This is a genomic window from Streptomyces sp. GbtcB6, assembly GCF_019091475.1.
Taxonomy (GTDB): Bacteria; Actinomycetota; Actinomycetes; order Streptomycetales; family Streptomycetaceae; genus Streptomyces; species Streptomyces hyaluromycini.
In genome coordinates this window covers 1-208212 of sequence record NZ_JAGXJL010000019.1, presented here as the reverse complement: position 1 = coordinate 208212, position 208212 = coordinate 1, and the positions used below count along the sequence as shown (strand labels likewise).

164 protein-coding genes and 3 pseudogenes are annotated in these 208212 nt (G+C 71.6%); 74 read left to right on the top strand and 93 right to left on the bottom strand.

The features are described 5' to 3' along the window. A pseudogene (locus tag KVT45_RS56575) lies at positions 1 to 158 on the bottom strand (esterase); the annotation flags it as partial. A 330-nt stretch (positions 159 to 488) separates the two neighbouring features. Between KVT45_RS56575 and KVT45_RS29895 the strand changes: the two are divergent. From KVT45_RS29895 to KVT45_RS29875, 5 genes are all read left to right on the top strand, one after another. Next, entirely contained in the window at positions 489 to 2360 is a 1872-nt protein-coding gene (locus KVT45_RS29895; protein WP_254647552.1) for an amidohydrolase, read from the top strand. Positions 2361 to 2483: 123 nt separating this feature from the next. Continuing rightward, positions 2484 to 3146 (top strand): hydrolase, encoded by a 663-nt coding sequence (locus tag KVT45_RS29890; RefSeq protein WP_217552213.1) that lies wholly within the window; start codon positions 2484 to 2486, stop codon positions 3144 to 3146. Between the two features lie 57 nt (positions 3147 to 3203). Beyond that, the gene (locus KVT45_RS29885; RefSeq protein WP_217552212.1) at positions 3204 to 3728 is read left to right on the top strand and encodes a DoxX family protein; all 525 of its coding nucleotides are present in this window, start codon (positions 3204 to 3206) and stop codon (positions 3726 to 3728) included. Beyond that, positions 3709 to 4449, top strand: a complete 741-nt coding sequence (locus tag KVT45_RS29880) for a YoaK family protein (protein WP_217552211.1) — start codon at positions 3709 to 3711, stop codon at positions 4447 to 4449. The genes KVT45_RS29885 and KVT45_RS29880 overlap by 20 nt, the downstream gene beginning before the upstream one ends. Next, positions 4446 to 6056, top strand: coding sequence for an MFS transporter (locus KVT45_RS29875; RefSeq protein ID WP_217552210.1), 1611 nt, complete (start codon positions 4446 to 4448; stop codon positions 6054 to 6056). The genes KVT45_RS29880 and KVT45_RS29875 overlap by 4 nt, the downstream gene beginning before the upstream one ends. 189 nt (positions 6057 to 6245) lie before the next feature. On the opposite strand, the pseudogene KVT45_RS29870 reads toward KVT45_RS29875, so the two are convergent. The 4 genes and pseudogenes from KVT45_RS29870 to KVT45_RS29855 form a co-directional block, all read right to left on the bottom strand. Continuing rightward, a pseudogene (locus KVT45_RS29870) lies at positions 6246 to 6686 on the bottom strand (thiamine pyrophosphate-binding protein); the annotation flags it as partial. Positions 6687 to 6808: 122 nt separating this feature from the next. Continuing rightward, complete coding sequence (locus tag KVT45_RS29865; RefSeq protein ID WP_217552209.1) at positions 6809 to 7147, bottom strand: GNAT family N-acetyltransferase; 339 nt, start codon at positions 7145 to 7147, stop codon at positions 6809 to 6811. A gap of 452 nt (positions 7148 to 7599) precedes the next feature. Further along, complete coding sequence (locus KVT45_RS29860) at positions 7600 to 8247, bottom strand: FMN reductase (protein WP_217552208.1); 648 nt, start codon at positions 8245 to 8247, stop codon at positions 7600 to 7602. Next, positions 8244 to 9332: an LLM class flavin-dependent oxidoreductase gene (locus KVT45_RS29855; RefSeq protein ID WP_217552207.1), complete on the bottom strand. Its 1089-nt coding sequence runs from the start codon at positions 9330 to 9332 to the stop codon at positions 8244 to 8246. The genes KVT45_RS29860 and KVT45_RS29855 overlap by 4 nt, the downstream gene beginning before the upstream one ends. Before the next feature lie 200 nt (positions 9333 to 9532). Between KVT45_RS29855 and KVT45_RS29850 the strand changes: the two genes are divergently transcribed. Next, entirely contained in the window at positions 9533 to 10504 is a 972-nt protein-coding gene (locus KVT45_RS29850; RefSeq protein ID WP_217552206.1) for a hypothetical protein, read from the top strand. Between the two features lie 23 nt (positions 10505 to 10527). Beyond that, positions 10528 to 11031: a MaoC family dehydratase gene (locus KVT45_RS29845; RefSeq protein WP_217552205.1), complete on the top strand. Its 504-nt coding sequence runs from the start codon at positions 10528 to 10530 to the stop codon at positions 11029 to 11031. Between the two features lie 106 nt (positions 11032 to 11137). On the opposite strand, the gene KVT45_RS29840 is transcribed toward KVT45_RS29845, so the two are convergent. The 9 genes from KVT45_RS29840 to KVT45_RS29800 all read right to left on the bottom strand — a co-directional run bounded on the left by KVT45_RS29840 (position 11138) and on the right by KVT45_RS29800 (position 23827). Continuing rightward, complete coding sequence (locus tag KVT45_RS29840) at positions 11138 to 12634, bottom strand: ATP-binding cassette domain-containing protein (RefSeq protein WP_217552204.1); 1497 nt, start codon at positions 12632 to 12634, stop codon at positions 11138 to 11140. Beyond that, positions 12631 to 14340: an ATP-binding cassette domain-containing protein gene (locus KVT45_RS29835; RefSeq protein WP_308310902.1), complete on the bottom strand. Its 1710-nt coding sequence runs from the start codon at positions 14338 to 14340 to the stop codon at positions 12631 to 12633. The genes KVT45_RS29840 and KVT45_RS29835 overlap by 4 nt, the downstream gene beginning before the upstream one ends. Then, positions 14337 to 15599 (bottom strand): cytochrome d ubiquinol oxidase subunit II, encoded by a 1263-nt coding sequence (locus tag KVT45_RS29830; protein ID WP_217552203.1) that lies wholly within the window; start codon positions 15597 to 15599, stop codon positions 14337 to 14339. Before KVT45_RS29830 ends, KVT45_RS29835 begins: the two co-directional genes overlap by 4 nt. Continuing rightward, a complete protein-coding gene (locus KVT45_RS29825; RefSeq protein ID WP_217552202.1) occupies positions 15592 to 16953 on the bottom strand; it encodes a cytochrome ubiquinol oxidase subunit I in 1362 nt (453 codons plus the stop codon). The genes KVT45_RS29830 and KVT45_RS29825 overlap by 8 nt, the downstream gene beginning before the upstream one ends. A 21-nt stretch (positions 16954 to 16974) precedes the next feature. Beyond that, positions 16975 to 17862, bottom strand: coding sequence for a glyoxalase (locus KVT45_RS29820; RefSeq protein WP_254647517.1), 888 nt, complete (start codon positions 17860 to 17862; stop codon positions 16975 to 16977). Positions 17863 to 17969: 107 nt separating this feature from the next. Beyond that, positions 17970 to 18953 carry a helix-turn-helix domain-containing protein gene (locus KVT45_RS29815; protein WP_217552200.1) on the bottom strand — a complete coding sequence of 328 codons (984 nt, stop codon included), beginning with the start codon at positions 18951 to 18953 and terminating at the stop codon, positions 17970 to 17972. After that, a complete protein-coding gene (locus KVT45_RS29810) occupies positions 18947 to 19975 on the bottom strand; it encodes a helix-turn-helix domain-containing protein (protein WP_217552199.1) in 1029 nt (342 codons plus the stop codon). The genes KVT45_RS29815 and KVT45_RS29810 overlap by 7 nt, the downstream gene beginning before the upstream one ends. A 74-nt stretch (positions 19976 to 20049) precedes the next feature. Next, positions 20050 to 21015 (bottom strand): alpha/beta hydrolase, encoded by a 966-nt coding sequence (locus tag KVT45_RS29805; protein ID WP_217552198.1) that lies wholly within the window; start codon positions 21013 to 21015, stop codon positions 20050 to 20052. A 31-nt stretch (positions 21016 to 21046) separates the two neighbouring features. Further along, positions 21047 to 23827 (bottom strand): LuxR family transcriptional regulator, encoded by a 2781-nt coding sequence (locus KVT45_RS29800; RefSeq protein ID WP_254647516.1) that lies wholly within the window; start codon positions 23825 to 23827, stop codon positions 21047 to 21049. A gap of 162 nt (positions 23828 to 23989) precedes the next feature. On the opposite strand from KVT45_RS29800, the gene KVT45_RS29795 reads away from it, so the two are divergent. The 5 genes from KVT45_RS29795 to KVT45_RS29775 all read left to right on the top strand — a co-directional run bounded on the left by KVT45_RS29795 (position 23990) and on the right by KVT45_RS29775 (position 31782). Beyond that, a complete protein-coding gene (locus KVT45_RS29795) occupies positions 23990 to 26782 on the top strand; it encodes a LuxR family transcriptional regulator (protein WP_217552197.1) in 2793 nt (930 codons plus the stop codon). Between the two features lie 421 nt (positions 26783 to 27203). Further along, positions 27204 to 28319: an NAD(P)-dependent alcohol dehydrogenase gene (locus KVT45_RS29790; protein WP_217552196.1), complete on the top strand. Its 1116-nt coding sequence runs from the start codon at positions 27204 to 27206 to the stop codon at positions 28317 to 28319. A gap of 242 nt (positions 28320 to 28561) precedes the next feature. After that, positions 28562 to 29149: an ester cyclase gene (locus KVT45_RS29785; protein ID WP_254647515.1), complete on the top strand. Its 588-nt coding sequence runs from the start codon at positions 28562 to 28564 to the stop codon at positions 29147 to 29149. A 43-nt stretch (positions 29150 to 29192) separates the two neighbouring features. Next, positions 29193 to 30197 (top strand): protein-ADP-ribose hydrolase, encoded by a 1005-nt coding sequence (locus KVT45_RS29780; RefSeq protein ID WP_254647514.1) that lies wholly within the window; start codon positions 29193 to 29195, stop codon positions 30195 to 30197. Between the two features lie 124 nt (positions 30198 to 30321). Next, positions 30322 to 31782 carry an aldehyde dehydrogenase family protein gene (locus KVT45_RS29775; RefSeq protein ID WP_217552194.1) on the top strand — a complete coding sequence of 487 codons (1461 nt, stop codon included), beginning with the start codon at positions 30322 to 30324 and terminating at the stop codon, positions 31780 to 31782. Here KVT45_RS29775 and KVT45_RS29770 read toward each other — a convergent pair. Then, positions 31770 to 32696: an AraC family transcriptional regulator gene (locus KVT45_RS29770; protein ID WP_217552235.1), complete on the bottom strand. Its 927-nt coding sequence runs from the start codon at positions 32694 to 32696 to the stop codon at positions 31770 to 31772. The two genes, KVT45_RS29775 and KVT45_RS29770, sit on opposite strands and share 13 nt — an antisense overlap. 35 nt (positions 32697 to 32731) lie before the next feature. Here KVT45_RS29770 and KVT45_RS29765 point away from each other — a divergent pair, with 35 nt between their 5' ends. Beyond that, positions 32732 to 33616 carry an NAD-dependent protein deacetylase of SIR2 family gene (locus KVT45_RS29765; RefSeq protein ID WP_217552193.1) on the top strand — a complete coding sequence of 295 codons (885 nt, stop codon included), beginning with the start codon at positions 32732 to 32734 and terminating at the stop codon, positions 33614 to 33616. A 7-nt stretch (positions 33617 to 33623) separates the two neighbouring features. Here the strand turns inward: KVT45_RS29765 and KVT45_RS29760 are convergent, their stop codons facing one another. After that, entirely contained in the window at positions 33624 to 34517 is an 894-nt protein-coding gene (locus KVT45_RS29760; protein WP_254647513.1) for a helix-turn-helix transcriptional regulator, read from the bottom strand. A gap of 96 nt (positions 34518 to 34613) precedes the next feature. On the opposite strand from KVT45_RS29760, the gene KVT45_RS29755 reads away from it, so the two are divergent. The 4 genes from KVT45_RS29755 to KVT45_RS29740 all read left to right on the top strand — a co-directional run bounded on the left by KVT45_RS29755 (position 34614) and on the right by KVT45_RS29740 (position 37869). Beyond that, positions 34614 to 35372, top strand: coding sequence for a nuclear transport factor 2 family protein (locus tag KVT45_RS29755; protein WP_217552192.1), 759 nt, complete (start codon positions 34614 to 34616; stop codon positions 35370 to 35372). A 306-nt stretch (positions 35373 to 35678) separates the two neighbouring features. After that, positions 35679 to 36743: an aromatic ring-hydroxylating dioxygenase subunit alpha gene (locus KVT45_RS29750; protein WP_217552233.1), complete on the top strand. Its 1065-nt coding sequence runs from the start codon at positions 35679 to 35681 to the stop codon at positions 36741 to 36743. Next, positions 36740 to 36934 (top strand): hypothetical protein, encoded by a 195-nt coding sequence (locus KVT45_RS29745; RefSeq protein ID WP_217552191.1) that lies wholly within the window; start codon positions 36740 to 36742, stop codon positions 36932 to 36934. The genes KVT45_RS29750 and KVT45_RS29745 overlap by 4 nt, the downstream gene beginning before the upstream one ends. Then, on the top strand, positions 36931 to 37869 hold the full coding sequence (locus KVT45_RS29740; protein WP_217552190.1) for a PDR/VanB family oxidoreductase: 939 nt from the start codon (positions 36931 to 36933) through the stop codon (positions 37867 to 37869). Before KVT45_RS29745 ends, KVT45_RS29740 begins: the two co-directional genes overlap by 4 nt. On the opposite strand, the gene KVT45_RS29735 is transcribed toward KVT45_RS29740, so the two are convergent. Continuing rightward, entirely contained in the window at positions 37820 to 38530 is a 711-nt protein-coding gene (locus tag KVT45_RS29735) for an IclR family transcriptional regulator C-terminal domain-containing protein (RefSeq protein WP_217552189.1), read from the bottom strand. The two genes, KVT45_RS29740 and KVT45_RS29735, sit on opposite strands and share 50 nt — an antisense overlap. A gap of 210 nt (positions 38531 to 38740) precedes the next feature. Between KVT45_RS29735 and KVT45_RS29730 the strand changes: the two genes are divergently transcribed. Genes KVT45_RS29730 through KVT45_RS29715 form a run of 4 tightly spaced genes read left to right on the top strand, consistent with a single transcriptional unit; the run spans position 38741 to position 42092 of the window. Beyond that, entirely contained in the window at positions 38741 to 39706 is a 966-nt protein-coding gene (locus KVT45_RS29730; protein ID WP_217552188.1) for an ABC transporter substrate-binding protein, read from the top strand. Then, the gene (locus tag KVT45_RS29725; protein WP_217552187.1) at positions 39703 to 40476 is read left to right on the top strand and encodes an ABC transporter permease; all 774 of its coding nucleotides are present in this window, start codon (positions 39703 to 39705) and stop codon (positions 40474 to 40476) included. The genes KVT45_RS29730 and KVT45_RS29725 overlap by 4 nt, the downstream gene beginning before the upstream one ends. Beyond that, positions 40473 to 41249, top strand: a complete 777-nt coding sequence (locus KVT45_RS29720; protein ID WP_217552186.1) for an ABC transporter permease — start codon at positions 40473 to 40475, stop codon at positions 41247 to 41249. Before KVT45_RS29725 ends, KVT45_RS29720 begins: the two co-directional genes overlap by 4 nt. A gap of 24 nt (positions 41250 to 41273) precedes the next feature. Beyond that, entirely contained in the window at positions 41274 to 42092 is an 819-nt protein-coding gene (locus tag KVT45_RS29715; protein WP_254647512.1) for an ABC transporter ATP-binding protein, read from the top strand. Here KVT45_RS29715 and KVT45_RS29710 read toward each other — a convergent pair. The 10 genes from KVT45_RS29710 to KVT45_RS29665 all read right to left on the bottom strand — a co-directional run bounded on the left by KVT45_RS29710 (position 42061) and on the right by KVT45_RS29665 (position 54295). Then, positions 42061 to 44238: a discoidin domain-containing protein gene (locus KVT45_RS29710; RefSeq protein WP_217552184.1), complete on the bottom strand. Its 2178-nt coding sequence runs from the start codon at positions 44236 to 44238 to the stop codon at positions 42061 to 42063. The two genes, KVT45_RS29715 and KVT45_RS29710, sit on opposite strands and share 32 nt — an antisense overlap. Positions 44239 to 44292: 54 nt before the next feature. After that, positions 44293 to 45909 carry a glycoside hydrolase family 13 protein gene (locus KVT45_RS29705; protein ID WP_217552183.1) on the bottom strand — a complete coding sequence of 539 codons (1617 nt, stop codon included), beginning with the start codon at positions 45907 to 45909 and terminating at the stop codon, positions 44293 to 44295. A gap of 31 nt (positions 45910 to 45940) precedes the next feature. Beyond that, positions 45941 to 46822: a carbohydrate ABC transporter permease gene (locus tag KVT45_RS29700; RefSeq protein ID WP_217552182.1), complete on the bottom strand. Its 882-nt coding sequence runs from the start codon at positions 46820 to 46822 to the stop codon at positions 45941 to 45943. Continuing rightward, entirely contained in the window at positions 46819 to 47778 is a 960-nt protein-coding gene (locus KVT45_RS29695; protein WP_217552181.1) for a carbohydrate ABC transporter permease, read from the bottom strand. The genes KVT45_RS29700 and KVT45_RS29695 overlap by 4 nt, the downstream gene beginning before the upstream one ends. 5 nt (positions 47779 to 47783) lie before the next feature. Next, positions 47784 to 49136 carry an ABC transporter substrate-binding protein gene (locus KVT45_RS29690; protein ID WP_217552180.1) on the bottom strand — a complete coding sequence of 451 codons (1353 nt, stop codon included), beginning with the start codon at positions 49134 to 49136 and terminating at the stop codon, positions 47784 to 47786. Positions 49137 to 49277: 141 nt separating this feature from the next. Next, complete coding sequence (locus KVT45_RS29685; protein WP_217552179.1) at positions 49278 to 50273, bottom strand: LacI family DNA-binding transcriptional regulator; 996 nt, start codon at positions 50271 to 50273, stop codon at positions 49278 to 49280. Between the two features lie 58 nt (positions 50274 to 50331). Further along, positions 50332 to 51147 (bottom strand): ABC transporter permease, encoded by an 816-nt coding sequence (locus KVT45_RS29680; protein ID WP_217552232.1) that lies wholly within the window; start codon positions 51145 to 51147, stop codon positions 50332 to 50334. Positions 51148 to 51175: 28 nt separating this feature from the next. Beyond that, on the bottom strand, positions 51176 to 52039 hold the full coding sequence (locus KVT45_RS29675; protein ID WP_217552178.1) for an ABC transporter permease: 864 nt from the start codon (positions 52037 to 52039) through the stop codon (positions 51176 to 51178). Between the two features lie 3 nt (positions 52040 to 52042). Beyond that, a complete protein-coding gene (locus KVT45_RS29670; protein WP_217552177.1) occupies positions 52043 to 53245 on the bottom strand; it encodes an ABC transporter substrate-binding protein in 1203 nt (400 codons plus the stop codon). Between the two features lie 18 nt (positions 53246 to 53263). Then, the gene (locus tag KVT45_RS29665) at positions 53264 to 54295 is read right to left on the bottom strand and encodes an ABC transporter ATP-binding protein (protein WP_217552176.1); all 1032 of its coding nucleotides are present in this window, start codon (positions 54293 to 54295) and stop codon (positions 53264 to 53266) included. 123 nt (positions 54296 to 54418) lie between these two features. Here KVT45_RS29665 and KVT45_RS29660 point away from each other — a divergent pair, with 123 nt between their 5' ends. Together KVT45_RS29660 and KVT45_RS29655 are read left to right on the top strand one after the other, a co-directional pair. Then, entirely contained in the window at positions 54419 to 55159 is a 741-nt protein-coding gene (locus KVT45_RS29660; protein ID WP_217552175.1) for a FadR/GntR family transcriptional regulator, read from the top strand. A 38-nt stretch (positions 55160 to 55197) separates the two neighbouring features. Next, the gene (locus tag KVT45_RS29655) at positions 55198 to 55977 is read left to right on the top strand and encodes a cache domain-containing protein (protein WP_217552174.1); all 780 of its coding nucleotides are present in this window, start codon (positions 55198 to 55200) and stop codon (positions 55975 to 55977) included. A gap of 57 nt (positions 55978 to 56034) precedes the next feature. On the opposite strand, the gene KVT45_RS29650 is transcribed toward KVT45_RS29655, so the two are convergent. After that, complete coding sequence (locus KVT45_RS29650; RefSeq protein WP_217552173.1) at positions 56035 to 56703, bottom strand: hypothetical protein; 669 nt, start codon at positions 56701 to 56703, stop codon at positions 56035 to 56037. A 259-nt stretch (positions 56704 to 56962) separates the two neighbouring features. Here KVT45_RS29650 and KVT45_RS29645 point away from each other — a divergent pair, with 259 nt between their 5' ends. Next, positions 56963 to 57619 carry a helix-turn-helix transcriptional regulator gene (locus KVT45_RS29645; protein ID WP_089103888.1) on the top strand — a complete coding sequence of 219 codons (657 nt, stop codon included), beginning with the start codon at positions 56963 to 56965 and terminating at the stop codon, positions 57617 to 57619. A 46-nt stretch (positions 57620 to 57665) separates the two neighbouring features. Then, complete coding sequence (locus KVT45_RS29640) at positions 57666 to 58223, top strand: toxin-antitoxin system, toxin component (RefSeq protein WP_217552231.1); 558 nt, start codon at positions 57666 to 57668, stop codon at positions 58221 to 58223. Between the two features lie 39 nt (positions 58224 to 58262). Here KVT45_RS29640 and KVT45_RS29635 read toward each other — a convergent pair whose 3' ends face one another. Next, positions 58263 to 59273, bottom strand: a complete 1011-nt coding sequence (locus KVT45_RS29635) for an alpha/beta fold hydrolase (RefSeq protein ID WP_217552230.1) — start codon at positions 59271 to 59273, stop codon at positions 58263 to 58265. Between the two features lie 256 nt (positions 59274 to 59529). Between KVT45_RS29635 and KVT45_RS29630 the strand changes: the two genes are divergently transcribed. Then, positions 59530 to 59757 carry a hypothetical protein gene (locus KVT45_RS29630; RefSeq protein WP_089104125.1) on the top strand — a complete coding sequence of 76 codons (228 nt, stop codon included), beginning with the start codon at positions 59530 to 59532 and terminating at the stop codon, positions 59755 to 59757. A 14-nt stretch (positions 59758 to 59771) separates the two neighbouring features. Here KVT45_RS29630 and KVT45_RS29625 read toward each other — a convergent pair whose 3' ends face one another. Further along, on the bottom strand, positions 59772 to 60452 hold the full coding sequence (locus KVT45_RS29625; RefSeq protein WP_217552172.1) for a 4'-phosphopantetheinyl transferase superfamily protein: 681 nt from the start codon (positions 60450 to 60452) through the stop codon (positions 59772 to 59774). Then, entirely contained in the window at positions 60400 to 61305 is a 906-nt protein-coding gene (locus tag KVT45_RS29620) for a metallophosphoesterase (protein WP_217552171.1), read from the bottom strand. The genes KVT45_RS29625 and KVT45_RS29620 overlap by 53 nt, the downstream gene beginning before the upstream one ends. Positions 61306 to 61662: 357 nt before the next feature. Here KVT45_RS29620 and KVT45_RS29615 point away from each other — a divergent pair, with 357 nt between their 5' ends. Further along, positions 61663 to 62793: an ATP-grasp domain-containing protein gene (locus KVT45_RS29615; protein ID WP_217552170.1), complete on the top strand. Its 1131-nt coding sequence runs from the start codon at positions 61663 to 61665 to the stop codon at positions 62791 to 62793. A gap of 221 nt (positions 62794 to 63014) precedes the next feature. Next, entirely contained in the window at positions 63015 to 64694 is a 1680-nt protein-coding gene (locus tag KVT45_RS29610; RefSeq protein WP_217552169.1) for a carbohydrate binding domain-containing protein, read from the top strand. A 27-nt stretch (positions 64695 to 64721) separates the two neighbouring features. Here KVT45_RS29610 and KVT45_RS29605 read toward each other — a convergent pair whose 3' ends face one another. From KVT45_RS29605 to KVT45_RS29585, 5 genes are all read right to left on the bottom strand, one after another. Next, positions 64722 to 65612, bottom strand: coding sequence for a sulfotransferase (locus tag KVT45_RS29605; protein ID WP_308310901.1), 891 nt, complete (start codon positions 65610 to 65612; stop codon positions 64722 to 64724). A gap of 176 nt (positions 65613 to 65788) precedes the next feature. Further along, positions 65789 to 67039, bottom strand: coding sequence for an alpha-L-fucosidase (locus KVT45_RS29600; protein ID WP_217552168.1), 1251 nt, complete (start codon positions 67037 to 67039; stop codon positions 65789 to 65791). A gap of 4 nt (positions 67040 to 67043) precedes the next feature. Continuing rightward, positions 67044 to 70088 carry a glycoside hydrolase family 38 C-terminal domain-containing protein gene (locus KVT45_RS29595; RefSeq protein WP_217552167.1) on the bottom strand — a complete coding sequence of 1015 codons (3045 nt, stop codon included), beginning with the start codon at positions 70086 to 70088 and terminating at the stop codon, positions 67044 to 67046. Positions 70089 to 70133: 45 nt separating this feature from the next. Then, complete coding sequence (locus tag KVT45_RS29590) at positions 70134 to 71474, bottom strand: 6-phospho-beta-glucosidase (protein ID WP_217552166.1); 1341 nt, start codon at positions 71472 to 71474, stop codon at positions 70134 to 70136. Then, a complete protein-coding gene (locus KVT45_RS29585) occupies positions 71471 to 72235 on the bottom strand; it encodes a DeoR/GlpR family DNA-binding transcription regulator (protein WP_217552228.1) in 765 nt (254 codons plus the stop codon). Before KVT45_RS29585 ends, KVT45_RS29590 begins: the two co-directional genes overlap by 4 nt. Before the next feature lie 127 nt (positions 72236 to 72362). Between KVT45_RS29585 and KVT45_RS29580 the strand changes: the two genes are divergently transcribed. From KVT45_RS29580 to KVT45_RS29535, 11 genes are all read left to right on the top strand, one after another. Continuing rightward, positions 72363 to 73382, top strand: a complete 1020-nt coding sequence (locus KVT45_RS29580) for a carbohydrate kinase family protein (RefSeq protein ID WP_217552165.1) — start codon at positions 72363 to 72365, stop codon at positions 73380 to 73382. A gap of 138 nt (positions 73383 to 73520) precedes the next feature. Next, positions 73521 to 74798: an ABC transporter substrate-binding protein gene (locus KVT45_RS29575; RefSeq protein ID WP_217552164.1), complete on the top strand. Its 1278-nt coding sequence runs from the start codon at positions 73521 to 73523 to the stop codon at positions 74796 to 74798. 34 nt (positions 74799 to 74832) lie between these two features. After that, a complete protein-coding gene (locus KVT45_RS29570; protein WP_217552227.1) occupies positions 74833 to 75807 on the top strand; it encodes a carbohydrate ABC transporter permease in 975 nt (324 codons plus the stop codon). A gap of 80 nt (positions 75808 to 75887) precedes the next feature. Then, entirely contained in the window at positions 75888 to 76673 is a 786-nt protein-coding gene (locus KVT45_RS29565) for a carbohydrate ABC transporter permease (protein WP_254647540.1), read from the top strand. Between the two features lie 144 nt (positions 76674 to 76817). Beyond that, complete coding sequence (locus KVT45_RS29560; protein ID WP_308310903.1) at positions 76818 to 77726, top strand: alkaline phosphatase family protein; 909 nt, start codon at positions 76818 to 76820, stop codon at positions 77724 to 77726. A 59-nt stretch (positions 77727 to 77785) separates the two neighbouring features. Continuing rightward, positions 77786 to 80743, top strand: coding sequence for a glycoside hydrolase family 2 TIM barrel-domain containing protein (locus tag KVT45_RS29555; protein ID WP_217552162.1), 2958 nt, complete (start codon positions 77786 to 77788; stop codon positions 80741 to 80743). Between the two features lie 93 nt (positions 80744 to 80836). Then, positions 80837 to 82669, top strand: coding sequence for a LamG-like jellyroll fold domain-containing protein (locus KVT45_RS29550; RefSeq protein WP_217552161.1), 1833 nt, complete (start codon positions 80837 to 80839; stop codon positions 82667 to 82669). Positions 82670 to 82689: 20 nt separating this feature from the next. Next, positions 82690 to 84360 carry a PHP domain-containing protein gene (locus KVT45_RS29545; protein ID WP_217552160.1) on the top strand — a complete coding sequence of 557 codons (1671 nt, stop codon included), beginning with the start codon at positions 82690 to 82692 and terminating at the stop codon, positions 84358 to 84360. A gap of 1155 nt (positions 84361 to 85515) precedes the next feature. Continuing rightward, entirely contained in the window at positions 85516 to 85641 is a 126-nt protein-coding gene (locus KVT45_RS57770) for a hypothetical protein (RefSeq protein ID WP_302832567.1), read from the top strand. Between the two features lie 3 nt (positions 85642 to 85644). Then, positions 85645 to 86409, top strand: coding sequence for a Crp/Fnr family transcriptional regulator (locus KVT45_RS29540; RefSeq protein ID WP_308310900.1), 765 nt, complete (start codon positions 85645 to 85647; stop codon positions 86407 to 86409). 93 nt (positions 86410 to 86502) lie between these two features. Beyond that, entirely contained in the window at positions 86503 to 86988 is a 486-nt protein-coding gene (locus tag KVT45_RS29535; RefSeq protein WP_217552159.1) for a hypothetical protein, read from the top strand. Here the strand turns inward: KVT45_RS29535 and KVT45_RS29530 are convergent, their stop codons facing one another. From KVT45_RS29530 to KVT45_RS29515, 4 genes are read right to left on the bottom strand one after another with little or no spacing between them, the layout of a single operon-like run. Continuing rightward, entirely contained in the window at positions 86989 to 87444 is a 456-nt protein-coding gene (locus tag KVT45_RS29530) for a MaoC family dehydratase (protein WP_089103909.1), read from the bottom strand. Positions 87445 to 87458: 14 nt separating this feature from the next. After that, positions 87459 to 88967, bottom strand: a complete 1509-nt coding sequence (locus tag KVT45_RS29525) for a long-chain fatty acid--CoA ligase (protein WP_217552158.1) — start codon at positions 88965 to 88967, stop codon at positions 87459 to 87461. Between the two features lie 10 nt (positions 88968 to 88977). Then, positions 88978 to 89853, bottom strand: a complete 876-nt coding sequence (locus KVT45_RS29520) for an amidohydrolase family protein (protein WP_217552157.1) — start codon at positions 89851 to 89853, stop codon at positions 88978 to 88980. Continuing rightward, complete coding sequence (locus tag KVT45_RS29515; RefSeq protein ID WP_308310899.1) at positions 89853 to 90770, bottom strand: SDR family oxidoreductase; 918 nt, start codon at positions 90768 to 90770, stop codon at positions 89853 to 89855. The genes KVT45_RS29520 and KVT45_RS29515 overlap by 1 nt, the downstream gene beginning before the upstream one ends. Positions 90771 to 91000: 230 nt before the next feature. Between KVT45_RS29515 and KVT45_RS29510 the strand changes: the two genes are divergently transcribed. From KVT45_RS29510 to KVT45_RS29500, 3 genes are read left to right on the top strand one after another with little or no spacing between them, the layout of a single operon-like run. Further along, positions 91001 to 91420 carry a MarR family winged helix-turn-helix transcriptional regulator gene (locus KVT45_RS29510; RefSeq protein ID WP_217552223.1) on the top strand — a complete coding sequence of 140 codons (420 nt, stop codon included), beginning with the start codon at positions 91001 to 91003 and terminating at the stop codon, positions 91418 to 91420. Further along, positions 91417 to 92190, top strand: a complete 774-nt coding sequence (locus KVT45_RS29505) for an IclR family transcriptional regulator (protein WP_217552156.1) — start codon at positions 91417 to 91419, stop codon at positions 92188 to 92190. The genes KVT45_RS29510 and KVT45_RS29505 overlap by 4 nt, the downstream gene beginning before the upstream one ends. 9 nt (positions 92191 to 92199) lie before the next feature. Further along, the gene (locus tag KVT45_RS29500; RefSeq protein WP_308310898.1) at positions 92200 to 93540 is read left to right on the top strand and encodes a lanthionine synthetase LanC family protein; all 1341 of its coding nucleotides are present in this window, start codon (positions 92200 to 92202) and stop codon (positions 93538 to 93540) included. Here the strand turns inward: KVT45_RS29500 and KVT45_RS29495 are convergent. From KVT45_RS29495 to KVT45_RS29455, 9 genes are all read right to left on the bottom strand, one after another. Then, positions 93533 to 95320: a sulfatase-like hydrolase/transferase gene (locus tag KVT45_RS29495; protein WP_217552155.1), complete on the bottom strand. Its 1788-nt coding sequence runs from the start codon at positions 95318 to 95320 to the stop codon at positions 93533 to 93535. The genes KVT45_RS29500 and KVT45_RS29495 overlap by 8 nt on opposite strands. Positions 95321 to 95436: 116 nt before the next feature. Then, positions 95437 to 95673 (bottom strand): DUF6253 family protein, encoded by a 237-nt coding sequence (locus KVT45_RS29490; protein ID WP_089103914.1) that lies wholly within the window; start codon positions 95671 to 95673, stop codon positions 95437 to 95439. Beyond that, positions 95670 to 96488, bottom strand: coding sequence for a maleate cis-trans isomerase (locus KVT45_RS29485; protein WP_217552154.1), 819 nt, complete (start codon positions 96486 to 96488; stop codon positions 95670 to 95672). Before KVT45_RS29485 ends, KVT45_RS29490 begins: the two co-directional genes overlap by 4 nt. A 67-nt stretch (positions 96489 to 96555) precedes the next feature. Beyond that, entirely contained in the window at positions 96556 to 97242 is a 687-nt protein-coding gene (locus tag KVT45_RS29480; protein ID WP_217552153.1) for a transglutaminase family protein, read from the bottom strand. A gap of 25 nt (positions 97243 to 97267) precedes the next feature. Then, entirely contained in the window at positions 97268 to 98434 is a 1167-nt protein-coding gene (locus KVT45_RS29475; RefSeq protein WP_217552152.1) for an acyl-CoA dehydrogenase family protein, read from the bottom strand. A gap of 82 nt (positions 98435 to 98516) precedes the next feature. Then, positions 98517 to 98891 (bottom strand): ectoine synthase, encoded by a 375-nt coding sequence (locus KVT45_RS29470; protein ID WP_217552151.1) that lies wholly within the window; start codon positions 98889 to 98891, stop codon positions 98517 to 98519. A 97-nt stretch (positions 98892 to 98988) separates the two neighbouring features. Continuing rightward, positions 98989 to 99246 (bottom strand): acyl carrier protein, encoded by a 258-nt coding sequence (locus tag KVT45_RS29465; RefSeq protein WP_217552150.1) that lies wholly within the window; start codon positions 99244 to 99246, stop codon positions 98989 to 98991. Continuing rightward, a complete protein-coding gene (locus KVT45_RS29460) occupies positions 99243 to 100634 on the bottom strand; it encodes an AMP-binding protein (RefSeq protein WP_254647509.1) in 1392 nt (463 codons plus the stop codon). Before KVT45_RS29460 ends, KVT45_RS29465 begins: the two co-directional genes overlap by 4 nt. 532 nt (positions 100635 to 101166) lie before the next feature. Beyond that, positions 101167 to 101616, bottom strand: coding sequence for a MarR family winged helix-turn-helix transcriptional regulator (locus KVT45_RS29455; protein ID WP_217552148.1), 450 nt, complete (start codon positions 101614 to 101616; stop codon positions 101167 to 101169). A gap of 228 nt (positions 101617 to 101844) precedes the next feature. On the opposite strand from KVT45_RS29455, the gene KVT45_RS29450 reads away from it, so the two are divergent. The 4 genes from KVT45_RS29450 to KVT45_RS29435 all read left to right on the top strand — a co-directional run bounded on the left by KVT45_RS29450 (position 101845) and on the right by KVT45_RS29435 (position 103949). Further along, positions 101845 to 102333 carry a nucleoside deaminase gene (locus tag KVT45_RS29450; protein ID WP_217552147.1) on the top strand — a complete coding sequence of 163 codons (489 nt, stop codon included), beginning with the start codon at positions 101845 to 101847 and terminating at the stop codon, positions 102331 to 102333. After that, entirely contained in the window at positions 102330 to 102986 is a 657-nt protein-coding gene (locus KVT45_RS29445; protein WP_308310897.1) for a DsbA family oxidoreductase, read from the top strand. Before KVT45_RS29450 ends, KVT45_RS29445 begins: the two co-directional genes overlap by 4 nt. 164 nt (positions 102987 to 103150) lie before the next feature. Further along, complete coding sequence (locus tag KVT45_RS29440; protein WP_089103923.1) at positions 103151 to 103471, top strand: multidrug efflux SMR transporter; 321 nt, start codon at positions 103151 to 103153, stop codon at positions 103469 to 103471. A gap of 46 nt (positions 103472 to 103517) precedes the next feature. Then, positions 103518 to 103949, top strand: a complete 432-nt coding sequence (locus KVT45_RS29435) for a multidrug efflux SMR transporter (protein ID WP_217552146.1) — start codon at positions 103518 to 103520, stop codon at positions 103947 to 103949. 203 nt (positions 103950 to 104152) lie between these two features. Here KVT45_RS29435 and KVT45_RS29430 read toward each other — a convergent pair whose 3' ends face one another. Next, a complete protein-coding gene (locus KVT45_RS29430) occupies positions 104153 to 106822 on the bottom strand; it encodes an FAD/NAD(P)-binding protein (protein ID WP_308310896.1) in 2670 nt (889 codons plus the stop codon). 318 nt (positions 106823 to 107140) lie between these two features. On the opposite strand from KVT45_RS29430, the gene KVT45_RS29425 reads away from it, so the two are divergent. Together KVT45_RS29425 and KVT45_RS29420 are read left to right on the top strand one after the other, a co-directional pair. Beyond that, positions 107141 to 108388 carry an Ig-like domain-containing protein gene (locus tag KVT45_RS29425; RefSeq protein WP_217552145.1) on the top strand — a complete coding sequence of 416 codons (1248 nt, stop codon included), beginning with the start codon at positions 107141 to 107143 and terminating at the stop codon, positions 108386 to 108388. Between the two features lie 192 nt (positions 108389 to 108580). Next, positions 108581 to 109990, top strand: coding sequence for a glycoside hydrolase family 16 protein (locus tag KVT45_RS29420; RefSeq protein WP_217552144.1), 1410 nt, complete (start codon positions 108581 to 108583; stop codon positions 109988 to 109990). A 288-nt stretch (positions 109991 to 110278) separates the two neighbouring features. Here KVT45_RS29420 and KVT45_RS29415 read toward each other — a convergent pair whose 3' ends face one another. Beyond that, a complete protein-coding gene (locus tag KVT45_RS29415; protein ID WP_217552143.1) occupies positions 110279 to 110443 on the bottom strand; it encodes a hypothetical protein in 165 nt (54 codons plus the stop codon). A 108-nt stretch (positions 110444 to 110551) separates the two neighbouring features. Here KVT45_RS29415 and KVT45_RS29410 point away from each other — a divergent pair, with 108 nt between their 5' ends. Together KVT45_RS29410 and KVT45_RS58155 are read left to right on the top strand one after the other, a co-directional pair. After that, positions 110552 to 112975, top strand: coding sequence for an FG-GAP-like repeat-containing protein (locus KVT45_RS29410; RefSeq protein ID WP_217552142.1), 2424 nt, complete (start codon positions 110552 to 110554; stop codon positions 112973 to 112975). Between the two features lie 293 nt (positions 112976 to 113268). Next, positions 113269 to 115734 (top strand): tetratricopeptide repeat protein, encoded by a 2466-nt coding sequence (locus KVT45_RS58155; RefSeq protein WP_217552141.1) that lies wholly within the window; start codon positions 113269 to 113271, stop codon positions 115732 to 115734. A 38-nt stretch (positions 115735 to 115772) separates the two neighbouring features. Here KVT45_RS58155 and KVT45_RS29400 read toward each other — a convergent pair whose 3' ends face one another. Further along, on the bottom strand, positions 115773 to 116669 hold the full coding sequence (locus tag KVT45_RS29400) for an AraC family transcriptional regulator (RefSeq protein ID WP_217552140.1): 897 nt from the start codon (positions 116667 to 116669) through the stop codon (positions 115773 to 115775). Between the two features lie 157 nt (positions 116670 to 116826). Between KVT45_RS29400 and tkt the strand changes: the two genes are divergently transcribed. The 13 genes from tkt to KVT45_RS29335 all read left to right on the top strand — a co-directional run bounded on the left by tkt (position 116827) and on the right by KVT45_RS29335 (position 135337). Further along, positions 116827 to 118905, top strand: coding sequence for a transketolase (gene tkt, locus KVT45_RS29395; RefSeq protein ID WP_217552139.1), 2079 nt, complete (start codon positions 116827 to 116829; stop codon positions 118903 to 118905). 32 nt (positions 118906 to 118937) lie between these two features. Continuing rightward, positions 118938 to 120080: a transaldolase gene (tal, locus tag KVT45_RS29390; protein ID WP_217552138.1), complete on the top strand. Its 1143-nt coding sequence runs from the start codon at positions 118938 to 118940 to the stop codon at positions 120078 to 120080. Further along, the gene (gene zwf, locus KVT45_RS29385) at positions 120080 to 121648 is read left to right on the top strand and encodes a glucose-6-phosphate dehydrogenase (RefSeq protein WP_217552137.1); all 1569 of its coding nucleotides are present in this window, start codon (positions 120080 to 120082) and stop codon (positions 121646 to 121648) included. The genes tal and zwf overlap by 1 nt, the downstream gene beginning before the upstream one ends. Continuing rightward, positions 121645 to 122580: a glucose-6-phosphate dehydrogenase assembly protein OpcA gene (gene opcA / locus KVT45_RS29380; protein WP_217552136.1), complete on the top strand. Its 936-nt coding sequence runs from the start codon at positions 121645 to 121647 to the stop codon at positions 122578 to 122580. The genes zwf and opcA overlap by 4 nt, the downstream gene beginning before the upstream one ends. Then, the gene (pgi, locus tag KVT45_RS29375; protein WP_217552135.1) at positions 122573 to 124249 is read left to right on the top strand and encodes a glucose-6-phosphate isomerase; all 1677 of its coding nucleotides are present in this window, start codon (positions 122573 to 122575) and stop codon (positions 124247 to 124249) included. The genes opcA and pgi overlap by 8 nt, the downstream gene beginning before the upstream one ends. Positions 124250 to 124254: 5 nt before the next feature. Then, entirely contained in the window at positions 124255 to 125130 is an 876-nt protein-coding gene (gnd, locus tag KVT45_RS29370; RefSeq protein ID WP_217552134.1) for a phosphogluconate dehydrogenase (NAD(+)-dependent, decarboxylating), read from the top strand. A gap of 7 nt (positions 125131 to 125137) precedes the next feature. Further along, positions 125138 to 125731, top strand: a complete 594-nt coding sequence (locus KVT45_RS29365) for a histidine phosphatase family protein (RefSeq protein WP_217552133.1) — start codon at positions 125138 to 125140, stop codon at positions 125729 to 125731. A gap of 204 nt (positions 125732 to 125935) precedes the next feature. Further along, the gene (locus KVT45_RS29360) at positions 125936 to 127180 is read left to right on the top strand and encodes an ROK family protein (RefSeq protein WP_217552132.1); all 1245 of its coding nucleotides are present in this window, start codon (positions 125936 to 125938) and stop codon (positions 127178 to 127180) included. Positions 127181 to 127199: 19 nt separating this feature from the next. Beyond that, a complete protein-coding gene (locus KVT45_RS29355) occupies positions 127200 to 129053 on the top strand; it encodes a glycoside hydrolase (RefSeq protein ID WP_217552131.1) in 1854 nt (617 codons plus the stop codon). Between the two features lie 249 nt (positions 129054 to 129302). Beyond that, positions 129303 to 130568 carry an ABC transporter substrate-binding protein gene (locus KVT45_RS29350; RefSeq protein ID WP_217552130.1) on the top strand — a complete coding sequence of 422 codons (1266 nt, stop codon included), beginning with the start codon at positions 129303 to 129305 and terminating at the stop codon, positions 130566 to 130568. Between the two features lie 20 nt (positions 130569 to 130588). Continuing rightward, complete coding sequence (locus KVT45_RS29345; RefSeq protein WP_217552129.1) at positions 130589 to 131557, top strand: carbohydrate ABC transporter permease; 969 nt, start codon at positions 130589 to 130591, stop codon at positions 131555 to 131557. Then, positions 131554 to 132420, top strand: coding sequence for a carbohydrate ABC transporter permease (locus KVT45_RS29340; RefSeq protein WP_217552128.1), 867 nt, complete (start codon positions 131554 to 131556; stop codon positions 132418 to 132420). Before KVT45_RS29345 ends, KVT45_RS29340 begins: the two co-directional genes overlap by 4 nt. Before the next feature lie 25 nt (positions 132421 to 132445). Further along, positions 132446 to 135337, top strand: coding sequence for a glycoside hydrolase family 2 TIM barrel-domain containing protein (locus KVT45_RS29335; protein WP_217552127.1), 2892 nt, complete (start codon positions 132446 to 132448; stop codon positions 135335 to 135337). A gap of 55 nt (positions 135338 to 135392) precedes the next feature. On the opposite strand, the gene KVT45_RS29330 is transcribed toward KVT45_RS29335, so the two are convergent. The 3 genes from KVT45_RS29330 to KVT45_RS29320 form a co-directional block, all read right to left on the bottom strand. After that, a complete protein-coding gene (locus KVT45_RS29330; RefSeq protein ID WP_217552126.1) occupies positions 135393 to 137267 on the bottom strand; it encodes a glycosyltransferase family 39 protein in 1875 nt (624 codons plus the stop codon). Positions 137268 to 137479: 212 nt separating this feature from the next. Beyond that, positions 137480 to 139270: a bifunctional sugar phosphate isomerase/epimerase/4-hydroxyphenylpyruvate dioxygenase family protein gene (locus KVT45_RS29325; protein ID WP_217552125.1), complete on the bottom strand. Its 1791-nt coding sequence runs from the start codon at positions 139268 to 139270 to the stop codon at positions 137480 to 137482. Positions 139271 to 139374: 104 nt separating this feature from the next. After that, complete coding sequence (locus tag KVT45_RS29320; RefSeq protein WP_217552124.1) at positions 139375 to 140256, bottom strand: shikimate dehydrogenase; 882 nt, start codon at positions 140254 to 140256, stop codon at positions 139375 to 139377. A gap of 157 nt (positions 140257 to 140413) precedes the next feature. Here KVT45_RS29320 and KVT45_RS29315 point away from each other — a divergent pair, with 157 nt between their 5' ends. Both KVT45_RS29315 and KVT45_RS29310 read left to right on the top strand, forming a co-directional pair. After that, positions 140414 to 141079, top strand: a complete 666-nt coding sequence (locus KVT45_RS29315; protein ID WP_217552123.1) for a TetR/AcrR family transcriptional regulator — start codon at positions 140414 to 140416, stop codon at positions 141077 to 141079. A 239-nt stretch (positions 141080 to 141318) separates the two neighbouring features. After that, positions 141319 to 142680, top strand: coding sequence for an MFS transporter (locus tag KVT45_RS29310; RefSeq protein ID WP_217552122.1), 1362 nt, complete (start codon positions 141319 to 141321; stop codon positions 142678 to 142680). Between the two features lie 65 nt (positions 142681 to 142745). Here KVT45_RS29310 and KVT45_RS29305 read toward each other — a convergent pair whose 3' ends face one another. Continuing rightward, a complete protein-coding gene (locus KVT45_RS29305) occupies positions 142746 to 143051 on the bottom strand; it encodes a hypothetical protein (RefSeq protein WP_217552121.1) in 306 nt (101 codons plus the stop codon). 266 nt (positions 143052 to 143317) lie between these two features. Between KVT45_RS29305 and KVT45_RS29300 the strand changes: the two genes are divergently transcribed. Next, entirely contained in the window at positions 143318 to 144319 is a 1002-nt protein-coding gene (locus tag KVT45_RS29300) for a fatty acid desaturase (RefSeq protein WP_217552120.1), read from the top strand. Between the two features lie 108 nt (positions 144320 to 144427). On the opposite strand, the gene KVT45_RS29295 is transcribed toward KVT45_RS29300, so the two are convergent. From KVT45_RS29295 to wecB, 4 genes are read right to left on the bottom strand one after another with little or no spacing between them, the layout of a single operon-like run. Beyond that, positions 144428 to 146614 carry a glycosyltransferase gene (locus tag KVT45_RS29295; RefSeq protein WP_217552119.1) on the bottom strand — a complete coding sequence of 729 codons (2187 nt, stop codon included), beginning with the start codon at positions 146612 to 146614 and terminating at the stop codon, positions 144428 to 144430. Then, positions 146611 to 148425, bottom strand: a complete 1815-nt coding sequence (locus KVT45_RS29290; RefSeq protein WP_217552118.1) for a hypothetical protein — start codon at positions 148423 to 148425, stop codon at positions 146611 to 146613. Before KVT45_RS29290 ends, KVT45_RS29295 begins: the two co-directional genes overlap by 4 nt. After that, positions 148425 to 149075, bottom strand: a complete 651-nt coding sequence (locus KVT45_RS29285; protein ID WP_217552117.1) for a bifunctional 2-polyprenyl-6-hydroxyphenol methylase/3-demethylubiquinol 3-O-methyltransferase UbiG — start codon at positions 149073 to 149075, stop codon at positions 148425 to 148427. The genes KVT45_RS29290 and KVT45_RS29285 overlap by 1 nt, the downstream gene beginning before the upstream one ends. Continuing rightward, positions 149068 to 150156 carry a non-hydrolyzing UDP-N-acetylglucosamine 2-epimerase gene (gene wecB, locus KVT45_RS29280; RefSeq protein ID WP_217552116.1) on the bottom strand — a complete coding sequence of 363 codons (1089 nt, stop codon included), beginning with the start codon at positions 150154 to 150156 and terminating at the stop codon, positions 149068 to 149070. The genes KVT45_RS29285 and wecB overlap by 8 nt, the downstream gene beginning before the upstream one ends. Positions 150157 to 150257: 101 nt before the next feature. On the opposite strand from wecB, the gene KVT45_RS29275 reads away from it, so the two are divergent. The 3 genes from KVT45_RS29275 (at position 150258) to KVT45_RS29265 (ending at position 154392) form a co-directional block, all read left to right on the top strand. Further along, on the top strand, positions 150258 to 151679 hold the full coding sequence (locus tag KVT45_RS29275) for a glycosyltransferase family 4 protein (RefSeq protein WP_254647508.1): 1422 nt from the start codon (positions 150258 to 150260) through the stop codon (positions 151677 to 151679). Between the two features lie 89 nt (positions 151680 to 151768). After that, positions 151769 to 153091 carry a nucleotide sugar dehydrogenase gene (locus tag KVT45_RS29270; protein ID WP_217552114.1) on the top strand — a complete coding sequence of 441 codons (1323 nt, stop codon included), beginning with the start codon at positions 151769 to 151771 and terminating at the stop codon, positions 153089 to 153091. Between the two features lie 86 nt (positions 153092 to 153177). After that, positions 153178 to 154392, top strand: coding sequence for a glycosyltransferase (locus tag KVT45_RS29265; protein WP_217552113.1), 1215 nt, complete (start codon positions 153178 to 153180; stop codon positions 154390 to 154392). Here KVT45_RS29265 and KVT45_RS29260 read toward each other — a convergent pair. Together KVT45_RS29260 and KVT45_RS29255 are read right to left on the bottom strand one after the other, a co-directional pair. Further along, positions 154289 to 154630 carry a VOC family protein gene (locus tag KVT45_RS29260; RefSeq protein ID WP_217552112.1) on the bottom strand — a complete coding sequence of 114 codons (342 nt, stop codon included), beginning with the start codon at positions 154628 to 154630 and terminating at the stop codon, positions 154289 to 154291. The two genes, KVT45_RS29265 and KVT45_RS29260, sit on opposite strands and share 104 nt — an antisense overlap. 72 nt (positions 154631 to 154702) lie before the next feature. Further along, a complete protein-coding gene (locus KVT45_RS29255; RefSeq protein WP_217552111.1) occupies positions 154703 to 155128 on the bottom strand; it encodes a PPOX class F420-dependent oxidoreductase in 426 nt (141 codons plus the stop codon). Positions 155129 to 155465: 337 nt separating this feature from the next. On the opposite strand from KVT45_RS29255, the gene KVT45_RS29250 reads away from it, so the two are divergent. Next, positions 155466 to 157163 (top strand): hypothetical protein, encoded by a 1698-nt coding sequence (locus KVT45_RS29250; protein WP_308310895.1) that lies wholly within the window; start codon positions 155466 to 155468, stop codon positions 157161 to 157163. 191 nt (positions 157164 to 157354) lie between these two features. Further along, positions 157355 to 158578 (top strand): serine hydrolase, encoded by a 1224-nt coding sequence (locus tag KVT45_RS29245; protein ID WP_217552110.1) that lies wholly within the window; start codon positions 157355 to 157357, stop codon positions 158576 to 158578. A 23-nt stretch (positions 158579 to 158601) separates the two neighbouring features. Here the strand turns inward: KVT45_RS29245 and KVT45_RS29240 are convergent, their stop codons facing one another. Further along, positions 158602 to 159747 (bottom strand): FAD-binding oxidoreductase, encoded by a 1146-nt coding sequence (locus KVT45_RS29240; RefSeq protein WP_217552109.1) that lies wholly within the window; start codon positions 159745 to 159747, stop codon positions 158602 to 158604. A 55-nt stretch (positions 159748 to 159802) separates the two neighbouring features. Beyond that, on the bottom strand, positions 159803 to 160462 hold the full coding sequence (gene ribA / locus KVT45_RS29235; protein ID WP_217552108.1) for a GTP cyclohydrolase II: 660 nt from the start codon (positions 160460 to 160462) through the stop codon (positions 159803 to 159805). Positions 160463 to 160500: 38 nt separating this feature from the next. On the opposite strand from ribA, the gene KVT45_RS29230 reads away from it, so the two are divergent. Then, positions 160501 to 161259, top strand: coding sequence for a creatininase family protein (locus KVT45_RS29230; protein ID WP_217552107.1), 759 nt, complete (start codon positions 160501 to 160503; stop codon positions 161257 to 161259). A 50-nt stretch (positions 161260 to 161309) separates the two neighbouring features. Here KVT45_RS29230 and KVT45_RS29225 read toward each other — a convergent pair. The 5 genes and pseudogenes from KVT45_RS29225 to KVT45_RS29205 form a co-directional block, all read right to left on the bottom strand. Beyond that, positions 161310 to 162239: pseudogene (locus KVT45_RS29225) on the bottom strand (YbhN family protein); the annotation flags it as partial. Beyond that, positions 162236 to 163255: a trans-aconitate methyltransferase gene (locus KVT45_RS29220; RefSeq protein WP_217552106.1), complete on the bottom strand. Its 1020-nt coding sequence runs from the start codon at positions 163253 to 163255 to the stop codon at positions 162236 to 162238. The pseudogene KVT45_RS29225 and the gene KVT45_RS29220, both read right to left, overlap by 4 nt. Beyond that, positions 163252 to 164454: a glycosyltransferase family 4 protein gene (locus tag KVT45_RS29215; RefSeq protein WP_217552105.1), complete on the bottom strand. Its 1203-nt coding sequence runs from the start codon at positions 164452 to 164454 to the stop codon at positions 163252 to 163254. Before KVT45_RS29215 ends, KVT45_RS29220 begins: the two co-directional genes overlap by 4 nt. Further along, complete coding sequence (locus KVT45_RS29210) at positions 164451 to 164849, bottom strand: 6-carboxytetrahydropterin synthase (RefSeq protein WP_046728401.1); 399 nt, start codon at positions 164847 to 164849, stop codon at positions 164451 to 164453. The genes KVT45_RS29215 and KVT45_RS29210 overlap by 4 nt, the downstream gene beginning before the upstream one ends. A gap of 160 nt (positions 164850 to 165009) precedes the next feature. Then, complete coding sequence (locus tag KVT45_RS29205) at positions 165010 to 165993, bottom strand: zinc-binding alcohol dehydrogenase (RefSeq protein WP_217552104.1); 984 nt, start codon at positions 165991 to 165993, stop codon at positions 165010 to 165012. A 122-nt stretch (positions 165994 to 166115) separates the two neighbouring features. On the opposite strand from KVT45_RS29205, the gene KVT45_RS29200 reads away from it, so the two are divergent. Continuing rightward, on the top strand, positions 166116 to 166913 hold the full coding sequence (locus KVT45_RS29200; RefSeq protein WP_217552103.1) for a CDP-alcohol phosphatidyltransferase family protein: 798 nt from the start codon (positions 166116 to 166118) through the stop codon (positions 166911 to 166913). 158 nt (positions 166914 to 167071) lie between these two features. Here KVT45_RS29200 and KVT45_RS29195 read toward each other — a convergent pair whose 3' ends face one another. The 8 genes from KVT45_RS29195 to fusA all read right to left on the bottom strand — a co-directional run bounded on the left by KVT45_RS29195 (position 167072) and on the right by fusA (position 178071). Continuing rightward, positions 167072 to 167806: a YcnI family protein gene (locus tag KVT45_RS29195; protein WP_217552102.1), complete on the bottom strand. Its 735-nt coding sequence runs from the start codon at positions 167804 to 167806 to the stop codon at positions 167072 to 167074. A gap of 51 nt (positions 167807 to 167857) precedes the next feature. Further along, entirely contained in the window at positions 167858 to 168499 is a 642-nt protein-coding gene (locus tag KVT45_RS29190; RefSeq protein WP_217552101.1) for a hypothetical protein, read from the bottom strand. Positions 168500 to 168688: 189 nt separating this feature from the next. Beyond that, positions 168689 to 170569, bottom strand: a complete 1881-nt coding sequence (locus tag KVT45_RS29185) for a discoidin domain-containing protein (RefSeq protein WP_217552100.1) — start codon at positions 170567 to 170569, stop codon at positions 168689 to 168691. 175 nt (positions 170570 to 170744) lie between these two features. After that, positions 170745 to 172103 carry a GH1 family beta-glucosidase gene (locus KVT45_RS29180; RefSeq protein ID WP_217552099.1) on the bottom strand — a complete coding sequence of 453 codons (1359 nt, stop codon included), beginning with the start codon at positions 172101 to 172103 and terminating at the stop codon, positions 170745 to 170747. Positions 172104 to 172177: 74 nt separating this feature from the next. Further along, entirely contained in the window at positions 172178 to 173038 is an 861-nt protein-coding gene (locus tag KVT45_RS29175; RefSeq protein WP_089103974.1) for a carbohydrate ABC transporter permease, read from the bottom strand. Further along, a complete protein-coding gene (locus tag KVT45_RS29170; protein ID WP_217552098.1) occupies positions 173031 to 174023 on the bottom strand; it encodes a carbohydrate ABC transporter permease in 993 nt (330 codons plus the stop codon). The genes KVT45_RS29175 and KVT45_RS29170 overlap by 8 nt, the downstream gene beginning before the upstream one ends. Positions 174024 to 174028: 5 nt before the next feature. Next, entirely contained in the window at positions 174029 to 175345 is a 1317-nt protein-coding gene (locus KVT45_RS29165; RefSeq protein WP_217552097.1) for an ABC transporter substrate-binding protein, read from the bottom strand. A gap of 635 nt (positions 175346 to 175980) precedes the next feature. Then, on the bottom strand, positions 175981 to 178071 hold the full coding sequence (fusA, locus tag KVT45_RS29160; RefSeq protein ID WP_217552096.1) for an elongation factor G: 2091 nt from the start codon (positions 178069 to 178071) through the stop codon (positions 175981 to 175983). 1067 nt (positions 178072 to 179138) lie between these two features. Between fusA and KVT45_RS29155 the strand changes: the two genes are divergently transcribed. Then, complete coding sequence (locus KVT45_RS29155; protein ID WP_217552095.1) at positions 179139 to 180317, top strand: MFS transporter; 1179 nt, start codon at positions 179139 to 179141, stop codon at positions 180315 to 180317. A 46-nt stretch (positions 180318 to 180363) separates the two neighbouring features. Here the strand turns inward: KVT45_RS29155 and KVT45_RS29150 are convergent, their stop codons facing one another. From KVT45_RS29150 to KVT45_RS29075, 16 genes are all read right to left on the bottom strand, one after another. After that, the gene (locus tag KVT45_RS29150; protein WP_217552094.1) at positions 180364 to 181179 is read right to left on the bottom strand and encodes an alpha/beta fold hydrolase; all 816 of its coding nucleotides are present in this window, start codon (positions 181177 to 181179) and stop codon (positions 180364 to 180366) included. A gap of 3 nt (positions 181180 to 181182) precedes the next feature. Further along, positions 181183 to 182541, bottom strand: a complete 1359-nt coding sequence (gene dpgC, locus KVT45_RS29145) for a (3,5-dihydroxyphenyl)acetyl-CoA 1,2-dioxygenase DpgC (RefSeq protein WP_217552093.1) — start codon at positions 182539 to 182541, stop codon at positions 181183 to 181185. Beyond that, positions 182538 to 183209, bottom strand: coding sequence for an enoyl-CoA-hydratase DpgB (gene dpgB, locus KVT45_RS29140; protein ID WP_217552092.1), 672 nt, complete (start codon positions 183207 to 183209; stop codon positions 182538 to 182540). Before dpgB ends, dpgC begins: the two co-directional genes overlap by 4 nt. Before the next feature lie 17 nt (positions 183210 to 183226). Continuing rightward, positions 183227 to 184330 (bottom strand): 3,5-dihydroxyphenylacetyl-CoA synthase DpgA, encoded by a 1104-nt coding sequence (gene dpgA / locus KVT45_RS29135; protein ID WP_254647506.1) that lies wholly within the window; start codon positions 184328 to 184330, stop codon positions 183227 to 183229. Positions 184331 to 184470: 140 nt separating this feature from the next. Next, on the bottom strand, positions 184471 to 185844 hold the full coding sequence (locus KVT45_RS29130; protein ID WP_308310894.1) for a PLP-dependent aminotransferase family protein: 1374 nt from the start codon (positions 185842 to 185844) through the stop codon (positions 184471 to 184473). A 212-nt stretch (positions 185845 to 186056) separates the two neighbouring features. Beyond that, complete coding sequence (locus KVT45_RS29125; protein WP_217552090.1) at positions 186057 to 188597, bottom strand: LuxR family transcriptional regulator; 2541 nt, start codon at positions 188595 to 188597, stop codon at positions 186057 to 186059. A gap of 111 nt (positions 188598 to 188708) precedes the next feature. Then, a complete protein-coding gene (locus tag KVT45_RS29120) occupies positions 188709 to 189611 on the bottom strand; it encodes a streptomycin biosynthesis protein (protein WP_254647505.1) in 903 nt (300 codons plus the stop codon). A gap of 478 nt (positions 189612 to 190089) precedes the next feature. Then, the gene (locus tag KVT45_RS29115) at positions 190090 to 192057 is read right to left on the bottom strand and encodes an ABC transporter ATP-binding protein (RefSeq protein WP_308310892.1); all 1968 of its coding nucleotides are present in this window, start codon (positions 192055 to 192057) and stop codon (positions 190090 to 190092) included. Positions 192058 to 192241: 184 nt separating this feature from the next. Next, positions 192242 to 192469, bottom strand: a complete 228-nt coding sequence (locus KVT45_RS29110; RefSeq protein ID WP_217552216.1) for an MbtH family protein — start codon at positions 192467 to 192469, stop codon at positions 192242 to 192244. A 351-nt stretch (positions 192470 to 192820) separates the two neighbouring features. Further along, positions 192821 to 194080 carry an ABC transporter permease gene (locus tag KVT45_RS29105; RefSeq protein WP_217552088.1) on the bottom strand — a complete coding sequence of 420 codons (1260 nt, stop codon included), beginning with the start codon at positions 194078 to 194080 and terminating at the stop codon, positions 192821 to 192823. Then, positions 194077 to 194799, bottom strand: a complete 723-nt coding sequence (locus KVT45_RS29100) for an ABC transporter ATP-binding protein (RefSeq protein WP_217552087.1) — start codon at positions 194797 to 194799, stop codon at positions 194077 to 194079. Before KVT45_RS29100 ends, KVT45_RS29105 begins: the two co-directional genes overlap by 4 nt. Then, on the bottom strand, positions 194796 to 196148 hold the full coding sequence (locus KVT45_RS29095) for a peptidoglycan-binding protein (RefSeq protein ID WP_217552086.1): 1353 nt from the start codon (positions 196146 to 196148) through the stop codon (positions 194796 to 194798). The genes KVT45_RS29100 and KVT45_RS29095 overlap by 4 nt, the downstream gene beginning before the upstream one ends. Beyond that, positions 196145 to 196744 carry a hypothetical protein gene (locus KVT45_RS29090; RefSeq protein WP_217552085.1) on the bottom strand — a complete coding sequence of 200 codons (600 nt, stop codon included), beginning with the start codon at positions 196742 to 196744 and terminating at the stop codon, positions 196145 to 196147. Before KVT45_RS29090 ends, KVT45_RS29095 begins: the two co-directional genes overlap by 4 nt. Before the next feature lie 61 nt (positions 196745 to 196805). Then, positions 196806 to 197120 carry a ferredoxin gene (locus KVT45_RS57765; RefSeq protein WP_308310891.1) on the bottom strand — a complete coding sequence of 105 codons (315 nt, stop codon included), beginning with the start codon at positions 197118 to 197120 and terminating at the stop codon, positions 196806 to 196808. Next, on the bottom strand, positions 197117 to 198280 hold the full coding sequence (locus KVT45_RS29080; protein ID WP_217552084.1) for a cytochrome P450: 1164 nt from the start codon (positions 198278 to 198280) through the stop codon (positions 197117 to 197119). The genes KVT45_RS57765 and KVT45_RS29080 overlap by 4 nt, the downstream gene beginning before the upstream one ends. Positions 198281 to 198287: 7 nt before the next feature. Further along, positions 198288 to 208178 (bottom strand): non-ribosomal peptide synthetase, encoded by a 9891-nt coding sequence (locus KVT45_RS29075; RefSeq protein ID WP_302832566.1) that lies wholly within the window; start codon positions 208176 to 208178, stop codon positions 198288 to 198290. Positions 208179 to 208212: the final 34 nt, after the last annotated feature.

The window sequence follows — 208212 nt, the reverse complement described above, 5'->3', positions numbered from 1 at the left end:
GCCGGCTTGGCGATCTCGCCGGACTGCACGTCGTCGACGGCCTTGCGGCCGTCCGCCGGGGCGAGGTCGAAGAGGTAAGGCGGGTTCGCGGTGGCCTCGGCGAAGGCCTGGGCGGCGGGTTCGAGCACCGGCTCGACGGGCGTGAACGCCTCGGACATGCGAGTCTCCTGGGATTGCGCGGGGCACACCGGTCGGTCCGGCGCCGCCGCGGCCCACCGTAGGAGCGCTGTGCGCCGGGCAGTTGCCTCCGAGCGCACTCCCGGCGACCCCGCAGCGCACGTGCGGACGCGGTGCGGGGCAGCGCACCGCGGGGCCGGTGCGACGGTGCACTGGGCGGCCGGTGCGAGTGCGCGCACAGGACACACCGCCGCGGGGACCGGACCTAGCGTGACGGCTCGGCGGTCGCGGTTCGCCGCTGATTCGACGGCGAGCAGGGACCCCGGCACCGCAATTCCCATCCCGGAGGGGGTCCCGCAAGCGTGTCCTCAATGCCGGTCGGCGGTCTGGTTCCTCAGGCCGCCGACGATCCCGCAGACCTAGTCGTCCGCAACGCGAAAATCCACACCGGCGACCCGAACCGCCCGCATGCGGGGGCGATCGCCGTCCGGGACGGCGTGGTCACGGTCGTCGGCGACGACAAGGACGTGGCCCCGCACATCGGTTCGGCCACCAAGGTCGTGGACGCGCTCGGGCGGCGGGTGATCCCGGGGCTCAACGACGCCCATCTGCACGTGATCCGCGGCGGGCTCAACTACGTACTGGAGCTGCGCTGGGACGGCGTGCCCACGCTGCGCCAGGGCCTGGCGATGCTGCGCGAGCAGGCCGCCCGGACCCCGAAGGGCCAGTGGGTGCGGGTGGTGGGCGGCTGGTCGGCCGAGCAGTTCGCCGAGCGACGGCTGCCGACCGTCGCCGAGCTGAACGCGGCCGCCCCGGACACCCCGGTGTTCGTCCTGCACCTGTACCAGTCCGCCGTCCTCAACCGGGCGGCGCTGAAGGCCGCCGGATTCGACAAGGACACCCCCGACCCCAGGGGCGGCCAGATCGTGCGCGGCCGGGACGGGGAGCCGACGGGCATGCTGCTGGCCGCGCCCAGCGCCCTCATCCTCTACTCGACGCTGGCCAAGGCGCCGGTGCTGGGCGAGGAGCACCGGAAGTCCTCGACCCGGCATTTCCTGCGCGAGCTGAACCGGTTCGGACTGACCTCGGCGATCGACGCGGCGGGCGGCTTCCAGAACTTCCCCGAGAACTACGGCACCGTCATCGAACTGGCCGAGGCCGGTGAGCTGTCGCTGCGCATCGCCTACCACCTCTTCCCGCAGACCGCGGGCCAGGAGGTCGCCGACCTCACCCGCTGGATCGAGATGGCGGACTACGGCGACGGCGACGCATGGCTGCGGCTCAACGGCGCGGGCGAGAACCTCACCTGGACGGCGGCCGACTTCGAGAACTTCAACCAGCCGCGTCCCGAACACGACGACTACGAGCCGGAGTTCGAGAAGGCGGTCCGTCTCCTCATGGAGAACGGCTGGGGGTTCCGGCTGCACGCCACGTACGACGAGACCATCCGCCGGGATCTCGCGGTCTTCGAGAAGCTGGCCGCCGAGGGCCTCTTCCCGGCCGGGAACCGGTGGTTGTTCGACCACGCGGAGACCGTGTCGGCCGAGAGCCTCGACCGCGTGGCCGCGCTCGGCGGTGCGCTGTCCGTGCAGAACCGGCTGTCCTTCCAGGGCGAGGCCTTCCTGCGCCGCTACGGCCCCGGTGCCGCCGCCGACGCCCCGCCGATCCGGGAGATGCTGGAGCGCGGGCTGACCGTGGCCGCCGGCACCGACGCCACCCGGGTCTCCACCTACAACCCGTGGATCGCCCTGCACTGGCTGATCAGCGGGCGCAACGCCGGTGACCTCGTGCTCCGCCCCCGGTCCAACCGTGTCGACCGGCAGACCGCCCTGCGCATGTTCACCCGGGCCGGCGCCGAACTGACGGGTGAGGAGGGGGTCAAGGGGATCCTGCGCCCGGGCTTCTTCGCGGACCTCGCGATCCTCTCCGACGACTACTTCACCGTGCCCGAACCGGAGATCGCCCACATCGAGTCGCTGCTCACGGTCACCGGCGGCCGGATCGTCTACGCCGCCGGCGAGTACGAGGGCCTCGACGAGGAGCTGCCGGCCCTCACCCCCGACTGGAGCCCGGTGGCGCACTTCGGCGGCTACCAGGCGGCCCCGCGCGGACTGGCGGGCGTACGCCAGGCGGAGGCGCTGGGCGAGGCCGTCGCCGAGTCCGAGCTGCACCGCGCCTGGCGGGTCCGGCGCGGCCTGATCCCGGACGGCGCCGCCACGCCGTCCGACCCCTGCTTCCTCTGAGACTCCCGGACTCCCGGACTCCCGGACTCCCGGACTCCCGGACTCCCGGAAGGAGGACGGCACTTGATCCTCCTCCTTCCGGGTCGCCATCCCGCCCTTGTTCCCTGAGAAAGGTTCTTCGTCATGGTCGACATCGCCCAGGTGACCGCTGCCCCCAGCCCCGACCTCCTCACCCCCGACAACTGCGCCGTGCTGTTCGTGGACCACCAGCCGCAGATGTTCTTCGGCACCGGCAGCGGCGACCGCACCGCGATCATCAACTCCACCCTGGGGCTGGCCAGGGCCGCCAAGGCGTTCGGTGTGCCGGTCGTGCTGAGCACCGTGGCCGCCGAGTCCTTCTCGGGCCCGATCATGCCGCAGCTCGCGGACGTCTTCCCCGGCCAGAAGATCATCGACCGCACCACGATGAACGCCTGGGAGGACGCGGCGTTCGTCGAGGCCGTCAAGGCGACCGGCCGCGAGAAGCTCGTCATAGCCGGTCTGTGGACCGAGGTGTGCGTGGTCCTGCCGGTGCTCTCCGCCCTCGCCCAGGGCTACGAGGTCTACGTGGTCGCCGACGCCTCCGGCGGCGTCACCCCGCAGGCCCACGAGCACGCCGTGCAGCGCATGGTCCAGGGCGGCGCCGTGCCGGTCACCTGGGTCCAGGTGCTCCTGGAGCTCCAGCGCGACTGGGCCCGCACGGAGACGTACGAGGCGGTCACGAACGTGGTCAAGGAGAACGGCGGCGCCTACGGTCTCGGCCTGGTCTACGCCCAGACCATGATCGGCGCCCACGAGGCCGGCTGAGCGGACGTCACGACCCGAGTCAGGAACAGGCAGGAAGAACAGGAAGAACAGGAAGAAATGGACGCTGGACTGCTGGTCCTCCGGCTGCTGGCGGGACTCCTCATCGCCGGCCACGGAGTACAGAAGGTGAGCTTCCGCCTCGGGGGCAAGGGCTTGGCGGGCGGAACGGAGGAGTTCCGGCACGACGGTTTCCGCGGCGGCCGGCTGACCGCGGTCGTGGCGGGCGGCAGCCAGATCGGCGCCGGCCTGTTCCTGGCCGCCGGGCTGCTCACGCCGCTGGCCTCGATGGCCGCGATGGGCGTGATGACGGTCGCCGGGACGGTCAAGTGGCGCAAGGGCCTGTGGGTGCAGAACGACGGGTACGAGTATCCGCTGGTCCTCGTCGTCATCTCGGTGGCCCTGGCCCTCACCGGGCCCGGCCGGTGGTCCGTCGACCACGCGCTGGACCTCACCCCGTGGCCGCTGTGGCTCGTCCTCGCGGCGATCGTGATCGGACCCACGAGCGGGCTGCTCACCCGCGCGGTGCTGCACCGCACCCCCACCGCGCCGGAAGGAGCGCCCCGTGCGCAGGCTGCTGACTGACGCGGTCCACACGCTGGTACCGCCCCGGGACGACCGGCACGGCCCGCTGCCTCCCCTGCTGCTGACGTTGACGGTGGTCACCGGGCTGGTCGACGCGGTGAGTTATCTGTCCCTCGGGCATGTCTTCGTCGCCAACATGACCGGCAACGTGGTGTTCCTCGGCTTCGCGCTGGCGGGCGCCCCGAACCTGTCCGCGCTCGCCTCCGTCGTCGCCCTGGCCGCGTTCCTCGTCGGGGCGCTGGCCGGCGGACGGCTGGGCACCCGGTTCGCCGCGCACCGCGGGCATCTGCTGAAGAGGGCGACGGCCCTGCAGACTGTCCTGGTCGCCGTCACGGTCACCGTCATCGCGGTCGCCGACGGGCGGGTCACCACCGGCGTCCAGTACACGCTGATCGTGTTCCTCGGGCTCGGCATGGGCCTGCAGAACGCGGTCGCCCGGCGCCTCGGCGTCCCCGACATGACCACGACCGTGCTGACGCTGACCCTGACGGGCCTGGCCGCGGACTCCGGCCCGGCGGGCGGTGCCGCGCCCCGGCCGGGCCGCCGGATTCTGTCCGTCCTGGCCATGCTGCTCGGTGCGTTCGCCGGAACCGAACTCCTGCTCCACGGCCACCTGGTGCTCACCCTCGGTCTTGCCCTGCTGCTCCTGGCCGTCACCTCCCTGACGACGCACCGCCTGTCCGCCGGCGATGCCGCCTGGACCCGGTCGGGATCGGCATGAGCACCGCGCCGGCCGACTCCCCCTGGGCGCCCCTCGCGGCCCGTGTCTTCCGGGCGCTGTGGATCGCCCAGCTGGTCTCCAACATCGGCAGCTGGATGCAGACGGTGGGCGCCCAGTGGCTGCTGGTCGGGGACAGCGCCGCGCTGGTGACGCTGGTGCAGACGGCCGCCAGCCTGCCCGTTGTCCTGCTGGCGCTGCCCTCCGGGGTGATCGCCGACCGGTTCGACCGGCGTGCGGTGCTGGTGACCGCGCAGTTCACGATGCTCGCGGTGTCCGGGGCGCTGGCCGCGCTCGCCTTCCTGGACGCGCTCTCCCCGACGGCGCTGCTGCTCCTGACCTTCCTGCTGGGCTGCGGCACCGCGCTGATGGGCCCGGCCTGGCAGGCGATCCAGCCGGAGCTGGTGGAGCGGGAGCGGCTCGGTCAGGCGGCGGCGCTGGGCGCGGTGAACATGAACCTGGCCCGCGCGGTCGGTCCGGCGCTCGGCGGGGCGGTGGTCGCGGCGGCGGGCGCGGGCTGGGTCTTCGCCTTCAACGCGGCGTCCTACCTGGGTATCGCGGCCGTCCTGCTGCTGTGGCGCCGCCCCGCCGCGGCCGCCGCCCCGCCCGCCGGGAACGAAGGGCTGCTGGCCGCCCTGTACGCAGGCCGCCGCTACGTCTGGAACGCGCCCGGCGTCCGCCGGATCCTGCTGCGCACGCTCCTGTTCATCCCCGGCGGCGCCGCCCTGTGGGCCCTGCTGCCGCTGACCGCGAGCCGCTCCCTCGGCCTCGGCTCGGGTGGCTACGGACTCCTCCTCGGGGCGGTGGGCGTCGGCGCGGTCGGCGGCGCCTTCCTGCTGCCCCGCGCCCGTCGGCTGCTCGGCGCCAACGGCACCCTCGCCGTCGGCGCCCTCGTGTTCGCAGCGGTGCTCGTGGCGCTCGCCACCGTCCACGTGGCGTGGTTGGCCGCGCTCGCCCTGCTGCCCGCGGGCCTCGCCTGGATCGCCGTACTCTCCACGCTGAACGCGGCCGTGCAGACCCGGCTCCCCGGCTGGGTCAGGGCCCGTGGCCTCGCCGTCTATCTCCTGGTCTTCCAGGGCGGACAGGCGCTGGCCGCGCCCCTGTGGGGTGCGGTGGCCGACTGGCTCGGGCTGAGCGCCTGTCTGCTGATCGCCGGCGGCGCCATGCTGCTGAGCGCGGCCAGCGTACGGCGCTGGCCGCTGCGCGATGCCGAGGGCATCAACCCCACGCCCTCCGACCACTGGCCGGCGCCTCCCCTGGTGTTCGCACCCGGGGAGGCCGACGGCCCGGTCCTGGTCTCCGTCGTCTACCGCGTCCCGGCGGACCGGCAGGCCGAGTTCACGGACCGGATGCATCGCGTGGCGCGCTCCCGGCGCCGTACCGGAGCCCTGTCCTGGGGCCTCTACCAGGACGGCCACGACCCGGAGCGGTTCGTCGAGAACTACCTCGTCTCCTCCTGGGCGGAGCACCGGGCCCAGCACCACGTCCGGCTGACGGCCACCGACCGCCGGTTCGAGGAGGAGGCCCGCGCACTGCTCATCCCGGGCACCGCGCCCGAGGTGACGCACGCCTTCGACACCTCGGGCGGACCGGCGGTGGTGCCGCGCTGAGCCCTCAAGGGCGGGGAATGTTGCGGAGGTTGGCCCGCGCCAGGTGGACCATACGGCCGACTCCGCCGCTCAGCACCGTCCGGCTCGCGGAGAGCGCGAAGCCGCTGATCTGCTCGGCGGTGATCTTCGGCGGGACGGCGAGGGCGGCGGGGTCGGTGACGACGTCGACCAGTGCGGGTCCGTCATGGGTTGAATCGCCGTCTGCACCACGCGCGGCATCTGGCGCGGCGAGGAGATCAGCTCCGAGTAGTGGCTGCACTCGGCGAACAGCCGGTCGGGGTGGGTCTCCTGGAAGTAGCCGGTGCCGATCTGGCCGCTGGGTATCTGGGCGGCGAGGGCCAGCACCGGGGCCATCGAACGGTGGGCGTCGTACAGGCCGTTGATCAGGTGCAGGTTGCCCGGGCCGCAGGAACCGGCGCAGGCGGCGAGCCGACCGGTGAGCTGGGCCTCCGCGCCGGCCGCGAACGCCGCGACCTCCTCGTGGCGGACCTGGATCCACTCCACCGTGTCATGGCGTCTGACCGCGTCGACGACGGGGTTCAGGCTGTCCCCGACCACCCCGTAGACACGGCGCACGCCCGCTCGCGCCATGAGGTCCACGTACTGCTCCGCGATGGTCGGCCTGGCCATGCCGCTCCTTCGCCTCCGGCGGCGCGACGGGAGCCGCCACGCCGCCGGTCACGGTAAGGGCCAGGGGCGAACCGGAGTTGACCATCAGCGCACCGGATCACTTCCGGCAGCGCAGGTCACGCTCAGTCGAGTTCGCCGCGCAGCCACTGCCGTACGTCGGGGGTCACCGGGTCGGCCAGATCGGCGAACTCCTCGTGCTTCTGGAGGAACCTGGCCACGTACGTGCACACGGGTACGACGCGTTTCCCGCCGGCGCGGACGTCGGTGAGCGCCTCCTCGACCAGCCGGCCGGCCAGGCCCTGTCCGGCGAAGGCGTCGTCGACCTCGGTGTGGTAGAAGACCCGCTGGTCACCGTGGTCGCGGTAGGCGGTGAGGCCGGCGCGTTCGCCGTCGACCAGGATCTCATAGCGGCTCTTGGCGTCGTTGTGTACGACGACGGGGGTGGTGGCGGGCCGGTTCATCGGATTCCCTTCATCGCTGTCTTTTTCATCGGTGGCGCCCTCGGTTCCCAGCTCGGCTCGATCGCCTACCGGTCCGGGGGCTGGAGCGCGGTCAGCGTAGGGCAGCGAGGGCCGTTTCCATCGCGCGGTGGAAGGTCGGGTACGTGTAGATCATGTGCCGCAGCCGCTCGACCGGGACCTCGGCGTGGACGGCGACGTTCAGCCCGTACAGCAGTTCGCCGCCGACCGGCGGACGGTCCGTGTCCGTGCGTGCACCGCGGTCGTCCCCAGAGCGAACCGGGTGCGCTCAGGGGTGCGGGCGCAGATGGAGTTCCCGCCCGGCTGGGCCGTCCGGGACGCGGCCGCGTCCGAACCGGTCCGGGGCGACCTCGGGGTCTGCATCATGCCGCCGGGCGAGCCCCCCGCGGCCGTCTCGGCGCTGCTGCGTCACATCACCCGGAACGAGTTCACTCTCAGTCGAACCGCAGATCGGACAGCTGCCGTTCGAGGGCGGTGATCTCGTCCCCTGGCTCCGGATCCGCCGGCCGGGCGGCCATCAGGGCACCCAGTTCGCCGCCGGCCCGGCGGATACGCTCGGGCAGCCCCTCGGCGTACGTGTCGCCGCCGGTCCCCCAGTCCTCGGACGCCGCGTACACGCCGGTCGGTACGACGACGGCGCGCAGGTGGGCGAAGAGCGGACGCAGCGCGTGCTCCAGGACCAGGGAGTGCCTGGCGGTCCCGCCCGTCGCGGCGACGAGGACCGGCCTGCCACTGAGGGCGCCGGGGTCGATCAGGTCGAAGAACGACTTGAACAACCCGCTGTAGGAGGCGCTGAACACCGGGGTCACGGCGACCAGGCCATCGGCGCCCGTCACCGCGTCGATGGCGGCGGCCAGCGGGGGCGGCGGGAAGCCGGTGACGAGGTTGTTGGCGATGGCGACGGCCAGTTCGCGCAGCTCGACGACGCGGCTCTCCACCTCGTACCCCTGCGGCCCGAGTTCGTCGTGGACCGCCTCGGCGAGCCGGTCCGCGAGCAGGCGGGTGCCGGACGGGGTGCTCAGCCCCGCCGACACGACGACGAGCCGCACCGGGCGACCTCCGGCCGGGACGGTGGGACTCATGCGGCGGCCTCCTTCCGTGCGGCGGCGACGAGGGAGGCGTGGCTCGGTGCCGCGGGCACGTCCGCCGGCCGCCCGGCCGCGGACTCCTTGCGCAGGACGGGTACGACCTCCTCGCCCAGGATGTCGATCTGCTCCAGCACGGTCTTCAGCGGCAGCCCGGCGTGGTCCATCAGGAACAACTGCCGCTGGTAGTCGCCGACCGTCTCACGGAAGGTCAGCGTCCGCTCGATGACCTGCTGGGGAGAGCCCACGGTCAGCGGCGTCTGCTCGGTGAAGTCCTCCAGGGACGGCCCGTGCCCGTAGACGGGCGCGTTGTCGAAGTAGGGGCGGAACTCCCGCACGGCGTCCTGGGAGTTCTTCCGCATGAACACCTGGCCGCCGAGCCCGACGATCGCCTCCTCCGGCCGGCCGTGGCCGTGGAAGGCGTACCGCCGCCGGTACAGCTGGACCATGCGCCGGGTGTGGTCGGCCGGCCAGAAGATGTTGTTGTGGAAGAAGCCGTCGCCGTAGAAGGCCGCCTGCTCGGCCATCTCCGGGGACCGGATGGAGCCGTGCCAGACGAACGGGGGTACGGCGTCGAGCGGACGGGGCGTGGAGGTGAACCCCTGCAGCGGGGTGCGGAAGGTCCCCTCCCAGTCGACGACGTCCTCGCGCCACAGGCGGCGCAGCAACGCGTAGTTCTCCTTGGCGAGGTCGAGGCCCCGCCGGATGTCCTGCCCGAACCACGGGTAGACGGGCCCGGTGTTGCCACGGCCCAGCATGAGGTCGACCCGGCCGTCGGCCAGGTGCTGGAGCATCGCGTAGTCCTCGGCGATCTCCACCGGGTCGTTGGTGGTGATCAGCGTCGTGGCGGTGGAAAGGACGATCTTCTCGGTGCGGGCGGCGATGTGGCCGAGCATCGTGGTCGGGGAGGAGGGCACGAACGGCGGGTTGTGGTGCTCGCCGGTCGCGAAGACGTCGAGGCCGGCCTCCTCCGCCTTGAGCGCGATGGCGACCATCGCCTTGATGCGTTCGTGCTCCGAGGGCGTACGCCCCGTGGTCGGGTCGGTCGTCACGTCACCGACTGTGAAGATGCCGAATTGCATGGGTTTCTCTTCTTCCGGCGAGTTGCGTCGCGCATGCGTGGGATGCGCGGAACGCTAGCCGCCGCCCGTCCGGCCGCCATGACCGTGCGCGCGCCGCGACAAGCCCTCCAGTGCCCTGCCGCCGGGCCCTGGCGCTCCGCGGCGCGACGCCGTGCGCCACGAGGCATGCCGCCGGGCCGTGCGTGCCTACGGTCGGGGCCATGCAGCTTCGCAGAGTTCTTGCCGCCGCCGTGGTGGGTACCACGGCACTCGCCACCACGATCGCGAGTACGGACGCGGCCCTCGCGGCCCGGCCGCCACTGACGTCGACGTCCTTCGTCGCCCACCTCGACCTCGCCGCGGGACAGCAGCCCGAGAACCTCACCCTGCTTCCGCGCGGTGCCGCCGCGGTCACCTTCGCCTTCTCCCGCCAGGTCGCGGTGATCGAACGGACCGGCGTGGTCCGCGTCCTCGCGACCCTGCCCGCGCCGCCGGTGGACGCCCGGACGCCCGTGCTCGGGTCGCCCTTCCTCGGCGTCATCGTCCAGGGCCGCGACCACGCGCTCTACTTCCTCTACGCCACCGGCACCGACGACCTCACCGGCGTCTGGCGGCTGCCTCCCGGCGGCAGCCCGGAGCGCATCGCGGCGCTGCCCGCCGACGCGCTGCCCAACGGCCTGGCCCTCGACCGGTCGACCGGGCAGCTGTACGCCGCCGACTCGGTGCTCGGCAGGATCTGGCGGATACCCGCGACCGGCGGCACCCCTGAGGTGTGGGCGACCGGCTCCGCCCTCTCCCCGGCCGGTTTCCTGGGGGCCAACGGCGTCAAGGTGCATGACGGAGCCGTGTGGGTGAGCAACCTCGACGACGGAACCCTGCTGCGCATCCCGGTCCGCCGCGACGGCACCCCGGGCGCGATCCGCACCGCAGCGACGGACCTGACCGGCATCGACGACTTCGCGTTCACGGGCCGCGGCGACCGGCTCCTCGCGGCGCTGAACGCCGGCAGCGAGGTGGCCCTGGTGTCCGGGAACGGCGGCCGCACCGTCGTCCTCGACCACACCGACGGCCTGCAGAACCCCACCTCCGTCGCCGTCCGGGGCAACAAGGTGTACGTGGCCGACGCCGCCTATGTCACGCAGCAGGACCCCAACCTCCTCACCACCCGCCTCCACTGCCCGTCGTCCCGCTGACCCGACCCGACAGAGGACGTCCCATGAGCTCCCCTCGACCCGATTCCGGCGAGACCGCGTTCGACCCCGAGCGGTTCCTCGTCGTCCCCGCCCGGACTTTCGGCGAACTGAAGGTCGGCGAGGTGTTCCGCGCCCCCAGCCGGACCCTGACCGACGCCCACGCGGCGGCCTTCCAGACCGTGTCCGCCGACAACCATCCGGTCCACTACGACGCCGAGTGGGCCCGCCGACATGGCCACAGCGCCCCCGTGGTGCACGGCCTCCAGGTCCTCGCCTTCACCGCACCGGGCGCGACCCTGTTCCCGCACGTCATCGGCGAGGTCTTCGTCAGGTTCACGGAGCTGTCCTGCACCTTCACCGGCGAGGTGCACTCCGGGGACACGCTGTATCCGGCGCTGACCGTCATCGCCCTCGAACCCGCCGCGGACGGCAGCGGCACCGGGGTCGTCACCGCCGCGGCCACCGTGCACAACCAGCGGGGCGAACTCGTCCTGTCGGGGCAGCACAAGTACCTGCTGCGCTGCTAGGCGCTTGCGGAAACGGCGCAGGGAAGGCAAGCGGCCCCGCGCCCGCCTGTGCCGGCTCGGAAGTCGTCGGACTCGGGGATCACGTGCATCGCGGCCTCCTCGCCGGTCATGCGCGCTCCATCGTCACCCGGGCCATCAGTTCGATCCGGCCGTCGACCGGAAAGGGCAGGAGGTCGAGGTCGCGGTCCGGCAGTGCGATCACGAAAGCGGTGGCGGGAAGGGCGGAGCGGACGGCGCCCAGGACGCGGCGGGCGGTGGCCCGGTCGAGTCCGGCGGTCGGCTCGTCCAGCAGCAGGACCGGCGGATCGCGCAGCACGGCCCGCGCCAGGGCGAGCCGACGGCGCTGGCCCTGGGAGAGCCGGCCGCCGTTCGGGCCCACCGGGAGGTCCGGCGGGATGTCGTCCAGGGCGACCAGGGCCAGCACCTCGGCGAGCCGTTCCGGGTCCGCGTCCGGGGCGGCCAGCCGCAGGTTCTCGGCGACGGTCGCGTCGGCGAGCCAGTCCTCGGCCTCGACCAGGGTCAGGTCCCGCGAGGTCGAGTGACCCGCCAGCCGACCCAACAGCGTGGTTTTCCCGCTGCCGTTGGGTCCGGTCACCAGGGTGATGGTGCCGGGCTCGGCATCGAGGGTCACCGGTGTCTCCCCCGCCGACCGGTCACGGACGGCGTTCAGCGGGGCCAGCCTCCGCGCCGCGGCACGCGCCCGGCCGTACGCGGGAAGAATCCTCGGCAGTCGCTCGACCAGCTCGTAGCCGGCGGCGACCAGCAGGACCTCTCCGATCGCGGCGGACACGGACTGCGCCGTCGCCGCGAGGTCCAGGGCGAGGGCCAGGACGAGACACTGGCCGAGCGCGCCGAGCAGGCGGAGGGCCAACTGCCCGGCCCGCGACGCCCGTCGGGTGTCCTCGTCCGCGCGATGGGCGCGCTCCATCGCCTCCCCGATCCGGGCCCGGGCCGGCGGCACCGCGTCCAGACAGATCAGTTCGGGCAACGCGTCCCGGGCGCCGAGGAGTTCGGTCCGTACCGCGGCCCGCTCGCGCGCCGACCGTCGCACCGCGTCCTCCGCGCACCGGTGCGTCGCCGCGGCGGTCGCGGCGGCGAGCAGGAACACCAGCAGCTCCGCCGCGCCCAGCCAGGCGTCGGCGTGCCACAGCAGCCCGGTCACCACCGCCGCCGTCACCGCCGTACTCGCCAGGGGGGCCAGGACGTCGGCGGGGAGCGCGGCGACGGTCGTGACGTCGTCCGTGAGCCGGCCCAGCAGGGCTCCGTCCCGCAGCGCGCGCAACTGCCGCGCCGGAAGGGCCGCGGCACCGCGCACCAGCCGGGCCCGGAGCGCCACCGTGGCGTTGAGCAGGACACGGTGGCTGACCAGGCGCTCCGCGTAGCGCAGCCCCGTGCGTGAGAGGGCGAGGGCGCGGACGGCGCCGGACGGGTACATCCACGACCACGTGGTGTCGGCGCGTACCGTGACCAGGGCGCACGCCGTGAGGAACCAGCCGGACACCCCGAGCAGGGTGGCGGCGGACAGTTCGGCTGCGGCGGCGAGGAGCAGGCTGTGGAGCAGGTCGCGCCGTCGTACCGCCGTTCTCAGCAAGCGCAGTGTCATACGAGCCGTCCCTGCTCCAGGGTGATCACCCGGTCCCCGAGGGGAAGGAGGGCCGGGCTGTGGGTGGCCAGCAGGACGGTCCGGCGCCGGGCCAGGCGGCGCAGCGCGTCCGCCACGGCCGTCTCGGCTTCGGGGTCGAGATGGGCCGTCGGCTCGTCCAGGCAGAGCAGCGGCGCGTCCCGCAACAGGGCACGCACGAAGACCAGTTGCTGCGACTGGCCGGAGGAGAGGCCGGAGCCGCGTTCGCCGACGGGTGTGTCGAGGCCGTCGGGCAGCGCGGCCGGCAGGCCGCCGAAACCCAACTCCTCGAAGGCGTCGAGAAGTTCGGAATCATCGGCTTCCGGCCGGACCAGCCGGAGGTTCTCGCGCACGCTCCCCGGAAGCAGGAAGCCCGGCTGACCGACCCAGGCCACGTGTGCGGGAGTTGCCCTCTCGTGCCCGTGCCGGACACTGCCCCGGTCGGGCCCCAGCAGGCCCGCCGTCACGGACAGGAGCGTGGACTTGCCGGCGCCGCTGGGGCCGGTCACGACGACGAACTCCCCTGCCCGGATGTCGAATTCGACCCGGTCCAGGGCGGGCCGCGCCCGTCCGGGACGGATTACGGACACCTCGCGGAGGCGGACGGACAGGGGCGCGGCACCGCGGGCGGCCGGTCGGGAACCGGGTTCGGGAGCCGAACCCCGCATCGCCCCGGCGATCAGGTCGGCCGCGGCCGCCGCCTGGGCGCGGGCGTGGTAGCCGCGGGCCAGTTCGCGGGCGGGCGCGAAGTAGGCGGGCGTCAGGGTGAGGACGAACAGGGCCGTGGCCAGGCTCATGTGGTCCGGTACGCCGGGCAGGCGCAGGTAGTCCAGGAGCACCAGGCCGCAGTAGGTTGCGACGACCGCGAGGGTGCCCGTGATGAGCAGTTCCACCCAGGCGGTGGACAGGAAGGCCACCCGCAGGACGAGGGTGGTGCGGCGGGCGAGTTCCTCGTCGTCCCGGCGCAGGGCCCGCGCCGCCTCCTCCTGCGCGCCGAGTCCGACCAGGGTGGGCAGCCCGCGCAGCTGGTCCAGGAGTCGGCCGTGCAGGGTGCGGACGGCACCGAGCTGGGCCTGTACGGCGGCCTTCGTGCCCATCCCGATGACCTTGAGGTTGGCCGGCAGCAGCGGGGTGGCCAGCACCAGCAGGAGGGCAACGAACCAGCTGCGCAGGGCGATGGCGGCGAGGACGACTCCGCTGCCGAGCAGCATGGCGCGGCGGGCGGGGACGTAGTCGGTGAGCCAGTCGTCGAGGCGGGCGACCTCGGCGTCCAGGGCCTCGGCGTAGGCGATGTCCGCGAGTCCCCGGCGCGGTGCCCGCCCCGGCAGTGCCGCGCGCAGGACGCGGGCGCGCAGCGCGGACCGTACCCGGGCGGCGCCCGTCGCCGCCGCCCGGTCGGCCGCCGCCAGCAGCGCGGCGCGCAGCGCCAGGCCGCCGGTCACGGCCCCGGCGGCCGGTGCGACGGCCGCCGGAACGGTGTGCAACTGCTGTGTTTCGAGCCCGCGTTGGGCGGCCCAGCCGAGGCCGGCCGCCCAGATCACGGTGCCGAGCTGGGCGAGGCCGCGCAGGGTGCCCGCTCGGTGCAGCTCCGGTTCGCCGATCCGTGCCCAGGCGTGCAGCCGACGCATCGAGGCCCGTTCGCCGTCGCCGTCGGCGAGCTCCGCCACCAGGTCCGCGGTGTCGGTCACGGGCGCTCGCCGCCGGGCAGGTCGTACTCGCCGAGCCGGTGGGCCCTGCGGTCGCCGAGAATCCAGGCGACGAGCGCGGTGCCGGACAGCAGAGCGATGCCGAGCGGATCGACCCACGTCGACTCGCCGCCGAAGACGTCCTGGGAGACGGCCGCCAGCAGGATGCCGAGCAGGGTCAGCAGAGTCCGGCGGACGATGACGACGGCCCGGGACTCCGGCCGGGGCGTGACGGGCTCGGCCGTTCCGTCGTCCGGTGCCGTCGTGGGCGGCACCGGCCGCCCGCTCTCCCGGAACTTCCCCCGGAAGACCCACCAGGCATAGATGTTGTAGGCCAGCACGAACGGCATGCACAGCCCGACCCCGACCACCAGGAACACCTGCGAACCGTGCGGGCTGGACGCCTCGTGCAGGGTCAGGGACGGCGGAACGACGACCGGTACCGTCGCCGCCACCAGCGCCAGCAGCCCCGCGGCCTCTGCGCCCAGCACCGCCGCGAACGGCCGCCAGTCCGGGCGCCGTCCGAAGCCGTACCAGGCGACCGCGCCGCAGACCGCCGCGGCGGCCACGGCGAGGCCGAAGAGCGTGGCGCGCAGGGGCTGTTCGAAGGGGAAGTACTGCGGGTCGGCGACCTCCAGGCCGAAGCCGAGGGCCAGCGCGGCCACGGCGGTCGCGCCGAGCAGCGGACGGCCGAGCCGGCCCGCCCACTCGTGGGCCGTGCCCTCCGTCTTGTCCTGGAGCCAGGCGGCGCCCGCCAGCAGGTACACGCAGACCAGGCCGAGCGCGCACAGCACGCTGTAGGGGGTGAGCCAGGCCAGGGCGCCGCCGGTGAAGTGGCCGCCCCGCTGCGGGAGTCCGGACAGGACCGCGCCGATCACCAGGCCCTGGCCGAGGGTGACGGCGAGGGAGACCCCGCCGAAGAGGAGTCCCCAGCCGCGCCGGTACGTGCCGGACGCGCTCTGGAACTCCAGGCCCATGCCGCGCAGGATCACCGCGAACAGCATGGCGATCATCGGCGGGTACACCCCGGGCAGGACGGTCGCGTACGCCCCGGGCAGTCCGGCCCACAGGGCCACGCCGGCCAGGATGATCCAGCTCTCGTTGGCGTCCCAGGCGGTGGCGACGAGCTCGTTGTACTCGCGGCGCCGCCGCTCGCTGCGGTCGAAGAGGCTCAGCATGCCGACGCCGAGGTCGTAACCGTCCAGGACGACATAGGCCCCGAGCGCCAGCAGGACCAGGGCGTAGGTCAGGTACTCAGGCAACGGGGGCCTCCGGCGCGGGAGTTCGCAGGTCCGTGACCGGTTCCGGGCCGGCCTTGACGGTGCGGACGATGTAGCGGATCCAGATGGTGAGCAGGGTCGCGTAGAGGAGCACGAACCCGGTCAGGCTGAGGGCCGCCTCGGTGAGGCTGAGGTGGGAGACGGCGTCGGCGGTGCGCAGCCTGCCGTAGACCACCCAGGGCTGGCGGCCGGTCTCGGCGGTGATCCAGCCGCCGGTGATGGCGATGATCCCGGCGGGGGTCATCCACACCAGCCAGCGCAGGAAGCGTGGGGAGGTGAACAGGCGGCCGCGCAGGCGGAGGACCAGTCCGGCGAGGGCGGTGGCGAACATGGCGAGTGCGGTGAAGTACATGGCCCGGAATCCGTAGAAGGCGCTCCACATGTTGGGGCGTTCGTCCGGTGGGGTCTGCAGCAGGCCCGGGACCTTGGCCTGGCCGGTCAGGTCGTGGCCGATGACCGCGCCGAGATGGGGTATCTCGATACGGAGGTTGTTCTTCCCCTTGCTCGTGTCGGGGATGACGACGAGGTTGTAACCATCGTTGTCGGTCTTCCAGTTGCCCTCGAATGCCTGCAGTTTGGCGGGCTGGTGCCCGCCCATGAAGACGGCGGTGGCATCTCCGACGTAGAGCTGAACGGGCATCAGGATCGCGAGCACGCCCAGGGCCACGGACAGGGTGCGCCGGGCGAACGGCAGGGCGGACGCCCGGCGTTTGACCAGGTACCAGGCGCTGATGCCGGCGACGAACCAGGACGCGGAGATCAGGACGGCGATCAGCATGTGCGGGAAGCGGTAGCTGAACGCCGGGTTGAGGAGCACCTGCCACCAGTCGGTGACCTGGAACTGGCCGTCGACCTCCGTGTATCCGGCCGGGTCCTGCATCCAGCTGTTGGCGGAGAGGATCCAGGTGGTGGAGAGCAGGGTGCCCCCGGCCACCATCCAGGAGGCAAGGGCCATGGTGCGGGGCTTCACCCGGCCGTCGCCGTACAGCATGATCCCGATGAAACCGGCCTCCAGGAAGAAGGCGGTGATCACCTCCATGCCGATGGTGACGCCGATGACCGGGCCGACTGCATGGGCGTAGATGCCCCAGTTGAGGCCGAACTCGAAGGTCATCACGGTGCCGGCGACCACGCCGAGGCCGAAGCCGACGGCGAAGATCTTCTTCCAGAAGCGGAAGATCTGCAGGTAGAGCGGGTTGCCGGTGCGGACGTACACGGTGTAGGCGACCGCGAGCAGCAGGGACAGGCCGACGGTGAGCGCCGGGAAGGTCATGTGGAAGATCGCCGTGATCGCGAACTGCCAGCGCGACAGCTCCACGACGGAGAACGAGGCCAAGGTGGGCTCCAGGAGGGTTGATCAGAGGTCGCTGCCCTGGTGCAGTTCGGCCACGTAACCGCCGGGGAACTGCACCATCGCCGAACCCGCGGTCGGTCCCCGGAGCACCGTCGCGCCCGCCGTCCCGGCCTTGCGCAGGGTCGCCGTGAGGTCCTTGACCGAGTAGCCGGTGGTCTCCCGTCCGAACGGGTAGGGCAGGTGGCCGTCCGTGACGCTGACGACCGTGTTGCCGAACGGGGAGCGGAGGGCGATACGGCGGTAGGTCTTCCCGGGCAGTCCGAGGTCACCGCCGTCCGCCGCGCGGTCGTCGGAGACGATCCGGCCGCCGGTGAAACGCTGATAGGAGTGGAGGAAGTCGGTCACCGAGTCCGGTGTCAGATAGACGCGGTTGTCGGGCACGGTCTCCGGGGGCGGGTACGACGGGGCCTTGGTGTGCCAGTACAGCTGGGCGTTGATCCCGCCCGGGAACTGGATGACCGTGTCCTTGCCGATCGGGTCGTCGAACGGCGCTACGACGACGTCCGCACCGCTCTGCCGGGCCAGCCGGACGCCGCGGTCGAAGTCACTCATGAGCCAGCCCGTCCGTTCGGTGCCGAACGGATAGGGGACGGGCGTCTTGAAGTCGAAGACGGACAGCGTGCCGACGGGCGAGAGCACCAGTTCCGACTCGGCCTGGCTGGGCGTCGGCGTGACGTCGGTGACGACCTTCGTGGTGTGGGTCCCGCCGAAGGTCGCCAGCCAGCTGTCGGCGAAGGCGTCCTCCTTGCCGGGGGTGACATAGACGTGTGTGGAGTCGTACTGGGGGCCGACCGCGGTGGTCGAGGCGCGGACGGTGCTCTGGGCCGGGGACGGCGCCCCGGCTCCCACCACGCTCAATGCCACCAGCAACGCGGGGAGTGTCCGTGCCATCGCCGTGCGCCTCATTCTCGCCCCTTTCTGCGGGAAACCCCGGTGGTCCGAAAGGTAGGCGGCGCGGGCAGGTGCGATCAGTCCCAGAGCGTCCCGGGTGTGGGCTGTCAGGGAACAGCCCGCGCTCTCGCTTTCCCTCCGGCCGCCGTCCGTCGCCACTGCGCCGGTGACATCCCGTACGTCTCGCGGAAGGCCCGGCTGAAGTGGGAGGGGCTGGTGAAGCCCCAGCGGGCGGCCACCGCGGCGATCGGCCGGTGGGCGGCGCCGGGCCGGGCGAGTTCCTCGTGGGCCGCCTCCAGCCGGCGGGTGCGCACCCAGGCGCCCACGGTGGTGCCCTGGCGCTGGAAGAGCCGGTGCAGATAGCGCAGCGAGATGGTGTGCTGGTCGGCGATGTCCTGCGGGGCGAGCCCGGGTTCGCCGAGCCGGGTCCGGACGGATGCGGTGATCCTCTCCCACAGGGCCGACTCGGGCTGTCCGCCGATGCGTTCGAGGGCCATGGTGGCGAGGATCTCCGCGATGGTACGGGCCAGTTGTTCGCGTCGGGGCAGGCCGGGCCGGGAGACCTCGTCGACGAGTCCGTCGAGCAGGGGCAGCAGCAGGCCCGCGGCTCCCCCGTCGGCGCCGTCCACCACGGTGGCCGTGAGGGCGTGCAGCTGCCGTTCCTCCAGGCGCAGCAGGGCGCGGGGCACCATGAGGATCCGTGCCCGCTGCCGCTCGGGGAGCACGATCCGGAACGGGCGCCGGGCGTCGTGGAAGGCCAGGTCGCCGGGGCGGAGTTCGGCGGTGCGGCCGTCCTGGAGCAACAGGGCGGTGCCCTCCAGCTGGCGGCGCACCAGGATGTGGGTGCGCGGGTCGGCGGCCACCGAGCGGGCGCCGCGCAGAATCGTTCCGGGGCCGAACTCCTCGATGGCGATCTGGAGGGCGCCGAGGCGTTCCGCGGCCAGTTCGCCGGTCCACGGGCGGTCGGACTCCACGGTGACCTCGACATCCACGAAGGTCCGCGAGACGGCGCGCTGCCAGGCGGCGAGGCGCTCGCCGGGTGCCGGCTCCCGGGGGGCGCGGGACACCCCGGGGGCGTGGCCGGTCAGCATGGCACCCCGCCCGCGCGCACCCGGTCCAGCCAGTCCGAAGGCGACAGCCCGAAGGAGCTGCGGAAGGCCTTGCCGAACCCGGCGGGGCTGGCGAACCCCCAGCGCCGGGCGACCTGGCCCAGACTCACGGAACCCGGCGGCTGCGCGGCGAGCTCCTTACGGCACTCCCGCAGCCGCTGCTCGCGGATCCACCGGCACACGGTGCTGCCCTCGGCCTCGAACATCCGGTGCAGATAGCGGACCGAGATGCCGTGCACCCCGGCGATGACGGACGGGGTCAGGCCGGGGTCCGACAGGTGCCAGCGGATGTACGTCCTGACACGCTGCAGCAGGACACCGTCGGCGCCCGGCAGTTCGGCGGGGTCCGCCCCCAGCTGGTCCGCCGCCGTGGCGGCGACCAGGTCGATGACGCTCTCGGCCAGTCGCTCGGCCGTCGGTGTCGTGTACGACTCGGAGGTGTCCGCAAGCCGCTCCAACAAGGGCGCGAGCAGGGCGGGGAGCCCGCCGCTCGGGCGTATCGCGCGGCCGGTGAGCCGCCGCACGTCGGCCTCCGGGAGTTCCAGCAGCGGGCGCGGGACCGCGAAGATCTTCAGCCGGAAGCGTTCCGGGAAGGTGGTGCGGAAGGGGCGGAGGGTCTCGAAGAACCCGATGTCGCCGGTCCGCAACTCGGTGCTGCGGCCGTCCTGTTCGACCTGGGCCCGGCCGGCGCTCTGGACGGCCACGAAGACCTCGCGTCCGTCGCCGCGGGCGATGAAGCGCGGCGCCCGGTGGACGTGGCCGGGATCGGCTTCCACCGTGGTGATCTGCAGGTCCCCGAGACGGTCGGTGCGCAGGGTCGCGTCGTAGGTACGGCCTTCGGCGGCGATGTCCATCCCCACCAGGGTGTCGAACACGGCGTCGTGCCAGTACTCCAGGCTCTCGTCCGGCGGAACCGAGTGCGTGGTCAGCACCCTGGTCCGCCCGCCTGCCGAGCCGGTCGGACGCCGGCGTCCCTCCTCGTAGGAGTCGATCGCTGTTGGCATGCCGTCAGCCTGTCGTGGCGGCGCCGGTGGGTGCATCAGTCGGCCGACTGGTCCTCGGTGGCTCCCGCTGCCCGTCACCGCAGACGGGCACGCAGAAAGGCACATCCGGTCAGAATCGCCGCCCGGGTGGGCACGCTGTCGGCCAGCGCGTGCAGCGCCACGAAGTCGTGGATCGTGCCGAGGAACCGCACGGACAGCGCCTCGACGCCGGCCTCGGCCAGCCGTCGCGCGTACTCCTCGCCCTCGTCGCGGGCGACGTCGGCCTCGGCGGTGACGACCAGGGCCGGCGGCAGCCCGGTCAGCTCCTCCGGGCGCGCCCGCAGCGGTGCCGCGGTGGGTTCGGTCCGCCGTGCCGGGTCGGCGACGTACCGCTCCCAGTAGGTGCGCAGCGCCCGGCGGGTGAGCAGGTAGCCGGTGGCGAACTGCTGTTGTGAGGGGCTGTCGCAACGGGCGTCGGTGAGCGGGTAGTAGAGCAGCTGCGCGTCGATCCGCGGCCCCTGCCGGTTCTTCGCCAGCATGGTCACGGCGGCCGCCAGCGTGGCCCCGGCGCAGTCCCCCGCCACCGCCGACCGGTCCGGATCCAGCGCGAGTTCGCCGGCGTGGGAGACCACCCAGGCCAACAGGGCGTAGCACTCCTCCAGGGCCACCGGGTAGCGGGCCTCGGGGGCGCGACTGTACTCGGGGACCACAGCGCACACGCCCGCGCCGGTGACAAGTTCGCTGACGAGGCGGGCGTGGGTCTGGGCGTCGCCGAGCGCCCACCGGCCGCCGTGCAGGTACAGCAGGGTCGGGAGCCGGCCGGGCATCGCGGCCGGGCGGACGGTCCAGAAGCCGAGCAGCCGCGACGGGCCGACCGGTGCCACACGGAAGACCGCGTCCACGTCGAAGTCCTCGAACCGGTCGGCCTGGGTCTCCCGCAGCGCCCGCCGTGCCGCGTCCGGGCTGAGGTCGTCGAGGGCGGGCGGCGCGGCGGAGGCGCTGACCAGGCGCTGCACCACGCGGTCGAGGACCACGGCCGTACCCGGTCGTCCGGGCCTCATGAACCCTCCTCCGGCCGGTCCGCCGGCCCCCTCACCGGCCCTGTACCAGGTCACGAAGCTGATGGCGGCTGCTGACGCCGAGCTTGGGGTACACGTTGTACAGATGCGAGCCCACGGTGCGCGGCGAGAGGAAGAGCCGCTCGCCGATCTCGCGGTTCGACAGACCGCGTGCGGCGAGCTGGACGATCTGCCGCTGCTGTGCCGTCAGCTGCTCCAGCGGGCCGTCGTCCTCGGGGGCGGGCGCGGCGCCGCTGGCGCGCAGTTCGCGATGGGCGGCGGCCGCGAGGGCGCCGGCGCCGAGGCGTTCGGCGGTCTCCAGGACCGTGGTGAGCTGCTGGCGCGCCTCCAGGGTACGGCGGCAACGGCGCAGCCAGACGGCGTAGTTGAGGCGGACGTGGCCGCACTCCCACGGCCACCGGTTCGCCCCGTGGTTGACGAGCGCGAGCTGGAAGTGTTCCTCGGCCTCGCCGTCCGGGCCGACCATGGCGGTGGCGTGGTGCAGGAGCAGCGTCATCCTGGTGCTCGGGCGCTCGCCCTGCTCCGCCCGGACCCGCTCCAGGATCGGCAGGGCCTCGGCCGATCTGCCGGTGCGCTGGGCGGTGACCGCGAGTTCGGCGATGCTCCGCGCCGACAGGAAGGGGTGCAGGGGCGCTCCGTCGGCGGTGAACAGGTCGCGCAGTTGCCGCCAGGCGCCTTCCATGTCTCCTTGCGCGAGGGCGGCGAGTCCTCGGCCGCGCAGCAGCCGGGCATGGGTGGCCCGGTTCTCGTCCAGGCAGACGGCACGCCAGACGGCGGGGGTGAGCCGGGGTGCCGCCGGAAGGGTTCCGCGCAGCGCCCGCACGGTCAGGGCCTGTGCCTCCAGATCGGCCTGGAGGCGGGGCAGGCGCAGCACCGCGGCCTCGGTCATGGCGTGCTGGATCACGGTCTCGGCCTCCGGGAACCGCCCGATGGCCACGAGGGTGTCCACGAGGGCGAGGACCGACCAGCCGCGCAGGCCGAAGGCGCGTGCGGTCCGCAGCCGGTCGTCGGCCGTGCGCGACTGCCCCAGGTCCACGTCCGCCTCGTCCGCCTGGTGGGCCACCGCGGCCAGGACCGCCCGGGCGGCCGGCGCGTCCGGGCCGACGGGTGAGGCGCCGTGCGGCCGGCCGAGGCCGGTCAGCGAGCCGGTGGCGGACCGCGGCCGGGCCACCGCGGTGACCAGCGCGTCCAGTGCCCGTCGGGTGTGGGGTGTGTCCAGGCGGACCAGTGGTCCGGCCGCGGCGGGGCGCCACCGTTCGGACCCCTCGGCCTGCCGGGCCCGGTCGAGCAGCGTGGCCAGGGCCGCCGTGTGCTCCGGCAGACCGGACTGGGAGGCGATGCCCGCCGCCAGGCCCGCGAGCGCGAGCGCGAGGGTCCGGTCGGCCACGGGGAACAGCTCCGAGACGTCGGCCAGCAGCTCGAAGGCCTCGCGCTGGGCGGACTCCTGGGAGAGCGTGGAGGCCAGGGCACCGGCCGCGGCGCAGAGGAGCCCCGGATCGTCGGTTTCCCGGACGACCCGGGCGTACAGCTCCCGCACCCAGCCGGGGTCGCCCACCGCGTGCGCCGCCGTCAGGGCCTCGGTCAGCCGGCGAGCACGTTCCGGGCGCCCTGAGCTGAGCCGGGCCGCCTGCTCCAGGGCGTACGCGGCCTGCGCCGCGTCCCCGCGCCGCCAGGCGGAGGCCTCCAGCGCGGCGGCGACGAACGCGTTGGTCTCCACGGTGGTGGCGGCCAGGTGCCGGGCCCTGACCTCGGGCAGCAGGGCGGCCTTGGCGAGGTCACGGTGTGCCTGCTGGCGCTCGCCCGCCGGGCGCCCCAGATACGCGGCCGACCGCGCCAGCGGATGCCGGAAGTCGAGCCGGTCCTCGACCAGCGTGACGAGTCCGGCAGCCTCCGCCGGCGCCCACACCGCCAGGTCGCCGGTGCCCAGGGCCGCCATGACGGCGGCGACGGGTTCGCCGGGCCCGGCGGCCGCCGCGTACAGCAGGGCCCGGCGCGTGTCGGCGGGCAGCGCGTCGAGCCGTACGCCGAAGACGTGCTCGGCGGGCGCGCGCCGCAGCGCTCCGGCTGGTCCGGGCGCGCCGCGACCCAGTTCGACCAGGGCCAGCGGGTTGCCCTCGGCCTCCGCCAGGATCTCCAGCCGGTGCCTGCCCGCGGGTGCCGTCGGCTGCCGGTCGAGGAGCGCGGCGGCCGCCATGTCGTCGAGCGGGCCCAGGCACAGGGTTTCGGTGCCCGGCGGCGGGCCGGGCAGGGCCGCCTCGTGGCGGGCGGCGAGCAGCATCGTCACCGCGCGGCCGGGCAGCAGCCTGGCCGCGGCGAACAGCGTCTCCAGGAAGGCCCGGTCGCACAGGTCGGCGTCGTCCACGCACACCAGCACCGGCCGGGACGCGGCGAGCCGGTCCAGCAGCGCCGTCACCGCCGCGTGCAGCTCCGCCTCGTCCGGTCCGCCGTCCCCTCGCAGTACGGCCGTCAGCACCCGATGGTGCGCGGCGGACAGGACGGCCGGTTCGCCCATCACCGGCGACGCCAGCAGCTGGTGCAGACAGGCGTGCGCATGCCGCGGGTCGTCGGCCCAGCCCTGCGCGGACAGCACGAGCACGCCGTCGGCGGTGGCCCGTTCCCGGACGTGCCCGAGCACCGCGGTACGCCCGATCCCCTCCTCCCCGAGGAGCAGCAGGGTCTGGGGAGTGCCGGGCTCGCGCGTCACACACCGCAGGATCCGCTCGATCTCGCCGTCCCGGCCCAGGACGGTGGCCTCGTCGCCGGTCGTGGACTGCTGGGGTGGCTGGACCGTCATTCACTTGCTCCCGTGGCGGTGGCGTTCTCCCTGGCCAGGGCACATCATCGCGGACACCGCACGGGAACGCTTCTGTCACATGACCAGTCGCCCGCCGTTCCGGCCGGGTCGGCGGTCGCTGGCAGGATGACGGCATCAAGGGCTCGACGACAAGGACTGTTCATGCACGCCGGCACCGACCATCCCTCCGATCCGGGCATCCTGGGCCGGGCCGCCGAACTGGCCCGCCTCGACCGTCTGCTCGCAGCGGTGGACGGCGGCGGCCCGCAGGTGCTGGTGCTGACCGGGGAGCCGGGAGCGGGCAAGAGCACGCTCGTCGACTGGACGGCCGAGCGGGGGCGGGCCCGGGGCCTGGGGATCCTGCGGGTGCGCGGCAGCGAGGGCGAGGCGGGCCTCGGGCTGTCAGGGATGCACCAGCTTCTGCATCCGTTGCTTCCCGGGGACGGTCTGCCCGCGGGGCAACAGGAGGCCCTGGACCGCGCCTTCGGTCCGGAGGCGGCGCAGTACGAACTGCGCCTCGACCAACTGTCCCTGTGTGTCAGCGTGTTCGCGCTCATCGCCGAGGCCGCCGCACACCGGCCCCTGCTCCTGCTGGTGGACGACGCCCAGTGGCTGGACCTCGGCTCGGTGGACGTACTGGCCTTTCTCGCCCGGCGGCTGGAGGGCAGGCCGGTGGCGCTGCTGCTGGCCGCCCGTGAGGAGAGCGTGCCGGCCCGCTTCGACCGGGACTTTCCGCAGGTCACCGTGGGCCCGCTGGGCCGTACCGCGGCGGGGCGGCTCCTGGACGCCCAGCCGGACCCGCCCCGGGGCAAGGCCCGGGCGGAGATCCTCCGGCAGGCGGCCGGCAATCCGCTGGCCCTGATCGAGCTGCCCCGCGCCCTGGCCCGGGGCCGGACCGGGGGTTCCGGAGGTGCCTGGGATTCCGGGACTGCCGTGGGTACCGCCCTGCCGCTCACCGCGCGTCTGGAGAACCTGTTCGCCGCCGACCTGCCGGGCCTGCCCGCACCCACGCGGGAGGCCCTGCTCCTGGTGGCAGCGGCGGGCACGGCGGGCCTGACGGACCTGGTCCGTGCCGCCCCCGCGCTGGACGTCGTCCGGGCGCTGGACCCGGCCGAGCGCGTCGGCCTGGTGCGGGTGGAGAGCGGCCGAGTGCTGCTGCGTCACCCGCTGGTCCGCTCGGCCGTCTACCACGCGGCCTCCTTCCAGGAGCGCCGGCAGGCCCATCTCGCGCTGGCCGCCGCGCTGGCCGAGGAGCCGGACCGCCGGGCCTGGCAGCTGGCCGCCGCGGCGACCGGTCAGGACGCGGAGGTCGCCGACGCCCTGGCCGAGAGCGCCGAACGCGCCCGTGGCCGGGGCGGTTACGCGGCCGCCGCGACCGCGCTGGAACGCGCCGCCGAGCTGACCCCGGCACCGGAGCTGCGCGCCCGGCGCCTGCTGACGGCCGCGCAGTCGGCGATGTTCGCAGGCCACCCGCAGTGGGTCGGCGAGATGAGCGGCCGGGTCGGTGACCTGACCGAGGATCCCCGGCTGCGTGCCGAGGCCTCGCTGCTGGGCGGGTGGGCCCTCGGGGTCACGCTCCGGCACGAGGACGCGCTGGCCCTGCTGCTGGGCGTCGCCGAATCCACCGCCGCCTCGGCCCCGGACCTGGCCCTCGGCGCGCTCAGCAACGCCGCGACGTCCGTCTACAACTCCGGGGCGTCCTGCTACCGCGCGGAACTCCGCCGGATCGGCGGCCTGATCGACGAGGACGGCGATCCCGCCGGCTGTGCCTGGGCCCAGGCGGTCATCGATCCCCATCGCGAACGGCCGCGTCTCATACGGCTCCTGGAGGACGGGCTGGCCGCCCTGGCACAGGAGGAATCCCTCGGGAGCCTCACGGCGCTGGGCGGCACGGCCTGGATCCTGGACGAGACCGAGCAGGCCGTACGCGTCCTCGGCCGGACCATGGACCTCCTCCGGCGCGCCGGCAGCGCGGGCACGAACGCGACCGTCACCCAGGCGCTCGCCCTTGCCCTGTTCGAGAGCGGCTCGTGGACGGCGGCCGAGGAGGCGGCGGGCGAGGCGTTCTGGATGGCGACGGAGGCGGGGGCCGACAACGTGACCGTGGGCGCCCGCGTCCTCCGGGCCACGCTGCGCGCGCTGCGCGGCGACCACGCGGCGGCACGGACACGGGCGACGGAGGCCGTACGGGGCGTGGACCTGCGCAGGTCCCTGAGCCTTCAGGTCCGCCACCGGCACGCCATGGGCATGGCCGCGTTCGTGGCCGGCGACCACGCCGACGCCTACGAGCAGCTGCGCGCGACCTTCACCCGGGACTTCCGCCCCGCCCCCGTCCACTACCACGCCTCCCTCTACTACCTGGGCGACCTGGCCGCCGCGGCGGTCCGCGCCGGGCGGGCGGACGACGCGCGCACGGTGGTCGACGCCGTGGCGCACGGCCTGAAACCCGACCCCTCCCCCAGGCTGGCCGCCGTACTGCACCGGGCGACCGCGCTGCTGACCGGCACCGGCGACGCCGAACGCCACTTCCGTGCCGCCCTCGACGACCCCGCCACCGACTGCTGGCCCTTCGAAAAGGCCCTCGCCCACCTCGACTTCGGCGAGTGGCTGCGCCGGCACCGGCGCAGCGCCGAGGCCCGCCCGCACCTCAACGCGGCACTGGAGTGCTTCCAGCGTCTCGACGCCCGCCCCTGGACCGAGCGCACGGCGGCGGAACTGCGGGCGGCGGGGGCGGCGACGGCCACCGCTCCCGCCGGCGAACTCACCCCTCAGGAACGCCAGATCGCCGAACTGGCCGCCCAGGGCCTGACCAATCGCGACATCGCGGCCCGCCTCTACCTCTCCCCCCGTACGGTCGGCTACCACCTGCACAAGGTCTTCCCCAAGCTCGGCATCACGGCCAGGGCCCAACTCCGGGACGCCCTCATGCAGGAGGGGCAGGAGGGTCGGGGGTAACCGGGCGCCGGGGCCGTACCTCGGTCCCGGCCAGGTATGCGGGGGCGGCCCACGCCACGTGTAGTGCGGTCCGCCCCCTCGGCGCCGCCTTCGGCCGTGCGACCGGCTTCGGCCGTGCGACCGGCTTCGCCTCGGCGCCGCGATGACGTGGTGGCCGTCGCCGATGACATCCGCCGCTCAGGCCGCCCCCGTCAGCCCATGCTGTCGGATTCTGACCATGCCTCGTCGCAATTGCGTCGCTTCCCTCGGTGACTCGGCTCATAGGTTGAGAGCGCGGCGCGGGTACTGCCGTTCGTCGCTCAGTGCGACGTCGCCGCCGTGATCCTCACCCGGTCGACCGGCCGCCGGAGACGCCTGTGTCCGTCCGAAGGCCAGGGGTGCTCCGCCCGCTTCACTCAATGACAGGCAGGAAGGCACGACCATGACCGAGACGCGAGCAGCGGTGGTCCGCCCGGGCACGGGGACGTTCGTCTGGGAGGAGGTCCGGCTGCAGGACCCCCGGCCGGACGAGGTCCTCGTACGCATCGTGGCCGCGGGCATCTGCCATACCGACCTCGCCGTCCGGGACGAGAAGCTCCACACCCCGCTGCCCGCCGTCCTCGGCCACGAGGGGGCCGGTGTCGTGGAAGCGGTCGGCTCCGACGTCACCCGGGTCGGCGCCGGTGACAAGGTGCTGCTGTCGTTCAGTTCCTGCGGCCGGTGCGGTGCCTGCGAACACGGTCATCCCGGCTACTGCGACACGTTCATCGCGCGCAATTTCGCCGGCGCCCGGCCCGACGGCAGTACGCCGATCCACGGCGCCGACGGCACCCCGCTGGGCGGACGCTTCTTCGGCCAGTCCTCGTTCGCCCACCACGCCGTGGTCGACGAGCGCAGTGTCGTACCGGTCGAGGCCGCCGACGAGGACGAGCTGGCGCTGCTCGCACCCATCGGCTGCGGGATACAGACCGGCGCGGGCGCCGTACTCAACGAACTGCGCCCCGGCCCGGGAGACACGGTGGCCGTCTTCGGCGCGGGGGCGGTGGGTCTGTCCGCGGTCATGGCGGCCGCGTTGACCTCGGCCGCCCACGTCATCGCCGTGGACATCGTGCCCTCGCGCCTCGACCTCGCCCGTGAGTTGGGGGCGACCGATGTGGTCAACGGCAAGGAGGAGGACGTCGCCGCCCGGCTGACGGAGATCACGGCGGGCCGGGGTGTGACCCATGCGCTGGAGAGCAGTGGCGTTCCCGCTCTGCTGCGGCAGGCCACGGACTCGCTCGCCGTTCGGGGGACCGTGGCCGTGGTCGGGGCTCCGCCGGTCGGCACCGACGGCACCTTCGACGTCAACTTCCTGCTCAATGGGCGCGTCGTCCGGGGCGTCACCGAGGGCGACAGCGATCTGCTCGGTTTCGTACCGTCCCTGGTCGGTCTGTTCCGTGCGGGGCGCCTGCCGTTCGACCGGATGATCCGCTTCTACCCGCCGGACCGGATCAACGATGCCGCAGCGGACGCGGCCGGCGGCAAAGTGGTGAAGCCAGTGCTGCGATTCCCCGCCTGACGGCGCTGCGCGGCGCCCCGGGACGGCTCCGGCCTCCGTCGCACCGGCTGCTACCCGCCCTGCTTCCCGCCCCGGCGGATGTCGGCTTCTGACCATAAGAAGTCAGGATCCGGACCGATAAGCCCGGCAGGGGCGACTTAGTTTGAACACATCGCATCCGGCTGCCGACGTCGTCATCGGCAGATTCGTCTCCGGCCTTTCCCCGATCAAGGAACCGAAAAATGTTGGATCGTCGCTCTCTCTTGCGCAACACCAGTGCGGCCACGCTCGGCGCGCTGGCCCTGACCGCGGTCGCCGGCGGTACGGACCTGGCGGCCGCGGCCGAACGCCACCCGGACCTGTTCGGCGACCCGGCCTCGACCCCGGAGGCGGAGTCGCTGTGGCCCGCGCACCTCACCGCCGTCGAGTGCCGCAATCTCAGAACCTTCGACGAGCTCGACTTCCAGGTCTACTCCGGCCAGGAGTGGGACCGTCTCGGTGAGAGCCACGCCCAGAACGTCCGTGTGCACTGGCCCGACGGCCACTACACGGACGGCATCGAGCGTCATCTCGCCGATCTGAAGTCGCAGTTCGTCTGGGCGCCCGACACCCGTGTCAGCGAACACCCGCTCCGCATCGCCAAGGGCGAGCTGACCGCGGTCACCGGAGTGCTGACGGGCACGTTCTCCAGGCCCATGCCGGACGGGACGGGCGGTTTCATCCGGCCGACGAACAAGAGCTTCGCCGTCAACATGGTCACCGTCGGGCTCTGGAACAAGCACGGTGTCATGGACGAGGAGTTCCTCTTCTGGGACAACCAGACCTTCAACCAGCTGATCGGGCTCGCCTGACTCCCCGCCGAGCTCTGCTCCGATATCCGTTCCGGAACCTTCCATGACCACCTCGCCGGAGCCTGCCATGGCCGACTCGCGCTTCCCGTCCCACGGCCTCACCGAGCGGAGCGTCCCGCCCCCGGCGCTTCCGCTGGCCGCCTACCGCGAGGCGATCGCCCTCGACGAGCCGTTCCGCCGGTCGGCGCCTCCAGCTCCCGCCGACCGGCTGGACGACCACGTGCGTGCCGCGCTGCGCATGCTCAGCGGCGATCCGGCCGTGCTCCGGCTCGGCCTGCGCGCCGGCTCCCTGCCCGATCCCGGTGCCACCGACCCGGCTACCGCCAGGCGACTGCTGCGCGCCCTGCTCACGGTCCGTCCGCCCGGTCCGCTGCCCGACGACACCACCAAGGTGCTCGACGCCGTACTCGGTGCGGAACGCCACCTGCGGCCCACCGTCGCGGTCCGCCAACTGGGCACGATCGAACAGAAGTTGCCCCGAAGCGCCTTCCGGGCGGCTCGACACACCACGCTGTGGCGGGGGGACATCACCACGCTCGCCGCGGACGCGATCGTCAATGCCGCGAACAGTGCCCTGCTCGGCTGCTTCCAACCGCTGCATCCCTGCATCGACAACGCCATCCACAACGCCGCAGGACCCCGGCTGCGGGACGACTGCGAGACCGTCATGAGGCTGCAGGGCGCCGCCGAGCCAACGGGCACCGCCAAGATCACCCGAGGGCATCACCTGCCCGCCCGTTACGTCCTGCACACCGTCGGCCCGATCACCGACGGCAGGCCCCGTACCGGTGACGCGGCGGCGCTGGCCTCCTCCTACCGGTCCTGCCTCGACCTCGCCGCCGAAGTGGAGACCGTCCGCACCCTGGCCTTCTGCTCCGTGAGCACCGGGGTCTTCGGATATCCCAAGGACGAGGCCGCCCGGATCGCCCTGAACACCGTCGCCGACTGGCTCGACGCGTACCCCGACCGGTTCGACCGGATCGTGTTCACCGTGTTCGACGCCGACGACGAGTCGGCCTACCGAAGAGCCCTCGGCACAGCCACGTGAACCGCGCCCTGACGGGTTGCCGGCCGCGACCCGGCCGCCCGCGGCTGCCCCGTACCTCCCGTACCTCCCGCACCTCCCGTACCTCCCGTACCTCCCGTACCTCCCGTACCGAAGGAAACCCCCCATGCCCCTTATCCGCGACATGCTGATCGACGGCAAGGACGTACCCGCGCTCTCCGGCCGTACCACCGAGGACATCGACCCGTACACGGGCGAGGTGTACGCAACCGTTCCCGCGGCCGGCCCGGAGGACGTGACACGTGCCGTGGACGCCGCGGACGCGGCCTTCGCACAGTGGGCCGCGCTTGCCCCGTTCGTCCGCCGGGCGATCTTCCTGAAAGCCGCCGACCTGCTGGAGTCCCGGACCGGGCAGGTCGTCGAGACCATGGCCCGCGAGGCGGGCGGAACGCGCCCGTGGGCGCACTTCAACGCGCGCCTCGGGGCCGACATCCTGCGCGAGGCCGCCGCCGCGGTCACCGCGCCGCGCGGTGAGGTGCTCAGTGCCCAGGAGGAGGGCGTGCTGGGGCTGGCCGTACGCGAACCACTCGGCGTGGTGGCGGCGTTCGCGCCGTGGAACGCTCCGGTCATCCTCGGTGTGCGGGCCGTCGCGGGTCCCCTGGCCGCGGGCAACACGGTCGTCGTCAAGCCGAGCGAGGACGCGCCCGTCGCCTGCGGGCTGCTCATCGCCGATGTGCTCCGCGAGGCGGGTCTGCCCGACGGCGTTCTCAACGTCGTGACCAACGACCGTGAGGACGCCGCCCTGATAGCGGAGACGCTGATCGCGGATCCCCGGGTGCGGGCCGTGAACTTCACCGGCTCCACGCACGTCGGCCGCGTCATCGGCAGACACGCGGCCGACCATGTGAAGCCGGCCGTCCTCGAACTGGGCGGCAAGAACGCGGTGATCGTCCTCGCCGACGCCGACGTCGACCACGCCGTCGACGCCGTCACCTTCAGCGTGTTCATGAACTCGGGCCAGATCTGCATGTCGGCCGACCGCGTCCTCGTGCACGCCTCGCTCGCCGAGGAGTTCAAGGAGAAGTTCACCGCGAAGGTCGCCGCGCTCCGGGCCGGTGACCCGAGCCACCCGGAAACGGTGGTGGGCCCGCTGGTCAGTGCGTCCGCCGCGGAGCGCGTGGCCGGTCTGGTCCGGGACGCGGTCGCCGAGGGCGCCACCGTGCTCACGGGCGGCGGCCGGACAGAGCGCGCCGTGCATCCGGCGACCGTGCTCACCGACGTGCCCAGGAGCGCCGAGCTCTACTACGCGGAGGCCTTCGGCCCGTTGTGCGTCATCGGGACGTTCTCCGACGACGACACCGCGGTAGCGCTCGCGAACGACACCGACAACGGCCTGACCTGCGGCATCATCACCGAGAACGCGACCCACGGTCTCACCGTCGCACGCCGCGTCCGCACCGGGATCGTGCACATCAACGACCAGTCCGTGGCCGACGAGCCGCAGGCGCCCTTCGGCGGTGTCAAGGCGTCCGGTTACGGCCGGTTCGGCGGACGGTGGGGCATCGAGGCGTTCTCCAACACCCGTTGGGTGACCATCGCCACCCAGCAGGCCCGCTACCCGTTCTGACCACCCGCCGGTTCATGAGCGGCCTGGCGCCCGCGGACCTCGTCGCGGAAGTCGATCGGGGACCGGCCCACCCGGTGCAGGAAGTACTTGCTGAACTGGGAGGGATTCACGAAGCCGAGTTGGTCCGAGATCTGGCTTGCGGTCCGGTCGCTGTGCGCGAGCAGACGTTTGGCTTCCAGGACGACGCGGCGGTCGACGAACTCCTTCGCGCTCAGCCCGGCGCTGTTCAGTGTGGCGCGGGCCAGAGTGCGTGGCGAGTAGCCGAGCATCCGGGCGTAGTCCTCCACGCGCCGGGTGCGGGTGAAGTTCCGCTCGACGACGTCACGGAAGCGGAGATAGATCTCGTCCGGTTCCGGCGTGGGGCTGCCGGCCGGAACCGTCAGGTGGGCCAGACGCAGCACCAGAACCGCCAGCAGGTGGCGCAAGGCCGCCGTGTGCACCTCCAGCGGCAGGTGACCGAGCGCCTGGAACTCGTGCCTCAAGTGCTCGGCGGCCTCGTCCAACGCCCGGGCGTCGTCGGCGACCGGGACGCTGACGACGGGCGCGTACGGGTCGTCGACGCGGGCGGCGACGGCGGTGGCGGCGTCGAGCATGTCCTGCTGGAACAGGATCAGCGTCCCTTCCGCGTTCGCGAGGTTCCCCCACTGGTGCACCCGCCCGGGGCGCACCCACAGCCAGGAACCCGGCCGGAGGACGTGTTCGGTGAAGTCCACGGTCTGCCGGAGCTCCCCCGAGGTGAGCGTGAGCAGTTGGTGGAAGTCGGGACGCTGGGGCCGGGCGAGGGACGGCTGCGGCACACGGCCGCGCAGCTCGGCCAGCGACATGACCTCGGCGCCCGTGGGCGTGCCCGCAGGCGCGGCGAACGGAAGCTCGGGGATCTCCCGCGAGGCGGCGTGTCGGTTTTTGACCATCATCATCTGCCATCAGGCTAACCGGAAGGACCCCAGGAATGGCGAGTTCCACACGCGACACCCACACCTCCGCGCCACAGGCGGTCGAGACACTGCGTTCCTGGCTGGCGGAGGCCGACCGGGTGCTGGTCGCGGCGGGGGCGGGTCTCAGCGCGGCCGCCGGCTTCGACTACGGCGACGCCCAGCGTTTCAGGGAGCTGCTGCCCGCGCTGTACCGCCTCGGGCTGCGGTCACGCTACCTGCTGGGCGTCCCACTGCCGGCGGACATGATGTGGGGCTACTGGGCCGTCCACATCGACGACATCCGCCACAGCCCGGGCACCAACGAGCTCTACCGGCGTCTGCGCACACTGGTCGGCGACCGCGACCACTGGGTCGTGACGTCGAACGTCGACGCCCTCTTCGCCCGCAACGGCTTTGCAGCGGACCGCGTCTTCACCCCTCAGGGCGACTACGGCCGACTCCAGTGCACGGTGCCCTGCACACGCGAGACCTGGCCCAGCAAGCCGTACTTCGACCGGATCCTCGCCGTGTACGACCGTGAGAGCGGGCGGGTGACCGACCCGGCCGCGCTGCCGCAGTGCCCTCGCTGCGGTGCCGCCGTCTTTCCCAATGTCCGGGTCGGCCCCGAATTCGTCGACGACGCCTACCTTCCCGCGGGGCGGCGGCTGTCCCGCTGGCTCGACCGGGCGCCCGCGGACGGCAGGCTGCTCGTCCTGGAGATCGGTGCCGGCTTCAACACCCCGGGCGTGATCCGGATGCCGATGGAGAACCTGGTACGCCATACCCCGCGGGCCCGGCTCGTGCGAGTCAACCCCGATCATCCCGACGTACCGTCCGACCTCGGCGACCGAGCACTGTCCCTGCCGTACGGAGCCGGCTCGCTCCTTGACGCGCTCACGCCCCGGCTGCCGGAGGGGTGACGGTCGGTCAGTGCTGGGTGTCGCGGAAGGCGCCCGGGGTCAGGCCGGTCGTGCGGATGAAGAACTTGCTGAAGTTGGTGGGTTCGGTGAAGCCGAGCCGGTCGCTGACGGCTGCGACGGGCAGATCGGTGTGGGCGAGCAGCCGCTTGGCCTCCAGTACGACCCGGTCGTCGACGAGTTGCTTCGCGGTGTGGCCGGTGGCCCGCTGACAGGCGCGGTTGAGGGTCTTGAGGGAATAGCCGAGCCGGGCCGCGTATTCGTGGGCCTGGCGCAGGACCGCGAAGGACCGCTCCAGTTCGTGCCGGAAGAGACGGTACGGCTCCTCCGTGACCGCTTGTGCGCAGCCGTCGGAGGCGGGGAGACGGGCGATGCGCAGCAGCAGGGCCGCGAGCAGTTGGCGCAGCAGTTCCTTCGTGATCTCGGGGTCCTGCTCGGGGAGGTCGGTGTACTCGGCGGCGAGGTCCGCCAGCGCACGGTGGAAGCGCTCGTGGTCGTCCGGGCCGAGGAGCCGGTACGCCGGGCCGAAAGCGTCGTCCGTCACACGGGCGGTCGCGGAAAACCGGGGCGGGAAGTCCGGGGTGAACAGGACGACGGTGGCGTCCAGGTCCGCCGGAGCGTCGCCGGACGTCATCGGCAGGCGCTGTACCTGACCGGGCCGGATGTACAGCAGAGTGCCGGGCCGAAGCGGCACGTCGACGAAGTCGACCATGCCGGTCGCCTCGCCGCTGTGGACCAGGGTGAGGTGATGGAAGTCGAGCCGGTGCACACGCCTGAACTCATCGCCCGGCAGACGACGAGCGAGGTCCGTGAAGGTGAGCACCTCCATCCGCAGATCCGGCCGGGCCGGGTTGCGGTAGCCCCGCTCGATCACCGGAGCTTGTCCCATTCCGACCATAGCCATGCCTGATTCTACCGTGTGCCGGCGCGGGCCGGCCGCGAGAGTGGATGCAGTCCGGCGGGCAGGTTGTCACCGGAAAGCGCAGATAGGAGAGGTGCCATGAGCAACAAGGAGATCGTCCTCAAGGCGGCCGGCGAGCTGTTCGGGGACAAGGACCCGAGCGCGGTGGACCGCTGGGTGGCCGCCGACTACCGTCAGCACAGCAGCCTCGCGGCGGACGGCCCGGAGGCACTGCGGCAGCTGGTGGCCGGACTGCCGGACGGCTTCCGCTACGAGGGCGCCCGGGTGATCGCCGACGGCGACCTGGTGGCGCTGCACGGCACGTACCACGGCTTCGGCCCCGAGCCCCTGGTCGCCTTCGACCTGTTCCGTGTGGACGCCGACGGCAGGCTCGCCGAGCACTGGGACGCGCTGACGCCGGTCGTGACGGCGACCGCTTCCGGACGCTCGCAGACCGACGGTCCGGCCGAGCCGGCCGACCTGGAGCGGACCGAGGCCAACCGGGAGCTGGTCACCGAGTTCGCGGAGAAGGTCCTCAAGGGCGCCGACTACTCGGTGCTCACCGACTACATCTCCACCGAGACCTACCGCCAGCACAACCCGGAGGCGGCCGACGGCCTGGCCGGCTTCGGCGCCGCCGCGGCCAAGTGGGCCGAGCAGGGCAAGAACCTGGTCTACAAGAACGTCCACAAGGTCGTGGCCGAGGGCGACCTCGTGCTCCTGCAGTCGGAGGGCGAGTTCGGGGTGCCGGTCGCCTACTGGGACCTGTTCCGTGTCGTCGACGGCAAGATAGTCGAACACTGGGACGTCATCGCTCCCGTCCCGGCCGAACTGCCGCACTCCAACGGCCTGTTCTGAGACACCGTCCGCCTGTCGATCGCGGGGCCGGTCTGGGGCCGTTGACCAGGAGAAACACAGAAGTCCGGCTGGAGTACCAGTGCTCTTCAGCGCGCCGCCGTAATCCCCCGGCGCCGAGGCTCCGGCACTTCTGAACGTCCTCGGCGCCCAGGCCGGTGGCCATCTGCGCCAGCGCCACAGCGGACACCGGCGCGAGCCTCACCAGGCACTTTCCCGCTGGTCTTCCGTGGCACGGAAGCCTTCTTGCGCACCCCCGGAGCCCGTCCCGACGATGTCGCCACGACCCAACGACGGGAGCCGAACGCCATGCCGCACATGACCGCCTTCGCCAGGAACCAGTGGTACGTCGCCGCCTACAGTCACGAGGTCGGGCGGGAGTTGCTCAGGCGGACGATCCTCGGAGAGCCCCTCGTGTTCTACCGGGCGGAGGAGGACGGTGCGCCCGTCGCCCTCGGCGACCGCTGTGTGCACCGCCGTTACCCGCTGTCGGAGAGCGGGCTCGACGGCGACCGGATCGTGTGCGGGTACCACGGGTTCACCTACGACCGCACCGGCGCGTGCGTGTACGTGCCGGGGCAGAAACGCATCCCGCGCACCGCCCGGGTCGCCTCCCACCCCGTGGTCGAGCAGGACTCACTGGTGTGGGTGTGGGTCGGCGACCCGGCGCTCGCCGACCCGCAGGCGATACCGCGGGCCCGCCACCTCGACTCCCCCGGCTGGACCACCGTCCGGGGCATGGAGCCGATCGACGCCGACTACGGCCTCCTCGTCGACAACCTCCTCGACCTCTCCCACGAGACCTATCTGCACGGCGGCTACATAGGCACCCCCGAGGTCGCCGAGACCCCCATCACCACCGAGGTCGACGAGGGCGCCGGGATCGTGCGGGTCAGCCGGCACATGGACGACGCCGAGTGCCCGCCGTTCTACGCCCGTTCGACCGGGATCGCGGGGCGCATCACACGCTGGCAGGACATCGAGTACCACGCGCCGTGCCTGTACCTGCTGCACAGCCGGATCGCTCCGGTCGGCGTCCTGCCGGAGGCCGACGGCAGCGACCCGAACGGCTTCCACACCGAGATCACCTACGCGATCACCCCGTCCGCGGACGGCAAGGTGTACGACTTCTGGATGGTCTCCCGGGACTGGGCGACCGATGACGCCGAGGTCACCGAGTTCCTGCGGACCAACAACCACACAGTGGTGATGCAGGACGTGGACGCCCTCAACCTCCTCCAGAAGACGCTGGGTTCGGAGCGGGCCGGCTACCAGGAGCTGAGCATCAACATCGACACCGGCGGCCTCGCCGCCCGCCGCATCCTCGCCCGGCTGGTCGAGGAGGGCGACAAGCCCGTGGAGAAGGTGCTGTGAGCGCACCGACCGGTGAGGTCTACCGCATCGACTGGCTGCCGGGCACCGACATCCTGCACGGCACCTGTCACTGCGGCGCCGAGCACACCGCCCAGGATCCGGTCGTGATGTGGGAGTGGATGCTCGGCCACCCCGAAGGCCACCAGCCCCAGCCCCAGCCCCAGTTCCAGTCCCCGGAGCACGCCCCATGAGCCTGTACGAGGCCGAACTCGTCGTAGCCGAGCGTGTGTCGGCGGCCGAGGGGGTCGTCGCCCTCACCCTGCGGCATCCGCTGGGCGAGGAACTGCCCGGCTGGGACCCCGGAGCCCATGTCGATGTCGTGCTCGGACCGGAGCTGGAGCGGCAGTTCTCGCTCTGCGGGGACCCCGGGGACCGCTCCGGCTGGCGGGTCGCGGTGCTCAGGGAACCCGACAGCCGGGGTGGATCCGCCTATGTCCACGAGCAGTTGGGCGTCGGCGACAAGGTGCGGGTGCGCGGGCCGCGCAACCACTTCCGGCTCGAATCCGCGCCCCGCTACCGGTTCGTCGCGGGCGGCATCGGTATCACCCCGATCCTGCCGATGCTCGCCGCCGCCGAGGCCGCGGGCGCCGAGTGGACGCTGTTGTACGGCGGGCGGAGCCGTCAGTCCATGGCGTTCACCGGCGAGTTGGCGCGGTTCGGCGGGGAGCGGGTCACCGTCGCCCCGCAGGACGAGACCGGGCTGCTGGACCTGGCCGGCGTCCTCGACGACGTCCCGGACGGCACCCTCGTGTACTGCTGCGGTCCTGGGCCGTTGCTGGACGCGGTGGAGGAGCGCTGCCCGGCCGGCGTGCTGCGGGTCGAGCGGTTCCGGCCCAAGGAGCAACAGGCGGGCGAGGAGCGGGAGTTCGAGGTGGTGCTCGCGCAGAGCGGTCGTACTCTCACCGTCGAGCCCGGCGTCTCCGTGCTCGACACCGTCCGGGCCGCCGGGATCGAGGTGCTCTACTCCTGCACCGAGGGCACCTGCGGGACGTGCGAGACGGATGTCCTCGAAGGCGACCCGGACCACCGGGACTCGGTGCTCACCGAGGAGGAGCGGGCGGCCGGGGAGACCATGCTCATCTGCGTGTCGCGGTGCCGGGGGGCGCGTCTGGTGCTGGATCTGTGATCCGCAGGTCCGCCTCGATCCGCGCCACCGCCGCCAGCAGGTGCGCCAGCAGATCGCGGCGGGCCGCCACGGCGGACGTCCGGCCGGAGTGCATCGCGAGGCTCACTCCGGCCACCACCCGGCCGCTCCGGTCCCGGACCGGGGCGGCCATCGTGCTGACGCCGGCCTCGGGATCGCCTTCCAGCAGGGTGTAGTCGGGTTGAGGCTCAGCCGCCAGCAACACTCTCCCCATCGCCGTCCCGTACGCCGGTAAGCGCGCTCCCACCGCGATCGTCGCCGCCATCACCCGCCGGGGCCGGGCGGCGGCGACCGGCACGACGGCGTCGCCGTCCAGCAGGCACAGCGCCGCCGACTCCCCCGCCACCTCGGCGAGTCGTACCAGATGCGGCTGCGCGAGGTTCGGCAGCTCCAGGCCGGAGAGGTAGGCGTAGCCGAGCTCCAGGACGCGCGGGGCGAGGCGGAAGCGGCGGCCGTCCGAGTGGACGTAGCCCAGGTCGGCGAGGGTGAGCAGCAGGCGGCGGGCGGCGGCGCGGGTCAGGTCGCAGGCGCGGGCCACCTCGCTGAGCGTGCGCGCCGGATGGTCGGCGTCGAAGGCCCGGATGACGGCCAGGCCACGCTCGAAGGACCTGACGAAATGCGGTGCGCGGGCATCCCTCGACATCGTCGCCTCCCGGTCCGACACTGTCCGACTCACGGTCCGACACGGAGAACACGGTGAGAGCGCGGTTCGATAACTGTCAACAATTTTGTCAGCTAAAACCATTGACCGGGTTGTACGGCCGGTTCTACGTTCCCGCTGAGCACCAACCGAGCACCAGTGTGCGCACAGCGCACAGCCTGTCGGAACACCGTTGTCTGCACAGGAGGAGCCATGCGTCGTCTGCTTGCCGGTCTCGCGACCGGCACCTTCCTGCTCGCCACGGCGGCCTGCGGCTCCTCCGGGGGCTCGTCGTCCACCTCGCCCTCGTCGGGCGGCACCACCACCGTCAAGGTGGGGATCATCCCCATCGTCGACGTGGCCCCCCTCTACCTCGGCCAGAAGGAGGGCTTCTTCAGCAAGCGCGGCCTGAAACTGTCGATGACACTCGCCCAGGGCGGCGCGGCCATCGTCCCGGGCGTGACGAGTGGTCAGTTCCAGTTCGGCTTCAGCAACATGACCTCGCTGGTGATCGCGCAGTCCAACAACGTGCCGGTGCAGGCGATCGCCAACGGCGTGGCCTCGACGGGCGTGGCGGGCAAGGACTTCGGCGGCCTCGTCGTGAAGAAGGGCAGCAGCATCACGTCGCCGAAACAGCTGGAGGGCAAGAAGGTCGCGGTCAACACGCTGAAGAACATCAACGAGACCGCCGTACGCGAGTCCGTGCGCAAGGCCGGCGGCGACCCGGACAAGGTGCAGTTCGTCGAGCTCGCCTTCGACCAGATGCCGGCCGCCCTCGACAAGGGCCAGATCGACGCCGCGATGGCGGTCGAACCGGCCCTTGCGACCATGAAGCTCCAGGGCGCCACCGAGATCGCCTCGCCGCTCGTCGACGTGGCGAACAACCTGACCGTCGCCATGTACTTCACCTCGACGTCGTACGCGCAGAAGAACCCCGGCGTCGTGACCAAGTTCCAGGCGGCCGTCGCGGAGTCGCTGTCCTACGCGGACGCGCACCCGGACGAGGTCCGGCAGATCGTCACCACCTACACCAAGACCCCGGCGGACGTCCTCGCCAAGGTGACCCTGCCCAAGTGGCCCGCCGAAGCGAACCGTTCCTCGATCGAGACGCTGGAGAAGCTCAGCGAGCAGGACGGCCTCTTCAAGACGGCACCCGACCTGGACAAGCTGCTGCCGTGAAGGGTCTGAACACCGTGCTCGGCGCGGCCGGGCTCGCGGCCTTCCTCGCCCTCGGCGAGGCGGTGCCGCGGCTCGGCCTGGTCAAGGCCGACTACTTCCCGCCGACCAGCCGGATCGCCCGCGCCCTCGGCACCGAACTCGCCGACGGCGCCTTCTGGTCGGCGCTCGGCGACACCCTCACCGGCTGGGCGGTGGGGCTGGCCGTCGCGGTCGGCGCCGGCATCGTGGCCGGGGTCGTCATCTCGGTCGTCCCGCACCTGCGCGAGGCCACCGCCTCCACGATCGAGTTCCTCCGCCCGATCCCCTCGGTCGCCCTGATCCCGCTCGCGATCCTCCTCTACGGTTCCGAACTCCGCTCGGTCCTCCTCCTCGTCGTCTACGCCTCCTTCTGGCAGGTGCTGATCCAGGTGATGTACGGCGTCCAGGACGTCGACCCGGTAGCCGAGGAGACGGCACGGTCGTACGGTCTCGGCACCTGGGCCCGGGTCCGCCATGTGCTGTGGCCGACCGCGCTGCCGTACGTCATGACCGGTGTCCGGCTGGCCGCCGCGGTCGCGCTGATCCTCACCATCACCGCCGAACTGGTCATCGGCGCACCGGGGTTGGGGCAGCAGATCGCGCTCGCCCAGTCCTCGCAGGCGGTGCCGGACATGTACGCCCTGATCGTGGTGACCGGGCTGCTGGGGCTGGTCATCAACGTGGGCGCCCGGTCGGTGGAGCGGCGGGCGCTGGCCTGGCACCAGTCGGTGCGCGGGGAGGTGGCGGTGTGAAGGCCGTCCTGCTGAGAGCCGGGTACGTCCTCGCCCTGCCCGCCGTCCTGGTCGCGCTGTGGTGGCTGGCCTCCGACGGCAGCACGAACGTCTACTGGCCGCCGCTGCGCACGATCCTGAGGACCTTCCCGGACGTGTGGACCGGTCAGCGGCTCCACGACGACCTGCTGCGCAGCGTGCTGCGGCTGCTCGCCGGATACGCGTCGGCGGCCGTCCTGGGCGTGGCCCTGGGCACGGTCATCGGCTCGTACCGGCGGGTGCGGGCGGTGTGCGAACCGGTGCTCGAGTTCCTGCGGGCGGTGCCGCCGCCGGTCCTGGTGCCGGTCATCATGCTGTTCGCGGGCATCGGTGACGCCATGAAGATCGTGGTGATCGCCAGCGGCTGTGTCTGGCCGATCCTGCTCAACACGGTCGAGGGTGTACGGGCGGTCGACCCGGTGATGGCGGAGACGGCCCGCTCCTACGGCATCACGGGCCCGGCCCGGCTGCGTACGCTGGTACTGCGTTCGGCGAGTCCGCAGATCTTCGCGGGCCTGCGGCAGGCGCTGTCGATCGGGATCATCCTGATGGTCATCAGCGAGATGTTCGCGGCCAGCAACGGGCTCGGCTTCACCATCGTGCAGTTCCAGCGCGGCTTCGCGATCCCCGACATGTGGACCGGGATCCTGCTGCTGGGCCTGCTCGGCTTCGCGCTGTCGGTGGTCTTCCAGGTGGTCGAGCGGCGGATGCTCGGCTGGTACCACGGGCTGCGCGCGACAACCCGGCGGTCCTGAATGAACCTTGCGAAGGGGCGGTCCATGCTCGACGTACGCGGCCTGCAGAAGGTCTACGACGGATCCGGCCGCCGTGTCGAGGCGGTGCGGGACCTCACCTTCACCGTGGAGGCGGGCGAACTCGTCTGTCTGGTCGGCCCGTCGGGCTGCGGCAAGACCACCCTGCTGAAGTGCATGGGCGGCCTGCTCACCCCGACCGGCGGCGAGGTCCTCCTGGAGGGCCGCACAGTGACCGGGCCGCCCCCCGGGATGGCGTTCGTCTTCCAGGAGTACGGCCGCAGCCTGTTCCCCTGGATGCGGGTCGCCGAGAACGTCGAACTCCCGCTGAAACAGAAGCACTTGCCGCGCGAGCGGCGGAAGGTGCTGGTCGCCGACGCACTGGACTCGGTCGGTCTCGCGGATGCCGCCGGCGCCTACCCGTGGCAGCTCTCCGGCGGTATGCAGCAGCGGGTGGCGATCGCGCGCGCCCTCGCCTACGAACCTCAAGTCCTCCTGATGGACGAGCCGTTCGCCGCCGTCGACGCCCAGACGCGGGCCGATCTGGAGGACCTGGTCCGGGGGTTGTGGCAGGACCGCGGGATCACGATCCTGTTCGTCACCCATGACATCGACGAGGCGGTCTACCTGGGCCAGCGGGTGATCGTCCTGTCCGCCTCCCCGACCGTCGTCCAGGAGCAGCTGAAGGTCGATCTGCCGGACGAGCGCGACCAGTTGCACACGCGGGTCGCCCCGCGCTTCGCCGAACTGCGGACCCACGTCTACGAGCAGATCCAGGCGGCGAAGCGCGGGGTTCCCCGGGGGGAGGACCCGGTCACGAGGTCAGATACGCCTCCGCCTCACTGAACTGGCCCGCCGGCCAGCCGTTGTTGGCGGTGACGGTGAGCCGCAGGTAGCGCAGGTTGGTGGAACCGGGCAGAGGCACGGTCACGGTGTTGCCGGTGGCCGGGTCGAAGCGGTACCCCGTGGAGCCCACCACGGTCGAATAGGTGGAGCCGTCGGTGCTGCCCAGCACGGTCACGGTCTGGGTGCGCGCGCTCCAGGCCGAGGACGGGGGCAGCTTCAGCACCAGCCGGCGGGCCGCGTAGGAGGAGCCGAGGTCGATGGTCAGCGACTGCGGGAAGGCGTTGTTGGCGGACTCCCAGTAGCTGTTCGCGTCGCCGTCGACCGCCTTGCCGGGCGTGTAGACGTCCTGCGAACCGGTGGCGGTCGCCGGGCGGCCCTTGGCGAGGTTGCGGTTCGGGTCCGGGTCGGGGTTGCCCTGCCCCGGCGTCGGCCAGGTGGTGCAGTCCGACCAGGTGCCGGCCCAGCCGGAGTTGCCGCCCCCGTCGGTGAGCGCGAAGGAGCCGGAGTTCGCCGGGTAGGGGCAGTTGTAGATGCCGGCCGCGCCGACCCCGGTGGCGGTCACGTTGCGGAAGGCGGCGGCGCCCTGCGCCTCGGCCTGCACCACGACCGTCCCGGTGTTCTGCACGGTCGCGCCGGTCACGTTGACGTTCCTGACCGGGTACCCCTGCCCGCCGCCGGAGACGAACTCGAAGGCGCTGTAAGGGCTGTTGGTGATCGTGGTGTTGGTGATGTTGACGGTGGCGTTGATGGCGCTGTCGTAGGAGTCGACGCGCAGCGCGCCCATCGGGTGGTTCCAGTTGGGGTTCATCGCGCCCGTGCGCACGAGCGTGTTGCCGTCGACCGTGATGGTGCCGGACAACGGGGAGAACGGGTCGAGGAACTTCTGGTTGGAGATGGCGATACCGCTGCCGAGGGCGTTGGTGTCGGAGATCAGGTTGTTCTTCACCGAGAGGTCGGTGCCGCCGTAGATGGCGATGCCGTTGGCCAGGTTCGGCTGGGAGATGGTGTTGTTCGTGAAGCCGGAGTTGGAGTCGGCCGAGTTCAGGGACCACATGGCGAGGGAGTCGTCGCCCTGGTTGCGCAGGAAGTTGTTGCGGACCTGGACGCCGTGGGCGTTGCCGTTGAGGTTGAGGCCGTCGGCGGTGGTGTCGAGGATGCGGTTGTTCTCGACGACCAGGTTGTCGTTGTTGCCGGTCAGCCAGAACCCGCACTTGAGGTGCTGGATCCACATGCCGGAGACCGAACTGTTCGGCCCGAGCGAGCCGTTGACGAAGTTGTCCGGGTTGGAGTCGACGCGCTCGGTGACCTCGCCGATCACCGCGAAGTTGTTGATGTGGACGTTGCCCGAGGAGCTGGTCTGGTCGATGAACCGGGAGGTGTGCACGACCGAGTACCAGCTGCCGGCGCCAAGGAGGGTCACGTTCTGCACGCCACTCAGGGAGGACGTGAGTTTGTAGTCGCCCGGCGGGATCCACACCGTGCCGCCCTGGGCGGCGGAGATGGCGTCCCGGAAGGCCTGGGTGGAGTCGCCGTTGCCGCTGGGGTCGGCGCCCCTGGAGACGACGGAGACCGATCCGGCGGGCTGCCCGGCGGCCGCGGCGACCTGCTCGAAGTCGGCCACGTCGACAGTGACTTGAGTGCCGGTGGACTCGAAGGCGACCTTGTCGCCGGCCTGGATGTTCTGGCCGAGCAGCAGCCGGGCGTTGTCGAAGAAGTGGTGCTGCTTGGCGCCGGCGATCCAGCCGGTGTCGACGTAGGAGTACTTGGAGGTGACGGCCAGGGTCTTCGCCAGCTTGACCCCGTTGACGTACACGTTCAGGGTGCCGGTCTGGCCGTCGGGGACGCTGTAGGAGAGGTTCACGGCGTTGGACGCCTGGGGGGCGGTGAACTCGACCCGCTGCCCGGAGGCCAGGCGTACGGCCTGGCGTCCGGAGGCCTCGGAGGCGAGGGTGCCCTGGGTGTAGTCCGGGCCGATCTTGGTGCCGGTGGTGGTCGCCGACTCCGCTTCGACCGAGGTGAAGGGGAGGCTCGCGCCCGCGGCCGCGTGGGCGGCGGGCGCGACGGCGACGAGCATGCCCGCGGCGAGCGCTACGGCGGCCGCGACGGCTGGCATGCTCCTGACAGCTCTGCCCGTGGTGCTCTGCATGTGCTGATCCCTTCGTTGTGGGGGGACGGGGATAGCGAGAGCGGTACCGGCGGCTCAGTTCGTCAACCAGGCCGCCGTGTCCTGCGGCAGCCGGCCCGCGTCGTCCAACGGGCCGCTGCTGAGCAGGAGTCGGGAGTGGGCGGGGAGTTCGGCGGGGGTGGCGGCGAGGTTGACCACGCACGTCACACCCTCGGCGCGGGTGAAGGCGAGGACTCCCTCGGGGGCGGACAGCCAGGTCAGCGGGCCGTCGCCGAAGCGTGGGCGCAGGGCGATGGCACGTCGGTAGAGGGCGAGCACGGAGTCGGCGTCTTCCTGCTGACGGTCGACGGCGTACGACTCCCAGCCGGCCGGCTGCGGCAGCCACGGCTCCTCACGCGCACCGAATCCCGCGTACGGCGCCCCGGCCGCCCAGGGCAGCGGCACCCGGCAGCCGTCCCGGCCGGGGTCGGTGCCGCCGGACCGGAAGTACATCGGATCCTGGATGCGGTCGACCGGGATCTCGGCCTCGGGCAGCCCCAGCTCCTCGCCCTGGTAGATGTAGACCGCGCCGGGCAGGGCCAGGGACAGCAGGGCGGCCGCGCGGGCCCGGCGGGTCCCGAGGACGAGGTCCGTCGGGACGCCGAAGGCCTTGGCCGCGAAGTCGAAGCCGGTGTCCTCGCGGCCGTACCGGGTGGCCGTACGGGTCACGTCGTGGTTGCACAGCACCCAGGTGGCGGGGGCGCCGACCGGGGCATGCTCGGCGAGGGTGGTGTCGATCGAGTTCCGCAGCCGGGCCGCGTCCCAGGGGCAGGACAGGAAGGAGAAGTTGAAGGCGGTGTGGAGTTCGTCGGGGCGCAGATAGCGGGCGAAGCGTTCGGCGTCGGGGAGCCAGACCTCGCCGACGAAGACGCCGTCGTAGTGGTCGGCGACCGCGCGCCAGGACCGGTAGATGTCGTGGAGGTCGTCGCGGTCGACGAAGGGGTGCGGATGCGGGTGCGAGGCCAGGTCGGGCAGGTCCGGGTCCTTGGCGAGCAGGGCGGCCGAGTCGATACGGACGCCCGCGACGCCCCGCTCGAACCAGAAGCGCAGGATGTCCTCGTGTTCCTGGTGGACGGCCGGGTGGGCCCAGTTGAGGTCGGGCTGTTCGGGGGTGAAGAGGTGGAGGTACCACTCGCCGTCGGGCAGCCGGGTCCACACCGGTTCGGTGGAGCCGACGAACTGCGACGGCCAGTCGTTGGGCGGGAGGTCGCCGTTCGGGCCGCGGCCGGGCCGGAAGTGGAACAGCTCGCGCTCCGGGCTGCCCGGTCCGCCGGCCAACGCGGCCTGGAACCAGGGGTGCTGGTCGGAGACGTGGTTGGGGACGATGTCGACGATCGTCCGGATGCCCAGCTCCCGGGCCTCCGAGATCAGTTTCTCGGCCTCGGCAAGGGTGCCGAAGGCCGGGTCGATCGCCCGGTAGTCGGCGACGTCGTATCCGCCGTCCTTCATGGGCGACGGGTACCAGGGGCTGAACCACAGCGCGTCCACGCCGAGTTCGGCGAGGTACGGCAGCTTGGCGCGGACCCCCGCGAGGTCGCCGGTGCCGTCGCCGTCGTTGTCGGCGAAGCTGCGGACGTACACCTGGTAGATGACGGCCGAACGCCACCAGTCGTGGTCCTCGTGGTCCTTCGGGGCATGGCTGGGCTGTCCCACGGTGCGAACCTTTCTGTCGGAGGAAGGGCCGTCAGCCCTTGGTGCTGCCCGCGCTGATCCCGGCGATGATGTGCCGCTGGAAGACGAGGAACAGCGCGACCATCGGGATGCTGGCGATCACCATCGCGGCGATGAGCACGGTGAGCTGGATGTTCTGCGACAGCTGGACCAGGGCCACGCTGATGGGCTGCTTGTCGGTGTCGGAGAAGACCATCAGCGGCCACAGGAAGTCCTGCCAGACCGCGACCAGGGCGAAGATCGACACCACCCCGAGGACCGGGCGGGACATGGGCAGGACCACGGACCAGAGGATGCGCAGCTTTCCGGCGCCGTCGATCTCGGCGGCCTCCAGCACGTCGCGGGGCAGCTGGTCGAAGAACCGCTTCAGCAGATACAGGTTGAAGGCGTTGGCGACGGCCGGAAGCCAGATGCCGAGCGGGTCGTTGAGCAGGCTGGTGTGGATGAGCGGCAGGTCGGCGGCGGTCAGGTACTTGGGTACGACCAGGGCCTGGGCCGGGACCATCAGGGTGGCCAGGATGCCGCCGAGGATCACCTTGCCGAAGGCAGGCTTCAGCCTCGACAGGGCGTAGGCGGCGGCCGTGCAGAACACCAGCTGGAAGGCCCAGGCGCCGGCGGCCTGCACCACCGTGTTCCACAGGTGCTCCGGGAGCTGCATCAGGTCCCAGGCGTCGGTGTAGCCGGACAGGTGCCAGTGCTTGGGGACGATGGTGGGCGGGGTCTGGGCGACCTCGTCCGGTGACTTCATCGCCCCGGTCACCATCCAGTACACGGGGAAGAGGAAGGCGAGCGCGAAGAGGACGACGACACCGGTGAAGACGGTCCAGTAGACCGCCCTGCCGCGTGGACGGGCCAGCGTCGCCGGCGAGATCAGGGTGCGGGTGGCGCTGCTCATCCGTCCTCCCCGGAGCGGGTCAGCCGCAGGTACCCGGCCGAGAAGATGCCGAGCAGCACCAGGAGCATCACGCTGAGCGCGCAGGCGCCGCCGAAGTCGTTGTACAGGAACGCGTACTTGTAGATCAGGTAGAGCACGGTGACCGTGGCGTTCTCCGGTCCGCCCCCCGTGATGACGAACGGCTCGGTGAACACCTGCATGGTGGCGATGATCTGAAGGAGCATCAGCATGAGGATGACGAACCGGGTCTGAGGGATCGTCACATGCCGGACGCGCTGCAGCAGGTTGGCGCCGTCGAGTTCGGCGGCCTCGTACAGCTCGCCGGGGATGGACTGGAGCGCGGCCAGGTAGATCAGGACCGTGCCGCCCATGTTGGCCCAGGTCGCCACGATCACCAGGGAGATGAGCGCGGTCCCGGTGCCGTTGGTCCAGTTCGAGGTGGGCAGGTGCAGGAAGCGCAGGGTCTCGTTGGCGAGGCCGGCTCCGGGGTCGTAGAACCACTTCCACAGCAGGGCGCTGACCACCGGCGGGATCATCACCGGGAGGTAGACCACGACCCGGAAGAACGACTTGGCGTGCCGCAGTTCGTTGAGGACCAGGGCGAGGACGAACGGGATCGCGAAGCCGATCAGCAGGGCCAGCAGGGTGAAGGTGAGGGTGTTGCGCCAGGCCGCCGAGAACTCGGGGTCGTGCAGGACCCGGGTGAAGTTGGCGGTGCCGACCCACTCGGGGGACGAGCCCGGCGTGTACTTCTGGAAGGAGATCACGACCGCGCGGATCGCCGGGTACCAGGAGAACAGGGCGAAGCAGATCAGTCCGCCGAGCAGGAAGCCGTAGGCGCGGGCCTGGTCGGTGATCCGGCGCCGCCTCCGGTCCCCTGCCGGGGGCGGCGCCGGGGCCTGTCGTACGGCGACCGCCGCCGCGGCGGCGGGTCGTCGTGCGGCCGTCTTGGTCATCGTGGTCAGCCCCGGGCCAGGATGCCGTTGATCTTGTCGTTGGCGTCCTTGAGGAGCTGGTCGATGTCGGCGTCCTTCTTGGTGAGGACGGCGGAGACGGTGCCGTCGAGGACGGAGTAGATCTGCTGGGCGTCCGGCGGCTCGATCTTCATCTGCAGGGACTGGTTGCCGTTCAGGAACGCCTGGTAGTTCTCCACCGGCACGTTCGAGTTGGCCTTCTTGACCGCCTGGTCCTTGGCGTCGGCGGCGCCGGTGAACAGGCGCGGCTCGGGCAGGCCCACCGGCGCGTTGTTCTTCTTGGCGCGGGCGTAGTCGCCGAGGAAGCCGTCACCGGGGGTGAGGAACATGGAGTCGAGCCACTTGAGGCCGGCGCGGATCTGGGCGGGGGTGTCCTTCTTGTTGAACATGTAGCCGTCGCCGCCGATGAGGGTGCCCTGGCCGCCGGGCATCGGGCCGAGGGCGAGGTCGTTGTAGTTGCCGCCCTTCTCCTTGACGAGGATCGGGATGTTGTCCGGCGCGGAGAGGTACATGCCGAGCTTGCCCGAACCCATCATCTGCTGGACGTCGTTGATGATGAGGAGCTGCTTGCTGCCCATCGAGTTGTCGGTCCAGCGCATGTCGTGCAGGTTCTGCAGGACCGCGTGGCCCTGGGGGGTGTCGACGGTCGCCGTCTTGCCGTCGGCCGACACCACGTCGCCGCCCTGCGAGTACATCTCCGCGGTGAAGTGCCAGCCGCCCTGGTTCTGGGCGCTGTAGTCGGCATACCCGACGGTCCCGTTGCCGAGCGCGGCGATCTTCTTGGCGTCGGAGCGGACCTCGTCCCAGGTGGTCGGCGGCTGGTCCGGGTCGAGGCCGGCCTGCTGGAAGAGCTTGCGGTTGTAGATCAGGCCCATCGAGTAGCCGGTGCGCGGGATGCCGTAGACCTTGCCGTCGACGGTGTAGATGTCCCGCAGCTGCTTCTGGATGGTGTCGTAGCTCTTCAGGTCCTTGAGGTACGGCGTGAGGTCGGCCGCCTGGTTGATGTCCACGACGTGCTTGGCGTCGGTGAAGTACGTGTAGAACACGTCCTCCATCTGGCCGCCGGCGAGCTTGGCGTCGAAGGTCTTCGGGTCCTGGCAGGGGAACGCGTCGTGCGCGACGACGTCGATGTCCGGGTTCTTCTTCTGGAAGGCGGCGATGTCCTGCTCGAAGAACGACCGGTCGACCTTGGCGCTCTTCGGCGGCTCGCAGTTGACGGTGATGCGCGTCTTGCCGCTGCCCGCGTCGTCGCCGCTCGACCCGCAGGCCGAGGCGGAGAGCGCTAGCGAGGAACAGACGCCGAACGCGACGAGAGCACGGCGGAACCCGGTGCTGGACATCGGTGGACCCCCCAGAACAGGAGCAGTTGGGCGCCGCACCGGGACCGGTGGGCGCCGCACACTCAAGCACCGGCAGCACCGCCGCGCAAGATGTCACGCAGAATCTGTAATTATTCGACAGCAGATTGGATCTGCCGGGCCTCAGGCTTTCGGCGCTTGCGCGGTCGACCCCCTGACAACCAGCTCCGGCTCGAACAGCAGCTCCTCCGCCGGGACCACCGTGCCGCCGATCTGAGCGTTCAGCAGTTCGACGGCGGCCCGGCCCATGGCCTCGATGGGCTGGCGGACGGTGGTGAGCGGGGGCTCCGTGCAGTTCATGAACGCGGAGTCGTCGTAGCCGACGACCGACACCCGGGACGGGACGTCCAGGCCCTTGCGGCGGGCCGCCCTGATCGCCCCCAGCGCCAGGGGGTCGCTGGCGCAGATGATGCCGGTGACGCCCTGGTCGATGAGGCGCGTGGCGGCCGCGTGACCGCCCTCGATCGAGAACATGGCCCGGGCGACGCTCGTGTCCGGGAGGTCGCCCATGGTGCGCGCGGCGGCCAGCTTGCGGGCCGACGGGATGTGGTCGGCGGGGCCGAGGACGAGTCCGATCCGCTCATGGCCGAGGGAGGCGAGGTGCCGCCAGGCCTGTTCCACCGCGACGGCGTCGTCGCAGGACACACCGGGGAAGCCGAGATTGTCGATGGCCGCGTTGACCAGCACCACCGGGATGTTGCGGTCGGCGAGCAGCCGGTAGTGGTCGTGCGGTGCGTCGGCCTGGGCGAAGAGACCGCCGGCGAACACCACGCCGGACACCTGCTGTTGCAGGAGCAACTCCACGTAGTCCGCCTCGGAGACCCCGCCCTTCGTCTGCGTGCACAGCACCGGAGTGAGGCCGAGCTGGGCCAGGGCGCCGCCGATGACCTCGGCGAACGCCGGGAAGATGGGGTTCTGCAGCTCGGGCAGGACGAGACCAACGAGCCTGGCGCGTTCACCGCGCAGCTGGGTGGGGCGCTCGTAGCCGAGCACGTCGAGGGCCGAGAGCACCGCCTGCCGGGTCGCCTCGGACACCCCCGGCTTGCCGTTGAGCACCCGGCTGACCGTGGCCTCGCTGACCCCGACCTTTTTGGCTACTTCCGCAAGTCGTCGCGTCATGCCCGCAAGACTAGCGCAAGATACGCAAGCCTTTTGCGTAACGCCTCAAGGTCGTGGATCAGACGCGGCTGGCGGTCGCCGTGTCCGCCGACAGCCTTTGCGCAACGTAGATCGGGACGACGGACAGCAGTACGAGCACGGCCGCCACCACGTTCACCACCGGCGCCTGCTGCGGGCGGGTCATGTTGTCGAAGATCCACAGGGGCAGGGTCTGGACGCCCGGCCCGGCGGTGAAGGTGGTGACCACGATCTCGTCGAAGGAGAGCGCGAAGGCGAGCAGCCCGCCCGCGAGCAGTGCCGAGCGCACCAGCGGGAAGGTGACGTCGACGAACGCGCGGAAGGTGTCGGCGCCCAGGTCGGCCGCCGCCTCCTCGTAGGTGCCCGAGGTGCGGCGCAGCCGGGCGACGACGTTGTTGAAGACGATCACGACACAGAAGGTGGCGTGCCCGACGACCACGGTGAACAGGCCGAGCCCGACGCCGAGCGGCTCAAGGACCGTGCTGAACGCCGAGTTGAGGGCGATGCCGGTGACGATGCCGGGCAGCGCGATCGGCAGGACCACCACGAAGGAGAGCGCGTCGCGGCCGAAAAAGCGGTACCGGGCGACCGCGAACGCGACCAGGGTGCCGAGCACCAGGGCGATCGCGGTGGCCCCGAGTCCGGCCTTCACCGAGGTCCACAGCGCCTCGCGGGCACCGGAGCTGTGCCAGGCGGCCGACCACCAGCGGGTGGTCAGGCCGGACGGCGGCCAGCTCGCGCTGCGGTCGGGGCTGAGGGAGTTGACGAGGACGAGGAGGAGGGGGACGTAGATGATGGCGAAGCCCAGGGCGGCGGCGAGGCGGAGGGCGATACGGGCGGGCCGGGAGAGTGTCATGTGTGACATGTGACATAGCACCCTGTTGTCAGAGGCTGCTCAACGCCCCCGTCCGCCGCATCGCCAGCAGATACAGCACGATGACGACGACCGGGACGGTGGCGAGGGCGGCGGCCATGGGCAGGTTGAGTTCGATGTTGGCGTAGACGAGGTTGCCGATGAGCTGGGTCTTGCCGCCGACGATCTGCACGGTGATGTAGTCGCCGAGGCTGAGAGAGAACGTGAACACCGAGCCCGCGGCGACCGACGGCAGCACCATCGGCAGCACCACGGACCGGAAGGTCCGCCCGACGCGGGCGCCCAGGTCGGCCGAGGCGTCAAGGAGGTTGTCGGGCAGCTGCTCCAGCGCGGTGTGGATCGGCAGGATCATGTAGGGCAGCCACAGGTAGGTCAGGGTCAGTACGGTGGCCGGCAGTCCGAAGCCCGGCCCGCTGAGCCCGAATGGCTTGAGCAGCCAGTCGGCGAGCCCGCCCTCGGACAGGATCAGCCGCCACGCGTACACCTTGACCAGGTAACTCGCCCACAGCGGCGTGAGGATGGCGACCACCAGCAGGGGGCGCCGGCTCGGCTTGGCGACCCGGGCGGTGTAGAAGGCGACCGGGAAGGCGATCACCGCGCACAGGGCGGTCACCGCGAGGGCGACGCCGACGCTGCGCAGGATCACCTGCCGGAACACCGGCGTGGTGAACAGCTCGTGGAAGTTGTCGGTCGACCAGACCTTGACGACCTCGGAGGTGAAGGAGTCCGTCGTCCAGAACGCGGAGACGAACAGCACCGCGAGCGAGCCGAGGTAGAGCACGGCCAGCCACAGCAGCGGGGCGGTCAGCAGCAGCGCGAGGCGGAGCCGGGGGCGCCGGTGCAGCGCCCCCGCGGTCCGGGTGAGCAGGGCCATGGGTCAGCCCTTGATCTCGGTCCAGGCCTGCACCCACTTGGCGTACGGCACGCACTTGACGTCGGTGCGGCCGTCCAGGCACTGCTCGATGGGCGTGTTCCAGAAGGCGATGTTCTTCCAGTAGGTCTCGTCGGCCGCGTGGTAGGTGGTGCAGAAGTTCTTGTCGCTGGTCAGGTCGCAGGCCTTGGCGTTGGCCGGGGCCTCGCCGAAGTACTCGGCGACCTCGGCGTTGACCTTCGGGGAGACGATCCAGTTGAGCCACTGGTAGGCGCAGTTGGGGTGCTTGGCCTTGGCGGACACCATCCAGGTGTCGGACCAGCCGGTGGAACCCTCCTTGGGTACGAAGGCTTTCACCTTCGCGCCCTCGTCGGCGGCGAGGTTGGCGATGACCTGCCAGCTGGTGCCGATGACGGAGTCGCCGCTCTTGAAGGCGGAGATCTCCTTGAGGTAGTCGCTCCAGTACTCGCCGATGTCCGCGTTCTGCTTCTTCAGCAGCGCCACGGCCGCGTCGAACTGCTTCTGGTCGAGCGCGTAGGGGTCCTTGATCTTCAGCTCGGGCTTGGTGGCCTTGAGGTACAGGGCCGCGTCGGCGATGTAGATCGGCGAGTCGTAGGCGGTGACATGGCCCTTGTACGTGCCGGCGTCGTCGAAGACCGCGGACCAGGAGGTGGGCGCGGGGCTGACCTTCTGGGTGTTGTACATCAGCAGGTTGGCGCCGCGGCCGTGCGGGATGCCGTACATCTGGCCCTTGACCGAGTTCCAGGCGCCGTTCTTCAGGCCGCTGAAGATGTCCTTGTAGTTCGGTACGAGCTTGGTGTTGACGGGGGCGGCGTCGCCGGAGGCGATCAGGCGCAGGGAGGCGTCGCCGGAGGCGGAGACGGCGTCGTACTGGCCGGTCTTCATCAGCTTGACCATCTCGTCGGAGCTGGCCGCGACCTTGGAGTTGACCTGGCAGCCGGTCTGCTTCTCGAAGTCGGTGACCCAGTCCACCTTGGGGTCGTCGGAGCCGTCCTCGACATAGCCGGCCCAGGCGATCAGGTTGACCTCGCCCTCGGACTTGCCGAGCTTGGCGAGGGGTTTGAGGTCGGGCGGGTTGAGTCCGGTCGAGGAGCCGGAGCCGGAGGAGCCGCAGGCGGTGGCGGCCAGCAGCAGCGCGGCGAAGGCGGCCGCGGTGAGGGGACGGGTGAGGCGCACGGCGTACTCCATGACGTGAGGGACGGCGGGTCAGTCGGGGACGTGGACGGTGTGCCGGCGCTGCCAGCGCAGCCGGACGCGGGTGCCGCGGTAGGCGGCGACGTCCTCGGCGGAGGTGTCGAGGTTCTGCTGGAGCGCGGTGAGCCGGCCGCCGCCGTCCAGGTCGACCAGGAAGCGGGTGGCGTCGCCGAGGTAGACCACCTCGGCGACGGTGCCCACGGCGGTGGCGTGTCCTTCCTCGTCCGGGTCGGCGGTCTCCTTGAGGACCCGGATCTTCTCGGGCCGGACGCTGTGGGTGCCGCTCTCGCCGAGCACGCGCAGGGCGGCCTCGCCGGTGAGCAGGTTGGAGGTGCCGACGAAGGAGGCGACGAACGCGGTGGCGGGGCGTTCGTAGATCTCGGCGGGGGTGCCGACCTGTTCGATGCGGCCCTGGTGGAAGACGGCGACGCGGTCGCTCATCGTCAGGGCCTCCTCCTGGTCGTGGGTGACGAAGACGAAGGTGATGCCGACCTCCCGTTGCAGCGCCTTGAGTTCGATCTGCATCTGCTCGCGGAGCTTGAGGTCGAGGGCGCCGAGGGGCTCGTCGAGGAGCAGGACGCGGGGGCGGCCGACGAGGGCGCGGGCGAGGGCGACGCGCTGGCGCTGGCCGCCGGAGAGCTGGGACGGGCGGCGGCCGCCGAAGCCTTCGAGGCGGACCTCGGCGAGGGCCTTGCGGGCCCGGACCAGGCGTTCGGCCTTGGGGACCCGGCGGACCTTGAGGGAGTAGGCGACGTTCTGCTCGACGGTCATGTGCGGGAACAGGGCGTAGTCCTGGAAGACGGTGTGCACGTCCCGTTCGAAGGGGGCGCGGCGGGTGACGTCCTGTCCGGCGAGTTCGATCGTGCCCGAGGTGGGGCTCTCGAAGCCGGCGACCATGCGCAGGACGGTGGTCTTGCCGGAGCCGGAGGGGCCGAGCATCGAGAAGAACTCGCCGTCCCGGATCTCCAGGTCGACCCCGGCCACGGCGCTCGTGTCGCCGAACGACTTCCGCAGATCCCGCAACCGGATCGCGCTGGCCTCCATGGGCGGGAACCTTTCTGCCGCTCTCTTGCGTTGCACCTGGTGACCGGAAAGATATGAAGTCATAGTTCAAAGCTCAAGACCCTTCTGAGGTAAAGCTTGGGTCAACGCATAGGGTGGTGGGCCGTGAGACAGCACCAGACGGACGGCGGCGCCCGAAAGGCCGTCTTCGCCCCGGTGGACAGCGGGGCCCGGGTCGCCGCCGTCGTACGCCGGATCGGCGACGCCATCGACCTCGGCCTGCTCGCCGACGGGGAGCAGCTGCCCGGCGAGACCGAGCTGGCCGGACAGCTCGGGGTGTCCACGGTGACCCTGCGGGAGGCGCTGATGGCACTGCGCCAGCAGGGTCTGGTGGTCACCCGCCGGGGCCGGGGCGGCGGCAGCTTCGTGTCCTCCCCCGAGGTGCCCGACCGGGAGCGACTCACGGAGCGGCTGCGCGGCTGGAGCCCCGAGGAGCTGCGCGACCTCGGCGACCACTGGGCGGCCCTGTCCGGCACCGCCGCCCACCTCGCCGCGCAGCGCACGGAGGACCACGACCTCGACCAGCTCCGCCGGACCACCGAGGAGCTGCGCGGGGCGCCGGACGCGGCGGCGCGCAGCCGGGTGTACGGCCGCTTCCACGTGGAGCTGGCCGCCGCCGCCCAGTCGGCCCGGCTCACCCGGGAACAGGTCGCGCTCCAGACGGAGATCGGGGCACTGCTCTGCCTTGTGCTCGGTGACGACGAATATCGTGAAGAGGTGGCGGACCGTCACCGGTCCGTAATCTCCGCCGTGCAGGATGGGGCGCACGCACCGGCCAGGGAGCTGGCCGAGCGGTGCGTACGGGACTCGACGGCACGGCTCATCGCCCTGCGGCTGGCCCTGTAGCCGCGCCGCGCCCGCTCCCCCGTCCGCTGGAGGGCACCATGAGCCGCAGCACCGTCCCCTCCGGCCCGGTGGCGGCCACGCTCGACGTCGCCGAGGAGTACGTGGCCGCGCGGGTCGGCCATGCCCTGGAGGCGGTGTTCGACGCCGTCGCGGCCACCCGCGCCGACACGACCGCACTGCTGGCCCGGGTGGCCGCGGAGGGCCGCCGGCCGGTGACCGCGGACCTGGCCGCACTCCGGCCCGGTCTCCATCTGCGGCTGGCCCGCCAGGAACTGGTCTCCGGTGTCGGGTTCGTGGCCGCGCCCGGGGTGCTGGCCGACGTCCCGGCCTGGCTGGAGTGGTGGCAGAGCGACGCCTGCGGGGACGTACGGCCGCTGCTGCTCGACCTCGACCCGCGCACCTCGGCCTACTCCGACTACACACACTGGGACTGGTTCGCGCTGCCCCGGGACACCGGGCGGCGGGCGGTGGCCGGGCCGTACGTCGACTACCTCTGCTCGGACGAGTACAGCCTCACGCTGTCGGCGCCGGTGGAGGTGGGCGGCCGGTTCCTGGGCGTGGCCGCCGCCGACGTGTACCTGCGGCACTTCGAGGCGGCCGCGCTGCCGCTGCTGCGCGAGCTGCCCGGACCGGCGCGGCTGGTCAACGCCCGCGGCCGGGTGGCGGCGTCGGCGGACCCGGCGCAGCTCGCCGGTTCACTGACCAAGGGGCCGGACTTCGCGGCGGTGCTGGAGAGCGGGCGGCCGGGCACGTTCGGCGGGCTGCGGCTGGTGCCGTGCCGGGGCGTGCCGCTGGTCCTGGTCGTGTCAGGGGGATGAGACGTCGCCGGCGTCCGGCCCGGCGCCGTCGGCGACCTGAACGCCGACGGTGCCGGGTCAGCCTTCGGGGGCCGGGACGACGGTGAGATGGGCACCCAGGCCGCCGGGCCGGCGGGAGCGGCGCGGGGCGGCGGGGCGGGGGACGGCGCGCAGCACCAGGGTGTAACGCGCGTAGCCCATGTCCTGGAGGGTCTTGGGGGTTTCGCCGACGACCCGGCACTCGGTGGCGCCCAGCAGCGGGTCCGGGTGCAGCAGCGGCCGGACGGCTCCGTCGAGCTGTGCGCCGTCCTCGCCGACCACGCGCAGCCAGTGCGGCAGGCCCTGCCGGAAGGCGGCCTCCATGATGGGGTCCTGGGCGATCTCCCGGCGGATCGACTGGAGTTCGTGGTCGTGGCCGTACCGCTCCAGGGTGGTCTTGAACTGCGCCAGCATCGGCAGGCACCAGCCCGCCTCGTGGGCACCGAGGACCGATCCGGCGTCCGGGTGGAACAGGACGAAGCGCAGGAAATTATCACCGGGCATCGCGGTCGGATGCGGGGCGACCTCCCGGAAAAGTGTCTCGAACGCGCCGTTGGCCAGCACGACGTCCCAGCGGTGGTCCACCACCAGGGACGGGAAGGGGACAGCGTCCAGCAGTAACGCGTAGTCCTGGAGATACGCCTGGGCCTCGAGGCCCTCGGGGACGGGCCGCGGCACCGGCCGCCGCCCACCTGCCTGATATGCCATCGGGAGGTCACCCCTCTTGCCTATGCGGCCTTCTCGCGGCGATGTGATCCTGCTGCCCCACCCTGAGTCATGTCAACTATCGTGGCATTTCATGCCTGTTGACGTCCGAAATTGGCCACAGTTGTGGCGAGACCTGGATGTGAGTTCGAACCACCCGCTAATCTCCGGGGGGTTCATGCCGGGTGGATCACGGCAGTGCTTGTGAGAAGCCCCTGATTCCCCTGATTTGATTTCCCTGAGAGACGTAGGAGTTCTGTCGGTGACGGATGGCTACGAGGATCCGGGCGCCGCGGCGACCGCCCAGCTGCCGGCCGCCGTCGCCCGCGTCACCGCGCTCGCGGACCGGCTGGGTGTGCCGCACGCCGAGGTCTTCCACGTCGGACGGCTCTCCTTCGCCTGTGGTGTCCCCGAGCCCGTGGTCCGGGCCCTGCTGACCGGCCGCCCGGCGGGCGAGCCCGATGTCCAGGCCCGCTTCCTGCAACGCCTCGACCTGCTGCGCCGCACCCGGCTCAAGCCGAACGGCCGCAAGCACACCCAGCAGGAGATCGCCGACGGCGCCGGCATGTCCCGGCAGCAGGCCGGCGCCCTGATCAACGGTGACCGGCGGCCGACCATGGAGCACTGCGACGCCCTCCAGCGCTTCTTCCGCGTGCACGCGGGCTTCCTCACCGCCGAGGACCCCGAGGCCCTCGCCGGCGCCCTGCAGCGCGTCGAGCAGGAGCTGCTGCAGAAGCTGGCCGACCGGGAGCGGGCCGCGGCTGAGGCGGCCGTGGACCCGCTGGAGCGGCTGCTGCAGGACCACGGGGTGCGCGGCATCGCGTGGCGGGCCGCGCAGCTGCCCACCGACCAGCACCGGGACAAGGTCGCGGAATGGCTGGACATGCTCCTGGAGAGCGTCAAGCGGCCCGAGTCGTGAGCCGAGAGTCGTGAGCCGAGGGAGAAGAGTGGGCATCGGCAGGGACATGCGCCGGCTGAGCGGTGAGCTGGTCGGGGAGCTGACCCTGCCCGCGCCCGCCCCGCCGCAGGAGCTGTACCGGGCACTGTGCGACGCGCTGAGCCGCCGCCGCGGCCGCCCCGTCCAGTTCCGTACGGCGGTCTTCCCGCCCGGCACGGCCAGCGGGCTCTGGCTCGACCTGGCCGACCGCGACCTGGTCGTCGTCGAGGAACGTACCGTGCCCGACCACCAGTTGGTGATCCTCGGCCACGAACTGTGGCACATGCACGCCGAGCACTGCGGCCATGACGTGGAGGGGGTCGGGGTGGCCGCGCGACTCCTCGGCGCGGCCGCCGGCGCGGGCACCGGTACCGAGGCCGACCAGGCCGCGCTCCAGGCCGCCGTCCAGCGGGTGGCCGCCCGTACCCGCTTCGACCGGGCCGAGGAACGGGACGCGGAGACCTTCGGGCTGCTGCTGGCCAGCAAGTGCCGGACCTGGCTCGCGGGTTCGGCCCTGCGCGGGCCCCTGCGGCGGCACGACGTGGCGGGCCGCATCGAGGTGTCGCTGGGGTACCTGGGGAAGTAGGCGTCGCGGCCTCGGGGCCGTGACCGGCGCGGCACGGGCTCAGGTGGCGCTGCGTTCGCTCGCCTCGCGCAGGTCTCGCTGCGCGGCCGGGCCGTGGCCGGTGTCGGGGCGGCCGTCGAGGAGCAGGGTGCGCCAGTGCTCACGGCTCCAGTCCGCCGGGGCGGTGGTGGCTGTGAACTCCTGGATCAGGGCGACGAACCGGGCCGGGTCGGCGTGGAACGGGAAGTGCCCGGCGCCCTCGAAGATCTCCAGCCGGGCGCCGGGCATGGCCTCGCGGGCGCGGTGGGCGTGCCGTACCGGGACCACGCTGTCGCGGTCGCCCCACAGGAGCATGGTCGGCATGCCCTCGGTGAGATAGCAGCGGTCCAGCATGGTGACGACCTGGCCGCGCCAGTCGACGACCGCGCGCAGGGTGCGGATGAAGGCGTTGCGGGAGGTCTCGTCGGGGAGCGCGTCGACCAGGGTGAGCAGTTCCGGGGCGTCCTGGCCGAGGCCGGTGTCCAGAAGTCTCAGCAGGCGTACGGCCAGGCCCACTTGGAGGCGCATACCGGGCAACCGCAGCGCGGACAGCAGCAGATGGGCCCCGGGCAGCGAGACGAGCCGGAGCACCGGGTTGACCTCGCGGCCCACCCCGCCCGCGCTGACCAGGATGAGCCGCTCGGTGCGCTCGGGGAACTGGTAGGCGAACTGCATCGCGACTCCCCCGCCGAGCGAGTGCCCGACGAGGGTCACGGACTCGATGCCCAGGGTGGTCAGCAGGTCCCGCACCCCGTTGGCGTAGGCGGCGACCGAGTAGTCGGCCCGGGGCTTGTCCGACTCGCCGTGGCCGAGCAGGTCGGGGGCGATCACGGTGTGGGTGCGGGCAAGGTCGGGGATGAGTCGTGCCCAGGTCTCCGAGGAGTCCCCGATGCCGTGGATGAGGACCAGGGCGGGCCCGTCGCCGGCGATGCGGTAGGCGCGCCGGTATCCGTGCACGACCCGGTGGCGCGCCACGAGTTCCCCGTCGCCCACCGGGCGCAGGTGCGCGGTGCGCTGCGGACGGCTGGGCATCGCTTCTGTCACGGCTCGGCCTCCCCCGCTGTCCCGGGCCCGCTGCGGCCCGGCCGGATTTCTCTCCTTCCAGGGTAGGAAGACATTTCCCCAGGGGGTTTCGGTGTGGTTTCCGCTCTGCTAAGCGGGCGAACCGAGGCCGGGCGCGGGGGCGTTGTCAGTGGTGGACGGCAAGCTGGGGGGTGCGCACCGCACACGCGGTGTGCGCGCGCCGTCCGGGCGCGTGACCTCGACGACCGACGGGGAGAGCCGACCGATGCACACCGCCGTACTGACCGACCGTGAACGCGCCGCCGTCCAGGCCTATCTGCGGCTGCTGCACACCGTGCGCGCGGCCTTCGACGGGCCGCCCGGCGGCTCGCGCCCCTTCCTGGTGCCGCCGGCCGTGCTCGCCGAGGCCGAGGAGGCCCTGGCCGGGGCCGGACTGGCGGGCAACGAGGAGGCGTTCTTCCGGCTGCTGCACGACTGGTGCCCACCCACCTGAGCCGGCGGGGTGCGTCAGGGGTGCGGCACGACCACGGCCGAGGTCAGTATGCCGTGCCCCACGCTCCAGCGGCCCTCGAAGACCTGCAGCCGCCGCCCGCCGACCTCCGGGCCGGGGACGAGGAGGCGGGCGCGCAGGATGCCGTGCGGCCGCTCACCGGGCTCCGGGACGAGCTCGATGTCGGCCTCCATGAAGTCCAGCCACTTCCCGGTGAGGGGGAACCACGCCTTGTAGACGGATTCCTTGGCGCTGAACAGCAGGCGGTCCCAGTGCACGCCGGGCCGCTCGGCCGCGAGCCGGGCGAGCCGCTGCCGCTCGGCGGGCAGCAGCACGGAGTCGGCGACGCCCTCGGGGAGCGCGGCGTGCGGTTCGGCGTCGATGCCGAGGGAGGCCAGGTCGGCGGCGCGGACCAGGGCGGCGGCGCAGTAGCCGTCGCAGTGGGTCATGCTGCCGGCCAGCCCGTCCGGCCAGCGCGGGGCGCCGCGCTCACCGCTCACGACGGGCTGCGGCGGGACTCCGAGCTTCTCCATGGCACTGCGGGCGCAGGCGCGCACCGCGGCGAACTCACGGCGGCGCTTGGGCACCGCCCGGGCGACCAGCGCCGCCTCCTCGGGGTAGAGCGGGGCCTCGCGGATCGCCTCGTCACCGAGCATCTCCACGGCCACCACCGAGTCCGGGAGCAGCTCCTCGATCACCGGTTCCGACCTCCATCGGCAGAATTCGGCGCAGCCGGCCCGGTTCCCCGGAACGCTTGCGCCACTCGCGGGGGTATCCCACGGAGACCTCTTCGAAGCGGACCCCGTCGTGCCAGGTGGTCCGTGGGATGTGCAGATGGCCGTAGACCATGGCCGCGACCCGGAACCGGCGGTGCCAGTCGGCGGTGCGGGTGGTGCCGCACCACATGGCGAACTCCGGGTACCAGAGCACGTCGGTGGGGTGCCGGTCCAGCGGATAGTGCCCCGCCAGCACCGTCGGCAGGTTCTCGGGCAGTTCGGCGAGCCGGCGCTCGGTGGCCTCGACCCGGGCCCGGCACCAGTCCTCGCGGGTCGGGTAGGGGTCGGGGTGCAGCAGGTACTCGTCGTTGCAGACGACGCCGGTGCCGTGCGCGTAGGCGAGGCCCTCCTCCTTGGTGGCGCAGCCGGCCGGCAGGAAGGAGTAGTCGTACAGCAGGAACAGCGGTGCCACGACGACCGGGCCGCCCGGGCCCTCCCATAGCGGGTAGGGGTCCTCGGGGGTGACCACGCCCAGTTCCCGGCAGAGGTCGACGAGGTGCTCGTAGCGGGCGACTCCGCGCAGGGTGACCGGGTCCTTGGGGTGGGTCCACAGGTCGTGGTTGCCGGGCGCCCACAGCACCTTGCGGAAGCGGCCTGCAAGGGTCTCCAGCGTCCAGCGGATGTCGGCGACGGTCTCCGCGATGTCCCCGGCGACGATCAGCCAGTCCTCGTCCGTTTCCGGACGCATCTTCTCGACGAGCTCGCGGTTCTCCGGATACGAGATGTGCAGGTCACTGATGGCCAGCAACTGCCCGGCACCGGCCGTGGACTCCACCCCGTACCCCTTCCGATCATGTCGTCGGTCCCCACCACAACACACTTCGGGGGCCGGGAACAAGACCACCTGTCCAGCGGCCCGTCGGCCGTCACCCGGCCGGTCCCGAGCGGGGTCCCGAGCCGGTTTCGGGCCGTCAAGGAAACCGGCGCGGACGGTGCAGGAAAACGCGCGTGGACAGTACGGGGAAATCCGTAACACTGGCGTTGCACGCGGGGCCCCTTGAAAGCCGTATGATCCCCCCAACACCACCGCCACGAACTTCCCTTCGTCCAGGGCGGTTTGGTGACCCTCCAACCACCCTGCCCGGGCACGGGCCCGCTGACCCCTGCCCAAAAACCCCGAAAGGCGGCTTTAATGCGCTCTCGCGTACGCGTCTGGCTCAACCGCACGTACGCGGAGAACGTGTTCTTCATGGATCAGCTGCGGAGAAATCCCAGCGACCGGGCGGTCGAGATCCATGCGACGCACGGTGACGCCGACTCCCCCGTGCTGGCCGCCGCCGACACCGCCGACCTGGAGCCGGAGGGCCTGTCCCCGGCCGCCTACGTCGAGTACGCCCTGGACCAGTGCCAGCGCCGTGGCATCGATGTCTTCGTGCCCCGGCTGCACCAGTCGGCGATCGTGGCCCACCGGGCCGACTTCGAGGCGATCGGCACGGCCCTGCTGGCACCGACGCCGGAGGCGACCGCCGTCTTCGAGGACAAGGCGACCGCGTACGAGGCGGTGAGCTCGGTGGGCGTCCCGGTGCCGCCCTGGTCGCGGGTCCGCACGGCGGACGAACTGGTCGCCGCGGTCGAGGAGTTGGAGGCCGGCGGGCACAAGGCCTGCTTCAAGCCGGCCGCCGGTGCGGGTGGCGTGGGATTCCGCGTGATCACACGCGCCCCCTTCTCGCTCTTTCACCTCAACGGGTTCCCGGGGCCGTACGTCCAGCTCGACATGGTCGTGGACGCGCTGCGCCGCGCCGACGAGCCGGTGGACTGGCTGGTGATGCCGCGGCTGGAGGAGCCGGAGGTGTCGGTCGACTGCCTCACCGGGCCCGACAACCGGGTCCGGCTGGCCGTGGGCCGCACCAAGAAGGGCCGCCGGCGCGGGTTCACCCTCGACGAGCAGTGGCTGAAGCCGGCGCGGATCATCGCCGAGGGCTTCGGGCTGCACTACCTGTCCAACATCCAGTTCCGGATGTACGGCGACCAGCCCGTGCTGCTCGATGTCAACACGCGGCCGGCGGGCGGGTTGCACCAGCTGTCGCTCTGCGGGATCAACGCGCCGTGGGCTGCCGTGCAGTTGGCGCTGGGCGAGGACCCCGGGGTGATCGAGCCGCCGTTCCTGGGGCAGGACTACGCGGTGGTGTCGGGACCGCGGCACGTGCTGCCGTCCGTGCCGGTGGTACGGGAGGAGGCCGAAGAGCTGGTGTTGCCGGCGCCGGTGGCTGCGCCGCCTGTCGCCGTGGGGTCGATGGAGGCGGCGGGGGTGCTGCCGCTCTAGGTTGTCGGCCGGGTGCGGCGCCGTCTTGGCCGATCGCGCCCACGCGGCGGAGCCGCAAGTCGAACACAGCCCCGCGCCCCTCACGGGGCGCTCATCTCACCGGTATGGACCAATTCGCGTTCGTCTCCTTGACAGATGGATTGGTCCATACCAACTTTGTTGCGCACCTCCTTGCACCTTCGTGCAACTCCCGAACACCCCCATTCCTTCAGGGAGATCGCGTGCGCAACTCGCTCAGACGTTCCAGACGTCGGATATTCGCCCTGCTCGGGTCCGCCGCTCTCGCGCTCGCCGGGGCCATCGCGCTGCCCGGTACCGCGCAGGCGGCGAACATCCTCTCCAACCCCGGCTTCGAGTCGGGGAGCCTCTCGCCGTGGTCCTGCACCGGGAACCTCGGCTCGGTCGTGTCCTCCCCCGTGCACGGCGGCTCCAAGGCGCTCGCGGGGGCCGCGAGTGCCAGTGACACCGCCCAGTGCACGCAGACCGTCGCCGTGCAGCCCAACACGACGTACTCGCTCAGCGGCTGGGTCCGCGGTTCGTACGTCTATCTCGGGGTGACCGGCGGCACCTCCACCTGGACGACCTCGGCGTCCCAGTACAGCCAGCTGACCGTCTCCTTCACCACCGGGGCCACGCAGACCAGCGCCCAGATCTATGTCCACGGGTGGTACGCCCAGGGGACGTACTACGCCGACGACATCAGCCTCGACGGGCCCGGCGGCAGCTCCGACACCCAGGCGCCCACCGCACCCACGAACCTCACCTCCACCGGGAAGACCTCGTCGAGCGTGTCCCTGTCGTGGTCGGCCTCGACGGACAACGTCGGGGTGACGGCGTACGACATCTACAGCGGGTCGAGCCAGGTGGCGAGCGTCTCCGGGACCTCCGGCACGGTGAGCGGGCTGTCGGCCAGTACGGCGTACACGTTCACGGTGAAGGCGCGGGACGCGGCCGGGAACGTGTCGGCCGCCTCCAACTCCGTGTCCGTGACCACGAGCGCGGGCAGCGGCGGCGGGACCGGCTTCAAGCAGGCCGCGCCCTACCTCTTCGAGGGCTGGGGCGACCCGCCGAGCCCCTCCACCGTGATGAGCGCGACCGGCATCAAGTCGTTCACCATGGCCTTCGTGCTGGACTCGGGCGGCTGCGCCCCGGCCTGGGACGGCAGCCGGGCACTGACCGGCGGTGTCGACCAGACCGCGATCAACCAGATCAAGGCGGCCGGCGGTGACATCACCCCCTCGTTCGGCGGCTGGCAGGGCAGCAAGCTCGGCGCCAACTGCTCCTCGGCGAGCGCGCTGGCCGGGGCGATCCAGAAGGTGATCGACGCCTACGGTCTCAAGTCCGTCGACATGGACATCGAGAACACCGACGAGTTCGAGAACGAGGCCGTACAGGCGAAGATCCTCACCGCCCTGAAGACGGTCAAGGCCAACAACCCCGGTCTGAAGACGATCGTCACCTTCGGGACGTCCACCACCGGGCCGACGTACTACGGCAACCGGCTGATCGAACAGGCTCAGTCGATCGGCGCCGACATCGACGTCTTCACGATCATGCCGTTCGACTTCGGTGGCGGTTCGGACATGTACGGCAACACCGTGAGCGCGGCCGAGGGGCTGAAGACCAAGCTGAAGTCCACGTTCGGCTGGGACGACGCGACGGCCTACGCGCACATCGGGATCTCCGGCATGAACGGCCTGTCGGACCAGCAGGAGACCACGACCCCGGCGATCTGGACCCAGATCCGCGACTGGGGGAACTCGCACCACATCGCCCGGCTCGCGTTCTGGGCGGTCAACCGGGACCGCGGCTGCGCGGGCGGCGGCGTGGTGAGCAACTGCTCCGGGATCAGCCAGAGCAACTGGCAGTTCACCTCGATCACGGCCGGCTTCACCGGCTGACCGTCGGGAACGGTGGCGTGGGGATGCCTAGACCGGGTATCCCCACGCCTTCGCTATCTCGGCCAGCCGGGGCGGGAGTTCGGCGGTGGGGTCGGCCTGGCGGGCGGCCTGGATGCGGCCGGACCTGATCTCCTTGCTCCAGTCGCCGAGCTTCGGCCGGAAGGTGCCGTGGTCCTGCTTGCCGTAGTCGAGCATGCCGCTCTCCCACGGGACGCCGAGGTACTCGCACAGGCCGCGGGTGACCCGCTCCGGTTCGGCGGTGAGGTCCTCGTACGTGATCACATGCGCGCCGGTGAGGTTCTGGCGGGCCTCTTCGAGCTTCTCCGCGTAGCCCAGGACCTCGGCGCGGATCGCCTCGTGGTCGGGGTCGGCGCGGCGGCTGGTCAGGGACTGGACGACGGCACCGGGGTGGCGCAGCAGCAGGATGAACCGGGCGTCGGGCCAACATCGGTGCAGCCGGGGCCAGATGAGGGTGTTCGGCGGGGTCTTGTCGACGATGACGTCCTTGCCGCTGCGGCTGAGCTCCAGGTGCAGCACCCGGTCCCACAGCACGTGCTCCAGCTCCTCGCGGTCGAGGGCGAGCTCCTTCATGGCGTCCGCGGTGAACTCCCGGGACATGCGGACGTGGACCGTGCGCAGGTGCATCTCGTGCGGGGCGCGGATGCGGCTGTGGCTGTTCAGCAGGACCCGCAGCAGTGTGGAGCCGGAGCGCACCGAGGACAGCACGAAGGCCGGGGACGCCACCAGGCGCGGGGCGAGCGGGGCCGTATAGCCGTCGGAGGGCTGCTGCGGCCGCGCGGCCGGACGCTGGGTCGGGATGGCGTCCAGGGTCTTGCGCGGCGGGCTCACCGCCTGCGCCATGAGCCGGCCCCGGCGCTTGAGCCCCTTGGCGATCGCTGACATTCGCGGGTCTCGCACGGTGATGCCTTTCTGTCGTCCCTGCCGTTCCGCATCCCAGGGGCGTCAGACGAACTCAAGGTGTCCAAGAGGCGAACCGGCAGCGTCACGGCGGCCCGAAAAGCCGCTGTGACCTGCCCGCTTACCGTTCTCTTAATTCTTCATATGAGAACTTCCGGCATAGGCCGTGAACCGGTTCAGAACCGGCCGGATCCCCGGTACAGCTCCAGCTCGCCGTCCAGTTCGACGGCCAGGACGGTGGCGTACGGGTCGAGGTCGGTCGCGGCCGGCGGGTCGATCCACAGCACGCCGACCGCCTCGTGCAGTCCGCCGGTCACCCGGTGGCCGAGTTCGGTGCCGGTGCCAAGCACGGTGATCCTGTTCACCTTGGTCGCCAGCCCCCGGACGCCGATCTCGGCGCGCGGGACGTCGAACAGGGTGAGGTAGAGGGTGCGCCGGTCGGCGGAGAGGGTGCTCGGGCCGTAGTGGTGGCCGGCCGGCAGGCCGCGCCCGGTCCCGTACACCGCCTCCGCGTGCCTGCGGATCCACTCCCCCAGCCCCTCAAGCCGCTCCACCTGCGGCTGCGGGATGGTGCCGTCCTCCCTGGGGCCGACGTCGAGCAGCAGGTTGCCGCCGCCCCCGATGGTCTCGGTGAAGTAGCGGATCAGCTGGGCGAGGGACTTGTGGTTGTGGTCGTGGTGCTGGTAGCCCCACGAGTCGTTGATCGTCAGGCACAGTTCCCAGGGGCCGTCCGGCGGCACGACGGGGGCGCCCTGCTCGGGGGTGGCGTAGTCCCCTTCGCTGAGCATGCGCGCGTTGAAGACGACGTCCGGGACGTACGACCGGATCAGCGCGGCGAGTCCGGGGATCCGCCACTGCTCCTCGCTGCGGTCCCACTCCCCGTCGAACCACATCAGGTCCGGCCGGTAGCGGGAGGCCAGCTCCCGTATCTGGCCGTCCCGGTAGGCGATGAAGCGTTCCCAGGCGTCGAGGTCCTCGTACTCGGCCGCGACTTCCGAGTAGCGGTTGTCCTCCAGCTCCGGGGGGCGGCCCGGCTTGCGCGTGGAGGCGTAGTCGGGGTGGTTCCAGTCGGAGTGGGAGTAGTAGAGGCCGACCTTGAGGCCGTTCTCGCGCAGGGCCTCGGCATACGGCCCGAGGTAGTCCTTGCCGAGGTTGAGGTCGCCGTACGCCGTGTCCCACAGGGCCACACCGTCGTGGTGACGGCTCGTCAGCACGGCGTACTTCGCGCCGGCGCGGGCGAACAGGTCCGCCCACGCCTTCGGGTCGTACCGGGCGCCGGTGAAGCGGTCCAGCTGGGACATGTACTGCTCGTGCGGCACGATGTCGTCGTAGAAGGACCAGGACTCCTGGACCCCGTCGACGGCGTAGATGCCCCAGTGCACGAAGATCCCCAACTTGGCGTCGGTGAACCAGGGTTGCATGGCCATCCGGTCAGCTCCTCTGCAACCGGAGGGTGAGGATCTGGAAGGGGCGCAGTTCGACGGAGACGCTGTCACCGTCGGTGGCGGCGTCCTCCAGGGGGCGCTCCAGCAGGTCGGTCACCTGGGCACCGGCCAGCGGGAAGCCGGTGCGCAGGACGCCCTGGGCACGGCCGCCCAGGGACTCGTAGAGCCGGACCACGACATCGCCGGAGGCGTCGTCGGCGAACTTGACCGCCTCGACGGTCACGCCCGCGCCGTCCACCGAGACGACCGGCTGCGGCTCGCCCGCCGCGTCGGCCACCCGGAGCGGGAGGTTGAGGGCGTAGCCCTCGGCGACGGCGTCCCCGACCGTGGCGCCCGGCAGCAGGGAGTACGTGATGCGGTGGCGGCCCTGGTCGGCGCCCGGGTCCGGGACGCGCGGGGCGCGGACCAGGGAGAGGCGGACCGTGGTGGTCGTACCGCCGTCCTCGCGGACCGTGCGGGAGACGTCGTGGCCGTAGGTTGAGTCGTTGATGACGGCGACGCCGTAGCCGGGCTCGGCGAGGTGCACCCAGCGGTGGCCGGAGACCTCGAAGCGGGCCGCCTCCCACGTGGTGTTGGTGTGCGTGGGCCGCTGGACGTGGCCGAACTGGATCTCGGCGGAGGAGTGCGCGGCCCGGATGTCCACCGGGAAGCCGGCCTTGAGGAACTTCTCGGCCTCGTGCCAGTCGATGTCCGTCTCGAAGTCGATCCGGGGGCTGCCGGCGCGGACGGTGACCGTCTGGGTGATCTTCGAGCCGTTGCCGAACGGACGCGTGATCCGGACCGAGCCGAGCAGCGGGTCCGCGTCGGCGACCGTGATCTCCGAGGGGTCGAGCAGGTCCGTGTAGCGGTTCTTGTAGTGCTTGTCGACGTCCCAGGCGTCCCAGTAGTTCGGGAGGTCGGTGTGCAGCCGCAGCAGGTTGCCCTGGCCGGCGAGGACCTCGCGCTTCGCCCGGTGGTCGTACACGGACGACAGGGTGCCGTCCGCGGCGATCTCCACCCGGACGAGTCCGTTGTCGATGACCCGGCCTTCGACGGTCACCGGCTGCGGGGCCTCGGTGGCGCCCGCGAGCGGCGCGCTGCCGCTCGCGGGGACCTCGACGTAGACCGGGGTGCCCGCGGCGTCCCGGACGACCTCGGCGCGGTCGTAGGGGCTGGTGTTGAAGACGCGGGCCGGGCCGCCGCCCAGCGCGGTGACCGCCTCGGTGGTCAGCGCCTCCAGTTCCTCGGCCACCCGGGCGTATTCGGCCTCGGCCTCGCGGTGCACCCAGGCGATGGAGGAGCCGGGCAGGATGTCGTGGAACTGGTGGAGCAGGACCGTCTTCCAGAGCCGGTCGAGCTTCTCGTGCGGATAGCGGTAGCCGGGCGCGTGCAGCGCGGCCGTCGTGGCCCACAGCTCGGCCTCGCGCAGCTTGTGCTCGCTGCGCCGGTTGCCCTGCTTGGTGCGGGCCTGCGAGGTGTAGGTGGCGCGGTGCAGCTCCAGGTAGAGCTCGCCGACCCAGACCGGGGCGTCCTCGTACTCGGCGCGGGCCTTGGCGAAGAAGGCGTCCGGGTGCTCGACCTCGACCCGCGGGGAGCCCTCCAGGTCCTTCAGGCGGCGGGCCCGCTCCATGATCTCGCGGGTGGGGCCGCCACCGCCGTCGCCCCAGCCGAAGGGGGCCAGCGAGCGGGTGGCGGCGCCCTTCTCGGCGTAGTTGCGGACCGCGCGGGACATCTCCGCGCCGCTGAAGCGGGCATTGTAGGTGTCGACCGGCGGGAAGTGCGTGAAGATGCGGGTGCCGTCGATGCCCTCCCACCAGAAGGTGTGGTGGGGGAACGTGTTGGTCTGGTTCCAGGAGATTTTCTGGGTGAGGAACCACTCGTTGCCGGCCAGCTTGGCGAGCTGCGGGTAGGCCGCGTTGTAGCCGAAGGAGTCGGGCAGCCAGACGCCCTTGGTCTCGATGCCGAAGTGCTCGATGAAGAACCGCTTGCCGTGGACGAGCTGGCGGGCGATCGCCTCGCCGCCGGGGAGATTGCCGTCGGACTCGACCCACATGCCGCCGACCGGCGCCCACTGGCCCTTCTTCACGGACTCCTGGATCCGGGCCCAGACCTGCGGGTAGTTGTCGCGCACCCACTCGTACTGCTGGGCCTGCGAGCAGGCGAAGACGAACTCCTCGTACTCCTCTGCAAGGGAGGTGACGTTGGAGAAGGTCCGGGAGGTCTTGCGCTTGGTCTCGCGGATCGGCCAGAGCCAGGCCGAGTCGATGTGCGCGTGGCCGACGCCGGAGATGCGGTGGGCGCTGGCGTGCGCGGGCTTCGACAGCGCCGGCTGCAGGGCGGCCCGGACGTCCGCGGCCGAACCGGAGATGTCGTCCAGGTCCAGCAGGTCCATCGCGTGGTCGAGGGCGTGCATGATCTCGTGGCGGCGCGGGTCGTGCTCGCCGAGCTCCAGCATCAGCTCCTTCAGCACCTGGATGTCGAGGTCGAGGTGCCAGACCTCCTCGTCGAGGACGGCGATGTCGGCGCGCCTGAAGGTGTAGAGCGGCTTGTCGCCGGCCGTCAGCACGTCGCCCAGGAGCGTGGGCTCGGCGAAGTCGTTGGCGAGGATGTCCGGGTTGGAGGCCGCCTCGACCAGGTAGTCGATCACCTCGCCGCCGGTCGCCGGGTTCGCGATCCGTACGTACTGGTTGAGCGGGTTGACCGCCTTCAGCGGGGTCCCGTCGGTGAGGTGGACCAGGGCCTCGGCCTGGTTGCCCGGCCAGTCGCCGGTGAAGCCGAGGTCGATGACCGCCTCGACGCGGCGGCCCGCGAACTCCGCGGGCACCTGGCCGCGCATCCGGAACCAGGTGGTGCCCCAGGGCGGGCCCCACGGGGTGTCCATGGCGAACGGCTCGTACGCGGCGGCCGCGGCCTCCTCGAAGGGCACCGGCTCCCCGGGGGCCTGCCAGGCGGACACCTCGAAGGGGACGGTGGCCGCGTAGATCGCGGGCTTGATGCGCTGGTTGTGGAGGCGCTCGACGCGCTCCTCGATCCGGCGGCGTTCGTCGTGCATGGAAGTCTCCAGAAGAGGTGTGGAAAGCGCTTTCCGAGCGGCTGGTTACTTAAGATACGCGAGGCCCGGGTGGACCTCGGTGTACCCCTCCACCAGCCGGCGGGCCACGTTCACCGAGTCGACCAGCGGGTGCAGCGCGAACGCCTTCACCGCCGTCGTACGGGAGCCGGACTCGGCGGCGGCGAGCACCTCGCGCTCGACCGCCTTGACCGCGCAGACGAGGCCGGTGGCGTGGTCGGGCAGCGGGGCGACGGCGACCGGGTGGGCGCCGTTGGCGTCGACCAGGCAGGGCACCTCGATGACGGCCTCGCCGTCGAGCACCGAGAGGGTGCCGCGGTTGCGGACGTTGAGGATCAGGGTGGTGCGCTCGTCGCGGGCGATGGCCCGCATCAGGGCCAGGGCGACCTTCTCGTAGCCGCCGGACAGGTCGTCGGCGTCGCGCTCGCCGGCGCCTGCGGTCTCCCGGTTCTCGGCCATGTAGGTGGCCTCGCGCTCGGCGCGGGTGCGGTCCCAGACGTCCAGGGCCTTGGCACCCGGGTCGGTGACCGCCTCGTAGAAGTGCGCCTGCTGGTCGCGCAGGAAGGCGCCGCGGGTCTTCTCGGCCTGCTGGTAGGAGCGGACGGCCTCGCGGTTGAAGTAGTAGTAGTGCAGGTATTCGTTGGGGATCGCACCGAGGGACTGGAGCCAGTCGACGCCGAAGAGCTTGCCCTCCTCGAAGGAGCCGAGCAGGTCGGGGTCGGCGAGCAGGCGCGGGAGCTCGTCGCGTCCCGCGATGTGCAGGCCGCGGACCCAGCCGAGGTGGTTGAGGCCGACGTAGTCGATCCAGGCCTCGCGCGGGTTCGCCGCGCCGAGCACCCGGGCGATCCGGCGGCCGAGGCCGACCGGGGAGTCGCAGATGCCGATGACGCGGTCGCCGAGGTGCCGGGACATGGCCTCGGTGACCAGTCCGGCGGGGTTGGTGAAGTTGATGACCCAGGCGTCGGGGGCGAGCCGGGCCACCCGCCGGGCGATGTCGACGGCGACGGGCACGGTCCGCAGGCCGTAGGCGATGCCTCCGGCGCCGACCGTCTCCTGGCCGAGGACGCCCTCGGCCAGGGCCACCCGCTCGTCGTCCGCCCTGCCTTCCAGGCCGCCGACCCGGATCGCCGAGAAGACGAAGTCGGCGCCGGTGAGGGCCTCGTCCAGGTCGGTCGTGGCGGTCACGGCGGGGGCGTCGGGGACGCCGGCCGCCTGTTCGGCCAGGACCCGGGCGACCGCGGAGAGCCGTCCGGCGTCGAGATCGTGCAGCACGACCTCGGTGACCCGCCCCTCGGCCCGGTCCGTCAGCAGTGCGCCGTACACGAGGGGCACGCGGAACCCGCCGCCGCCCAGAATCGTCAGTTTCACGCTTCAGCCTTTCCTGCCAGGACCACCTCGACACCGGCCTCCTCCAGGGCGGCTCGGGTCGGCGGGTCCACCGGCGCGTTGGTCACCACCATGTCCAGGTCCCCGGGACCGCAGACCTTCGCCATGCCCGTGCCCGGGAACTTGGCGGCGTCGGCGAGCAGCACGACCTTGTCGCTCGCCCCGATCATGGCGCGCTTGACCGGCACCTCCACGACCGTCGTGTCCATCACCTGCCCGCCGGGGCGCACCCCGCTGGTCCCGAGGAACAGCCAGTCGGCGTGCAGCTGGCGCAGGTTGTCCTCGGTGAGGAAACCGACCAGGGAGCGGTACTCGCGGCGGAGCATGCCGCCGAGCAGCACCAGTTCGATGCCCTCGTCGTCGGCCAGTTCCTCGTAGACCACCAGGTTGCTGGTGATCACGGTGAGGCGGCGGCCGTGCAGCTGGCGGGCGAGCCGGAACGCGGTGGTGCCGATGTCGAGCAGCACCGACTGGCCGTCCCGGACCAGCGCCGCCGCGCGCGCGGCTATCGCGTCCTTCTCGGCCACCCGCACCTCGGCCACCTCGGCGAAGGGCTGGTCGCCCTCATCGACGACGGCGCCGCCGTGGACACGTGTGAGCAGCCCGTCCTCCTCCAGCTTGACGAGGTCGCGCCGGATCGTGGCGGGGCTCACGTTCAGCTGTTCGGAGAGGTCGGTCACAGAGGCGGGGCCACCGGAGCGCAGGGCCCGCAGGATGAGTTGGTGTCGTCGTTCTGCCAGCACGCGATGCACACTACTCGTCATCTTCAATCATTTCCATGCTCACTTCTGCTCGGGTATTGACCAATCTCTCCGAGCGGCGCACGATTCCGGCATCGAAAATGACGAGTTTTGACGAGAGGCTGCGCGCGTGGACGACGACAGGCCCGATGTGCTGCTGACCGGGCTGCTCTTCTACGACCTCGTCCTCACGGGGCTGGGAAAGGCTCCGACACCGGGCGAGGAGATCTGGACGGCCGGCATGGGCTGCGGCCCCGGCGGCATCGCGAACCTCGCGGTGGCCGCGGCCCGCTTCGGTCTGCGCACCTCGCTGGCCACGGTCTTCGGGGACGACTTCTACGGCGAGTACTGCCGGGACGTCCTGTGCGACCAGGAGGACATCGACCTCTCGCTCTCCCGCACCGCGGACGGCTGGCCCACCCCCGTCACCGTCTCGCTCGCCGCCGGCCATGACCGTGCCCTCGTCACCCACGGCCAGGAGCCCCCGTACTCGCAGGACATGCTGATGGGCGACCCGCCCGAGGCGCGCACGGCGCTCGTGCACATCGAGGCCGAGCCTCGCGAGTGGATCGCCAAGGCCGCCGCGAACGGCACCCACGTCTACGCCGACGTCGGCTGGGACCCCACCCAGGAGTGGTCCCGCGACCTCCTCGACCAGCTCGCCCTGTGCCACGCCTTCCTCCCGAACGAGACCGAGGCGATGGCCTACACCCGCACCGACAGCGCGGTCGCGGCCCTCGGCACGCTCGCGGAGCTGGTGCCGGTGGCGGTCGTCACCCGGGGCGGGGACGGCGCGGTGGCCGTCGACCAGACCACCGGCGAGTACGCGGAGGTCCCGGCCCTCGACGTCGAGGTCCTGGACGCCACGGGCGCCGGGGACGTCTTCGGGGCGAGCTTCGTCGCGGCCTCCCTCGGCGGCTGGCCGCTGGCGGAACGGCTGCGGTTCGCGGTCCTCGCGGCCGGACTGTCCGTACAGCACCACGGCGGCGCCCTCGCGGCCCCCGGCTGGTACGGCGTCGACCGCTGGTGGCGCTCACTGACCGACCCCGGCCTGAAGAAGACCTACGGCTTCCTCGCCGACCGCCTGCCGGCGGACGTGGGCCCCCCGGTGCGCCACGCCCCCGTCACCCCGCCCGCCCGGCCGCACTGACCCACACCCCCACGCACCCGCCCGCCCGGCCACACCGACCCGCACCCGCACCCGCACGCAGCCCAACGCCCCACAGCCCCCACGATCCACAGCACCAACGCCCCTCAGTACCACGAACAGGAACAACAGGAGTGACCCGTGGACCTTTCACGTAGAGGCTTCCTCCAGGCCGCCGCGCTCACCGCGGCCGCGTCCGGACTGACCGTCGCATGCGGCGGCTCCGGATCGGGCGGCACCAAGAACGGCAAGAACCTCACCCTGTGGTACTGGGGCGGTGCGCTCAGCGACAAGGTGGTCGCGGAGGCGAAAACCCACTTCAGCAGCGCGGTCACGCTGACCGCCTCGTCCATCGGCGGCGACTTCAAGCAGAAGCTCACCACCACCCTCGCCGCGGGCGGCTCCTCCGTGCCCGACATCACCGGCATCAAGGGCGAGGACATCGCCTCCTTCCTGCCCAACGCCTCCCGCTTCCTGGACCTGAACGACCTGGGCTTCAAGAAGATCTCGTCCCAGTACCTGGGCTGGAAGACCAAGCTCGCCCAGACCGAGGACGGCAAGCAGATCGGCTTCCCGATCGACATCGGCCCCACCGCGCTCTTCTACCGCGCGGACCTGTTCCACAAGGCCGGGCTGCCCACCGACCCCGCCAAGGTCGCGGCCCTGGCCACGACGTGGGAGGACTACTTCACGCTCGGCACCGAGCTGAAGAAGAAGGTCTCCGGCTCCTTCCTGGTCAACAACATCGGCTCGGTGTTCAGCATGGCCGTCGGCCAGGGCACCAAGCGGTTCATCGACAAGGACAACCACTTCATCGGCGACCAGGACCACATCCGTACCGCGTGGACCACGGCGGTCCGGCCCTACACGCTGGGCCTCGACGCCAAGATCAACGACAACAGCTGGAACGCCGCCATCGGCAAGAACCTGACCACCGAACTCGGCGCGGCCTGGCACGCCCTGGACATCGAGCAGGCGGCCCCGGCCACCAAGGGCAAGTGGCGGGTGTGCGCGATGCCCGGCGGACCGGCCAACCAGGGCGGCTCCTACCTGGCCCTGCCCAAGCAGTGCCGGAACCCCGAGGAAGCCTTCAAGATCATCAGCTGGATACTCAGCCCCGCCAACGACGCCCGCGGCTTCACCGACGCCGCCATCTTCCCGGCCGCCCCGGCCGCGTACGCCATGCCGGCCATGACGGGCCCGGACGCCTTCTTCGGCGGGCAGAAGATCATCGAGGTGTTCGGCCCGGCCGCCAAGGCCATACCGGACAGCTACGAGGCGCCGGCCGACGCGGCCGTCATGGCCCCCTACATGACGGAACTGACCAACATCGAGGCCAAGGGCAAGAAGCCCGACGACGCCTGGAACGACGCCGTCAGCCAGGCCAAGCAGATCGCCCGGCGCCAGGGGGTGAGCTGAGGTGACGTCACCTCCGGTCACCGGTCCCGCCGCGGTGCCCGGGCACCGCGGCGGGCCGGGCCCGGCCCGGTTCCGCCCGCGGCGCGCCACGCCCGCGGGCACCGCTCGGCCCAGGCGGCGCGGGCCGCTGTCGTACTGGCGGCAGTACCTGGCGATCTCGCCCTTCTACCTGATCTTCGCCGCCTTCTCCTTCTTCCCCGTCTTCTACTCGCTGTACCTGGCCTTCCAGCGCTGGGACGGCCTGGGCGACATGCAGTTCGTGGGCCTGCAGCAGTTCAGGTTCCTGTGGTCGGACCCGGTCTTCTGGCTGTCGATCCGCAACACCCTGGTGATCTGGGTGCTGTCCACCGTGCCCACCCTCTTCGGCGCCCTGATGCTGGCGACGCTGCTGCACTCGGTGCGCCGCTTCAAGGGCTTCTACCGCATCGCCCTCTACCTGCCCAACGTCACCTCGATCGTCGCGGTGGCGATCTTCTTCGGCGCGGTGTTCAGCAACAACTTCGGTCTGGTCAACGCGATCCTGGGCACGGTCGGCATCTCGCCGGTTCCGTGGCTGAGCAACCCGTGGCTGATCAAGGTGGTCATCGCGCTGCTGATGACCTGGATGTGGACCGGCTACAACATGATCATCTACCTGGCCGGTCTCCAGGCGATCCCGACCTCGATCTACGAGGCGGCGAGGGTGGACGGCGCCGGCCCCGTCCGCACGTTCTTCCAGATCACGATCCCGATCATGCGGCCGATCATCCTGTTCACCGTCATCATCTCGACGATCAACGGTCTGCAGAGCTTCAGCGAACCCCAGGTCCTGTTCGCCAGCAACGCCGCCAACGCGAACCTCGGCGGCCCGGGACAGGCCGGTCTGACCACGCTGCTGTACTTCTACCAGTCGGCCTTCCTCAACAACGACTACGGCTACGGCGCGGCCATCGTGTGGGCCTTCTTCGTGCTGATCATCGTGCTCGTCGCCGTCAACTGGCGCATCACCCAACGAGGGAGGAAGCCGTGACCGCAGCCGACCCGACGCGGCCGGCCCCGCGCGCGAGGCGGCTGCGCCGCCCCAAGGGCCTGACCGCGCACATCGTCCTCATGGCGGCCGTCCTGCTCTCGGTCTTCCCCTTCGCGTGGACGATCGTCATGGCCACCAACACCACCCAGGACATCTACAAGAGCCCGCCCAAGCTGACCTTCGGCTCCCATCTGCTGGAGAACATCCGGCACGTGCTGAACACCATCGACTTCTTCGGGTCGATGCTCAACACGATCGTCGTCGCGAGCGCCACCACCGTCCTGGTGCTGTTCATCGACTCGCTGGCGGCCTTCACCTTCGCCAAGTTCGACTTCCCCGGTCGCAAGGTGCTCTTCGGCACGCTGCTGCTGTTCATGATGCTGCCGCTGCAGCTGGCGATCCTGCCGCAGTTCATCCTCATGTCGAACATCGGCTGGGTCGGCATGCTCAAGGCGCTGATCCCGCCCGCACTGGCCAACGCCTTCGGCATCTTCTGGCTGCGCCAGTACATCGAGAACGGCGTGCCCGACGAACTCCTCGACGCCGCGCGCATCGACGGCGCCGGGTTCTTCCGCCAGTACTGGAACATCGCGCTGCCGATGATCAGGCCCGCGCTGTCCTTCCTCGCCATCTACGCCTTCGTCGGGGCCTGGAACGACTACGTCTGGCCGCTCATCGTGCTCACCAACCCCGACCACGTGACCCTCCAGGTGGAGCTGGCCCAGCTCAACGTCGGCCACACCACCGACTACAGCATGGTCATGGCCGGTGTGCTCATGGCGTCCCTCCCGCTGGTACTGGTCTTCGCCGTCTTCGCCCGCGGCTTCATCGCGGGCGCCACCGAAGGCGCGGTACAGGGCACCTGACCCGCGCGGGCCGCCCCGGCCCGCGCGGCACGCGCGAGACAGAGGAGGGATCCGGTGACCGATACCGACGCCGACGCCGAGCGGACGCAGTCGCCGGAGGGTGCGGGGCCCTCCGCCCGTCTGCCGTTCACCCGGCGCCGTGCCGTGCCCCCTGGCCCGGACGGCGCCGCGCGCAACAAGGTGCTCGTGGTGGGCATGGACGGGCTGCGCCACGACCGGCTGACCCGGCCCCGTGCCCACGCACCCGTACTGCACGGCCTGCTGACCGCGGGCGCCCACGGGACCAGCCTGCTGCCCTACGGCGAGCGGGACGGCCAAGCCGAGCAAGGGCCGTCGACCAGCATGGCCTACACCGACTCCGGCCCCGGCTGGTCGAGCGTGCTGACCGGGGTGTGGCCCGACCGCCACGGGGTGACCGGCAACGACTTCATCGGTGCCGACTACACCCGCTACCCCGACTTCCTCAGCCGTGCCGCCATCGCCCGCCCCGGTCTGCGCACCGCGGCCGCGGTCTCCTGGCCCGAGCTGGTCCACCGCGGCGTCCTCGGCCCCGCCATCGGCCGACGGGTGCACTATGACGGCGAGACCGACGGCTACGCGACCGCGGACGACCTCGTCGCCCGCGCCGCCATGCGCTGGCTCACCGAGCACGACCCGGACCTGCTGTTCGTCTACTTCGGCGGCACCGACGAGGCCGGCCACGCCACCGGCCCGCTCTCCCCCGCCTACGACGACGCCCTGCTCGCCCAGGACACCCACCTCGGACGGCTGCTGGCGGCGATCGACGACCGCCGCTCCGGCGAGCGGTGGACCGTACTGGTCACCACCGACCACGGGCACCTCGACACCGGCGGTCACGGCGGCGACACGGACGCCGAACGAGAGGTGTTCGTCATCCTCGCCGAGCCCGGCACGCCCGCCGGCACCCGGCTCGACTCGCCCCGCCTCGTCGACATCGCCCCCACCGTCCTGGACCGGCTCGGTGTCCCCGTCGACCCCGACTGGGGCCTGGCGGGACGCGTCCTGCCCGGTCCCGCCACGTCACGCACGTAACCCATGTCACCTACGTCACCCACGCCACCCGTGCCGCCAGAAAAGGGAGCCGTCCGCAGATGAACGATCCGTCGATCCCCGGGCCCCGGCCCGCCGATCCCCTGATCGCCCTCCGCCCCTGGGAGGCGCCCGAGGTGACCTCCTGGGGACGGCTCCCCATGAACGCCGTCGACCGGCGCGCCGGAGCACTCCCCCTGGACGGCGACTGGCGCTTCCGGTTGCTGCCCGCTCCGGACGCGCCGGTCGGCGGCTCCTGGTCCACGGCGTACGTCCCCGGCGCCTGGACCGTGCAGGACACGGACGACCTGCCGCAGTACACGAACGTCACCATGCCGTTCCGTGAGTTCCCGCCGGACTCCCCCGCGGCCAACCCGACCGGGGTCTACGAGCGGGAGCTGGACGTCCCCGCCGAGTGGGCCGGGCGGCGGATCGTGCTCCAGGTGGGCGCGGCGGAGAGCGTGCTCCTCGTGCACGTCGACGGGCGGCCGGTGGGCGTCTCCAAGGACTCCCACCTGGCGGCCGAGTTCGACCTGACCGGGGTCGTCCGCCCCGGCGGGCGGTCGGTCCTGCGGCTCACCGTCGTCAAGTGGTCGGACGCCTCGCACATCGAGGACCAGGACCACTGGTGGCACGGCGGGATCACCCGGTCCGTGCTCCTGTACGCCACCGATCCCCTGTATCTCGCGGACGTGACCGTACGGGCCCGGCGGGACGGCGAGTTGCGCGTGGACTGCCAGGTGCGCAACGCGGCGGGCGACCGGGCGCTGCCCGGGGGCTGGTACGTCACCGGCGAGCTCGACGGCGAACCGCTCGCGCAGGACGCCGAGTTCGACCGGCTCAACACCGAGGACGACCGGGTCTCCGACTTCCTCGGCGAGGCCCGCGTCCACGCCGTCGTGTCCGACGTGCGCACCTGGAACGCGGAGCAGCCCGAGCTGTACGGGCTGACCGTCCGGCTGCACCGCGCGGACGGCACGGTCGCCGACACGTCGTACCACCGCGTCGGCTTCCGGGACGTCGAGATCGTCGGCCGGGATCTCCTCGTCAACGGCGAGCGGGTCTTCGTCCGGGGCGTCAACCGGCACGACTTCCACCCGCTGACCGGGCGGACGGTGTCGTACGACGACATGCGCGCGGACCTGGTGCTGCTCAAGCGGTTCGGGTTCAACGCGATCCGCACCTCCCACTACCCGAACGACCCGGCCCTGTACGACCTCGCCGACGAACTGGGCTTCTACGTCGTGGACGAGGCGGACATCGAGTCCCACGACCACGCCCACGAGATCGCCGACGACCCGCGTTACCTGAACGCCTTCGTGGACCGGGTCTCGCGGATGGTGCTGCGCGACAAGAACCACCCGTCGGTCATCATCTGGTCGCTGGGCAACGAGTCCGACTACGGGGCGAACCACGACGCGGCGGCGGGCTGGGTGCGGCGGCACGACCCGACCCGGCCCCTTCAGTACGAGGGGGCGGCCAAGCGCGGCTGGGCGGACCCGGACGTGGCCTCCGACATCGCCTGCCCGATGTACGCGTCGCTGGAAGACTGTGTGGCGCACGCCCTGTCCGGGGAGCAGACCAAGCCGCTGATCCAGTGCGAGTACTCCCATGCGATGGGGAACAGCAACGGCACGCTCGCCGACCACTGGGCCGCCATCGAGTCCACTCCGGGGCTTCAGGGCGGGTTCATCTGGGAGTTCTGGGACCACGGAATTCTCCAGCGGGTGAGCGACGGAAGACCGGTCGGGCGCGCGGGCGCCGGACTGTATGACAACGGTGTCGTCGCGCCCGGCCACCGCTGGGCGTACGGCGGCGACTTCGGCGAGGCCCTGCACGACGGGGCGTTCGTCGCGGACGGGATCGTCTTCCCCGACCGCACCCCCAAGCCCGCGATGTACGAGCACCGGGAGATCGCGGCGCCGGTCCGCATCCGGTGCTTCCGGCACGAGGGCATCGTGCTCGCCAACCACCAGCACTTCCGGGGCTTCGACTGGCTGACGGGCACCTGGGAGCTGGCGCTGGCCGACGGCCGTACCCTGACCGGTCCGGCCGAGCTGCCCGAGCTGTGCCCCGGCGAGACGGCGGCCGTACCGCTGCCGTTCGAGGTGCCGGCGGACGGCGGGGAGGCGTGGCTGACGCTGCGGGTGACGGTCGCCGAGGACCAGGCGTGGGCACCGGCCGGTACGGAGATCTGCGCGCCGCAGATCCGGCTCCGGGCGGCGGAGCCGCTCGGGCGGCCGGTGGCGGCGGGGCCTGCCGTCGAGGTCGACGGCGAGGGGCTGCTGCTGCATCCCCTGCTGACGGCCGCGCCGGCGTTGTCGCTGTGGCGGGCGCCCACCGACAACGACGAGCTGGGCGGGATGGCGGTGCGCTGGCGCGCCTGGGGCCTGGACCAGCTGGTGCGCAAGGTGGTCTCGGTACGCCGGAACGGCGACGGGGTGACCGTGCTCGCGGAGTACGCAGGCACCGTCGGGGTCGTTCGGCACCGGCAGGAGTTCACGCCGGTCGAGGGCGGCATCCGGGTCGACGAGTCGGCCGAGCTGCCGGAGGAGTTCGCGGACGTGGCCCGGGTCGGCTCGGTCTTCGAGACGGTGGCCGGGCTCGATCTGCTGGAGTGGTTCGGTCAGGGTCCCTGGGAGTCGTACCCGGACCGTGCCGCCGGAGCCCCGGTCGGCCACCACTCGCTGCCCGTGGACGAGTTGTTCACCCCCTACCTGCGGCCCCAGGAGAGCGGTGGCCGGCACGGCGTACGGCGGTTCACGCTGTCGGCGCCGGACGCCACCGGACTCGCGGTCGAGCTGGACGAGCCCCGCCAGGTCTCCGTCAGCCGCTACCGCGCCGAGGACCTCACCGCCGTCACGCACCACGACGAACTCGTGCCGCGGGCCGGCTGCGTGGTCCATGTCGACGCCGCGCACCGGGGCCTGGGTACGGCGTCGTGCGGTCCCGACACCTTCCCCTCCTACCTCGTCGCACCGGGCCTCCACCGCTGGAGCTGGACCCTGCGCGTGCTGTGAGATCCGTCCTCCGCGATCCGTCCTCCGAGATCCGTCCTCTGAGATCCCCCCACGCCCTTCGCCGTCACTTCTGCCTACTCACGGAGCACTCTCGTGTGTACTTCGCATGACCACATCCAGGGCGAGGCCGCGCAGGCCGGAGCCGGACGACGCAACTTCCTCCGCGCCACCGCGCTCCTCGGCGCCGCCGCCACCGCCGGGGTCGCGCTGCCGGCCGTCGCCGAGGCGTCCTCCGGCTCCGGCCGGCGGCCCGACCCGGAGAGCCGGCGCTTCACCGTCGCGGTGATGCCCGACACCCAGTACCTCTTCGACGGGCCGAGCATCAACCCGGCGCCCATCGAGGCGTCGCTGCGGTATCTGCTGGAGCAGGGCGGCGAATCCGACGAGAACATCGTCTTCCTGTCCCACCTCGGCGACCTCACCCAGAACGGCGCCGAGGAGGAATTCGCCGCGATCAGCAAGGCGTTCGGGATCCTGGACCGGCGCGGGGTCGGCTACAGCGTGCTGGCCGGCAACCACGACATCAGGTCGTCCACGGACGACCAGCGCGGTGCCACGCCGTACCTGGACGCCTTCGGCCCGCAGCGCTTCAAGGACAAGCCGACGTTCGGCGGGGCCTCTTCGGACGGCTACAACACCTACCACCTGTTCCGGGCGGCCGGGCGGGAGTGGCTCGTGCTGGCGCTGGACTGGCGGCTGTCGGCCAAGGGGTACGCCTGGGCGAAGGACGTCATCGCCGCGCACCCGAAGACGCCGGTCATCCTCACCACGCACGAACTGGTCGTGGACGAAGACGAGTTGTCGTCGTACGGGGAGCAGCTGTGGGACCAGCTGATCAACGAGCACGACCAGATCTTCCTCACCCTGAACGGCCACTTCTGGCCGGCCCGCCGCGCGACCCGCAAGAACGCGGCCGGCAACGACGTGCACCTGCATCTGACGAACTACCAGAACCGCTACTTCGGCGGCGCGGCGATGATCCGCCTCTACCACTTCGACCTGGACCGGAACGTCATCGACGTGGAGACGGTCTCGCCGTGGATCCTCGGCCGGGCCAAGAAGGGCCTGAACGAACTGGAGCGGCAGGAGATGGAGCTGAGCGGCGACGAGGACCGCTTCTCCGTCGGCATCGACTTCGCGGACCGCTTCGCCGGCTTCGACCCGGTGCCGGTCCGCCCGGCGCGGCCCGCGTCGCAGCTGCTGGTCCGGGGCACGGCCGCCTACTGGCGGTTCGACGCGGCGGTCTCCGGCACGGTCCGCGACCTGTCCGGCAACGGCAACGACCTCACCGTGGTCTCGGTGGGCGGCGGCACCCTCGGCTGGTCGGCGGACCACCACCCGGACCAGCCCGGCCACGGCAGCCTGGAGTTCAGCGGCTACAAGTCGCCGCTGAAGGGCGCGTACCTGCGGACGGTCGACGACGCTCCGCTCAACTCGCAGACGTTCAAGGACGGTTACACCATCGAGGCGTTCTACTGGCTGCCCGCGGACTGGGACGCCTCGCACAACGCCTGGTCCGGGCTGGTCAGCCGCACCGGCCGCAACGGCTCCGTCGGCACGGTCACGGACGACCCGGACGAGCCGCTCGCCACGCTCTCGATCTCCGACGGTCCGGGCACGCAGTGGGCGGTGCACCCGCTCAACCAGCAGCAGCTGGCCACCAACTGGGGCGACGAGACCGCCCGCGAGACCTGGTGGCACCTCGCCGTCGTCAACGACGGCAAGCACACCACGATGTACGTGCAGGGCTGCCCGGTGGCCCGCAACCCGCACGCCGCCGCGGTCGGCATCGCCTCGTCCGGGAAGCCCTGGCTGCTCGGCGGCTACGAGTACGCGGACAGGATCGACCAGATCCTGCACGGCCGCCTCGGCGACGTCCGGATCGTCTCCCGGGCGCTGCCCGTCTCCTCCTTCATGACCCACTGAACCCCGTCACGAGGATCATCATGACCGAGCAGCAGCTGCCCACCTGGGCCGATCCCTCCGTCTCCGCCGCGGATCTCGACGCCCAGGGCATGTCGAGACGTGGACTCCTGCGCCGCGCGGGCCTCTTCGGCGCCGCGTTCGCGCTCGGGTCGGCGGCGACCCCCGCGTTCGCCGCGTCCGGCCGCGGACTTGGCGGCGAGGACCCGCGCCTCGCCTACCTGGTCGGCGACCACCACGTCCACTCCGTGTACAGCCACGACGCCAAGTACACGTTCTCCCAGCAGGCCCAGGCCGCCGCCAAGTACGGCCTGGACTGGATGGTGTTCAACGAGCACTCCAACTTCGGGCACGCCAACTACGGCGCGAAGCTGGAGCACGCGGAGATCCTCAAGGCCCGTGCCGAGAACCCGCGCCAGCTGATCTTCCAGGGCCTGGAGTGGTACATCCCGGCCGCCGAGCACTGCACGGTGTTCGCCGCGCCCGGCCCGCACGAGACCGACCTGCTCACGCAGTTCGAGCTGGCCTACGACGGCAAGCTCCTGGGCTACACCGAGGGCTCGGCGGGTGCCGCCGACACCGCCCGCAACGAGGCGCACGCCGTCAAGGCCATCCAGTGGCTGGCCGAGCAGCGCCGTACCGGCTATGTCGACGACGTCCTGGTCCTCGCCAACCACCCGCTGCGGCTCGGCATCGACTCCCCGCACGAGATGCGCAACTGGCGGGACGCGGCCGCCGAGATCATGATCGGCATGGAGGGCGCGCCGGGCGCCCAGGGTGCCGCGATACCCGGCTGGCGCGGGGCCACCTCGATCCGCGGCGAGTACGAGAACAAGCCCTCCGCGCAGTCCTGGGCCGGCTACCCGGCGGACGCGTATCTGACGTACGGCGGCTTCGACTGGGCTACGGCGACGGTCGGCGGTCTGTGGGACGCGATGCTGTCCGAGGGTCGTCTGTTCACCATCACCACCAACTCCGACAACCACCGCACGGTCTTCGACACCTGGAAGAACGGCGACTGGCTGCCGGGGCAGAACTTCGACAACACCGGCAGACTGCCCGACCCGGTGAACACCGACACGCCGCAGCCCGGCAGCGACTTCTGGCCCGGCGAGTTCAGCCGGACCCACGTCGGCGTCACCCGGTACGGCTACCGTGCGGTGATGGCGGGCCTGCGGGCGGGCCGGGTCTGGCTGGACCACGGGCACCTGCTCGACGGCCTGGACGTGCGGCTGACGCGGGACTGCGACCACGGCGCCGGTGTCACGCTGGGTGGCCGGCTGCGCGTCCGCAAGGGCGAGCGGATCACCCTGAACGTGACGGTGACGACCGCGTCCCGGTTCAACGCGCAGGGAATCCTGCCCCAGTTGGCGCACGTCGACGTCATCCGGGGCGCGGTGCGCGGTCCGGTCGCCGACCGCGACACCTGGCAGGCGCCGGACACGAAGGTCGTGCAGTCGAAGGACGTCTCCGGCCGCAGGGGCACCTACACCCTGCACATCCCGCTCACCGCGGGCGACGAGTCGTTCTACGTCCGGCTGCGCGGCAGCGACGGCAAGCGCAACGGAACGGGCTATCTGGGCGCGGCGATCGACCCGCACGGCCCGGTCCCGCACGAGCCGGGGAACGGCGACCCGTGGGCGGACACGTGGTTCTATTCCAACCCCATCTTCGTGGACGTGGTGGGTTCCTGACGAATCGTCGCCCGTTAATCACCTTGCGTAGTCGCCGGGGCCACGGCGGGCATGCGTGAATCGTGTCCGGCCCGCTACTCAGAGTTGGAGTACAGGTCGGCCGCGATTGCCCGCCGCGCCCCGGCGCCGCCGATTCCGATACCGATCGGACGCTTTTGAGGTACGGCGGAATTTCTTTCGCCCGGGCATTCGGCGGGGGAATGCCCGGGCCACCGAACAAAGGCGAGCAATTCCGTGGGCGCTCTATACGGGGGGCCGGCGGATCACCGCCTTCGGGAAAAGCCGTAGCGGCCGTTTCGGGTCACCCGCCCGTTCCGCGCCTTCGCGGCGGACCTCATAGATCTATGCAGCGGGCGACCACATACTGCATACATCGAACCCATACGCGGACCCGTTCCGCGGCGAGCAGATCCGGCACGGACCGGTCTCCAGCGATCCTCAAGCGGTCGTCACTCGCCACTGATGCGCTTACCCGCACGACGAACAACACGAGGCGCGGAACATATCCACCACAGAGCGGCGGAATGGACTTTTCGCTCGACGGCGCGCCGTGCCGCGTACCGCCGGCCCGCCTCGCCCAAGTCGCCGAGGCAAACCCCTCCCCCGAGGGGCTCCGGGCCGAGGAGTTGCCACCCGGTGTGACCTTTTCCTAGCAGGTGGTGTTTACTGGGTACCGGTCTGAACCTCGACGGGTCCGGGCCCTTTCCGGAGGCTCCGGGGGTGGTTCCCCGGGGCCTCCTCATTTTATCCGGCGTTTACATCAGGGCCGGCCTTCGCTCATCCGTGAGAAATATTCACGCCGAGTGGCGCATGGACTTTCAATGATCCGCCGCCCGGAAAACCCGAACCGATCACCGCCTCCCCGAGGTGACGTGATACAGATCACACCATCGTCGAGCCGCTTCGGGAACTCCCTCCCCCGAGTGTTTTCCGGAGGGACGGCACCCCCGGCAGGAAACTTCGCTCTCCGTCATCAGTGACTGGCGATTTCCCGGGGCAGGGGGGTAGTTTGGCAAAACGTCTTCGCCTCGCAGCCCGGACTAACCAACCGGATCCCCAACGCGAGAGAGAGGACCTGGACCCGTCGTCCGGGTGTGCCGCAGCCAGTGGCGCACCCGGGATCCCATTCGCACCGGCAAGAAGGACCTCAGACCGATGAACACCGCCATCGCCGATGGCTTCGGCGCCTCCCCCACCCACCTGACGCAGCGTGACGACGACCCCCCGGCTCGACGGCACGGCCGACCGTCCGTCGGCGCGGCGCTCACGACCGGAGCCTGAGCCGTGGTCCCGAACGTCGACGCCTTCCGGGCCGTCGACGTCCTCAACGGACGCCAGACCATGCCCGCCCGCAGCTTTCTCGACCAACTCCCGCCCGGATCCTGGCCGCTGCTGGTCGGCGAATGGGGTGCGGACAGCCGCGTCCACGAGCGCGACGAGGAACTGCCCCTCGGGCCGGCGGACGAGCAGGTGCACATCGTGCTGGGCGGCTGCGTCCGCCAGGAACGTCACCCCTTCGGCACCGTCGAGGGCGCACCCAAGATCACCCGGTTCCGCGGAGTGGGCCAACTGCTCGGCGAGGCCAAGCTCATCGAACCGGCGGCCGCGGTCAGAACGACCTGCCTCACCACCACCTGGGTCATGTCCTGCCCCGTGCCGGGCATGAACCTCCTGCTGCGCCGCCGCCCGCACATCCAACTCGCCCTGCTGCGCAGCCTGGAGGACCGCAACCGCACCGACGAGATGATCTACGGCACCATGACCCGCCCGCCGCTGGAACGGGTCTGCGGGCTGCTCGTCCATCTCGCCGAGGTCGCCGGCACCGCCGACACCGACGACCCGGGTCACCTCACCATCCTGGGCCCGAGCCAGAAGGACATCGCGGACGCCCTGCTGCTGGGCGTCTCGACCGTGGAGCACACGCTCCGTCTGCTGCGCACACCCGCCGGGCAGGGCGGTCTCTTCCCGGACGGCGTCCTGCGCAGCGGGTACCGCAGGTTCGTGGTGACGGACCTTCCGTCGCTCCGCGCCGTCGCCCGGATCTCCTAGACCCCACCCACCCGTTCCCCCCGTCCCCGCGCGCGGGCGTTCCCGGCCCCTCCCCGAGGGGTGTCCGCGCGTTTTCACGAACGGATCACGCCCATGCTCTTCAGCCCCACCGTGCCGGCCGCCGCCGGCGCGGTCGTGGCCGTCGTCGGCGTCCTCACCCTGCGTCACCAGCGGAAGACCTCGGCCTGGGTGAAGCGGACGCGCAGGTCGGACGACGACGCCCAGGACTTCGAGGACGCCGCGGCCTATCTCAGGAAGCTCGTCGAGATGCTCTGCGACCGGACGCACAAGCCGTGCCACGCCGGGGACTTCGAGTCCCTTCACGGTCTGCGCCACCTTCTCGACGACGCCGCGCAGGCCACGGCAGCCGTCCGCCCCGAACTCGAGGCCGTCGTGGGCTGTCTGGACCGCTATCTGGCCACGGAACTTCCACGGGTGCCGGCCACCGGCCGGGCCGGCATCACCGCGCCCACCGCACAACTGGAGGCCGCGATGAGGCAGGAGCACGCCCGCATCGAGCTGAAGAACGCGGCCGGCACCGCGCAGCAGCGCATCCGTGCGCTGCGCAGAGCGGTCTGATCAGGCGTAGAACCGCGACAGGCTCTGCAGCACGGCGGCGGGCTTGGTCCCGCCGTCGATCTCGATCGTCCCGTCGACGACGATCTGCACGCCGCCCGGCACTTCCTCGACCTCCGCCAGCCGGCCGGCCAGCCGGATCCGGGAGCCGGCCTTCACCGGGGCCGGGAAACGCACCTTGTTCAGGCCGTAGTTGACCTTCGTGGTGACGCCCTGGACGTCCAGCAGCTCGGTGAACAGGGGGATGAACAACGACAGGGTGAGGTAGCCATGGGCGATCGGGGCGCCGAAGGGGCCCGCGGCCGCCCGCTCCGGGTCGACGTGGATCCACTGGTGGTCGCCGGTCGCGTCGGCGAAGGTGTCGATGCGGTCCTGGGTGACCTCGATCCAGTCGCTGGTGCCCAGGTCGCTGCCCGCGAGCTTCTTCAGTTCGTCGAGGCCGTTGACGGTGACGGTCATGTGGGTTTCCTTGGCTAGGAGTCGGGAGAGCCGTAGCGCTTGCGCACGCGGGCCTTGAGGAGCTTTCCGGAGGCGGTGCGCGGGAGTTCGTCCGCGAGCACCACCGACTTGGGGACCTTGTACTTGGCGAGCCGCCCGGCCAGTGAGGCGAGCACCTCGTCGAGGTCGAGGACGGCGCCCTCGCGGGGCACGACCACCGCGCGCGGCACCTCGCCCCACTTGTCGTCCGGTACGCCGATCACCGCGCACTCGACGATGTCGGGGTGGGCGAGGAGCACGTCCTCGATCTCGGCGGGGTAGATGTTCTCGCCCCCGGAGATGATCATGTCCTTGAAGCGGTCGACGATGAAGACGTAGCCGTCCTCGTCGACCCGTGCCGCGTCCCCGCTGCGGAACCAGCCCTCCGCGAAGGAGGCCGCCGTCTCCTCCGGCAACCCCCAGTAGCCGGGCATGACATGGGGTCCGCGGACCATCACCTCGCCGGGCTCGCCGATGTCGACCGGGGTCAGATCCGGCCGCACCACCCGTACGTCGCTGAAGAAGTGCGGTACGCCCGCCGAGCCGGCCTTGCTGATCGCGTGCTCGGCGTCGAGGAAGAGGGCACCGGGTGCGGCCTCGGTCATGCCGTAGCCCTGCAGGAAGGTCAGCCCCCGCTCCTGGTAGAGCGCGATCAGCGGAGTCGGGACCGGGGAGCCCCCGCAGGTGAGGATGCGCAGGGAGGACAGGTCGGCGTCCGGCCAGCGAGGGTGGCGGGCCACCTGGTCGAACATCGTGGGGACCCCGAACATGAAGGTGATCCGGTGCTGTTCGATCAGGTCGAAGGTGGCCTCCGGATCGAAGGACTCCACCAGGACGCAGGTGCCGCCCTTGAGGAGGACCGGGAGAGCGAGCATGTTGAGGCCCGCCGTGTGGAACAACGGGGCCGACACCAGCGCGCGTTCGTCGGCGATCAGGTCGGTGTCGACCAGGACGTTGAGCGCGTTCCAGGTGAGGTTGGCGTGCGTGAGCATCGCACCCTTGGGACGGCCGGTCGTCCCCGAGGTGTACATGATGACGCAGGTGTCGTCGGGGGCGACCGGCTCGTCGATCGGGTCGTCGGCCGCGGCTGCCAGCAACTCCTCGTACTCCGGGCCCACTTCGACGTACGTACGGACGTCGGTGGTGCCGGGGAGGCCGGCGACCAGGCCGGCGTGCGAGGGGCCGTAGAGGAGGGCCTTGGCTCCGGAGTCGGCGAGCTGGTAGGCGATCTCGGGGCCCACCAGGCGGGTGTTGAGCGGGACGAAGACCGCGCCGAGGGTACCGGCCGCGAACAGGGTCTCCAGGTAGGCGGGGTGGTTCGGGCCGAGGTAGGCGATGCGGTCGCCGCGGCGGATGCCCAGGGCGCGCAGGGCGTGGGCCAGGCGCGTGGTGCGTGCGTGCAGCGTGCGGTAGTCGGTCGGCTGCCCGCCGAACACCAATGCCGTGCGGTGCGGGGTCTTGCGGGCCCGGCGTGCGGGCCATGACCCCAGTCCCTCGTTGCGCATCTACGGCCCCTTACGACTTGGCCAGCCCGAGCAGGCGGGCGGCGTTCTCCTTGAGGATCTTCGGCCGGACCTCGTCCTTGATCGGCAGCTTCTCGAAGTCGGCGAGCCACCGGTCGGGGGTGAGGACGGGGAAATCGGAGCCGAACAGCACCTTGTCCTTGAGCAGCGTGTTGGCGTACTGCACCAGCTGCGGCGGGAAGTACTTCGGCGACCAGCCGGACAGGTCGATGTGCACGCCCGGCTTGTGGGTGGCGACGGCGAGGGCCTCGTCCTGCCAGGGGAAGGACGGGTGCGCCAGGATGATCTTCAGGTGCGGGAAGTCGGCCGCCACGTCGTCCACGTGCAGCGGGTTGCTGTACTTCAGCCGGATCCCGCCGCCGCCCGGGACCCCGGCCCCGATGCCGGTCTGGCCGGTGTGGAAGAGGGCGATGGTGCCGGTCTCCTCGATCACCTCGTACAGGCCGTACGCCACCGCGCGGTCGTTCGGGAAGAAACCCTGGATGCTGGGGTGGAACTTGAAGCCCTTCACCCCGTACTCCTCGACCAGGCGGCGGGCCTGTCTGATCCCCGCCCGGCCGCGGAACGGGTCGATGGAGGCGAAGGGGATCAGCACGTCCGCGTTGGCCGCGGCGGCCTCCGCCACCTCCTCGTTCGGTACCGGCGCGGTGCCGGTCGCGGACTCGGCGTCCACCGTGAAGATCACGGCGGCCATGTTCCGCTCCCGGTAGTGGGCGGCCGTCTCCTCGATCGTCGGCTTCCGCGCGCCCTCGACCTTGAAGTAGGCGGCGGAGGCGTCGTGCAGGTCGTCGTCGAGGGAGGAGTGCCCCCGGGAGGAGACCTCGGCATGCGTGTGGACGTCGATCGCGGTGAGAGCCTCGATGTCCATCACGCCTCCGGGAGCTTGGGCGCCGGGATGCCGACCGTCTGGAGTTCGGCGCCGACCGAGGTGGGGAAGGCGTCGGCCAGGGTGTCCGGGGTCCAGCCGCCGTCCGCGTAGGCCGCCCTGATCTCCTGGGGATGCGACCAGAGTGCCACCTTGTCGCCGCCGATGCCGATGGCCTGGCCGGTGATGGAGCGGGCGGCCTCGGAGGCCAGGAAGGGGACGACGGCCGCGCAGTCCTCGGGGGTGCCGAAGCCCTCGCCCTTGCGCAGGAAGTCCGGGAGCGGCTCGCCGTTCTTCATGGCCTCGACGTACGGGGCGAAGGCCGGGATGGTCTCGGTCATCGCGGTGGCGGCCACCGGGACGATCGCGTTGACGGTGATGCCCGCCCGGCCCAGCTCCATCGACCAGGTACGGGCCATGGCGGCGATGCCGGCCTTGGCGGCGGCGTAGTTGGTCTGGCCGAAGTTGCCGCGCTGGCCGGCCGGGGAGCCGACCAGGATCAGGGTGCCGCCCTCGCCCTGCTCGCGCATCCGGACGGCGGCCGCGCGGGCGCAGGTGAAGGTGCCCTTGAGATGGGTGGCGATCACCGCGTCGAAGTCGTCGTCGGTCATCTTCCACAGCACCTTGTCACGCAGGATGCCCGCGTTGGTGACCAGGATGTCGAGGCGGCCGAACTCCTGGACGGCCCTGCTCACGAGCCGGTCCGCGGCCTCGGCGGTGCCGACCGGGACCACCTCGGCGACGGCGGTGCCGCCGGCCTCGGCGATGGACTTCACGGCCTGCTCGGCGACGGTCTCGTCCACGTCGTTGACGACCACTGAGGCGCCGTGGGCGGCGAGGGCGTGGGCATAGGCGAGGCCCAGGCCCCGGCCGCTTCCGGTGACGACGGCGGCCTTGCCGGTGAGATCGATGGTGGGCACGGTCGGTCCCTTCACAGACGACGACGGCGGCCCCTGGGGCCACCTGCGGCTTTCGAGATCGAAGCTAAGAGCAATAATTGTTGTCGTCAATAGTTGTTGCCGACCTACGGGTGCCTCATGCTGGAATCTGTCCGACAGCCCGCCCCGTCGCCGGGGCCCGTACCAGGGAGACCGCCATCACTCGCCGGCACACCGAGAACCCGACCTCGATCGACGCGGACGAGCCGTGGATGCGCGGACTGCACGCGGACACGGGCTACCTGCTGTACCGCCTGGGTCTGCGCTCGGGGCAGCTCTTCAACACGTTCCTGCAGGAGTCGGGGCTGCGGCTGCGCCACTACGCGGTGCTGCGTTTCCTCGCCGGCTCGGAGGGCTCGCTCCAGCGGGAGCTGAGCACCCGGCTCGGCTACGACCCGAGCGCGATCGTCGGCCTGGTCGACGACCTGGAGAAGCTGGGCTTCGCCGAGCGGCGCCCCTCCCCCGACGACCGCCGCAGCCGGATCGTCGTCCTGACCGAGACCGGCCGGGTGTTCCTGCGGGACACCGACGAGGCGGGCCAGCGCGTGACCAACGAGCTGCTGGGCCCGCTCGACCCCGCCGAGCGGGCCACGCTCCACGCCCTGCTGCTGCGCGCCGCCGACCGGCCATGACCGCCGCCGCCCGGTCCGCGCCCGACCGGCTGCTCGCGGTGCTGGCCGCCTTCGACCACGGGCATCCGGCGCTGAGCCTGTCCGGCATCAGCCGCCGGGCCGGGCTCTCCCTGACCACCGCGCACCGGCTGGTCGGGGCGCTCACCGCATGGGGCGCGCTGGAACGGGACGCGGACGGCCTCTACCACGTGGGCCTGCGGCTCTGGGAGCTGGCAGCGCTGGCGCCGCGCGGTCTGGCGCTGCGTCAGATCGCGCTGCCGTACCTGGAGGACCTGTACGAAGCGACCCACGAGAACGTGCAGTTGGCGGTGCGGGACGGGTCCGAGGTCGTCTACATCGAGTGGCTGTCGGGACGCTCGGCGGTGGGCGTGCACATCCGGGTGGGCGCCCGCTGGCCGCTGCATGCGACCGGGGTGGGGCTCGCCCTGCTCGCGCACGAGACGCCCGACTTCCAACAGGACTACTGCGCAGGTCCGTTGGCATCCTTCACGCCGTACACCGTCACGGATCCGGACAGGTTGCGGCGCTCGCTGGCCGAAGTCCGGCGTACGGGTGCCGCGGTGAGCAGCCGTCAGGTCACCGATGACGCGCTGTCGGTGGCGGCTCCGGTGCGCGGGGCGACCGGACAGGTGGTCGCGGCCGTCTCGGTGGTGGTGCCCGAGGCCGACGCCCAGGTACCGGTGCTGGTCCCGGCGGTGCGGCTGGCGGCCCGCGGGATCTCCCGGGCGCTGGGCTGGCAGCCGGACCGGACGGCGGGCCGGGCCGTGTAGCGTTGCCGGGTGACGACGAGCGAGGTGTACCGGGAGCTGGGAGAGGCCGCCTGGGCGTGGGTGCTGGGGCAGGTCCGGGAGGACGAGGGTCCCTGGCTGCCGGAGTCGGTGCCGGAGGAGGACCCCGGGGACCTCGCACCCGCCGAGGACCGGGACTCGCTGTACTCGGGCATCGCGGGCCTGGCCCCGGCGCTGGCGGAGATCGCGCGGTACCGGGCACTGAGCGGGCCGGAACAGGCCCTGGCGGCGGGGATCGTGAGCCGGCTGTCGGCGCAGGCACCCGTCGTGGCCGAACCCTCGCTCTATATCGGTCTGGCCGGCCACGCCACGGCGCTGCGGCTCCTCGCCCCGGGCAGCGAGGCGGTCGTGCTGCGGCGGCTGGCCGAGCTCGCGACCCCCGACGGCTGGCGGACCACCACCACCTTCGTGCCGGACTCCGACGCGCCCCTGACCGACATCATCATGGGCGTCGCGGGCGTGGTCATGACGGCCGTCTGGACGGGCGGCGAGTACGCGGAGGCGATCGCGACCACCGGCGGCGAGGCCCTGCTGCGGATGGCGGACCGCACGGAGGCGGGCCTGGACTGGGGAATCTCGCCGAGTACGGAGTGGCGCTGCCCCAACTACTCGCACGGCGCCGCCGGAGTGGGCGCCGCGCTGGCGGTGGCGGGCGCGGCGCTGCACCGCGAGGACTTCGTCGCGGCCGCCGTGGACGCGGCCCGCCATGTGCTGGCCATGGGCTCGCTCGCGGACGGCGGTTTCGTCGTCCCGCACACCATCCCGCCGTCGAAGCGGGAGGTGGAGCCGGTGACGTACACCTGGTGCCACGGTCCGGCGGGCACCTCGCACCTGTTCGCGGCGCTCGCCCACGCGGGCGTCACCGAGGTGGCGGGGCACGACGTCGGGGAGTTGCGGCAGCGCTGCCTGACCTCGATCCTCACCTCGGGAGTCCCGGAGCGTCTGCGCCCCGGGTTCTGGGACAACGACGGCCGCTGCTGCGGAACGGCGGGCGTCGGGGACGTCCTCCTCGACGCCGCGCAGGACCTCGTGGGGACGCCGGGGGCGGACACGCTGGTGAGCGCCGCGGTGCGGATGGGGGACGCGCTGGTGGAGCGGGCGGTCAGGGACGGGGCCGGCGCCCGCTGGCGGTTCGTCGAGTACCGCATCGAGTCCCCGCTGCTGCCGCCGGGCACGTCCTGGATGCAGGGCGCGGCCGGCATCACGGCGTACCTGCTGCGCCTCGCCCGGTATCTCGACACCGGTCCGGACGCCCCGGTCGTGGACCGCCCGGACCAGTGGTGGGCGGTACCGGCGCGGGTGCGTGGCGAGCGGCCGGCGCTGATCAGCTGACCGTCGCCGTCGCCGTGTAGGTGAGCTCGTCGTCCCCGTGGTGGGCGGTGCCCCGGCAGGTGAGGGTCGTGGCGGTGGAGACCCGGGGACGGGTGACCCGCCAGTGGACCGTGAGGCGTTCGCCGGGGTCGAGGCGGGGCGCGGTGGCCGCGTCCCGGGCGTGGGCGGTCCAGCCGCTCGGGGTGTCGAGGGCGAGCCGGGCGGCGCTCCAGGGGCGCGCGGAACCGTTGGCGAGCGTGGCGGTGACCGTGAACTCCGTTCCCCGTCCGCCGACTTCGAGGGTCACGCCGAAGGGCTTGCGCGGGTACACCGGCGCCCACGACGCGTGCATCAGCTTCACCAGCGCGTCCGCCCGGGCGGGCCGGGCGGCGGCGAGGTCGTGCTCCTCGCCGGGGTCGCGGGCGAGGTCGTACAGCTCCACCTCCCACTGGTCGTCCGGGACGCGGCGGTTCTGGCCGGGCGCGAACCGGATCGCCTTGAGGTCGCCGCGGCGCAGCGCCTCGGCGAGCCGGTCGCCGCGGCCGTGGTCGGCGGCGTTCTGGCGGGCGGTGACGCCGTCGTGGTTGCGGTAGAAGTAGAGGCTGTCATGGCGGGCGGCAGCGGCGGAACCGCGCAGCAGCGGGGCGATGGAGAGGCCGTCGACGTCGGTCGGGGCGGGTGCGCCCGCGAGGTCGGCGAGGGTCGGCAGCAGGTCGGTGAGCGGGGTGGGCCGGTCGGTGGTGCCGGCCTTGACGTGCCGCGGGGACCAGGCGATGAACGGGACGCGGATGCCGCCCTCGTACAGGTTCCGCTTGAAGCCGCGCAACGGGCCGTTGCCGTCGAAGAGTTCGGGGTCGGTGCCCGCCTCCTCGTGCGGTCCGTTGTCACTGGTGACGAGGACGACGGTGCGGTCGGCCAGGCCGAGTGCGGTGAGCTTGTCGGTGACGTCGCCGACGAGGGTGTCGAAGGTGGTGACCTGGGCCGCGTGCCGCTTGTTGGGACCGGTCCAGGGGCGGTCGGCGTACTCGCCGACGTGCGGGTCCTTGCTGGGGGCGTGCGGCACGGTCGGGGCGAGGTAGAGCAGGAACGGCTCGTCGCGGTGGGTGTGGAGGAAGCCGAGCGCCCGCTCGGAGACGAGGTCGGGGGCGTAGACCTGCTGGGCGCCGCCCTTGTTGGCCGGGATCTCCTCGCGGGTGCCGTTGTGCCACAGGTACTCGGGGAAGTAGTCGTGGGCGTGGTGGTGGGTGAGGTAGCCGTAGAACTCCTCGAAGCCACGGGCGTTGGGGTGGCTCGGCTGGTCCGGGGCGTTGGGTCCGAAGCCCCACTTGCCGATCAGGCCGGTGCGGTAGCCGAGCGCCCTGAGCGCCTGAGCGAACGTGAAGTCCCGGTCGCTGAGGGCGCCTTGGCCGCCGGGTCCCCAGGGGTTGGTGCGTACGGTCGCGTGCCCGCCGTGCAGGCCGGTGAGCAGCGAGCAGCGCGAGGGCGCGCAAACCGGGGCGGCCGCGTAGGCCTGGGTGAAGCGCAGGCCCTCGGCGGCGAGGGTGTCCAGGCGCGGGGTGTGCATCAGCTGCTGGCCGTAGGAGCCGAGTTCGCCGTAGCCGAGGTCGTCGGCGAGGATCACGACGAAGTTGAGCCGGTCGGAGGGGGTCTGTACGGCCGGTGCCGCCACGGCGGGTGCCACGGTGGGCCGGGGCTGCCCGGATGCCGGCTGCGCCTCGTCCCCGTCCTCGCACCCCGAGACCGCCGCGAGCGCCACGGGCGCGGCGGCGGCCCCGGTGAGGAAACGACGGCGGCTGGGCATACGGATCCCCCGGTGTGCGCTGTGAACGCTCTGCTTCGCATCGTGAGAGGGAATCCCGGGGCCGGAGGTTCCCGCACCACGACATCGGAATGATCACAGACGGGTGCGCGGTCCGGTCACATGGGTGCCGGTTCGGGCGCCCCCGTGCGGGGCACGGGCGTGTCGTCCTCCAGGGGGTGGGCGTAGCGGCGGAAGCCGGGGACGTGTTCGGCCCGGCGCAGGGCGCCCCGGTAGAGGACCATGCCGTGCACGGAGGTGCCGTCGTCGCGCCAGCAGACGAGGGGGACCCGGCGGGCGTCCCCCTCGTCGGTGACGAACAGGGCCACGTGCCCGTCGGCCGCCAGCAGGCTCATGCCGCGCCGCCCGGCGGCTCGGCGGAGAACAGCCGCCCGTACCCGGTGATCCCGTGGGCCGCTCCGGCCGCTCCGGCCGCTCCGGCCAGGTGCAGGGCGTGCCAGAACAGGACCTGGTTCGCGGTCAGGACCGCGAAGTCCAGCTCCCGTTCCAGGGCGTCGATGACGCCCACCGCGCGGATGCCGTTGCCGGCCACGAGGACGGCGTCGGGCCGGTGCCCGGCGACCGTGGTGCGGATCCACTCGGACAGCGCCCCGGGGGTGATCAGCTTCTGGTTGCTGGGCAGCCCGCACGGGCCGTGGTGGACGACCTCGAAGCCCTGTTCGGTGAAGTAGTCGGCGCCGAGCCCGGACAGCCGGTCGTCGAACCACGGCGGGTTGACGAGGGCGATCCGGCGGGCACCGAGCGCGGTGAAACCGGCCACGGCCGCCGTGGTGGTGCCGGTGAGCGGCAGTCCTCGGGTGACCCGGGCGAGCCGCGCGAACAGGTCCTTCTCGCCGGCCGCTCCGAGGACGTAGGCGGAGCTGGTGAATCCCAGCGCGATCGCGTCGAGCGGGGAGGCGGCCAGCAGTTCCACCGCGTTGTCGATGTGCGGCGGCTCCACGAAGGCCCGCACCGGGTCGTGCGGGATCTTCGGGTCCATCTCGCCGCCGGCCCGCATCGCGCCGAAGTGGACGCGCGAGCCGTGCACGAACACGTCCTCGGGCGCGATCGCCTGGAACTCCGACTCCGGGCCGACGTCCGCGTGCGGTACGACCAGGCCGATGCGCGCCCGCGCCTCCCAGCCGTCCTGCCGGGCTCGGATGGTGCTCATCTGCGTGTCTCCTCGTCGTAGAGGTCGTGGTCATGGAGGTCGCGGTTGTGGAGGTCGTCGGGCCGCATCAGGCGGACGCCTCGGCGGCCAGCGAGCCGCCGCGGACCGTGCCGGTGCCGTCGGCGTTCAGGAAGCCGGGGTGCTTGCGGCGCATGTTCGCCATCACGAACTCGTAGGGAACGTCGTCGAAGCCGCCGTGGTCGGTCAGGAACTCCATGCTCTGGCGGCCCTGGTCGTCGAAGGGGTGGTGCAGGCTGTCGGCGGTGCCGTCGAACTCCAGCGGCTTCATCCCGTACAGCCGGCACAGGATCTTGTTGAAGACCGGGGTGGCCTTGACCCACCTGCCGTCCAGGTGGACCGAGTTGAGGCCGTGGAAGAAGACGTCGCCGCCGATGTGGGCGCGCAGCCGGTCGGAGGCGAGGTGGTTGCGCACATCGCCGTAGTGGACGCGGGCGGGAATGCCCACGGCCCGGCAGGCCGCCGCGTACAGCGCCGACTTGTGCAGGCAGAAGCCCTTGCGGGTGGCCGCGGTGTGGCTGGCCCGCAGACCCTGCTCGGACAGGTCGGCCCCGTACACCTCGTAGAAGACGTCGTCACGGACGGCGTGGTAGAGCTCGACGGCCAGCCGGCGCTTGTCCGCGCCGCGGTCGGTGACCGCCTCGTCGACGAAGGACTGGACGGGGTCGCTCTCGAAGTCGAGGAAGTCGGTGGGCGCGGTGAGCCGGCGCAGGTCGTCCGGGGTGAGTGCGTTCATGGTGACCCTTTCGTCAGCTTCCGGCTCACAGGCCCAGGAGGGAGGCGATGCGGTTGCGCTGGATCTCGCTGGTGCCGGAGTAGATGGTTCCGCCGACCGCGTTGCGGACGTCCCGCTCGATTCCGGTGGCGGTGAGATAGCCCTGGCCGCCGAAGATCTGGACGGCGTCGAGCGCGGTGCGCTTGTTGGCCTCGCTGACCACGGTCTTGGTGGCGGCGACGTCGATCGCGGCGTCCTGGCCGGACGCCACCTTGGCGCCGGTGTCGGTGAGCCACTTGCGGGCGGTCTCCACCGCGATCTTCATGTCCGCGATCTTGTGGGCGACGCCCTGGAAGGCGCCGATCGGTTCGCCGAACTGACGGCGGGACTTGGCGTACTTGAGTACGCGCTCCAGTCGGTGCTCCATCTCGCCGAGCGTGAGGGAGAAGGAGAAGAGGATCTCCCGCTTCATCACGTGGTCGAGGATCAGGAAGCCGGCGCCCTCCTGGCCGATGCGCCGGGTGGCGGGCACGCGCAGCCGCTCCAAGGTCACCTCGCTCAGCGGGGAGGTGCGCAGCCCCATCTTGCCGAGCGGCTCGCCGACCCTGAGGCCGGGGGTGTCCCGCTCGACGAGGAAGACGCTCAGGCCGAACGGACCGGGCTTTCCGGTGCGTACGTACAGCAGGAAGAGGTCGGCGATCGGGGCGTTGGTGATGAACATCTTGCCGCCGTCGATGACGTAGTCGTCACCGTCCCTGGTCGCGGTGGTGGAGATGTTCAGGGCGTCGGAGCCGTTGCCCGGCTCGGTGATGGCGTGCGCGGTGACCAGGTCGCCCGTGACGATCGGGGGCAGGAAGCGGTCCTTGAGCTCCTCGGAGCCGAATGCCTGCAGCGGGACACCGACGCTGACGATCTGCGTGGAGGCGGAGAAGCCGAGGCCGGCGTCGCGGCAGGTGTGCCCGAGGCCCTCAAGGGCGCGCATCGTGTCGGTCAGGGTGCCGCCACGGCCGCCGTACCGCGTCTCGAACGGTACGGTGAGCAGCCCGGAGCGCTGGATCGTCTTCCACTTCTCCCAGGGGAACTCCGCTCGGGCGTCCCACTCCTCGACGTCGTGGTTGAGCTCGTCCGCCCAGGGGGCGACGAGGGTGTACGGGTCCGGTCCGGTGTCGGTGGCGGTGCCGGTGGTCCGCGGTGCGGACGGTGCGGGTGTCATGCGTGTGCTGCCTTCCGGTACGTCGTTGGTCGGGGCCGGGGCCCGCGCCGCAGCCGGCGGGGCGGGCCCCGGATCACGGAACTCAGTACTGGGAGAAGCCGTCGGGAGACAGCGTGTGGCTCTCGTCGCCGCGCAGGGCCGGGCTGAACACGGATATGAGTCTCAGGTCCTCGTAGTCGGAGGCCACGAGATAGTGCGCGTCGTTCTCGTCGAGGGCGTATATGGTGCCCTCAGTGATCTTGTAGCGTTCGCCGGACGCGGTGACGACCTCGCCGGAACCGCCCGTGCAGTAGCAGGCTTCGAGGTGGCGGCGGTACTGCAGGGCACTCGTGGTGCCCTTGCGGACCAGCGTCTCGCACACGGTGAAGCCCATGCCGTCGGCCTCGGTGAGCAGGCGGTGGCTGGTGCCGTTGCCCCACTCGACGGCGGCGAGCTCGCTGGTGCTGCGGACGATCATTCGTGTCTCCTGGTGTGTGAGGGGTTCGTCCGGAGGACTCTTTTTGGAAGCGCTCCGGAGTTCGTTCCGGGTTCTCTGCGGAAATCCGGAAACCGGCTCAGGCGGAGGTCTTCGCCGTGGTCTCGACGAACGCAGAAATGGCGCCGATGCTGCGGAAGTTGTCCGGGGTCAGCGGTATGTCGTCGATCGGGATGGAATAGGTCCGGGAGAGGTACGAGACGATGCGGACCACGCCGAGGCTGTCGACCACGCCGTTGTCGATGAGGTCGAACTCGGCGGTGAGGTCGGCCGAGTCCTCTCCGTCGAGGAACTCGGCGACCACATAGCCGCGAATCTCGTCCGCCAGGGAGGTCATGCGGGATTTCCCTTCTGTCGTGCTGCCTTGATGAGGTTGCGGTCGGGTTTTCCGGTGGACGTGCGCGGCAGCGGGGCGTCGCCCACGTGCACGGAGGACGGGATGGCATGGCGGGGCAGACGCTCGGCGCTGTGCGAGCGCAGCCTCAGCGAGGTGAGCGAGGTGCCGGGCCGCCGGGTCACCTGGGCGTGCAGCCGGTAGCCGGCCTCCGGGTCGGGGATCGCCACGACGGCGGCCTCGGCGACCTCGGGGTGGGCCGCCAGGACGTTCTCGACTTCCTGCACATTGGTCCGCACCCCGCGGACCTTGACCTGGAAGTCGGTGCGCCCCTGCAGCCAGTGCAGGCCGTCGGCGTTCCGGGTGACGAGGTCGCCGGTGCGGTAGAAGACCTCACCGCCGCCGTCGGGGGCGGCCACGAACACCCCTTCGTTGCGGGAGCGTTGCAGGTAGCCGGAGGTCTGGAACGGTGTGGTCACGAGAAGTTCACCGGTGCCGGGACCGTCGAGGACCCGTCCCTCGCCGTCCAGCAGCAGGGCCCGCACTCCGGGCAGCGGCCGGCCGATGGGTGTCTGCGCACCGGCGACGGCGGGGTCCGCGTCGTGGACGAAACTGTCGTTGGTCTCGGTGCACCCGAAGACGTTGTGGAAGCGGGCGCCGGGGAAGGCCGTGCCGAGCTGCCGCAGCAGTGCCTCCGGCAGCGCGTCCCCGGTGAAGACGACCGTGCGGACCGTGGGATGCACGGCACCGTCCTGGGTGAGCAGCCGGTGCAGCATCGGCACCCCCTGGACGAAGGTGATCTCGTGCCGGGTGATCAGGTCCTGCAGGTGACGCGCGTCCGCGCTGTACTCCTGCTCGACGAGAACGGCCCGGGCGCCCAGCCGAAGCGCGGTCCACACGTCGAGCAGGGAGAGGTCGAAGTTCAGGGGTGCGTAACTGAGCAGGGTGTCCTGCCCGGTGAGGCGGAACCGGCCGGCCGCCCAGTCCGCGAACCGGTCGAAGCCGTCGCCCGGGACGGGCACGATCTTCGGGGTGCCGGTGGAGCCGGAGGTGGTGAGCAGCAGGGGCGCGGCGGCGGGGTCCGCGGTGTCGAAGTCCCGGGCGGCCTGTTCGTCCGGCACGACCGGGGCGGTGTCGATCACCCCTTGGTCGTCGACGGTCAGCGTCCGGGAGCACCGGGCCTGCGCGGCGAGTGCCGCCCGGGCGGCGGAGCCCAGTTCGGGCGAGGGCGCCAGAACCGCGTAGCCGGCCCGGAAGGCGCCGATGAGCAGGGCGATCGTCTCGGGCGTCTTGTGCGCGGGCACACAGAGCGGCTGCCGCCGGTCGAGCCCGAGTCCGTCCAGGGTGCCGGCCAGCTCCTCGGCGAGGCCGACCAGCCGGCGGTACGTCATCTGCCGCTCGCCCCGGATCAGGGCCACCTGGTCGGGCCGGCGTCGGGCGTGCGCGGCGAGTGCGTCAAATAGGCGTGGTGATGGCACAGTTTCCCCCAGTTCGTGCACCTGTCCATGCGAAAGCGACATGCCAGGGGGGGTGACGGCGCTCGAGTCGCGCCACAGAACCCGCGGAGCCCGGCAGCCATCAGCTCGGCCGGCTCCGCATCACTCCCCCGTGATCGATCCGCGACTAACCGTACATGCGATGCATGCAGAGTCAAGCATGTAAATGTGTCCGTCATCAGTGATGCACATCACCGGCCATCAGGCATATGAGAGCGTCAAGTTTGCTTGATGAACTATGTGTTTCGGGTCGTTGAAACGGCTTCCACCAAGGTGTCACCACGCTTAAGAAAGGGTGCGCCGCGCGGAGCCGGGCGTTCACCCGGGTGCACCCCGCCGAGTGCGGAAACGCCGAAAGCCGTCCCGGAGGACGGCTTTCGGCAAGGGGTTTCTCTCCGGACGGAGCCGGCCGGGGCGACGGCGTCGCTCAGAGGCCGCTGCGCAGCGCCTGGACCGTACCGGCCAGCTCAGGGGCGGCTCCGGCGGTGTTCAGCGCCGCACTCAGGACCTCGGAGTAGGTGCCGCGCGCATCCGTGTAGCGCCGCCTGCCGTCGTCGGTGATGACGGCGTAGACACCGCGTTTATCGTCGGGACACAGGTCCCGGAAGGCGAAGCCGGCCGCGAAGAGCCGCCCCACCAGCCGCGTCACCGAGCTCTGCCCGAGCCCGACCTTGTCGGCGAGCTCCTGCATGCGCAGCTCGCCGCCCTCGGCCTGCACGAGACACTCCAGGGCGCGGAACTCGGAGAGTCCTATTCCGTGCCTGCGCTGCAGGGCCTGGGTGAGCTGGCGCTCCACGTGCGCGTGCAGGGCGAGGACCCTCCCCCACATGGCCTGGTCGGACGAGGCGGCCGACGCATAGGAGATCGTGGTCGTCATGGGCAGCTCCCTCTCAGGCGGCGCGTTGACAACAAGATACATGTTCATGCAAGCTTCAGTCCTCCGCTCGATTCTTCCGGCGGATCTTGTAGCGGCAAAACACATGCACGTACAAACAAGTATCGAGGGTCGAATGCCCAGCACCAACGCTTCCAAGGGCTTAGTCCGCCCGTGGTCCTCCCTGTGCGTCCGGCTCCGTTCGACCACGGTCTGAGTCGAGGAGCGACGATGTCCCCTTCCGAGATCTCAGAGAGCGAGCTGACCGAGTACGCCCGCGAGGCGGTGCGGATCAGCCGCGAGCACGTCGCCCAGGGCGGCATCCCGTTCTCCGGTGTGGTGGTCAACGACGGCCGGATCCTCGGCACCGGCTTCAACCGGGTGCACGAGGACGACGACCCCACCGCGCATGCGGAGGTGGTCGCGCTGCGCGAGGCCGCCGCGAAGTACGGGCTGCACGCCACCGCCGGCGCCACGCTGATCGCCTCCGGTGAGCCCTGCGCCCTGTGCTACATGGCTTCGCTGTACTTCAGAGTCGGCCACATCGTCCATGTGGCCGACCGCACGACGGCCGCACGGTACGGCTTCGACTACTCGGGGTCGTACTCGATCTTCGCCGAGGACCCGACGGCCTGGCAGATCAAGGTCACCTCGCTGCGGATCCCCGAAGCGACGCAGCCGTTCGAAGAGTTCCTCGCCCTCAACCGGAGGCGGATGTGACCGGAACGGAAACCGGCGGGGTCGGCATCAAGGTCTGGTCGGACTACGTCTGCCCGTTCTGCATGCTGGCCGAGGGCCCGCTGCACGAGGCCACCCGCGACCTGGACGTCGAGATCGAGTGGATGCCGTTCGAACTGCGGCCCCACCCGACCCCGACGCTGCGGCCGGAGGACGAGTACCTGCCGGCGATCTGGGCGCGTGCGGTCTATCCGATGGCCCGCCGGATGAACGTGGACATCACCCTGCCCACCGTCTCGCCGCAGCCCTACACCCGGCTGGCGTTCGAGGGCTACTGGTACGCGGCCGAGCACGGCAAGGGCGCGGAATACACCCCGCGTGTGCTGCGGGCCTTCTTCCAGGAGAACCGGGACATCGGGCAACTGGACGTCCTCGCCGACGTCGCGTCCGAACTGGGCCTGGACGAAACCGCTTTCACCGCGGCGCTGACGGCCGGGACCTACACCGAGGCCCACCAGGAGGCGCTGCGGACCGCCGCCGCCTACCGGATCTCCGTCGTCCCCACGCTCGTCATCGGCGAACGCCACCGCATCGAGGGGGTTCCCTCCGCGGCCCAGATCCGCAAGGCCGTGCTCGACGCCCAGGCCGAGCAGGCCGTCGCCCGCGGTGCCGCCTGCGGCATCGACGGCTGCTGACTCCTTCACGCGCACCGCAGCGGGTGCACGGCGCCCGGCTGCGCGACCACCACACGCCCGGCGGACCACCGCCCGGCCGTGCCCATCGCCGTGCACGCGCCACGGCGAACCCCGAGGCGGGCCGGCCCCGCACCGCCGGCCTCCGCCGAACGAAAGGAATGCCCATGCAGTGGCTCTACCTCGCGATCGCAGACGTCTTCGAGATCCTCGTGGCCATCGCGGCCGGCAAGGCCGAAGGCTTCAAGAACCGCAAGTGGACCGTCGTGACCCTGCTCAGCGGTGCGATCGGGACCTACTTCCTCAGCAGGGCCCTGCTGACCTTCAACGTCGGTGTCGGCTACGCCATCTGGACGTCCGTCGCCGGCGTCGGCATCACCCTGCTCGGAGCTGCGCTCTTCGGCCAGCGGCTGGACTGGCGCAAGGCCCTCGGCATCGCCGTCATCATCACCGGCGTCGTCGGCCTGCAGCTCAGCGGTGCCGCCTGAGGATCCCCGCCGTCGCCCGCCCCATCTTCACGAGAGGACCCACCCCATGTCCAACACCGGCCGCTCCTCGGCCAACTCCTGGCTCATGCTTCTCCTCGCCGGAGGGTTCGAAGTCGGCTACGCGCTCTCCGTCGGCGGGAGCCACGGCTTCACCCGCCTCACGTGGTCGCTGGTCGCCGTCGTGTTCTTCCTTCTGACGCTCTGGGCACTGAGCGTCGCGCTGCGCGCCATCGACGTCGGTATCGGCTATGCCGTGTGGGCCGGCATCGGATCGGCCGGTGCGGCGCTGCTGAGCCCCGTCTTCTTCGACGAGGCCCTCACCCCGGTCCAGGCCCTGTGGCTGGGCGTCATCATCATCGGAGTGGTGTGGCTCAAGCTCGCCGACAGGCCGCAGAACACCCAGGAGCCCGTCGACGGACCCCGGGACACCCGGCCGGTCGCCGCCCGGCTGCAGGAGACCCAGGGTGCCGAACGCTGAAGGGCATTCGGCCGGAGTCCGCCGCGGCACCGCCCACGGCATCGGCCGGCGCGGGCCGCGTCACTGATCCTGGCGGGACTTCGCCGTGACACGTGGACGTCTCACGGACACGTGCACGTCTCACGTGTGGAAGCGGGCGTTGCCCGGGCCGTTCCCGCCGGTCGGCGGGGCCGGCCCGGACCGCGGGTTGCCCTCCTGACCGCTCAGGAGGGCAGCCCCGCACGCAGCCGTCGGTCGCGCGGGGCGTCGGTGCGGTCGAGGCGGGCGTCGAGCAGTCGCCGTGCCGCCTCGCAACGGCCGTCCGAGACCAGGGCGTACAGGAGGGTCTCCTCCACCACCTCCCGCTGGGCCGCGCTGCCGCCGACCCGGCGCAGCACCGGCAGCAGCGCGTCGAGCCCCCGGGCCGCCTCCTGGAAGCGCTCCTCGACGAGCGCGGCGAACGCCTCGCACAGCGGGGCGACCACCTCGCGCTGCACCTCGTCGGCGCCGGCGGCGTGATCGCGCAGGCGGCGCAGCGCGGCCAGATCCCCGGCCGCGGTGAGGGCGACGGCCGCGTGCAGGGCGGTGAACGCGGTCTGCGGCCGCTCCAGCACGTCGCGCTCCACCGCCTCCAGAACCCCCGCGACGGGGAAGTCACCCCGCCAGCTGTCGCTCACCCGCGCCCGCCACAGCAGCGACCCCGAGTCGACCAGGGCCCGTACCCCGCTCACCACCCGGCCCGGCGCGAGCTGCGCGAACCACCGCTTGCGGACGGCGGCCGGGTCGTCGAGGGCGAGTTCGTGCAGGGCGATGTGCCAGGAGAAGTGCGCCCGGTGCACCGCGCCCCGGCCGCGCCCGGACACCCACCCGTCGAGCCAGTCCCGGCCCGCCTCGTGCGCCCCGGACTCGTAGTGGACGTGGGCCAGGGCGTGCACCGCGTGCCCGGAGGCCGGCTCGGCGGCCAGCGCCCGGTGGGCCAGTTCGCCCGCCTCGTGCAGCCGCCCCTGCTCCTGGCGCAGGAAGGCCAGCAGCGAGGTGTGGAACCAGTGTCCGTCGTACGCGGGCGAGGTCAGGTCGAGCAGCCTGAGGGCGTCGTCGTCCTGCAGGTCGCTCACTCCGGAGAACGCGATGGTCGGCACGGCCGCCGCGAGCGCCAGCGCGTCTCCCCGGTGCTCCCGCAGATGCCGTACGAGCGCCTCGTCGCCGTCGTCACCGGTCACCCGGCGCGTGACCACGTCCACGAAGGACCGCTCGCGTTCGTCGGCGCGTTCGCGGGCGCTGCGCTGGGCGTCGGCGAGGGCGCGCGGCACGTCGACGGCGGCGGCGCACTCGTGGCCCAGCAGGGCGAGGGCCGCGTGGCCGAGGGCGAATCCGGGGTCCAGGGCGACCGCACGGGCGAAGGCGTCCTCGGCGCCGGAGCGCACCTTGAGGACCCGGTCCAGGCCGCCGCGGTAGGCGGCGGCCGCCTCGGCGTGGGTGGACAGGGGCAGTCCGTGGCCGTCCACCGGCCGCCGCGAGCCCCGCCGGCGCTCCGGGAGCGGCAGCAGCCGGTGGGCCAGTTCGGCCGCCTGGACGCGGATCTCGGGGATCGCCGTGGTCTCCCAGAGCTCGCCCCGGCGCGGGGCGCCCAGCGTGAACAGCGGCAGCCGGGCCCGGCCGTCGGCGTCGAGGAGCTGTCCGTCGCGGGTGGCCGCGCCCATGGCAAGCGGTCCCGGGACCGCCGTGCCGGAGGCGAACAGGTCCTGCCACAGGGGGGCGTCGAGGCGGCGGCCGGGGCCGGTGCAGTCGACCACCCAGCCCACCGGCAGCGTGGCGCCGTCGGACAACTCGACGGCGAGAGGGCCCTGTTCGGCCTCCGTGGCGCGCACCACCGTGCCGGTGTGGACGTACAGGCGCCGCGCGGTGCGGGCGCGGGAGACGTGTTCGGCGGTGGCGGGGGCCATGCGGTGGCGGTGGGTGTTCCACAGGGCGCCCTCGCGGGCCAGGAAATCCTCGCGCTCCTCGGGGGTGAGGCTGCGCCACAGCCGGGCGGTGTGCGGGCGCAGGCTGTCCAGGCCGGGCCGCCAGTCGCCGTGGGTGCGCACGGAGCGGCTCAGATGGCGGTAGACCGCGCGGCGCAGCCGGCCCAGCGAGGTGTCGTCGAGGCCGTCCGGGGCGGGCATGGCGCCGGCCGGGCCGAGGGCGTGCGGCTGGGGCAGCAGTCCGCTGCGGGAGAGTGCGTGCACGGTGCGGCCGGGGCGGTCGAGGGCGAGGGCGAGGTCGACGGCGGTCAGGCCGGTGCCGACCAGGAGGACGTCCTCGGGGCTGTCCCGTACGGGGTCCAGGGCGCCCGGCGCCCACGGGGCGGCGATGAAGCGGGGCGAGGTGCGCAGGGCGGGCGGGGCCCAGCCGGCACTCGCCCCGGCGGGGCCGGTGGCCAGGACCGCGCTGTCCACCACCAGGGGTCCCCCGTCGGCGAGGTGGAGTTCCACCCGGCCTTCGGGGGTGCCGGTACAGCTCTCGGCGAGGGTGCGCAGCCGCCGTACGGCGACCGTGCCGTGGGCGCGGACGAGGGCCTGGCCGAGGGTGTCGGCGAGGTAGGCGCCGTAGCGGTAGCGGGTGGCGAAGTCGGCGCCGGTGACGGTGGGTTCGCCGTGCCGGCAGAGCCAGCGGACGAAGTGCCCGGGGTCGTCCGGGTAGGCGCTCATGTTGCCGGCGGGCACGTTGAGCCGGTGCCGGGGGTCGCGGGTGGCGTAGGCGGTGCCCCGGCCCGCCTCCGGGGCCGGGTCGATCAGGACGAGGTCGAGCGGAGTCCGGCGGCGGTGCGCCGTCTCGCAGAGCTGGACGGCGGTGAGGGTACCCGCCGCGCCTGCTCCCACGATGGCCACGTTGTGCCGCTTGCGGACGTCGGTCACGGAATACCTCCGGCGGGGTCGGCTTACTGCTTCTTCACTATTCCGATCGGATAGGTGGGGAAGCCAGGCCGGAAAGTCGATCTCACCGGAAACTCAGGCCGCCGGTCGCGCGTTCATACTCTGTTCACGATCGGAGGGCGGGACAACCCGGGTTCCGGCCGACTCGCCCCGGTCCGCAGGGGATTGACCGCGGCTGCGCAGGGTGACCTCCCCGCTCCTCATCGGAATCTCAGCGAGCAGCCCCGCTATTCAAAGGAACCACCCATAGAACGAGCGCAGGATGCCCTGACACAGGTGGACAAGTCAGGAAGGCGTGTCGTGGGCGTCCAGCACATATCGAACCGGTCCGGACGGCAGTCGGGGAAGTGGTCCCGGCGCGGGATCCTCGCCGCTCTGGGCGCGGTGCCAGCGGGGGCCGCGCTGGCCGGATGCAGTTCCTCCGCGGACGCCTCGGCCGCCACCGACGGCAAGGGTGCCACGGCCTCCGCGAAGTCCGCGACCAAGAAGGCGACGATCACGGTCAGTCCCGTCTCCGGCACCAAGAAGGCGGACTTCACCACCCCCGTCGAGGTCACGGTGACCGACGGCACGCTGGCCTCCGTGACCGTCGCGGGCAACGACGGGGCGACGCTGTCGGGCACCTTCAACGACGCGAAGACGAAATGGACCTCGGCGAAGAACCCGTTCTCCGGCACGAAGTACACGGTGACGGCGAAGGCGCAGGGCGCGACCGACGAGACGGTGGCCACCTTCACCACGAAGTCCCCCGGCGAGACGTTCCTCGGCTACTTCACGCCCGAGGCGGACTCCACGTCCGGCGTCGGCATGCCGGTGTCGATCAACTTCACGCACGCGGTCAAGGACCGGGCGGCGGTCCAGAAGGCGATCACCGTGACCGCCGAGCCGGAGGTCGAGATCGTCGGGCACTGGTTCAGCGACACCCGCCTCGACTTCCGCCCGGAGACGTACTGGGCGAAGGGCACCAAGATCACGCTGAGCCTGAAGCTGAAGGACGTCGAGGGCTCGGACGGCATCTACGGCGTGCAGTCCAAGGACGTCACCTTCCACATCGGCCGCGAGCAGATCAGCACCGTCGACCTGTCGACCAAGGAGATGACGGTGAAGCGGGACGGTGCCACGTACGCCACCTACCCGGTCTCCGGCGGCAACGCCCAGCACACCACCTGGTCCGGGATCATGGTGATCAGCGAGCGGTTCAAGCAGACCCGGATGGAGTCCTCCACGGTCGGCCTCGGCGACGAGTACGACATCTCCGACGTCCCGCACGCCCAGCGCCTGACCACCTCCGGCACCTTCGTGCACGGCAACTACTGGGCGTCGACGTCGGTCTTCGGCAGCCAGAACACCAGCCACGGCTGCGTCGGCCTGCACGACGCCAAGGGCGCGAACGACAGCTCGGTGGCGGGCTACAAGTTCTACGACAGCTCGATCCTCGGTGACGTGGTGATCGTCAAGAACTCCGGCGAGAAGACCGTCGAGGCCTCCAACGGCCTCAACGGCTGGAACCTGTCCTGGGCGGACTGGAAGGCGGGCAGCGCGGTCTAGGGGGTGTCCGGGTCGGACACCCCGGCTTCACCGCCTGAACTCCGTTGAGAAACAAGGTGATTCTTTGTTTTAACTCTTGACGACGGAAGGCACGGAGAGCACATTGGGCCCACTTTGAGAGCGCTCTCAGCCAGTCCTGGCGCTCTCGGAGGCACTCCCGCGCACCCCACTCCGTACCCGAGAGGCACCCCCATGAGTGAAACCTCCGGTATATCCCCTGCGGATCACAGACGGCGGCGCTCGTTCCGCCGCGCCCTCCTCGCCGCGCTCGCCACCATGGGTCTGGCGGTCGCGGCCGCCACCACCGCCACCCTCCCCGCCAGCGCCTCCGCGCCGGGCGTGCCGTCCGGCTGGAGCCAGGTCTTCCTCGACGACTTCAACGGCACGGCCGGCACCGGGGTCAACACCTCCAACTGGCAGTACGACACCGGGACTTCGTACCCCGGAGGTGCCGCCAACTGGGGCACCGGCGAGGTCGAGACGATGACCTCGTCCACCACCAACGTCGCCCTGGACGGCAGCGGCGACCTGAAGATCACGCCGGTGCGGGACTCGGCCGGCAACTGGACGTCGGGCCGGATCGAGACCACCCGTACCGACTTCCAGCCCCCGGCCGGCGGCAAGCTGCGCGTCGAGGCCCGCATCCAGATGCCGAACGTCACCGGCACCGCCGCCTACGGCTACTGGCCCGCGTTCTGGATGCTGGGCGCGCCCTACCGGGGCAACTACCAGAACTGGCCGAGCGTCGGCGAGCTGGACATCATGGAGAACGTGCAGGGCCTGAACAAGGTCTGGGCGACGATGCACTGCGGCACCAACCCGGGCGGTCCCTGTAACGAGACGACGGGCCTGGGCAATTCGACCGCCTGCCCCAACACCACCTGCCAGTCCGGCTTCCACACCTACACGATGGAGTGGGACCGCTCGGTGAGCCCCGAGGCGATCCGCTTCTACGTCGACGGTGTCAACTACCAGACGGTGACGGCCAGTCAGGTCGACGCCACCACCTGGGCGAACGCCACCAACCACGGCTTCTTCGTCATCCTGAACGTGGCGATGGGCGGCGGCTTCCCGGACGCGTTCGGCGGCGGTCCGACCAGCGCCACCGAGTCCGGCCACCCGATGGTCGTCGACTACGTCCAGGTCCTCCAGGCGAGTGGGAGCGGTACCACCACCCCGCCGACCGGCAACCGGGACGCCTACAGCGCGATCCAGGCGGAGTCGTACGACAGCCAGTCCGGCGTGACCGCCGAGACCACCACCGACACCGGCGGCGGCCAGGACATCGGGTACGTCGCCAACGGCGACTGGGCGCTCTACAAGGGCGTCAACTTCGGCTCCACGGCGGCCACCCAGTTCTACGCGAGGGTGGCGAGCGGCGCGGCATCCGGGGTGAGCGGCCTGGTTCAGGTACGCCTGGACAGCCCGTCCAACTCCCCCATCGGCAGCTTCTCCGTGGGCAACACCGGTGGCTGGCAGACCTGGACGACGGTCCCTGCCAACATCAGCTCGGTGACGGGCACCCACGACGTCTATCTGACCTTCAGCAGCGGCCAGTCGGCGGACTTCGTGAACGTGAACTGGTTCGACTTCGGTCACTAGGCGCATGGTGTGAGGCCCTGACGGCCCATCACCCCGCCCAGCCGTCGGCCCGGTCCGCATAAAGGACCGGGCCGACGACAATTCATCATGCCGTCACATGGCATCGTCATACCTTCCTCACATGAATCTCTCCGCCGTCGTCAGGGCTCTGCTGCTGCCGCTGATCGCCGGTGCCGCACTGGTGTCACCGGCACCCGCGGCAGCAGCGCCCGTCATCACGGCCCAGCCACCCCAACTACCGAGCCAGTCAACCCTGTTCACCTCGAACACGACCATCAGCGGCCGGACCTACGCATGCTTCCGGGTCCCCTCGGTGGTCCGCACCGGCAACGGGACGCTGCTCGCCTTCGCCGAAGCCCGGACGGGCGGCGCGTGCGAGGACACCAAGGAGATGGACATCGTGAGCCGGGCGTCGGCGGACGGCGGCGCCACCTGGAGCGCGCCGCAGATCATCGCCCGCAGTCTCTCCGGCGACCCCGCCAACCTGGGCGTGCCGGCCATCGACGCCCAGCCACACCGATCGTCGACGCCACGTACAAGGACCCGGCCACGGGCCAGGTCGTGGGCCAGGTGGTGCTGCTCTACAGCGTGCGGCTGCTCACCACCGGGGGCGTCACCGGCACGGACGGCCAGCCGAACCGTATCCAGACGTTCGCCATGTACAGCCATGACAACGGCCGGACCTGGGTCGGCCGGACGGACATCACCGGCCAGGTGAACCCCCGGCTGGACACACAGCCCGCCACCGAGCAGCAGGGCGTCCGCTTCCTCCAGCCCGGCCCGGGACACGGCATCCAGTTGCGGCCGGTCGCGGCCGACGACGACGGCCGGCTGCTGGCGCCCGCGTACCAGAACGGCCGTCCGGCGGCCGACGGGACGTGGGTGGACGACGGCCACCACGCCTCCGCCATCTACACCGACGACCACGGAGCCAGCTGGCACCGCGGTGGCATCACGCCCAACGCCGCGCCCCTGTTCGCGGGAGAGGCCAGCATCGCGCAGCTGTCCGACGGCAGCCTCTACATGACCTCCCGCAACAACCAGGCCAACAGCAACGCCGACGCCACCGCGGGCACCAACCGCAACAAGGCCATCAGCCTCGACCGCGGCCAGACCTGGTCCACGGTGACCTCGGCCGGCCTGCCCGGTGCACGGGTCTTCGCCCCGGTGCTGTCCCTCGACAGCGTCCCGCGCGGTGACAGCTTCAACCAGCTGGTGATCACCGAGCCCGTCTACCACGACCCCGCGAGTCCGTCGCTGCAGGGCACCCTCAAACTCCGCTCCTCCTTCGACGACGGCGCCACCTGGCAGACGCCCGCCGAGGGCCTGACCATCGCCAAGGCGGGTGCCGGCTACTCCGACCTCACCCGCACCGCGTCCGGCGGTCTCGGAGTGATCTACGAGGCCGGGCCCGACCCGTGGCAGGACACCGACACCACGTACGACCACACCTCGGTCCGCTTCACCATCGTCTCCGCCGGCCAGACCGTTCTCACCGGACCGGTGACCGGCGCCCGCACCCCGGACACCGCCGGGGGCAACGCGGCCACCCTGCGCGGCAGCGCCCGGCTGACCGACGGGAAGTTCGGCCGCGCGGTGAGGCTGGCCCCGGACGCCCCCGCCGGCTTCGTCAACGTCGCACCGAGCCCCTCGTACGCCCAGCTCAGCGGGGACTTCACGGCCGCCGCGGATTTCAGGTACAGCTCCACCACCGGACTGCGGGGCATCCTCTGGGGCTTCGGCGTCGGCGCGGGGCTGCCGCAGCTGTGGATCCGGGCGGATCCCGCCGGCAACCGGATCGCCGCCAACGCCACCACGGCCTCCGGCAGCACGACGCTGTACTCCAAGTCGAGCTACAACGACAACGCCTGGCACCACGTGGCCCTGGAACGCGCCACCACATCCACCGGCCAGGAGCTGAGCCTGTGGATCGACGGCACCAAGGTCGCCACCGGCACCGCGCCGAGCGGCGCGGTCTCGCCGGCCCGCCCCCAGCCGCTCCAGGTCGGCAACCGGCTGGACGGCGCGCAGCCCTTCTCGGGTTCGATCGACAGCGTGGTGCTCTACAGCCGGGCGCTGAGCGCCCAGGAAATCTCCGCCGCGGCGACCGCCGACACGTACTCCGGCACCGGCCTGCTGCTCCACCTGCCCTTCGAGACCGGCGAGGCCGACACCCGCTCCTGGGACGACACCGACGGCGACGGCCAGATGGACGTCCTCAGCCGCACCGGCGACGGCAACATCTGGTACTTCGCGGGCTTCGGCGACGCCACCACCGGCGAACGGCACCTGGAGAACCACACCCTGATCGGCGGCACCTTCGGCTCGTCCTTCCACCCGGCCCGCGGCGACTTCAACAACGACGGCATCGGCGACCTCATCGCCATCAACGACCAGGGTCAGCTGGACTTCTGGCTGGGACAGGGCGACGGCATCCTGTCCGCCCCCATGGTCCTGATGTCCGGCACCTCGTTCAGCACCGTCAAGGCGGTCTCCGGCGGCGACTTCAACGCCGACGGCCTCACCGACATCGTCGGCCTCGGCTTCGACGGCCACCTGTGGTGGTGGCCCGGAAACGGCGACCGTACCTTCGGGGCCCGCCAGAACCTGTGGCCCGACACGTCCTTCTCCGGCTACTCCGGCGTCCCCACCGGCGACTTCAACGACGACGGCAACACCGATGTCGCCGCCGTCGACTCCGGTGGCACCCTCTGGTGGTGGGCGGGCGACGGCAAGGGGGGCCTGTCCGCCGCCCGGCAACTGGCGTCCGGCACATCCTTCGCCGGGTACAGCCGGTTCTTCACGGGCGACGTGAACTCTGACGGCCACACCGACTTCGCAGCCGTCGACTCCTCCGGAGCCGCCCGCTGGTGGCCCGGCGACGGCGCCGGCCACCTCTCCGCCACCGCCGGCACCCTCACCGTCCTCTCCCCCGTCGCCGGGACGGCTCCCGCCCTCCTGAACGGAGGCGCCTACACCTTCTGATCTGCCTGTCCTCGCCACACGGTCCGCTCCAGCCCGCCCCACCCTCGCTTCGGGGTGGGGCGGGCACACGCACTCGGCGCCGTCAAATGCAGACATGCGGACTGATATTCAGTAGCCAACGTTGCGGAGAACGCGCTGCTGTCTCGCATGTCACCCCCATCGGTCCAGGGCGTGGAGTCGCGTCCGAGTGGGCATGTGCTGTTCGCCCGACGACTACGGGGGCGATGGCCATAAGTCCCAGGCGACGAAGCGAGCGACTGATTCTGGCGTCCGGACCCGTTCTGGGAGCCGGTGTGGGTGCGGTCACGAACATCGTCACCGCGACCTGGAACTGGTGGCTCTTCGGCACTCTGCTCGTACTGGTCACCATGGCGGCCACGGGCGCCGCCCTGGTGCCGGGCGGCAGCCGCACAGCGGGCGCTCCCGCCCCGGACGATGCATCCGCCGACCACGGCGGCGGCCCGAACACGCTTCCGCCGGGCACAGCAGTGTTCGCCGGCCGCGACAGCGAAATGGCACGGCTCCTCACCGCCGAGCCTCCCGCAGCAGCGGCACGGCCACTCGTCTGCCTCGTCACAGGCCGCTCGGGAAGCGGCAAGACGGAGCTCGCAGTCCAGGCTGCGCACCTCCTCGCCGACCGCTACCCGGGCGGCTGCCTTTTCGTCGGCTACCGCAGCCACGCCGAGTCGGCGGGGCGGCTTCGCCCGCAGGACGTTCTCGCCGCGGTGCTGGCCATCGTCGGAGCGGCTCCGGCGACGACGGACTTCGATCTGGAGAACATGAGCAGCCAGTGGCGGTCCGCCGTCGGGAACGGGCGGTTCCTGATCGTCCTCGACGACGTGTCCGAAGCTGCCCAAGTGCGCTGCCTGCTGCCGGCATCCGCCCGCTCGATGGTCATCGTCACAAGCCGGCACATGGTGCCGGGTCTCGACGCGGACCTGCACGTCGAGGTCGACGCGCTGAGCGAGGACGCCGCCCGCTCCGTGGTCGGCGACATTCTGCGCCGTGCTTCGCGCCCGGTCGACCGCGGTGTGATCGACGCCTTGGTCGCCGTGCATCGTCTGCCACTGACCATCCGGCACATCGCCGACAGAATCGTCGCCGAGCAGACCCCGTTGGCCCTGCGCGCCGAGCCGAACCTCACCCCACGTGCCGAGGGCGGCGAACCGCTGCTGGCGACGATCGAGGCGTTGGCACCCGTGGACCACCTGGTCTTCCGCAGGACGGCGGTCCACCCCGGTCCCCACGTCACCGCCGAGATCGCCGCCGCTCTCGCCGGCCTGCCGGTCACGGAAGCAGCACGGGCACTCGCACTGCTGCACCGGCACGGTCTGGTCATCAGGCCCGACCCGCACGGTTACGGCTTCCACGACCTGGTGCGTTCGCTGGCACATCGGGAGTACTCACGGCAGGACGATGCCGCAACGCGCGACCAGACACGCGAGCGGCTGTTCCGGCTCGTGGCCGAGCAGTTGACGGTTGCCGGCAGGGGCATCCACGCCTCCTTCGTCATCGACGTCCGCCGAACCGGCGGGCAGGAACCCCGGGCTTCGATGGCAGAGGGCGAGGCACTCGATTGGCTCCGGAACCACTTTGACGACTTGCGGTCGGTGGCCCGGCTGGCCATCGACTGCGGCTGGCCTCACAGCTGGCAACTGACCGCGGGGCTCGCCTACTTCATGCGCATCCAACGGAACATCCCGCAGGCGACGGAGCTCAACGACTCCGCGCTGCAGCTTGCTCTCGTTTCCGGAGACGAAGCGGGGCGCGCCCATTGCAGTGGAGAGTTGGGCGCCCTGCACCGCGCCTCGGGACGGTACCGGACCGCCCTGGTGGTCGCCGAGGAGGCGAGGGGCATCTTCCACGGACTGGGGGACTCGCGGAATGAGGCGTACTGCGCGAGCGAAGTCGGTATGAATCTCTACCACTTGGCCGACTACGCGGCGGCGCGGGACATGATGGCGGATGCCGCCGGCTTCTTCCACCGGTATGCGAGCGAGTGGCGCGGCGAGGCCAATGCTCTCGGGGTCCTCGGGATGATCAACCGCGCGACGGGGGACTACCAAGATGCCCGGAACAACTTGAACCGGGCGATGCGCATCTACCGCGCAAACGGGAACCACCGCAATATGGCATGGATCCTCATCGAACTCGGCACCATCGACCGGTTGACCGGAGCCTACGACAGTGCCGAGGTACGGTTCACAGAGGCCCTGCGGATCAAGTCCGCTGCCTCGGACCGGAACGGCTGCGCCTGGGCTCGGCGCGAGTTGGGGATCGTGAGGAGAATCCGGGGACACCGCACCGAGGCACAGGCCTTGCTGGACGCGGCGTTGCAGGAATTCACCGTCCTGGACGGCCAACGGAACATGGCGGACGTGAACGTCGAACTGTGCACGCTCCACAGGGAGGCAGGGGAACTCGACACGGCACGGGATCACGGCGACAGAGCCCTGCGGACCTACGAACGGCTGGAGAGTCCGCGCGGCGCCGCCTGGACGGAGGTGGAGCTGGGCGTCGTCGACCGCGAGGAGGGTGATCTGGACTCCGCGACCGCGCGGTTCGAGCATGCGGGTGGCATCTACGCGCGCATCGGCGACCGTTCCGGCGCCGCCCGGGTCCTGCTGGAGCGCGGCAGACTCGCGCTGCTCCAAGGGGAGCCGCGTACGGCGATGCAGTGCCTCGAGGACGCCCTGGTGTCCTACACCGAACTCGGCGCGGCGCAGGCCGCGGAGGTCCGGAATCTTCTCGCACGGTAAGAAGACGGGCCGCATCCGCACAGCGGGCCCTCGCCGCCTCAGCGCAGCTCCGCCCGGAACGCCACCGGCGTCTGCCCGGTGTGCAGGTGGAAGAACTTGGAGAAGTTCGCCGCGTCCGGGAAGCCGATCGCCGCGCCGACGCGGCCGATCGGGAGGTCCGTGTGGGCCAGGAGGCGTTTGGCCTCCAGGACGACCCGTTTGTCGATGAAGCCCTTGGGGGTCTCGCCGGTCGCCGCGCGGACCGCGCGGACCAGGGTGCGGCGGGAGTAGCCGAGGGCGTCGGCGTAGGCGTTGACGCTGTGGTTGGTGGCGAAGTCCTTCTCCACCGCGTCCCTGAAAAGGGTGAAGGTCGTGTCGGCCTGGCGGCGGGCCGCCTCCGCCGAACTGGCCGCCAGGTGGGAGAGGCGGAGGAGAAACGCCGTCAGGGAGTGCCGCAGCACGGACGTGTGCAGGCTCAGGGGGAGGGTTTCCGTGTCCTCGTACTCGCGTTGCAGGTTGGCGAGCGACGCCCGGAGCGCGGCGAGCTGGGGTGCGTCGGGGCGGAGCAGGGGCGGCAGGTCGTAGCGGTAGAGGCCGGTCGCCTCGACGGTGGCCCGCGGCAGGAAGCCGGGCTGCATGGTGAGGACGCTGCCGCGGTACTCGCAGGTCCGCGAGAAGCGGTGCACCTGGCCCGGGCGGATCCAGAGCAGGTCGCCGGCCCGGGCCTCGTACTCGGCGAAGTCGATCATGTGGCGGACCGGGCCCTCGGTGAAGAGCATGACCACGTGGAAGTCGATGCGGTGGACGCGCTCCAGCGGTGCGTCGTCGTGCCACATGCGTTCGGTCCCCATCGGGCCGACCTGGATGCCGACGCCGCAGACGCTCAGATCCACCGGAAAGGGGAAGGTTCTGATTCCGTCACCGTCGCCTGCCCCGCTGGGCGTTCTGTCCGTCATGTCCTTCTCGTGCCATCCCTGTCGAAGATCCGTGTCCCACTTTCACCACAGGCTGACACACTCCAACCTTCCCTCTCAAAAGTCAGACTTTTACTTTTGAACGCGTCAGGCCAGCCAGAACGCTTCGAACGAGGACTTCTTGAAGATGAGCACGGAGATGAGCACGCAGACATCGGACGGCTTCGAGTGGACCGACCTCGACCGGCGTGCCGTGGACACCGCGCGCCTCCTCGCGGCCGACGCCGTGCAGCAGGTCGGCAACGGGCACCCCGGCACCGCGATGAGCCTGGCCCCGGCCGCGTACACGATCTTTCAGAAGGTGATGCGCCACGACCCGGCGGATCCCGAGTGGACCGGCCGGGACCGCTTCGTCCTCTCCCCCGGGCACACCTCGCTCACCCTCTACACCCAGCTGTTCCTCGCCGGGTACGAGCTGGAGCTGGACGACCTCAAGGCCTTCCGGACGCACGGGTCGAAGACCCCGGGCCACCCGGAGTACGGCCACACGGCCGGCGTCGAGACCACCACAGGCCCCCTCGGCCAGGGCGTCGCCAACGCCGTCGGCATGGCCATGGCCGCCCGCTACGAGCGCGGTCTCTTCGACCCCGAGGCCCCCGAGGGCACCTCCCCCTTCGACCACACCATCTGGGCGATCGTCTCCGACGGCGACCTGGAGGAGGGCGTCTCCGCCGAGGCCTCCTCCCTGGCCGGCCACCAGAAGCTCGGCAACCTGGTCTTCGTCTACGACGACAACCACATCTCCATCGAGGGCGACACCGCGACCGCGTTCTCCGAGGACGTCCTGAAGCGGTACGAGGCCTACGGCTGGCACACCCAGCGCATCGAGCCGACCACGGAGGGTGACGTCGACGTTCACGCCCTGTACGCGGCGCTCAAGGCGGCGCGGGAAGAGACCGGGCGGCCGTCCATCATCGCGATGCGCACGATCATCGCCTGGCCCGCCCCGAACGCGCGGAACACCGAGGCCTCCCACGGCTCGGCGCTCGGCGCCGACGAGGTCGCCGCCACCAAGCGCGTCCTCGGCTTCGACCCGGAGCGGACCTTCCAGGTCGACACCGACGTCCTGGCCCACACCCACCGGGCCCTCGACCGGGGTGCCGAGGCCCATGCGGCCTGGGACAAGCGCATCGCCGAGTGGCGCGCCGGGAACGAGAAGCACGCGCGGCTCTTCGACCGGGTCGTCGCCGGCCAGCTCCCCGAGGGCTGGGAGGACGCACTGCCCGCCTTCGAGGAGGGCACGTCCGTCGCCACCCGCGCCGCCTCCGGCAAGGTCCTCCAGGCGCTCGGCCCGGTGCTGCCCGAGCTGTGGGGCGGCTCGGCCGACCTCGCGGGCTCGAACAACACCACCATCGACAAGACGTCCTCCTTCCTGCCGAAGGGCAACCCGCTGCCCGAGGCGAACCCGTACGGCCGGACCGTCCACTTCGGCATCCGCGAGTTCTCGATGGCCGCCGAGATGAACGGCATCGCCCTGCACGGCAACACCCGCATCTACGGCGGCACCTTCCTGGTGTTCTCCGACTACATGCGCAACGCCGTCCGCATGTCGGCTCTCATGCAGCTGCCGGTGACGTACGTCTGGACGCACGACTCCATCGGGCTCGGCGAGGACGGCCCGACCCACCAGCCGGTCGAGCACCTGGCCGCGCTGCGCGCCATCCCGGGCCTGAACGTCGTCCGCCCGGCCGACGCCAACGAGACCGCGGCGGCCTGGGCCGAGATCCTGAAGAGGCACGCCACGCACCCCGCCCCGCACGGGCTCGCGCTGACCCGCCAGGGCGTGCCGACGTACGCGCCGAACCCGGACGCGGCCAAGGGCGGCTACGTGCTGCGCGAGTCGTCGACCGAGACCCCGGAGGTGGTCCTGATCGCCACCGGTTCCGAGGTGCACCTCGCCGTCGAGGCCCGCGACCTGCTCGAGGCCGAGGGGGTCGGCACCCGGGTGGTGTCGATGCCGTCCGTGGAGTGGTTCGAGGAGCAGCCCCGCGAGTACCGCGACAGCGTCCTGCCGCCGGCCGTGAAGGCGCGGGTCGCCGTCGAGGCCGGGATCGGCCTGACCTGGTACCGGTTCGTCGGCGACGCCGGCCGGATCGTCTCCCTGGAGCACTTCGGCGCCTCCGCCGACGCGAAGACCCTGTTCGCCGAGTTCGGCTTCACCGCCGAGAACGTGGCCGCGCGGGCCCGCGAGTCCCTCGCCGCCGCCCGTACCGCCTGATCCACCAGCCAGAAACAGTTCAGAAGAGGAAGATGATCACTGTGACCGAAGCAACCGCCACCGCGGGAGCACTGAAGCGACTCTCCGACGAGGGCGTCTCGATCTGGCTGGACGACCTGTCGCGCAAGCGGATCAGCACCGGCAACCTCGCCGAGCTGGTCGCCACGAAGAACGTCGTCGGCGTCACCACCAACCCCTCGATCTTCCAGGCCGCCATCGGCTCCGGCGAGGGGTACGAGGAGCAGCTCACCGACCTGGCCGTGCGAGGGGTCACCGTCGACGAGGCCGTGCGGATGATGACCACGCGGGATGTGCGGGCCGCGGCCGATATCCTGCATTCTGTATACGATGTGTCACATGGCACGGACGGCCGGGTGTCCATCGAGGTCGACCCCCGCCTCGCCCACGACACCGCCGCCACCGTCGCCGAGGCCAGGCAGCTCGCCTGGCTGGTCGACCGCCCCAACGTGCTGATCAAGATCCCGGCGACCAAGGCCGGTCTCCCGGCGATCACCGCGGTCATCGCCGAGGGCATCAGCGTCAACGTCACGCTGATCTTCTCCCTGGAGCGCTACCGCGAGGTCATGGCCGCCTACCTGGCCGGCCTGGAGCAGGCCGCCGCCAAGGGCCTGGACCTCTCCACGATCCACTCCGTGGCCTCCTTCTTCGTCTCCCGCGTCGACAGCGAGATCGACAAGCGGCTGACCGTCATCGGCACGGACGAGGCGCTCGCGCTCAAGGGCCGGGCGGCGCTGGCGAACGCGCGGCTCGCCTACGAGGCGTACGAAGAAGTCTTCACCGGTGACCGCTGGACCGCGCTGGCCGGCGCGAAGGCCAACAAGCAGCGCCCGCTGTGGGCCTCCACCGGCGTGAAGGACCCGGCGTACAAGGACACCCTCTACGTCGACGAGCTGGTCGCGCCGGGCACCGTCAACACCATGCCGGAGGCGACGCTGAACGCGACCGCCGACCACGGTGACATCCACGGCGACACGGTGACCGGCGGCTACGCCCAGGCCCGTGCGGATCTGGAGGCGGTGGAGCGGCTCGGCATCTCCTACGACGAGGTCGTGGGCAAGCTGGAGGACGAGGGCGTGGCCAAGTTCGAGGTGGCCTGGCAGGACCTGCTGGACGCCGTCACGAAGTCCCTGGACAGCAAGGGAGTTGAGGCGTAATGAGCGAGACCGCCAAGGAGGTGCGGGTGCCGGTGGTGCCCGCCGCCGACTGGGACAACCCGTTGCGCGACGCGCGCGACCGGCGGCTGCCGCGGGTCGCAGGCCCGTCGGGCCTGGTCATCTTCGGCGTGACCGGTGACCTGTCCCGCAAGAAGCTGATGCCGGCCGTCTACGACCTGGCCAACCGCGGGCTGCTGCCGCCGGGCTTCTCGCTCGTCGGCTTCGCCCGCCGGGACTGGGCGGACCAGGACTTCGCGCAGGTCGTCCACGACGCGGTGCGCGAGCATGCCCGGACGCCGTTCCAGGAGGAGGTCTGGCAGCAGCTGGCCGAGGGCATGCGGTTCATCCCCGGCGACTTCGACGACGACACGGCGTTCAAGCAGCTCAAGTCGGCCGTGGACGAGCTGGACTCCTCCCGGGGCACCGGCGGCAACTTCGCGTTCTACCTCTCCGTGCCGCCGAAGTTCTTCCCGAAGGTCGTCCAGCAGCTGAAGAAGGTCGGCCTGGCAACCCCGCCGGAGGGCTCCTGGCGCCGGGCGGTCATCGAGAAGCCGTTCGGCCACGACCTGGCCTCGGCACAGGACCTGAACGCGGTCGTGCACGACGTGTTCGACCCGGACCAAGTGTTCCGCATCGACCACTACCTGGGCAAGGAGACCGTCCAGAACATCCTGGCGCTGCGCTTCGCCAACCAGATGTACGAGCCGATCTGGAACCGCTCGTACGTCGACCACGTGCAGATCACGATGGCCGAGGACATCGGCATCGGCGGCCGGGCGGGCTACTACGACGGCATCGGCTCGGCCCGTGACGTCATCCAGAACCACCTGCTCCAGCTGATGGCCCTGACGGCGATGGAGGAGCCGATCGCGTTCGACGCGGACGCGCTGCTCACCGAGAAGCTGAAGGTCCTGAAGTCGGTGCGGCTGCCGGAGGACCTGGGCAGGCACACCGTGCGCGGGCAGTACGCCGAGGGCTGGCAGGGTGGCGAGAAGGTGATCGGCTACCTCCAGGAGGACGGCATCGACCCCAAGTCGAAGACCGACACCTACGCTGCCGTCAAGCTCGGCATCGACAACCGCCGCTGGGCGGGCGTCCCCTTCTACCTGCGCACCGGCAAGCGGCTCGGCCGGCGGGTCACCGAGATCGCGGTGGTGTTCAAGCGGGCCCCGCACTCCCCCTTCGACTCCACGGCCACCGAGGAGCTCGGCGCCAACGCGATCGTCATCCGCGTCCAGCCCGACGAGGGCATGACCGTCCGGTTCGGCTCCAAGGTGCCGGGCACGTCGATGGAGATCCGGGACGTCACGATGGACTTCGCCTACGGCGAGTCGTTCACGGAGTCCAGCCCGGAGGCGTACGAGCGACTCATCCTGGATGTGCTGCTCGGCGACGCCAATTTGTTCCCTCGTCACCAGGAAGTGGAAGAGTCCTGGAAGATCCTCGACCCGATCGAGACGTACTGGGCAAAGCATGGTAAGCCCGCACAGTACGAGTCGGGCAGCTGGGGACCGCAGGAAGCCGACGAGATGCTCGCACGAGACGGACGGAGCTGGCGCAGGCCATGAAGATCGACCTGACCGACACCACGGCAAGCAAGATCAACAAGGCGCTGGTGCAGGGTCGCCGCGCCATCGGAACCCCTGCCGTGGGCATGGTCCTGACGATGGTGATCGTCACGGACGAGGAGAACGCCTACGACTCGATCAAGGCGGCCGAGGAGGCCTCGCACGAGCACCCCTCGCGCACCCTGGTCGTCATCAAGCGGCATGCCCGCACCCTGCGCGACCGCACCACCTCCCGCCTGGACGCCGAGGTCCGGGTCGGCTCCGAGGCCGGCACCGGCGAGACGGTCGTGCTGCGCACCTACGGCGAGGTCTCCGACCACGCCGACTCGGTGGTGCTGCCGCTGCTGCTGCCGGACGCCCCGGTGGTCGTGTGGTGGCCGGTGGAGGCTCCGGAGACGCCCTCCAAGGACCCGCTGGGCGCGCTCGCCCAGCGCCGGATCACCGACCTGTACGCGGTCGAGCGGCCGATGCAGGTGCTGGAGACCCGGGCCCGCAACTACGCGCCCGGTGACACCGACCTGGCCTGGACCCGGCTCACCCTGTGGCGGTCCATGCTGGCCGCCGCCCTCGACCAGGCCCGGGCCACGGTGACCACGGCGGCCGTCGAGGCCGAGGCGGACAACCCGAGCGCCGAACTCCTCGCCCGCTGGCTGGAGGCGCGGCTGAAGGTGAAGGTGGACCGCGTGGTCTCGCCCGGCCCGGTCGTCACGAAGGTGCGGCTCGGCACCGCGACCGGCGAGATCGTCATCGACCGCCCCGAGGGCCCGCTGGCCAGTCTGACCCTGCCGGGCCAGCCGCCGCGCACCCTCGCCCTGAAGGTCCGCCCCACCTCCGAACTCATCGCCGAGGAACTGCGCCGCCTCGACGCAGACGAGATGTACGCCATCGCCCTGCGCGGCGAGGGCACCAAGGAGACCGTCTCCCATGCCTGACACCCCCGAGCTCACCCGGCGGCCCGAGTGGGCCGCCCTGGAGGACCACCGGGCCGAAGGACAGCCCGTCCTGCGTGAGCTGTTCGCGGCCGACCCGGCGCGCGCCGAGCGGTACGTCGTACGGGTCGGCGACCTGCACATCGACTACAGCAAGCACCTGATCACGGACGAGACCCTCGCCCTGCTCCAGGAACTGGCCACCGCCACCGGCGTGTTCGGGCTGCGGGACGCCACGTTCCGCGGCGAGAAGATCAACATCACCGAGCGGCGGGCGGTCCTGCACACCGCCCTGCGCGCCCCGCGCAACGCGGTGGTCGAGGTGGACGGCGTCGATGTCGTCCCGGCCGTGCACGCAGTCCTCGACAAGATGGGCGCCTTCGCCGAGCGGGTCCGCTCGGGCGAGTGGACCGGCCACACCGGCAAGCGCATCCGGAACGTCGTCAACATCGGCATCGGCGGCTCGGACCTCGGTCCTGCGATGGCCTACGAGGCCCTGCGCGCCTTCACGGCACGGGAGTTGACGTTCCGTTTCGTGTCCAACGTGGACGGCGCCGACCTGCACGAGGCGACCCGGGACCTGGACCCGGCGGAGACGCTGTTCATCGTCGCGTCGAAGACGTTCACCACGATCGAGACGATCACCAACGCGACCTCGGCCCGCACCTGGCTCCTTGACGGGCTCGGCGCTGGGGGCCCCTCCCATTCGAGCGAATTCGAGAATGGGGGAGAGAAGGCCGTGGCCAAGCACTTCGTGGCGCTTTCGACGAACGCCGGCAAGGTGACGGAGTTCGGCATCGACCCGGACAACATGTTCGAGTTCTGGGACTGGGTCGGCGGCCGCTACTCCTACGACTCGGCCATCGGCCTCTCGCTGATGATCGCCATCGGCCCGGACCGGTTCCGCGAGATGCTCGACGGCTTCCACCTGGTCGACGAGCACTTCCGCACCGCCCCCGCCGAGGCCAACGCGCCTTTGCTGCTCGGCCTGCTGGGCGTCTGGTACGGCAACTTCTTCGACGCCCAGTCGCACGCGGTCCTGCCGTACAGCCACTATCTGTCCAAGTTCACGGCCTACCTGCAGCAGCTGGACATGGAGTCCAACGGCAAGTCGGTGGACCGGGACGGCCGTCCGGTGCAGTGGCAGACCGGCCCGGTGGTGTGGGGCACGCCCGGCACCAACGGCCAGCACGCGTACTACCAGTTGATCCACCAGGGCACCAAGCTGATCCCGGCGGACTTCATCGGCTTCGCCGAGCCGGTCGCCGAGCTGAGCGGTGAACTCAAGGCGCAGCACGACCTGCTGATGGCGAACTTCTTCGCGCAGACCCAGGCGCTGGCCTTCGGCAAGACGCCGGCGGAGGTCCGCGCGGAGGGCGTGGCCGAGGAGCAGGTGGCGCACCGCACCTTCAGGGGCAACCACCCCACCACCACGATCCTGGCCCGTGAGCTGACCCCGTCGGTCCTCGGCCAGCTCGTGGCCCTCTACGAACACAAGGTCTTCGTGCAGGGCGCGATCTGGAACATCGACTCCTTCGACCAGTGGGGCGTGGAGCTGGGCAAGGTGCTCGCCAAGCGCATCGAGCCCGCCCTGACCGACGGCGCCGACGTGCCCGGCCTCGACCCGTCCACCACCACTCTCGTCTCGACGTACCGCACGCTTAGGAAGTGAATGACATGCAGCTCGGACTGATCGGTCTCGGCAAGATGGGCGGCAACATGCGCGAGCGGATCCGCCGCGCAGGCCACACCGTCATCGGCTACGACCGCAACCCCGACGTCTCCGACGTCAAGTCCCTCGAGGAACTGGTCGGGAAGCTCGACGCCCCGCGCGTGGTGTGGGTGATGGTCCCGGCGGGCAACGCCACCCAGTCCGTCGTCGACGAGCTCAAGGACCTGCTGTCCGAGGGCGACACGGTGGTCGACGGCGGCAACTCCCGCTGGACGGACGATGAGAAGCACGCCGCCGAACTCGGCATCAAGGGCATCGGCTTCGTCGACGCCGGTGTCTCCGGCGGTGTGTGGGGCCTGCAGAACGGCTACGCCCTGATGGTCGGCGGCGACAAGGCACACGTCGAGCGGCTCCACCCGATCTTCGAGGCGCTCAAGCCGGAGGGCCCGTACGGCTATGTCCACGCCGGCAAGGTCGGCGCCGGGCACTTCTCCAAGATGGTCCACAACGGCATCGAGTACGCCATGATGCAGGCCTACGCCGAGGGCTGGGAGCTCCTGGAGAAGGTCAAGTCCGTGGACAACGTCCGCGAGGTCTTCCGCTCCTGGCAGGACGGCACCGTCATCCGCTCCTGGCTCCTTGACCTCGCGGTCAACGCGCTGGACGACGACGAGCACCTGGACAAGCTGAAGGGCTTCGCGCAGGACTCCGGCGAGGGCCGCTGGACGGTCGAGGCGGCCATCGACAACGCGGTGCCGCTGCCGGCGATCACGGCCTCCCTCTTCGCTCGGTTCGCGTCCCGCCAGGACGACTCCCCGCAGATGAAGATGATCGCGGCGCTGCGCAACCAGTTCGGCGGCCACGCCGTCGAGTCGAAGTAGGTGCGCCGTGGGGGACCTCCTCCTGGTCCGCCACGGTGAGACGGAGTGGAGCGTGTCGGGACAGCACACCAGCTGGACCGACCTGCCCCTCACCCAGCACGGCGAGGAACAGGCCAAGTCCCTCGCCCCGCTTCTCACCGACCGGACCTACGCACTGGCGCTGGCCAGCCCGCTGGACCGCGCGATACGCACGGCCGAACTGGCCGGTCTGACCGGGGTCGTACCAGACCCCGACCTGCACGAATGGGACTACGGCGGCTACGAGGGCATCACCACGACGGAGATCCACCGCTCCCGCCCCGACTGGTACCTGTGGACCGACGGCGTGCCGCCGGGCCCGGAGGGCCACCCCGGTGAGTCGCCGGAGCAGATCGGCGCGCGGGCCGACCGGGTGCTCAGGAAGGTCGAGACGGCGCTCAACACCGGCACGGGTGACGTGATCCTGGTGGCCCACGCCCACTTCCTGCGCGTGCTCACGGCGCGCCGCCTGGGGCTGCCGCCCGCCGAGGGCCGGTTGTTCCAGCTGGCGACCGGCACGGTCAGCCGGCTGTCCACCGAGCACGGGTGGCCCGTGATCACCGAGTGGAACAAGCAGCCTTAGGAAACCTCGTGACGGCCCGTCAGTGACAACTGACGGGCCGTTTCGACGTGTTGGTGCCCGACCGCCCTCCGGCAACTCCCGGGAAGTTTCTACGGCCCCTTTCCTAACCCCTTGTCGAAAGTCCCGCGAAGCCCATAGCCTTGCGCCGCGCCGGAGCCGTCGTACGCCCCGGCCCGGCCGTGACGGGATGGGAGGGGCAGCCGCGTGAAGCGCACATCGCGTGACATCCGCACCGCGAACCGCTACGAGGTGCTGCGCCAGATCATCGCCCAGTCCCCCACCTCCCGGCAGACTCTGGCGGCCGCCACCGGGCTGAGCGTGGCCACGGTCGCCACCCTGGTCGGCGAGTTGCTGGACCTCCGGATGATCACGGAGGTCGGCTTCGAGGACTCCGCGGGCGGCCGTCCCCGGGGGCTCGTCGCCGTCAACTCCGCGGGCGGCGCGCTGATCGGCGTCGACATGGCGGAGACGTACGTCCGGGTGGAGCTGTTCGACCTGGGGCTGAACGTACTGGCCCGCGCGGTGGAGGACATGCGCCCCGGGGAGAGCCGGCCCGAGCAGGCGGTCGGCCATGTCGCCGCGGCCGTCGGCTCGGTGGTCGCCCAGGCGGGCGTCGAGGGCGCGCGGGTGCTGGGCGCCGGGGTGAGCGTGCCGGGGCAGGTGGACCGGGCCACCGGCATCGCCGAGTACGCGCCCAACTGGGACTGGCACGACGTCCCGCTCCTCGACCTGCTCTCCGAACACATCGCCTACCCCCTGCACCTGGACAACCCGCTGCGGGCGAGCGCGGTGGCGGAGCTGTGGTTCGGGGCCGCGCGCGGCCGCGAGGACGCCGTGGTGGTGAACCTCGGCACCGGGGTGGGGGCCGGGCTGGTCCTCGGCGGCGGGCTGTACCGGGGGGTGAGCAACAGCGCCGGGGAGTGGGGTCACACGACGCTCGTCCTTGACGGGCGGCTGTGCCACTGCGGCAACCACGGCTGCGTCGAGACGTACGTCGGCGCCCCCGGCATCATGCTCAACCTGCGCGAACTCAGCCCCCGCTCCCCGCTGTTGCACCCCGAGGACCAGACGGCCACCATCGACGCCCTGACCCGGGGGGTCGCCGCGGGCGACCCGGTGGCCGTCAAGGTGGTCCGCGACACGGCCCGTTACCTGGGAGCGGGCATCGCGGACCTGGTGAACGTGTACAACCCCGAGGTGGTCGTGCTCAGCAGCTGGGTCGCCAGGAAGCTCGGCACACCGCTGCTCGACGAGGTGCGCGAGGCCGTCCGCCGGCACGCGCTGCGGCGGCCGTTCGCCGCCACCGAGATCGTCCTCTCCCCCGTGCCCACCGACCCGGTGTGCCTGGGCGCGGCCACGTTCGCCCTGGAGGGCGCCCTGCAGGCCGTGGGACAGAGGTCACCGAAACGCACCACCCCCGCAAGGAGCCGTACCGCACCGCCTTCATGACGACGGAAGGGATGCCGTTTTGACACGCACCGCACTCAGCAGGAGACCGGTCCTCGCCACCGCCACGGCCGCACTGGCCGTGACCGGGGCCCTGATCGGCTCCCCGCCCGCGAACGCCACCGACACCACCACCGCCTCCGCCTCCGCCGAGGTCTCCCCGCACGCCGCCCAGACCATCGACGACATCGGCGCCTCGGGCGCCTGGTGGGTCAACGACCTCCAGAACTTCTCCCCCAAGGTCCAGGCCCGGGTGGCGAAGCTGCTCTTCTCCAAGAAGGGCCTGGACCTCAGCTCGTACCGCTACAACATCGGCGGTGGCGGGGTCGCGGTCACCACCCCGGCCCGCGCCGCCGAGGACTTCCTCAACTCCGACGGCTCCTACGACTGGAGCAAGGACAAGGGCGGTCAGACCTTCCTCACGTATGCCGCGAAGTACGGCGTCGAGGACCTGATCGGCTTCGTCAACAGCGCACCCGCCCAGTGGACCACCAACGGGCAGAGCTGCGGCGGCCAGTTGAAGGCCGAGGACGAGGCCGCCTACGCCAAGTACATCGCCGACCTCACGGACCACTTCTCCCGCCAGGGCGTGAAACTGGACTACATCAGCCCGTTCAACGAGCCGGACAACAACTTCGGTTCGTGCGGCCAGGAGGGCATGCAGGTCACCGTCGACCAACGGGACGACATCGTGCGGGCGCTCGGCGCCGAGCAGCAGGCCCGGCACCAGAAGACGGGCATCATCGCCGACGAGTCGAGCAGCACCGTGCTGTTCAGCACCGAGGTCCCGCAGTGGCTGTCCCAGCCGGACACCGCGCAGTACGTGTCCAAGCTGGCCCACCACACGTACAACAACCCGACCGACGGCCAGCTGGGCAACGTCTACGAGACCGCGAAGACGGCCGGCAAGACGTCCTGGGCCTCGGAGATCTGCTGCTTCGGCAAGGGCTCCACGGGCTGGAACCAGGAGTACGACCCGTCCATCGACAACGCCCTGCTGATGTCCCGGATCATCTACAAGGACTTCGCGAGCGCCCACGACTCGGCCTTCCAGTGGTGGGTGGCGCTCGCCAGCGGGTACGGCAGCGACCCGTACACGAAGAACGACGAGGGCTGGAACGACGGCCTGATCTACTACGACCCGGACTACGCGGCCGACGGCAACCAGACGCTGTACTTCACCAAGCGGTACTACGCGCTCGGCCAGTACAGCAAGTTCGTCAAACCCGGCTCGGTCGCGCACAACGTGACCGGGGCGCCGGACGGGGTCGAGGTGTCGTCGTACGACAAGGACGGCAAGTGGGTGGTCGTGGTCAACAACCAGAACACCACCGACACCCCGCTGAGTCTGCACTTCAACAACGCGGCACCGGTGCGGGCCAGGGAGGCGGTGCGGACATCGGCCACCGAGGACTGGGCCGAGGTCGCGAAACCGTCGGTGAGTGCGGGGACGGTCTCCACGACGCTCGCGGCCCGCTCGATCACGACGTACGTCTTCGACCAGAAGGGCCAGGGCAGTTCTGCGGTCACCGGCGCGCTGGCGGGCAAGCAGTCCGGCAAGTGCCTGACGGCGGACGCCTCCGGGGCCGCGATCGCCACCTGCACGGGCGCGGCGGACCAGTCCTGGTCGTACGACGCGAAGGGCGCCCTGAAGGGCCCGAACGGCTATCTGACGGCATCCGGTTCCGGCCTGACGGCCACCGCCGACCACACCGGTGACGCGAGCCAGCGCTGGCTGCTGAACGCCAACGGGCAGATCCTCAGCGAGGCGTCCGGCAAGTGCCTGGACGTCAGCGGGCAGGCCACCGCCGACAGCAGCAAGGTGATCCTCTACAGCTGCAACAGCGGCACCAACGAAGCCTGGACCAGGCAGTAACCGCACCGCATCGCCCGGACCGAGGGCCGCCGACCACCCCCTGCGCCGGCGGCCCTCAACTCGGCCTGCTTTCCCATCTGTTCGTCATCCCGAACCGGGTACAACGTTTCACGCAGACTTCGTCCAACCTCTTGCCGAAGTATTAGCCGAAGGTTAACGTCCCGCTCCGCAACGCAATTTCAGCCATCTGGTTCCGAGGTCCCACGGGCCGTAGAGGCACAGCCGCACTCGACAGACAAGGACGTCAGCATGTCGGCACTCAGCAACAACAACTGGTCCCGCCGGTCCCTCTTCCGGGCGGCAGCGGGCATGGCCGCCGCCGGCACGCTGGCGGCGTGCGGCAGCAACAACGGCAGAGGCGGGGGCAGCGGGTCGGGCACCCAGCTCACCCAGTACTTCCACGCCTACGGCGAGGCGGGTACCGAGCAGGCCCTCAAGCGCTACGCGGCGGCGTACAAGAAGGCCGACGTGAGCACCAACTGGATCACGGGCAACAACTTCGAGTCCGCCCTCTTCGCGGCCCTGCTCACCAAGAAGGCGCCCGACGTCTTCGAGTTCCACCCGCAGCTCCAGCTCGTCAAGAGCGGCCAGGTGGCGGACCTGAGCGACATCATCGACCCGGTCAAGGACGACTTCAACCCGAACGACATCAACTCCCACACGGTCGACGGGAAGATCTACGGGATCCGGATGATCGACGACCCGCAGTTCTTCTACTACCGCAAGTCGATGCTGGAGAAGGCCAAGGTCGACGTCCCGACCACCCTCGACGAGCTGATAGAGGCCGCCGCCAAGCTCACCACCAGCAAGGTCAAGGGCGTCTTCCTCGGCAACGACTTCAGCGCGATCCAGAACCCCATCATCTGGTCCGCCGGCGCCGACACCATCAACGACAAGAACGAGATCGCCTACCACACGGACGGCGTCGTCGGGGGCCTGAAGCAGCTCCGCACCCTGTTCACCAGCGGCAACGTGCTCCTGGACGCACCGACCGACTTCTGGGACCCGTCCTCGCTCAACCAGGGCCTGTGTGCCATCCAGTGGGGCGGCATGTGGTCCATGCCGGCCATGCAGAAGGCCCTCGGCGACGACCTCGGCATCTTCCCGTTCCCGAAGATCGGCAGCGCCGGCAAGCCGTCCGTCTACAACGGCGGCTGGTCGATCTTCGTCAACGCCAAGGGCAAGAACGTCGACGCGGCCAAGGAGTACGTCAAGTGGCTGTGGATCGACCAGAAGCAGTACCAGGAGGACTGGGCCACCTCGTACGGCTTCCACATCCCGCCGCGCACCTCGATCGCCAGCGGGGCCACCAAGCTCAAGTCCGGCCTGGCCGCCGAGGGCGTGAAGCTCTTCACCGACTACGGCCACTTCGACAACATCGCCTACGACCAGACCATGCAGACCGCGTTCGCCGACGTGATCGCGTCCTCCGTCCGCAAGAACGGAAACCCCGAGGCGGCGCTCGACACCTGCGACAAGAAGGTCAACGTCGAGCTCAAGAAGCTGTTCGGATAGGCCACCGGGAAGACCACGACATGTCGACCACCACCACACGCGGGGTCGCCCAGCCCGCCCCGGCCAAGGCCTCCCCGGCCCGGCCGCGGCGGGGCCTGCGGGGCAACCCGACCGTGAACTTCTGGCTCTTCACCGGGCCCTTCCTGATCGGCCTGGCGATCTTCGTCATCGTGCCGATCGGCTGGAGCATCTGGCTCAGCTTCTTCGACGCCCGCTACACCGTCACGCCGAGCCATTTCATCGGCTTCGACAACTACAAGCAGATCCTCACCAACAGCGGCTTCCCCGACTCGCTGCTGACGTTCACCGTGTTCGCCGCGTTCATCGTGCCGACCACCTGGGCGCTGTCGCTCGGGCTCGCGCTGCTCGTGGACCAGCTGCGGTTCATGCGGGCGTTCTTCCGGTCGGTGTTCTTCCTGCCGACCGCCGTCTCGTACGTGGCCGCCGCCCTGATCTGGAAGATGTCCATCTTCAGCGGCGTCCGCTTCGGACTCGCGAACACGGTCATCGGCTGGTTCGGCGCCGACACCGTCGCATGGATGTCCAACCCCACCCCGCCCTGGTACTGGCTGGTCATCGTGACCCTGCGGCTGTGGATCCAGTCGGGCTTCTACATGATCCTGTTCCTGGCGGCGCTCCAGAACATCCCGGCGGAGCTGTACGAGGCCGCCGCCATCGACGGCGCCAAGCGGGGCTGGCAGACCTTCCGGTACATCACGCTGCCCCAGCTGCGCGCCACCTCGACCGCGGTGATCCTGCTGCTGCTCATCGCCGCCTACCAGGCGTTCGACGAGTTCTTCAACATCGTCGGACAGAAGGCGACCTGGGCGCAGACGCCGCTCATGGAGCTCTACAAGACGGCCCTCGGCACCAGCCAGGACTACGGCGCGGGCAGCGCCGGTGCGGTCATCCTGTCGCTGCTCATCTGCCTCGTCACCCTGGTCCAGGGCAAGTTCATGGGATTCGGAAGGGGGGACGAGTCCAAGTGACCACCACCACGTCTCAGGCCGGCAAGCGACGCAGGAAGGGCGGAGGCGTCCTCGGCAACTCGGGGCTGTACGTCGCCGTCGGCATCGCCGCGCTGCTCTTCCTGATCCCCTTCTACCTGATCGTCCGCAACGCCCTCTCCACAGACCTGGAGATCACGGGCGAGAACTGGAAGCTGCTGCCCTCCTTCCAGTGGGGCAACATCTCCGAGCTGTTCGACGACCCCACGGTCGAGTTCGGCCGTTCCATGGTGAACTCGCTGGTCGTCGCCGTCCTGACCACGGTCGGCACCCTCCTGGTGTGCTCCCTGGCCGGCTACGGCCTGGCCCGCATCCCGTACCGGCACGCCAACAAGGTCTTCTACGCGGTCCTGGCGACCCTGATGGTCCCCACGGCCGTCACCTTCGTGCCCAGCTTCGTGCTGGTCTCGTCACTCGGCTGGGTGGACACCTACCGCGGTCTGATCATCCCGGGCCTGTTCAGTGGTTTCACCTGCTTCCTTTTCCGGCAGTACTTCCTCGGATTCCCGAAGGAGCTGGAGGAGGCGGCACGCGTGGACGGGCTCGGCTACTGGGGGGCGTACTGGCGGATCGTCGTACCCAACTCGCTGAACTTCTTCGCGGCGATCGCCACGATCACCTTCATCAGCGCCTGGAACTCCTTCCTGTGGCCGCTGGTCATCGGCCAGGACCCGAGCTCCTGGACCGTGCAGATCGCGCTCTCCTCCTTCATGACCAACCAGACCGTGAACTTCCACCTGATCTTCATGGCCACCGCCATCTCCATCCTGCCCCTGGTGTTCGTCTTCCTCTTCCTCCAGCGCTGGCTGGTCCAGGGGATCGCGCAGACCGGTATCAAGGGCTGACCCGCCTCGAAAGACCTGGAGACCGATGTCTTTCCGCTCTGCCACGGCCGTCGACTACGTCGAGGACGTCTCACCGGGCTCCGGGGCCCTGCCGCCCCGCGCCTGGTACCCCGCCTCGGACGCCACGTCCCTCTCTCTGAACGGTGGTTGGCGCTTCAGGCTGTCGCCGACGGCCGATGCCGAGGACGACTCGTTCGCCGAGCCGGGGTACGACGCCGGCGGCTGGGCGGAGGTCTCGGTCCCGGGGCACTGGGTGCTCCAGGGGCATGGCGCACCGATCTACACGAACCATCTCTACCCGTTCCCGGTCGACCCGCCGAGGGTCCCGACCGAGAACCCCACCGGTGACCACCTGCGGTTCTTCGACCTGCCCGAGGGCTGGGACCCGGAGGACGGCGGGACGGTGCTGCGCTTCGACGGCGTCGAGTCCTGCGCCCGGGTGTGGCTGAACGGCACGGACATCGGCGAGTTCAAGGGCTCCCGGCTGCCGCACGAGTTCGCGGTCGGTCATCTGCTCAAGCCGACCGGCAACGTGCTCGCCGTCCGCGTCCACCAGTGGTCGGCCGGCTCCTACCTGGAGGACCAGGACCAGTGGTGGCTGCCCGGCATCTTCCGGGACGTGACCCTGCTGCACCGCCCGGCCGGCAGCGCCGTCGACTTCTTCGTGCACGCCTCCTACGACCATGTCACCGGCGCGGGCACGCTGCGCGTCGACTCCGACGTGGACGGCAGGGTCACCGTGCCGGAGCTGGGCATCGACATCGCCACCGGCGAGCCGGCGACCGTCCCGGTCGAGGCGTGGACCGCGGAGACACCGAGGCTGTACGACGGGGTGCTGGCCACCGAGGGCGAGCGGGTGCCGCTGCGCATCGGTTTCCGGACGGTGGAACTGGCCGACGGACTGATCAAGGTCAACGGCCGGCCTCTCCTCTTCAAGGGCGTCAACCGGCACGAGTGGCACCCCGAGCGGGGCCGCGCGCTCGACCTGGAGACCATGCGCGCGGACGTGCTGCTGATGAAGCGGCACAACATCAACGCGGTCCGCACCTCCCACTACCCGCCGCACCCGGCCTTCCTCGACCTGTGCGACGAGTACGGCCTGTGGGTGATCGACGAGTGCGACCTGGAGACCCACGGCTTCACCGAGCAGGCCTGGCGGGACAACCCGGTCGACGACGACCGCTGGACCCCGGCCCTGCTCGACCGGGCCGCCCGGATGGTCGAGCGCGACAAGAACCACCCGTCGGTGGTGATCTGGTCCCTGGGCAACGAGGCGGGCACCGGACGCGGCCTGACCGCGATGGCCGAGTGGATCCACGGCCGGGACGCCTCGCGGCTCGTGCACTACGAGGGTGACATCGACTGCCGTGACACGGACGTCTATTCGCGGATGTACGCCGACCACGCCGAGGTCGAGCGGATCGGCCGGAGCCTGGACGGCGGCACCCACCGGCGCCGTCAACTCCCCCTCATCCTCTGCGAGTACGGGCACGCGATGGGCAACGGCCCCGGTGGCCTCGCCGACTACCAGCGGATCTTCGAGTCGTACGACCGGCTCCAGGGCGGTTTCATCTGGGAGTGGATCGACCACGGCATCAAGGACGAGCGGTACGGCTACGCGTACGGCGGCGACTTCGGCGAGGAACTGCACGACGGGAACTTCGTCTGCGACGGACTGGTCTTCCCCGACCGGCGGCCCTCCCCCGGGCTGGTGGAGTACAAGAAGGTGATCGAGCCCGTCCGGATCGAGGGCGACGGCGCGGACGGGACCGTACGCGTCACCAACAAGCACGACTTCGCCGATCTGTCCGCGCTGGACTTCGAGTGGTCGTACCAGGTCGGCGGCGAGACCGTCGAGTCGGGCCCGTTGGCCGTACCGGCGCTGGCGGCCGGTGAGTCGGCGGAGGTGAAGCTGCCGGAGCCGCCGGTCGCCACCGGCAGCGGCGAGACGCAGTGGACGGTACGGGCCCTGCTGGCGGCGGACACCGCCTGGGGACCGCGGGGGCATGTGGTGGCCTGGGGTCAGTTCCCTGTCTCGGGCAGGCAGTTGACGTCCTTCGCCGCCTCCGCCGGACCGGTGGTGTCCGGCGACGGGCTGATCACCCTCGGCCCGGCCGCCTTCGACGCGCGCAGCGGCGCGCTGAAGAGCATCGGCTCGGTGGCGGTGACCGGACTGCGTCTGGACGTCTGGCGGGCGACCACCGACAACGACGACGGCGCCGCCTGGCAGAGCGACATCCGCTACGGCGCCCTGTGGCGGAAGTTCGGTCTGCACCGCATGCGGCACCGCCTGGACGCGGTGGAGCCGGCCGGCGACGCCCTGACCGTGCGCACCCGGGTGGCGCCCGCCGCCTGGGAGTTCGGGCTGGTGACGGTCTACCGCTGGACCACGGACGGCAGCCGCCTCCGGCTCACCGTCTCCGTGACCCCGGACGGCGACTGGACGGTGCCGCTGCCCCGGCTCGGCGTCCGCTTCGGGCTGTCGGCGGCCGACCGTGTGCGGTGGTTCGGCGGCGGCCCGGGCGAGGCGTATCCGGACACCAGGACGGCGTCGGTGGTGAGCCGTTGGCAGTCGACGGTGGACGACATGCAGACACCGTACGTCCGTCCGCAGGAGAACGGGGCCCGCGCGGACGTCCGTTGGGCGGAGCTGGGCGGGCTGCGGATCGAGGGCGACCCGGAGTTCTGGTTCACGGCCCGCCGCTGGACCACCGAGCAGCTGGACGCGGCGGCCCACCGTACGGATCTCACCCCGGGCACTGCATCCGACAGCGGCTCCGCCGCGGGTGTGTGGGTCAACCTGGACCACGGCCAGCACGGCATCGGCTCGCAGTCCTGCGGCCCGGGCGTCCTGCCGCAGTACCAACTCCACGCCGGACCGGCCGAGTTCTCCTTCGTGTTCTCGGACATCGGCTGACCCGCATCGCCCCGAGAGGCCCCGGACCGTACGCGGTCCGGGGCCTTCGTCCTGCTCAGCGTCCGTGCCCGCCGGCCCCGCAGCGGTACAGGGTGTAACGCGAGACATGGACCGGTGAGCAGTGGCCGATGACCCAGCGGACCAAGGCCCGGCCCGGAGTCCTCGCGCCCCGGGCGCGGTGGGTGAGGTCGGCCGCGGAGAGCAGGACGTAGCGGAGCCGGCCGGTGTCGATCAGGTGGTGAAAGGTGCCGGGCGCGGGGTACGGCACATGGGCGGTGAAGCCGCCGAGCGGAAGGATGGCGGCGTTGTCCGAGAGGATGTACGGCGCCGCCATCTGCCAGCGGGGCACGGCGGCCAGGTAGCGGGCGCCGTCGCGGTGGGCGGTGAGGTAGGCGAGGACGCGCTGCTGGGCCGGGTTCAGGGCGGAGGCGCCGTTGCGGGTGGCGATGCTGCCGGGGCCGATCCGGCCGAAGCCGCCGGGCTGGTTGTAGCGCAGGGAGGTCGCGGACGCGGACCAGACCGTGGGCACGACCAGGACCGCGGCGAGGGCGACGGCCAGGGCGGTCCGGCGCGGACGCGGCCCGCCGACGGCGAACAGGACCAGCGCCGGCAGGGCCAGGACCGCGGCGACAGCGACCGACCAGGTGAAGAAGCGCGGGTAGTACAGGGTGAGGGCCGCGCACCAGCCGACGTTGACGGCGAGGACCGCGCAGAGCACGCTCCGGCGCCGCACCCGGGTCACGGCCGTGGCGGCCAGGGCCGACAGGCCGACCGCCACCACGCCCATGTAGTAGGTGTGTCCGGTCACGCTGCCGAAGCTGAAGACCAGGAAGAACGTCACCAGCCAGATACCCCACAGCAGATAGCCGGCCAGGAAGGGGTCGGTGCGCGGCGGGCGGCGGCGCCACAGGCCGTACAGCCCGGCGGCCAGGCCCAGCGCCGCCAGGGGGTACAGCCAGCCTGTCTGACTGGCCAGCCCGGGGCTGAACATCTTCCAGACGCTGTCCCCCATACCCGCCGAGGCCCTGCTGTGCGCCCGGTCGGCGACGATGCTGCCGGTGCCTGCCGCGTCGACGCCCAGCGCCTGGAAGCGGGTCAGGAAGTTGTAGCCGACGACCAGGGCGATCGGAGAGTTGTCGGTCGTGCCGTCGAGGTAGGGGCGGGCGGCGGCCGGGGTGAGGCCGGCGGCCAGCATCCAGGACAGGGACACCGCCAGCATGACCGCCCCGGACACGGCGAGGTCCCGGATCCGGCGACGCAACGTGACCGGCGCGGCCACCAGATAGGTCACAGCCAGCGCGGGCAGCACCGCCCAGGCCTCCAGCATCTTGCACTGGAAAGCCACCCCGACCCAGACCCCCGCCAGGACGAGGGTGCGCAGCCGGGCATGGGCGGTGGCCCGCTGGGTGGCCTCGGCGGCCAGCAGCAACAGCAGGACGAACGGGGCGTCCTCGGTGACCGAACGGCCGAGGCCCACGGTCACCGGGGTGAGCGTGAGGAAGGCGGCGGCAAGCAGCCCGGCGGGTACGCCGGCCCAGCGTCGTACCACCACGTGCAGCAGCACCACCGAGGCCATGCCCTCCAGTGCCTGCGGGACCACCAGGGACCACGGGTGGAAGCCGAGGACCAGCGCCGACAGGGCCTGCGGCCACAGGAAGCCGGGCAGCTTGTCCAGCGTGATGGAGTTGCCCGGGTCGAAGGAGCCGTAGAGGAAGGCGACCGGGTTGTCGGTCATGCTGCGGACTGCGCTGGCGTAGAAGGCGTGGTACGCGCTGTGCCAGATGCCCCAGAAGAAGAGCAGGGCGGCGACGGTGGCGATGCCGGCGAGGATCGGGCGCTCGTAGCGCTGGGTACGGCTCCGCGCCCGGGTCGGCGGGGGTGGCGGCCCCTCGGCACGGACGAGCGGCTCGGCGCTGACAGGGCTCGGCATCGCGGACGGCCTCCAGGATTCCCGGTATCCAGGACTTCCAGAACGCCCTGGACTTCTACGGCCTCTAGGACGACTGGATCTCGACGAACGTCACATCCGGAATGTCAAGGAACATTCAGGATGTTCGTGAGTATCGGTCGTGGAAGCTGTAAGGATCCTGAACCCTGCCGGTATCTCACCGGCCTCTCACTGCAAGCTCACCCGACACCGACTCAGCGGGCCGGCCGCCCGGCGTGCTGGGCCGCTAGGCGCACCGGAGCGTTCTGGGCGCCGTATCCGCGATAGCCGGGATCCCGCTCGACCAGTTCGAAGAACACCCGTCCGACCGTCCGTGTGTAGCAGTGCCGGAAGACACCGCCCGCGTCCCGGTCGTAGAGGATGCCCAGGTCGCGATACGTCTCCAACTCGCCGTCCGCGAACTCGTACCGGGCGGCGAGGTCGGCGTAATAGTTGGCGGGGATGGGCAACAGACCGCCACCGGCCGCCCGGAAGGCCCGGGCCGCGGCGACCACGTCCTCGACGGCCAGGGCGATGTGCTGGGCGTGCAGGGTGTCGTCGGCCGGAGCCGCGCCGACCCCGAGGGCGATCCGGACGCTGCCGTCGGCGTTGGTGACGGCACGGGAGCGCAGCAACCCATAGGGATCGGCGACGTCGACGCTCTCCTGGGCGTGCAGGCCGAGGACGCTGCGGTGGAAGAGGGCCGCCTCGTCGTACTGGTGCCAGGGCTGGGTGAGCGCGAGGTGGTCGATGCGCGCCGGGCCCGGCACCGGTTTGTGCGGCACCTTCACGAAGTCGGCCCGCCAGTCGGGGAGTTCGGGGTCGCGACCGGTGGCGCAGAAGAACAGCTCCGTGCCGTCGGGGGCGGCGACCGGGTCGAGCGGGGCGTCCTCGGGGGCGCGGCGGCGGGGCAGCACGGGGGCGAGCAGGGCCTCGGCGCGGCGGGCGGCGGCCCGCGGGTCCGGTGACTCCAGGCCGATCGCGGCGAGCCCGGTACCGTCGCGGCGGGCGGCCGGACCCGTGTTCACCAGGATCCGGGCCTCGCCCTGCTCCCACAGGTCGACGGGCTTGCTCCGATGACGCGCGGTCCGGGCGAAGCCGAGCGCGCCGAGCAGCGCCGAGACGGGTTCGGCGTCCGGTGTGACGAGTTCGGCGAAGGCGACTCCCGTCGGCACCACCGGCGCGGGCAACTCCCCCACTCCGACGGCCTCTTGCAGCACCAGCAGCGAACGGTGCGCGTCGACGGCGGTCGGCCCGGCCTCGGCCTGCCGGAAGACGTCGTTGAAGACTTCGAGGGAGAGCGGCCCGTCGTACCCCGTGCGCAGCACGTGCCGCACGAGCCCGGCGACGTCGAACCCGCCCTGCCCCGGGAAGCACCGGTAGTGCCGGCTCCACTGGAGCACGTCCATGGCGAGCAGCGGGGCATCGGCCAGTTGAAGGAAGAAGACCTTGTCACCGGGGATGTCCTCGATGCCCTTGGGATCGGACCCCCGGGAGAGGATGTGAAAGCTGTCGAGGCAGGTCCCGAGCGCGGGATGCCCGGCCGCCTCGACGATCCGCCAGGCATGGTCGTACGTACTGACGTACCGCCCCCAGGCGAGCGCCTCGTAGGCGACACGGACACCGAAGTCCTGGGCGAGTTCAGCCAGTTGCGCCAGCTGCCCGGCGGCGAGATCGTCGTCGTCGATCGCGAGCGGCGAGACGGAGGAACAGACGAGAACGGTGTCGGCGCCCAACTCCCGCGTCAGCCCGAACTTGTGCCGGGCGCGGCGGAGATTGCGCGCGAACTCGTCATCGGGGACGGCCTCGATGTCCCGCATGGGTTGATAGAGATCGACGGACAGCCCCAGATCCGCACACCGAGCCCGTATCTCACGGGGCGAGAGCGGACTGGCGAGCAGATCGTTCTCGAAGATCTCAACGCCGTCGAACCCGGCCCGCGAGGCTGCGGTGAGCTTTTCGGTGAGAGAACCACTGAGCGAGACAGTAGCGATAGAAGTACGCATGACCTTTTTCCTTACGTCCACTGCACTTACCTAGGGGCGCGGGGCTGTATCGATTTGCGGCTGCCGCCGCGTGGGCGCGACCAGCCACAACGAACCGGCACCAGTCACACCACCTGACCCGCCGACCTCTCCCCCAACTCCCCGATGTCGGCGAGCATCCGACCGCTGTCGGGCTCCCGCCCCGTGAACAACCGAAACGCATCCGCGGCCTGGAACACAGCCATCCCGCCCCCGTCGAGCACAGCGCACCCCGCCGCCCGGGCGACCCGCAGCAGCTCGGTCTCCAGCGGCCGATACACAACCTCGGCCACCCACAGCCCGGGACGCAGCAGCTCGGCCGGCAACGGAAGCCCCGGATGCGCGGCCATCCCCGTCGGCGTCGCATGCACCAGACCATCCGCATCGGCCAGCAGCCCCGTCAGCCGATCCGGCGTCGCGGCGACCGCCCGCCCCTCGCCGAAATGCCGGTTCAGCGCGCCCGCGAGATCCGCGGCCCGGTCGGCGAGCGCGTCCACGACAGTGACCCGCTCGGCCCCCAGCGTGAGCGTCGCGTGCGCGACTGCGGCCCCGGCGCCCCCGGCACCGAGCTGTACGACCCTCTCCAGCGGAGCGTCCCGCAGCCCGCGCGCGAACGACGCCGCGAACCCGGTCACGTCCGTGTTGTGGCCGACGGCCCTTCCGTCGGCCCCGAAGACCACCGTGTTGACCGCGCCGAGCGCCTCGGCCGGCGGGGCGAGCGCGTCCAGGTGCTCGATGACCAGCTGCTTGCACGGGTGCGTGATGTTCAGCCCGTCGAAGCCGAGGTTCCGCGCGGCCCGTACCAGCTCGCCCACGGCCTCGGGCGGCACGCCGAGCACGTCGATGTCGATCAGCCGGTACAGGTACCGCAGTCCCTGCCGGCCGGCCTCGCGCTCGTGCAGGGCCGGGCTGAGCGACGGGCCGATGCCGGAACCGATCAGTCCGACGAGATACGAGTCCTTGGCCACGCGGCCCTCCTGAACGGCATCGCTAATGTACGAACTAGTACGTTAGCTATAACACCGGAGGCCACGGCAGGGGAAGACCTGGCCGGCAACGCCTCCGGTACGGGCTTCTACAATCTCCGCACCGGCCTGCCCCTCGAAGGAACCCGATAGGAACCCGATGACCAGCGTCGACGAACCGGCACAGACCAACGGGCGGCTCCGTGACGCCGCCCGCACCCAGGCCGAGATCCTCGACGTGGCCACCCAGGAGTTCGCCCGGGCCGGCTACGACGGGGCCCGCGTCGACGAGATCGCGGCGCGCACCCGCACCACGAAGCGGATGATCTACTACTACTTCGGCGGCAAGGAGCAGCTGTTCACGGCGGTCCTGGAGCACGCTTACGGCGTGATCCGCGAGGCGGAGCAGCAGCTGGACGTCGAGCACCTGGACCCGGTCGCGGCGATCCGCCGGCTCGCCGAGCTGACCTTCGACCACCACGAGCAGCATCCGGACTTCATCCGTCTGGTCAGCATCGAGAACATCCACGGCGCCCAGCACATCGCGGCCTCCGCGAAGCTCGGCAGGATGGGCTCGCCGGCGCTCGAGGTGATCCGCCGGATCCTGGCCGCCGGGCAGGAGTCCGGCCTGTTCACGGCCGATGTCGACGCCGTCGACCTGCACGCGATGATCAGCTCGTTCTGCTTCTTCCGGGTGGCGAACCGGCACACCTTCGGCGCCCTGTTCGGCCGCGACCTGGTGGACCCGGCGCAGCGCGCGCACTACCGGGCCATGCTCGGCGACATGGTGATCGCCTACCTCACCGCGGAGCGCGCGGCGGACTGACCGCCGCAGGGAGAAGACGGGCGAAGCCGGGGCGGAGCACGGCCGCGGCCGAACGGGACCGGCACGACCTCTTGACACCGGGGAAACGCGGGCGCAACATCCGTACCCATCGCAACTAACTACCCAGTGGGTTAATTAGCAGCGACCCCCTGGTCCGCCGACCCCGTCATCCCTGGGATCCGGCCCTCTCCCCCGCCGCTCACTCCGCTTACGTTGGAGTTCCCCGAAGGAGCACCGCCGTGTCCGTCCCCGCCCAGTCCGCCGCCACCGCCGTACCGCCCGGTGGCCAGCCGAAGAAGGCCGCCCTGGCCGCCTGGATCGGCAGCGCCCTGGAGTACTACGACTTCTTCGTCTACGGCAGCGCGGCCGCGCTGATCTTCCCGAAGGTCTTCTTCGACGAGTCCGACCCGGCCACCGCGACCCTGCTCTCACTGGCGACCTTCGGTGTGGCGTACGCGGCCCGCCCGGTCGGCGCGCTGTTCCTCGGGCACTTCGGGGACCGGATCGGCCGCAAGAAGGTCATGGTCTTCACGCTGCTGCTGATGGGCCTGTCGACGTTCCTGATCGGGTGTCTGCCGACCCGCGCCCAGGTGGGGGGCCTGGCCCCGGTGCTGCTGGTGCTGTGCCGGGTGCTCCAGGGCATCTCGGCCGCCGGCGAGCAGGCCAGCGCGAGTTCCATGAGCCTCGAACACGCGCCGCCGAACCGGCGCGGCTTCTTCACCAGCTTCACGCTCAGCGGCACCCAGGGCGGCCAGCTGATCGCCACCCTGGTCTTCATCGCGGTCTCCCAGCTGCCCGAGGACCAGCTGATGTCCTGGGGCTGGCGGGTGCCGTTCTGGCTGAGTGTGGCGGTGGCGGTGGCCGGCTGGTTCATCCGGCGCAAACTCCAGGAGACCCCGGCCTTCGCCCGGCAGGCGGCGGGCGAGGGTGTCGTACGACTGCCGCTGGTGACGCTGGTGCGGCACCACTGGGCGGACGTGCTGCGGGTGATCGGGGGCGCGCTGATCGCCTCGGTGAGCACGATCTTCACGGTGTGGGCGCTGGCGTATGCGACGAGCGACTCGGTCGGGATGTCCAAGACGTCGATGCTGTGGGTGGGTGCGCTGGCGAACCTGGTGGCGCTGGGCGCGATCCCGGCGTGGGCCACGCTGTCGGACCGGATCGGCCGGCGGCCGGTGTACCTGATCGGCGCGGTGGGCAGCGCGGTGGCGATGTCCGGCTACCTGTGGGCGATCTCCACCGGCTCCTACCCGCTGATCATGCTCCTCGGGATCGTCGCGTTCGGTGTCGTCTACAGCGCGGCGAACGGTGTCTGGCCGTCCTTCTACGGCGAGATGTTCTCGACCCGGGTACGGCTGTCGGGCATGGCGATCGGGACCCAGATCGGGTTCGCGGTGGCCGGGTTCGCGGTGACCTTCGCGGCGCAGATCGCGGGTCCGGGCGGCGACGACTGGCCGGCGGTGGCCCTGTTCACGGCGGCGCTGTGCGTACCTCCGGTCATCGCCGCCCTCTCGGCACGCGAGACCCACACCCTGGCCACGGAGGACCTCGGGTCACGCACCCCACGCGAGGCGTCCCGACCGGAGACCGTGACGGCCTGAGCCGGTCGCGCGAGGAGAAGCAGGCACATGTCCGCCCGGGCCGGCGCCCGGGCGGACGGTGGCCGTCACCCCGCGGCGGCCTCCCGGATCAGCGGCTCGAACTCCCGCCGTACATAGGCGTCGAACGGCTCCGCCAGCGCCCCGTCGATCACGCGCCGCACCTGGTACCCCGCGGCCAGCTCCTTGATCGCGGCGCGGGAGTCGGGCCCCACGCCGCCGCCGATGATCAGCACCCCGAACTCCCCGGTCTCCAGCAGCTTCCGGGCCTCCTCGTCGGTGCTCACCCCCTCCGCGTCGAAGCCGTCCGCACGCAGCGTGTCCAGCACGGCCGTCACCCTGGCGGGCGTCCTTCCGAGCACCAGTGTCCTCATGACCGTTCCCTCCCCCTGTATCGGCGTCAGCACACCCGACCCTAGAACCTCAAGCGGACTTGAGATCAAGCGTTTCCGGCACCCGGGCCGAGGGAGATTTGGTCCCGCGCCGTTCACACCCTGGACATAAGCGGTGACCTGCGGGGATGCCGTCCGGTGCGATCGTGGGCCGTAGGCCGCCGAGCGCTCTGTCCAGCGCAGGCGCGCGCCTTCTCCCGGTCGGTCCGGCACCGGGTCCGACACCCTCGAGCAACGGCGGGGAACCGATGAGCCCGAGCACAGCTGACCGTCCCGAACAGACCGTCACCGAAGGCGATGCCGAGACCGCGGCCGGGGCCAGGCCGCTGCTCGACACCCCGCAGACCGCCGCGGCGGGCATCGCGATGTGGATCTTCGTGGTCGGCCCGCTGATCTGCCTGGCCGTAGCGGTGCCGCTGGTGTGGGGGCGGGGCTTGTCGGCGCTGGACGTCGCCATGGCCGTGGTCGCCTACCTCGTGTCCGGCTTCGGCCTCACGGTCGGCTACCACCGCCTCTTCACGCACCGCTCGTTCAAGGCGAAGCGGGGGCTGCGCATCGCCCTGGCCGTCGCGGGCTCGCTGGGGGTGGAGGGCTCGCCCGTGCAATGGGTGGCGAACCACCGCCGCCACCACGCCTTCGCCGACCGCGAGGGCGACCCGCACTCGCCCTGGCGCTTCGGCACCGACACGCGCGCGCTGCTCAAGGGGCTGCTCCACGCGCACATCGGATGGATGCTCAAGCGTGAACTGAGCAACCGGGCCAGGTTCGCGCCGGACATCGCCGCCGATCGCGACCTGCGAGTCGTCGGCCGGCTCTTCGGGCCGCTGACCGTCCTCTCGCTCCTGGCCCCCGCGCTGGTCGGCGGGCTGGTCACGGGCTCCTGGACCGGTGCGCTGACCGGGTTCTTCTGGGCGGGCGTGATGCGGATGGCGCTGCTGCACCATGTCACCTGGTCGGTGAACTCGGTCTGCCACGTCGCGGGCAGTCGCCCGTTCGCCGCCCGGGACAAGGCCACCAACTTCTGGCCGCTCGCACTGCTGTCCTTCGGCGAGAGCTGGCACAACTCGCATCACGCCGACCCGACGGGCGCCCGCCACGGTGTGCTGCCGGGCCAACTCGACCCGTCGGCACGCCTGATCCGGATATTCGAGAAGCTGGGCTGGGCATACGACGTCCGCTGGCCGAGCGCGGACCGTCTCGGCGCCCGCCTGCTGCCCGAGCCGGCCGGCCGGCAGAAGTCGGCAGCCTGACGCCCCCTCGGACAGCACATCGCCCGCGAGAGGGACGGCGCTCTCGGCTGCCACGGAGGCTCCGTGGCCGGATGCCACGGAGCCTCTCCTGCCGCGGCGCGGGGTTCTTCAGCCGGACACCAGCAGCTCCGTCCAGTCCTTGGCCACCCGCTCCAGCGAGAACCCCTCCCGCACCTGTTCGCGGGCCACGGCTCCGGCGGACTGCCAGTCCTCCTGTTCGGCGAGTCCGGCGATCGCGCCGGCCATCGCCTCCGGGGTGTCGTGGATCCAGCGCCGGTCGTAGATCTCGTCCGCGCCCGGCCACGGCAGCAGCGCGGGTACGGCGCCGGAGGCCATGCCCTCGGCCGGGGCGAGGTGGAAGCTCTCGTCGTCGCTGGTGGACAGGACATGCCCGATGCGGCGCAGCCAGTTGGGCACGTCGGGGCCGAACTGGTCGAAGACGACGGCCCCTTCGAGCAGCGGCGAGGTCTGCATCCGGCGCAGGATCGCCTCGTAGTGCTCGCGTTCCTCGGGCTTGTTCCAGATCCACCAGTACTCCCACGGCGGCTTGGACTTCACCGAGAGGTGCCAGCGCCGGTCGCGGGCGCGCAGCGCTTCGAGGACGTCCAGGCCGAGGTCGAGGCGTTTGCGGCTGGGCGCGATGCCGATCATGCCCAGCCGGTGGCGGGCGCCGGGCGCCTTGGGCCGGTCGAGCTGGTCGACGTCGACCCAGTTGCCGATCGTGGTGATCTTCGCGGCGGGCCAACCGGTGCGGTCCCGGGTCGCGCGGGCGTAGTACGGGCTGACGCACACCACCCGGTCGACGGCGTCGATGTCGACCTGGCGCGGGTATCCGGCGTCGAGTTCGAAGCGGTGCAGGCGCACGATCAGCCTGCTGCCGCGCCGCTTGTGACGGCTGTACCAGATCGCCGCCGGGCCGCACCACTCGACGACCACCACATCGGCCCAGTCGGCGAGTTCACGGCTGGCGGCCGCGTCGTGCCGGGCGAGCGCGGGCCAGGCGTCGATCCGGACGTCGAGGCCGGGGAGCGCGCGCAGGTGGTCCAGGAGGCGGGTGAGGAACTTCAGGTCGTGGCCGGCGACACCGACCCGCAGCGGGCGGGCCCGGGTGGAGACGGCGGCGGGCGCGGCGGGGAAGGCGCGGTCGAGGTGGCCGCGCCAGCGGGCCGCCGCGGCCTCCATGGTGTACTCCCGGGCGGCCGCCGAGCACCGGTCGGCGGCAAGCTGCCGGGCCCCGGCGTCGCGTACGGCGACGGAGACGGCGTCCGCCGCGTCGGCGAGGGTGGCGCCGCCCGGTACGAACAGGGGGTAGTCGGCGCCGAGCAGGGCCTCGTGGGCGGGGGTGCGGTTGAGCACGACGGGCAGGCCGAGGGAGCCGAACTCCAGGACCTTGGTGGAGAGTTCGAGGCTGGCGTCGAGGGAGGCGGCGCGCCAGCCGAGGCCGAGGTCGCAGTCGGCGGCGAGGCGCATGGCCTCCTCGCGCGGCACGCCGCCGTGGTGGACGACCTCGGGGGTGGTGCGCAGCGCCTCAGCCATGGCGGTGTCGAAGCCGGGGTGGGCCGGGTCCTGGTGGATCTTGTCGCCGACGGCGTGCAGTTCGGTCCGGATGCCGCGTTCGGCCAGCATCGCGGGCAGCCGGGTCATGGGCAGGGTGTTCCAGCGGGGCGCGAACTTGCCGGTGTAGACGAGGCGTACGGGATCGTGCAGGCCGCTGCGCTGCGGGACCGGGAAGCCGGGCTCGGGCACCGCGGGCGGGCAGAGCACGGACCGGCCGCAGGCCTCCGGCACCCAGGCCTCCAGGAAGCAGCGCAACTCCTCGGTCTGGCAGAGGAGTTGCCGGGAGGCGGTGGCGATGCGGGCGAGGTCGGCGCGGGCCTCCTCGGTCATCTCGGCCGGGGACTGCGGGATGTCGGTGAGGTAGGCCCAGATACGGCCGTCGAAGGCGCCGTCGCCGACGATCTGCTTCACCAGCCGCCGGCCGCGCAGCACCAGCAGGTCGCAGGGCTCCTCCGCGTCCAGCCGGGCGAGCAGCTGCGAGGCCTGGAAGGGCGAGAGGGGGTGCGCACCCTGGCCGGGGACGAGGTGTTCCTCGTACGGGCGGACCACGGTGACGCCGGGCAGGCCGGCCAGCGGGTCGGTCAGCCGGCCGGTCTCGACCGGGGCCTTGAGGACGAGGCGGGTCCGGCAGCCCGCGCGGGACAGCGCCTGGACCGTCGACTGGGCCCAGACGGCGGAGCCGTCGATGAGGTTGAGGTCCACGTCGCCGTAGACGAGCGCCCGGAGGGTGCGGGTCATGACGGTTCCTTTCCACGCACGGCGAACAGGCGGTGCCCGGCCCGCGACCAGCCGTCCGGCGGGGCGCCGGAGTCCAGGAGCGAGCGGCGCACGAGCAGCGGGTGCAGGGCCGGTACGAAGGCGTAGTCGTCGGCGGCGGGGGTGTGGCCCACCGCGTCGGCGCCCGAGAACTCCTGGGCGCAGAGCAGGTCGAGCAGCAGGGTGTCCGGGCGGTCCTCGGTCAGGTCCGTCCAGTCGGCGACCCAGGGTGCGGTGGGCGGTCCGGCGTGCACGGCGACCGAGGCGGCGGTGAGCTCGTCGAGGGCGAGGCCCGCCGGGTCGGCGACGATCACCTCGGCCGGCCGGTGCAGCTGGCCGAGCGCCTGGGCGACGAGCCGGGCCACGTCGGTGGCGTCCCGGGGCGCGGCAAGCACGGCGATCCGGCGCTCGGCGAGCGGGTCGGGGGCGCCGATGACTGCGGCGAGCCGGGCCAGCCGGACCCGGGTGCTGTCCTGCTGGAAGACGTCCCGGAGCCGGTCCCGGCCGTCGGTGACCGGGTCGAGGCGGAAGAGCGCGGTCCCGGTGTCGCCGTCCAGGACGGCGTCCCAGGGCAGCTGGGACAGGCCCGGGGCGGACGACGCCGGGCCGTCCCGCCACAGCACGGCCGTGCGGCCCAGTCCCCGTGCCTGGGCGACCAGTTCGGCCAGCCGGCGGTCCAGGTCGGGGGCGAGTCCGGTGCCGGTGAGCGACCACGGGCCGTCATGGGCCGCGCAGGCGCTCAGCTGGACCAGGAAGACGTCCGGGTCGGTGCGCTCGACCAGCAGCCGCCCGTCGTGCGGCAGCACCCGGCTGACCACGGCGTCCGCCGCGAAGTCCTGGGCGGTGCGGTCGGTGAGAACGCCGGTGATCACCAGCCGGTCGCGGGGCGCCACGGACAGGGCGCGGTGGGAGAGGTGGAAGCGGTCGTCGGCCTGCGGCTCCGGCCCGGCAGCCGGGGCGGAGGCCCGGGCGCCCGCGGGCCGGCCCTTGGCCTTCCGCTGCCGCCACAGCCCGTACAGCTCGCCCGGCAGCCGGGCCGCGCGGCGCTTCGGCGACCGGGCCGCCGACACCAGTGCCTTGCCGACCCGCAGCGAGGTGGAGCCCTCCAGCATGGCCACCCGCGACTCCAGTACGCCGGTCCGTTCCCGGGCCCGGCGCAGCGCGGAGGTGAGCTGCTCCTTGTCCCGCACGGCGGCGGCGAGCCGTTCGGCGAGGCCGTCCTCGCGGGCGGTCTCCAGGGCGCGGGCGCTCTCCTCGGCCGCCCGCTCCAGGTCGATCAGGCGGGCGCGCTGGGAGCGGGAGACGAAGTCGGCGAGGACGTACTCGTCGGCGATCCTGAGGGCGGTGGCGAAGCCGTCGGCCGGCAGCGGATGGCCGAACCAGTCGTGCGGCGGCAGGAGTTCCTCAGTGCACGCGAACACCGCGCCGGCGTGCAGATGTGTGTAGCCGAGCGAGGCGGCGTGCAGCACCTGGCAGCGGTGTGCCACCAGGGCGTCGAGGAGGCGGTGGTAGGGCAGGTCGGTGCCGGGGTGGCCGAAGACGATCAGGCCGCGGCCGCCGGGCCGCATCCGTTCCAGCGCGGCCAGGCAGTCCGCCTCGTCGCCGTGCACGGCGGGGTCGGGGCCGTAGCAGAGGAGCATCAGCTCCCCGGCGCCGACCGGCTGATCGTGCCGGCTCGGCGTGACGCCGGGCGGCAGGTGCAGATAGGGGTCGAGACGCAGCCCGCCGCTCGTCGCGTCCACGACGGAGGTCACATCGTCCAGGTGCGGGTGGAGCAGATCGGTCAGGCGCATCAGCGGGTCCTCGTGAAGACGTGGAAGCCGACCCGGTTCTCGCGGAAGCCGTAGGGCCGGAAGTGGGTGTGGCTCAGGCCCAGGGGTTCGAGTTCCTCGCGGTAGGCGGCGATCGGCCGGTGCAGGATGTAGTCGCCGCGCGGGACGGGTTCGTCGGTGTGTTCGTCGGTGACGATCAGCCGGCCGGTGATCCGGACGAGTGAGGCGAGGTTGCGCAGGCCGGCCGCCCACCGCGCGTCGTCCAGGACGTGGAAGAGGACGTCCACGCAGAGCACCACGTCGTAGAGCCAGGGGCTGCGCCACTCGTCGAGGGCGGCGACGGCGTAACGGGGGCCGCCGCCCTCGGTCCGCGCGTGGGTGACGGCCGCCTCGCTGGCGTCGAAGGCGTCGACGTGGTGGCCGCAGCGGGCCAGGGCGCGGGCGAAGTGCCCTTTGCCGCAGCCCGCGTCGAGGACGAACAGCGGGGACGCCGGGCTGGACAGGTCGCCGATCAGGGTGAGGAGCTGGCCGAGCCGGATCGCGTAGAAGATCTCGTTGCCGGGGCGGTCCAGGCCGATGTGGCCGCCGGAGGCGAGGTCGTCGCGTTCGCGGTGCCGGGTGTCCCAGTAGGTGAGGGGGGCGTCGGTACAGGTACGGGTGGCGTCAGTCATGGCGCTCCAGCCACTCGGTGAGCACACGGGCGATCCGGGGGCCTGCCTTGCCGTCCCACAGCGGAGGTCCCTCGGGGTCGGCCGCCGTCTGCCCGTCGAGGACCTTGCGCAGGGCCGGCACCAGTTCGCTGTGCCGGACCAGGCGGTTGGTGCCGTGGGTGACGGTGACCGGGCGTTCGGTCGTGGTGCGCAGCGTCAGGCAGGGCACGCCGAGCACGGTGGTCTCCTCCTGGACGCCGCCCGAGTCGGTGATCACGGCGGCGGCCCCGCGGACCAGGCCCATGAACTCGACGTAGCCGAGCGGGTCGAGGAGATGGATGCCGGGCGCGTCGGCGAGGCCCGCCCTGCGCAGCGCCTCGCGGCCGCGCGGGTGCAGGGGGACGGCGAGGTCGAGGTGGCCGGCCGCCTCGGTGAGGGCCCGGGCGGCGGCCTCGGCGGCCTCGGGGTCGTCGACGTTGGCCGGGCGGTGCAGGGTGACCACGCCGTACCGCTCGGGCAGGGCGTGGGCGGCGCGTGCGGCGGCCGGGTCGAAATGGTCCAGATGGGTGAGCAGGGTGTCGATCATGGGGTTGCCGACGAGGTGCACCCGGCCCGGGTCGACGCCCTCGCGGGCGAGGTGCCCGACGGCTTCCGGGCTGGTGACGAAGAGCAGCTCGGCGAGCTGGTCGACCAGGCGCCGGTTGACCTCCTCCGGCATCGCCATGTCGAAGCTGCGCAGGCCCGCCTCGACATGGGCGACCGGGATGCCCAGCTTGGCGGCGACCAGGGCCGCGGCCAGGGTGGAGTTCACGTCGCCGTAGACGACGACCAGGGCCGGGGCGCGGGCGAGCAGCTCGCCCTCCAGGGCCACCAGCAGGTCGGCGGTCTGCCGGGCGTGGCTGCCGGAGCCGACGCCCAGGTCGGTGTCCGGGGCGGGCAGGCCCAGCTCCCGGAAGAAGATCTGCGACATCCGTTCGTCGTAGTGCTGACCCGTGTGCACCAGAACCTGGTCGTGCCCGGTCGCGCGCAGGGCGGCGACGACGGGCGCGGCCTTCACGAAGTTCGGCCTGGTCCCTACGACATGGAGTACGCGGCCGTTCATGTCGTACGTTCTCCGCTCTGTCGGCCTACCTTGGCGACATGGCCCGACGTCCGTCCCGGCACCTGCCGCGTGGTGTTTATCGGTTCCCCCGTGCAATCAGCTTGGCCGCATCCGTCGCCTGGGGCGAGTTGCGGCACGATCCCGCCCGGGCCGCGCTGCTAGGCGTACGGCTGCTGCCGGGGCGGGTGCGGAGCGGGCTGAGCCCCGTCGAGGAACGGCTCGCCGCCCGGGCCCGCGCGGCCGGGCCCGCCGCCGGCCCGTCCGCCGCCCGGGTACCTGCGCCCACCGGGCGGGCGGTGCGGCCCGAGCCCGGCCGGGTGCTCCATCTGGTCACCAACGGGCTGCCGTTCAAACACGCCGGCTACACCGTGCGCACCCAGGCCCTCGCCGAGGCCCAGCGGGCCGCCGGGCTCGATCCGCACGTGGTGACCCGTATCGGGTTCCCGGTGGCGCAGGGCGTCCTGGACGCCCGCCCGTTTCAGATCGTGAACGGGGTGCCGCAGCACCGGCTGCTGCCGTACGGGCTGCCCTACGGCCAGGGGCCGGTGCTGGCCCGCAACGCCGAGCTCGCCGGACGCCTGGTGGAGCGGCTGCGGCCGGCCGTGCTGCACGCGGCCACCGACCACGGCAACGGGCGGGTGGCGCTGGCCCTGCGGGAGACCTACCGGCTGCCGGTCGTGTACGAGGTGCGGGGCTTCCTGGAGGAGACCTGGCTGACCCAGGCGGCCGGCCGCGGTACGGACGACGCGTCGTACCGGGCCCGGCGCGCCCTGGAGACGTACTGCATGCGCGGGGCCGATCTGGTGCTGACGCTGGGCACGGCGATGAAGGCCGAGATCGTGGCCCGCGGGGTGCCCGAGGAGCGGGTCCTGATCGTGCCCAACGCGGTGGACGACGCCTTCCTCGCGCCGCCGCCGGACGGTGCGGACATGCGCACCCGGCTCGGCATCGCGGCGGACGACTACGTGGTGGGCACCGTGAGCAGCCTTACTCCACACGAGGGAATCTCCACATTGCTCCATGCGGGTGCCGAACTGCGCCGTCGGGGTGTCCCGCTGCGGCTGCTGATCGTCGGCGACGGACCCGAGCGCGGAAGGCTCCAGGCGCTGGCCGGACGACTCGGGCTCGGCGCCGGCGTCGCCCTGTTCACCGGCCGCGTGCCGCACCGCCAAGTCCGCGCCTACCACGCCGTTCTGGACGTCTTCGCGGTGCCGCGCACCGACGAACGGGTCTGCCGTCTGGTCACCCCGCTGAAGCCGGTCGAGGCGATGGCGAGCGGTGTTCCGGTGGCGGCCAGTGATCTCACAGCCCTGCGCGAACTGGTGCAAGACGAAGTGAACGGACGACTCATCCCTCCTGATTCACCACAAGCTTGGGCAGAAGCTCTCGAAGGATTGCTTTACAGTCGAGAACGGCGGCATGAATGGGGAGCATCCGCCCACGCGCTGGTGGCGCGTGAACGCACCTGGAAAAGGGTCGCTGCCACGACCCGAGAGGCGTATCGCGCTCTTGGATGTGTCTGAGACCCCGCGCCCGGAACCGCTCACCGTCCGGGCTCTTCGGATCCATACGGCATCTGCCGTTGCTGCCGTCGAGGGCGGAGTGAATCCCTATGCAGGTCGAAAAGGCCGTACCGCTCGGGGAGTCGAGCGCATCGCTCGGGGATGAGGAACAGACCGACTGCTTCGAACTGGCCGTCATCGGGCTCGGCTACGTGGGGCTCCCGCTCGCGCGGGAGGCGTCACTGGTCGGCCTGAGAGTGGCCGGGCTCGACCTCGACCCACGGGTCGTGGAGGGCCTCAACGCCGGCCACTCCCATGTCGACGACGTCTCCGACGAGGACGTCGCCCGGATGCGGGCGGCCGGGTTCACCGCGTACACCGACGACAAGTGCCTGGCCCGTGCGCAGACCGTGGTGATCTGCGTGCCGACCCCGCTCAGCGAGGACGGCGGCCCCGATCTGGGCGCGGTGACCTCCGCCGCGCGGGCGGTGGCGGGCAGGCTGCGCCCCGGACGGCTCGTCGTCCTGGAGTCGACCACCTATCCGGGCACCACCGAGGAGATCGTCAAACCGCTCCTGGAGGAGTCGGGGCTGCGGACCGGCGAGGACTTCGCACTGGCCTTCTCCCCGGAGCGCATCGACCCCGGCAACACCAGCCACGGACTGCGCGAGACACCCAAGGTGGTCGGCGGCTGCACCCCGGCGTGCGCGGCGAAGGCGGCCGCCTTCTACGGCAAGCTCGTCGACACGGTCGTGCAGGCCAAGGGCACCCGCGAGGCCGAGATGGCCAAGCTGCTCGAAAACACCTACCGGCACGTCAACATCGCGCTGGTCAACGAACTGGCCATCCTCTGCCGCGAGTTGCATGTCGATGTATGGGACGCGATCCGCTGCGCCGGGACGAAGCCGTTCGGTTTCCAGCCCTTCCGGCCGAGCGCCGGAGTGGGCGGGCACTGCATCCCGATCGACCCCAACTACCTCTCCTACAAGGTGCGTTCGATCGGCTACGAGTTCCGGTTCGTGGAACTCGCCCGGGAGATCAACGCGCACATGCCGGAGTACGTCGTCCGGCGCGCCCAGGACCTGCTCAACCACGAGGGCCGCGCGCTGCACGGCTCCCGGGTGCTGCTCCTCGGCGTCACCTACAAGCCGGACGTCGCCGACCAGCGCGAGGCACCGGCGGTGCCGGTGGCCCGGCTGCTGCGGGAACGGGAGGCCGAGATCGCCTTCCACGACCCGTTCGTACAGGCCTGGTTCGTGGACGGGGAGGGTGTGCCACGCGTCACCGACGTCATGGCCGCCGTGCGCTCGCACGACCTGACGATCCTGCTCCAGGACCACTCCGCGTACGACCTCCCGGCCCTCGGCGACGAGGCCCGCCTGCTCTTCGACACCCGGGGGCGGATCTTCCGGCCCGGTGTCGAGGTGCTGTAACCGGCCGCTGCCGGACCTCTGCGGCAACTCCCCTTCCGCGGACCGGAGTCGAAGGGCTCCGGGCCGCGGAGTCGAAAGGCGCTCAGATGCGGATACTCGTCGTCACCGTCGTCCACCACCCCGAGGACGCACGCATCCTGCACCGGCAGATCACCGCGCTGCGGGACCGCGGACACCATGTCGTCTACGCGGCGCCGTTCTCGGCCCGCGAGGTACGGCCGCGCCCGGACCTCGAAGGCATCGACCTGCCCCGCGCGGTGGGCCGCAGCCGCCGCACGGCGGTGCGGGCGGCCCGGACCCTGCTGGCCGAACGCGGCCACGAGGCGGACGTGGTGCTGCTCCACGACCCGGAACTGCTGCTGACCCTCCCCGGCACGCTGCGCCGCTGGCGGCGGTCCGGAACCGGGCCGGTGGTCGTCTGGGACGTCCACGAGGACACCGCGGCCGCGCTCGCCATGAAACGCTGGGTGCCGGGTCCGCTGCGGCCACCGCTGCGGCTCGGCGTCCGTGCGGCCGAACGGCTGGCGGAACGCCATCTGCGGCTGCTGCTCGCCGAGGACGCGTACCAGGAGCGGTTCCGCCGCACGCACCCCGTGGTGCCGAACTTCACCACCGCCCCGACCGGGGCACCCGAACCGCCCGGCACCGAACGGGTCGTCTACGTCGGCCACCTGTCGCGGGCGCGCGGCGCGCTGGACCTGATAGCGACGGCCCGGCACCTCGGCCCCGGCGTGCGCGTCGAGGTGGCCGGCGCGGCCGACCCCGACGTCCGGGACGCGCTCACGGCCGCCGACCGGGACGGCATCCTGCGCTGGCACGGCTTCCTGCCCAACGACCGCGCCCTCGCCCTGTTCCCCGGCGCCCTGGCCGGCCTCTCGCTCCTCCACGACCAGCCCAACTACCGTCATTCCCGGCCCACCAAGGTCGTCGAGTACATGGCCCACGGCGTCCCCGTCATCACCACTCCCACCCCGCTGGCCGCGGACATGGTCGAGCAACACGGCTGCGGGCTCGTCGTCCCGTACGAGGATCCGCCCGCGGCGGCGGCGGCCATACACAGGCTGAGCACCGACGCGATCCTGCGCCACACCGCGGCCCAGCGCGGCCGCGAGGCGGCCCTCACCCACTTCAACTGGCCGGACAAGGCAGCCGAGTTCGCGCAGTGGCTGGAGACCTGGGTGCGGGAGGAGGCCGGTACTAGGCGCGCGGGTGACGCGGCTCGTACAAGGCGACCTCGCCTCCGCCCGGCAACCGGAAGCCCGTCACCCGGCCCCAGGCCGCGACCTGGACGGGTCGGCTGAACTCCACGCCCTTGGTCATGAGTTCGGCGATCGTGTCGTCCAGGTCGTCGCACATCAGCATCAGTTCGTGCGACGGCTCGCCGTCGGCCGGATGACAGGCCACCTCGGCCGGCGGCAGCCGGAAGATCAGCCAGCCGTGTCCCACGTCGACGTGCGGCCAGCCCAGCACGTCCCGGAGAAAGGCGCGGTCCGCCTCGGCGTCGCGCGTGTAGATCACCACATGTGCCCCATTGATCACGCGCGGAGGCTAGCCCCGGGAGGCCGCGGCGGCAAGCACCGCCGCCGGGTCCCGGGCACCGCCGCCCCGCCGTCAGGCGCGCGGGATGCCGTACGCCCGCTCCACGCGCAGCCGCAGCACCAGGCGGCGGTCGCGGACCATCGCGGCGCGGTAGTCGTCCCAGTCGGGGTGCTCGCCCTGGACGTCACGGTAGAGGCGGACGAGTTCCTCCACGGTCTCGTCGTAGGGGTCCGCGGCGACCGGCGAGAGTTCGGCCGTACCCTCCGCGACCGTGTAGGCCCAGCGGTCGGGGCTGGTGACGTGGTACGAGGCGCGGGGGTCACGACGCAGGTTGCGGGTCTTCGCCCGGTCGTCCGTGATCGAGACGCGCACGGTCCGTTCGTCGGGGTAGTACGCGTGGTTCACATTGGACAGCTGGGGGCGGCCGTCGCTCTTGAGGGTGACCAGCACCCCGGCGTGGCCTTCGGAGAGCAGCTTCAGAAGAGCGTCCTGGGTCATACGGGAAACAACCCCGCCGTGGCCGTCGGGCATTCCCGGCAGTCGAGTCAGTGGACACTGTTTACACGCCGGACGTGCCCGCGCTGTACGCCGTCAGAGCTGCCGGGCGCGGAGCTCGGCACCGTGAAGGTGGCGGCCGCATGTCGTCGTACGGCAGGCGGACGTCGGTTCGGCCGGAGTGGTGGGCCGGTTGACAACTGCTGATTCGGTGGTTGGCCGTGGTTGGCCGGGGTGCCGCTCGATGGGGTGAACGAAGCTGCTTCTCGGGGCGTTGCGCGTGCACGGAACGCATGATCGGCGGTGGCGGGTTCGTTCGATCATGCTGAGGGGGTGGCTGGTGGCGCGCAGACCAGGGAGGAAGCGTGAGCTGCGCGTGCTGGCTGCCCCGTTCACGGTGGCCGCCCCGTCGGGGGCGCGGATCCGGGACCGGCTGAAGGGCCTGACGGCGGCGGATGTGAAGGTCCTGAGGCTGGTCGGCGAGCATCTGGGCCGCCACCAGCGAGCGGATCTGGCCGTACGTGTCCGGACCGGGAACGTTCCGGTGCAGCAGACCGGGCGCGCCGGGCGGAAGAAGCAGCTGACGGCGGTGTCCTCGTCGCGGTGGGCGGGGGCGATGACCCGGGCGTCGGAGGACCAATACCAGCTGTCGATGCGCTGCCTCATCGACGAGCGGGCCGGTCTGCGGCGCCGGATCCGCACGATCGGGCAGCGGTTGGGAGTGACGTGCGGGCAGAGGCACGGCGGGGTGCGTGGGTATGCCGACCGGGCCGAGCGCTGGCAGAAGCAGCGGCACCTGAGCAAGCTCCAAGCCCGGCTGGCGGTGGTGGAGAAGCAGATCGATCAGGAACGCCCCTCGATCACGGCGGGCGGGAGCCGACTGGCCAGGGCCCGTCACCACCTCGCCGACGCCGGCCTCACCGAAGTGGACTGGCGGAAGCGGTGGGATGCTGCCCGCCTGTTTCTCACCGCCGACGGCGAGTCTGGTGCCCCGCACGGCAACTACACCATCACCGTCGACGCCGAAGACGGCTCGGTCACGCTGGTGCTGCCGGAGCCCTTGCGGTATCTGGCCAACGCCCCGCGCGGTCGCTACCGGCTTGCGTGCACGGTCACCTTCCACCACCGCCGCCCAGAATGGCTGGACCGGGTGAGCGCCAACCGGGCCGTGCGCTACGACATCGTCCATAACCCCGCCCGCGACCGCTGGTACCTGGACGCGTCCTGGTCCACCAGCACTTCTGTCGTTCCGACGCTGGAGGACATCCGGGCGTCCGGCACGAGGATGCTCGCCGTCGACCTCAACGCCGACCACCTCGCCGCCATCGTCCTCGATCCGCACGGCAACCCCGTCGGCGAACCGCACACCATTCCGTTGGAGCTGACCGGCCCCACCACCACCCGTGACGGGCGACTACGGGCGGCGATCACCCGCCTCATCGCCATCGCCCGCGAGCACAGCTGTGCAGCGATCGTGGTGGAGAACTTGGGCTTCGCCGATGCCCGCTGGACCGGCAGGGAGACTATGGGCCGCGGCCGCCGAGGCAAGACCTTCCGCCGCACCGTGGCGCAGATCCCCACCGCACGCTTCCGGGAACGGCTGCGAGGCATGGCCTACCACCAGGGCCTGAATGTCATCGCCGTAGACCCCGCCTACACGTCGATCTGGGGCGAGAAGTACTGGAAGGGACCACTCCAGCAGCAGACCAAGACCACTGTCACCCGGCACCATGGTGCCTCGGTGGCGATCGGACGGCGTGGCCTGGGACACAGGATCCGGCGTCGGCCAGGTGTGACCGCACCCGACCAGAGGATCGGGTGGCGGAGAGCTACCGGCCAGGCCGTGTCCCTCCCCAGACCGCGCGGAACCACGGGCCCACTCAGGACATCGGGCACGCCCCGCCGGGGCGGCAAGACCCGACCGCGCCGAGGTGACCAGCTAGTGCTGTTCCCTGACCTCGAAGACCGTTCGCGAGGTCACCAGGCCCCTACCGGCCCGGTTTGCGGCGAGTTGGCCAACACCGGTCAACTCCCCTAAGAACGGTTGCAGCAGACCGCGCTCGAAGTTGGGCAGACGCTCGGGGTGGCGGTCGCACCTACGCTTCCCGGCGACTCTTCTATAGCGTCCGTCACACCACACGCGGATGAGCGGGACCGTTCCCCTCTTCCTGCGCGACGATGAGGTCCGAGGTCGCACCGCACCGCGGACGACACGACCGGAGGAGAGCGATGGCACAGCTGCGACAGGAAGTCGACCCCAGTGAGGTCGGGCTGGACGTGAAGGCGCTGGACCGCCTCGACCAGCACTTCGCCCACTACGTCGACGAAGGGCGCCTGCCCGGTTACCTGGTGGCCGTGGCTCGCGGCGGCCGGGTCGCCCACCTCACCACGCAGGGCCACCGCGACCTCGCGGCCGGGCTGCCGGTCGAGCCGGACACCATCTGGCGGATCTACTCCATGACCAAGCCGGTCACCGCGGTCGCCGTGCTGCTGCTCGTGGAGGACGGGCTGCTGTCGCTGGACGACCCCGTCGACCGTTTCCTGCCGGAGTTCGCCGCCCCGCGGGTCCATGTGTCCGGTTCGGGCGACGACATGGTGACCCGGCCGGCCGACGGCCCGATCCGGATCCGCCATCTGCTCACCCACACCGCCGGGTTGACCTTCGCCTTCTATCACACGCACCCCGTGGACGCCCGGTACCGCGAGGCGGGCCTGGAGTTCTCGGTGCCGGCCGGCGCGGACCTCGCCGAGACCATGGCGGTGTACGCCCGCATGCCGCTCCAGTTCGAGCCGGGCACCCAGTGGAACTACTCCGTCGGCTTCAACGTGCTCAGCCGCGTCATCGAGGTGGTCTCCGGGCAGCGACTCGACGAGTTCTTCGCCGACCGGATCTTCCGGCCGCTCGGCATGCCGGACGCCGGCCTGCACATCGTGCCCGAACAGGCCGACCGGCTCTCGGAGTTGTACGGAGAGACCGAGGGCGGCGGCATCGAGGCGATCCCCGGGCTGCCGTTGCGAGGCCGCCCCCGCCTCCTGTCCGGCAGCGGCGGCCTCGCGGCTACGGCGTACGACTACCACCGCTTCGCGGAGATGCTGCGCCGGGGCGGCGAACTGGACGGCGTCCGGCTGCTGTCCCCCGCCTCGGTGCGGCTGCTCGCCAGCAACCACCTGCCCGGCGGGGCCGATCTGCGGGCCTTCGGCGCCCCGGTCCACCGGGAACCCGGCAACGACGGACTGGGCTTCGGCCTGGGCGTCTCCGTGGTGATCGACCCTGACCGCACCCTCGCCCCGAGCAGCCCCGGCACCTACGGCTGGACCGGCGCGGCCACCACCGCGTTCTGGGTGGACCCCGCCCACGACCTGACCGTGCAGTTCCACACCCAGGTGCGGCCGAAGACCCTGAAGGTCTTCCCCGAGCTGCGCCGACTGGTCCACGAGTCGATCCAGGACTGAGCGATCCTCGGCCGAGCACCCGGTCAGACCAGATTGGCCTCCGGGCGCGGGGCGTCGGCCGCGAACCGACCGGCGCCGAGCGGGCGGACGTCCAGGAAGGGTGCCCGGCCCAGGTACAGGTCGCGGATCACCTCGCCGACGGCCGGTGCCTGCAGGAAGCCGTGACCGGAGAACCCGGTGGCGTACAGGAACCGGGAGACCGAGGTCGCCTCGCCGATCAGGGCGTTGTGGTCCGGAGTGTTCTCGTACAGGCCCGCCCAGCCGCCGGTGCGGCGCAGGTCGAGCAGGGCCGGGGCACGGCGTTCCATCGCCGCGTACAGGCGCGGGATCCAGCGGTCGTGGGTGTCGGTGGCGAAGCCCGGCCGCTCGTCGGGGTCGGACATGCCGAGCAGCAGTCCCGGGCCCTCGGCGTGGAAGTACAGGCTGGTGGTGAAGTCGATCGTCATGGGGAGCGTCGGCGGCAGCCCCGGGACCGGCTCCGTCACCGCGATCTGGCGGCGCAGCGGCTGCACCGGTAAGTCGATGCCGGCCATCGCGCCGACCGCCCGCGACCAGGCGCCGGCCGCGCAGATCACCGTGTCGGTGGCGATCCGGCCGAGGGTGGTGTGCACGGCGGTGAGGTAGGCGCCGTCCCGTTCGATGCCGGTGACCTCGGTGTGGCGCAGCACGCGGGCGCCGTACGCGCGGGCGGCGGCCGCGTAGCCGTGCACGACGGACTCGGGTGTGCAGTGGCCGTCGTCCGGGGAGTAGGCGGCGGCCAGCAGTCCGTCGGTGGTGATCAGCGGGGAGAGCCGGGCCGCCTCTTTCGGGGTGAGCATCCGGCTGGGCACGCCGAGGTGGTTCTGCAGCCGGACGCCCGCCTCGAAGGAGGCGACCTCCTCGGGGGTGGAGAGGAGGAAGAGGTAGCCGACCCGGTGCAGCCCGATGTCGTACCCGATCTCCTCGCCGAACCGGGCGAAGGCCTCTAAGCTGCGCGCGCCCAGCTGGATGTTGAGCTCGTCGGAGAACTGGGCGCGCACCCCGCCCGCGGCCTTCGAGGTGGATCCGGCGGCGAGTTCGTCGCGTTCGACGAGGACGACGTCGCGGACGCCGGCCCTCGCGAGATGGCAGGCGATGCTCGTCCCCATCACCCCGCCGCCGATGATCACGACCTGGGCCCGAAGATTCACGCGTGTACCTCCTGTCGGTCTCCCCCGATCCTTCCCCGGCAGACCGTCCGGTACCTCAGGACCAGTGCGCCACCGCGTCCAGGTGGGGCAGCACGTGGTCGAGACGCTCGCGCTTCGTCCGCAGGTACGTGATGTTGTTCTCGCACGGCTCGATCAGCAGCGGGACCGTTTCGGCAACGTCGATGCCGTGCCGTTCCAAGGACTCGCGCTTGCGCGGGTTGTTGGACATCAGGCGTACCGAACGCACCCCGAGGTCGCGCAGGATACCGGCGGCGACCCCGTAGTCGCGGGCGTCGACGGGCAGTCCGAGCGCCAGGTTGGCCTCGACCGTGTCCAGGCCCTCCGCCTGCAGGGCCATCGCGCGCAGCTTGCCGAGCAGACCGATGCCGCGGCCCTCGTGGCCCCGCAGGTAGACGACGATGCCGCTGCCCTCGGCGACGACCGCGCGCAGCGCGGCGGCCAGCTGGTCACCGCACTCGCAGTGCTGGGAGCCGAACGCGTCCCCGGTCAGGCACTCCGAGTGCAGCCGGGTCAGCACCCGGTCGCTGTCGATGTCCCCGTAGACCAGGGCGACTTGCTCGTCGCCGCGGTCGTGGTCCAGGTAGCCGATCGCCTGGAATTTCCCGTACACCGTGGGCAGCGGTGCATTTACGACGCGTTCCACGCCCGAACGCCGTGGGGACTTCGTGCCGAGTACGCCGATGTTTTCTGTCATGATCTGATTCCTAAGCAGAGACGAAAGGCCGTGAAAAGATGAGTGGTTCGGGCGCGCGTACGTCGGCATACGACTTGTTGCCGGCGGACACCACGGAAGAGGTACGGACCAGGGGGGCGGGCGTTTCAACACAGGTCGCGGTCCTTCCCGTGGGGAGCTTCGAACAGCACGGCCGCTACCTTCCGCTCGCGACGGACACCCTCGTCGCCTGTGCCGTCGCCCGGGAGATCGCCGCCGCATACCCGGTGCACCTCCTTCCGCCGGTGACGGTCTCCTGCTCGCACGAGCACGCCGCCTGGCCGGGGACCGTCAGCATCTCCGCGGTGACGTTGCACGCGGTGGTGAACGACATCGCCGACTCGCTGCGCCGCTCGGGCGTCGAGGCGCTGGTCGTGGTCAACGGCCACGGCGGCAACTACGTGCTGGGCAACGTCGTACAGGAGGCGTCCGCGCGGGGCGAGCGGCTGGCGCTGTACCCGGCCGCGGAGGACTGGGAGGCGGCGCTCGAACGGGCCGGGGTGGAGACCTCGGCGCTCACCGACATGCATGCCGGAGAAATCGAGACCTCCATTCTGCTGCACGCTCATCCCGAATTGGTCCGCCCTGGTTACGAGTCCGCCGATTTCACCGCTGACGACCGTCGTCATCTCCTCACCCTGGGAATGTCCGCCTATACCGAGTCGGGCGTCATCGGCCGTCCTTCCCTGGGGTCGGCGGAAAAGGGGAAGGAACTCCTGTCGAGCCTCGCGGATTCCTTCGGCGCGATTTTCGAACTGCTCACCGCCGGGCGGGAGTAGCACAGTCCGGCGTACCAGCGGACCACCAGGACCACCAGGCCGGGCAGGGCCGCCACGAAGCTGAGGACGCCGTAGACGACGGCGGTGGCGAAGCCGCTGTCCGCGCCGAGGCCGGCCGCGGCGAACGCCCAGGCGGTGACGCCCTCCCGGGGGCCCCAGCCGCCGACGTTCAGCGGCAGGCCCATGGCGACCAGGGCGAGGACGGCGATCGGGACGAGGACGGCCACGGAAGCGGCCGAGCCCGCGACCCGGGCGGCCACCACGAACATCCCGACGTGCCCGGCGAGGATGGCCGCCGAGGACAGCGCGACGCCCGGCCCGTTCCGCCGCGACAGCAGTGCGCGGCGGGCCTCGCCGAGGGTGGCGCGCAGGGCACCGCCGCGCTTGCCCGGAGACTTGTTCATACGGACGGCGACCACGATCGCGCACGCGCCGGCCAACCCGGCCGCCGCCAGCGGGGCGAAGCTGCGTACCTCGTCGCGGACCGGCGAGGGCAGGATCAGCAGCGCGCCCGCCCCGAACACCGTCAACGCGATCTGCCCGGCGGTCCGTTCGAGGACGACCGCGCGGACCCCGCGCCCGATGTCGCCCTCGCTCTGCCCGTGCCGCACCGCCCGGTGCACGTCGCCGAGCACCCCGCCGGGCAGGGCCGCGTTCAGGAACAGCGCCCGGTAGTAGTCGCCGACTGCGGGCCCGAGAGGGAGCCGCAGCCCGAGGCTGCGGGCCACCAACTGCCAGCGCCAGGCGCTCAGCACGGTCGTGACCGCGCCGACCGCCAGGCCGATGACCAGCGTCGGGGTGTCGATCCGGCGCAGTCCGTCGAGGAAGACGCCGGTGCCGAGCCGCCACAGCAGCACGGCGATGATGGCGGCTCCGGCGAGGGTGCCCAGGTGGGTGCGGAGGGCCCGGAGGCCGAGGCGCCGGGGCACGGCGAGCGGGGCGACGGGCGCGGTCTCCCGGACCAGGGTGGGGGTGCTCATGAGGTGCCTCCGGTCGGCCGGGCGAGCGCGAGCAGGTCACTGTGGTGCACGACGACCCGCAGTTCGCCGGCCGCGTTGGCGGCGAGCCGCTCGGCCAGGTAGGCGTCGGCGCGCTCGGCCAGTTCGGGGCGCTGCTCGACGGCCGCGCCGACCCAGCCGCGCAGCCACTGCTCGGTGAGCGCCTTCTCGTCGGGGCCGAGCCGCCACGGGCTGGGGTGCACCTTCACGGTGGCGCCCCGGTCGGCGAACGCCTCGCAGGCGGCCGTGACCGCGTCCGGGCCGAGCATCCCGCCGCGCCGCTGGTGGGCGTTGAACGCCTCGGCGAGCTCCGTGTCCAGCGGGTGGGAGGGGGTCAGCTCGACCCGCCCGGCGACCGACAGGGTGAGCAGCGCGGGGCAGCCGGCCCCGGCGCAGGCCGCGGCGAGTGTGTCGATCTCCTCCCGGGTGAGCACGTCGAGCAGCGCGGACGCGGTCACCAGGGAGGCGCCGATCAGCGCGTCCGGGGTGAGCCGGGCGACGTCACCGCGCCGGGTCTCCACCGTGACCCGGCTGCCGTCGGCGGCCGCGCGCGGCGAGGCGACGGCGGCGAAGTGCAACAGGTAGGGGTCGCGGTCGTGCAGGATCCAGTGCTGGGAGCCGTCGAGGCGGGGCGCAAGCCAGCGGCCCATGGAGCCGGTGCCGCAGCCCAGGTCGTGTACGACGACACCCGCCTTGCCGGGGAGGTTGGCCAGCCGGATCCGCAGCGGGTCCAGCAGGTCGTGCGCCCGGGCGGCCGCGTCCGCGCTCTCCCGCAGCTCCAGCCACTCGGGGGCGTACCGCGGCGGCTCCTCGGGCCCGGTCTCCCGCAGCCGGACGGTGGCCCGCTCGCCCGGACGGACGACGGGACCGGCCCCGGCGATCACCTCGGAAGGCTGCTGTTCGCGCTCTCGTCCCACTCCTGCATCCGTAACATCCGTCGGCCCGGGCTGCGCGGGGATCGCGCCGACCGGAGTAGTGGTCGTGGTCTCGCTGGTCATGCGGCCCTCCGGGGTTCGTCGGGGAGCCGCAGCAGGACTCCGGCCAGGCTGCGGGCGGTGGTCGCCCAGCCGTCGAGCGCCGCCCGGCGGCCGCGCGCGGCGGCCTTGAGGCGGCGGCGTACGTCCGCCTCGCCGAACCAGCCGCGCAGTTCGGCGGCGAGCGCGGCGGGGTCCTCCGGCGGCACGAGGATGCCGGGCACCCCGCCGTCGGGAGCGCGGCCGACCGCCTCGGGCAGCCCGCCGACGTCGGTCGCGAGCACCGGGATGCCTCGGGCTAGGGCCTCGGTGACGGCCATGCCGTAGGTCTCGGCGTACGAGGTGAGGACCATCAGGTCGGCGGCCGCGTAGCTGGCGTCGAGGTCGGCGCCGGAGCGCGGACCCGCGAGGTGCAGCCGGTCGGTCAGGCCGTGCTCGGCGATGAGCGAGCGCAGGTGGGCGACGTACTCGGGGTCCTGGCCGAGGCCGCCGACACAGGTGCAGGTCCACGGCAGGTCCCGGACCGCCGCGAGCGCCTCGACCAGCCGGTGCTGGCCCTTGCGCGGGGTGACGGCGGCGACGCACAGCAGGTGCGAGACGCCGTCGGTGCCGCCGGCCAGCGGGGCGATGTCGGCGCCCGGGGCGGCGACATGGACCCGGTCGGGGGCCAGGCCGTGGTGCGAGACCAGCCGTCGTACCGCCCAGTCGCTGGTCGCGATCACGGCCGGTACGGCGCGCAGCACCGCGCGCTCGCGGGCGTCCAGGTCGGCGGCCACGGCCCGGTCGAGCCCGGTCTCGTCGCCGAGCGGCAGGTGCACGAGGACGGCCAGCCGCAGCCGTTCCGCCTCCGGGACGACGATCTCCGGGACGCCGCAGGCGACCAGACCGTCGAGGAGGACGGCCGCCCCGTCGGGCAGTTCCCGCAGGGTGCGGGCGAGGCTGTCCCGGGCGGCCTGCTCGGGGCGCGGCCAGGAGCCGGCCACCACGTGCCGGGTGACCTGCCAGCCGAAGCCGGGCAGGTCCAGGCAGACCCGCCGGTCGTAGGCGTTGCCGCCGCTCGGCTGGGCCGGGTCGTCGACACCGCCCGGCATGACGAAGTGCACGGTGCGCAGGGACATGGGGAGGATCCCGATGTTCGCAGGGGCTTCGCCGGCGGCGGTGGCCGCGCGCGGCGCGGGCACGTAGGTGAGGGCCGACGGGCGGCCGATGGCCATGTCGGTCACAGGGCACGCTCGTAACTCGCCCAGGCGACGTGCGACTCGTGGAGAGTGACGGTCAGTCCGGCGAGGCCCTTGGCGCCCTCGCCCAGCGCGCCCTTCTCGATGCGCTCGGCGAGCCGGTCGGCGATGACCTTGGCGAGGAACTCCGTGGAGGTGTTGATCCCGGCGAAGTCGGGCTCGTTGTCCAGGTTTCTGTAGTTCAGCTCGCTGACCACGGCGCCGAGTTCCTGGGTGGCAAGACCGATGTCGACGACGATGTTGTCGTCGTCCAGCTGTTCACGCCGGAAGGTGGCGTCCACGAGGAACGTGGCGCCGTGCAGTCGCTGCGCGGGCCCGAACACCTCGCCGCGGAAACTGTGGGCGATCATGATGTGATCGCGGACGGTGATGCTGAACAACGGACGACCCTCCAGGTGCGGCGCGTCTGGTCCCCCGGCTGATCCCTGCCGGGGGATGCCCTTAATACGGCTCTTGGCTTCCCCGCGTTCAGTCCACTCTCACTCTTTTCTCAGGTCAGGACCTCTTGGCGAACCGCACCGGACGTTATTGGACGTTCCGTCAGCCGATGTCGCCGTAGCGGACCCGGTGACAGAGGGCGGGGATCTCCCCGGAGGCGAGTTTCGGGAGCACCTCCGGCAGCTCTTCGAACGCGCTTTCCCCCGTGATGAGGGCGTCCAGCGCCGGGTCTGCCAGCAGGTCCAGGGCCAGGGCGAGCCGGTCGGCGTACGTGCGGCCGGCGCGAGCGGCCGGGGAGACGGTGCCGACCTGGCTGCTGCGCACGGTGAGCCGGCGGGAGTGGAAGGCCTCGCCGAGCGGGAGGGCGATACGCCGGTCGCCGTACCAGCTCAGGTCGAGGGCTGTGCCCTCCGGCGCGAGGAGTTCCAGCGCGCGGGTGAGGCCCTGCTCGGTGGCGCTGGCGTGCACGACGAGGTCGCAGTCGCCGAGCGCCTCCTCGGGGGCCGCGAAGTCCACGCCGAGGGCCTCCGCGGTCTTGGCCCGGGCCGGGTCGGCGTCGACAAGCTGGAGCCGCAGACCGGGGAAGCGGGCGAGCAGGGCGGCGACCGAGCAGCCGACCATGCCGCCGCCGATCACCGCGATCCGGTCGCCGACCAGCGGCGCCGCGTCCCACAGGGCGTTCACGGCGGTCTCGACCGTGCCCGCGAGTACCGCACGCGCCGGTGGTACCCGCTCCGGTACCACCGTCACCGCGCTCACCGGAACGACGTAACGCGTCTGATGCGGATACAGACAGAAGACCGTACGCCCGATCAGCCCATCGGGACCCTGCTCGACCACGCCGACGCTGAGGTAGCCGTACTTCACCGGACCGGGGAACTCGCCCTCCTGGAACGGCGCCCGCATCACGGCGTGTTGGCTCTCGGGCACCCCGCCACGGAACACCAGTGTCTCGGTGCCACGGCTGACTCCCGAGTACAGCGAACGCACCAGGACCTCGCCCTCGCCGGGCTCCGCGAGGGTGACGTCACGCAGCTCTCCGTGGCCCGGAGAGCGGAGCCAGAACGCGCGGGCCGAGGAGTTCATCGGCATCCTCCTGAACGATCGGGAAGTTGTTCACGTACCGAGATGTGCACAGCGAGAAGTGCACAGTCCGCGCACAGTACGCGGCGTTGATCGACTCTGTCACTCGGCCGGAGGAACGTGCGGTGGCCCTGAACAACACTTACGAAGCCAGGCTGGTCCAGCAGGAGACCGCTGTGGGAGCGGGCGTACAGGTCCTGCTGCTGGCCCTGCTCGGGACGGCGATCGGCATGGGGCCGGCCGGCTGGCTGACGGGTCTCGCGTTCGCGATAGCCACCTGGGCGGTCCTCTCCCGGGCCCTGCACCGCACCCGGCCGCGCTCCTTCGGTCCCGCCAACCGGGTGACCCTCGGCCGCGCGATCCTGGTCGGCGGGGTGACCGCCCTGGTCGCCGACTCCTTCGAGAGCTCCCCGCCGGTCACGCTGCTGGTCGGCCTGACGGCCGTGGCCCTCATCCTCGACGGCGTGGACGGCAAGGTGGCCCGCCGCACGGGTACGTCGACGGCCCTGGGCGCCCGCTTCGACATGGAGGTCGACGCGTTCCTGATCCTGGTGCTGAGCGTGTACGTCTCGACGCAGCTGGGGCCGTGGGTGCTGCTGATCGGCGGGATGCGGTACGCGTTCGTCGCGGCCGCGAAGGCGGCGCCCTGGCTGAACGCCCCGCTGCCGCACTCCATGGCCCGCAAGACGGTCGCCGCGATGCAGGGCATCTGCCTGCTGCTGGCCGGCGCGGACCTGCTGCCCTACCTGGCCAACCTGGGCGTGGTGCTGCTGGCGCTCGGCTCCCTGGTGTGGTCCTTCGGGCGGGATGTGGCGTGGCTGTGGCGCAACGCGCGGACGGCGGTGCTGGAGGAGGAGCTGGCAGAGGCGTCCCTGGAGGCTTCCGTCGAGGGCATCGAGATGCTGGAGCTGGCGGTGCGCTGAGCCGAGGACAGCAGAGGGGGCCCGGACCGGGAGATCGGTCCGGGCCCCCTTCTGGTTTGCCAACGGGCGTTGGCCTACAGGCGGTTGCCTACAGGCGGTTGCCTACAGGTGGTTGCCTACAGGTGGTTGCCTACAGGTGGTTGCCTACGGGCGTTGACTTACGACCGTGCGCCCCGCGTCCGTACGACGGCGAACGCGGCCGCCGCCAGGCCCAGGGCGCCGACGATCAGGCCCGCGATGCCGAGGCCGCGGGCGGTGGAGTCACTGGAGTCGGCGGCCACGGTCGTCGCCTTGGCGCTGGTCTTCGTCGCCGGCGTGGCCGACTCGGCGTCCTCGTCGCCCGCCGCCGTGAGCTTGAGCGTCGGCGCCGGGTTCTCCGGCTCGTCGTCGCCGCTCTGCGCCTCCTCGATCCAGCGGACGACCTTGCCGTCGGAGTAGGTCTGCAGGGTCTTGAAGGTCAGTTGGTCGGTGTCCTCCGGCAGCTGCCCGAAGGCGACGTCGAAGTCCTGGTACTGGCCGGCGCCGATCTTGCCGCCGGTCCAGGTGATCTCGGAGGCGGCCTCGGTGATGGTGCCGTCGTCGGTCTTGACGGGCGTCTTGAGCTTGGTGGTGGTCACCTTGGCGGTCCAGCCGTCCTGCGGGGTGACGAGGACGCCCAGGACCGGGTGGTCGGTGGGCAGGTAGACCTGGACCTTGGTGGTGGAGGCGGTGTCCTCCTCGTTGGGCACGCGGAAGGTCAGCACGCCGTCGGTGGCGCCCTTGGCGTAGCTCTCGGGGTGGACGGTGACGTGCGCCGAGGCGATGCCGGCGGCGACGAGGACCGACGCGGCGGTGACCGCGGTGACGGTGGCGGCGCGGCGGAGGGCGAGGCGAGTCGCAGAGACAGCAGGCATGAGTGAGTCGATCTCCGTACGAGTGAAGTCTGTTAGAGAGTCTTACTGGTGTTAGACCGGGTACGGGATCGGGTTCGGGGGGCCGCGTCGGCTCACCGCGTGCCGCAGCGCGAGCAGCGGGCGGGGCCCTATCGGGCCGGCCGGGGCCAGGCGGGGGCCGTCGGCCGGGGCGGGCAGGGGGGCGTCGTGCCACCAGGCGGCCAGACCGGGCACGAGCGCGGCCGTCCGCCTCAGCAGCGACCACAGCGCGGCCTCGCCGCGCCGCAGCCACCAGGAGGCGACGAGCGCGGCGACGACATGGGCGACGGTGGCGTGCGCGGTCAGGACGTGGACATGCGGGTGCAGCTGCGCCATACCGGCCCCACCGCCCATACCGGCCATGGCATGACCGTGCATGCGCATGGGGGCCATGGTCATGACGGGCGCGGGAGCCGGGGTGGCCGCGCGGGCCGCGTCGAAGCCGAAGTGCAGACCGGCCTGGGTGAGGAGCATGCCGACGCCGATCTCCGGCAGCCCGCGCTCACGCCCCGCGAGGGCGCGGCCCAGGGCGAACACGGCGACGAATCCGGCCGCGTCGGCCCACAGCGGCGGCAGGTCGCCCATGGCGAGGCCGTGGCCGGCGGCAGCCAGGAGTACGCACACCGCGGCGAACACCGCGGCACGCAGGCTCCGTACCGCCGGTGACGCATCCATGGTGAGCGATCCTCCCACGGTGGGGGGATACGCGAGGCACGGACGCCCCGTTCACTCACGGCTGGGGTTTTCCTATGGGGTCCGGTGCACGCCGCACAGGTTCGGGTGCGGGCGAGCGCCGGCCCTGGGCGGGTGCGGGCGAGCGCCCGCCCAGGGATCCGGGCTCCGCGGGCCGGGAGCCGCGTCCCGTTACTTCTTCTGCTCCACCCGCACCCAGTCCACCTCCGCCTGCACTCCCCCGGCCGCGATCTTGTCCACGCTGGCCTGCGGCAGGCCCCAGTAAGGGCTGGTGACCTGGTTCCAGCCGGCCGGGTAGGCGCCGCCGAGGGCGAGGTTGAGGATGACGTACTGGTTGTGGTTGTAGACCCACTGGCCGCGCGTCGACTCCAGGACGTTCCGGGTCGTCTCCTGGACCAGGGTGTCGTCGACGTAGAAGCGCATCGCCGTCGGCGTCCACTCCACCGCGTAGGTGTGCCACTGGTCGATCGTGCCGCCGTTCGGGAAGGTCTGGCGGGCTCCGATGTTGCCGTCGGCGGAGTAGCCGGGGCCGTGCAGCGAGGTGCTCGTCCACGTCGGGTAGCCGATGTTCTCCATGATGTCGGTCTCGCCGGAGGCCGGCCAGGAGACGGACGGGTCGTCGACGTTGCTGCCGAGCAGCCAGAAGGCGGGCCAGAAGCCGTCGCCGACCGGGAGTTTCATCCGGGCGCTGACCTTGCCGTAGGTGAAGTCGAAGTGGGTGTTGGTGTCGATGCGGCCCGAGGTGAAGTCGTAGGTGCCGCCGCCCGCCTGGGTGCAGCCCTTGCAGTACTTCGCCTTCAGGATCAGCTCGCCGTTCTGCGTCTGGATGTTGTCCGACGAGTCGACGTACGCCTGCGACTCGCCGTTGACCGAGCCCATCTCGGTGCCGGTGCGGACGACCCGCCACTTGGAGCGGTCGAGCGAGGAGCCGGTGAAGTCGTCGAAGAACGCTGTCTGGTAGGTGCCCGACTGGTCGCCGGGGAGGGCGGGGTAGGCCGCCGAGGCGCTGCCGCCGGTGCCCCAGACCTGGAACTCGTAGAGCGAGTAGCCGAATTGGGCGGTGGCGGGGGCCGGGTTGTAGAAGCTGCGGCGCTCCTTGCCGAGCATGCGGACGTAGCGGCCGGTCACCGGGGAGGGGAGGGTGACCGTGTCGTGCAGGCCCGACGCGTCCGAGGGGGACACGACGTTCGCGCGGCGGGCGGCGATGGCGGCGGCCGACGGCTCGTACACCGTGCGCCAGTTGACGTTGTCGTCGGAGACCTGGATGAGGTAGTCGACGGCGTACGCCGACTCCCAGTAGAGGTCCACGGAGGAGATCGTGGAGGTGGCGCCGAGGTCGACCGAGATCCAGCGGTCGGCGTTCCAGTCGCTCGACCAGCGGGTGTAGTCGCCCTTCAGGTCCGCCGGCCAGCCGCCGTCGGTCGCGAACGCCGGTGAATTGCCCGCGTGCTGGTAGTAGTTGGAGTACGCCGGGTGGTTCAGGGCGAGGTTGGTGACGGTCGAGGACGCGGGGGCCGGTTCGCCGCCGTAGACCTTGAAGTTCCAGAGCGAGTAGCCGTAGGGAGTGGCGCGCTGGATGCCGCGCATGCGGACGTAGCGGCCGGTGACCTCCTGCGGGTAGGTGTGCGCGGTGACCGAGCCGCCGGTGCCCGCGGTCTCGGTGTAGAAGGGCGTCCAGTCCGTGCCGTTCTTCGAGGCCTCCAGGACGTATCTCTTGCCGTACGCGGCCTCCCAGTCGAGTTGCACGCTGTCGATGCGGATCGTGGTGCCGAGGTCGATCTGTATCCAGGCGTCGTCGGCGAAGTTGCTGGACCAGCGGGTCGCGCCGTTCGCGTCGAAGGCCATGCCGGGGGTGGTGCCGGCGTTCTCGTAGCCGGAGGCGGTGACGCCGGAGGGGTTCGCGGCGTACGCGGAGTTCGCGCGGTCGGTGTCCCAGGTCACGGCGGTGGCGGCGGTGGATGCCGGGGCGGCCAGGATCGTGCCCGAGGTCAGCAGGGCGGCCGCCGCCAGGGCGGCCAGGGCGGTACGGGGGATGCGGAACGGGGATGGCATGCGGGTCTCCTGAGCGTTGGCGGTCCGTTTGAGCGTTGGCGGTCCGTTCGGTTTGTGTTGTGGGCATGACAGATCAAGCTCTGTGCCTGGTGCTCGTGCGTAGGGCGATGACGCATGACGGTCGTATGTGCGGTGGGCGCGGAACTCCCCTGGTCCGCGCCCACCGCCGTGTGTGTCAGGCCGCCCGGCGGGCCTGTCCCCGGTGGTCGCGGATGATGTCCGCGTACCGGCGGCCGGTGCCCTTGATCGTGCGGACCTGGGTGCGGTAGTCGACGTGGACCAGACCGAAGCGCTTGTCGTAGCCGTACGCCCACTCGAAGTTGTCCAGCAGCGACCAGGCGAAGTAGCCGGCCAGCGGGGCCCCCTTACGGGCCGCCGAGGCGCAGGCCGCGAGGTGGCCGGCCAGGTACTCCTGGCGCTCGGGGTCGTCGACGGTGCCGTCGGGGCGGACCACGTCCGGGTAGGCGGAGCCGTTCTCGGTGACGTAGAGCTTGCGGGCGCCGTACTCCTCGGTGAGGCGCAGCAGCAACGTCTCGATGCCGCTCGCGTCGATCTCCCAGTCCATGCCGGTGCGCGGGACGTCGGGGCGGCGCACGGAACGGGCGTACGGGGCGGGGCCGTTCGGGTCGTCCTCGATGTAGGCCGGGAAGTAGTAGTTCAGGCCCAGCCAGTCGAGTGGGGTGGCGATGGTCTTCAAGTCACCCGGCTGCTCAGGGAGTTCGACGCCGTAGGTCTCGACCATGTCGGCCGGGAAGCCGCGGCCGTGCACCGGGTCCAGCCACCAGCGGTTGACGTGTCCGTCGTGGCGGCGGACGGCGGCCGCGTCCTCGGGCCGGTCCGTGGCGGCGAACACGGTGGAGAGGTTGTTCACGATGCCGACCTCGGCGCCGGGCGCGGCGGCGCGGATCGCCTGGGCGGCCAGGCCGTGGCCGAGGAGCAGGTGGTAGGAGGCCCGGACGGCGGCCGTGAGGTCGGTCCAGCCGGGGGCCATCTTGCCCTCCAGGTGGCCGATCCAGGCCGAGCAGGAGGGCTCGTTGAGGGTGGTCCAGTGCTGGACGCGGTCCCCGAGGCGTTCGGCGACGACGGAGGCGTACGCGGCGAAGTGCTCGGCGGTCGCCCGCTCCGGCCAGCCGCCCCGGTCCTGGAGGGCCTGCGGCAGGTCCCAGTGGTACAGGGTGACCGACGGGGTGATGCCGGCCGCCAGCAGGCCGTCGATCAACTCGTCGTAGAAGTCGAGGCCCTTGGCGTTGACCGGGCCGTCGCCGGCGGGCAGCACGCGCGGCCAGGCGACCGACAACCGGTAGGCGTTCGCGCCCAGTTGACGCATCAGGCCGATGTCCTCGCGCCAGCGGTGGTAGTGGTCGCACGCGACGTCGCCGTTGTCGTCGTTGTCGATCTTCCCCGGGGTGTGCGAGAAGGTGTCCCAGATGGAGGGTGCACGGCCGTCCTCGGCGACGGCTCCCTCGATCTGGTACGCCGCGGTTGCCGTGCCCCACAGGAAGTCGTGCGGGAGGGCGGCGAGGTCGATGGTCACGAAATTCCCTTCGGAACAGACTTCGGAACCAGCTTCAGAACTGGCTTCAGAACTGTCTTCGGTACGAGGCGGGTTCACTTGACGGCGCCGGCGGTCAGCCCGGCGACGAGGTAGCGCTGGAGGAGCAGGAAGCCGGCGACGACGGGGACGCTCACCACGAGCGAGGCGGCCATGATCTGGTTCCAGTACACGTCGTTGAGCGTGGAGTAGCCCTGGAGGCCGACGGCCAGCGTGCGGGTGGTGTCGTTGGTCATCACCGACGCGAACAGCACCTCGCCCCAGGCGGTCATGAAGGCGTAGACGGCGACCGCGACGATGCCGGGGATAGCGGCGGGTACGACGATCCGCAGCAGCGCGCCGAGCGGCCCGCAGCCGTCCACCAGCGCCGCCTCGTCCAGGTCCCTCGGCACCGAGTCGAAGTACCCGATCAGCATCCAGATCGAGAACGGCAGCGAGAAGGTCAGGTAGGTGAGGATCAGGCCGCCGCGGGAGCCGAACAGGGCGATGCCGGTGGCGTTGCCGATGTTGACGTACAGGAGGAACAGCGGGAGCAGGAAGAGGATGCCCGGGAACATCTGCGTGGACAGCACGGTGACCGTGAAGACGCGCTTGCCGCGGAACTCGTAACGGCTGACCGCGTAGGCGGCGAACACCGCGACGACGACCGAGCAGACCGTCGCCGCGACCGACACGATCAGCGAGTTCACGAAGTACTTGGCGAGCGGGACCGTCGACCAGATGTCGATGTACGGGCGGATGGTCAGCCCGCTCGGCAGCCAGCGGAACTTGCCGGTGACGTCCGCGAGGGGCTTGAGCGAGCTGGAGATCATCACGTACACGGGGATCAGCACGAACCCGGTGAGCAGCGTGAGGAAGATCCGCCGGGACCAGAGGAAGGAACGCGGCGGGGCCATCGGCGAGCTGGGGCTAGACATCGGCGGTCCTCCGTCCGCGTGAGGTGAACACCAGGTACACGCCGGTCACCACCAGCAGGAAGAGCAGCAGGAGCACGGACATGGCCGAGCCGGTGCCGAAGTTCCAGGTGACGAAGGAGGCCTGGTAGATGTGGACCGAGATGAGATCGGCGGCCTCCGGGGCGGCCCTGCCGAACAGGACGTACGGCGTGTTGAAGTCGTTGAACGTCCACAGGAACAGGACCAGGACCAGCACCTGGTTGACCGGGCGCAGCGACGGCAGGGTGATCCGGCGGATCTGCTGCCAGATGCCTGCACCGTCCAGGGCCGCCGCCTCGTAGAGCTCCCTCGGGATGTTCTGCAGTCCGGCCATCACGATCAGGAAGGCGAACGGCCAGCCCTTCCACACCGACACGATCAGCAGGGCGTAGAAGCTGTTGTCGCCGATCAGCCAGAAGGACGGCTTGTCGGTGAGGTGCAGCTGGTCGTGCAGGACGTGGTTCACCAGGCCGTTGTCGTGCTGGAACATGAACACCCAGGTGATGACGGCCGCGTAGACCGGCAGCGCGTACGGCACCAGGAACAGGGCCCGCAGCAGGCCCCGGCCGCGGAAGGTGTCCTGCATGAACACCGCGGCCGCGGTGCCGATCAGCCAGCACAGGCCGACCGAGAGCAGGGTGAAGCTCACGGTGACGAAGAAGGAGTGCAGCAGGGCTTTGCCGACCGGGGCGTTGAACTCGACCGAGGTCCGGTAGTTGTCGAACGCGGCCCAGGGGGCGGTGGTCCAGTCGCGGATGTAGAACTGGGTGAGCTCCTTGAAGCTCATCACGACGCCGATGACCATCGGGATGAGATGGACGAGGAGTTCGAGCAGCAGGGCGGGCAGGAGCAGCAGGTACGGCAGTCCGATCCGGCGGATCCGCCCGGGACGGCGGCCGGAGCCGCCCGCCGTCCCGGAGGGGTTCGCACGCACCGGCTCTTGCACAGCGGTGGTGGTGGTCGTCATCGCGTTCAGGCCGCCGGCATCTGCTGCTGGGCCTTCTCCAGCTCGGCCTTCACGGAGTCGGTGGTGATGGCGCGCCCGGCGGCCACGTCGGCGAACAGGTTCTTCACGGCCGTACCGACCGTCGTCTCGAACTGCGACTCCGAGGCCACCTGGGGCAGGGCCACGGCGCTGGTGGCGAGGGTGTTCTTCAGGACGGAGTTGGCCGGAGTGTTGAAGGCCGCGTCCTCCTGGGCGGTCTTGACCGGCGGGATGGAGCTGTAGGCGGTGTTGAGGATCTTCTGCTCGTCGTCGCTGGTCATGAACTTCACGAACTTGGTGGCGCCGTCGAGGTTCTTGGTGTTCTTGAAGACCGCCAGGTTGATGCCGGCGACCATCGAGTTGGCCTGGGTGCCGGTGCCGGGGGTGCCGGACTGCACGGGCACCGGGGCGATGCCGTAGTCGCTGTCGCTCATGCCCTGCGACTTGAGGTTCGCGGACGCCGACTGCCACAGCAGCATGGCCTGCTTGCCCTTGGCGAAGTCGCTCACCGACTGGTTCTGCGCGTACTCGGCGTCGCCGGTCGGGATGACCTTGTCCTTGGCCATGAGGTCGACGTACTGCTTGACGCCGGCGACGACCTTGTCGTTGGTGAAGTCCGGCTTGCCGTCGGCGGTGAAGAAGTCACCGCCGTTCTGCTTGGCGAAGATGAAGGTGTGGTGGATGTTCTCCGCCAGGCTTCCGCCCTCGGCGCCGAGCACCGACTTGCCCTTGGCGGATATCTTCTTGCCGTCGGCGATCAGCTCGTCCCAGGTGACCGGGGGCTGGGAGATGCCCGCGTCGGCGAAGATCTTCTTGTTGTAGTAGAGCGCGTACGCCATCGAGTACAGCGGTACGGCCGCCGGGTCCTTGCCCTCGGCGCCCGTGGAGCCGAGCGCGGAGTCGACGAACCGGTCCTTGCCGCCGATCTTGGCGAAGTTCTTGGCGTCCCAGGGCAGCAGCGCGCCGGTCGCCTGGAGCGAGGCGCTCCAGGTGTTGCCGATGTTCAGCACGTCGGGGCCCTGGCCCGAGGTGGTCGCGGTGAGGATCCGGTTGAGCAGGTCCGACCAGGGCACGACCTCCAGCTTGACCTTGATGCCGGTCTGCTTCTGGAACTTGTCGAGTTCCGGCTGGAGTACCTTCTTGTCGATCTCGATGCTGGCACCCTGGTTGGAGGCCCAGTAGGTGAGCGTCTTCGGGGAGTCGTTGGACCCGCCCCCGGTGGACGAACCGCCACCGCAGGCCGTGGCCGCGAGGGCGAGAGACATGGTGACGGCGCCTACGGCCGCGGCTCGGATGCTGCGCATGGCTCCAGCTGTGCCTTTCCGGGAGTCGAGAACCCCGAGAGGGCTTCGCGAAGGCCGGCGCCCGCGAGTGCGGATGCCGAGACCGACGTTCGGCTTCCGAAGCCCCTCATGGCTTAATTTAGGACGTGAGTTAATCCTCGGAAGGCTAGCTCGTCAAGGGATCCGGCACGGGTATCCGTGCAGGCAGGCCGGGGAACAGCTGGTTCCGGGGCGGTGCTGCGGCCGTGCCCGGCTGTGTGACCTGGGCCGGAGCGGGGTGACCTGCGCGGAGCGGGGCCGGACGCCGTTCCACAACGGTTGTGTTTCGACGGCCGATCGCGGACAGCGGGGATGGGGGTGAGGTGCGGAGCACGACGGCGGGGCGGGGTGCCGGGCACGACGGCGGGCCAGGGCCGGACACCGGGCACGACGGCCCAGAGCCGCACGCCCGGTACGGCGGCCAGAGCCGCACACCTGGCACGACAACGGGGGCCGGACGCCCGGTGCGACGGCAGGGGCCGGACGCCCGGTGCGTCGGCGGGGGCCGGACGCCCGACACTACAACGGCGGCCGGACGCCCGGCACGGCGGCCGGGGCCGGATGCCCGGTGCGTCGGGCGGGGGCCGGGGAGGTTGTCCCCGGCCCCCGTCCCGGTGTCACCGGGCGGGTGCCGCGACCGGGGCCGGGGCGTGGCCGGTCTGGCGGGTGGTGAAGGTGCCCCGGCCCTGGGTGCGGCCGCGCAGCCGCGTCGCGTAGCCGAACAGTTCGGCCAGCGGCACGGTGGCGGTGAGCACCGCCTCGCCGCCCCGGGCCGCGGAACCGGTGACCCGGCCGCGCCGGGCGGCGAGGTCGCCGAGCACGCCGCCCACCGCGTCCTCGGGGACGGTGACCGTGACCTCGGCGACCGGCTCCAGGAGCGTCATCGCGCAGGCTCGCAGGGCCTCCCGGAGGCCGAGCCGGCCCGCCGTACGGAACGCCGTGTCGGAGGAGTCCTTCACATGCGTCGAGCCGTCGGTCAGGGTGACCCGCAGCCCCGTGACCGGATGCCCGCCGAGGGGCCCCTCGGCGAGGGCGTCCCGGCAGCCGGCCTCGACCGCACGCACGTACTCCTGCGGCACCCGGCCGCCGACGACCGCCGACCGGAACTCGAAGCCGCCCTCGCGTCCGCCTTCGTGCCCGGCCTCGTGCCCGAGGGGTTCGACGTCCAGGACGACGTGCGCGAACTGCCCCGCCCCGCCGGTCTGGTGGACGTGCCGGTACGCGAAGCCGGTCACCCCGCGGGCCACGGTCTCCCTGAGGGCGACCCGCGGCCGGCCCACCGTGACCTCGGGGCCGCCGTCCCGGCGGATCTTCTCCACCGCGACCTCCAGGTGCAGTTCGCCCATTCCGGACAGCACGGTCTGCCCGGTCTCGGCGTCGGTGCGCACCACCAGCGAGGGGTCCTCCTCGGCCAGCCGGGCCAGCGCCTGCGCCAGCCGGTCGGTGTCGGTGCGGCGGCGGGCCTCGACCGCGACCGAGACCACCGGTTCCGCGGCGACCGGCGGCTCCAGGAGCAGCGGGGCGTCCGGAGCGCACAGCGTGGCGCCGGGACGGGCCGACTTCAGCCCGGCGACGGCGACGATGTCACCGGCCACCGCCCGGTCGAGGGGCTGGTGCCGGTCGGCCATGACACGGAGGATGCGCGCCACGCGTTCGGTACGGCGCGTCGCCGGATCCCACACGGTGGCTCCCTTCTCGATCGTGCCCGAGTAGACCCGGACATGGGTGAGGCGCCCGGTGGCGGTCGCGGTCACCTTGAACGCCAGTGCCGCGAACGGCCCCTCCGGGTCGGCGGCCCGCCGCTGCTCGGTGCCCTGATGGGTACCGCGCACGGCGGGGACGTCGAGCGGCGAGGGCAGATACGCCACGGCCGCGTCGAGGAGCGGTTCGACGCCCCGGTTGCGGTAGGCGGAGCCGCACAGGACGACCACGCCCTCGCCGGTCAGGGTGAGGTCGCGCAGGGCGCCCGCCAGGGTGGCGGTGGACAGCCGGCCGGGCGGCGCGCAGAACTCCTCAAGCGCGGCCGGGTGCAGCGCGGCCACCGCCTCCTCCAGCGTGCGCCGTCGCCGCTCGGCCGCCTCCCTGAGCTCCTGCGGAACGGGCCCCTCCAGCGCCGTACCGCCGTCGTCCGCCCAGACCAGCGCCCGCATGCGCACGAGGTCGACGACACCGGTGAAGCCGTCCTCCGTGCCGATGGGCAGTTGGACGACGAGCGGGGCCGGGTGCAGACGGCTGCGGATCGACTCGACGGCTCTGTCGAGGTCCGCGCCCGCGCGGTCCAGCTTGTTGACGAAGGCGATCCTGGGGACGCGGTGCCGGTCGGCCTGCCGCCACACCGACTCGCTCTGCGGCTCGACGCCGGCGACCGCGTCGAAGACGGCGATCGCGCCGTCGAGGACGCGCAGGGAGCGTTCGACCTCGTCGGCGAAGTCGACGTGGCCGGGCGTGTCGATGAGGTTGACGCGGTGGCCGTTCCAGGCGCAGCTGACGGCCGCGGCGAAGATGGTGATGCCGCGGTCGCGTTCCTGGGGGTCGAAATCGGTGACGGTGGTGCCGTCGTGGACCTCGCCGCGTTTGTGGATGGTGCCGGTGGCGAAGAGGATGCGTTCGGTGACGGTGGTCTTTCCGGCGTCGACGTGGGCGAGGATGCCCAGGTTGCGAACGGCGGCGAGAGGGTTGACGGAGTTCGGGTGGAGTTCGGCGCGCATGGCCCGATGCCTTTCGAATGACGGTTTCCCGGAACGGCTCCGGGAAGGGGCGGCGCAATTTCCCGTGCGGCGAAGTTCACCGGTCACGACTGACGGCACGTCAATGCTTGGGCATATGCCGGTAGTTGATTGATCCGGTCGCGCGTCACGGAGTCCGGTGCCGGCCGCGCGGCGGGCACCGGAGGGACGGGGACACGAGGATCACCTCGTAGCGGGAACGGGGAGGGACGACGGCGGTTCGATCCCGCATGGCCCTCTCCCCTCATTCGTCCGAACTCGTCACGGCAAAGCACCTGGACCGCGTTCCGCGGCTACGGTGCGTGATACCGGGCGAGTGTAAGCAGGCGGTGCGGAGCACGGCACTCGGTTTTCGGCTGGCCGCTTCGATCCGGCACTTCGGGCACTCCCGGCACTCCCGGCACTTCGACGGACGCCTCGGCCGGGCACGGCGGCCCGGGGGCCGGGCGGGGATACCGGTTCGTTCCCTTTTCTCCACTGCTCGGGGAATGAGGCGGCTCGTTGTCCCGACATTTTCCGGACATTCATCTGGCCGGCATCGATAACGCCACGCACCGGGATGGCGCTTTCCGGATCGACGGACGGGAGTGGAGGTGTTCACCGGAAGAGACCGCCGCAACTCCAGCGATTGGCCGAAAAACACGCTTTACGGCTCCCAGGGGGACATCGGGGCGCCGATCCACCGCCCCGGCGCCGCCCAGCCCGGAAAGGACGTCCGGAACGCCCCGGATCCACATCATCCCGGGTGACACGGGGAGTGGGCCTTCCCGCACCACCCCAGCGGGAGTTGGTGTGGAACATGTGTGGACATTCGGTGAAGCGCTGCTCTTGGCTGAGAAATTGGGATCCCGCCTCGGGTTCCGGCGGGGCGCGCAATGACCGGGAAGCGGTCCGTCCCGGTGGCCGGTGAACGCTCTACCACTGAACGAGCAGGCCTAATCTGATGCGCGAGCAGGCTGAATGGGCCCGGAAAACGGACGGATTGGAATCGATTGGACACGGAAAAGACGCGGAGAGCGCCATTCGCCGCGCTGCGCCCCGGTGCCACGATGCCGGTCGCCGCGCAGGTGCTCATCGCGGGAACGCTCTTCTCCCGTCTCGGTGACACACTCGCCTCCCTGGGCCTGGTGCTGCACGCGGCGGACCGGGACATCCGCTTCGGGGTGACCGAGGTGATGATCGCCGAGCTCATCCCCACGGTGCTCGCGGCGCCGCTGATCGGTACCGTGGTGGACCGGTTCAGTGCACGCGCGGTCTGCCTGTGGGCGCTGCTGCTCCAGGCACTGTCCCTGGGCGCGGCCACCGCGGTCGGCGGGTTCCATGCGCGGGTGGCCCTGATCGCGCTGTCCGCGCTGGCCGGGGTCGCCTCGGTGGCCGCCGGGTTCAAGATGCTGCCCGCCGTGGCCGGCGAGGAGCACACGGGCCGGGCGAACAGCCTGCTGACGGCCGGCCTGTCCGTCGCGGGGCTGATCGGCCCTCCCCTGGCCGGCTTCCTGAACTCCCTGTGGGGCACCCGAGTGCTGCTCGCGGTGGACGGCGCGTCCTTCCTGGTGCTCGCGGGCTGCACCATGCTGGCGGTGCCGAACACCGTGGACGTGGCGATCGGCCGCCGCCCCGCCACCAGGATCGCGGACGGTTACCGGGCACTGCGCGACGCGCCGGTGGTGGGCACGCTGATGCCGGCGCTGGCGGCCTCGATACTGGCCATCAGCATCGAGAACGTCGCCGGCGTCTACTACCTGCGGGACGTCGTCAACGGCAACGACACCGTGTTCGGCCTCATCCTGGCGACCTGGGCCCTCGGGTCCGTCCCGGGCGCGTTGCTCGCGGGCCGCCCGGGCTGGTCGGACCGGCACGGCCAGCTGATCGTCACCGGCATCCTGGGCATGGGCCTGAGCCTGCTCCTCACCGGTCTGATCCCGGTGGCCGCGGTGATCTTCCCGCTGTTCCTGATCGCCGGCTTCGGTAACGGCGCCTGCAACGTCGGCCTGCGCAACGCGGTGCACGCCCGCGTGCCGGCCGAGGTGCACGGCAGCGCCTGGGCCTGCTTCCAGGCACTGTCCCGCAGTTGCATCGGCGCCGGCTTCCTGCTGGGCACCCCCAACAGCGCGGTCTCCAGCCAGGGACAGGTGATCATCTCCGGTGTCATCCCGCTGGTGGCCATGGCATGGGCGGGCGTGGTCACCGTCCGCCGCCGCGAGTCCACCGTGACCGAGCCCTCCGCCTGAGCGACCGACCGACTGGTCGGAAAGTAACGGGTCCCCTGGCATGTCGTCACACCCGGGTTCCCACGAGATGGCCGACGAGTTCCGCGTTCACCTCCTCGGGCCGCTCCAGGTAGCCGAAGTGGCCGCAGCCGGGGATCTCGGTGTAGCGGCAGCCCGGGATGGCGTCGGCGAGTTCGCGGGTGAGGCGGGGGCGGACCACCACGTCGTCGGCGAAGGCGACGGCCAGGCAGGGCCGGGTGATACGGCGGTAGGCGGTCAGCCGGTCGGGGATGAGTTCCAGGCCCAGTTGGGCACGGACGGCGGCGGGGTCGGGGAGAGTCAGCTCGAACAGGCTCAGCCAGTCGGCGAGCCGCGCTTCGTCGTCGAGGGTGCGGGGCGAGAGGTTCTGCAGGGCGTGCCGGTGGGCCGCCACCGCGGGCGGGAGCCGGACACCGCCGTCGGCGAGCGCGAGGTCGGCCGCGGACGCGGCGGCGATCAGCGCGTCCGTCCGGCCGCCGCCCGCCATCAGGACGGCCCGGTCGACGAGTTCGGGCCGGGCCAGGACGACCTCCTGCACGATGATCGCGCCCAGCGAGTGGCCCACCAGCCGGCACGGCGCCCCGCCGGGGTGCGCGATCAGCCCGGCGACGCCGGCGGCCAGGTCGGCGAGGGTGAAGGAGCCGGGCGGCGCCGGCTCCGGGCCGAGCCCCCGGTTGTCGAAGGTGACGACCCGGTGGCCGGCCCGGCGCAGCGCCGGCACCTGGTGGGCACGCCACACCCGGCCGGGCGCACCGGTGCCGGCGACCAGCACCACGGCCGGGGCGCCGGCGGCGCCGTACTCCTCGTAGGCGAGGTCCCTGCCGTCGATCCGCGCGTACGGCACCCGTCACCCGCTCCCCGCCGCGAAGCGGCCGACCTTGCCGATGACGTCCTCGCCGTAGATCCGCAGGGCCTGCTGGAGGGCGAACTCGGCCATGTAGGCGCGGAATCCGTCCTCGGGTTCCTCCGCGAGGTTGAGCATCCGGCGGTTGGCGAGCACGGCCTCGCCGTCCAGCCGGTCCAGCCCGCGTTCGACGGCGGCGTCCATCTCCTCGGGCTCGGCCACCTCGTCGACCAGCAGCCGGGCCTCGGGCTCCGCCGCCCTGACACGTCGGCCGCCGAGGATGATCTGCCGGGCGAGCCGCGGCCCGGTGAAGCGGCCCAGGCGGAAGTTGCCGGCGCCGGGGACGATGCCCTCCTTGGCGGCGGGGAGGCTGAAGTACGCGTCCGAGGCGGCCACCACGTGGTCGAACACGAACAGCATCTGCATACCGCCGCCGATGGCGAAGCCGTCGACCGCGGCCAGCCACGGCTTGGCGGCGTGCCGGGTGTGCCAGGTCGCGGCGGAGCCGAGGGCCAGGCCGTGGGCGAGCTTGCGGAGGTAGCCGAGCTCGCGGCGGAGCAGGAAGCCGACCAGCGAGATACCGCCGGAGCTGAGGCTCTTCAGGTTGATACCGGCGCTGAAGACCCGCCTGCCCCGGTAGCGGGGGTGGGTCATCTCGCCGCCGCGCACCAGGCCGACCCGGACGGCCGGGTCGAGCAGGGCGAGGTCGACGGCGGTCTCCATGTCGTCGACCTGCTGTTCGTCCTCGGCGTTGAGCCGGTCGCCCCGGCAGAGCGTCAGCCGGGCGACGCCGTCCCGGCGTTCGAGGCGGACGGACTCCGTCTCCAGCACGCCCGTGCGCCGGAACTCGGGGAGCAGCCGGATCGCGCGGGCGGTGGGCTGGAGCATCGCGTCGAGCAGGTGCGGGCCCGCGACCGGCGAGCGGAGCACGGCCCGCAGCAGGATGCCCTGGTCGATCTCGTGGCCTTCCTTGTCGGCCTGCGGCCGGGTGTGCTCGTCGGCGATCCGCTCGGGGGCGGGGACGAGACCGGGGTAGGCGGCGGCCGCCGCCTCGACCAGCTCGTCGAGGCGGAGGAAGCGGGTACGGCCGTCGGTCAGGTGGTCGTAGACGGTGTCGGCATGGACATCGAGGAAACGAGAGCGCGCGGCACGCGCCGCGTCCTTGGCCGCCTCGGCCGCCTCACGCGCGGCGGGCCCCCGGCTCGCCGGCCGGGCCAGCCCGGCGAGCACCCGGTCCGCCTCGGCCGAGGCCGCCACGACGGCCCGCCAGCCGGGCGGTTCCGACGCGCCGCCGGCCGCCGCGCGGGGTGACCGGCTCTGCGGGTCCGGTTCCCCGGAGCCTCCCGGCGGGGTGCCGGTCATGCCGGCTCCCGGGCGGTGGTGCGGCGCAGGGCGCGGTCGCAGGCGGCCAGGTGGGAGCCGAGAGCGTCCTCGAAGGGCGTGGTGGCCGCGTCGAGGAGGAGCTGGCGGCGTACGGCGAGTTCGCTGCCGCCGCCCTCGCCGTAGCGGGCGATCAGGGCGGCCAGGCCGGCCTCCGGGTCGTCCGTGAGGTCGTCGGCGAGGCCCAGGGCCAGGGCCTGCTCGGCGCCGATCGGGTCGCCGAAGAGGACGGCGCGGCGGGCACGGCCCGCGCCGAGGAGGCGGACCAGCCGGAAGAGGGCCATGCCGGGCCAGGTGGCCTCGCCGTCGGAGGGCGGCACCAGCCGGGTGCCGGGTGCCGCCAGGCGCAGGTCGGCGGTGAGGAAGGCGTCGAGGGCGGTGCCGCCGGTGTCCCCGGCGGCGACGGCGACGGTCACGGCGGGGAGCCGCTCGAAGCGGCGCAGGGTGCGCTCCCACTTGGTGACCAGAGCGGTGTCGAGGCCGTCCGCCCAGTCCGCGTCGGGCGCGCCGGAGACGCGCAGCACGGCGACGGCGGGTCCGCCGTCCTCCACCCGGTCGCAGAGCGCGGCGAGTTCCTTCACGGCCACCGCCGTCGGCGGCCGGCGGCCGTCCACTGCCAGGGTCGGTGCTTCGTCCACAGTCACGTCCATGTCTCCTGGGTCTCCCGTCACCACTGCACCAGTACCGTCTCGAGGGTGGATCCCGGCCCCATCGTCATCAGCACGCCGTAGTCGCCGGGCTCGGCGGCCTTCTCGTCGAGCAGCCGCTCGTACGAGAAGAGGAACGACCCGCTGGAGACGTTGCCGTAGTCCCGCAGCACGCCGACGGTGTGCCGCAGGTCGTGCCGGGTGAGGCCGAGGTTGACGACGACCGAGTCGATGACCTTCTTGCCGCCGGAGTGCACGAGCCAGTGCCGGATGTCGCTGCGGCGCAGCCCGGTGCCGGCGAGCAGCCGGTCGATGACGATCTCGGCGTGCGCGCCGACCACGTAGGGCACCTGGGGGTCGAGGTAGAAGCTGAAGCGGCCCAGGTCGCGGTCCCAGTCGTAGCGCATCGCGCCGACGGCCTCGGGGATGATGCAGCTGGCGAACTTGAGGAGGGTCGGGCCCTCCTCGGCGGGCGCCGCCTCCTGCGGGCCGGAGAGCAGCGCGATGGCGCCCGCTCCGTCGCCGAAGAGGCTGTTGACGACCGCGGTGCGCATGGAGGAGTCCATGGCGTAGGCGGCGGAACAGGCCTCCGTGCACAGCAGCACGGCCAGCTCCCCGGGGTGTGCGGCCGACCAGCCGGCCACCAGGTTCAGGGCGTTGAGACCTGCGTTGCAGCCCATGCCCACGATGTCGCTGCGCGAGCAGTGCCGGTCGATGCCGAGCTCGCGGATGAGCAGCGCGCTGATGCCGGGGGTGAGGAAGCCGGTGGAGGTGACGCAGCACAGATGGCGCAGGTCGGACAGGTCGGCGCCGGCCCGCTTGAGGCAGGCGCGGAGCGCCTCGGCGCCCATCTCGACGGCCGACCGCTTGTGTTTGTCGAGGAGGTCGCCCTGGGTCTCGGGGCTGCGGACGCCGTCCGGGCCGGGCTCGGGCAGTTGGAGGTGGCGCCGGTCGATGGCGCTGTTGCGGAAGACGGAGGTGATCTTCGGGTCGCTGATCGCGAAGGCGTCGAGGACGTCCTGCTGGGAGTAGGAGGCGGGGGGCACCGCGGTGCCGACGCCGGTGATGCGCGGCCGGTGTGCCGCGGTGACGACGCCGTCGCCTGCCTCGAGCGTGATGGTCATCGGAAGGTCCACCCCCACATACGGGACTTGCTGCGCGGTTTTTGACGTGATCGCGGATTCGTGCCGAAATCGCGCACGGATTCCACCTTTCGGACTTTCGAACTTTCGGACTCTCGGACTTTCGGAAACGGTCGTGGAATTCAGCGGTGCCGGATGCGTGCGGGCGCTGACGCGAGGTCCTGGTCCGCGGCCGACTGCGCCTCGATGAAATCGGCGAGGCGCGCTGTGCCTTCCTCGATGTCGGCCTTCGTCAGATAGCTGGTGGAGAGCCGCAGGGCATGGTCTCCGCCGCCGTCCGGATAGAAGTAGCTCAGGGGTGTCCAGAGCACCCCGAATTTCTCGGCGGAGCGGGCCAGTGCCGCGTTGTCGGCCCGGAACGGGACCCGGACGGTGAGGAAGAAACCACCGGCGGGCCGGTTCCAGCGGACGCCCAGCGCCTCGCGGCGGGCGGCCGGCAGGCGGGCGTCCAGGCAGCGCAGTGTGGTGTTCATGGCGTCGCCGTAGTAGGCGGCGGGCTCGGCGTTGAGCGTGGAGATCCGGCCGTCCGCGGCGAGCAGGGCACCGGCCACCACGGCCTGGCTCAGCGAGGAGGTGTTGACCGTCACCATGCTCTTGATCCGGGTGAGTTCGTCGGCGAGCAGGCCGGTGCGCCCGTCCTCGTCGACGACCTCCTGGTCGGCGACGGCGAAGCCGACGCGGGCCCCGGGGAAGACGGTCTTGGAGTAGGAGCCGAGATGGACGACGGTACGGGACCGGTCGAGCGACTTGAGGGTGGGCAGCGGGGTGCCGGGGCTGACCCGGCGGTAGGGGCTGTCCTCGACGATCAGCAGGCCGTGGCGCTCGGCGGCGGCCAGCAGGCGGTCGCGGGTGTCCCGGTCCAGTGTGTTGCCCGAGGGGTTGGAGTGGTCGGGGATGACGTAGAGGGCGCGGGGCCGCCGGCCGGCCGCCCGTTCACGCGCGATGACGGTCTCCAGCTCGGTGAGCGAGAAGCCGTGCTCGTCCTCGTCGACCGGGACGACGGTGGCGCCGAGCAGCCGGGCGGCGCCGGTGATTCCGGAGTAGCAGGGGCTGGTCACCAGGACGACGTCCTCGGGGCCGGCGACGAGGGCGCGCAGCACCAGCAGCATGGCCTCCTGGGCGCCGACGGTGACGACGACCGACTCCGGCGGTACGTCGATCCCCTCGTCGGCGCGCAGCGAGTCGGCGACGATCTCGCGGATCTGGCCGGCGGTGGGGCCGTACTGGTAGAGGGCGGTGCGCACCTCGGCGGGGGTGCGGCCGAGGCCGGCCAAGTGGCCGAGATAGCCGCGGAGATGGTCGAAGACCTGCTCGATGTCGAAGAATCCGTCGTAGGGCCGGCCCGGCGCGAACGAGATGGCGTCGGGATAGCGGTGGGTGATCTCGTTCAGGAACGTCATGGTGTCCAGGACGGGATCACGGACGCAGGCGTGCAGGTCCCCCCTGCGCAGCACACGGCCGTTGGGCGGCGTGTTCGGGAATGCGGTGGCGGACACGGAAACGTATCTCCCCCGGTGAGAATCGACGGCGTCCATGACCCTGGAATCATCAGATGGGTCGCGCCGTTTTCCCGGTCAGCATCACATGATTCCGGCCGCCCCAACAACGTGTCCAAGAGACCGGAAGACCGGTTGGACGGTTCCGAAAGGGCATGCCGGAGAAACCGCCGGGCAGTGGCCAGATACATACGGACGAACGCCGCCGAACGCTAGACGCGGCTTTCTTCGACCATTAGCAGAACTTCCCCGGAGAAATGTGCGAGAGGTTCCGGAAGATCCGCCCTGCGGCGCACCTTGAGTTTCCGGTACACCTTGGTGAGATGTTGCTCCACCGTGCTCACGGTGATACCGAGCAGGTCGGCGATCTCGCGGTTGGTGCGGCCGGCGGCGGCGAGCGCGCCCACCCGCCGTTCCGATTCGGTGAGTTCGGGGAGCGGTGCGGAACCGGCGGCCGGGCGCGGGGCACGGCCCAGTCGTACGGCGCCGCGCTGGCGCCAGTCCACGAAGCCCGAGCCGTGCAGACCCCAGCGGACCGCCAGCTCCCGGCAGCGTTCGAAGTGCCGCAGGGCCTCGGAGGTGCGGCCGCGGGCGGCCTCGAACCGGCCGAGCGCATAGCGGTACGGCAGCGCGAACGGGGTGCCGGACATCGCGTCGGGGACGGGCACGTCGAGGGCGGCGCGGGCGGCGGCGGTGCCGCCGTCCCCGGTGGCCGCGAGCAGTGCCGTGGCGAGAGGGGCGCCGATCGCGATGCCCCAGGCGTCGGCGGTGAGCGTGAACAGCCCGGCACGGGCGAGGCGTCCGGCCTCGTCGACCTGGCCGCGGCGCAGCGCGGTGGAGGCGGCGACGGTCTGCAGCAGGGCGCGCCGGACGGGGACATGGCGATGGCCGGGCTCGGCGAGCAGGTGTTCGGGCCAGCGGTCGGCGCCGGTCAGCCGGCCGTCCTCCAGCAGACAGGCCAGGAGCAGGAGGGTGGCCGGGAGGGGGCCGTCGACGCGGGTGCCGCGCAGCATCCGGTCGGCCGTCCGGTCGGCCGCGCCGTCCCCGCCGTCGCCGGCCGGTCCGGTGGCGCGGGCCAGCAGGGCGCTGGGCGTCCGCGCGGCACGGGGCCGGGTGCGCGCGTCGAGGTCGGGGTGGACCAGCCAGAGCCAGTCGCACAGTACGGCGAGCGCCGCCGGGGTGCCGGGGGTCCGGTCGGCGACACTCCGCAGTACGGCCTCGGCCTGTGCGAACTGCCCGTTCCACAGCAGCTGTTCGACGACCGCGCCGGCCTGCTCGCAGGTGACGCGACCGGTACGCGCGGCGCGGACGAGCGGGGGCAGCCGTCGGGCGGCCGCGGCGGGGTCGACGAGCCACTCGGCCTCGGCGAGGACGGCGGCCGCCTCGTCCTCGCACGGGGTACCGGCGGTGAGTTCGACGGCGCGGCGCAGGTAGTCGACGGCGGGTCCGGCGTCGCCGGCGGCCATCGCCTCGTGGCCGGCGGCGCGCAGCACGTCGGACTGCCAGTGGGAGCGTGCGGAGCCACGCGCGGCGAGCAGTTGCTCGGCGACGACCCGGGCGGGCACCCCGTCCCGGTGCAGGAGTTCGGCGGCGCGGCCACGCAGGGCGGTCAGTTCGTCGGCGGGGAGGTCCTCGAGGACGGCCGACCGGGCGGCCTCCGTACGGAATCCGGTGCCGTCCGCGAGCAGACCGGCCTCGCGCAGGTCGTCGGCGGTGCGCCGCACGCCGGCGGTGTCCTCGTCGAGGAGGGCGGCGATCAGAGCGGAATCGGTGCCGGGGCCCGCGAGCACCGCGGTGGCGCGGGCGACCGCGAGGGCGGCGGGGCCGGCGCGGTGCAGGCAGCGCAGATAGGCGTGGCGGAAGGCCGGTCCCGGGACCGGGCGGATCGGCAGGGTGCCGGCATGGCCGTCCCGCGCGCCGTCGGCGAGAGCCTCGACCAGCAGCGGATTACCGCCGGTCGCCAGGTGCCAGACCGTGGCGTCCACGCGGTTCGGCGCCCCGCCGGCCGGCGGGGTCCCGGTCCGGTCGTCCCGCGCGTCGTCGGCGAGGGCCTCGACCAGCAGCGGATTGCCGCCGGTGGCCCGGTGCCAGGCGGCGGCGTCCACGCGGTCCGCCGCGCGGGCGCCCTGGCGGTCCGCCAGCCGGCCCCGCACACCCGCGACGGACAGCGGCGCGAGCCGGATCCGATGGCTGTACGGCAGGGACAGGGTCTCGGCGTGCGAGCACACCAGCGCCCTTTCGTGGCCGACGCACTCGGTGAGCACGACGAGCACGGCGGCCGAATCGATCCTGCGCATCAGGTAGCGCAGGCAGGCGAGCGACTCCTCGTCGGCGACGTGCACATCGTCGACGAGGAGAAGCACCGGTGCCCGCTCGGCCAGGCCGGTGACGGCCTGCGCGAAACGCCTCAGCAGGACGCGGGAGACGTGGCCGCCGGCGGCCGCGGCCGCGGCGATCACGGCGCAGTTGTCGGCGGCCCGGACGTCCACGGACCGGGCCGCCGTCCGCAGTGCGGTCATCAACTGTTCGATCAGGCCGAGACGGTCGTGCCGTTCGGCCGGCGACGCCGTCGCCGACGCGCACAGCGCACCCTGTCCGGCGGCCCACTCGGCGAGCGAGCGAAGCAGCGCGGTCTTGCCACAGCCGACGGGTCCGTCGGCGAGGACGACCGCGCCGCTGCCCGCGGCACACGCCCGGTAGAGCTGATGGAGCTGTTGGACTTCCCCGTTCCGTTCCTGCAGGTTGCGCAGCACTGGGCCCCCCGGCTCACTGTTCCCCCGACAGCTTGCTTCCAGGGTAGTCGTTCGCCGATCGGTCCTGCGGCCGTCGCCGCGACGGGTACGTCCGTTCTGCCGCTACGCCGGTCAGCCGACCGACGCCGTGACGTCCTGCCGGACGCGGGTGGCGAAGTCCGCCCACATATCGGCGAGTTGGACGGCGAGGTCGGCGACGATGCCGCTGCAGTGCGGCGGGACGTTGCCGATGATCGCGTCCCACTCCTCCTCGCGGACCGCATGGATCGCGAGGAGCCGCAGCAGGCTGCGGCCGGTCTCGGAGAAGCGCAGTGCCGGATCGGCGGTCAGCCGCTTCACCAGGACGACACGGTCGGGCCCGGGGTCCGCGCGGGTTCGGGCGGTTGGACGGGCCAGCCGCAGGGCGGTGGGTTCGCCCGGCGGCAACGGGACGGGCCCGGATCCGGTCCCGTCCGCGACGTCGGACCCGGCGCCGGCCTCTGCCGTGCCCTCGTGGACCGGCTCGGCGTCGCGGTCGCGCCGACGGGACCGGGGCAGTGGATCCTCCCCGTTCCGCAGGCGGTTGCGCACGTCGCGCGCGGTCTCCGGGGAGATGCCGGCGGCACGGGCGACCTGACGCAGCGACAGCTCCGGGTTCTCGGTGAGCAGTTCGCCGGCGCGGAGGCGGCCGACGGCGCCGTCCAGCGGGCGCATCCGGCCGTCCTGGCCGAGCCTGCGCTCGTCCGGGGCGGCGGCACCGGGCCCCAGCCGGCGGCGGATCTCGCCGACGGTTCCGGGGGCGATGCCGGTCACGGAGGCCACTCTGCGGTCGGACCAGTGGGGGTGGGAGGCGATGATCCGTTCCGCGGCACGCTGCCGGTCGGCGAGCGCGAGTGGCAATCCGTGAGTGACGTTCAGCTGGACCGCGAGGACGAACGCGGCCGACTCGTCGCCGTCGAAGAAACGGGCGGCGATGGTGGTGTCCCCGCGCAGCCGGGCCGCGCGCAGCCGGTGAAAGCCGTCGATGACCCGCATCGTGGGACGGTGGACGATGATCGGCGGCAGCGGGTTCGGCGCGGCCGCGAGTATCTCGATGTGTTCTTTTCTTTCGCCTGCCAGCCGGGGAGACCCGGCCAGGCATAAAGCGTCGATTTCCACTTGGACTACGGACTGTTGATCTATGACTCCCCCGTGCTCCACCCCGACTCCTTGTCCGCCCCCCGCCGTCACTGCGGGCGGCTGTTTTCGTTCCTGGAAGAAGAATCTTCTTCCCAACCCTCCGTCCCGCGGGTTTTCTGCCGCCAATGCCGGGCTACGCTGATATCTTTCTTATTTCGACACCTAGCGCCATAAACACACCCGCCGTAGACAACACCGAACGTAACAGTCCCCCTGGTCGTTCGAAACCCCTGGCACCCGTGGCAACCGGACCGGCATAGGGGTTCGGCGGAGACGACGAAGCGGTGCCCGCGACGCCGTGGGACGTCGCGGGCACCGCTCCCGGGGGACGGAGTCAGCGCGGTCGAGGGCCTCCCGGGCCGCCGGGTCCGCCCGGTCCGCCCGGGCCTTCGGGGCCGCCGGGACCGAAGAAGACCGGCCGAGGGCCCGGTCCGGCCATCCCCGGGCCGCCGGGGCCGGGAGGACCGAAGCCGCCCGGCAGGGGGCCGGATCCCACCGGTTCCGGGACCCGCTGCTCCAGCAGGCCTTCGGCGTCCGCCTCGTCCTCGGTGTCGAGGGCGCGGCCGGCGAACTGGGTCCGGTAGAGCTCGGCGTAGAGCCCGCCGGTCTCGAGCAGCTCGTCGTGGGTTCCGCGCTCCACGATCCGCCCCTGGTCCAGGACGATGATCTGGTCGGCGTCCCGTATGGTCGACAGCCGGTGTGCGATCACCAGCGAGGTCCGCCCGGCGAGCGCGGTCTTGAGTGCCTGCTGCAGGGCGGCCTCGGACTCGGAGTCGAGATGTGCGGTCGCCTCGTCGAGCACGACCACCGGCGGGGCCTTGAGCAGCAGCCGCGCCATGGCGATGCGCTGCTTCTCGCCGCCGGAGAGCCGGTAGCCGCGGTCGCCGACCATGGTGTCAAGACCGTCGGGCAGGGAGGCGACCAGCTTCCAGATCTGCGCGGCCCGGCACGCCGCGACCAGCTCCTCCTCGGTGGCGTCCGGGCGGGCGTAGAGCAGGTTCTCCCGGATGGTGGTGTGCAGCAGGTGCCCGTCCTGGGTGACCATGCCGACCGTGTCGCTCAGCGTCTGCAGCGTCAGGTCGCGCACGTCGTGCCCGTCGATGAGGACGGTGCCCTCCTCCGGGTCGTACAGCCGCGGCACCAGGTGGGTGACCGTGGTCTTGCCGGCCCCGGACGGGCCGACCAGCGCGGTGAGTTTGCCGGCCGGCACGGTGAAGCTGAGCTCGCGCAGCGCCCAGGTGTCGCCGCCGCGCTCGGGCGTCGGCGTGGCGAAGGCCTCCAGCGAGGCCAGCGAGACGTCGGCGGGCCTGGGGTGGCGGAACGACACCCCGCGGAACTCCACGTCGGGGGCCGAGTCCCGGGCCGCCGCCGACGGCAGCGCCACCGCGTCGGGCTTCTCGGTGACCAGCGGCCGCAGGTCGAGGACCTCGAAGAGCCGGTCGAAGCTGACGAGCGCGGTCATGGCGTCGGCCTGGGCGTTGGCCAGCTGGCCGACCGGGGCCATGAGCCGGGTGAGCAGGGTGGTGAGGGCCACCAGGGTGCCGATCCGGAAGGCGCCGTGCACGGAGAGCACCCCGCCCACGCCGTAGACCACGGCGGTGGCGATGGAGCCGATGAACATGGTCGCCAGGAAGAGCATCTTCATGGCGACCGAGTTGCGGACGCCGATGTCACGGCCGCGTGCGGCGAGCCGCGCGTAGCCGACGGTCTCCCGGTCCGGGCGGCTGTAGAGCTTCGCGAGGAGGGCGCCGGCGACGTTGAACCGCTCGTGCATGAGCGAGCCCATCTCGGCGTTGACGTTCATGTGCCGGCGGGCCAGGCCCTGCAGGCGGCGGCCGATGAGGCGGCCGGGGAGGATGAAGAACGGGACCAGCGCCAGCGAGATCAGGGTGATCGTCCAGGACAGGTAGAACATCGTGGCCAGCACGAAGACGACGGTGAGTGCGGCGGACACCACGGTGGAGAGCATCTGGGTGACCGCCTGCTGGGCGCCGACCACGTCGGTGTTCAGCCGGCTCACCAGGGCACCGGTCTGGGCGCGGGTGAAGAAGGCGAGCGACTGGCGCTGCACATGGTCGAAGACCTTCACCCGCAGGTCGTAGACCAGGCCCTCGCTGACCTTGGCGGAGAACCAGGTCTCGCCGAATCCCGCCAGCACGGCCAGCAGGGCGACGGCGGCGACCGCGACCGCGAGCCCGATCACCGTCCTGGTGTCCCGGGCCGTGATGCCGTTGTCGATGAGGTACTTGAGCAGCAGGGGCGGGGCGACCGCGCAGGCGGCGTTCAGCGTGGTGCAGACCACGAGAAAGCCGATGGAGCGGCGGTGCCCGCGGGTGTACGGGATGATCCTTTTCAGTGTTCCGGGCTTCGCCCGGTGGCTGTCGTTCGAAGAATCCGGCCCGTCGGATCGGATAATGACCGGGCCGGGTCCGCCCATCATGGCCACAGGTACTCCCTGGGTCGTGTAGCTGCGGTGGGGCCGGCCATCAGCGGGCCGCCTCGGGCTCCCTCATCGCGTCGATGAGGCTCTGCGGACGGAGATCCGTCCAGTTCTCCTCCACATAGGCGAGGCATTCCTTGCGCGTGGCCTCCCCGAAAGCGAGTCGCCAGCCATTGGGAATCTCCGCGAACGAAGGCCACAGCGAGTGCTGGTTCTCCCTGTTCACGAGCACCAGAAAGGACCCGTTTTCGTCGTCGAACGGGTTCACAATAATCGCCCCCACGGATTGCATTCCTCGATTGATGGGAAAACCTTAGCCGACCCATATGGGGCGAACAAGGCCGACCGATTCCAGGGCGCAATCCATGGTTCTGGATATGGTTTTGGATATTGCTTTGGGCACGCTTTGAGCATTGCTTTGGGTATTGCATTCCGCCGGGACGTGCGCAGTCGGGTCAACAGTCTCACCTGTCGGACACCCGTCGCGACAGGGTCGTCCAACCGACCGGCCCGAGCACTTGGACACCGGGCCCGGCCGGGGTGCGGCGCCCCCGCCGGCGGGGGCGTGTGCGTTCGAACGGCGGGGACGCCGCGGTCCTGGATGTCAACCCTCGGGCTGTGCCGGCTAGTTGGTCGCGAGCGCCTCCGTCGGGGGCAGCCGGGCCGCCCGGACCGCGGGGTAGAAGCCGGCCAGCCCCCCGATGACGAGGGTGGCGGCCAGACCGCCGACCATCGCCCACAACGGCACCAGCACGGCCCAGCCCTGGTAGGTGGCGTAGCCGCCGGTGACCCCGATGCCCAGCAGCACCCCGCCCACACCGCCGAGCCCGGACAACAGCAGGGCCTCGGCGAGGAACTGGACCCTGATCTGGCCCCGGGTGGCGCCCAGCGAGCGGCGCAGCCCGATCTCCGAGCGCCGCTCCAGCACCGAGATGACCATGGTGTTGGCCACCCCGACACCGCCGACCAGCAGCGCGACCCCGCCCAGGCCCACCAGCAGCCCGCTCAGCGCACTGTCCGTGGCCTGCTTGGCGGCCAGGGCGTCGGAGGGACGGGAGACATTGACCTCGTTGGGGTCCTGCGGGGAGACCGTCGGGCCCAGCACGGCGTGCACCTTCTCGACGTCCGCGTCCTTCGCCCGTGTGTAGACCGTCGTCGGGTAGCCGTCGAAGGACAGTTCCTTCTCCGCCACCTGCCAGCCCACGAACGCCTGCGTGTCAAGGGCCGGCAGCAGCTGGTTGTGCGCCAGCAGACCCACCACGGTGAACCAGCGGTTGCCGAGCCACACCTGCACGTCCGGCCCTGCCTGGTGGATCCCGAGGCTCCGCGCCGTCTCCGAACCCAGCACCACGGCCGGGAAGCGGCTGGTGGCGCCGTTGAGCCAACGGCCGTCCACGATCTGACCGCCGATGGAGCGGAGCAGGTCGGTCCGTGCCGCGCTGACCGTGAGACCGCCGGACTCCACCGCCGGGATGTGGTCGTTGCGGTAGAGCTTCACGTCCGTGGTGCCCGTCGCGGAGGCCGAGATCACCTCCGGCCGGTTCGCGATCATCGCGACGGCGTCCTTGGACAGATGGGCGTTCGAGCCGTTCATGGTGGTGCCCGGGGCGACCGTGAGCAGGTTGGTGCCGAGCGCGGAGAGTTTCTTGTTCAGGTCGTTCGTCGACGAGGTGGAGATGCCCACCACGCCGATCATCGCGGCGATGCCGATCGCGATGCCCAGGGCGGAGAGGAAGACGCGCATGGGCCGCGAGCGCAGACCCCAGCCGCCCACCCGGGCCACGTCGGACAGGCTCAGCCGGGCCGCCCGGGGCCGCGGCGGCGGGGGCAACTCGGCCCAGGGCCGCTCCCGTTCGGCCGGCAGCGGCGAATGCGTCGTACTCATCGCGCCACCCCCGTGCGGACCAGGGCCCGGGACTCCGGCGCCCCCGCGTCGTGCTCGATACGGCCGTCGCGCACCCTGACCTCGCGCGGCAGGGACCCCGCGATGTCCCGGTCGTGGGTGATGACGACCACCGTCGTCCCGGCCTCGTGCAGCTCGTGGAGCAGTTCCATCACCACCGTCCCCGAGCGGGAGTCGAGTGCGCCGGTCGGCTCGTCGGCCAGCAGCAGCGGCGGATCGCCGACCACCGCGCGGGCGATCGCCACCCGCTGCTTCTCACCGCCGGACAGCTGCTGCGGCTCGTGCAGCAGCCGGTGTCCCAGGCCCACCCTGCGCAGCGCCGCCTCGGCGACCCGGCGGCGCTCGCGGCGCGGCCGTCCGCTGTACAGCAGGCCGTCCGCCACGCTGTCGAGGGCGGAGACTCCGGACGCGAGGTGGAACTGCTGGAAGACGAAGCCGATGGTGCCGGCCCGCAGCGCCGACAGCTCACGGTCGTTGAGGGAGTCCACGGCGTGGCCGGCGATCGCCACCGTCCCCGAGGAGGGCAGGTCCAGGGTGCCCATGATGTTGAGCATGGTGGACTTGCCCGAGCCGGACGGGCCGACGACCGCGAGCATCTCACCGCGGTGGACCACCAGATCCGCCCCGACGAGGGCGGCCACGTCCCCGTACGACTTGCTGACCCCGGCCAGCTCGATCACCGGGTGGGCTGTGACGGTCACTTGGGAACCCCCACGACCGTGCCCTCGGTGATCCCGGTGCCGGTGACCTCGACCATGCCGTTGCCGAACATCCCGAGCGTCACCTTGCGGTACTCGGTCGTCGACCCGGTCACCACCTCGACCGCGTAGCCGCCGTGCGGCAGCGCGTACAGAGCGCTGATCGGCACCGCCAGCACGTTCGAGCGCACCCCGGAGGCGAACTCGACGCTGACGGAGGCGGCCTGGTAGGAGCCGAGCTTCTTGGTGTCCTTGACCTTCAGCTCCACCGGGATGGTGGCGTTGGAGGAGCCCGAGCCCGCGGAGTCCGACGAACCCCCCGAGCCCGAGGAACCCGAGCCGGAGGCGTCGCCCGACGACGTCGGCGTGCCGATGTCCGTGACCACGGCGGTCACCGTGGAGTTGTCCGGCAGCGTGACCGTCGACTCGCCGCCCTTCTTCGCCAGGTCCGCGTACTGCACGGGCAGGTCGACGGAGATGACCCGGTCGGTGCCCGTCCAGGTGAGCACGTCCCCGGCGAGCGTGTCGCCGATGGCGAGCTCCGCCTTGGCGACCCGGCGCGCGCCGGAGGCCACCACCGCGTCGCCGACCTTCACCTCGCCGGTCTCCGTACGGCCGAGGTCGTCCTGCCACTTCTCGACGGCGGCGGCCGTGTCCGAGTCGTAGGTGCTGTCCACCGTGAAGCCCTTGTAACCGAGCGCCCGGAGGTTCTGCTCCAGCATCTTGACGTCGCTGCCACTGCTGCCCGTACTCAGCGTCCGGTACAGCGGCACCGAGCCGTAAAGGAGCGGCACCGACTGCTGGTTGACCTTGTAGACCGGCTTCCCGCGGGTGATCGTGTCGCCGTCCGAGGGCATCCAGGTGACGATCCCGGAGGACGTCCCGCCACCGCCCTGCGCCGACTGCCCGGACTGTGCGGAGCCGGACGAGGACGGGGCCTGGACGGCCGAGGTGTCGCCGTACCCGAGCTGCCCGTCCATGGTCTGGGAGCTGGTCAGCGTCGTCCGCTGCACCTTCGCCGTGGCGGGCGGTCCGGACGGCGCCGACGCGGCGGCCTGCCCGTCCCCGCCGCCGAACGCGCCCGAGGCGGCACCGACCGCGGCCGCGGCGATCACCACCGCACATGCGGCGATCAGCGCGATGCGCATACCACGGCGCCGCCCGGGCGGGCCCTCCGCTGCCGGCTGCGCCACGGCGCCGCCGCTGCCGTCGAAGGAGGCGAGGGCCTCGGCCCGGGGCTCCAGTTCCCCGCCCCCGGCGTCCGCCGCGTCCCCGACGGCCTCCGCGTCCCCGGCGGCCGTCCGCTCGACGGCGGCCGTCCGCTCGACGGTCCCCTCGTCCTGACTGGTCACTGCTGCGGCCCTCCCATGAAGGCGAGCGTGCCGCCGGGCCGGATGCTGTAGCACGCCTCCGCGGCCTTGGAGAACTTGGGATCGTCCCGCCCGGACAGGCCGGCCGCGTTGGCGTCGATGATGATGGTGTTCCCGTTGACCTGCGGGTCCTGGAAGTTGGGCACGCCGTGCTCGCGGATGCACTTCGCCCACGCCGCGACCTTCGTGGCGTCGAAGGCACGGCTGCCCGCGGCGTCACCGGTGTCGCCCTGGTACAGCAGGCTCTGACAGGCCGACTGGGCCGACTTGAAGGTCGGCGAGTTCTGGTCGACGCCCTGCGGGATGACCAGCTTGACGCCGCCCCCGCTGTCCTCGGTCGGGTCGGGGAAGTTCGAGACGCCGTGCTCCCGCATGCACTTCGCGTAGGCAACCCCGGCGCTGCTCGAACTGTCCGACGAACTCGACGAACTCGACGAAGAGGGGTCGGAGCCCGCGACCGCGGTGGACGCGTCGCCGGAGCCCGAGTCGGAGCAGCCGGCGACGAGTGCTCCGGCTGCCACCACGGACAGGGCCAACAGGAGGGGCCGGGCCATGCGCTTCTGATGGTAATTCGGCATACCAGCAGTCTTCGGGGCACCCGGTCACACCGGGGTTGCAACGGGCGCCCCGTGCGACCGCTCAGTCAGCCCGGTACCTCTCGCCGCTCTCCTGCCCGTCGCCGGCGAGCGGCACCAGAGCGATGGCGCGGGCCGGGCAGCGGGCCGCGGCCACGCGCAGCGCGGGCAGCGCCTCCGGCCCCGCCTCACGGGCGCGTTGCAGCACCAGGCCGTCCTCCTCCGACTGGTCGAAGAACTCCGGCTCGAACAACGCGCAGGCGCCCGAGCCCACACAGATGTCGCGGTCCACGCGGATCCCGACCCGTGCCGTGCCCTCCACCGAGCCCTCCACCGGTCCCTGCACCGAGCCTTCCACCGAGCCCTCCGCAGGTCTCACCAGAGGACCGGCAGCGTCTCGACGCCGAACTGCGGCGCCAGCAACCTGAACCGCAGCTCCTCCACCCCGGCGCCGAGCCGGAGGCCCGGGAACCGCTCCAGCAGCCCCGTGAAGGCGACGCGCATCTGCAACCGCGCCAGCGCCGCGCCCAGGCAGAAGTGGACGCCGTACCCCAGGGCCAGATGGTTGCCGGGCTCCCGGGCGATGTCCAGTCCGTCGGCGGCACCGCCGCCGTACGGGCAGCGGTTCGCCGCGAACACCGAACAGGACACCACCTCGCCGGCCTTGATCTCCTCGCCGCCGATCGCCACGTCCACCAGCGCCGTGCGCGGTGAGACGGCGGCCACCACCGAGACGTGCCGCAGCAGTTCCTCCACCGCCCGGTCCATCAGCTCGGGCCGCTCCCGCAGCAGGGCCATCTGCTCGGGATGGCACAGCAGCGCCAGGGTGCCCAGGGCGATCGTCTCCGCGGTGTTCTCGATCGAGCCGTTGGCGATGCTCTCGCAGATCCCGGCGATCTCCTCGTCCGACACCGCGTCCCCGTGCTCCCGGATCAGCGTCCCGGCCAGGCCCTCGCCCGGGTTGCGGCGCTCCGCCGCGACCAGCTTCCGGAAGTGCCCGACGTACTCCGATGTCGCCGAGTGCCTGCGGGGGCTGTGCCCGGAGGCACGGTGATCGCCGAGCCGGGACAGCTCGGGCAGGTCGTCGCGGGGCAGACCGAGGATCGCGGCCAGGATCAGACCGGACACGGGCCGGGCGAAGTGCCGCATCAGGTCAGCGGGTTGACCGGCGCGCTCCAGCACGTCCAGGCGCTCCGCCACGATCCGCACCATCATCGGCTCCAGCGTCTTCATCTGCCGCACCGTGAACATCGGTGCCACCAGTCGCCGCAGCCGGGCGTGCACCGCCCCGTCGGTCTGCAGCAGGCTCCCCGGATGCGGATCGGGTTTGCGGCCGTCCTGCTCCGGCGGCGGCATGCTGGAGAACCGTTCGTCGTCGGCGAGGATCTGCCGCACCAGCTCGCGGTCGGTCACGATCCAGTGGGGCATCCCGCCGGGGGGCCTGAAGAGCGGTGTCCGCGCGCTGATCTCCAGGAGCTCCGGCACCGGGTCCAGTACGTTCCGGCGCTTGTCGACCGGAATCTCGAACGACTGCGTCATACGAGTCCTACCTCTCTGAGACGGGCTTGTCGTCGGACACGGGCTCATCGGAGACGGGCTGATCGGAGACGGGCTGATCGGAGACGCGCTGGTCGGAGACGCGCTGGTCGGACATGGACTGATCGGACACCGGCGCATCGGACACCGACGCATCAGACACCGACGCATCAGACACCGACGCATCGGTCACCTGCTGGGGCGGGCCGTCGGCGGACGCCGGAGCGGGCTCGGGTCGGCCGTCCGCGGAGCCGGTGGCGGGCTCGGGTGTCATGAGCCGTTCGGTCACCGTCCGTCCGATGGCCGCGGCGTGCTCGCCCCGCAGCATCCCTACGTGGTCGGCGGCGATCTCGAACCCTTCGATGCGGTCGGCGATGTACCGCTCCCAGGTCGTGCGCGCCGCCGCGAGCGACATGTGGGCCAGGCCGCCCTCGGTGGCCAGGAACAGCAGCGCACCGCCGCCGAAACGCCGGGGGGTGTGCTCCTGCGCCAGCCGGATCATGTGCTGCTTCGTCTCCTCCACGTTGAGCGAGAACGAGTCGGCCGGAGGGTTCATCGCCCCCGGACCGTCGAGCAGCGCCCGCCCCTCCTGGTCCGCCTGGCCGTCGACACGGACCAGCGTCCCGTCCGCCCTGTCACCGTCGCCCTCCGGACCGGTGTCGTCCTCCCTGTGGTGTCCGCCGGGGAAGCCGTCCAGCAGCGCCAGCAGCACGACCTCGTCGCCCTGCGCCTCCAGCTCCGTCGCGATGGCCTGGGCCAGTACCGCGCCGAACGACCAGCCGAGGAGCTGGTACGGCCCCTCGGGCTGGACCGTGCGGATCCGGGCGACGTAGTCGGCCACCAACTCGTCCACGCTGCCCGGCATCGCCCTGCGATCGGTGAAACCGGGCGTCTGCAGGCCGTACACCGGCAGGTCCTCGGGCAGGTGCCGGAGCAGCGCGGCGTAGGACCAGGCCAGGCCCGTGCTGTGGTGCAGGCAGAACAGCGGCGGGCGGGAGCCCCCGCTCTGCAGCGGCAGCAGCGCGTCGAGGTCGTCGCGCCGGCGTCCGGGGCGCCGCGGCGCGGCCAGACCGGCGCCGGTCTCCGCGGCGCGCGGCTGCACCAGCCCGTCCGAGGTCCACGCGGCACGCCGACCGGTACGCAGCATCAGGTCGCCACCGGGCCCGAAGGGGTCGGGGACCAGGCTGCCCGCGGTGCGGGCCGGCGCACCGACATAGGCACGGGCCAGCGACGGCCCCGCCACATACAGATCGCCCGCCACACCGACCGGAACCGGACGGAGCCACTCGTCGAGCACATAGGCGCGAGCGGTACGCGGCAGCCGGACGGCGACCGGCGCGGACTCGCGGTCCGGCTGCCCTCCCACGGGCGCGGCGGTGGTCGCGGCCGTGATCGCGGCGACGGGTACGGCGGTGGTCGCGGCGGCGGCCTCCAGCATGACGGTGTGCCCCCCGCGCAGCGCGGCCAGCAGCCCGACGAGGAGTTCGGCGACGGGCGCGTCCGCGTCCAGGCGGATCGGGTCGCCCGCCGACTCCGCCGACGGGGAGGCCGCCTGACGGTCGATCACACGCCCCAACAGGGACCGGTGGTCCACCAGCTCGCCCACGAGCGTGCCGTCCGGCGCCTGCGCGGGGAGCACCACGGCCGGGTGGGACGGCAGCGGGTCCGGGACGGCGACGGTACGGCGCAGACGCCTGCCGCCGGCCCGGATCGCCTCCTCCACCCGCAGCACCGGCACCGCCCCGGACCCGGAACCCGTCCCCGGTGCACCGGCCGCGGCACCGCCCGACACGACGACCGCGGCCGGGCGGGCGCAGCCCAGGGCGGCGGCCGCCGCCAACGGACCCTCGGGCGCCTCGGGGTCGGCGACCAGGCACGCGGCACCGGACCGGAGCACACCGAGCACGGCGACCGCCCAACCCGTGCCGGGCCGCGCCGCCACCACCACGGTGTCGCCCGCACCCACCCCGCGCCGCTCCAGCCGCGCGGCGAGCCACGCCGTCGCCCGGTCCAGAGCACGGCGGCTGAGCAGGCCGTACCGGTCCTGGACCGCTACGGAGCGCGGGTCGCGGGCCACCGATTCGGCGAACGCCGGAAGCACCGTGCCGTCCGGGACCCGGGCCGCGCCGCGGTTCCAGTCCTCGGTCAGCCGCCGGAGCTCCGATTCGCCGAGCAGGATGTCGATCTGGCTCAGCCTCAGCTCCGGGTCGGCCGCCACCTGCCCGAGCAGGCGCACGAGCCGCCGCGCGAGGCCGACCGCGGTGGCCCGGTCGAACAGTTCCTCGGCGTAGTCCAGGCTGCCGTCCAGGCCGTCCGGACCGCCGTCGTCCCGGTGCCGGTCGGTCAGCCGGACCGTCAGGTCGAACCCGGACGCCGCGGCGCCCAGGGCGACGAGCGAGGTGTCCAGCCCCGGGACCGCCGGGACGTCCCATTTCGCCGCGGTGTCGTCCCGGACGTCCAGGACGACCTGGACCAGCGGATGCGGGTCCCCGGGTGCGTCACCCGAGAGCCCCAGGGCCGCCGCGATACGCGCGAACGGCACGTCCCCGGACCGCTCCGCCTCCTCGGTGGTCTCCCGGACCCTGCCGAGCAGCTCCCGGAACGTCGGGTCACCCGAGACGTCGGTGCGCAGCGGAAGCAGTCCGGCGAACGGGCCCATGGCGGCCTCGAGTTCGCCTTCTGCCGCCGGCCGCGGTGCCACGGCGCCAAGCATCAGATCGGTGCCGGCCCCCATCCGGGCGAGCAGCATCGCCAGCCCGGCGTGCACGACGGCGACCGAGGTCACGCCGAGCGGCCGGGCCGTCTCCATCAGACGGTCGTGCACCGCGGCCGGCACGCGCAGCGGCACCGCACCGGACCGGTGGCCCGGTCGCGCGGGCCGGGGCCGGTCCGTGGGGAGCGTGGTGGCGGACGGCGCGTCCGCCAGCACCTCCTTCCAGTAGGCGATCTGGTCGCCGGCCACGCTCTCCTTCGCCGCCTCGTGTACGTCCGCATCCGTATCCGCGTCCGCGTCCGCGAGGAGCCTGCTCTCCCACACCGCGTAGTCGGCGAACTGGAGCGGCAGGGCGGCACGCTCCGTGGCACGGCCCTCCCGGCGCGCTCCGTAGGCCACGGAGACGTCACGCACGAGGGCGTCCCGGGACGCGTCGTCACCACCGATCCGGTGCAGTACGAGGAGCAGGACGTGGTCGGTCTCGGAGAGCGCGAACAGGGCGGGCGCCCAGGGCGTTTCGCTCCCGAGATCGAAACGGCGGGCGGCGCCGGCGGCCAGCAGCGCGGGAAGCTCCTCCTCGGTCGCCTCGACGGCCGTGAGGGCCCTGAGGGCCGCAAGGGCGGCCGGATCGTCCGCGGCCAGGATCCGCTGGACCAGTCCGCCGTCCGGGGCCTCGGCGAAGACCGTCCGCAGGATGTCGTGCCGCGCGGCCACGTCCGCCAGGGCCGCCCGTAGAGCGTCCCGGTCGAGTTCCCCGCGCAGCCGGAGAGCCACGGACGACTGGAGGGCCCGGGTGCGCGGGTTGGCCGCGGCACGCCGCCAGACGAGTCGCTGTGCGGCCGTCGCCGGCGCCTCACCGCCCTCGTGCTCCACCGGGACCAGCGAGGGACGGGACTTCGTGCCCAGGATGCGCGCCGCGCCGATCGGCGTGGGATCTCCGAAGAACTGCTTCAGGTTCAGCTCGGCGCCGGTCTCCGTGCGGATCCGGCCCGCGAGGTGCATCGCGAGCGCCGAGTTGCCGCCCAGGTCGAAGAAGTTGCCGTCGGCGGCCACCCTGTCGACGCCCAGCACCGTGGCGAACAAGGCGCACAGCATCGCCTCGGTCTCGGTCCGGGGCAGGAGGCCCGAGCCGTCGCTCTCCGGGTCGGGGGCCGGGAGGGCGGCTCGGTCGAGCTTGCCGTTGACGGTGAGGGGCAGGGCGTCGAGGACCACGACGGCGGAGGGGACCATGTAGTCCGGCAGCCGGATGGCGGCGAACTCGCGCACACCGCCGGCGTTCACCTCGGCCGCGGGGCCCTGGTCGTCGGAGCCGGCCGGGAGGACGTAGCCGACGAGCCGCGGGTTGCCCGGCCGGTCCTCGCGAACCGTCGCCACGGCCGTCCTGACCCCCGGGTGGGCGGCGAGGACGGCCTCGACCTCGCCGAGTTCGACCCGGAAGCCGCGGATCTTCACCTGCTCGTCCGCACGCCCCACAAACGCCAGTTGACCGCTGCCGTCGGGCAGCCATCGGGCCAGGTCGCCGGTGCGGTACATCCGCCCGCCACCGCCACCGCCACCGTCGCCGAACGGGCAGGCCACGAACCGTTCGGCGGTCAGGTCCGACCGGTTGACGTAGCCGCGGGCCAGACCATCCCCCGCGACATACAGCTCACCTGTGACACCTGCGGGGACCGGCCGTAGATACGCATCCAGCACGTAGGTACGGACGTTGGGAAGCGGGCGGCCGATCGCCGGCGCAACGTCCTCACCGGTGATGCCCTCCTCAAGGAGAACCGCGGTGGTGATGACGGTGGCTTCGGTGGGGCCGTAGGTGTTCCACACCCGAGCACCCGCACGCCACTTCGCTGCTAGACCGGCCTCCAGCCGCTCCGCACCCAGCACCCAGTTCCCGATCCCGGAAACGTCCCCCGGCTCCAGCACCCCCAGCAACGACGGGACGACACTCGCCACCTCAACGCCGCAGGCATCCACCATCCCGGCCAGCGCGGAGGGATCCAGCCGCTCGTCGGACGAAGCGATCGCCAACGTGCCCCCGGCGGCCAGCGTCACCGCGACGTCCAGGACAGATGCGTCGAAGCTGAACGACGCGAACTGCAAGGCCGTCACACCCGGTGCCGCACCCAGGACAGGGCGCATGGCGGTGGCCAGGTTCGCCACGGACGCGTGGGCCACGGCGACACCCTTCGGACGCCCCGTCGAACCCGACGTGTAGATCACATAGGCCAGCTGCCCGGGAGCGATATCCGGCAACTCACCCGATGCACCGCCCAGTTCGTCGAGACGGACAGCAGCGACATCCTCCGGCAGCCGGCCGGCGGTCTCGTCCGAGACCAGCACCGTCTCGGCGCCGCTGTCGGCGACCATGTACGCCAGCCGGTCGGACGGATACTCGGGGTCCAGCGGTACGTACGCCCCGCCCGCCTTCCACACCGCAAGCATCGCCACCACCATCTCGACCCCACGGGGTAGGCACAGCCCCACCCGCGACTCCCGACCCACACCACGCCGCACCAACCCACGCGCCAGCGCATCGGAAAGAGACTCCACCTCCGCATAGGTCAGCGACCGGCCGGCAGAGCGGAGCGCCACCGCCGTCGGCGTGAGCACCGCCCACTCACGGAACCGCTCCACGACCGTCGACGCATCCACGTCCTGGTCCGTCGCGTTCCACTCCTCAACGACCTGCAACCGCTCGGCCGCATCGAGCAGATCGAGATCGCCCAGCCGCACCTGCGGATCAGCCGCGACCTGCTCCAGCACCCGCGCCAACCGCACCGCCAGCCGACGAACGGTCTCCTCGTCGAACAGGTCGGCCGCGAACAGAATCCCGCCGCCCAAACCTGCCGGGGTACCGCTGTCGGACCACCGCTCGCCCAGCGAAAGGGAGAGATCGAAGCGGGCTGCGGGATCCTCCGCCGGCGGGATCTGTTCGACCGCCAGTCCCTCCAGCTCCCAGTGCGCCTCGGGAACGTTCTGGAGCGCCAGCATCACCTGGAACAGCGGATTGCGGGCGGCGGAGCGGGTCGGGTTCAGCTCGTCGACGAGTCGCTCGAACGGCACGTCCTGGTTCGCATACGCCGACAGGTCCGATTCCCGAATGCGGGCGAGCAGGTCATGGAAGGTCGGGTCGCCGGAGGCGTCGGAGCGCAGGACGAGGGTGTTGACGAAGAACCCGGCGAGTTCCTCCAGTTGCAGGTCCGACCGGCCTGCGACCGGGGTGCCGATGCACACGTCCTCGCCGGCGCCCATCCGGGCGAGCAGCACCGCCAGTGCGGCATGCACGACCATGAACATCGTCGCCCCGCCCTGCGCGGCCAGCTCCACCAGCCGTGCGTGCGTGACCGCATCCACGCCTATCGGGACCGTACCGCTGCGGAAGGAGGGCACCGCAGGCCGCGGACGGTCGAACGGCAGCACCGTCTCCTGCGGCACCCCCTCCAACGCCTGCCGCCAGAACCCGACCTGCTCGGCTCCCCCACTGTCAGGGTCGTCCAGTTCCCCGAGGACCTCCCGCTGCCACAACGCGTAATCCGCGTACTGGACCGGCAACGGCTCCCACCCAGGCACCCGCCCGGAAAGCCGCGCACCATAAGCAGCCTGGAGGTCGTTCGCCAGCACACCCATGGTCCAACCGTCCGAGGCGATGTGGTGGGCCACCAGCAGCAGGACCCACTCATCCTGCGAAACCCTCAGCAGAACCGTCCGCCACGGCAGATCGACCCGGACGTCGAAGCCCCGCCCGATCTCGTCCTGCATGCGTTCGCGCCAGCGCTCGCCGGCCTCGACCATCTGGAGCCTGGGCCGGCCTTCGGCACCCTCGCGGATCTCCTGATACGGCACCCCCTCCACATCCGGGAACACCGTCCGCAGACTCTCGTGCCGATCAGCGATGTCCCCCAACGCCGCCTCAAGCGCCCCGATGTCGACTCTTCCCGTCAGACGCAGGGCAAAGGGAAGGTTGTAGGCCGCAGCGCCTGCGCCGTCGGACTCGCCCTCCTCGAACCGGTTGAGGAACCACATCCGCTGCTGGGCGTACGACAGGGGCACCCGCTCCGGACGCTCCCGACGTGCCAGCACCACACCCGCCGACACCCCGGTGCCCTCCACCAGCCGCGCCACTCCGGCCACCGTCGGCTCCGCGAACACCTCGCGGACACCGACGGACACCTCCAGGACGGACCGGATGCGCGCGATCAACCGCATCACCTTCAGCGAGTCGCCGCCCAACTCGAAGAAGCTCCGCTCCACACCGACCTGGCCCGGTTCCAGGTCCAGAACCTCGGCGAACAGGGTGCGCAGCGCATCCTCGGCCGCGGTCGACGGCGCACGGTCTCCGTCCGCCGCACGCTCCGGCTCGGGCAGAGCTGCACGATCGATCTTGCCGTTCACCGTCAACGGCAGGGCGTCGAGCAGCACGATGGCGGAGGGCACCATGTAGTCCGGCAGCCGGGTGGCGGCGAACTCGCGTACCGCGTCGGCCTGCGGATCCCGACCGGTGGCGGGCAGCACGTAGCCGATCAGCCGCTGGTCACGGACGATCGCCACGGCCGTCCTCACGTCCGGGTGGGCGGCCAGTGCCGCCTCGACCTCGCCGAGTTCGACACGGAAGCCACGGATCTTCACCTGCTCGTCGACGCGTCCGACGAACTCCAGCCGTCCGTCGGCCATCCACCGTGCCAGGTCGCCGGTGCGGTACATCCGCCCGCCGCCGTCACCGAACGGGCAGGCCACGAACCGCTCCGCCGTCAGATCAGGGCGACCGATGTAGCCGCGCGCCAGGCCGTCTCCGGCGATGTACAGCTCGCCTGGCACCCCCACCGGCACCGGCCGCAGATACGCGTCCAGGACATGCGTCCGGACGTTGTCCAGGGGGCGGCCGATGGGTGGCGGCGCGTCCTCGGCGGTGCTGCCCTTGGGCAACAGCATTGCCGTGGTGATGACGGTGGCTTCGGTGGGGCCGTAGGTGTTCCACACCCGGGCCCGCTTCCGCCACTTGGCAGCCAGGCCGGCCTCCAGCCGCTCGGCACCCAGCACCCAGTTCCCGATCCCGGCGACGTCCTCCGGCTCCAGCACCCCCAGCAACGACGGGACGACACTCGCCACCTCAACGCCACTGGCCTCCACCATGGCAGCCAGCGCCACCGGGTCGAGACGCTCGTCCGCCGACGCGATCGCCAACGTGCCCCCGGCGGCCAGCGTCACCGCCACGTCCAGGACAGACGCATCGAAGCTGAACGACGCGAACTGCAACGCCGTCACACCCGGCTCGACACCCAGGACAGGGCGCATGGCAGCGGCCAGGTTAGCCACCGACGCGTGCGCCACAGCGACACCCTTCGGACGCCCCGTCGAACCCGACGTATAGATCACATACGCCAGCTGCTCTGCGCCAACCTCCGGCAAGTCGCCCGAAGTGCCCTTGAGTTCATCGAGACGGATGGCGCCAACACCCTCCGGCAGCCGGTCCGCCGTCTCCTCCACGACCAGCACCAGCTCGGCGCCGCTGTCGGCGACCATGTACGCCAGCCGGTCAGTGGGGTACTCCGGATCCAGCGGTACGTACGCCCCACCGGCCTTCCACACCGCAAGCATCGCCACGACCATCTCGACCCCACGCGGCAGGCACAGACCCACCCGCGACTCCCGACCCACACCACGCCCCACCAACCCACGCGCCAGCGCATCGGAAAGAGACTCCACCTCCGCATACGACAGCGACCGGTCGACCGAGCGGAGCGCCACCGCCGTCGGCGTGAGCACGGCCCACTCACGGAACCGCTCCACGACCGTCGTGACATCCGCATCGCCGGCCGTGGCATTCCACTCGGCCACGACCGCGGTCCGCTCAGCCTCGTCCAGGACCTCGACGGCGCCCAGCCGCAGCTCCGGATCGGCCGCCACCTGCTCCAGCACCCGCGCCAGCCGCTCCGCCAGCCGACGAACCGTCCCCTCGTCGAACAGGTCGGCGGAGTAGAGGATGCCGCCACGCAGGCCGTCCGGGTCGCCGTCGGCGGTACGGAACTCGTTCATCGCCACGGACAGGTCGAACCGTGCGGCCGGGTCGGACGCGGGCGGGACCTCTTCGACCGTCAGGCCCTCAAGGTCCCAGTGCGCTTGGGGCACGTTCTGGAGTGCCAGCATCACCTGGAACAGCGGATTGCGGACAGCGGAGCGTGCCACGCCCAACTCATCGACGAGCCGCTCGAACGGCACGTCCTGGTTCGCGTACGCGGCCAGGTCGGCTTCACGCACCCGCCGCAGCACCTCGCGGAAGGAGGGGTCGCCGGAGGCGTCGGAGCGCAGGACGAGGGTGTTGACGAAGAACCCGGCCAGTTCCTCCAGTTGCGCGTCGGACCGGCCGGCGACCGGGGTGCCGATGCACACGTCCTCGCCGGCGCCCATCCGGGCGAGCAGCACCGCCAGTGCGGCATGCACCACCATGAACATCGTCGCCCCACCCTGCGCAGCCAACTCCACCAGCCGCGCATGCGTCACCGCATCCACGCCCACCGGAACCGAACCACTCCGGAAGGACGGCACCGCAGGCCGCGGACGGTCGAAGGGCAGCACCGTCTCCTGCGGAGCGCCCTCCAACGCCTGCCGCCAAAACCCGACCTGCTCGGCACCCGCACTGCCCGGATCGTCCAGCTCCCCGAGCACCTCCCGCTGCCACAACGCGTAATCCGCGTACTGGATGGACAGAGGCTCCCACTGCGGAGCCCGCCCGGTCAGCCGGGACCGGTACGCCGTCTGGAGGTCGTTCGCCAGCACACCCATCGACCAGGCATCCGTCGCAATGTGATGAGCCACCAGCAGCAGGACCGACTCGTCCTGCGAAACCCTCAGCAGAACCGTCCGCCACGGCAACTCAACCTGGACGTCGAAGCCCTGCCCCACCGCCTCCTGCATGCGTTCGCGCCACTGCTCGCCGGCCTCGACCATCTGAAGTCGCGGACGGCCTTCGGCACCCTCGCGGATCTCCTGATACGGCACCCCGTCCACATCCGGGAACACCGTCCGCAGACTCTCGTGCCGATGAGCGATGTCCCCCAGCGCCGCCTCAAGCGCCCCCACATCAACGCTTCCGGAGAGCCGCAGCGCGAAGGGAAGGTTGTAAGCCGCAGCGCCCTCGGCGTCGGGGCCGTCCATCCGGTTCAAGTACCACCTCCGCTGCTGCGCGAACCACAACGGAACCCGCTCCGGACGCTCCCGACGCGCCAGC

What these genes read in the sequence shown, in the direction of transcription:
- KVT45_RS29895 (WP_254647552.1), top strand. Translation starts at nt 489, where the DNA reads ATGCCGGTCGGCGGTCTGGTTCCTCAGGCCGCCGACGATCCCGCAGAC.
- KVT45_RS29890 (WP_217552213.1), top strand. Translation starts at nt 2,484, where the DNA reads ATGGTCGACATCGCCCAGGTGACCGCTGCCCCCAGCCCCGACCTCCTC.
- KVT45_RS29885 (WP_217552212.1), top strand. Translation starts at nt 3,204, where the DNA reads ATGGACGCTGGACTGCTGGTCCTCCGGCTGCTGGCGGGACTCCTCATC.
- KVT45_RS29875 (WP_217552210.1), top strand. Translation starts at nt 4,446, where the DNA reads ATGAGCACCGCGCCGGCCGACTCCCCCTGGGCGCCCCTCGCGGCCCGT.
- KVT45_RS29865 (WP_217552209.1), bottom strand. Translation starts at nt 7,147, where the DNA reads ATGAACCGGCCCGCCACCACCCCCGTCGTCGTACACAACGACGCCAAG.
- KVT45_RS29860 (WP_217552208.1), bottom strand. Translation starts at nt 8,247, where the DNA reads ATGAGTCCCACCGTCCCGGCCGGAGGTCGCCCGGTGCGGCTCGTCGTC.
- KVT45_RS29855 (WP_217552207.1), bottom strand. Translation starts at nt 9,332, where the DNA reads ATGCAATTCGGCATCTTCACAGTCGGTGACGTGACGACCGACCCGACC.
- KVT45_RS29850 (WP_217552206.1), top strand. Translation starts at nt 9,533, where the DNA reads ATGCAGCTTCGCAGAGTTCTTGCCGCCGCCGTGGTGGGTACCACGGCA.
- KVT45_RS29845 (WP_217552205.1), top strand. Translation starts at nt 10,528, where the DNA reads ATGAGCTCCCCTCGACCCGATTCCGGCGAGACCGCGTTCGACCCCGAG.
- KVT45_RS29840 (WP_217552204.1), bottom strand. Translation starts at nt 12,634, where the DNA reads ATGACACTGCGCTTGCTGAGAACGGCGGTACGACGGCGCGACCTGCTC.
- KVT45_RS29820 (WP_254647517.1), bottom strand. Translation starts at nt 17,862, where the DNA reads ATGGCACGGACACTCCCCGCGTTGCTGGTGGCATTGAGCGTGGTGGGA.
- KVT45_RS29815 (WP_217552200.1), bottom strand. Translation starts at nt 18,953, where the DNA reads ATGCTGACCGGCCACGCCCCCGGGGTGTCCCGCGCCCCCCGGGAGCCG.
- KVT45_RS29810 (WP_217552199.1), bottom strand. Translation starts at nt 19,975, where the DNA reads ATGCCAACAGCGATCGACTCCTACGAGGAGGGACGCCGGCGTCCGACC.
- KVT45_RS29805 (WP_217552198.1), bottom strand. Translation starts at nt 21,015, where the DNA reads ATGAGGCCCGGACGACCGGGTACGGCCGTGGTCCTCGACCGCGTGGTG.
- KVT45_RS29800 (WP_254647516.1), bottom strand. Translation starts at nt 23,827, where the DNA reads ATGACGGTCCAGCCACCCCAGCAGTCCACGACCGGCGACGAGGCCACC.
- KVT45_RS29795 (WP_217552197.1), top strand. Translation starts at nt 23,990, where the DNA reads ATGCACGCCGGCACCGACCATCCCTCCGATCCGGGCATCCTGGGCCGG.
- KVT45_RS29790 (WP_217552196.1), top strand. Translation starts at nt 27,204, where the DNA reads ATGACCGAGACGCGAGCAGCGGTGGTCCGCCCGGGCACGGGGACGTTC.
- KVT45_RS29780 (WP_254647514.1), top strand. Translation starts at nt 29,193, where the DNA reads ATGACCACCTCGCCGGAGCCTGCCATGGCCGACTCGCGCTTCCCGTCC.
- KVT45_RS29775 (WP_217552194.1), top strand. Translation starts at nt 30,322, where the DNA reads ATGCCCCTTATCCGCGACATGCTGATCGACGGCAAGGACGTACCCGCG.
- KVT45_RS29770 (WP_217552235.1), bottom strand. Translation starts at nt 32,696, where the DNA reads ATGATGGTCAAAAACCGACACGCCGCCTCGCGGGAGATCCCCGAGCTT.
- KVT45_RS29765 (WP_217552193.1), top strand. Translation starts at nt 32,732, where the DNA reads ATGGCGAGTTCCACACGCGACACCCACACCTCCGCGCCACAGGCGGTC.
- KVT45_RS29760 (WP_254647513.1), bottom strand. Translation starts at nt 34,517, where the DNA reads ATGGCTATGGTCGGAATGGGACAAGCTCCGGTGATCGAGCGGGGCTAC.
- KVT45_RS29755 (WP_217552192.1), top strand. Translation starts at nt 34,614, where the DNA reads ATGAGCAACAAGGAGATCGTCCTCAAGGCGGCCGGCGAGCTGTTCGGG.
- KVT45_RS29750 (WP_217552233.1), top strand. Translation starts at nt 35,679, where the DNA reads ATGCCGCACATGACCGCCTTCGCCAGGAACCAGTGGTACGTCGCCGCC.
- KVT45_RS29740 (WP_217552190.1), top strand. Translation starts at nt 36,931, where the DNA reads ATGAGCCTGTACGAGGCCGAACTCGTCGTAGCCGAGCGTGTGTCGGCG.
- KVT45_RS29735 (WP_217552189.1), bottom strand. Translation starts at nt 38,530, where the DNA reads ATGTCGAGGGATGCCCGCGCACCGCATTTCGTCAGGTCCTTCGAGCGT.
- KVT45_RS29730 (WP_217552188.1), top strand. Translation starts at nt 38,741, where the DNA reads ATGCGTCGTCTGCTTGCCGGTCTCGCGACCGGCACCTTCCTGCTCGCC.
- KVT45_RS29715 (WP_254647512.1), top strand. Translation starts at nt 41,274, where the DNA reads ATGCTCGACGTACGCGGCCTGCAGAAGGTCTACGACGGATCCGGCCGC.
- KVT45_RS29710 (WP_217552184.1), bottom strand. Translation starts at nt 44,238, where the DNA reads ATGCAGAGCACCACGGGCAGAGCTGTCAGGAGCATGCCAGCCGTCGCG.
- KVT45_RS29700 (WP_217552182.1), bottom strand. Translation starts at nt 46,822, where the DNA reads ATGAGCAGCGCCACCCGCACCCTGATCTCGCCGGCGACGCTGGCCCGT.
- KVT45_RS29695 (WP_217552181.1), bottom strand. Translation starts at nt 47,778, where the DNA reads ATGACCAAGACGGCCGCACGACGACCCGCCGCCGCGGCGGCGGTCGCC.
- KVT45_RS29690 (WP_217552180.1), bottom strand. Translation starts at nt 49,136, where the DNA reads ATGTCCAGCACCGGGTTCCGCCGTGCTCTCGTCGCGTTCGGCGTCTGT.
- KVT45_RS29685 (WP_217552179.1), bottom strand. Translation starts at nt 50,273, where the DNA reads ATGACGCGACGACTTGCGGAAGTAGCCAAAAAGGTCGGGGTCAGCGAG.
- KVT45_RS29680 (WP_217552232.1), bottom strand. Translation starts at nt 51,147, where the DNA reads ATGACACTCTCCCGGCCCGCCCGTATCGCCCTCCGCCTCGCCGCCGCC.
- KVT45_RS29675 (WP_217552178.1), bottom strand. Translation starts at nt 52,039, where the DNA reads ATGGCCCTGCTCACCCGGACCGCGGGGGCGCTGCACCGGCGCCCCCGG.
- KVT45_RS29670 (WP_217552177.1), bottom strand. Translation starts at nt 53,245, where the DNA reads ATGGAGTACGCCGTGCGCCTCACCCGTCCCCTCACCGCGGCCGCCTTC.
- KVT45_RS29665 (WP_217552176.1), bottom strand. Translation starts at nt 54,295, where the DNA reads ATGGAGGCCAGCGCGATCCGGTTGCGGGATCTGCGGAAGTCGTTCGGC.
- KVT45_RS29655 (WP_217552174.1), top strand. Translation starts at nt 55,198, where the DNA reads ATGAGCCGCAGCACCGTCCCCTCCGGCCCGGTGGCGGCCACGCTCGAC.
- KVT45_RS29650 (WP_217552173.1), bottom strand. Translation starts at nt 56,703, where the DNA reads ATGGCATATCAGGCAGGTGGGCGGCGGCCGGTGCCGCGGCCCGTCCCC.
- KVT45_RS29640 (WP_217552231.1), top strand. Translation starts at nt 57,666, where the DNA reads ATGCGCCGGCTGAGCGGTGAGCTGGTCGGGGAGCTGACCCTGCCCGCG.
- KVT45_RS29635 (WP_217552230.1), bottom strand. Translation starts at nt 59,273, where the DNA reads ATGCCCAGCCGTCCGCAGCGCACCGCGCACCTGCGCCCGGTGGGCGAC.
- KVT45_RS29630 (WP_089104125.1), top strand. Translation starts at nt 59,530, where the DNA reads ATGCACACCGCCGTACTGACCGACCGTGAACGCGCCGCCGTCCAGGCC.
- KVT45_RS29615 (WP_217552170.1), top strand. Translation starts at nt 61,663, where the DNA reads ATGCGCTCTCGCGTACGCGTCTGGCTCAACCGCACGTACGCGGAGAAC.
- KVT45_RS29600 (WP_217552168.1), bottom strand. Translation starts at nt 67,039, where the DNA reads ATGGCCATGCAACCCTGGTTCACCGACGCCAAGTTGGGGATCTTCGTG.
- KVT45_RS29595 (WP_217552167.1), bottom strand. Translation starts at nt 70,088, where the DNA reads ATGCACGACGAACGCCGCCGGATCGAGGAGCGCGTCGAGCGCCTCCAC.
- KVT45_RS29565 (WP_254647540.1), top strand. Translation starts at nt 75,888, where the DNA reads ATGGCGGCCGTCCTGCTCTCGGTCTTCCCCTTCGCGTGGACGATCGTC.
- KVT45_RS29555 (WP_217552162.1), top strand. Translation starts at nt 77,786, where the DNA reads ATGAACGATCCGTCGATCCCCGGGCCCCGGCCCGCCGATCCCCTGATC.
- KVT45_RS29545 (WP_217552160.1), top strand. Translation starts at nt 82,690, where the DNA reads ATGACCGAGCAGCAGCTGCCCACCTGGGCCGATCCCTCCGTCTCCGCC.
- KVT45_RS57770 (WP_302832567.1), top strand. Translation starts at nt 85,516, where the DNA reads ATGAACACCGCCATCGCCGATGGCTTCGGCGCCTCCCCCACCCACCTG.
- KVT45_RS29535 (WP_217552159.1), top strand. Translation starts at nt 86,503, where the DNA reads ATGCTCTTCAGCCCCACCGTGCCGGCCGCCGCCGGCGCGGTCGTGGCC.
- KVT45_RS29530 (WP_089103909.1), bottom strand. Translation starts at nt 87,444, where the DNA reads ATGACCGTCACCGTCAACGGCCTCGACGAACTGAAGAAGCTCGCGGGC.
- KVT45_RS29525 (WP_217552158.1), bottom strand. Translation starts at nt 88,967, where the DNA reads ATGCGCAACGAGGGACTGGGGTCATGGCCCGCACGCCGGGCCCGCAAG.
- KVT45_RS29520 (WP_217552157.1), bottom strand. Translation starts at nt 89,853, where the DNA reads ATGGACATCGAGGCTCTCACCGCGATCGACGTCCACACGCATGCCGAG.
- KVT45_RS29510 (WP_217552223.1), top strand. Translation starts at nt 91,001, where the DNA reads ATGCGCGGACTGCACGCGGACACGGGCTACCTGCTGTACCGCCTGGGT.
- KVT45_RS29505 (WP_217552156.1), top strand. Translation starts at nt 91,417, where the DNA reads ATGACCGCCGCCGCCCGGTCCGCGCCCGACCGGCTGCTCGCGGTGCTG.
- KVT45_RS29495 (WP_217552155.1), bottom strand. Translation starts at nt 95,320, where the DNA reads ATGCCCAGCCGCCGTCGTTTCCTCACCGGGGCCGCCGCCGCGCCCGTG.
- KVT45_RS29490 (WP_089103914.1), bottom strand. Translation starts at nt 95,673, where the DNA reads ATGAGCCTGCTGGCGGCCGACGGGCACGTGGCCCTGTTCGTCACCGAC.
- KVT45_RS29485 (WP_217552154.1), bottom strand. Translation starts at nt 96,488, where the DNA reads ATGAGCACCATCCGAGCCCGGCAGGACGGCTGGGAGGCGCGGGCGCGC.
- KVT45_RS29480 (WP_217552153.1), bottom strand. Translation starts at nt 97,242, where the DNA reads ATGAACGCACTCACCCCGGACGACCTGCGCCGGCTCACCGCGCCCACC.
- KVT45_RS29475 (WP_217552152.1), bottom strand. Translation starts at nt 98,434, where the DNA reads ATGACACCCGCACCGTCCGCACCGCGGACCACCGGCACCGCCACCGAC.
- KVT45_RS29470 (WP_217552151.1), bottom strand. Translation starts at nt 98,891, where the DNA reads ATGATCGTCCGCAGCACCAGCGAGCTCGCCGCCGTCGAGTGGGGCAAC.
- KVT45_RS29465 (WP_217552150.1), bottom strand. Translation starts at nt 99,246, where the DNA reads ATGACCTCCCTGGCGGACGAGATTCGCGGCTATGTGGTCGCCGAGTTC.
- KVT45_RS29460 (WP_254647509.1), bottom strand. Translation starts at nt 100,634, where the DNA reads ATGACGTACCGCCGGCTGGTCGGCCTCGCCGAGGAGCTGGCCGGCACC.
- KVT45_RS29455 (WP_217552148.1), bottom strand. Translation starts at nt 101,616, where the DNA reads ATGACGACCACGATCTCCTATGCGTCGGCCGCCTCGTCCGACCAGGCC.
- KVT45_RS29450 (WP_217552147.1), top strand. Translation starts at nt 101,845, where the DNA reads ATGTCCCCTTCCGAGATCTCAGAGAGCGAGCTGACCGAGTACGCCCGC.
- KVT45_RS29440 (WP_089103923.1), top strand. Translation starts at nt 103,151, where the DNA reads ATGCAGTGGCTCTACCTCGCGATCGCAGACGTCTTCGAGATCCTCGTG.
- KVT45_RS29435 (WP_217552146.1), top strand. Translation starts at nt 103,518, where the DNA reads ATGTCCAACACCGGCCGCTCCTCGGCCAACTCCTGGCTCATGCTTCTC.
- KVT45_RS29420 (WP_217552144.1), top strand. Translation starts at nt 108,581, where the DNA reads ATGAGTGAAACCTCCGGTATATCCCCTGCGGATCACAGACGGCGGCGC.
- KVT45_RS29415 (WP_217552143.1), bottom strand. Translation starts at nt 110,443, where the DNA reads ATGATCTGCGGCGCGCTCCAGGTGGCGCCGCCGTCCGCCGACGCCCGG.
- KVT45_RS29400 (WP_217552140.1), bottom strand. Translation starts at nt 116,669, where the DNA reads ATGACGGACAGAACGCCCAGCGGGGCAGGCGACGGTGACGGAATCAGA.
- tkt (WP_217552139.1), top strand. Translation starts at nt 116,827, where the DNA reads ATGAGCACGCAGACATCGGACGGCTTCGAGTGGACCGACCTCGACCGG.
- tal (WP_217552138.1), top strand. Translation starts at nt 118,938, where the DNA reads ATGATCACTGTGACCGAAGCAACCGCCACCGCGGGAGCACTGAAGCGA.
- zwf (WP_217552137.1), top strand. Translation starts at nt 120,080, where the DNA reads ATGAGCGAGACCGCCAAGGAGGTGCGGGTGCCGGTGGTGCCCGCCGCC.
- opcA (WP_217552136.1), top strand. Translation starts at nt 121,645, where the DNA reads ATGAAGATCGACCTGACCGACACCACGGCAAGCAAGATCAACAAGGCG.
- pgi (WP_217552135.1), top strand. Translation starts at nt 122,573, where the DNA reads ATGCCTGACACCCCCGAGCTCACCCGGCGGCCCGAGTGGGCCGCCCTG.
- gnd (WP_217552134.1), top strand. Translation starts at nt 124,255, where the DNA reads ATGCAGCTCGGACTGATCGGTCTCGGCAAGATGGGCGGCAACATGCGC.
- KVT45_RS29350 (WP_217552130.1), top strand. Translation starts at nt 129,303, where the DNA reads ATGTCGGCACTCAGCAACAACAACTGGTCCCGCCGGTCCCTCTTCCGG.
- KVT45_RS29345 (WP_217552129.1), top strand. Translation starts at nt 130,589, where the DNA reads ATGTCGACCACCACCACACGCGGGGTCGCCCAGCCCGCCCCGGCCAAG.
- KVT45_RS29335 (WP_217552127.1), top strand. Translation starts at nt 132,446, where the DNA reads ATGTCTTTCCGCTCTGCCACGGCCGTCGACTACGTCGAGGACGTCTCA.
- KVT45_RS29330 (WP_217552126.1), bottom strand. Translation starts at nt 137,267, where the DNA reads ATGCCGAGCCCTGTCAGCGCCGAGCCGCTCGTCCGTGCCGAGGGGCCG.
- KVT45_RS29325 (WP_217552125.1), bottom strand. Translation starts at nt 139,270, where the DNA reads ATGCGTACTTCTATCGCTACTGTCTCGCTCAGTGGTTCTCTCACCGAA.
- KVT45_RS29315 (WP_217552123.1), top strand. Translation starts at nt 140,414, where the DNA reads ATGACCAGCGTCGACGAACCGGCACAGACCAACGGGCGGCTCCGTGAC.
- KVT45_RS29305 (WP_217552121.1), bottom strand. Translation starts at nt 143,051, where the DNA reads ATGAGGACACTGGTGCTCGGAAGGACGCCCGCCAGGGTGACGGCCGTG.
- KVT45_RS29300 (WP_217552120.1), top strand. Translation starts at nt 143,318, where the DNA reads ATGAGCCCGAGCACAGCTGACCGTCCCGAACAGACCGTCACCGAAGGC.
- KVT45_RS29295 (WP_217552119.1), bottom strand. Translation starts at nt 146,614, where the DNA reads ATGACCCGCACCCTCCGGGCGCTCGTCTACGGCGACGTGGACCTCAAC.
- KVT45_RS29290 (WP_217552118.1), bottom strand. Translation starts at nt 148,425, where the DNA reads ATGCGCCTGACCGATCTGCTCCACCCGCACCTGGACGATGTGACCTCC.
- KVT45_RS29285 (WP_217552117.1), bottom strand. Translation starts at nt 149,075, where the DNA reads ATGACTGACGCCACCCGTACCTGTACCGACGCCCCCCTCACCTACTGG.
- wecB (WP_217552116.1), bottom strand. Translation starts at nt 150,156, where the DNA reads ATGAACGGCCGCGTACTCCATGTCGTAGGGACCAGGCCGAACTTCGTG.
- KVT45_RS29270 (WP_217552114.1), top strand. Translation starts at nt 151,769, where the DNA reads ATGCAGGTCGAAAAGGCCGTACCGCTCGGGGAGTCGAGCGCATCGCTC.
- KVT45_RS29265 (WP_217552113.1), top strand. Translation starts at nt 153,178, where the DNA reads ATGCGGATACTCGTCGTCACCGTCGTCCACCACCCCGAGGACGCACGC.
- KVT45_RS29255 (WP_217552111.1), bottom strand. Translation starts at nt 155,128, where the DNA reads ATGACCCAGGACGCTCTTCTGAAGCTGCTCTCCGAAGGCCACGCCGGG.
- KVT45_RS29245 (WP_217552110.1), top strand. Translation starts at nt 157,355, where the DNA reads ATGGCACAGCTGCGACAGGAAGTCGACCCCAGTGAGGTCGGGCTGGAC.
- ribA (WP_217552108.1), bottom strand. Translation starts at nt 160,462, where the DNA reads ATGACAGAAAACATCGGCGTACTCGGCACGAAGTCCCCACGGCGTTCG.
- KVT45_RS29230 (WP_217552107.1), top strand. Translation starts at nt 160,501, where the DNA reads ATGAGTGGTTCGGGCGCGCGTACGTCGGCATACGACTTGTTGCCGGCG.
- KVT45_RS29220 (WP_217552106.1), bottom strand. Translation starts at nt 163,255, where the DNA reads ATGACCAGCGAGACCACGACCACTACTCCGGTCGGCGCGATCCCCGCG.
- KVT45_RS29205 (WP_217552104.1), bottom strand. Translation starts at nt 165,993, where the DNA reads ATGAACTCCTCGGCCCGCGCGTTCTGGCTCCGCTCTCCGGGCCACGGA.
- KVT45_RS29195 (WP_217552102.1), bottom strand. Translation starts at nt 167,806, where the DNA reads ATGCCTGCTGTCTCTGCGACTCGCCTCGCCCTCCGCCGCGCCGCCACC.
- KVT45_RS29190 (WP_217552101.1), bottom strand. Translation starts at nt 168,499, where the DNA reads ATGGATGCGTCACCGGCGGTACGGAGCCTGCGTGCCGCGGTGTTCGCC.
- KVT45_RS29185 (WP_217552100.1), bottom strand. Translation starts at nt 170,569, where the DNA reads ATGCCATCCCCGTTCCGCATCCCCCGTACCGCCCTGGCCGCCCTGGCG.
- KVT45_RS29175 (WP_089103974.1), bottom strand. Translation starts at nt 173,038, where the DNA reads ATGTCTAGCCCCAGCTCGCCGATGGCCCCGCCGCGTTCCTTCCTCTGG.
- KVT45_RS29170 (WP_217552098.1), bottom strand. Translation starts at nt 174,023, where the DNA reads ATGACGACCACCACCACCGCTGTGCAAGAGCCGGTGCGTGCGAACCCC.
- KVT45_RS29165 (WP_217552097.1), bottom strand. Translation starts at nt 175,345, where the DNA reads ATGCGCAGCATCCGAGCCGCGGCCGTAGGCGCCGTCACCATGTCTCTC.
- fusA (WP_217552096.1), bottom strand. Translation starts at nt 178,071, where the DNA reads ATGCGCGCCGAACTCCACCCGAACTCCGTCAACCCTCTCGCCGCCGTT.
- KVT45_RS29155 (WP_217552095.1), top strand. Translation starts at nt 179,139, where the DNA reads ATGCCGGTCGCCGCGCAGGTGCTCATCGCGGGAACGCTCTTCTCCCGT.
- dpgC (WP_217552093.1), bottom strand. Translation starts at nt 182,541, where the DNA reads ATGACCGGCACCCCGCCGGGAGGCTCCGGGGAACCGGACCCGCAGAGC.
- dpgB (WP_217552092.1), bottom strand. Translation starts at nt 183,209, where the DNA reads ATGGACGTGACTGTGGACGAAGCACCGACCCTGGCAGTGGACGGCCGC.
- dpgA (WP_254647506.1), bottom strand. Translation starts at nt 184,330, where the DNA reads ATGACCATCACGCTCGAGGCAGGCGACGGCGTCGTCACCGCGGCACAC.
- KVT45_RS29120 (WP_254647505.1), bottom strand. Translation starts at nt 189,611, where the DNA reads ATGCGGGTCATCGACGGCTTTCACCGGCTGCGCGCGGCCCGGCTGCGC.
- KVT45_RS29105 (WP_217552088.1), bottom strand. Translation starts at nt 194,080, where the DNA reads ATGAGTACGACGCATTCGCCGCTGCCGGCCGAACGGGAGCGGCCCTGG.
- KVT45_RS29090 (WP_217552085.1), bottom strand. Translation starts at nt 196,744, where the DNA reads ATGCCGAATTACCATCAGAAGCGCATGGCCCGGCCCCTCCTGTTGGCC.
- KVT45_RS29080 (WP_217552084.1), bottom strand. Translation starts at nt 198,280, where the DNA reads ATGACGCAGTCGTTCGAGATTCCGGTCGACAAGCGCCGGAACGTACTG.